The organism is Agrobacterium pusense (genome assembly GCF_900102105.1).
GTDB lineage: Bacteria > Pseudomonadota > Alphaproteobacteria > Rhizobiales > Rhizobiaceae > Agrobacterium > Agrobacterium pusense.
Genome location: NZ_FNBB01000010.1, coordinates 1 through 217,182, shown reverse-complemented (window position 1 = coordinate 217,182; position 217,182 = coordinate 1). Strand labels below are relative to the sequence as shown.

Genomic DNA, 217,182 nt, shown 5'->3' with positions numbered 1-217,182 from the left:
GACCAGACGCGGCCGACGAGCAAAGCGTTTTCATAATCCTCAGGCAAAATTGCGGTAGCGTCGATCGACCTTACGCCGGCCATGTATATCCTCCCCTTTCAGACTTCCGACAGGCCGCCTCCTGCGGTCTTATTGTCTGGATGTCTGACAACCTAATCTTATTCTTCTTAGTATGACTTTTCGAGCGAGTCTAGCGGTCTCGCGGACAAATTTATCATGTATCGCTCATGAAGCGCGGAAACCTGTCCTATAGCTTGACTGCCAGTCCTTTTTTCCAGTCAAAATATATCCAGCTCCAGATTGACGCGGCTTGCCGCACCAATCAGATGCTTGCGCATCGCGTTCTTGGCCGCGGGCGCATCAGCTTTTTCCACGGCCTCGTAAATTGCCACATGTTCGGCAATCGTTACCTCGAGAATTTCCCCAAAAACCGCCCGGGAGAAAGCGATGTTGATGGCGGAACTGATGCGCTCCGCAATGAAGCCGAGGAACATCAGGAAATATTCGTTTTGTGTGGCCTCAGCCAGAATACGGTGGAAGTCCAGATCGGCGGCAACGCCTTCCGTCGACCAATCGTCGGCGGTTTTCATCTTTTCCAGTGCCGCGGCCAGTCGCGCCAACTGCTGCGGGCTACGATGCAATGCCGCCAGCCCTGCTGCTTCTATTTCCAGCGGCATGCGAAGCTGGAAAAGATCGCGGAAGTTCTCCGGATCGTTCAGCCGGGAGCGCTCGATGCGGATGGACAGTCTCTGCCGGGGATCGGTGACGAATGCGCCCACGCCCTGCCGGGTTTCGACGAAACCTTCATTGCGCAATTGTGCTATCGCCTCGCGGATGACAGAGCGGCTCACCCCGAAGGTTTTTGCCAGCACATGTTCAGTCGGCAGCCTGTCGCCCGGCCCGAGTTTCGAATCGTTGATCTCGCGTGCGATCTCTGCGGCGATGCGGCCGGGGAGATGATCGTTGCGATGTATCTGATTGAACTCCAGCGTCATGGTTGCTCCCGTTCCACAGAAACGATTGGTTCGTTTTTCCCGCTGCAGACGACTTCCTCCTTCGCCGTCAGCGGGGTTTTTTAAGGCGGCGTTTTCAGCCGCCTCTGCCGTACCTTGATTAGCTATCCGGTTGCAGGGTTATCTGGCAACCGGGATTCATCCGCAAATCAGGGTCGAAGGTGTTTTTCAGGCCAGTGATCATCCGCCGCTGCACATCAGATAGCCGGCTTTCGAAATCCGAGCGTTTCAACCGGCCGATGCCGTGCTCGGCGCTGATGCTGCCGACGTAACGGTCGAGGACGTCATTGACGAGCGTTTTGGACTTGTAGATGAATGCTTCGCGCTCTTCCGGCGTCGAGCCGTTCGGCGGCAGTACGTTGAGGTGGACGTTTCCGTCTCCCACATGGCCGTAGGAAACAGCGAGGCACTCCGGCAGTTTTTCCGCCAGTTCCGCTTCAGCTTCGGCCACGAAAGCCGCGAGTTTTGACAGCGGTACGGAAATATCGGTGCGCATATGGCTGCCGCGCAGCGCCTGGCCTTCGTTCATGCCTTCGCGGAATAGCCAAAGCGATTGCGCCTGCGCCCGTGACGATGCGATGACGCCATCCAGCACCAGCCCGTCTTCCATGACGCCTTCGAGGAAGCGGCCCATCAGGTCTGCGGTGTCGACCAGGCCGGAGCCTGAAATTTCCATCAGTACATAGGCCGGGTAGTCACCGGCGATCGGCATTTTAAGGTCGGGGATTGCCTCGATCGCCAGCGTGAAGGCGACCGGCGGCATAAATTCGAAGGCAGACATCAGGTCGCAGCATTCGCGACGGGCGCGACGGTAAAGCTTGATGGCATCGTTAAGCGAATTGAGGCCGAGCAGCGCCGTTTCGACGTGTTCCGGATTGGGGTAAAGCTTGACGGCAACGGCGGTGATAATGCCGAGCGTTCCTTCCGCACCGATGAAAAGCTGCTTCAGGTCGATGCCGCGATTATCCTTGCGCAGCGTCGACAGCCCATTCCAGATAGTGCCGTCCGGTAGCACCACTTCGAGACCCAGGACCAGTTCGCGCGTCATCCCGTACCGCAGCACATTGATGCCGCCGGCATTTGTGGAGACATTACCGCCTATACGGCAGCTACCCTGGGCCCCAAGTGATAGCGGGAAGAACATACCCTTGTCCTGCACCGCGTCCTTGAATTCCGAGAGAATGCAGCCCGCTTCCACGACGGCGGAAAAATCGTCGCTGTCTATGGTGCGGATGGCGTTCATGCGCTCGAGGCTAAGAACGACCTGGCGTTTAGGCGCATCGGGAATGCCGCCGAGTACAAGACCGGTATTGCCGCCCTGAGGGATGATGGCGAGTCCGAGTTCGGCGCAGGCGCGCACCGTATCAGATACTTCCTCCGTCGACCGGGGACGGATCACGGCTACAGCCGAACTGGTGACGTCGCCATGCCAGTCCCTGCAATAACGCAGCATGTCCTCCGGCGACGTGAGCACCAAAGCCTCGCCCAACCTGTTCTTCAGCGAGAATCGCAATTCCCCGATATCGTGTTCGCTGACGATCGTCATTCCACCCTCTCCGCTCAATCCGCCCTGAAATGTCCGGGCAAGGCTTCTTCGCCCTTGCTTTTGCCGGTTTGTGAAAAAATACTATTTTCAACTCGATCATATAAGGTTATCAGACAACCTTACAAGCTAATTTATCGGTCGGTTGGCTGATGATGTTTTTTCGGTCTCGGGAGAACGACCGGGACAAAGAGGAGGAAGACATGCATATCGCAATTATTGGCGCCGCTGGCATGGTGGGCCGCAAGCTGACGCAGCGTCTCGTCAAGGACGGGTCACTGGGTGGCAAGGCGGTGGAGAAATTCACGCTTATCGACGTGTTCCAGCCCGAAGCGCCCGCCGGTTTTTCCGGTGCCGTCGATGCGCGCGCGGCCGATCTTTCCGCACCTGGCGAAGCCGAAAAGCTGGTCGAAGCCCGTCCGGATGTCATCTTCCACCTTGCCGCTATCGTCTCCGGCGAAGCCGAACTCGATTTCGACAAGGGCTACCGCATCAATCTCGACGGCACGCGTTATCTCTTCGATGCCATCCGCCTTGCCAACGGCAAGGATGGCTACAAGCCGCGCGTGGTCTTCACCTCCTCGATCGCCGTGTTCGGTGCGCCGCTTCCCTATCCGATCCCGGACGAATTCCACACCACGCCGCTGACCAGCTACGGTACGCAGAAGGCTATCTGCGAATTGCTCCTGTCCGACTACAGCCGCCGCGGTTTCTTTGACGGCATCGGCATTCGCCTTCCCACCATCTGCATTCGTCCCGGCAAGCCGAATGCGGCTGCCTCCGGCTTCTTCTCCAATATCCTGCGCGAGCCGCTGGTTGGCCAGGAGGCGGTTCTGCCGGTGCCGGAAAGCATTCGCCATTGGCACGCCTCGCCGCGTTCCGCCGTCGGTTTCCTTATTCATGGTGCCACGATCGACGTCGAAAAGGTCGGCCCGCGCCGCAACCTGTCGATGCCGGGCCTCAGCGCCACCGTCGGCGAGCAGATTGAGGCACTGCGCAAGGTGGCGGGGGAAAAGGCCGTCGCCCTCATCCGTCGCGAGCCGAACGAGATGATCATGCGCATGTGCGAAGGCTGGGCACCCGGTTTCGAAGCCAAGCGTGCCCGCGAACTCGGCTTTACGGCCGAAAGCTCCTTCGAAGAGATTATTCAGGTTCATATTGAGGACGAACTGGGAGGTTCACTGAAATGAGTGTCGGCGGGGAGGAGAAGAAGCGCTCGGTCGCCTTCATCGGCACCGGCCTGATGGGAGGGCCGATGGCCCGGCGCCTGCTGGGTGCGGGCTTTTCGGTCACGGTCTGGAACCGCAGTGTCGATAAGGCCGAGGCTCTTGTTGCCGATGGCGCGGTCGTCGCGGCATCGCCGGCAGATGCAGCCAAGGGCGCCGATATTGTCATCACGATGCTGAGTGACGGCAAGGCCGTGGGCGAGGTGCTGTTCGAGGCCGGTGTGGCCGAAGCGCTGAAAAAGGGGGCTGTCGTCATCGACAGCAGCTCGATTGCGCCGCCGATCGCGCGTGAACACTCCTCCCGGCTTCAGGCGCTTGGCATCCATCACGTCGATGCACCGGTTTCGGGCGGTGTGCCGGGCGCGACGGCCGGTACGCTCGCCATCATGGCCGGTGGAGACGAGGCGCTGATCGCGGATCTTGCTGATGTCTTTGCACCGATGGGCCGGCTCACCTATGTGGGTCCCTCGGGTGCCGGCCAGCTCTGCAAGCTCGCCAACCAGCAGATCGTCGCCATTACGATCGGCGCGGTTGCCGAAGCGATGATGCTGGTGGAAGCGGGAGGAGCCTCTCGCGAAGGTTTCCGCAACGCCATACGTGGCGGCTTTGCCGAAAGCCGGATACTGGAATTGCATGGCGAACGCATGGTGAAGCGCAATTTCGTGCCGGGTGGTCCATCCAAATTCCAGCTCAAGGATCTGAATGGCGTGTTGGCAACGGCGAAGGACCTGTCGCTTACCCTGCCGCTTACGCAGCAGGTGACGCGGGAATTCGACGACTTCGTTGGTGACGGCGGTGCCGATATCGATCACAGCGGCATCCTGCTTTACCTCGAAAAACTCAACAACCGCGAACAGGGCTGAGGCAGGCTTATGAGCGACGAGAAGACACCCATGCGCCGGCTGCGATCGCAGGACTGGTTCGACAACCCTGATCATCTCGACATGACGGCGCTCTATCTGGAGCGCTTCATGAATTATGGCGTAACGCCGGAAGAACTGCGTTCCGGCAAGCCGGTGATCGGCATCGCACAGAGCGGCAGCGATCTTACGCCCTGCAACCGCGTCCATGTGGAGTTGGTGAAGCGTGTGCGCGACGGCATCCGTGATGCGGGCGGTATTCCTATCGAATTCCCGACCCATCCGATGTTCGAAAACTGCAAGCGCCCGACGGCAGCGCTCGACCGCAATCTTGCCTATCTCAGCCTCGTGGAAGTGCTTTACGGCTATCCGCTCGACGGTGTCGTGTTAACGACGGGCTGCGACAAGACCACGCCCTCGGCACTGATGGCGGCAAGCACGGTCGATATTCCGGCCATCGTGCTCTCCGGCGGGCCGATGCTCGACGGTTATCATGAGGGCGATCTGGTCGGTTCCGGCACTGTGATCTGGCGCATGCGCCGCAAATATGGCGCTGGCGAAATCACCCGGGAGGAGTTTCTGCAGGCGGCGCTGGAATCCGCGCCATCGGTCGGGCATTGCAACACCATGGGCACGGCGTCGACAATGAACGCCATCGCGGAAGCGCTTGGCATGTCGCTTACCGGCTGCGGCGCAATCCCCGCCGCTTACCGTGAGCGCGGCCAGATGGCCTATCGCACCGGTCGCCGCGCCGTCGAACTGGTTGTTGAGAATATCAAGCCCTCGGACATCATGACGCGCGAAGCCTTCCTGAACGCGATCCGCGTCAACTCGGCGATCGGTGGCTCCACCAATGCCCAACCGCATCTCGCGGCGATGGCGAAACATGCGGGCGTTGAACTCCGTGAAGAGGACTGGCAGGTCCACGGTTACGATATTCCGCTGTTGGCCAACATACAGCCGGCCGGCAAATGGCTCGGTGAGAAATATCACCGCGCCGGCGGCACGCCCGCCATCATGTGGGAGCTTCTGCAGGCGGGCAAGCTCGATGGAAGCTGTCGGACCGTGACCGGTAGAACAGTGGCTGAAAATCTGGAAGGTCGGGAATCGACCGACCGAGATGTGATCCTTCCTTATGAAAATCCGCTGAAGGAACGGGCAGGTTTCCTGGTTCTCAAGGGCAATCTGTTCGATTTCGCCATCATGAAGACGAGCGTGATCTCGGCGGAGTTCCGGCAGCGCTATCTCAACGAGCCGGGCCACGAGGGAATTTTCGAGGGCAGATGCGTGGTTTTTGACGGTTCGGAAGACTATCACGCCCGCATCAATGATCCGTCCCTCAATATTGATGAGCGTACCATTCTCGTCATTCGTGGTGCGGGGCCGCTTGGCTGGCCGGGTTCGGCCGAGGTGGTCAACATGCAGCCGCCGGATGCGCTTTTGAAAAAAGGAATCACCAGCCTGCCGACGATCGGTGACGGCCGGCAATCGGGAACGGCGGACAGCCCGTCCATTCTCAACGCCTCGCCCGAAAGTGCGGCCGGCGGTGGCCTGGCGTGGCTTCGCACGGGCGATGTGATCCGCATCGACTTCAACAAGGGCGAGTGTAACGTGCTGGTGCCGGATGAGGAGCTTGCAGCCCGCAAGGCAGACGGCATTCCGGCTGTTCCCGCGGATGCGACGCCCTGGCAGCGCATTTATCGTCAGTCGGTAACGCAGCTTTCGGACGGCGCGGTTCTCGAAGGCGCTGCGGATTTCCGCCGCATTGCCGAGAAGATGCCCCGGCACAATCATTGATCACACGACCAGAATCCCCGGCCACGTCCGGGGATTTTTCTTTTCGGGCAGTTTCGTAAATGCGTGTGACCTCATAAGGTGCCTGCACATCCGCATTATAGGGGCAGGACATGACTGATATTTCGATGATAGAAGCCGCGCGGGAGCGCATCGGCACTCAAGCGGTTCGGACGCCGCTTCTCTCATCACCTTTTCTGGACGAGATTGCCGGGCGAAAGCTCTTCGTAAAAGCTGAATGCCTGCAAAGAACGGGTTCCTTCAAGTTTCGTGGCGGCTGGTCGGCCGTCTCAGGCCTGCCTGCGGAGGTCCGCGCCAAAGGTGTCATCGCCTTTTCCTCCGGTAACCATGCGCAGGGCGTGGCGCTTGCCGCCAGCCTCCACGGCGTTCCCGCCGTCATCATCATGCCGATGGATGCACCGAAGATCAAAATCGACAATACCCGTGCTTATGGCGCGGAGGTGGTGCTTTATGACCGCGCGAATGAGGATCGCGATGCCATTGGGGACCGCATTTCGCGCGAGCGCGGGTTGACGCTGATCAGGCCTTATGACGAACCGCTGGTCATTGCCGGGCAGGGGACGGTGGGGCTCGAGATTGCTGAACAGGGCGCGGAACTGGGTATCGATTCAGCCGAGATCCTGGTGCCGTGCGGCGGCGGCGGCCTTACATCCGGCATATCCCTTGCGCTTGCAGCGAAAGCACCGAACTATAAGGTCAGGACTTCGGAACCGGAGCGGTTCGATGATGTGGCACGCTCTCTTGCCTCGGGCAAGATCGAGCGGAACGCCACGACCTCGGGTTCGATCTGCGATGCGATCGTTACGCCGCAGCCCGGTAACATTACCTTCCCGATCATGGTTGGGCTTTGCGGGAAAGGCATCGCCGTGACCGAAGAGGAAGCGCTGCGGGCAATGGTTCTCGCCTTCAACCGGCTGAAGATCGTCGTTGAGCCCGGTGGGGCGGTGGCCCTGGCGGCGGCCCTCTTCCATGGCGATGAACTGGAGAGTGAAACGGTGATCGCAGTCGCTTCCGGCGGCAATGTCGATCCGGAGGTCATGACGGGTGCGCTGTCCCGTTTCGGCTGAGCGGGTTGGGATCAAGCCCCAAGCCGCGCCGCGACCTCGTTGGCGATGGCCAGCGAGGCAGTAAGGCCGGGGCTTTCGATGCCGAAGAGATTGACGAGACCGTTGACGCCATGCGTCTCCGGCCCGTCAATGCGGAAATCCATAGCGAGTTCGTCCGGACCTGAAATCTTCGGCCGGATTCCAGAATAGGCCGGAATCAACGCGTGGTCGGGAAGGCGCGGCCAATAACGCCGTATCGTATCATCAAAACCTTCCATGCGTTGGGGATCGACGGCGTAATCGATGGCGTCCACCCACTCCACATCCGGGCCGAAACGAGCCTGGCCAGCAAGATCGAGGGTGAGATGTACGCCAAGGCCATGAGTATGAGGTGCCGGGTAGATGAGCCTTGAAAAGGGTGACTTGCCGGCCAGCGAAAAATAGCTGCCCTTGGCGAAACGCGCCTGCGGGATACCATCCTCCGGCAATCCCTCTATCTTTCTTGCCACCATCGGCGCAACAAGTCCGGCGGAATTGATGAGCAGCCGGCACGTCAGGCTGGTGGGCTCCGCGCCGCCGACGTGGATCCGAAAACCATCGCCCGCCACTTCCGCCCTTTCGAAGGGGGCGTTGACGGCCATGGCCGCGCCGTGATCCTGTGCGTCTCCGAACAGCGCCAGCATGTATCCGTGACTGTCGATGATACCGGTCGAAGGTGACGTAAGGGCTGCAACGCAGGTGAGCGCGGGTTCGAGTAAAACCGCCTGTCGTTCATCAATCAGCTCAAGATCGTTACATCCGTTGGCCTTGCCCTTCTCCTGGAGAGTGGCGAGCATGGCCGTCTCTTCATGGCTCGTGGCGACGATGAGTTTGCCGCAGCGGCGATGAGCAACGCCGTGGCTCTGGCAGAAAGCATAAAGACGCTCCTTGCCCTCCACGCAAAGTCGGGCCTTGAGGCTTCCAGGCGGGTAATAAAGGCCTGCGTGGATAACTTCGCTGTTGCGGGAGGAAGTGACCGAGCCAAATTCCTTTTCGCTTTCCAGGATGACGACGAAGAGGCCGCGCATAGCGAGTTCTCGCGCTGTCGCCAGGCCGATCACACCGGCTCCAATGATGATGGCGTCGATATCTGTCATGGTATTTTCCGTGTCCGCATTGCCTTCAGACGGAAAGCGCCCCGTCGCGCTGATGCCGCGCAATGGGTAGATTGATGCTTGCCGCCCGGCAAGTTGCAATCCGTATTTTTCCCGATGCACCTATCTTATGGAATATTATCTCTACTGAAACAGTGGGGAATAAAGCTATTCTATGAGTGAAATAAGCAATGCCCGCTTTGAAGGGCCGAGCAGGAAGGGAGTGTACAATGTCTTATTCCAAGGCAGGAAAAGTAAAAGACTTTGTTTCGCAGCCCCAGTCGCCGCGCAACTGGAAAGATTCGGTTCATGCGGCTCTCGTCGGCGTCTGCATGGCCTTTGTCGCTGCCGTCATATTCGGTCTCGTTCCCTGATCCTCCCGATCTTCTCATCAGGTAATTTGAGAACAAAAGGCCGGTCGCTCCTCCGACCGGCCTTTTTCATTCCCATTCACGACTTCAGGTAATCTTCCGCAAGATCGACCCAGAAAGCGGTTCCGATTGGCAGGATTTCGTCGTTGAAATCAAATTTTAGATGGTGCAACGGCGGGTCGTTGTCGGTTCGTGCGGTGCCGAGGAAGAAATAACAGCCCGGCCGTTTCTCCAGCATGTAGGCAAAGTCTTCCGCGCCCATCGACGGGCGCTGCATTTCTGCGACCTTTTCAGGCCCGGCAAAACGGCGGGCGAGATCGGCGACATAATCTGTTTCCGCCCTGTGGTTGACGGTTGCATTATAACCGCGCTCGTAATCGATGGTGACGCTCATGCCGTAGCTGGCCGCCTGGCCTTCGGCTATCGCCCGAATGCGCTTTTCCAGCTCATCGCGCACGCCCGGATCGAAGGAACGGATGGTCAGTAGCATTTCCGCCGTTTCGGGAATGACGTTGCTGGCAGCACCGGCATGGAAGGCGCCAACGGTGACGACCGCCGACAGCTGCGGATGGATGTTGCGTGAAACCACCGTCTGCAGCGCCATGATGATGCTTGCCCCGGCAACGATAGGGTCAGCGGCATCCTGCGGTTCGGCGCCGTGGCCGCCATAACCGTTGACGGTGATCTTGCACTCGTCGACCGCGGCAAGGATCGGCCCGTCGCGCAGCACGAAGTGCCCGAAGGGCAGGCCGGGGTCGTTGTGGAGTGCAAAAACCGCATCGCAGGGAAAGCGGTCGAACAGGCCGTCCTCGATCATGATGCGGGCGCCGCCGAAATTTTCCTCCGCCGGCTGGAAGATCAGATGCAGTGTTCCGTTAAAATTCCTGCGCTCGGCGATGATCTTCGCTGCGCCGAGCAGCATTGCAGTGTGGCCATCATGGCCGCAGGCATGCATCACGCCCTGATTGGCGCTCGCATATTCCGCCCCCGTTTCTTCGTGGATCGGCAGGGCGTCGATATCGGCTCGAATGCCAAGCGTGCGCGTGCTGTCACCATTGCGCAGCGTGGCGACAACGCCAGTGCCGGCGAGCCCGCGCGTTACCTTGTACCCCATCGCCAGCAATTGTTCGGCAATGAAATCCGAGGTCTTGAACTCGGAGAGGCCTATTTCAGGGTGACGGTGCAGGTGGCGGCGGATTGCCACCACATCCGGCATATGATTGGCAAAAGACGTCATGGTGACGGTCTGTCTGGTCATTTTCGAAGTCCCGAGTTTCGCCGTTTTTTACGGTGCTTTTTCAAAATGACATAGCAGCATATGCATGGGCATGTAAGGGGCGCCACAGGCACTCAGACGGCCTGAAATTCAGCGCTTGCATCGGGTCGCGACAGGTGGCATGGAACTATTGATGTCCTGGGGCATTAGCGTCTTTCGGATGTAGCGCGAACCGTTCCGGTTTCGTGTTGCCCTTCAGGTTATCAACGGGGGACCATCGGGCGTTGCGCGCACAAATTTCGCCGTCGGGGAGGGTGCGAAATCCGGTCGGAACGGCGTTGCCGCGCCGCAGGATGAGATCTTTCTGTCACCGGAAGCTTCCTGCACGCGCTGATCTCAAGCCCCGCAAACAGATTGCAAACATTGTGCAGCAGTATGCGGCGCCTTCCTGCCGGACGGTCCTCTCAGCCGGGTGTCCGGTCCGGTTCACCGAAGGTTCAGGATAAGTCATAAATATAGCGTGGCCGATTTTCGTGTGTGTTCCCGCCACGGACGAAATGCCGGTCAAGTCGAACAAGTCTCCATAAAGTTCAGAATACGAGCCCGATGTCATTTCATATCACCCCGACCGCCGCCGCCCGTGATTCCGAGACGAAGCAGATCGATCATAATGATTCGATCCGCGCGTCCTATATGACGGTCGAGGAACTGCATGATGCGGGCGCCGCGCTTTCCCGCGATGGCGCCGACAGCCTTCCCGGCTTCATGGAGTTCGATTTCTTCGAGCGTCATCGCGAGAACGAAAAGGAAATCCTCAGGGTCTATCGCACAACGGCGGTCGACGCGGAAAATGGCGCGACGATAACGCCGGCGGCAGAATGGCTTCTCGACAACCACTACGTCATCGAAGAGGCGATCCAGGAAGTCCGCCGTGATTTTCCGCGCAAGTTCTATCGCCAGCTGCCGACGATGACGGTGGGCGGCGTGACGATCCCGCGGGTCATGGCGCTCGGCTGGCTTTATGTCGCCCACACCCACAGCACGGTATCGCGCGAAAACATGACGGCGCTGGTGGATGGCTACCAGACCTCGAAGACGCTGCAGATCGGTGAATTGTGGGCGCTGCCATCGATCATCCGTTTTGTCCTCATCGAAAATCTTCGCCGCATCTCCATCCGTGTGGAGCGTTCGCGCCGCATGCGCCAGAAGGCGAATGAGGTGGTCGACGAGATTATCCGCCTGAACGATGCGGAAGCGTCGGCAACACTTCTCAAGCAGGTCGATTCGCTGGTCGATGACCCGACTTTCGCGACGCAGTTCCTTTATCGCCTCCGAAACGGCTCGCAGACATCGGGTTTTGCCGTTGCATGGCTCGAAGAGCGTCTTCACGCTGCCGGCACCGACGCTGAAAACGTGATGATGTCGGAACATAATCGCCTGGCATCCGGCAACGTGACGATGGGCAACATCGTCAAGAGCCTGCGCGAGATCGATGATACCGAATGGTCGGTGTGGTTCGAGGAAGTCAGCCATATCGACAAGGTTCTGCGCGAAGAAACCGATTACGAAACGCTCGATTTCGGCTCCCGGAACACCTACCGCAATACCATCGAACTTCTGGCGCGTCGTTCTCCCAAGACCGAAGTTGAGGTCGCCCGTGCCGCTGTCGAAATGGCGCGTACCGATATGCCCGCAGAGGCGGACGAGACGCATCCCGTCAATGTCGGCTCCGTGCTGGTGGGTCAGCGTCGTTTCGAGCTTGAAAAGGCGCTGGGATACCGGCCCCTAGTATCGCAGCGTATCGTCCGGGCGATGCGGAAGTTCAACTGGCTGGCAATTGCAGCGCCGGTGCTTCTCATCACCGCGGTCGCCATGCTGGCGGTCGGGTGGTTCCTCGCCGAAGCGGGCATGCCCTGGTATGTTGTCACCGCTTTCCTGCTGATGTTCGCTCTGCCCGCCTCGGAGGGCGCGACCGGCCTCTTCAACACCCTTGTCACCTTCTTCGTGAAACCGTTCCGGCTGGTCGGATACGAGTTCAAGAATGGAATTCCCGAGGACGCGCGTACGTTGGTCGCCGTGCCCTGCATGCTGACCAGTCGCGACAGCGTTGACGAGATGATGCGCAATATCGAGGTGCATTATCTCGCCAATCCGCATGGTGAGATCTATTTCTCGCTGGTGAGCGACTGGCGCGACGCGCAATACGAGCAGTCCGAGGATGATCTTGAGATACTCGAATATGCCAAGCGCGAGCTGGCAACACTGAACAGCCGCTACGCCTTTGACGGCAAGACACGATTCTACCTTCTGCATCGTCGTCGCATCTACAATCCGGCCGAAGGCTGCTGGATGGGCTGGGAGCGCAAGCGCGGCAAGCTGCATGAGCTGAACATGCTGCTGCGCGGCGACAAGGACACGACGTTCCTCGGCGGCGCGAATATCATTCCGGAAGGTGTCAAATATGTCATGACGCTGGACGCCGATACGCGCCTGATGCGCGATGCGGTGACGAAGCTGGTCGGCAAGATGCACCATCCGATCAACCGCCCCAGGATCGATCCTGAATCCGGTCGGGTGGTCGAAGGTTACGGTCTGCTGCAGCCGCGCGTCACACCTTCCCTGACCACGGGCAAGGATGCTTCGGTTTTCCAGCGTGTCTTTTCCATCAACCGCGGTATCGATCCCTACGTCTTCACGGTTTCCGACGTTTACCAGGACCTGACCTCCGAAGGCACCTTCACCGGTAAGGGTCTTTACGACGTGGATGCTTTCGAGGCGGCGCTGAAGGGCCGTATCGAAGAAAACTCCGTCCTCAGCCACGATCTGCTTGAAGGTTCGTTTGCGCGTTGCGCGCTGGTGACCGATGTGGAACTCGTGGAGGACTTCCCGACGCGCTATGAGGTGGAAGTTTCGCGTCAGCATCGCTGGGCGCGTGGCGACTGGCAGCTGCTTCCCTATATTCTCGACCGCGCCCGCGGCGTCACCGCTATCGGACGGTGGAAGATGGTCGACAATCTGCGTCGCTCACTGACGCCGATCGCCTGGTTCTTCGCCTCGATCCTCGGCTGGTATTTCATGGATCCGCTCGGGGCGCTGATCTGGCAGATCCTGCTGATCTTCTCGCTCTTCGTTGCACCGACGCTTTCGCTGCTTTCCGGCCTTGTGCCGCGTTCGACAGACATCGTGCCGCAGGCGCATTTCCACACCATCTGGTCTGAAATCCGCGCCACCAATGCGCAAGTCGCGCTGAGAATCGTCTTCATCGCCGATGCCGCCTGCATGATGACAGATGCGATTGCGCGTTCGCTCTACCGCCTGCTCGTCAGCCACAAGCTGATGCTGGAATGGCGCACCGCCGCCAGTATCCAGTCCAGTGCGCAGGGCAGCATCATCGATTATTATCGTCAGATGTGGCACGCCCCCGTTGTGGCGATGCTCGGCCTTCTGTTCGCGGCGCTGCCGGGCGACAATGCCTTCCTGATCGGCATTCCCTTTACGCTGCTGTGGGTGCTGTCGCCCGCCGTTGCCTGGTATGTCAGCCAGTCAGCCGAGACCGAAGACCGGCTGTTCGTTTCCGAGCACGTCTCGTTCGAACTACGCAAGATCGCGCGTCGTACCTGGCGTTATTACGAGACCTTCGTGACACCGCAGGAAAACCACCTGCCGCCGGACAATTTCCAGGAGACGCCGGAACCGATCGTTGCCTCGCGCACGTCTCCCACCAATATCGGCGTTTATCTGCTCTCCGTCATCTCCGCCCGTCAGTTTGGCTGGATCAGCTTTGCCGACACGCTGGAGCGCATCGAGAACACGATCCAGACCGTTGAGAAGATGGAAAAATATCGTGGCCATCTCTACAACTGGTATCACACCGATACCTTGCAGACGCTTGGACCGCGTTATGTTTCGGCGGTGGACAGCGGTAATCTCGCCGGCCATTTGATTGCGGTTTCTTCCGCTTGCCGTGACTGGGCGGAAGCGCCGTCGGCCCATCTTCAGGGCAACCTCGACGGTATCGGCGACGTGGCCGGCATTCTGCGCGAAACGCTGAAGGCCTTGCCGGACGACCGCAAGAACCTGCGGCCGCTGCATCGCCGTCTCGAAGAGCGTATCATCGGCTTCTCGAACGCGCTGGCATCCGTCAAGCGCGAGCACGAATTCGCCTCCATTCGCGTCATCAACCTGGCGGTGCTTGCGCGTGACATTCAGAAGCTCGCCACCAATGTCGACCACGAGGTGAAGTCCACACAGAGCACCGAAGTGACGCGTTGGGCGCAGTTGCTGGTCGAGTGCTGCGAAGCCCATATTTCCGACAGCGCCATCGACCTGACCAATGTCGAGCCCTTGCGCCAGCGTCTCGCTTCGCTGCGCGACCGCAGCCGCAATCTCGCTTTCTCGATGGATTTCACGTTCCTTTACCGCAAGGATCGCCGCCTTCTGTCCATTGGCTATCGCGTCGAAAGCAAGGAGCTGGATGAGGCCTGCTATGACCTTCTGGCGTCGGAATGCCGTCTGACCAGCCTCTTCGCCATCGCGAAGGGCGATCTGCCGACTGAGCACTGGTACCGCCTTGGCCGTCAGGTCGTGCCGATCGGTGCGCAGGGCGCGCTGGTGTCCTGGTCGGGCTCCATGTTCGAATATCTGATGCCGCCGCTTGTGATGCAGGAGCGTCAGGGGGGTATCCTCAACCAGACCAACAACCTGATCGTCAAGGAACAGATGAATCACGGCCGCCGTCTCGGCACGCCATGGGGCATTTCCGAAGCGGCGTTTAATGCCCGCGATCACAACATGAACTACCAGTACACCAACTTCGGTGTGCCGACGCTGGGCCTCAAGCGTGGCCTTGGCCAGAACGCGGTGATTGCGCCCTATGCATCGATCCTCGCCAGCCAATACGATCCGGATGGTGCACTTGAAAACCTCGACAAGCTGCGCAAGCTTGGCGCACTTGGCCAATACGGTTTCCACGATGCGGTGGATTTCACGCCAACGCGTGTGCCCGATGGCAAGGTCTGCGCGGTGGTCTACAACTATTATGCCCACCACCATGGCATGTCGATTGCGGCCGTCGCCAACGTCGCCTTTGACGGCGTGCTGCGCGAGCTCTTCCATTCCGATCCGGTGATCGAGGCGGCTGAACTGCTGCTGCAGGAAAAGGCGCCGCGCGAAGTGCCGGTCATGAGCGCCAAATACGAACCGGAGACCCCCGGCAAGGAACAGGCCGACCTGCTGCGGGCGGAAGTGCGCTCCATTGCCGATCCGGCGGCACGCGACCGTGAGGTGGTGTTCCTGTCGAATGGTCACTACTCGACCATGCTTACCTCGACGGGTGCAGGTTATTCGAAATGGAACGGGCAGGCGATTTCCCGCTGGAAGGCCGATCCGACCGAAGACCGCTGGGGCACCTTCATCTTCCTGCGCGACACCACCAACGGGCAATGGTGGAGTGCGACTGCGGAGCCGCGTGTCTTCGAGGGTGAAAAGACCAAGACGGTCTTCACCGACGACAAGGCCGAGTTCCACAAGACCACCGGCGACCTGCAGAGCGTTGTCGAATGCATCGTCGCCACCGAGCACGATGCAGAAGGCCGCCGCGTCACCCTGCTCAATGTCGGTTCCGAGGATCGCTATATCGAAGTGACTTCCTATATGGAGCCGGTCATTGCGTCTGAGGATGACGACAACGCCCATCCGCTCTTCTCGCGCATGTTCGTGCAGACGGAGATCGGCCGGCGTGGCGACGTCATCCGCGCCTGGCGCAACCGTCGCAGCCCGAACGAGCCGGGCACCGTCATTGCGCATCTGGCCGCCGATAATGCCGGCCCGTCGCGGCCGACGGAATTCGAGACGGATCGCGCCAAATTCATCGGTCGTGGCCGTTCGCTGCGCGAAGCGGCGGCTTTCGATGCCGGTGCGACGCTTTCCAGCACTGACGGCTTCACGCTCGACCCCATCCTGTCGCTGCGACGCACCGTGCGCGTGCCGGCAGGCAAGAAGGTGAGCGTGATCTTCTGGACGATTGCCGCGCCGAGCCGCGAGGAAGTCGACAAGGCGATCGACCGTTATCGTCATCCGGACGCCTTCGCGCATGAACTCGTTCATGCCTGGACGCGCACACAGGTGCAGATGCGCCATGTGGGCGTCACCTCACAGCAGGCGGCCGCCTTCCAGCATCTCGGCCGATATCTGACCTATCCCGACATGCATCTGCGGGCGGATTCGGAAACGCTGAAAACAGGACTCGCTTCGCAGCGCGCCTTGTGGCCGCTTGCGATTTCCGGCGATTTCCCGATTTTCAGCCTGCGCATCAACGACGATATGGACATGGACATCGCCCGTGAGGCGCTGAGTGCCCATGAATATCTGCGTTCGCGCGGCGTGATCTTCGATCTCGTTATCGTCAACGAACGGGCCGCATCCTACGCGCAGGACATGCAGCATGCGCTGGATCATATTTCCGAAGCACAACGCCGCATCAATCCCGCCGATGGCGGTCGCCCGCACGTCTTCTCCGTGCGCCGTGACCTGATGGATGAAGAGACGTGGAGCGCGCTTCTGGCCGCTTCCCGCGTTGTACTCCATGTGCGCAACGGCAAGATCGTGGACCAGATCAACCGCGCGGTATCGCTGTTTGCGGCCCATCGTGGTCCCGATGGCACAAGCGACGCCGCACAGGCCCGTCTGCCGGTCCCGGCTTTCCCGGTTGCGGAGCCTGTCGAAGACGCGGGTGATCTCGATTTCTGGAACGGTTTCGGCGGCTTCGCCAGGAACGGACAGGAATATGTGGTGCGTCTCCATGGTGGGCAGTCCACCCCGCATCCGTGGATCAACGTCATATCGAACGAGAATTTCGGCTTCCATATTTCGGCCGAAGGCGCAGGTTTCAGCTGGAGCCGCAATTCGCGCGATTATCAATTGACACCGTGGAGCAATGACCCTGTCATCAACCGGCCGGGCGAGGCCTTCTATGTCGCCGACGTGGAGACAGGAAAGCTCTATACGCCGTGTGCCGCGTTGTCGCGTGATCCAGAAGCCATGTTCGAAACCCGTCACGGCCTGGGTTACTCCATCCTGACCGGCGTTGCCGACACGCTCGAAGTCGAGGTGACACAGACCGTCGATCGTGAAAAGCCGGTCAAGTTCTCGCAGGTCATCGTTCGCAACAAAGGCTCCAAAAGCCGCCGGCTGAAGGTTTATGCCTATGTCGAATGGGTGCTGGGCAATAACGGACAGAAATCAGCGCCGTTCATTCTGAGCAGACATGATGCGGGCAACAACGCGATCTTCGCGTCGAACCCCTACAGCATCGACTACAGCGCACGCACGGCGTTCCTGACGCTTGATACGGAGGCGAGCGGTTTCACTACCAGTCGTCGGGAATTCATTGGCCGCTTTGGTTCGGCACAGGCCCCGCAGGCGATCGTGTCGGGTAACGCACTCAGCGGCAGCACCGAGGTTGACGGCGATCCCTGTGCGGCGCTGATGCAGGAAATCCACCTTAAGCCCGGCGAAGAACGACACATGACCTTCATTCTGGGCGATGCCGATAATGCGGAAGAAGCCGAGGCGCTGGTGAAGGATGTCCGCCGTGTGGATTTCCAGTCGGTGCTGGAGGAAAGCAAGGCGTTCTGGACCGGTTTTACCGGCCAGTTACAGGTGTCCACGCCGGATGCCGGCTTCAACCACATGGTCAACAATTGGCTGCCCTACCAGGCGCTGGCGTGCCGCATTCTGGCGCGCACGGCCTTCTATCAGTCGAGCGGCGCCTTCGGCTTCCGTGACCAGCTTCAGGATACCCTGGCGTTCCTGCTCTACCAGCCGGATCTCGCTCGCAAGCAGATCCTGCGCGCAGCCGGCCGGCAGTTCCCGGAAGGCGACGTTCAGCACTGGTGGCTGCCGCTGACAGGCGCCGGTGTCCGCACCACTATCTCGGACGACGTGGTATGGCTTGCTTATGCGATCAACCAGTATGTTTCGGCGACCGGCGATATCGCCATTCTGGATGAGAGCATTCCCTTCCTGAAGGGGCCGGCGCTGATGCCCGGCCAGCACGACGCTTTCTTCCAGCCGGAAACCAGCGACAAATCCGCGACGCTCTACGAACACGCGGCGCTGGCGCTCGATCTTGCCATTCATCGCACCGGGGAGAACGGCCTGCCGCTGATCCTCGGCGGTGACTGGAACGACGGCATGAACCGCGTCGGCGTTGGCGGCAAGGGTACCAGTGTCTGGCTCGGCTGGTTCCTTTCCGGCGCCTTGCGCGATTTCATTGAAATTGCGGAAAAGCGCGGTGACACGGATCGGGTCGGCAGATGGGCCTCGCACCGCGAAAAACTGCGCAATGCGCTCGAAACCGCAGGGTGGGATGGCAGCTATTATCGTCGCGGCTATTTCGACGACGGCACGCCGCTGGGTTCCGCCGGAAGCGAGGAATGCCGGATCGATTCGCTCGGCCAAAGCTGGAGCGTTCTCTCCGGCGAAGGCGAAGAGGCCCGGTCGCGGCAGGCAATGGATGCGGTCATGGAGCATCTGGTGGATGAAAAGACCGGCATCATCCGGCTATTCACGCCGCCATTCTCGCGTGCGCCGCACGATCCAGGCTACATCAAGGGATATCCGCCAGGTGTGCGCGAAAATGGCGGACAATATACCCACGCGGCGACCTGGGTGGTTCTCGCTCTTGCCAAGCAGGGCAGGGCGCAGGAGGCCTGGAACTGCTTCAAGCTGCTCAACCCGGTCAACCACGCGCTCGATGCGGCAGCGTCGGAAACCTATCGGGTCGAACCTTATGTGGTGACCGCGGATGTATACGGTGAAGGCGCTTATGCGGGCCGTGGCGGCTGGAGCTGGTACACCGGCTCGGCCGGCTGGCTCTACCGTGCCGCTGTCGAGGGTATTCTCGGCATCACCCGCACTGACGGCAGGCTGCATATTTCACCGTCGCTGCCGGAAGACTGGAGCGGTTTCTCGGTGAAGATCACGCTCGACGGCAAGGCTAGAGACATTGCCGTCAGCCGCAAGCCTGGCACGGCGGAGGTTTCGGTATCTGTCGATGGCAAGGACTTGGCGGCCGGCGAGAGGGTGATCCCCTTTGACTGAGACGAGCGGGCCTTCGGTTTGCTTTTTAAGTCGGGCTCCTGCGGTGACGCAGGGGCCCGAATTTTGTTATGAGGTTCCCCCGCCTTCGATGTTGTTTGGCGTTTGGGGCATGGCGCCGGTACGGCGATACAGCGCCGGCAAGAACGCTCAACGGGCGGTCAATGCGAAGCAAGGGCACGATGGCAGCAAATCGAGACCGATAGACCATTTCGCATATTTTTCGACGCATGAAGGGCAGATGCTGTACAGAGACTTCTTGGTCCCCCGTGGCTACAACATCACCCGTGAGGCGATGGATGCATCGCAGACAGCGCGATGGGGAATAGAGTTTTCCAAGCCGCAAGCTCCGAACGAGATCGACCGAGGAATACGAGCTTCTCAGCACAACGGCTGCAAAAATTGGGTGGTGACTATGACGGTTGGGAGACTGAGGTAGAAGCTTCGTGATGTCCCGATATTTTCGAAGCAGACAACGAAAAAGGGCCGACACGACAGTGCCCGCCCTTTTTGCATTCCATTCCTGAGCCTCAGGAGGCTATCGCTTTTGGCCGGGGCTGCTGGCCTTCGTCTTCCGTCAGCAGGCCGCTGGTGCGCAGCAGCGAGGTAAAGCGACCGCCGCGTTGGCTTAGCTCATCGAAGGTGCCCTTTTCGATGATCCGGCCCTGATCGAGGAACAGGACGAGATCGGCATCGCGGACAGTGGAAAGGCGATGGGCGATGATGAAGGTCGTGCGGTTCTTTCTCAGCGCATCCACTGCGGCCTTCACACGGGCTTCGGTTTCCACGTCGAGTGCACTGGTTGCCTCGTCGAGAACCAAAATGGGGGCGTTCTTCAGGATCGCACGGGCGATGGCGATACGCTGGCGCTCGCCGCCGGACAGGCGGTTGCCGCGTTCACCAACCTGGGTCAGATAGCCGTTGATGCGGCTGTCGATGAAATCCGTCGCCGCAGCGGCCGCCGCTGCTTCCACCACTTCGGCATCGGTGGCCGATTCACGACCAAGGCGTATATTTTCGCGGATCGAGCGGTTCAGCAGGCCGGCATCCTGAAACACCGTGGCGATGGAGTTGCGGAGCGAATTTTTCGTCACCGTCGAAATATCGGTTCCATCGATCAGGATCTGGCCGGAATCGGGATCATAGACCCGCTGCAGCAGGTTGATGAGCGTCGTCTTGCCGGCACCTGTCGGTCCGACAATCGCGATCGTCTCGCCGGCCCTGGCCGTAAACGAGACATCGTGAACGCCCTGCTTTGTGTTGGCAAAACCGAAATTGACATTGCGGAATTCCACGGTGCCGGAGACATTCGACAATTCACGGGCATCGCCCGGTTCTTCGCGTTCCTTGACGGAATCCTCGAGGACGAAGAAGTCCTCAAGCTTGGCGCGGGCTTCGAAAATCTGCGTCACGAACTGGCGCATCTGGTCCAGACGGCCTATCAGGAGATTGGCGAAACCGATGAAGGCGATGACATCGCCGACGCGCAGCTCGCCGTTCTTCACCAGCACGGTGCCGATCACGAGAATGATCATCATCGAAACGGTGGAGGCCGTGCGGTTCAGAGCGCTCGCAAAGGCCCACCAGTCGAGCACGGGATATTGCGCACTTAGCAGCTTTTCGGTGAAGGATTTCAGCGCTTTGGTTTCAGCCTCGATGCGATTGTAGCTGTGCAGCACGGAAACGTTGCTGATGGAATCGCTGACATGGGCAAAAACGCTGTGATAATGCTCTTCGACCGAAGCCTGACCATCCTTGGTGCGGCCCATCACCCATTTGCCGATGAACCAGTAGACGATGCCGAGGCCAATCAGCACGAAGCTGAGGCGCAGGTCCATGGACATGGCGGTGGGCACAAGCAGCACCAGCGCGACGAAGGTCGCGAGATGGGTGCGCATGAATTCCAGCCATAGGCCGAAGAGCGTTTCGCTGGCGCGCAAGAGGGTATGCAGGGCATTGGACGTGCCGCGCTGATGGTGCCAGGAAAGCGGCATCGAGATGATGCGCCCGAAGGCCTCCGTCAGGAGCGAAGCGCGCCTGCCATGCGCCAGCCGGTCGGCTTCGCGGGCGACGGCTACGTAAGCCACGGTGTTGAAGACGCCGAACCCCGCCCACAATATGAGAATGGACGTGACATTGGAGCCAGAAGAAATGGCGTCGATGATCCGGCCGAACAGCACGGGTTCGGCAATGGTGATCGCTGCAAGAATGACGTTGGCGATGACGACGACAGCCACACGCCATTTATGAACGGTCAGATAGCGCAGAGCGCGTGTGTAAACCTGAAACAAGGTCAAATTTTCAATCCAGTCCGGGCGTCTTTTCGAGCGGTTGATTGTTCGGCCTCAATACGATGCTACTTTAGCAAGGTTGCATGAGACGGCGAATTTTGTGTAATTATCGCTCTTTCTGTCTGAATGGCGGCTTAACAGATTGGCCGTCCATGCGAACCGAAAAAACCTCCCGGTGTTTCCCGGGGCCTGCCGTCACAAGATTTCGCATCTTCGTTTCAGGGATTGCTAACGACGATATGTTCAATCTCACCCGACCGGCGCCCGAGTAACATGACGTCATCGCGGGACCATGTCCTTCGTGTCATCCCCTTCAAGCCAAGTCCGGACCATGTGTCTTTATGCATGATATTCTTCACTTCATCTCTGCGTGTTACCAGGCGGGAAACGCCGAACGTGTGCGTTCAGAATTTGCAACGCTCATTCGGGAATATGGTTTCGAATATTTCCTTGTCAGCAGACGCATGACCGGCGAGCTGGCCTCCACCGGCCAAATCCTTGCGCAACATCTGCCGGAAGGCTGGATAGAGGTCTACAGGGCCAAGAAATACAACCTCGTCGATCCCGTCCGCAAAGTGATCGGCATGGTGCACAAACCGTTTCATTGGAAAGAGGCGCTGGAGGGGCTTCCCCGCGCCATGCATCGGAAAAGGGCGAGCGTGTTTTTCCACGATGCCGGCCGTTACGGCTTGCAGGGCGGTTATGCTTTTCCCGTGCATGGACGGGCGGGATTCATAGGTGCGGTGTTCATAGGTGGACAGGACCGGCAATTGCCCTCCTTGCAGGTGGAACTGCTCGATGCAGCGACCCGGGCGGTCTTCTGGCGCCTGCTCGATCTTTCAGGTCAGGCCCATGATCTCAGCAATATTCCAGACGGTTCCGCTCTTGAGCTGACACGGCGTGAGACGGAAGTGCTGGCGCTGATGGCGGATGGCATGACATCGGCGGAGATCGGCCGCAAGCTATCCATCTCCAACCATACGGTCGACTGGTATATAAACGGGATTCAGCGTCGTTTCAGCGCCAAGAACCGGCAGCACACCGTCGCACTCGCGTTCCGCCATGGCTTGCTGAGCTAGCGCAAACAGAACAGTTCTCGCCGGAATTGCCCTTTCCAAGACGGGGTTTTGCTGCTTAATTCCGCAGTGCAGCAGAATTTTGTTTTGGCGTGTGGGGAGACCGTCTTGAAAATATCGAAAATACTTGTTGCCAACCGATCCGAAATTGCGATCCGCGTTTTCCGGGCAGCCAACGAGCTCGGGATTAAAACCGTTGCGATTTGGGCGGAAGAGGACAAGCTGTCTTTGCACCGCTTCAAGGCGGACGAATCCTATCAGGTCGGCAGGGGGCCGCATCTCGCCAAGGATATGGGACCGATCGAGAGCTATCTTTCGATCGAGGAGGTTATCCGCGTTGCGAAGCTCTCCGGAGCGGACGCGATTCATCCCGGTTACGGTCTTCTGTCTGAAAGCCCCGAATTCGTCGAGGCCTGCAACAAGGCGGGCATCACCTTCATCGGACCGACGGCGGATACGATGCGCCAGCTCGGCAACAAGGTAGCCGCCCGTAATCTGGCGATTTCGGTTGGCGTTCCCGTCGTTCCCGCCACCGACCCACTGCCGGACGACATGGCGGAAGTGGAGCGTATGGCCGAGGAGATCGGTTATCCCGTCATGCTCAAGGCCTCCTGGGGCGGTGGTGGCCGTGGCATGCGCGCCATCCGTAAAAAGGAAGACCTCGCTCGCGAGGTGACGGAAGCCAAGCGCGAGGCCAAGGCCGCCTTCGGCAAGGACGAAGTCTATCTCGAAAAGCTGGTCGAGCGTGCGCGTCACGTCGAAAGCCAGGTTCTCGGCGACACGCACGGCAATGTTGTGCATCTGTTCGAGCGTGATTGTTCGATCCAGCGGCGTAATCAAAAGGTCGTCGAGCGTGCGCCCGCGCCCTATCTGAGCGAAGCACAGCGTCAGGAGCTCGCCTCCTACTCCCTGAAGATTGCGGGTGCCACGAATTATATCGGTGCGGGCACGGTCGAATATCTGATGGATGCCGATACCGGCAAATTCTATTTCATCGAGGTCAATCCGCGTATTCAGGTGGAACATACGGTTACGGAAGTCGTCACCGGTATCGATATCGTCAAGGCGCAGATTCACATTCTGGAAGGCGCCGCCATCGGCACGCCGGAATCCGGGGTGCCGAGGCAGGAGGATATCCGCCTGAATGGCCACGCCCTCCAGTGCCGCATTACGACGGAAGACCCGGAACACAATTTCATTCCGGATTATGGCCGTATCACCGCTTATCGCTCCGCTTCAGGCTTCGGTATCCGTCTGGACGGCGGCACGTCCTATACTGGCGCTGTCATCACCCGCTACTACGATCCGTTGCTTGTGAAGGTGACGGCCTGGGCGCCGCGGCCTGACGAGGCGATCAACCGTATGGATCGCGCTTTGCGCGAATTCCGTATTCGCGGCGTGGCGACCAACCTCACATTCCTAGAGGCCATCATCGGCCATGACAGTTTCCGCAACAATACCTATACAACACGCTTCATCGATTCGACGCCCGAGCTTTTTGCCCAGGTCAAACGGCAGGACCGCGCTACCAAGCTTTTGACCTATCTCGCCGATGTGACCGTGAACGGCCACCCGGAAACCAAGGGACGCGCAAGGCCCTCGGACAAGGCGGCAAAGCCCATCGTGCCCTATATCGATGCGCCGACGCCCGACGGCACCAAGCAGTTGCTGGACAAGCTCGGCCCGAAGGGTTTCGCAGACTGGATGCGCAACGAAAAGCGGGTACTCGTCACGGATACGACGATGCGCGACGGACATCAGTCGCTGCTTGCGACCCGTGTCCGTACCCATGATATCGCCCGCGTCGCCAGCGCCTATGCCAAAGCGTTGCCACAGCTTCTGTCGCTGGAGTGCTGGGGCGGTGCGACATTCGACGTTTCCATGCGCTTCTTGACCGAAGACCCGTGGGAGCGTCTGGCGCTGATCCGCGAAGGTGCTCCCAACCTGCTGCTGCAGATGCTTCTGCGCGGGGCAAACGGCGTCGGGTACAAGAACTACCCGGATAACGTCGTGAAGTATTTTGTCCGTCAGGCCGCAAAGGGCGGCATTGATCTTTTCCGTGTCTTCGATTGCCTGAACTGGGTGGAGAATATGCGGGTCTCGATGGATGCCATCTCGGAGGAAAACAAGCTCTGTGAAGCGGCCATCTGCTACACCGGAGACATCCTCAATTCAGCGCGTCCGAAATACGACCTGAAATATTACACCAATCTCGCCCAGGAACTGGAACGCGCAGGCGCGCATATTATTGCCGTCAAGGATATGGCCGGCCTGCTGAAACCGGCTGCCGCCAAGGTTCTGTTCAAGGCGCTGCGGGAAGAAACGGGTCTGCCGATCCATTTCCACACCCATGATACGTCAGGAATTGCGGCAGCGACGGTTCTTGCCGCCGTGGATGCGGGTGTCGACGCGGTCGATGCCGCGATGGACGCCTTCTCCGGCAATACGTCGCAGCCGTGCCTTGGTTCGATCGTGGAAGCGCTTGCCGGGTCGGAACGCGATACGGGCCTCGATACCGAATGGATTCGCCGCATTTCCTTCTATTGGGAGGCCGTGCGCAACCAGTATGCGGCTTTCGAAAGCGATCTCAAGGGGCCGGCGTCGGAAGTCTATCTGCACGAAATGCCGGGTGGTCAGTTCACCAACCTCAAGGAACAGGCGCGTTCGCTGGGTCTCGAAAGCCGTTGGCACGAAGTGGCGCAGGCTTATGCCGATGCCAACAGGATGTTCGGCGATATCGTCAAGGTGACGCCGTCTTCGAAAGTCGTCGGTGACATGGCGCTGATGATGGTCAGCCAGGATCTGACAGTGGCCGACGTACAGAATCCCGAGCGCGAGGTCTCTTTCCCGGAGTCCGTGGTTTCCATGCTGAAGGGCGATCTCGGACAATCGCCCGGCGGTTGGCCGGAAGCCCTGCAGAAAAAAGCGTTGAAGGGGGAAGCGCCCTATACCGTTCGTCCGGGTTCACTATTGGCTGATGCCGATCTCGATGCCGAACGGAAGACCATCGAGACCAAGCTGGAGCGCAAGGTCGATGATTTCGAGTTCGCGTCCTATCTGATGTATCCGAAGGTATTCACGGATTTCGCGCTCACCGCCGAAACTTATGGTCCGGTCTCGGTGCTTCCCACCCATGCCTATTTCTACGGAATGGAGGATGGCGAGGAACTGTTTGCCGATATCGAGCGTGGCAAGACGCTGGTCATCGTCAATCAGGCTTCGTCCGGCGTTGACGACAAGGGCATGGTGACGGTGTTTTTCGAAATCAATGGTCAGCCGCGCCGTATCAAGGTGCCGGATCGGACTCATGGTGCTTCCGGCTCTGCCGTGCGCCGCAAGGCCGAACCTGGCAACGCGTCGCATGTCGGGGCACCGATGCCGGGTGTCATCAGCCGCGTCTTCGTCAATCAAGGCCAGGAGGTCAAGGCTGGCGATGTGTTGCTCTCCATCGAGGCGATGAAGATGGAAACGGCGCTTCACGCCGAGCGGGATGGCAAGATCGCGGAAGTTCTGGTGCGCCCGGGCGACCAGATCGATGCGAAGGATCTACTGATCGCTTACGCGGAATAAATACAGTCGTCGATTGAACAGTTAGACGCCCGCCTTCCCGGCGGGCGTTTTTTATTGCGCTTCCCCGGAAACTCGAATATGCATGTTCATGCACGTTTATTCCTGTTTATGCATGAGTCTATATGAGTGATCACTTCGTCAGCGAGCGGCAGGCGCTCATCCTCGAACAGTTGCGGCAGAGCGGCCGTGTGCTGGCGCAGGACCTCGCCCAAAACTTTGGCGTTTCTGAAGACACGGTTCGCCGCGACCTGCGAGAGATGGCGGCCCGTGGGGAATGCATGCGCGTTTATGGCGGCGCCCTGCTCTCGGATAGCAAGACGGTGCCGCTGAAGACGCGGATCGCCGAGGATGCGGACCGCAAGGCTCTACTGGCCCGCGCCGTTGTCCCGCTTCTCAAGCGGGGCATGGTCGTTTTCATCGATGCCGGTTCGACGAACCTCGCCATTGCCAGGGCGATCCCGGCTGGTCTCAATGTAACGGTGGTGACGAACACGCCCGCCATTGCCGCCGAACTGACGGGGCGGGCGGATATCGATCTCGTGCTGATCGGTGGCAAGGTTGATCCCGCCGTTGGTGCGGCAATCGATGCAATGGCGCTGCGGCAGCTCGAATTGATGCGACCCGATCTCTGTGTTCTCGGGGTCTGTGGTGTCGCGGTCGAGACCGGCCTGTCGGCCGATGTCTTCGAGGATGCCGTTTTCAAGCGGCTCGCTTGCAGCGCCAGCCAGCGGATTGTCGCTGCAATCACCACCGAGAAGCTGGGGCATAAGGCAGCGTTCCACGTGCATGATTTTTCCCCGCCGCTTTCCCTTGTGCTGGAACGGGATGCCGACCGCGTGTTGGTCGAGGGCGTGTCCAGCCGAGGCGTAGACGTTTATTGCGGCGACGATGCCGTCGCCTGATTTTCACATGGTCAAGTCTGAAGGATATAGCCGATGAATGGCCCCACCACATTTTCGCAGACGGGTGCACGCTCGTCCTATCTGACGCGTCATCGTATCGGCGTTTCCCTGCTGTTCTTGATGAACGGGTTCATGATGGGATCATGGGCGCCCAAGATTCCCGAATTTGCGGCGCGTCTTTCCCTTAGTGAAAGCGCGCTTGGTCTCATCATCCTGGTCTTCGGTATCGGTTCGCTGGTTTTCATGCCGATCGCCGGCTCGCAGATCGCCCGTTTTGGCTCCCGGACGGTCAGTCTCGTGACCGCGGCGATCTTTCTGCCCACACTGCTTTTCATCTCCTGGGCGGGAACCGTCTGGGCCGGGGTAATCGCGGTTTTCCTGTTTGGCGGCCTGACGGGAGCGATGGATGTCGCCATGAATGCCAATGCGGTAGCGGTTGAGCGCGATATGCGCCGCGCCATCATGTCATCCTGCCACGCTTTCTGGAGCCTCGGCGGCCTCATCGGAGCCGGTCTCGGCGGTTATCTCATCACGGCCATCGGCGTGCAGGGGCATGCCATTGCGCTGACGGTCATCGCATTCGTGCTGCTGATCGTGGCATGGCCGCGTGTGCTTGCAGATCGTCCGCACCCGGAGGAAGAGCGCCCGAAAGGCGGCCTGCCGCTGACGCCGCTGCCGTGGATCATCGGCCTGATGGCCCTTTTCTCGATGATCCCGGAAGGCGCAATCCTCGACTGGGGCGCTCTTTATCTGCGCAACGAGCTCGGAGCTTCGGTGTCACAATCCGGCTTCGCCTTTGCGGCTTTCTCGATGACCATGGCGGCCATGCGTTTTGCCGGCGATCTGGTGCGCGACCGCTTCGGGGCTGTGACGACCCTGCGCTTCTGTTCGGCCATGTCGATTATCGGTCTTCTTATCGCCGGTATTGCGGGAAATTCCACCATCGCGATCGTTGGCTTCGCGATTGCGGGCATCGGCATCTCCAACATGGTGCCCATTGCCTTCTCGGCGGCGGGCAATATGCCGGGCCTGGCACCGGGAATCGGCCTTTCGGTCGTCACCACCATGGGTTATTCCGGCATTCTGGTGGCGCCATCGGCGATTGGCTTCATTGCGGAACATACCGGTCTCGCCAGCGTCTTCCTGTTTCTCCCGTTACTGCATGTGGTGGTTCTGCTACTTTCGCGGCTCGCCCGTCATGCCGACGGTGCGGGCAAGGAATAGGCGTATCGAATTTTGCCATGATTGCGGTAAAGTAGAAGCTCCAGCGCGTTGGGTGTTGACAAGAAGTCTCCCTTGTTTCACCTCAATTGCAAGACCTTGCCGCAAGCTCCAGAGACCGCCATGACGTCACATGCCGATTACGACCCGAAGCCCCGCCGCGCCTCCGTCGCCGTAGACGTCGGCGGCGTCATCGTCGGTGGCGGCGCACCCGTCGTCGTGCAGTCGATGACCAATACCGATACGGCTGATATCGACGCCACCGTCAGCCAAGTGGCGGCGCTGTTCCGGGCCGGTTCGGAAATCGTCCGTATCACCGTTGACCGGGATGAGAGTGCGGCCGCCGTGCCGAAAATTCGTGAACGGCTGCTGCGTCTTGGGATGGATGTGCCGCTGGTCGGTGATTTTCATTATATTGGCCACAAGCTTCTGGCCGACCATCCGGCCTGCGCCGAAGCGCTGGCGAAGTACCGCATCAATCCGGGCAATGTCGGTTTCAAGGACAAGAAGGACAAGCAGTTCGGTGAGATCGTCGAAATGGCGATCCGTTACGACAAGCCCGTTCGCATCGGTGTCAACTGGGGATCTCTGGATCAGGAATTGCTGACTACGCTGATGGACAGGAACAAGGAAAAGGGCTTTCCGCTTTCCGCCCGTCAGGTCACGCGGGAGGCCATTGTTCAGTCGGCGCTGATTTCCGCCGAGCTTGCCGAAGAGATCGGCCTGCCGCGCAACCGTATCATCCTCTCGGCCAAGGTCAGCCAGGTGCAGGACCTGATTGCCGTCTATTCGATGTTGTCTGAACGCTCCGACCACGCCCTCCATCTCGGTCTCACGGAAGCCGGCATGGGTTCAAAGGGTATCGTCGCCTCGTCCGCCGCCATGGGTTATGTGTTGCAGCATGGTATTGGCGATACGATCCGCGTGTCACTGACGCCTGAGCCGAATGGCGACCGCACCCGCGAGGTGCAGGTGGCGCAGGAATTGCTGCAGGTCATGGGTTTCCGTCAGTTCATTCCGGTGGTTGCGGCATGTCCCGGCTGCGGGCGTACCACGTCGACGGTATTTCAGGAACTGGCCCAGAACATCCAGAACGATATCCGCAAGAATATGCCGGTCTGGCGTGAAAAATATCCCGGCGTCGAGGCATTAAATGTCGCCGTCATGGGTTGCATCGTAAATGGTCCCGGTGAAAGCAAGCACGCGGATATCGGCATTTCGCTGCCCGGAACGGGCGAAAGCCCGGCGGCGCCGGTCTTCATCGACGGAGAGAAAGCTCTCACTCTGCGTGGCCCCAACATAGCCGCTGATTTCGAAGCGCTTGTGACCGATTACATCGAAAAGCGTTTTGGCCGGAAAGACGCAGCGGAGTAACGAGTAGCGTGAAAAGGCCGCAATTCCACTGTCATACCTCCTGACCCTTTCGGAGCATCAAAACACATGATCAAAAAAATCGCGATCGTCGCCCTTTGCGGCACCTATCTTTCCGCCTGCACCACCACCGATCCCTATACGGGCGAGCAGAAAATGTCGAACACGGCCGGCGGCGCGGGTATCGGCGCTGTTGTCGGTGCGCTCGGCGGTCTGGCTGTGGGCGGTTCGCCGGTCGGACGCCGTAACGCTGCCCTGATCGGTGCCGGCATCGGCGCGCTCGCTGGCGGCGCCATCGGCAATTACATGGATGGCCAGGAAGCGGAACTCCGCGCGCAGCTTCAGGGGACCGGCGTTTCGGTGACCCGCCGTGGCGACAGCATTGTTCTCAACATGCCGTCGAATATCACCTTTGCCACGGATCAGGATCAGGTCATTCCGCCCTTCTATCAGACGCTCGATTCCGTTGCGATCGTGCTGAACAAGTTCAACCGCACGCTGATCGACATCAACGGCCATACCGACTCGACCGGTAGCCTCGCCCACAATCAGGGGCTTTCGGAACGCCGCGCCGCGTCGGTTGCCAACTATCTCGGCGCACGCGGTGTCGATCAACGACGCATTTCAACACTTGGCTTTGGGCCTTCGCAGCCCATCGCCTCGAACGCAACGTCTGATGGTCGCGCCCAAAACCGCCGTGTGGAAGTGTTGATTTCGCCGCTCAAGGGCTGATCGACTTGAGAGGCTGAGCGGGAAAACCCACTCAGCTTTTTCGTTCTGCGATAAATCTGGCGGCCGCGATGAGAATCGCGGCCTTTTCGCCATAGGGAGCCAGGAGTTCGCTGGCCTCTGCCACCTGTTCCTGAAGTTTGCGACGCGCCCAGTCTTGGCCGCGCAGCGCCACCAGCGTTCCCTTGCCGCGTGCGGCATCCTTGCCGGTCGCCTTGCCCATGGTGGCGGCGTCGGCCGTCAAATCCAGGAGATCGTCTGCCAGCTGGAAGGCGAGGCCGATTTTTTCTCCAAAGAGGCGTAGCCTCTGCCTTTCGCAATCATCGCTACCGGCGATGATTGCGCCCGCCTCGCAGGCGAAGCGCAGCAGTGCGCCGGTTTTCATAGCCTGCAATGTAATAATGCCGGTTTCGTCCGGTGCGTTCTTTTCCGCGGCGAGATCAAGCGCCTGCCCGCCGGCCATGCCGCCGATGCCCGCTGCGCGGGCAAGCGAAAGCACGAGCGCGGCCTTGCGCCCGGCCGCGAGCGGATTTTCTTCCGATGCAATGATATCAAAGGCCAGCGTCAGCAGGCTGTCGCCAGCGAGGATGGCGGTCGCCTCGTCGAATTTGCGATGCACCGTTGGCTGGCCACGACGCAGGTCGTCGTCATCCATAGCCGGCAGATCGTCGTGAACCAGCGAATAACAATGGAGGCATTCCAGCGCGGCACCGGCAAAAAGCGCAGCTTCTCCATCTCCGCCGAGGAGTGCGGCGCTTTCGATGACGAGGAAGGGCCGCAGGCGTTTACCGCCGTTCAGCACGCCGTGGCGCATGGCCTCGAGCAGATTCTGCGGACGCGCGATCTCATCCGCGCGTGTCTCGCCGGAGAGCAGGCGGCCAAGCAGGGCTTCGGTCCTGGCGGCGTTCTCGCGCAGCCGCGTTTCGAAATTCGTCATCTGAGCGTCCATGCCGCGCTCTTTGGCACGCTGCGCGAATGCAGGCAAACCTTTTCGTGATTCCCCAACTCAACTGTCGCGCCGGACTCGCCTTGAAGACGGCAATGGACTATGAAAGGCTTCAACTGGCGTGGGGTGCGGGGACGGATAGTGAGCAGTACGCCTGAAAGCGACGCAGATTACGCCGTGCTGGCGGAAGACCGGAGCAGTCCGAAGGTGGATTTTCGCACGTTGGCCAAGCGCATCATCATGACCTTGCTGGCATTGCTCATCCTGCCTTATCTGCTGATTCCGGTTTATGCGTTGCCCTTCATCCGGCCCGTGTCGACGCTGATGCTTGCCGATCTGGTGACGCTGCAAGGCTATGACAGGCGCTGGGTGCCACTAGAGGATATTTCACCGCGCCTCGTGCAATCGGTGATGATGTCCGAGGATGGGCAATTCTGTTTTCACGGCGGGGTTGACTGGAACCAGATGCAGTCCGTGGTCAGCAATGCGCTCGACGGGGCCGCGACGCGCGGCGCCAGCACCATCCCGATGCAGACGGCCAAAAACCTGTTTTTATGGAACGGTCGTTCGTTTCTGCGCAAGGGACTGGAATTGCCGCTGGCGATTGCCGCCGATTTCGTCTGGTCAAAAAAGCGGATGATGGAGATTTATCTCAACGTCGCCGAATGGGGACCGGGTATTTACGGCATCGAGGCTGCCGCCCAGCACCACTTCAAGGTGCCGGCCGCGAAGCTCAGTTCCCGACAGGCCGCACTTCTGGCCGTTTCGCTTCCCAATCCCATTGATCGTGTGGCCAGCAAGCCGGGGCGCGGGTTGCAGAGGCTCGCCGGCCTTATCGAGCGCCGCGCCCGCGCCTCGGGCAGCTATGTCGGCTGCGTGCTGGATTGATACCAGCGCGCCGCTTCAGCCCTTCTTGAAAATATAGTCGGTTTCCTGGCGCAGCGTCTCGCCCGGCCGTAGTATGGCATGCGGAAAATCAGGGTGGTTGACGGCATCCGGCCAGATCTGTGTTTCCAGGCAGAAACCGGCAAAGGGACCGTAGTGACGGCCATCGAGGCCCGGAACGGGAACGTCCAGTTTGAAAGCCGAATAAAACTGCACACCGGGTTCGGTGGTGTGAACCTCGAGAGCTATATCGGAGGCTGGCGAATAAGCGCGGGCGACCTTGCGCTTGGCGCGGCGCTCGGGCGAAAGGCAGAAATTATGGTCGTAGAGAACCTGCTCACCATTTTCGCTGCGCCGCATCGGCGTCGGGTGGCGAAGGTCGAAGACGGTGCCTTCGACGGAGCGGATTTCGCCGGTCGGTATCTGCTTGTCGTTGGTGGGCAGGTAAAAGTCAGCCGCGATGCTGATCTCATGCCCAAGTGCGGTGTCGGCGCCATCGAGATTGAAATAGGAATGCTGGCACACATTGGCGATGGTCGGCTTGTCGGTCACCGTTTCATAGACCACCGACAGCACGCCGCCGTCACGGATCGTGTAGGTGGCTGTGACCGTGCAGTTGCCGGGATAACCGGCACGGCCATCGGGGTCGATGATCTGCAGAACCGCGTGGCTTTCGCCGTGTTCCATCAGCATCCAGTTGCGTTTGCCCATGCCGTCGCTGCCGCCGTGCAGGTGGGTTACGCCCTTTTCATTCAGCTCCAGCTGGTATTCGTGACCGTCGATCGAAAATCTGCCATTGCCGATGCGGTTGGCGTTACGGCCGGGTGTGGCGCCGAAATAGGAGGAATATTTATAATCCTCGAATTTGTCGAAGCCGAGAACGAGCGGCGGCTGGTGACCCTCAAGGCGCAAATCCTGGATGACGGCACCCCAGGTAATGACCTTCGCTGTAAGCCCACCTTTCGAAATGGTGACACGCTCGACCTTTTCGCCCGTTGCCGTGAAACCAAAATTCTCCCGTGCTGCCCCGTCGCTCATAACATCATTCTCCCGGTTGCCATGAATTGCCGGGCGGACGTTGCGTCATTTCCCGGCAATTCGCAATCCCGCAAATTCAGGCCGCCAGCTGGCCGATGGCCTCGAGTTCATATGGTGTCGTCTGGTATATCTCGTTGATCCAGTTTCCGAAAAACAGATGGGCATGACTGCGCCAGCGGTTAAGGGGCGCGAGTTCGGGGTCGTTATGCGGAAAATAATCATGCGGCAGCTTGATCGGCACGCCGGCGTGAACATCGCGGAAATACTCTTCCGAAAGCGATGTCGAATCATATTCGACATGATTGAACATATAGAGACGGTTGCCTGCCTTCTCATGTACCAGACATACACCCATTTCCTCCGACTCCATCAGGATTTCGAGTTCCGGATGTTTTTCGATGTCGGCGCGGCGCACTTCCGTCCAGCGTGACACGGGAACCTGGAAATCGTCCGAAAAACCATTGAGGTAGATCGACGAGGGGCAAAGATTGCGGTGGCGGTAAACACCGAATGCCTTTTCCTTCAGCTCGTATTTCGGCACGCCGTGGAAGTGATAGATGGCGGCCATCGCGCCCCAGCAGACGTTGAGGGTCGAATGGACATTGGTCCGCGTCCACTCGAAAATCTTTTGCATTTCATTCCAGTAGGTGACGTCCTCATAGTCCAGCAGCTCAATGGGAGCACCGGTGATGATGAAACCGTCGAACTTGCGGTGACGCACCTCTTCCCACGTCTCGTAGAAGGAGAGGAGATGTTCTTCCGGTGTGTTCTTGGCGCGATGACCGCCGATGCGCACGAGCGACAACTCAACCTGAAGCGGCGAGGCGCCAACGAGGCGCGCCATCTGGATTTCCGTCTTGATCTTGTTCGGCATGAGGTTGAGAAGCCCGATCTGGAGCGGGCGGATATCCTGTCGGATGGCCGCCGTTTCGGTCATGACCCGCACGCCCTCGTGAACGAGGGTCTCAAAGGCGGGAAGCGTATCGGGAATCTTGATCGGCATGTCGAACTCTCTTTTCCGGATCACGTAAAGAACGTTGCGAAAACAAAAAAACCGGCAGCGGAAATCGCGACCGGTCCCAGGAAATTGCCTTTTTCCTCGACCCTTTAGCGACTTCTTTAAAGTGGCTGCAAGCCGGTCGGCAAATCACCACTAAGGCGTTTCATAATCCCGAAGCCGAGGAAAATCAATATGGACGGTTTTCGGAGGCTTTCGGCTTTCCATTTTCGGCCGAGGTGCGATAAGGCAGGGCATGGATAAAGCGCACTTCACCATTCTGCTCGGCGGCGATGTTTCGGTTACTGATCGTCTCAGGGACGCGGTCGCGGGTAGCCGCGTGATCGCGGCTGATGGCGGCATGCGCCACGCCCGGCTGCTTGGCCTCACACCGGAGTTGTGGGTCGGGGATTTCGATTCCGCCAGCAAAGAGTTGCTGGATGCCTGGCCCGGTGTGACACGGCAGCCTTACCCGGCAGCAAAGGCGGTGACCGATGGTGAGATAGCGGTCTCGGAGGCGCTCGCCCGCGGCGCCGGTACGCTGGTGCTTGTCGGCGCGCTCGGGGGTGCACGAAGCGACCATGCCCTCCAGCACCTCCTTTACGCCGTCGCGCTTGCCGAACGTGGTCTCGATGTTTCGCTCACCTCCGGCGAGGAAGAGGCCCGGCCGCTGCTCCCGGGCTCGCTTGATGTCGATCTACCCGCAGGCTCGCTTTTTTCGGTGGCCGGCTTCACAGCCCTGGAGGGGCTGGATATCGGCAATGTGCGTTACCCGCTGGAGGATTTCGCGCTTGCTTTCGGTTCCTCCCGCACTATTTCCAATGTCGCGAATGGCGGCCCTGTGCATTTTTCGCTTAAAAGCGGAAAAGCCATCGTGCTCGCCCGCCCTTATGATCTGACCGGAGCCTGACGCCTTGGCACCCCCTATTTTGAAACTCGATGACATCAAGCTGACCTTCGGCGTTACCCCGCTGCTGGACGGCGCCAATCTCCAGGTGGAGCCGGGCGACCGCATCTGCCTTGTCGGACGCAACGGTTCCGGCAAGTCCACGCTGATGAAGATCGCAGCGGGCCTTGTCGAGGCCCAGTCGGGCGAGGTTTTCCGTCATCCCGCTGCAACCATCCGTTATCTGGAACAGGCTCCGGATTTTGCCGGTTACGATACCGTTCAGGCCTATGCCGAGGCGGGGCTCGGGCCTGGCGACGATGCCTATCGGGTTACTTATCTTCTCGAGCATCTCGGGCTTACGGGTCAGGAAAATCCGGCAAACCTTTCCGGTGGTGAAGCGCGCCGCGCCGCGCTTGCCCGTGTCATGGCGCCGGAGCCCGATATTCTGATGCTGGACGAACCCACCAACCATCTGGATCTGCCGACAATCGAATGGCTTGAAAGCGAACTCCAGCAGACGCGCAGCGCGCTGGTGCTGATTTCGCACGACCGTCGTTTTCTCGAACGGGTTTCGACCTCGACCGTCTGGCTCGATCGCGGCCAGTCCCGCCGTCTCAATCGTGGTTTTGCCCATTTCGAGGAATGGCGTGACAAGGTGCTTGAAGAGGAAGAGCTTGAACAACACAAGCTCGGCAAGGCCATCGAGCGCGAAGAACACTGGATGCGGTATGGCGTGACTGCAAGGCGCAAGCGCAACATGCGCCGTGTCGGTGAGCTTCAGGCCATGCGGGCGGAATATCGTGGGCACAAGGGGCCGCAGGGGACGGTGCAGGCGACCGTCACGGAAGGCCGGGAGTCCGGCAAGCTGGTCATCGAGGCGGAGGCTATCACCAAGGCTTACGGTGAGCGCATGATTGTCGCGCCGTTCTCACTGCGGGTGCATCGCGGCGATTGCATCGGTCTCGTCGGACCGAATGGCGCGGGCAAGACAACGTTGCTGAAGATGCTCACCGGCCAGCTTGAACCAGACAGCGGCTGGGTGAAGCTCGGCACCAATCTCGAGATCGCAACGCTTGACCAGAAGCGCGAGGAGCTCAATCCCAACGATACGCTCGCACATTATTTGACCGACGGCCGGGGCGACAATCTTCTCGTCAATGGCGAGGTGAAGCATGTCACGGGTTATATGAAGGACTTTCTGTTCCAGCCGGAACAGGCCCGCACGCCCATCCGCAACCTTTCCGGCGGCGAGCGTGCAAGGCTCATTCTGGCGCGTATTCTCGCCCGGCCGACCAATCTTCTGATTCTCGACGAACCGACAAACGATCTCGATATCGAAACGCTGGATCTATTGCAGGAGATCGTTGCCGGGTTTTCCGGCACGGTCATCCTTGTCAGCCACGACCGTGATTTTCTTGACCGTACGGTCACTTCCACCATCGCGCCGGCCAATCCCGATCAACCGGACGGACGCTGGATCGAATATGCCGGTGGCTATTCGGATATGATGGCGCAGCGCAAGGGAGCTGCGGAAGAGAAACGAAAAGCTGAGAGACAGGAAAAGGCGAAAGCCGCACCTTCAGCCCCGTCTTCGCAGGAGCCTGGAAAGGCCAAGGCCAAGCTTTCGTTCAAGCAGAAATTCGCCCTCGAAAATCTCCCCAAGGAGATGGAGAAGGCGCAGGAAGAGATTGCAAAACGCGAGCAGCGCATGGCCGACCCGGAACTCTTCGCCAAGGATCAGGCGGCCTTCAACAAGCTGGCGCAGGAAATGGAAAAGCTGCGCGAAAAACTTGAGGCCATGGAAGAGGAGTGGCTGGAGCTGGAGATGCTGCGCGAGGAACTGGAAGGCTGAGCCGATCTTTCCGGCCACACCGCCATCCGCCTTTGACAGGACGGCGGAAATGCCGTTTGCTGTCCCGGTTCGGAGGAGTTCAACACCATGCGCATGATCTTCGTCAACCTGCCCGTCAAGAATATCGAGACATCGAGAGCCTTCTTCACGACACTGGGTTTCACCTTCAATCCGGAATATTCCGATGACCGCACGCTCTGCATGATTGTCGAGGAGAACATCTTCGTCATGCTCCTTCAGGAAGAGCGTTTTCGTGATTTCATCAACGGCGACATCGCCGACGCCAAGCGGAGTACCGAGGTACTGACCTGTCTTTCCGCCGGAAGCCGGGAGGAAATCGATCGTATGATCGAGGCCGCGCTCGCGTCAGGCGGCAGCCGCTGGAAACCCGTTCAGGATCACGGATTCATGTATGCAGGCAGTTTTCAGGATCCCGACGGCCACGTCTGGGAACTGGTGCACATGGCGCCGCAGGGTTGATGGCAGCCATCTTGCCAAGATGGGTCGGCGGGACTACACCATTATCTTGATCTAACGGGGTGTCTTTCGCGCTTGGGCGCAAAAGGCTGAGAGGCTTGCCAACCCGAAGAACCTGATCCGGTTCATACCGGCGGAGGGATTAGACGGCTTTCATGCAGGCGGCTATTTCCCTCCTCGTTTTGAGGAGATATTCGTGCGCCGTCGTGTTTTTGTAAATTCCATCATTGCCGTTTCCATGCTTCTGCCCGGGTTCGCAGTTGCGCAGGAAAAACCGGAACTGACGGTCTATACCTATGAGAGCTTCGTTTCTGAATGGGGTCCCGGTCCCAAAATAAAGGAAGCTTTCGAGAAGGTGTGCGCTTGCACCGTCAATTTTGTCGGCGTGGCGGACGGCGTGGCGCTTCTCAACCGGCTGAAATTAGAAGGTGCGGGGTCCAAGGCGGATGTCGTCGTGGGACTTGATACAAATCTGGTCGCGGAGGCGAAACAGACCGGCCTTTTCGATGTCAGCGGCGTTGATTCATCAGCGGCCAAGGTACCCGGCGGCTATGAGGACGATGTGTTCGTTCCCTATGATTACGGCCATTTCGCTATCGTCTATGACACCCAGACGCTGAAAAGCCCACCAGCGAGCCTCAAAGAACTCGTGGAAGGCGACCCTGCCCAGAAGATAGCCATTCAGGACCCGCGCACCTCGACGCCGGGACTGGGGCTGCTTCTGTGGGTGAAATCGGTTTATGGCGACCAGGCGCCGGAAGCCTGGGCAAAGCTCAGGAAGCGGATCCTTACCGTTACGCCGGGCTGGTCGGAGTCCTACGGGCTCTTCACCAAGGGGGAGGTGCCGATGGTGCTGTCCTACACGACTTCGCCCGCCTATCATATGGTCGCCGAAAAGTCCGATCGTTATCAGGCCGCAGCTTTCTCCGAAGGACATTATATCCAGATCGAAGTGTCAGGCCTTCTCAAAAACGCGCCGCACAAGGATCTTGCAAAGCAGTTTCTCGCATTCACCCTCACCTCCGGTTTTCAGGATACCATTCCCGAAAACAACTGGATGATGCCGGTTGCGGCAACCTCCGCCCCCCTGCCGGAGGCCTTTTCCAGGCTCGTTGTGCCGCAGAAGACTTTCCTGATGCAGCCGGAAGAGGTCGCGAAAAACCGCAAGGCATGGATAGACGAATGGCTGACGGCCATGAGCATGAATTGAAGAAGAGGCGCGTCCACGCATGATGCTGCGTCGCGATTACCGGCGGTCAATCATTTTCGGGACGGCGGCTTTTGCCGCCGTTTTCCTGTTCATGGCGCTCGCCGTTTTTGCGCTTCTGTCCTTTGACGCGGGTGCATCCGCTTCCGGCATTTCGGACCCTTATACATTGCGTATTCTGCGCTTCACGGTTTATCAGGCGACGCTCTCCACCCTTCTTTCCATCATTCTTGGTCTTCCCGTGGCCTTGGCACTCTCCCGGCAGCGGGAGTTTCCGGGAAGGATCTGGATCATCCGGTTGATGGCAGTGCCGATGGGGCTGCCGGTTATCGTCGGCGCCTTCGGTATCATTACCATCTGGGGGAGGCAGGGTGTCTTAAATACGCTCCTTGTTTTCGCCGGCGCGGAAGAACCTTTCAGCATTTACGGTCTTTCCGGCATCCTCATTGCTCATGTGTTTTTCAATCTGCCGCTTTCCGTCCGGTTGTTGCTGGCCGGGCTGGAGCGTATTCCGGGCGAATATTGGCGCATGGCGGCGAGCCTAGGCATGGGGCCGATCCCGGTTTTCCGTTTTGTCGAATGGCCGGCCGTGTCCCGGCTTGTTCCGGGTATCGCCGGCCTCATCTTCATGCTTTGCGCCACCAGTTTTACGCTCGTGCTCCTTTTGGGCGGCGGGCCGGCGGCGACCACCCTGGAGGTCGCTATATACCAGGCGCTGCGGTTCGATTTCGATCCGCAGCGGGCGATCGCGCTCTCGGTTCTGCAGATCGTCCTCACCGCGGCCCTGCTCGGCCTTCTGGCCTTCCTGCCGTCGCCGGAAGCGGAAATCGCTTCACTTGGCCGGCCTGTGCGCCGTTTCGATGCGGGCCGGGCGGCGGCCCGCCTGTGGGATGGTCTAATCATCGTTTCCGCGGTGCTTTTGATCGGACTGCCGCTGGTCGCCATTGTGTTCTCGGGCGTCCAGGCAGACCTGCCGCGCCTCATCACAGCACCGGTCTTCCTGCGCGCGGCGACGACAAGTCTTGGGATTGCCGCGTTCTCGGCAATTTTCGTGATCATCGTCAGCATGGCGATCATCCGCGCACGTCAGGCGGTCAGCGCGAAACGGCGGGCCGCGCGGCCTCTTCACCTCTTGTCCAGCGTTCTCGGCGCGGGATCGTCTCTGGTTCTGCTGGTTCCGCCCGTGGTGCTCGGAAGCGGATGGTTCCTTCTCTTGCGGCCTTTCGGTGACGTCGCTGTTTATGCCCCGGTTCTCGTGGCGCTCATCAACATGCTGATGGCCCTGCCGCTTGCCATGCGGGTGCTGGAGCCGGCCGTCACCAGCCATTTTCTCCGCACCGGCCGACTTTCCGCCAGCCTCGGGCTTCAGGGTCTGCCGCGACTGCGGTTCGCCGATCTGCCCGTCCTGTGGCGGCCGCTGGCCATGGCATTTTCCTTCGCGATGGCCCTGTCGCTTGGCGATCTCGGCGCGGTTGCCCTGTTCGGTTCAGAGAATTTCGTCACCTTGCCGTGGCTCGTCTATAGCAATATGGGCAGCTACCGGACCAACGATGCCGCCGGTTACGCCTTTCTTCTCGGTGTGGTCTGCCTGTTGCTTGCTGCAACCGGCGTATCGCGACATTCACGACCGGAGCGGGCAAAAGCGGCAGAGGCGATGACATGAAGGGCGACGATTTCGCAGTGCAGCTTGACAGGGTCAGGCTGCGGCTTGGAACGCAGGATTTCGACCTCGACTGTGCATTTCCGCAGAGGCAGGTCACCGCTGTCGTCGGTGCATCCGGTTCGGGAAAATCGACACTGCTTAACCTCGTTGCCGGTTTCGAGTTGCCGGATTCCGGCCGCGTGATGATCGGCGGACGGGACGTGACGACGCTCGACCCTTCCGAAAGGCCTGTCTCTTCGATCTTTCAGGACAATAATCTTTTTGCCCATCTCGACGTTTTTACCAATGTCGCGCTTGGTATAAGCCCCACGCTCAGATTACACGCGGAAGACCGGCAAAGGATAAATATTGCGCTTGCGCGCGTTGGTCTTTCGGGTTTCGGCAAGCGTTTGCCGGGCACGCTCTCCGGAGGAGAAAGGCAGAGGGCGGCGCTTGCGCGCGCATTGGTCAGGAAGAAGCCCGTCATGCTGCTCGATGAACCTTTCGCCGCACTTGATCCAGGGCTACGGGCGGGCATGAGTTCTCTGTTGCTTGACTTGCATCAAGAAACAAATAATGCGGTGATTATTGTGAGCCATCACCCGGAAGACATAAAAAGATTAGCGCGGCGGGTGGTTTTTCTTGATCGTGGCCGTGTCGTTTTTGCCGGAGCGACAGCGGATTTCTTTGCCACACAAAATGTGAAGGCCGTGGACAGTTTCCTGAACGGGTGACCGCCTTATTTTCGACGCGCGCCGCTGGCAATCACTTTAGATGACTTCAATGGCGCTAATTTGCACTTGCCAGTTTTAAGTTGTTGCCCGAGAAAAGATGAGAATTATTGCGTTCTTCAGGAATATTCCGGATTTGATGGATCGATTTTACCGTCTCGGCATTCATCGCCCGTTGGGGCGAATCTGTTATTCTGGTCTGCAATTAACGGATGATCAGGAACGTTAAGGGGCAGGCATAGAGAATGAAAAATAGCATGAGTGCACAGCGGAGGCTCTTCTCCGGTTCAGGCCTTCGCCGTTCCGGCCGGCTCGCTGCGGCGTGGTCCGCGCTGACCGCTTCTGCCGTGTTGCTGTCATCGTGCCAATCTCTTTTCAGCCCGGCCTACCAGTCCACATTGCGTCCCTCGGACAATCCGCAGACGGTGGAAGAGGTTCAGAAGAACGATCCGCGCGCGCAGATGGGCGCACGCGAACATCCACGCATCGTGGCAAGCTATGGCGGCGAATATCGTGATGCCAAGACGGAGCGGCTTGTCGCCCGGATTGCCGGAGCGCTGACGGCCGTCTCCGAAAATCCGCAGCAATCCTACCGCATCACCATTCTCAATTCGCCCGCCATCAACGCTTTCGCTTTGCCCGGCGGGTATCTTTACGTGACGCGCGGTCTTCTGGCGCTCGCCAATGACGCCTCGGAAGTGGCGGCCGTGCTGTCGCACGAAATGGGTCACGTCACCGCCAACCACGGGATCGAACGTCAGCGCCGCGAAGAAGCGGAAGTGATTGCGAGCCGCGTGGTTGCAGAGGTCCTGTCCAGCGATCTCGCCGGCAAGCAGGCGCTTGCCCGTGGCAAGCTGCGGCTTGCAGCTTTTTCGCGCCAGCAGGAGTTGCAGGCGGATGTGATCGGGGTACGCATGCTTGGCGAGGCGGGTTACGATCCTTACGCATCGCCGCGCTTTCTCGATTCCATGGCGGCCTATGCGCGGTTCTCTTCGGCCGATCCGGAAAACGATCAGAGCCTCGACTTCCTTTCGAGTCACCCCAATACACCACAGCGCATCGAGCTTGCGCGCCGGCATGCCCGTGCCTTCGGCCAGGAAGGCCAGGTCGGAGATCGTGGCCGAGACTGGTTTCTGGATGGTATAGACGGGCTGCTTTACGGCGATAGCCCGCAGGAAGGTTATGTCCGCGGCCAGACATTCCTGCATGGAACGCTCGGCATTCGTTTCGACGTGCCGGAAGGTTTCGTGATAGACAACAAGGTTGAGGCTGTGCTGGCGACAGGGCCGGGCGAGGTCGCAATCCGTTTCGACGGCGTCGCCGATCCGAAACAGACGAGCCTTGCCAATTACCTGACGAGCGGCTGGGTCGCCGGCCTGCTGCCTGAAACGGTAAAGGAAACGCAGATCAACGGACTGGAGGCCGCGACAGCCCGGGCAAGCGCGGATAAATGGGATTTCGACGTCACGGTCATCCGCGTCGGCCAGCAGATATTCCGGTTCCTGACCGCGGTGCCGAAGGGCAATACGCAGCTCGATTCCATCGCCAATACCTTGCGCACCAGTTTCCGCAAGATGACGCCGCAGGAGATCGCCTCCCTGAAGCCGTTAAGAGTGCGGGTGGTGACGGTGAAGCCGGGTGAAACCGTGGCCACGATGGCGGCGCGGATGATGGGAACGGAGCGGAAGCTTGACATGTTCCGCATGATCAATGCGATGGGGGCCACGGCCACGATTCAGCCCGGGCAAAGGGTAAAGATCATCTCCGAATAAACAAAAACCCCGGATAGCCCCGGGGTTTTATGTTCAGGCCTTCACCCGGCAATCACTGCCACTCACGAACGTCAACAAAATGACCCGCAATCGCCGCCGCCGCCGCCATGGCGGGGGAGACGAGGTGGGTACGGCTCTTATAGCCCTGACGGCCTTCGAAATTGCGGTTCGAGGTGGACGCGCAGCGTTCGCCGGGTTTCAGGCGGTCGTCATTCATGGCAAGGCACATGGAGCAGCCTGGCTCGCGCCATTCGAAACCGGCTTCGAGGAAAATCCTGTCCAGACCTTCCTTTTCCGCCTGTTCCTTCACGAGACCGGAGCCGGGCACGATCATGGCCGAAACGGTGGGAGCGACTTTACGGCCGTCAACGATCTTCGCCGCCGCGCGCAAATCCTCGATGCGGCCATTGGTGCAGGAGCCGATGAAGACACGGTCGATGGCGATATCGGTGATGCGCGTGCCGGGCTTCAGGCCCATGTAGTCAAGCGCACGCCACTTGGAGGCGCGCTTGTTTTCTTCCTCGATGTCGTCGGGATTGGGAACAATGCCTTGAACAGAGGTTACATCTTCCGGAGAAGAGCCCCAGGAGACGATAGGCGGAAGATTGGCCGCATCGAGGATGACGACCTTGTCGTAATGGGCGCCCTCGTCGGATTTCAGAGTCTTCCAGTAGGCGATCGCCTGTTCCAGCGTTTCGCCCTTCGGCGCACGCGGCTTGTCCTTGATGTATTCGAAGGTCGTTTCGTCAGGCGCAATCAGGCCGGCGCGGGCGCCGCCCTCGATGGTCATGTTGCAGACCGTCATGCGACCTTCCATGGAGAGCGAACGGATCGCCTCACCGGCAAATTCGATGACATGGCCGGTGCCACCGGCGGTGCCTATCTCGCCGATAATGGCGAGGATGATGTCCTTGGCGGTGACGCCTTCGGGGATTTTGCCATCGACACGCACCAGCATGTTCTTGGCTTTCTTCTGGATCAGCGTCTGTGTGGCCAGAACATGCTCAACTTCGGAGGTGCCAATGCCATGCGCCAGTGCGCCGAATGCGCCGTGGGTGGAGGTGTGGCTGTCGCCGCAGACGATCGTCATACCCGGCAGGGTGAAACCCTGTTCGGGACCGACGATGTGAACGATGCCCTGGCGCTTGTCGCGTTCGGAATAATATTCAACGCCGAAGTCCCTGGCGTTCTGCGCCAGCGCTTCCACCTGAATGCGGCTTTCTTCGTTCTTGATGCCTTCCAGCCGGTCGGCGGTGGTCGGCACGTTATGATCGACCACAGCGAGCGTGCGGGCCGGCGAATGCACCGGACGGCCGGCGATGCGCAGACCTTCGAAGGCCTGGGGGCTCGTCACCTCATGAACGAGGTGACGGTCGATATAGAGAAGACAGGTTCCATCCGGGTCGCGATTGACGACGTGGTCGTCCCAGATCTTGTCATACAAAGTGCGGGGTGCGCTCATGGCTCTGTGCCTTGTCATGGAAAAGGATAGTAGGGTTCAGTAAGGCGGTGGACAGCGGTGCTGTCAGGCGAGCCAAAGTCGGCTGGTGAGCGCCCCGGAAACGCGCGCAAAGAAGCGTGCCGGCAGACGCTTGTGGTCCTGCAGCACATACACATTCTGAGCGAGACATCCGAATTTAGATCCCATGGCAACTTTCATAGCAGATCGATGTTTTTACGGCAACATGAATGCGCAGGAGACAGGCTGAAGGACAGGATCGTGCCAACACTATGCACTGCATTACGGCGAGACGGCCTGCCCAGCAACGCTTTGCGGTTGTTATGATGCAACGCAACTTGCCTATTTTGCAGCGCACATATAGATGGGTTCCCTTATCATTTGCATTCGACGAGAAATCGAAGGGAGGAAAGCATATGGTATCCGAAAAGGCCCTTATCTCGAAGATCACCTGGCGGCTCATGCCGTTTCTTGGCCTTCTCTATCTCATCGCCTATATCGACCGACAGAATGTCAGCTATGCCAAGCTGCAGATGGTCGATGCGTTGAGCCTCAGCGAATACGCCTATGGTCTTGGCGCGTCGCTGTTCTTCATCGGCTACTTCATCTTCGAAGTGCCGAGCAACCTGTTCCTCAACCGCTTCGGCGCCAGCAAATGGTTTGCCCGCATTCTGGTTTCCTGGGGGGCCGTCACAATTGCGCTTGCCTATACGCAGAACGCCACGATGTTTTACATCCTGCGCTTCCTGCTCGGGCTTTGCGAGGCGGGCTTCTTCCCGGGTGTGCTGTTCCTGATGACGCTCTGGTTCCCGCGCGATTATCGCGGCCGCATGATCGGCCTGTTCATGATCTTCAGCGCGCTCGCCAATGCCATCGGCGCGCCGCTCGGCGGCATGTTGCTCGATCTCGACGGTTTCCTCGGTTATGCCGGGTGGGAATGGGTATTCCTTGCCACTGGTATTCCGGCTGTGATCGCTGGCATAGCCACCTTCTTCTATCTGGATGATACGCCCGAAAAGGCCAAGTTTCTGTCGCAGGACGAGAAGGACTGGCTGAAGAACCGGCTTGCCGAAGAGAACAAGGGCATGGAAGAGCATGCGGAAGATGGCTTCAAAGCCCTGATCAATCCGCGGGTTCTGTTCATGTCGCTCTGCTATGTTGGATTTCCGCTGGCCGCCTATGGTCTCAGCTACTGGCTTCCAACCATCGTGAAGAGCTTTGGCGTTTCCAACACCGCGAACGGTTTCATCAACATCATCCCCTGGGTGATCGTTGCCGTTGCCTTGTTCGTCGTGCCTCTGGCGGCCGATAAGGCAAAGAACAAGACGCCCTATATCGTTGGTCCTGCCTTTATCGGCGCGTTTTGCCTGCTGATGTCGGCATTGCTGAGCGACCCGGTGTTGCAGTTCGCTTTCCTCTGCATCGCCGCTGCAGGTATCTTTGCAGGCCAGCCGGTGTTCTGGAGCCTGCCCGGCCGCTTCCTCAAGGGAGCGGGCGCTGCTGCGGGTATCGCCGCCATCAATTCGGTCGGCAATCTCGGTGGCTTCGTGGCGCAAAACGTCGTGCCCTGGATCAAGGATCAGACCGGCAGCACCATTGCGCCGATGTTCTTCCTTGCCTTCTGCCTCGCGCTTGCCGGTGTGCTAGTCATCATCGCCACCCGCAAGATGGGCAATCAGGCTCAAACCGCCTGAACCAAAAGTGAGGGATGGCCGGATTGCTTCCGGCTGTCCCCTCATCCTTGTTTCGAGCGCATCGCCTTTTCAATCCGCCGCAATATCAGTGACAGGCCTATGGTCAGGATCAGGTAGATATAGGCGACGATCGAATAGGTCTCGGAAAACCGGAAAGAACCGGCGGCATAGACTTTTCCCATTTGGGTGATGTCGGTGACGCCGAGCACCGAAACAAGTGAGCTGTCCTTCACCATCGACACGAAATCGTTCGACAGCGGCGGAAAGATCGTCCGGGTCGCCTGTGGCAGAGTGATCAGCCTGAAGCGCTGATAGCGGCTGAAACCGAGGGCCTTTGCTGCCTCGATCTGCCCCTCCGGAACGGCCTGTATGCCGGCGCGGAAAATCTCTGCAATGAAAGCCGCATAACCGATGGTCAGTGCGATGATCGCCCGCCAGATCAATGATACGTCCCGCACAAGCAAAGGCTCCACCCATCCCTGTGAGACAAGCGGAGCAGTCAGCCCGTTATAGAGCGCCACCAGGCCTGGCGTTCCCGCAAAAGCGATGTAGAAAAGCAGAACGATGATCGGTATGCCGCGAACCACTTCGATGTAAAACCGCGCCACTTGCCGTGCCACGATATTATCAGCCATTCCGACGAGGGCGATGCAAAGGCCGAGCAATGTTGCCAGCACAAAGGCCGTGAGCGTGACGGAAACCGTGATGCCGACACCTTTTGCCACGGTGCTGAACACCTGCGTGTAAATGCCATTGACAGCGATCATCGCGGCAAGGGCAATGCCGATCACGAGGATCGCTACCAGCCACCAGGGAAAATCCTCGCTCGTGCTGCTCTGCGTGTTCCGCTTTGTTGTGGCGTCGTGCAGCGTCATTCGCCAAGCTTGTAGTCGAGGAACCACTTCTTATCGAGTGCGGCGAAGGTGCCGTCCGCCTTCAGCGCCGCGATCGCGGCATTGACAGGGACAACGAGATCGGAACCTTTTTTGAAGATGAAACCGAAGTCATCGCCGCCAAGCGGACCACCGATCAGTTTGAGCGTGCCGTTTGACGCATCGACATAACCCTTGCCGGCAACACCATCGGTGAGCACGAGGTCGACATCGCCTGTTTTCAACGCCTGAACGCTGGCGCCGAAGGTTTCCATCAGGCGAAGGCGCGGATTTTGCTCGTTGCCATCCAGAACATCGTAAACGGCCGTGTAGAAGGGCGTGGTGCCGGCCTGTGCGCCAACGAGACCTTTATCGAAGGCGGCGAAACTCTTTGCGTCGGTAAAGCGGTTTTCGTCTGCCCGCACCAGCATGAACATTTCCGAACGCATATAAGGGACGGAGAAATCCACTTTTTCCCTGCGGTCGTCCTTGATGCTGATTCCGGTCATCCCGATGTCGTATTGCCCCGCAGAAACTGACTGGATCATCGCGTCCCAGGAAATATTCTGATATTCGACCTTGAAATTCAGCCGTCTGGCGATCTCTTCCATCGCATCATATTCCCATCCGATGGCTTTTCCGCTTTTCGGGTCAACGAATTGCAGCGGCGGATAGGCATTTTCCGTGACCACGACGACGGTGCGTCCCTCAAGATCCGGCAGATCGACGGCGCCGGCGAGTGCAGGCGTCATGGCCAATACGGCGAGGGCGGCGAGAAACGGGCGTCTGGCGATCATGAAAGGCTCCGGAGCGATTTTTCTCAAATTGCACGCTTGCCGGAGCGAGAGCAAGACATGTGAGCGCAACAAAAAAGGCGGTCCCAAGACCGCCTTTTCCGTAAATCCAGTAAACTGGAAATCTTATTCTGCTGCGGTTTCTGCAGCCTTTGCTGCTTCTTCTGCTGCCTTGGCTTCAGCAGCTTCGGCTGCTGCCTTTTCGGCGGCGAGAGCCTGTGCTGCTGCTACCTTTTCAGCTTCCAGACGTGCCTTTTCTTCGGCAGCTGCCTGGCGCTCGGACTCGTTCAGCTTACGGGCGCGCGTACCGGTGTTTTCAACGATACGGGCAGCCTTGCCGCGACGGTCGCGCAGATAGTAGAGCTTCGCACGACGAACCTTACCGCGGCGAACGATTTCAACGCCTTCGACCAGCGGCGAGTAGATCGGGAATACGCGCTCGACGCCTTCGCCGTAGGAGATCTTGCGAACGGTGAAGCTTTCGGAAAGGCCGCCGCCGGAACGGGCGATGCAAACGCCTTCATAAGCCTGAACGCGGGTACGGTTACCTTCGGTAACGCGCACGTTGACGCGCAGCGTGTCGCCCGGAGAAAACTCAGGCAGGGTGCGCTTTGCTTCGATCTTGGCAGCCTGTTCGGCTTCCAGCTGCTGAATGATATTGGTCATGTTAACCTCTGATTTCTTCTGAAACAGCCAGAGCGCTCAACGGTTGCCTGTCGGTCGATGCCTTCAGGCCATGCCTTGCGGCAGGAGCGGGTTCGCCATTCTTTGCTTGCGGTTAAAGGGGTAAACCCCAATTCCACGCGGGCACATACACGAGGATGCACCGTTTGTCATCCCTTCATGACAATTTTTATCAATTCTTCACCGCGCTCTGACAGTTGCGAAGCGGCTTTCGGCCGGATATGGCATGAAAACCTTGGGAGGGGCCATGTCCATATTCATCGTTCTCATGCTGTTTGCAACCGGCTTTCTGTCAGGTGTCGTCAATGCGATTGCCGGCGGCGGCACATTCCTGACCTTCGGTGCGATGACGCTGGCCGGCCTGCCGCCGATTGTCGCAAACGCCACGTCGGCGATCGTGCAGTTTCCGGGCTACGTCACGTCCGTCATCGCCTATGGGCCGGAGATACGCGCCCATTGGCGCGAGGCGATCCTTCTGTCGGCTGTTTCCGTCGTCGGTGGGCTGGGTGGATCGCTCCTGCTTCTGTCGCTCGACAACCCCTCCTTTCGTCAGCTGGTTCCATGGCTGCTTCTCGCCGCCACCGCCGTTTTTGCCGCCGGCCCTTGGCTCAGGCCGAAGGCAAGCGCCGAGCGCTCTCCCGGCAATCTGCCGAGCCTCGTCTTCCAGGGGCTTGCCTCCATCTATGGCGGCTTTTTCGGCGCAGGAATGGGCATCATGATGCTTGCCATCCTCGGAATAACCTCGGGCGGAAGCTATCATCATCTGAACGCTTTGAAGAACCTGCTGTCGGTGGTGATTGCGGTCATCGCGATTACGATCTTCGTCAGCGGCGGTGTTGTCTCCTGGTGGGCGGCGCTCATCATGTTTCCCGCGGCAGCGCTTGGCGGCTATGCGGGCGTGCACACGGCGCGGCGGGTGCCGCAGTGGGTCATTCGCTGGCTGGTGATTGCGGTCGGGCTGGTGCTGACGGCTTATTATTTCGTCTCGACCTGAGGCTTCTCAAGAAGGTCGGGCCGCCTTTCCTTCGTCAGCTTCAGCGCCTGTTCATGACGCCATTTGTCGATGACGGCGTGATTGCCGGAGGTGAGAACGGCGGGGATATCGCGGCCTTCCCAGACCTGCGGGCGGGTATAATGAGGATGTTCCAGCAGCCCGCCCTCGAAGCTTTCATGCACGCCGGAAAGGTCATTGCCCATGACGCCCGGCAGGATGCGGACGACGGCGTCCAGCAGCGTCAGCGCCGCCGGCTCACCGCCGGAGAGGATGTAATCGCCGATCGACACCTCCTCCAGCGCGCGCGCCTCGATCACCCGCTGGTCGACGCCTTCAAAACGGCCGCAGACGATGATTGCGCCGTCACCCGCCGCAAGTTCGCGCACACGGTTCTGGGACAAAGGCTTGCCGCGCGGGCTCATCAGCAGGCGCGGGCGCATGTCACTATCGGAAACGTGGTCGATGGCCGCGGCCAGGACATCGGGTTTCAGCACCATGCCAGCGCCGCCGCCTGCGGGCGTGTCATCGACGCTTCTGTGCCTGTCGGTGGCGAATTCGCGGATCTGCACGGCGTCCAGCGACCATTGTCCCCGCTCCAGCGCCTTGCCGGCCAGCGAATATCCGAGGTGTCCCGGAAACATTTCCGGGTAAAGCGTCAGAACGGTAGCCTTGAAGGTCATCGGTTATTTCTTGCCGAACGGCGGTACGCCGGTTTCGTCCTTGTCGTCGGGATTGTCGATCAGGCCGGCGGCCATCGGATCGATAAGAATGCGTCCGGCTTCGAGGTCGATCTCCAGCACCGCCGCCTCTGAAAAGGGAATGAGGGCCGGGCGACGGCCCGCACCCTTCAGCTCCAGCAGATCTCCCGCGCCGAAATCATAGACCGCACTGACGGCGCCATAACTCTTGCCTTCGGCATCAACCGCCTCCAGCCCTTCGAGATCGGCATAATAGAATTCGTCGTCATCAAGCTCGTCGTCGGGCAGATTGTCGCGTTCGATGAAGAGTTCGAGCCCATTCAGGCTTTCGGCTGCATTGCGGTCGTTGACGCCCCTGAAGCGCACAACGACAACGTTCTTGCCCTCGCGAATTTCCAGAATTTCAAAAATGCGGCCATCGGCGCTGACCAGATTGCCGTAATCGCCGAGCGCCAGCGGGTCATCGGTATATGTGCTGACACGGACTTCGCCACGCAGACCCTGCGCGCCACCGATTTTTGCCATGAGTATCGGGTTTTCCAGCTTTGCCATCGGGCCGTCCGTCTTCTGGTATTGGTTGCGTCAGCTTTAAGGTCTGTTGACGCCAAAATAAACAAAAAACGGGCGGCGTGGAAATCCACGCCACCCGTTCCTCAAAAGTTTCCGTGCAGATTATTCTGCAGCAGAGGCTTCCGCAGCGGCAGCGGCTGCATCTTCAGCCTTCTGCTTCTTTTCAGCAACGCGTTCCAGAGCGCGCTTGCCCGGCTTTGCCTTTTCCGGGTTGCTGCGAGCGGCGCGCTCGGCAAGGCCGGCTTCTGCGAGGAAGCGCAGAACGCGGTCGGTCGGCTGTGCGCCCTTGGCGATCCATTCCTTGATGAGGTCAGCCTTCAGCTCAACGCGCTGCGGGTTGTCCTTGGCAAGCATCGGGTTCCAGGAACCGACCTTCTCGAGGAAGCGGCCGTCGCGGGGCGAACGGGCGTCAGCAACAACGATCTGGTAATACGGGCGCTTCTTGGAACCACCGCGTGCGAGACGAATTTTCAGTGCCATGTCATTTACTCCTTAGGATGGCTTGTCCGCCTTTCAGGCGGTCTTTTCTGTGCCGCCATGTTCGGCGGCGATTGCTTCATGATGCCGGATGACTTCCTTGATGATGAAGTTCAGGAACTTCTCGGCGAAATCCGGGTCCAGATTGGCGTCCTTTGCCAGGTGGCGAAGGCGTTCGATCTGGTATTCCTCGCGCGCCGGGTCTGCCGGCGGCAAATTGTATTTTGCCTTCAGCACGCCCACCGCCTTGGTACAGCGGAAACGCTCGGCAAGAATGTGAACCAGTGCGGCATCGATGTTGTCGATCGACTGGCGGTATTCGGAAAGCTGGGCTTTCACCTCTGTATTGTTCATTGGCGTCCCCCTCACTTCTTTTTCGGAAAGCCGGGAAGGCCCGGCATGCCGCCAAGACCCGGCAGCTTTGTGCCTCCGAGGCCCGGCAATCCGCCCGGCAGACCGCCAAGGCCGGGCATTCCACCCGGCTTGCCGAGGCCGGCGGCTTCCGCCTGCTTCTGGAGCGCTTCAAGCTGCTTCGGATCGATGTTGGACAAATCAGGCATGCCGCCGCCCATCATGCCACCGAGACCCATCTTGCCGGCAAGGCCGCCCATCATCTGCTTCATGATGCCGCCTTTGCCCTTGCCGCCCATGGCTTTCATCATGTCGGCCATGCCGCGATGCATCTTCAAGAGCTTGTTGATTTCGGCGGCATCGGTGCCGGAACCGGCGGCGATGCGCTTCTTGCGGCTGTGTTTCAGAATATCCGGATTGGCGCGCTCCGCCTTGGTCATGGAGGAGATGATGGCAATCTGGCGATCGAACATCTTGTCGTTCATGCCGGCTGAAGCCATCTTGTCCTTCATGCCGGCCATGCCGGGCATCAGCCCCATGATGCCGCCCATGCCGCCCATCTTCTTCATCTGGGCAAGCTGGTCGGCCAGATCGTTGAGGTCGAACTTGCCCTTGGCCATCTTCTCGGCCATGGCGCGGGCTTTTTCCGCATCGATGTTTTCGGCGGCCTTTTCGACCAGCGAGACGATGTCGCCCATGCCGAGAATACGGTCGGCGATACGGCGCGGGTGGAACTCGTCGAGTTCGTTCATGCGCTCGCCGATACCGATCAGCTTGATCGGCTTGCCGGTGACGGCGCGCATGGAGAGGGCCGCACCGCCGCGGCCGTCACCGTCCATGCGGGTGAGAACAAGGCCGGTGATACCGACACGCTCATCGAAATTTCGCGCCAGATTGACGGCGTCCTGACCGGTCAGAGAATCCGCGACCAGCAGGATTTCATGCGGGTTGGACTTCTTCTTGATGTCGGCCATTTCCAGCATCAAGGGTTCGTCGATGTGTGTGCGGCCGGCGGTATCGAGAATGACGACGTCGTGGCCGCCGAGCTTTGCGGCCTGCACGGCACGTGCGGCAATATCCGTCGGCGACTGGCCGGCAATGATCGGCAGCGTGTCGACGCCGGTCTGGACGCCGAGCTGGCGAAGCTGCTCCTGCGCGGCCGGACGACGCGTGTCGAGAGATGCCATCAGCACCTTCTTCTTGTCGCGGTCGGTCAGGCGCTTGGCGATCTTGCCGGTGGTTGTGGTTTTACCCGAGCCCTGCAGACCTACCATCATGATGACGACGGGGGCGGCCGCATGAAGGTCGATCGAGACGCCTTCGGTGCCGAGCATTTCGACAAGCTCGTCATGGACGATCTTGACGACCATCTGGCCGGGCTTGATGGATTTCAGAACGGCCGCGCCGACGGCCTTTTCACGCACCTTGTCGGTGAAGGAACGCACGACTTCCAACGCCACGTCCGCTTCCAGCAGCGCACGGCGAACCTCGCGCAGGGCGGCGGCAACATCGGCTTCCGTCAGCGCGCCACGGCCGGTCAGTCCATTCAGAATGGAACCAAGGCGGTCCTGGAGGTTTTCAAACATCGTTTCTTCCTTCTTCGTTCCGGGTTTCCGAAACGTCGGTGCTTTCGCTGGCAAAAACAAGACGCAAAGCCAAAAAGCACCCGAGGGCGCATCGCGCTGTCGGGTGTTGACCTCCGGGATCTCTTTATACCTTTTCGGGTCCCGGTCGGCGGCTTGGAGTCGTGAAACTGCCAGCTGATGGGCGGGATAAACAGGAAAGTGCCGGAAAAGTCAAGGCAGCGTTGGTTTCCGTCCGACAATGCCTGCATTTCATCTTTGCGTGATCAGTCGTCGGCCGTCAGAGGCGGCGCTTGAACGGCGCCATTCTGCTCCCTATACATTTGTCATGAACCGTCGAAAATTTTTCCGTTTTTCCGCTGTTGGCCTGCTCGCTCTGGCGGGCGGCGGCCTTTATGCCCGTCGTTCAAGCGCCAGCGCCTATTATAGCGGCCCCATCTCCGATCATTTCGACGGGATACGCTTTTTCAATCCCGGTGGTACGCCACCCAGCAACTTCATGGGTCTGCTGAAATGGCGCTTCAATGGTGAACGCGCCAAGTGGCCGGAAAGCTATGCGAGCCCGTTTCCGTTTGCGAAACCGGACAGCCGGGTCGAGGGTGGAGAAATGCGTGTCACCTTCATCGGCCATGCTTCCTTTCTTATCCAAACAGCGGGCCTGAATATTCTCGTCGATCCCGTGTGGTCTGAGTGCACCAGTCCCTTCAGCTTCGCCGGGCCAAAGCGCGTCAATCCGCCCGGTATCCGTTTCGAGGATCTGCCGCCCATCGATCTGGTGCTGGTAACGCATAATCATTATGACCACCTGGATATGGAGACGCTGAAGCGCCTGCATGTGGCGCACAAGCCGCTTTTCATCACGCCGCTCGGCAATGATGCCATCATCCGTACCGGCGTTCAGGCGGCGCGCATCGAGGTGGGCGACTGGGGGGATGTGATCGATGCCGGTACGGTGAAAATTCACTTCGAGCCGTGCCATCATTGGTCGGCGCGTGGTCTGAACGACCGGCGCATGGCACTCTGGGCGGCGTTTGTCATCGAAACGCCGGGTGGGAAAATTTACCATATTGGCGATACCGGCTTTCACGAGGGCCTCAATTACCATGCCGCGCGCAAGAAGCATGGCGAGTTTCGTCTCGCCAACCTGCCCTTCGGCGCCTATGAACCGCGCTGGTTCATGAAGGGCCAGCACCAGAACCCGGCGGAAGCCGTGGAAGGCATGAAGCTTTGCGGTGCGGCGCATGTCTGCGGCCACCATTGGGGTACGGTACAGCTCACCGATGAGGCGGTGGATGCGCCGCTTGTGGCCCTCAAGGCAGCGCTGACCGAACACGGGGTGGAGGAGAGCCGTTTCCGGCCGATGCGCCCCGGAGAGATTTTCGACGTGCCTTCCGCCTGACAGCCGCCCCGTTTGCGACGCAACAGTCTGGTAATTTGCCGGTGTTTCCGCCATATAGGGCGAAAGCACGGGAAAATCCCGTATGAAAAGCGGTTTTCAGGTTTAAAGCGATGGCGAACACGGTCGAATTTGCGAAGATGAACGGGCTTGGCAACAAGATCCTGGTTGTCGATATGCGCGGCCGAAAGGATATGGTCACGCCAGAGGCCGCAATTGCCCTCAATGCCGATCCTGCCACCCAGTTCGACCAGATCATGGCCATCCACGATCCGCGTATCGCGGGAACGGATGCCTATATTGACATCCTCAACTGCGATGGCACGAAGGCGCAGGCCTGCGGCAACGGCACGCGTTGCGTGGTGCAGGCACTGTCGTCCGAAACCGGCAAGACCAGCTTCACCTTCCAGACAGTGGCGGGTATCCTGAATGCCGTCGAGCATGAAGACGGCATGATATCGGTCGATATGGGCCTGCCGCGTTTCCGCTGGAGCGACATTCCGCTTTCGGAAGAGTTCCACGATACCAGCCGCATCGAGTTGCAGATCGGACCCATCGATGCGCCGATCCTGCATTCGCCTGCCGTCATGTCGATGGGCAACCCGCACGCCGTATTCTGGGTTGATCGTGATCCGATGGAGTTCGATCTCCAACGCTTTGGCCCGTTGCTAGAAAACCATCCGGTGTTTCCGGAAAAGGCCAATATCACGCTGGCGCAGGTGATTTCAGACAGCGCGCTTCGCACCCGCACCTGGGAGCGCGGCGCCGGGCTAACGCTTGCCTGCGGTTCGGCCGCCTGTGCTTCAGCTGTTTCCGCTGCCCGCACCGGCCGCACCGGCCGCAAGGTCAGCATCGATGTCGCCTCAAGCCCGATCCGCGTGCCGCTGACCATCGACTGGCGTGAAGATAACCACGTCATCATGACCGGCCCGGCCGAATGGGAATGGTCGGGCTCCGTCGATCCCATGACCGGCTTGTGGGCGCGGGATGCTGTCGAGCGGGGGGCTGTATGAGCGGGGTCGAGGTCATAACCTTCGGCTGTCGTCTCAACACCTATGAATCGGAAGTGATGCGGGCGGAGGCCGAAAAGGCCGGGCTTAACAATGCCGTGCTGGTCAATACCTGCGCGGTGACCGGGGAGGCGGTGCGACAGGCTCGCCAGGCGATCCGCCGCGCCCGGCGCGACAACCCACATGCGCGCATCATCGTGACGGGCTGTGCCGCCCAGACCGAGAAGCAGACCTTTGCCGAGATGCCCGAGGTAGACGCGGTATTGGGCAATGAGGAAAAGCTGAAAAGCGCCTCTTATCGCGCGCTGCCGGATTTTGGCGTTTCGGCGGAAGAAAAACTGCGCGTCAACGATATCATGAGCATCAAGGCGACTGCGCCGCAGATGGTCAAGCACATAGACGGGCATGTGCGCGCCTTCATTCAGGTGCAGAACGGCTGTGATCATCGCTGCACCTTCTGCATCATTCCCTATGGGCGCGGCAATTCGCGCTCCGTGCCGATGGGTGCGGTGGTGGATCAGGCGCGCAGGCTGACGGAGAGCGGTTATTGCGAGATCGTGCTGACCGGCGTGGATGCGACCAGTTACGGCGCCGATCTGCCGGGCGAGCCTTCTCTTGGTTATCTTGCCAAGACATTGCTGAAGCAGGTGCCCGACATCCTGCGCCTGCGCCTTTCTTCCATCGACAGTATCGAGGCCGACCACCATCTGATGGATCTGATTGCCGGTGAGCCGCGTTTCATGCCGCATCTGCACCTGTCCCTCCAGCATGGCGACGACATGATTTTGAAACGCATGAAACGCCGTCATTCACGTGCCGATGCTATCCGCTTCTGTCAGGAGGTGCGGGCGCTCAGGCCTGATGTGGCCTTCGGCGCGGATATGATCGCCGGTTTTCCGACCGAGACGGAGGAGATGTTCGAAAATGCCGCGACGCTTGCGGAAGAATGCGGGATTTCCAGCCTGCATGTCTTTCCCTACAGCCCGCGTGCCGGCACGCCAGCCGCACGCATGCCGCAGCTCGACCGCGCGCTTGTGAAGGAGCGGGCAGCGAGGCTGCGTGATCGCGGCGAAGTTCTCAAAGTGGCGCATCTGCAAAACATGGTCGGATCGGTGCAGACTCTCCTCGTCGAAAACAACGGTTTTGCCCATACGGGCAATTTCACGCTGGTGGCGGCACCTGATCTTGCCCCGCGCACCCTTGCGCGGGTTGCGATTACCGGCCACAACGGCAAACATCTGAATATGAGGCTTCTGGCGGCAGATGCGGCCTGAGGCAGCGCAAGAAAAGAGACACGGGAACAACCATGGCCCTCGGCTTCATCAAAAAAGTCTTTTCGTTCGGCAAGGACAAGGCCGAAACGGAAGAGCGGCCACAAGAGAATGCTGCGCTTGAGTGCGGCAATGAAAACGCCTCTTTCGAAGCGGCGCTGAACGACGCCGAAGCGCATGATGCTGTCGACAGGGATCCTGTTTCCGAACTGGAGATGGAGACGGCCGGCGGCCCGGCCCCCGACGAGGCGGAAGATCTAGCCTCCTCCGGCGAGAATGAAGACGAGGACGCGCCGCTTCTTCCCGGTGCCGAGCTTTCCGGCGATATGGGCCTGGTGCCATTGTCGTTGCTACAGGCGGAAGCGGCTGCCGAGGAGCAGGTAGAGCCGACTCCGGAGGCTGCCGACGTCGTGCTTGATGCCGATGCGATGGATGCGCTGCTTGACGAGGCGGAAGCCGCGACCGCGCCTGAACCCATTGCGGTTCCACCAGCCCTGCCAAAGGGTTTTTCGTCCGCCAGCGAACGGCAGGAGCCTGCGCCTGCCGCACCTGAGGTGAAACTGACATGGTTTCAGCGCCTGCGGGCCGGGCTTGCCCGCACGTCTTCGCAGCTAACCACACAGATTTCGGCGCTTTTCACCAAACGCAAGCTGGATGAAGATACGCTCGACGAGCTGGAAGATCTTCTCATCCAGTCCGATCTTGGTGTCGAGACCGCCATGCGCATCACCGGCGCGTTGTCATCCGAACGCTACGGTAAGGATGTGAGCGGTGAAGATGTGGCGCGCATTATGGCTGGTGAAATCACCAAGGTGCTAAAGCCTGTTGCCAGACCTTTGGAACTCGATCTCTCGCACAAGCCGCATGTCATTCTCGTGGTCGGCGTCAACGGTACGGGCAAGACGACGACCATCGGCAAGCTCGCCGCCAAGCTTTCTGGCTCGGGCCTCAAGGTGATGCTGGCGGCCGGCGATACTTTCCGCGCGGCAGCGATCGAGCAGTTGAAGATATGGGCCGACCGCACCGGCTCGGACTTTATCGGCACCAAGCTTGGGGCAGATGCCTCGGGTCTCGCTTACGATGCCTATGAGCAGGCTCGGGCGCAAAAAAGCGATGTGCTCATCATCGATACGGCGGGCCGTTTGCAGAACAAGACGGAACTGATGGCGGAACTGGAAAAGATCGTGCGCGTGCTCGGCAAGCTCGATCCGGATGCGCCGCACACCGTGTTACAGACTCTGGACGCAACGACGGGCCAGAACGCCATGAACCAGGTGGAAATATTCCGCAATGTTGCGGGCGTTTCGGGCCTGATTATGACAAAATTGGATGGCACGGCGCGGGGCGGTATCCTCGTCGCCATCGCTGCAAAACACAAGCTGCCGGTCTATTTCATCGGCGTGGGTGAAGGTGTTGACGATCTGGAGCCCTTCGAGGCGGAAGATTTCGCCAAGGCCATTGCGGGAGTTTGAGTATGGATATTGAAAGCAATTCCAAGGAAAGCGAAAAGATGGTGGCGGAAATCAGCCCGCTCCTGAAATTCGTGCTTGAGCTTGGCCCGCTCGTTGTCTTCTTTTTCGCCAATTCCCGCGGCGAATGGCTTGCCACCACTTTTCCGGTTCTGACAGAGTTCGGTGGCCCGATCTTCATCGCCACCGGCCTGTTCATGATCGCGACGGCGATTGCGCTCTCCGTTTCCTGGGTGCTGACGCGCAAGCTGCCGATCATGCCGCTGATTTCAGGCATCGTGGTCTTCGTGTTCGGCGCTCTGACGTTGTGGTTGCAGAACGACACTTTCATCAAGATGAAGCCGACCATCGTCAACACGCTGTTCGGCGTTATTCTGCTGGGCGGCCTGTTCTTCGGGCAGTCGCTGCTCGGTTACGTCTTCAATTCCGCCTTCAAGCTTACGGATGAGGGCTGGCGCAAGCTGACGCTGCGCTGGGGCATCTTTTTCCTCTTTCTGGCGGTGCTGAACGAGGTTGTCTGGCGCATGTTCTCCACAGACACCTGGGTGGCCTTCAAGGTCTGGGGCACCATGCCGATCACCATCATCTTCACCATGGCGCAGATGCCGCTTGTGATGCGCCATTCTGTCGAGCCGCTTGGCAAGGACGAAAAATGACAGTTGCGGAGATGCCGGCTTCCCGTTCGCGTTCGCTTAAATGGTTCGGCGTGGCCGCCGGGCTGCTTCTCCTGCAGATCATCATTCTCTACGCCATGGGCCGCATTCCGATTTGTGAATGCGGTTATGTGAAGCTGTTCGAGCCTGGCGTGAATACACCGGGCAACTCCCAGCACATCGCTGACTGGTACACCCCGTCACATATCATCCACGGCTTCCTGTTCTACTGGTTTGCGTGGCTGCTGTTCCGCAACAAGCCGCTTTCCATGCGGCTTTCCCTTGCGGTGCTGGTAGAGGCCGCGTGGGAAATTCTTGAAAACTCGCCCATCATCATCGATCGCTACCGAACCGCGACGATGGCGCTGGGGTACACGGGCGACAGTATCCTGAACTCGGCGATGGACACGGTTTTCATGGCGTTGGGTTTCTTCTTCGCCGGCCGTGCGCCGGTGTGGCTAACCGTGGTGGCCGCCATCTTCTTCGAGATATTCACCGGCTGGCTGATCCGCGACAACCTGACGCTCAACGTCGTCATGCTTGTCTGGCCTGTTGAAGCCATAAAGGAATGGCAGAACGCGCTCCCGCAAATGTGAACGGTGTTCGCCGACATTGCAGTCCGAACGGCCCTGGAATCGCGCGATATATGCAGGCTTTCTTAAGGGCATTGCGGTAACATCCGGGTTCAAAGGCTCGTCTCTCCCTCCGGCAGAACCCATTGCAAGACAATTTCGCCTATCTTCTTCCCTTTATCATGCTGACATTCGGCGTGGTGTTTCTGTTCCTGCAGAGGACCGGGCAGGCTTCCGCCCGCTACTGGGGTATCGGATATCTTTCGGCGGCCTTTGCTTTTGCAACACCGCTGGTGCTTGGCGGGCTGCCTTTTGAAGTTCAGGCGATCCTTTCGAATCTGTTGTTCTTTTCCGCCTTCTTCCTCTATGGCCACGCGTTGCTCACCCATTTCGGGCGGCCGCTCTATACCAAGGCGCGGCTGTCGATCGTCGTGGTTGCGGTGTTGCTGGTCTCTTTCCATGTTTTCATCACCCCCGATCTGAAACGCGAACTCGTCATCGGCGATCTCGTTTGCGCCCTTTTGCTCGCGATCCCGGTCTGGCTCGTGCGAAAGCGCCCGGCTGCGCTTGCCGACAGGCTGATGGTGGGAATTGCCTGTCTCGTGGTGGTGGAGACGCTGGTGCGCATCGGCTTGCTGCTGGTGATGACGCCGGGAGGCTCGATGATCGAGCTCAGCGAGTTCTTCGAGTCGGATTATGCTTTCTACATGCAGCTTGCTGCGAGTATTTTTGGCTTCCTGCTCGCGCTTTCGGTGCTCGCGAGCCAGATTTCCGTCACCGTGGACCGGCATCAGCACGCGGCGGAGCATGACCCCCTGACGGACGTGCTGAACCGCCGTGGCTTCGACCGGCGTGTGCCCGACTTTCGCAATGATACGCCTGATGGCGCGGTGATTGCCTGCGACATAGACCATTTCAAGCGTATCAATGATGTCTACGGCCATGCGGCGGGAGATATCGTCCTCATCGGCCTTTCCGATCTTCTCACAAAAAATGCACCCGAGGATGCGCTGGTAGCGCGTTTCGGCGGCGAGGAATTCGTGGTGTTCCTGCCCGGTCAGACGGCTGCTGCGGCCAGCCAGCTTGCCAATGGCATGCGGACAGGCCTGTCGTCACTGGATTGGCGCAACCGGGGTGTGACCAGTCAGATCACGGCGAGCTTCGGTGTTTCGGCGGTCGCGAGGGGCGATCATTCCATTCACGACGCCATCAAGCGTGCTGATGACAGTCTTTATGCCGCAAAACGCGGCGGTCGCGATCAGGTGGTGCTGGAAGGCATGCGTCTGCCGGCGGAAGGCCCGCCTCTGAGGGTCGTTAACAAGGCGTGATGCCTTACGAGCGGTTATTTCCCGGCTGCGGCCGCAATGGCCGGTCGCAGGTCGCGCTCGACGCTGCGGGCATCGAAGGGGCCGACCTTTTTGTAAAGGATCGTGCCGTCCGCGCCGACCAGGTAACTTTCGGGAATGCCATACACACCCCAGTCAATCGCCGCCTTGCCGCTGGGATCGATACCTATGGCAGCAAAGGGGTTGCCGAGCTCGCCGAGGAAGCGCAGGGCATTGTCCGGCTTGTCCTTGTAATTGATGCCGACGACAGTGATGCGGTCGTCTTTCGCCAGTTCCTGCAACAGCGGATGTTCCTGCCGGCAGGGAATGCACCAGGAAGCGAAGACATTGACCAGCGTCAGCTTGCCCTTGATGGCGGCATCCGTCAGTGCCGGCAGGTTCGAACCTTCCAGCGGCGGCAGCGACAGGGTCGGCGCCCTGGTGCCGATCAGCGCTGACGGTATGGCGCTGACATCCAGTCCGTTGACATCCTGATCATATAGCATCTTGCCGGCAACGAGGGCAAAGCCGCCGAACAGCAGCAAGGGAAGAAGCGCCAGCGCGTAACGTGCGCGGCCAGACGACCTGGATTTTGATGTGTCATTCTGGTTAGTCTGCGTCATTTGCCGTCACCAGCGGAACCGGCTCTTGCCCTGCGGCGCACGCCGGATGCTTCGAGTTCCTTCAGTTCCCGCTTGCGTGCCTGGCCGTCAACGACGACCCAGGCGATGAGACAGAGAACGACAAGGCCGGTCGCCGCATAGGACATGCCGATATAAAAGGCGTGTGTCATCCCTCAACCCTCCCGGTTCGCCATGCGAGCGGCAAGCCGGCGTTGCGCGGCCACGCGGCGGCGCCAGATTTCATTGCGCATGGCGGCGATATGCAGGGTGAAGAACAGCAACGTGAAACCGATCGCCATGGTCAGAAGCGGCCAGAGAAACTCCGCGTCGATGGCGGAGCCGCCCATCCGGATGACGCTTGCCGGCTGGTGCAACGTATTCCACCACTCGACCGAAAACTTGATGATCGGAATATTCACGAACCCGACGAGGATCAGCACCGCGCTGACGCGGGCGGCTCTGGATGGATCGTCCATGGCGCGGTTGAGTGCGATGAGCCCGAGATACATCAGGAAAAGCACGAAAACGGAGGTCAACCGCGCATCCCACACCCACCAGGTTCCCCACATGGGTTTGCCCCAGAGCGAACCGGTGATAAGTGCGATGAGCGTGAAGGCTGCACCGATGGGGGCTGCGGCCTTATGGCTGACATCGGCTAGCGGATGGCGCCAGACGAGGGTGCCGATAGCGGATATTGCCATGACCGAATAACACATCATGGCCAGCCAGGCGGACGGAACGTGCACATACATGATGCGCACCGTGTAACCCTGCTGGTAATCTCCTTCCGAGGTGAAGGACATGTAGAGGCCGGCCGCCAGCACCAGCGCGGTCAAACCGGCGAGCCATGGCAGGATGCGTGCCGCCAGCGCCAGAAACCGCGTGGGATTGGCGAGATCGCTGAACTTGGTGATGGAGAAAGTCTGCTCGTTCATGCCGTTTGTGTAACCCGAGAATGGCCGCCCCGCAATTGATCCCTGTCAACAGGGTATCGTGCGTTGCGGTTTCCTCAATCCATAACATTGCGCAGTGCCAAAGCGGCGAAGAAAGGGCCGGTCACGGCTGAAAATAACGTGATCGCGCAGAGAATGAGAAAGGGTGGCAGGAAAGGCGCCGGGTCCTGCACTGCCGCGTAGGAAGCGCTGACACCGAAGATCAGCACCGGAATGGCGAGCGGCAGGACGAGGATGGAGACCAGAAGGCCGCCGCGTGGCAGGGCAACGGCAACCGCCGCCCCTACCGCGCCGATGAAGGTGATGGCGGGAGAGCCGACGAGAAGGGTGAGCATCACCGCGCCGATTGCCACCTCGTCCATGTTCATGAACAGGCCGAGAAGGGGCGATGCCAGCACCAGGGGCAGGCCCGTTGATACCCAGTGCGCCAGGCATTTGACGAAGACGGTCAGCACCAGCGGCGTTTCCTGCATCAGGATGAGATCGAGGGAGCCGTCGTCGCGTTCGGCCTGGAACAACCGGTCGAGGCCGAGAAGGGCGGACAGAAGTGCGCCGATCCAGACAATGGCCGGGCCGATACGAGCAAGCAGGTTGAGATCGGGTCCAACGCCGAAAGGGATGACGGCAACCACTGTCATGAAGAACAGGACGCCGATCAGCGCGCCGCCGCCGGCGCGGATGGAGAGCTTGAGATCGCGGAGGAAGAGAGCGGTCATTGGGGCGACCTCGGTGGGTGTAGTTTACCCCCCTCTGTCCTGCCGGACATCTCCACCTCAAGGGGGGAGATCGACTCGCGGTTAGGTCTCGTCCAACTCAATGCTCGAGAATCGAGTGGCTGTAGCCCCTCTTGCCGATCTCCCCCCTTGAGGGGGAGATGCCCGGCAGGGCAGAGGGGGGTAAGCCGCGTGCACATCGCCATCACGCCCAAGCCTCCACGCCCGCGAACCCGGTCATTTGTAACTCCTGCGCCTTCTCCAGCCCCAAAGGCTGATGGGTTGCCGCCAGCACGATCCCGCCTTTTGCAAGATGACCTTTCACAAGGTCGGTAAACATGTCGTCTGCCGCCCTGTCGAGCGCCGCAGTCGGTTCATCGAGAATCCATACCGGCCGCCATGCGACAAGGAGCTTTGCCATCGCGAAGCGGCGCTGTTGACCGGCGGACAGGTAACCGAAAGGCAGGTGGGTAATGCCGGCAAGGCCGACACTCTCGGCCGCTTCGTCAATCGCTACGCCCGCCGCGCCATGAAAGTCTCCAAGGAAATCCTTCCAGAAGCGCAGGTTCTCGGAAACTGTCAGTTCCGTCTTCATCGCATTGCGATGGCCGAGATAATGGCACGCTTCCGAAGGGCGCATCTCGGCTTCTATTCCTTCGCCGGCTATCTTCACTTGCCCCCGCTCGGGTCGCAACAGACCGGCCACCGTGCGCAGCAGCGTCGATTTTCCCGAGCCGTTACGCCCGGTCAGCACCAGCGCCTCACCGTCGCTTAACTTGAAGGAAATGTTCATGAATATGAAATCTTCGCCGCGTCGCACGCCAAGATTTTCCGCCGTCAGATGCATGCTGCGGTTCCGATTAAAATTTGCCGTTCGATCATAAAAAAATCGATTAGCGTCGTGGAATGGTCTGGCACGTTTGTCTGAAATTATCTATATGGGTGTCAACACGCCAGCGGCCGGCGTGAACATCATCTTGCGCCGGACTTGACGATTGCGAGGAGCAATTTTCACGTGCGGACAGCGGAAATGGTCGTACCCGCATCCTGATGTGCATGAGTGCATAGGTGTCCGCACGAACGTGTTGGCTATCAGTGTAAGCGGGGTTTTTATCCATGCCCAAATCACTCGACAGTTTCAAATGTCGTTCCGTTCTTACCGTCGATGGTAAGGACTATGTCTATTTCAGCCTGCCCAAGGCTGAAGCCAATGGCCTGAAGGGCGTTTCCAAGCTGCCCTATTCCATGAAGGTCCTGCTCGAAAACCTCCTGCGTTTCGAGGACGGCCAGTCCGTTACCAAGGAACACATTCTGGCGGTTTCCGAATGGCTCAACAACAAGGGCCTCACCGAAAACGAAATCGCCTACCGCCCCGCCCGCGTTCTCATGCAGGACTTTACCGGCGTTCCTGCCGTGGTCGATCTTGCTGCGATGCGTGATGGTATCAAAGCGCTGGGTGGCGATCCCGAAAAGATCAATCCGCTGGTTCCTGTCGATCTCGTCATCGACCACTCCGTTATCGTTGACGAATTCGGTACGCCGAACGCTTTTGCCCGCAACGTCGAACTTGAATATGAGCGCAATGGCGAGCGTTACCGCTTCCTCAAGTGGGGCCAGCAGGCATTCAAGAACTTCCGCGTTGTTCCCCCCGGCACGGGTATCTGTCACCAGGTCAACCTGGAATATCTCGGCCAGACCGTCTGGACCAAGGAAGAGGACGGCGAGACCATCGCTTATCCGGATACCTGCGTCGGCACGGATAGCCACACGACCATGATCAACGGCCTCGGCGTTCTCGGCTGGGGCGTCGGCGGTATCGAGGCTGAAGCGGCCATGCTTGGCCAGCCGGTTTCCATGCTTCTGCCTGAGGTCATCGGCTTCAAGCTGACTGGCAAGGTGAAGGAGGGCGTCACCGCGACTGACCTCGTTCTGACCGTCGTGCAGATGCTGCGCAAGAAGGGCGTCGTTTCCAAGTTCGTCGAATTCTTCGGCCCCGGCCTTGATTCAATGTCTTTGGCCGACCGGGCGACCATCGGCAATATGGGCCCGGAATATGGCGCGACCTGCGGCTTCTTCCCGGTTGACAGCGAAACCATCAATTATCTGACGATGTCCGGCCGTGCAAAGGATCGTATTGCCCTCGTGGAAGCCTACTCCAAGGCCCAGGACATGTGGCGCACCGGCGACGGTTCCGATCTTGTCTTTACCGACACGCTCGAACTCGACCTCGGCGACGTCGTACCGTCCATGGCCGGCCCGAAGCGTCCGGAAGGCCGCCTGCCGCTCGAAACCATCGCGCCCAATTTCGCGACTGCTCTCGAAAACGACTACAAGAAGCCCGGCCAGCTTTCGAGCCGCTACGCGGTTGAAGGCGAGGACTTCGATCTTGGTCACGGCGATGTGGCAATTGCCGCCATCACCTCCTGCACCAACACGTCCAACCCCTCCGTCCTCATCGCTGCCGGCCTTCTCGCCCGTAACGCTGTCGCCAAGGGGCTGACCTCCAAGCCATGGGTGAAGACGTCGCTTGCACCTGGATCACAGGTGGTTGCCGAATATCTCGACAAGTCGGGCCTTCAAAAGGATCTCGATGCGATCGGTTTCAACCTCGTTGGCTTCGGCTGCACGACCTGCATCGGCAACTCCGGCCCGCTGCCGGCGCCGATCTCCAAGACGATCAACGACAAGGGCCTGATTGCCGCCGGCGTTCTCTCCGGTAACCGCAACTTCGAAGGCCGTATCTCGCCTGACGTGCAGGCGAACTATCTGGCCTCTCCGCCCCTCGTCGTCGCTTACGCTCTTGCCGGTACGGTCCAGAAGGACCTGACCAAGGAGCCGATCGGCAATGATAAGGACGGCAACCCGGTCTATCTCAAGGATATCTGGCCGACCTCGAAGGAAATTCAGGAGTTCATCCTGAAATACGTCACGCGCGAGCTTTACGAGACGAAGTACGCCGACGTCTTCAAGGGTGATGCCAACTGGCAGGCCGTTCAGGTGCCGCCGGGTCAGACCTATGCCTGGGACGACAACTCGACCTATGTCCAGAACCCACCCTACTTCGTGGGCATGGGCAAGACGGGCTCGGGTCTCAAGAACATCAAGGGCGCGCGCGTTCTCGGTCTCTTCGGCGACAAGATCACCACCGACCATATTTCTCCGGCCGGTTCGATCAAGGCGGCATCGCCTGCCGGTGCTTATCTCACCGAGCATGGTGTCGGCGTTGCCGACTTCAACCAGTACGGCACACGTCGTGGCAACCACGAAGTGATGATGCGCGGCACCTTCGCCAACATCCGCATCCGCAACCACATGCTCGGCCCGAACGGCAAGGAAGGTGGCTACACCATTCACTATCCGTCCAGGGAAGAGATGTCGATCTATGACGCGGCCATGAAGTACAAGGCTGAGGGCGTTCCGCTCGTCATCTTTGCAGGTGTCGAATATGGCAACGGCTCATCCCGTGACTGGGCGGCCAAGGGTACCAACCTGCTCGGCGTCAAGGCGGTTATCGCGCAGTCCTTTGAGCGTATTCACCGTTCGAACCTGGTCGGCATGGGCGTCGTCCCCTTCGTCTTTGAAGAGGGAACGTCCTGGGCGAGCCTCGACCTCAAAGGCGATGAAATCGTTGAGATCGACGGTCTCGAAGGCGAGATCAAGCCGCGTGAAAAGAAGATCGCCAAGATCACTTACAGCGACGGCACGGTGAAGGAAGTTCCGCTTCTTTGCCGTATCGATACGCTTGATGAAGTGATCTACATGAACAATGGCGGTATTCTGCAGACCGTTCTGCGCGATCTGGCTGCGTAAAGCTTCGACAATCGAAGGCGCCGGGAGGAATCCCGGCGTCTTTCCGTTTCAAGTCGCTTGTTTTGTGATTGTCGCTCACCCCTTCGTGACTTTCTATTGAAGGGCGTTAGACGTTATTTTCCGGTTTGCATCCCGGCGGGATTGATCGCATCAATTCGTCTGGATCTCTTCCGGACAAAGGTTTTTGTAATGCCGCTGAAATTCCCCCTGTCGATATGTCTTCTCGGCACGTTGCTCGTCACCTCCGCGCAGGCGCAGGAGGCGGTGAAGGGCGTCGTCGAATTGTTCACATCGCAGGGATGTGCATCCTGCCCCCCGGCGGATGAGGCCCTGCGCAAGATGATCCAGAAGGGCGACGTCGTCGGTCTCTCCTACCATGTCGATTATTGGAACTATCTCGGCTGGACGGATTCGCTCGCATCCAAGGAAAATACCGAACGGCAATACGGTTACATGCGTGCACTCGGCCGCAACGGGGTCTACACGCCGCAGGCCATTCTGAACGGCCGTGACCACGTCAAGGGAGCGGATGTGCGCGGGATTTATGACAGGCTCGACTCGTTCAAGCATGAGGGCAAGGGATTGAACGTGCCCGTCTCGTCAAAATTTGCGGGTGATGAGGTGGAGATCGATATCGGTGCCGGCAGCGGCAAGGCCGATGTCGTCGTCGCATATTTTACCCGGGAGCAGACCGTGGATGTGCAGAAGGGTGAAAATCAGGGGAAAAAAATGTCCTACTGGCACAGCGTTTATGACGTGCAGACGGTCGGCATGTGGGACGGTTCGCCGATGACGGTAAAGCTGCCGGCGAGCGTGGTGGCCAAGGTAAAAAAGGGCGGCTGCGCCGTGCTGTTGCAGACGGCGAATGCAAGCGGTGATCCCGCGGCAATTGTCGGCGCAAGTATTTTATTGGGGAACGAAACGCCATAATCGCCGATCTGGCGATTGAAGATCCGGTCCGGGCACTGGGGGCTGGGGGTAAAGGGTCAATGCACCGGACCGGGTCATCTTGGTGCCTAGGCATCAATTGACAATGCGACTATTCCACCCAATTCAGGCCATGGTTTGACCGAAATACGGCAGGCGCCCGTAAAATGGGTGCCTAAATGGTTACCGTTCTACCCTGCTCTTGCGCGGGACGGTTTGTCGGTGATGTTGGGGCAGATGCTCGTTGTCGCATTGTTTTTCTGCCTGCTGAGCTTTCTAAGCCGAGAAACCCCATCTGGTTCCTGTGAGCGCCGTAAGTCGACAACACTTGCAATTTCGAGCCGCCAAGCTCACATTGATCTGATGATTTGGGTGGAATCGGAGGTACTGGATGACCGATCAACCGGATGTGCAGCAGGCTCAAACCGCTTCACGCGACAGCTCCACCGTTATCGATCTCCGTGAATACAAGAAGAACAAGGATCCATTGCCGGTGACCTTTCACCGCCGCGAGCTGGATGCGATTTTGCGCATTTATGGCCGCATGGTGGGAGAAGGGGAGTGGCGGGATTACGCCATCGATCATCTGAAGGAAAAAGCGGTGTTTTCCGTCTTTAAACGGTCGGGAGAAATGCCGCTCTACAGGATCGAAAAGAACCCTAGGCTGGCGGCGAAGCAGGGAGCTTACAGCGTCGTGAATGTGGATGGCCGCATTCTGAAGCGCGGCCACGAGCTGCCGCAAGTCCTCAAGGTTTTCGACAAGGTTTTGAAACTTATCGAATGAGCTCCAGTAACGTCAGTCTCCTGCCTTAACGGACGATCAGGCGCATTGGGCGAAATGAGGTAATAAAAAAGGCGACCCTGAGGTCGCCTTTCTTTTTTCCGTAGGACCCAATCCCTTAGTCGTCGCGGTTCCCGAGGAACTGCAGGAGGAAGGTGAAGAGGTTGATGAAGTCGAGATAGAGCGTCAGCGCACCCATGATGGCCTTGCGGCCAGCGACGGCAACATCGTCAGCATCGAAATACATTTCCTTGATCTTCTGGGTGTCGTAGGCGGTCAGGCCTGCGAAGATCAGCACGCCAATCGCGGAAATCGCGAACTGCAGCGCGGAGGATGCAAGGAAGATGTTGACGATCGAAGCGATGATCAGACCGAACAGGCCCATGATCAAGAACGAACCCATGCCAGACAGGTCTTTCTTGGTCGTGTAACCGTAAAGCGAGAGCGCACCGAACGAGGCCGCGGTCACGAAGAAGGTCTGCACGATACTCTGGCCGGTATAGACCAGGAAGATCGAGGAGAGCGAAACACCCATCAGCGCGGCGTAAACCCAGAAGGTCGTCTGCGCAGCGGAAACGCTCATGTTCTGGATGCGGAAGCTAAGGAAGAAGACCAGTGCCAGCGGAGCGAGCATCACGACCCAACGAAGCGGCGACGCGAAAAGCAGCTGCTGGACAGCCGGATTGGAAGCGGCGAGCGTATAAGTGCCGAACGCGGCAACGCCGGTGATGACCAGAGCCAGCGCCATAAGGTTGTAAACCTTGAGCATATAGGCGCGAAGACCTTCGTCGATCAGCGCACCAGACTGTGCACGCGTCTGCGCCATGCGGTTCTGGTAGTTATTAAAGTCAGCCATTGTTTCCTCTTTTGAGCTCCGTAATTGCTACGGTGTCGGGATACCTCCCGGGCGCCGCTGCGGAGCTTCAGCAAGCCTGCTCAAGAATATGATGGCAGAACGTGTTCGATACAAGGCCTTTTCCCGCCGAAAAGACACCGTATGCGCGAAAAGCGCTCACGTTTTGGCGATCATTACAAAGAATTAATCGTTAAAGTTAAGCGGCGCACAACCGATGATCATTCACCAGCCTGTCTGAGAACGGGCGCTGCCTTCTGCCCGAGAATCCGCCAGGTGCCGATGAGGCCGATGCCCACAGTCATCACAAGGGCGACGACGAGGGTTCCGATTGCCACATCCGGCAGGAAGCTGGAGGGTAGCTTCATGATGCGGGCGATCACGAACCATGCGGAGACACCGCCGGCGAAAAGCGCGAAGACGGCGGTGGCGAGACCGAGGATCATGTATTCATAGGAGAAGGCGCGTATGAGCAGGCTTCGCGTGCCGCCCAGCGTTTTCAGGATGACGGCGTCATGCGTACGGGCGCGATTGCCGGCCGCAAGCGCGCCGGCGAGAACCAGGACGGACGCAATGAGCGCAACGGCTGCGGCGGCGCGGATCGCGGTCGCGAGCTGGCCGACAAGCCGGTTGACGACGTCGAGCGCATCCTTCACGCGGACGCTGGTGATCGTGGGATAAGTATTGGTGACGGCGCGCAATATGCGGCCTTCGTCGGCCGCAGTTGCGGAAGGATCGGCAAGTGTTGCCAGCCAGGCATGGGGCGCGCCGCGGAAAGTATTGGGCGAAAACACCATGACGAAGTTGATCGACAGGGATTCCCATTCGACATTGCGCAGATTGGCGATCTTCGCCGTAATGCTGCGGCCAAGCACGTTGACGGTAACGCTGTCACCGATCTTCAGGCCCAGATCACCCGCCTCTTTCGCTGCGAAGGAGACCAGTGGTTCGCCGCTATAATCCGGTGCCCACCAGGCGCCGTCCGTCAGCTTGGCATTTTCAGGAATGTTTTCGGAATAGGTGATGCCGCGGTCACCACGCAGCACCCATCGCCCGGACGAGGGTACGTCCATTTTCGTCACGTCTTCTCCGTTGAGAGCGAGGATGCGGCCGCGCAGCATGGGCACTTCCGTCAGGGTGCCATGCGGCGCTTCCTGTTTGAGAAGATCGCGGAAGCCTTGCACTTCGCTGCCCTGAATATCGACGAAAAAGAAATTCGGCGCTTTCTCCGGCAGGCTGTCCGTTAGTTCGCGGCGCAGGTTGCCGTCGATCAGCGTCAGCGTCACGAGGAGGGTCAGGCCGAGGCCGAGAGAAAGAACCACCGAGGGGGTGAGTGCGCCCGGTCGGTGAATATTGCCGATCGCCAGTCTCAGCGCAGCCGAATGAACGCGCGGACTGCGCTTGGCGATGGCCTTTACGCCGGAGGCGACCAGCCGCAGCACTACGAAGGCAAAGGCAATGGCCGCGAGGAAGACCGAGGCTATGAAACGGTCTTCCGCCGAGAAGACAGCAAGGGCCGCAAGCGCCGACAGAAGCACACCGGTCGCGGTCAGATAAGGCCAGGACGGCAAGCTTCCCTCCTCGAAACCCTGTTCGCGGAAGAGCGCCGTAGCCGGCACCTCGCGTGCCTGACCGAGTGGTACGATGGCGAAGGCGAGCGTCGTCAGGAGGCCAAACAGGGCGGCGAGACCGAGCGCGCCGGGATAGAAGGCAAGTTCTTCCGGCACTGGCAGCACGCCCTCCAGAAACCGCATGGCGATGAGTGGCGCAACGGCACCGACCACAAGCCCGATGACAATGCCGACGGCCGCAATGAAGGCGATCTGGAAGAGATAGGTCATGGTGACCACGGAGGCCGGCGCACCCAGGCATTTCAGCGAGGCGATGGTGGTGCGCTTGGAATCCAGAAATGCGCGAACGGCATTGGCGACGCCGACACCGCCGACGATCAGGGCAGTGAGGCCAACCAGCGTCAGAAACTGCGAGAACCGGTTGACGTTTTCGGTGAGCGACGGGGCAGCCCGGTCGCTGGTGCGGATCGACCAGCCGGCATCGGGAAACGCCTTGTTGGCTGCATCGGTCATTGCCGCCCGTGCCGCAGGATCGTTCAGCTTGATCTTGTAGGCGTGTTCGACGAGACTGCCCGTCTGAACGAGACCAGAGGCGAAAAGGGCGTCGCGGCTGACCATCAGTCGAGGAGCAAAACCGAAACCATCAGATAGGGCATCCGGCTCATCGATCACGGTGCCGTTCAGTTTCAACGTCACATTACCGAGCAGAATCTCATCGCCGACCTTGATTCCGAGCCGTTCCAGCAGAAGCGGCGCGGCAATCGCGCCATAGGTGTCGCCATTTCCGGCCAGAAGCTCGCTCAGCGACCGGTTCGGCTCGGCCACGAACGTTCCATAGAGCGGGTAGGAGCCGTCAATGGCCTTTACTTCCGTCAGGGTCTGTTCTGAGCCATTGGCGAGGCGCGCCATGGAGCGTAGACCGGTGGAAACCGCGACGGTGCCGAGACTATCGAGGTAAGCGCGCTCTTCTGTCGTCACTTCCCTGTTGCGCAGCTCAAAACGCACATCGCCTGCCAGTATGGACTGCCCCTCCGTGGCGATGGCGCTGGTGACCGCGCGCGAGACGGAATTGACGGCGGCGATGGCGCCGGTTCCAAGCGCGATGCAGGCGAGGAAGATGTAAAAGCCCCGCAGGCCGCCGCGAATTTCGCGCCGCGCGAGCCTTGCTGCGTTTCTGACATTTGCAAAAGACGGAAGAAAGATTCCGGTCATGCGGATACCGCCCGAGCCATCTGTGAGCGGGCGCTGTCGCCCTCGATTTCGCCGGAGCGAACCTTGATCTGCCGTGAGCATCGGGCCGCCAGCGAGGGATCATGGGTAACGAGGATCATCGTCATGCCGCGCTCGGCCTGTTTGGCAAACAGAAGATCGGCGATCTGTTTGCCCGTGTCGGTATCGAGGTTGCCGGTCGGTTCATCGGCTATCAATACGGCTGGCGACGGGGCGAGTGCGCGGGCGATGGCCACACGCTGCTGCTCGCCGCCGGAGAGCTGGCCGGGATAATGATTGAGGCGCTCGCCGAGACCGACAGCGACCAGTTCACGCTCGGCGATTTCGAACGGGTTCGGAACGTTTGCCAATTCCAGCGGCACTGCGACATTTTCCAGTGCGGTCATGTTGGCGATGAGGTGGAAGGACTGAAAAACGATGCCAATGTTGCGGCCGCGGAAATCCGCGAGCGCGTCCTCACCGAGCTCGTGCAGCGGCGTATCCGCAATGATGATTTCGCCGCTGTCGAGCCTCTCGAGCCCGGCAAGCACCATCAGAAGTGTCGACTTTCCCGATCCGGAGGGGCCCACGATGCCAACCGCCTCGCTCTCTCTGATTGAGAGATCGATGTTCTTGAGAACGTGGACGGAGGCAGCGGCATTGCCGAGCGTGAGGTCGGCTTTCTTCAGCTCTATGATGCTTTTCGTCACAATTCTCGTTCCTATATAGGGTGATGAAAACGGTCTGGCGGTAGATGCGGTCAGTATTTCAGGCAATGGGAACCAAGTTAGGAAAGCCGTGATGAGATTTAAAGCTGCCCTGTTTCACTTCATCGTCATTTTCGCCACCGCCCTTTCCGCCACTGCTGGCTTCGCCCAAGAGCGGACATTGCAGCTGGTTGGCCTCGGCGACAGCCTGATGGCCGGTTATCAGCTTCCCCCGACTGACAGCTATACTGCACAGCTTGAAGCTGCATTAAAGGCCAGGGGGATCAATGTCGCCATCGCCAACGCAGGTGTGTCCGGTGACACTTCCTCAGGCGGTCTGGCGCGGGCGGAATGGTCTGTTCCCGATGGCACTGACGGCGTCATTCTGGAACTGGGCGCCAACGACGCCCTGCGGGGAATTCCGCCGGAACAGACCGAAAAGAACCTCGACACCGTCATTTCCGGTTTTCAGAAGCGCAACATAGCCGTGTTGCTGGTCGGTATTATGGCGCCGCCAAATATGGGCGATGATTATGCAAAGCGCTTCAATCCGATATTCCCGAAGCTTGCGGAAAAATACAACCTGCCGCTTTATCCCTTCTTTCTGGATGGCGTGGTGACGGATGATGCGCTGAAGCTGGACGACAAGATGCACCCCAATACCAAGGGGGTGGCAGTGATGGTCGAAAAATCTTTGCCGGCTGTTGAAAGCTTCATCAAGACAATCGGTGCGCAAAAAAAATAAGCACTTGCGCCCGTCTGCATTGCGTGATTCGCTATGCTTGTTCTGCCAAGAGATTCGGGGAGCTCGCCATGCCGAGACTGTTTACCGCCCTCGAAATTCCGCGCAATGCGGCGATGAGCCTCTCATTGTTGCGCGGTGGTCTGCCGGGAGCCCGGTGGATCGATGTGGAGAATTATCACATAACCCTGCGTTTTATCGGTGACATCGACGGTCGTACCGCCGATGAGGTCGTTGACAGGCTGGACCGGATAGACCGGCCGGAATTCCAGCTCAACCTCACCGGAATGGGCTCCTTCGGCTCGAAGAAGCCGCATTCCATCTGGGCTGGCGTTTCTCCCTCGCCCGAAATGCATGCGCTGCAGGCGGAAATCGAGAGAATCTGCCAAAGGATCGGTCTCCCGCCCGATCCGCGCAAGTTCATGCCCCACGTCACGCTGGCGCGGTTGCGCTCCTCCCGCGTGGACGATGTGGTGCAGTATCTTTCCGGACGCGGCAACTTCCGCACCTCACCCTTTACAGTCGGGCGCTTTGTGCTGATGTCGTCGAAGGAATCGGTGGGTGGCGGGCCCTATATTGTCGAAGAGGTGTTTCCGCTTCACGAGGCGCGGTCCAGCTCGATCTTTTCGAGCAGCGATCTGCATCCCGCTAAAAGCATGTTGTAAACTGTGAGGAATCCGTCCTCGGCCCCGTAATAGGGATCGGGGACGTTCTCGCGACGCCCGGCGGCATATTCCATGAAAAGATGGATTTTGTGGCGATGCCTTTCGGAGCTCAATCGCAGCAGGTTCGCCAGATTGTTTTCGTCCATGGCGAATACCAGATCGAAGGTCTCGAAATCCGCCGCAGTGACCTGTCTCGCCCGTTGAAGTGAAATATCGATACCGTGCCGGCGCGCCATGGCGACGGATCGCGGATCGGGCGCGTCACCCCTGTGCCATCCGCCGGTGCCGGCGGAATCGACGGTAAGCTGATGAAGCGCTGCGCTGTCGGCAAGGTTCCTCAAAATCCCTTCGGCCAACGGTGAGCGGCAGATATTGCCCATGCAGACGAAGAGAATAGCTGTATGTTTCATGGAATATGCGTCGATCCGGTCGTTGAAGAGTTAATGGATTTTAAAGCGGAGGCAAATTCATGAAATATCCCAGACTCGAGCCCGATGCCATCCGGCAGGCCCTGCAGAAACTGGAGGGTTGGTCCCTGCGCGAAGACGGGGCGGCGATCGTCCGTTCCTTCAAGTTTTCCAGCTTTGCGGAAGCCTTCGGTTTCATGGCTGAATCCGCACTCGTCGCAGAGCGGCTCAATCATCATCCCGAATGGTCCAACGTCTATTCGCGGGTCAAGGTATGCCTCACGACCCATGATTCGCAGGGTGTGACGGAGCGCGATTTTCTTCTTGCCGAGGCAATGCAGAAGGCCGCTGCCGGCCGAGGTAATTGAACGCTCCACCTTAAATCCCATATAATAACCGTGACCGGAGGACCGTCGATCATGGATGATGTGAAAATCGGTGAAATTCTTCTGCCGGGTGAAACCGACAGGCAGCGTGAGCGCGAAGAGGTTGTTCGGACCAGGTTCTGGCCGAAGCTGAAACGTGTCATGTCGAAAGTGCCGTTTGCCCGCGATGCGGCCGCGGCCTATTACTGCGCGATCGATCGCGACACGCCGCTGCGCGCCAAGGGTATCATCCTCGCTGCGCTGGCTTATTTCATCATGCCTTTCGATGCCGTGCCGGACATGCTGGCCGTCGTCGGTTTTACTGATGACATAGCCGTCATTACCGCAGCGCTCGCGATGATCCGCGCCAATATCAAGATGGAACATTACGACGCGGCGGACGCCATGTTGAAGCGGCAGCAGGAAGCCGGGTAACGCCTCTGTGATCTGCCCGTTCGGGCGCGCCCGACGGGCGACAAATTCTTGCCTGAATTTATGTGTCATACACACGGAGGAAGGGTGTCGCACGCCCTTCTCCTCAGGGCGTCGGGAGTCGCCAATCTGTAACACTGCAAGACGTTTCCGGCATTTTATGCGTGTTGTTGACGGTTTGGTAACCGCTTCCCGACCACAATGAGAAAAGACGATCCGCACCTGAACGTGGCCGATCCAGACTCTGGGCTCGCCGATGCTTCGGGCCAATGGAAGACAATAACCCGGCAGGAAATTCTATGTTTGTAAGAAGTGTAGCAACCGCAGCGGCCATTTTGCTGACCAGCGTCGGCGTAGCATCTGCACAGTCGCCCACGCGCATCCAGCAGTTCAATGCTTGGGGTGCCTATTCGTACAAATCGGGCAACAGCACCGTCTGCTACGTTCTTTCCATTCCCACCGCCAAGGAACCGGCGAGCGTCGACCACGGCGATATATTCTTCATCGTCTCCCAGCGCCCGGGCCAGAACATCTCCTACGAGCCGCAGGCCATGGTAGGTTATCCGCTGAAGCAGGGTTCGAAGGTCAATGTGACGATCGACAACAAGAATTTCGTCATGTTCACGAAGGACAAGGCCGCCTGGGTTGAAAACGCTGCGGAAGAACCGGCTCTCGTGGCTGCCATGAAGGGCGGCAAGTCCATGACCGTCAAGGCTGTTTCCGGCCGTGGCACCGCGACCTCCTATTCCTATTCGCTGTCGGGTATTTCGGCTGCTCTCAAGCAGATTGAGAGTTGCAAGTAACGCTGACCCTTCATCGCGTTTGACAATGGCCGGTCCTCGACCGGCCATTTGCGTTTTTGCGAGTTTGATGCTAAAGGCGCGGCAATATTGACAGGCGGATGCGCGAAAAGTGCTCCGCCTTTGATTTTCTCGACATGCAGACGATTTTCCGCCTTCCCGACAGGCCGGTCGTGCGACGCATGGAACGATGGGATAACGTGATGTCCGTAATGCAAGCTCCTGCCGGTCTGGCAGTCAAAACCCCGCTGATCGCCAATAGCGATCTCATGTCCGGCAAGCCGTCACTGATCGGCATGACCCGTGAGGAGATGGGTGAGGCGCTCGCGGAAATCGGTGTGCCGCAAAAGCAGGTGAAGATGCGCGTCAGCCAGTTGTGGAACTGGCTTTATGTGCGCGGCGTCTCCGATTTCGACAATATGACCAATGTCGCCAAGGAGCTTCGCGAGAAGCTGAAGGCGGCCTTCACCATCGCCCGACCTGAAATCGTCGAGGAGCAGATTTCCAATGACGGCACCCGCAAATGGCTGATGCGTTTTCCGCCGCGGGGCGCTGGTCGTCCCGTCGAGATCGAAACGGTTTATATTCCGGAAGAAGGGCGCGGCACGCTGTGCATTTCGAGCCAGGTGGGCTGTTCGCTGACCTGTTCTTTCTGTCACACCGGCACGCAGCGTCTGGTGCGCAACCTGACGGCCGAGGAAATCCTCTCGCAGCTGTTGCTGGCGCGTGATCGGCTCGGTGATTTTCCCGATGGTTCGACGCCGGTTGGCGCTTATGTGCCGAGCGAAGGCCGCAAGGTTTCCAACATCGTGATGATGGGCATGGGCGAGCCGCTCTACAATTTCGAGCATGTAAAGACCGCGCTTCTGATCGCCACCGATGGCGATGGCCTGTCGCTTTCCAAGCGCCGCGTCACACTCTCCACCTCGGGTGTGGTGCCGGAAATCTTCCGCACCGGCGATGAGATCGGCGTCATGCTGGCGATTTCGCTGCATGCGGTGCGTGATGAGTTGCGCGACATGCTGGTGCCCATCAACAAGAAATATCCGTTGAAGGAACTGATCGAAGCCTGCCGCAGATATCCGGGCCTCTCCAACGCCCGGCGCATCACCTTCGAATATGTGATGCTCAAGGACGTCAATGACAGCCTGGAAGACGCCAAGATGCTGGTGCAGCTTCTGAAGGGGGTTCCAGCCAAGATCAACCTCATTCCGTTCAACCCGTGGCCGGGCACGAATTACCAGTGCTCGGACTGGGCGCAGATCGAGAAGTTCGCCGATTTCATCAATCAGGCAGGTTATGCCTCGCCGATCCGCACGCCGCGCGGCCGCGATATCCTAGCGGCCTGTGGCCAGCTGAAGTCGGAATCCGAGCGCATGCGCAAGACCGAAAGGCTGGCTTTCGAGGCGATGATGATCGCCAACCATGGCGCAGACGACTGAATAAGCCGGTTTTGCCTCATAAAGCTGGGTTTCCGGCGGTTCTCCGATTGATTTCGGCCTGTCTTGTTCCTAAGAAGACGAAAACAGGGAACCAACAGGAGGATATCCATGCGCGCATTCATTCTGGCTCTCGCCGCTGCGAGCGCCATCGTTCTGCCGGCGAAGGCTGAAACCGTCACCGTTGCCGTGACCGCCATCGTCGAACATCCGGCACTCGATGCCGCCCGCGATGGCGTGAAGGCTGCCCTTGCCGAAGCGGGCTACAAGGAAGGTGAGAACCTCAAGTTCCTTTACGAATCCGCGCAGGGCAATCCCGGCACCGCAGCACAGATCGCGCGCCAGTTCGTTGGCGAGGCACCTGCTGTCATCGTGCCGATTTCCACGCCGTCCGCCCAGGCCGTCGTTGCCGCCACGCGCGACATTCCGGTTGTCTTCACGGCGGTTTCCGATCCGGTCGGCGCACAGCTCGTCAAGGATATGCAGAAGCCGGGCCGTAACGTCACCGGCCTTTCCGACATGTTGCCGGTCGGCGAACATCTGGCGCTCATCAAGGAAATCTCGCCGAACGCCAAGTCCATCGGCTTCATCTACAATTCGGCCGAGGCAAACTCCGTTTCGACACTCGCCCTCTTGAAGACCGAGGCCGAGAAGGCGGGTCTCAAGGTCGTTGAATCTGTCGCCACCAAGTCGGCTGAGGTGCAGGGTGCGACCCGTGCGCTGGTCGGCAAGGCCGACGTGATCTACGTTCCGACTGACAACACCATCGTTTCGGCTTTCGAGGCTGCTGCCGGTGTTGCGTCTGAAGCCAAGATCCCGCTTTATGCCGCCGATACGGATTCCGTTGCTCGCGGTGCGGTTGCTGCCCTCGGCTTCAACTATTTCGACGTTGGCAAGCAGACCGGTGCCGTCGTTGTCCGCATCCTCAAGGGTGAAAAGCCGGGCGATATTCCGGCAACCGTTGCTGTTGGCACCGATCTCGTGATCAACAAGAAGGCCGCTGAAAAAGCAGGCGTCACCTTCCCCGAAAGCGTTACGAAGCGCGCTACCAAGGTCATCGACTGAACCGAAACCTGACTGAATAACGGGCGGCGGCAAACTCGCCGCCCGTTTTACGTGGCACGAGACGGTGCCCGTATCCGCCCGATGGCGGCAATAACAAGGACGTTACCGTGAGCCAAATCGCCTTCTGGGGTGCCGTGGAGCTGGGACTGGTCTTCGCTTTCGTGGCGATCGGCGTTTACCTCGCTTTCCGGGTGCTTGATTTTCCTGACCTGACCGTGGACGGTTCGTTTCCGCTTGGCGCTGCCGTGGCAGCCGTGCTGATCATCGCCGGTCTGAATGCCTGGGTCGCGACGGCGATTGCGATGGTGGCCGGTGCGGCTGCCGGCATCGTGACCGCCACACTCAATGTGCGTTTCAAGATTCTGAACCTGCTTGCCTCGATCCTGACGATGATCGCACTGTTTTCGGTCAACCTGCGCGTGATGGGAAAGCCGAATGTCGCGCTGCTCAATCAGGACACGATGATATCGCCGTTTTACGGCCTCGGCCTTTCTGAATATCTGGTGCGGCCGCTCTTCGTCGGCGCTTTGGTGCTGATTGCGGTCATTCTCGTCTGGCGTTTCCTTGAAAGCGATGCGGGTCTTGCCATGCGCGCGACGGGTGCCAATGCCCGGATGGCGCGGGCGCAGGGCGTGAAGACCGGTAGCCAGATCTATCTTGGCATGGCGCTTTCAAATGCGCTTGTGGCTCTTGGTGGTGCGCTGTTTGCCCAGACCAATGGTTTTGCGGATGTGACTTCCGGTGTCGGCACCATTGTTGTCGGGCTTGCGGCCGTCATCATCGGTGAAACCCTGTTTGGCGCGCGCGGCATCCTGATCGCGCTGATCGGCTGTGTCTTCGGCTCCATCGCCTATCGTCTCGCCATCCAGCTTGCTCTGTCGAGTGATGTGTTGGGTCTCAAGGCGTCCGATCTCAATTTTGTAACGGCGGTACTGGTGGCCATCGCATTGATCCTGCCCCGACTGCGCCGCGGGGGAGCAACATCGTGATTTCGCTTTCCGACATCCAGGTCGTCTTCGGGCGCGGCACGCCGCTGCAGAAGCAGGCGCTATCCAAGATAGACCTCACCATTGAGGATGGCTCCTTCGTCACGGTCATCGGTTCCAATGGTGCGGGCAAATCCACACTTCTCGGTGTTCTGGCCGGCGATGTGCTGCCCACGGCAGGCAGGGTGATGATCGGTGGCGCCGATGTTACCCGCAAGCCGACCGCCAGCCGGGCGGGGCGGGTGGCACGCGTGTTTCAGGACCCGCTGGCGGGCAGCTGCGGCGCGCTTACCATCGAGGAAAACCTCGCGCTGGCGGCATCACGTGGTGAACGTCGCGGTCTTTTGCCTGCGCTCGGACGTGGCCGGCGGGATTTTTTCAAGGAGCGTATTGCTTCGCTCAATCTCGGTCTGGAAAATCGTCTGAAGGACCGCATGGACCTTCTGTCGGGTGGCCAGAGGCAGGCGGTCTCTCTCGTCATGGCGACACTGTCAGGCTCGGACGTGCTTCTATTGGACGAACATACGGCAGCGCTCGATCCCGGCATGGCGGAATTCGTGATGGAATTGACGCGCAAGGTGGTATCGGAGCGCAAGCTGACGACGCTGATGGTCACCCATTCCATGCGTCAGGCGCTGGACTATGGCACGCGCACGATCATGCTGCATGCCGGTGAGATCGTGCTCGACGTTTCCGGCGACAGCCGCAAGGATCTTGAGGTGGAGGATCTGATCGACATGTTCCGCAAGATACGCGGCCAGAAGCTCGATGACGATGAGTTGCTGATTGGTTGATTCTAAAAAAGGCGCCGTAAGGCGCCTTTTGTTTGCCGTCAGCGGGCCTGCGTGAAGAAAATCTTCACGGCGAAAAGCGAAAAGACGCCGGCGATCGTATAATCCAGTCCGCGCAGAATTTTCCGGTTGCGTTGCAGCCAGGCGGAGAGAACATCTGCGGCGATCACGATGCCGATGCCGATCGGCAGTGCGACGATGATTGACCAGATGCCGAGGAAAATCAGCTTGCCGGTCACATGCGGATCGGATGCGCTGACGAATTGCGGCAGGAAGGTCATGAAGAAGATGATGATCTTCGGGTTCAGCAGGTTGACCCAGATGCCGTTCAGCAGGGCGGATTTGAGGGAGGCCTGCGCTTTTTCGCCGGTGCCTTTGACCATCACGAAATCCGAGCCCTTGCGGATCGCCTGAATGGCGAGCCAGACAAGATAAGCGGCTCCGCCGGTCTTCAGGATCATGAAAGCCGTCGGCGAGGCCACGATGAGGGCGGCGACACCGAAGGCGACCAGCATCGTGTGCACGGTGATGCCGATATTGGTTCCTACCAGGGTCATGAAGCCCGCCGCCCGGCCTTCGCGCAGGGAGCGGCTGATCCAGAGCGTCATGTCCGGACCCGGTGTTACCGCCAGGAGAAGGATGGCGATGGTGAAGGCGATCAGTGTTGGCAGGCTTGGAACGAAATCCATCGCGGTACCCGTGAAGCTGGAGAGGGCCGTTGTTTAACGTGGATTGCGGATTTCTGCCAATGTTTTTGAGTGACGGCCGTAGCGCAGTGGTGGATTAAGCAGGGCGGGGCACCGCAATTTTCAGATCGCGGCGGCCCCTAGGCGTCAGTTCTTGAGGAAGCTGGTGAAGGCGGCGGAATATTCCGTGTGCCAGCGCGAGAGCGGCGGGCGGTTCTGGACGATATCATAGGCCGCCCAGAGAATGCGTTTCTCGTCCGTCGGGCGGTCAACCTCGCCATCCGGGCAGAGAATGTAGAAATCGCCCCGGCCGATGCTTTCGAGCATGAACTCGATGGTCTGTTCGCCGGTCCAGGCGCCTTCCGGTTTTTCCGTTCTGCCGTGGGCTGTAAGGCCTGTGAAGACGAAGCCGGGGATGAGGAGATGGGCGGAAACTCTACCATTTGGAACATTGCGCAACTCGTGTTGAAGCGCTTCCGTGAAGGTTTTGACGCCCGATTTCGAGACATTGTAGGCGGGATCGCCGGGAGGCGTGGTGATGCCCTGTTTCGAGCCGGTGTTGATGATGAGTGCCGGCTCACCATGCGCGATCATGCCCTGACCGAAGACACGGCTGCCATTCACAACGCCCATCAGATTGACGCTGATAATCTTTTCCCAGTTGGCCTGGGGACCGAAAATGGCGCTGCCTGGCTGGATGCCGGCATTGTTCATGAGGACGTGAACGCGCCCGAAACGCTGAATTACGGCGCGTTCCAACGCCTCCAGCTCATCGAGTTTCGAGACGTCGGTCGGGATCGCAACGATTTGCGCCTCGCCGTCCCGGGCAAGTGCCAGAACGTCCGCATGCGCGGCGGCAAGTTTCTCGCCATCGAGATCGGCGAGCACGACACTCATGCCGAAACCGGCGAATTTGCGGGCGGCGGCGAGTCCGATGCCAGAGGCCGCACCTGTTATGACGGCGACATTATCTTCCTTGAATGCGGGGTGGATGGTCGTCATAGGTTTCTCCTTCGCGTCGTTTCTGCTGTTTCCAGCGGTTTGCAACGTTGCCTGAACCTGAGTGGCTTCATTCACGGTTTTCAAGTTGATCGCGCCGCTTCATCATAAAGCGCGAATTTTCTAAATGCATGTGACACCGGCTTCGTTCCCCTCGGTGTAGCTGTCGTCACGTGCGTCACGCGTGTCCATCAATTGTTTTGTCGCTTATCTCACGGAAAAGCGCTTCACACATTTCGGGTTGCACTGTAAAAGTGCCGAAATCCCAAGGAAATGGCGGTGTCCCGATGCCGTCATCATGCAGATGGACATCACTATGGCACTCCCGAAAGACGTTAAGAAAGTCGTTCTCGCCTATTCCGGCGGCCTCGACACCTCGATCATTCTGAAATGGCTTCAGACGGAACTCGGCGCTGAGGTCGTTACCTTCACCGCCGATCTCGGCCAGGGCGAAGAGCTTGAGCCGGCACGCAAGAAGGCCGAGATGCTGGGCATCAAGGAAATTTTCATCGAGGACGTCCGTGAAGAGTTCGTGCGCGATTTCGTGTTTCCGATGTTCCGCGCCAACGCCGTCTACGAAGGCGTCTATCTGCTCGGCACCTCCATTGCCCGGCCGCTGATTTCCAAGCACCTGATCGAAATCGCCAGGAAGACCGGCGCCGACGCCATCGCCCATGGTGCGACCGGCAAAGGCAACGACCAGGTCCGTTTCGAGCTTTCGGCCTATGCACTGAACCCTGACATCAAGATCATCGCCCCGTGGCGCGACTGGACGTTCAAGAGCCGTACCGACCTCCTGAACTTTGCCGAACAGCACCAGATTCCGGTTGCCAAGGACAAGAAGGGCGAAGCGCCGTTCTCCGTGGACGCCAACCTGCTGCACTCCTCTTCCGAGGGCAAGGTTCTGGAAGACCCGGCGGTGGAAGCTCCTGAATATGTGCATATGCGCACGATCTCCCCGGAAGCCGCTCCCGACAAGGCAACCGTCATCAAGGTTGGTTTCCGAAAGGGTGATGCCTGCTCGATCAATGGTGTCGAGATGTCGCCTGCGACGCTTCTTGCCACGCTCAACAATTATGGCCGTGAAAACGGCATCGGACGTCTCGATCTGGTCGAGAATCGCTTCGTCGGCATGAAGTCGCGCGGCGTTTACGAAACGCCCGGCGGTACCATCCTTCTTGCCGCGCATCGCGCCATCGAGTCCATCACGCTCGACCGGGGTGCTGCGCATCTGAAGGACGAGCTGATGCCGCGCTACGCCGAGTTGATCTATTACGGCTTCTGGTTCTCGCCGGAGCGCGAAATGCTGCAGGCCCTGATCGACAAGAGCCAGGAGCATGTGGAAGGCGAAGTGACGCTGAAGCTCTATAAGGGCAACGTCATGGTAACCGGCCGCGAGAGTGCCAAGTCGCTCTACTCCGACGCGCTGGTGACCTTTGAGGACGACCACGGCGCTTATGACCAGAAGGATGCGGCAGGCTTCATCAAGCTCAATGCGCTGCGTCTTCGCACGTTGGCAAAGCGCAATCTCAGCAAGTAATTCTGTTCTTGAAAAAATAACGAAACCCGCTGGTGGTGACACCGGCGGGTTTTTCATGTCGCTCTTCTGGAGACGATGCGGAAGCCGATGTAGCTGGCAACGGCCGTGAATTCCATCATGGGAATGATGACGCCGAAGCCTGTCAAAGGTGAACCGATGAGGGAGGCTGCAGCACCGCCGGCGAAGCCCGATCCCATCTGGATAAATCCCATCATGGCCGATGCCGAACCGGCGATATGCGGGAAGGGCGCAAGCGCTGCTGTCACCATCGAAGGGGTCAGCAGGGCGATGCCGACAGTCGCGACTGCAACGGGCCCCATGATCGAAAGGAACGATGGCGGCATCAGGAAAACTGACAATAAAATAAGGAGGCCGCCGGTTCCGGAAAAACAGAGGCCGATCACGACCGAGCGCCGGTCTCCCAGTCGGGGCGCGATGTAACGCAGGGCAATCGAGCCGAAGAAGTAGGCGCCTGTCTGCATCAACATGCCGATGCCGAAGGCGGTGGGTGTCATGCCGACCTCGTTGATAAGGATGAAAGTCAGCATGGTGGCCTGCGCATAAAGTGCGCCGATGGAGCCACCAAGCACCAGTGCAGCCAGAAGGAAACGTGGCGCGCTGAGCAGTGCGCCGTAGGCCGACAGGAGCCGCCTGGGCCGGATCAGGCTCCTGTCCGGAACCGTTGTTTCCCGCAAAAAAATCACGACGGATAAAATGGCGATGGCTCCGAGCCCGACCATCAGAAAAAACACGGATTTCCAGCCGAAAGCCGCGAGTGAAAGTCCACCGATCGTCGGTCCGAGAGCAGGGCCGACCGCCAGCATGATACCAATGAGATTCATGATGCTGGAGGCTTCGGCGCCGGTAAACTGGTCGCGCACCACGGCACGCGCCACCGTCATACCGACCGAAGCACCGATGCCCTGAACCAGCCGGGCGAAAAGCAGCACTTCGATCGTCGGCGCGGAAATGGCCACCAGGCCGCCGCCCAGAAAGATCAGGAGGAAGACGATGCTTGCCTTTCGCCGACCGAAGGCATCCGATGCCGGCCCGGCGAGCAGTTGCGCCAGCGCGAACCCGGCAAAATAGAGGGACAGGCTGAGCTTGACGGCGGACTGGTCAGTGGCAAAAACCCGCGTCAGTTCCGGCATGGCGGGTGTGTAAATCGCCATGGATATGGGCGCAAGCGCCGTCAAAAACGCACCAAGCATCGCCGTGCGTTTCGTGGACATGATCGGTTTTGGCGACATGGTGATCAGCCGTTCTGCCCCGGTTGTTCCGGCTGCAGATTGTCACGAAGGGTTTGCAGAAAGTGGCGGAACAGCGCCACCTCCTCGTCACTCAGGCCCTGGGTAGCGTGGCGGACGAGTTCATCTATTTCCTGCCGGACGGCTTCCAGCATGTCGGCTGAGGATTTGGTCAGCACAATACGCTTGGAGCGTCTGTCCTGCGGGTCCTGCTGCCGCTCGATGAGATCGAGGGACTGCAACTTATCAAGATAGGCGCAGATCGTCATGGGTTCTATTCCGAGGCGAGCGGCGATGTCCGACTGTTTGCTGCCGTCAACGACAGCGACCGTCAGCAGTGCGCGCGCCTCGCCGGGGGTCAGCCCCAGTCCGGCCTCGGATATACGGCGCTCAAAAGCACTGTTCAGCAGGCGTGCACCGCTGTTCAGCAAAAATGCCAATGAATCTTTTTCGCGTTTCGTGCCCATGCTTCGCCTTTTCGTAAGTCAGCCTTACTAAAATCCGGGCGATAATCAATGGTACACAAATCATATTACCGAAAATCGAGTAAACTATATGTCACTTCGATCGCAAGGTATCCCGCAACCCGGTCTAGGACCGTCACGCCAAAGCAAAAAAAGACAGAACGTCCTGCATTTTTTCAACCTCGTCTGCGGTGCCGATGGAACGGGCAATTTCAGCTCGGTCGGAAAAATAGGTCAGGAAGTCGAATTCCGTGTCCTCGGTCACATCAGCTATGTCGATGACCTCACCGCTGGCACTGAGGGTTTGTGCCGGAAGTTCGGACGAAAGTTCAAAAAGGGCGTCCTGGCTGGTTTTTTGCCGCATGGTAATAATCTCGGGCGATTTCGCGCAGGTCGCGCGGGCTGATGCGGGTAAAATCTATCCCTCTTACCGTCTCTTCAAAGCCTGAGGCTGCATCGGATTTTCCGGCCTTGCCGAAATCGGCAATGCCCACGGATCTTGCGTTTCTGGAATTGTCCCTGAAAAGGAAATTATTAGAGGACCTTAAAGAATAAATCTCCATAATACATATCTCCGTCATGGGATATTATTTAAAGAAGCAGACCATGATGTCGTCATATCGGTCAATACTTGGCAATGAGGGCGAGTGCGTATTCCACACCAAATTCCGATATTGAATTGGCGGCGGCGGCGTGCCCATATGGCTAAACCGGAATTGTACGAGGAACATGAAATGCCATCTGAGACCGCGCTTTATCCCGCACTCGTTCACTGGAACGGTCACAATGGTCTGCCAAAATTCGATTCAGTCAGGGATGAGGATTTCGCTCCGGCCTTTGACGCCGCACTTGGTTCCCATGAGCAGGAGATCGATGCGATCGCAGCCAATGTCGAGGCGCCGACATTTGTAAACACTGTAACTGCGCTTGAGGTCGCGGGTGACGATCTTTCACGCATTTCGGCGCTGTTCTGGAACAGGGCAGGAGCGAACACCAATGGCGTGATCCAGGCGCTGGAGCGGGAGATTGCTCCGAAAATTTCGCGGCACTATTCTAAGATCGGCATGAACGAGGCTCTGTTCAAGCGCATCGATACCTTGTGGGAAAAACGCGAGACACTTGGGCTGACGGGTGAGGAAAACCGTGTTCTCGAACGGCACTGGAAGGGTTTCGTGCGCTCCGGCGCGAAATTGCCGAAAGACCGGCAGGAGCGGCTGGCGGCGATCAATGAGGAGCTGGCCGGTCTCGGTGCAAAGTTCGGGCAGAATGTACTGGCGGATGAAAAGGACTGGAAGCTCTTGCTTTCCACGGAAGAGGAACTTGCCGGCATTCCCGGTTTTCTGCGCGACGCAATGGCGGGTGCGGCCCGGGAGCATGGCGAGGATGGCAAGTTCGCCGTCACCCTTTCCCGTTCCATCATCGAGCCCTTCCTGACCTTTTCCGAACGTCGAGACCTGCGCGAACAGGCCTTCAAGGCATGGGTGGCGCGCGGTGAAAACGGCGGCGAGACCGACAACCGCGAGATCGTCCGCCGCACGCTTGAACTGCGCGGGGAGAAGGCGAAGCTTCTCGGTTATGCGAATTTCGCCGCCTACAAGCTTGACGACACGATGGCAAAGACGCCCGATGCCGTAAACGGCCTTCTGGGGCAGGTCTGGGAAAAGGCCGTTCGCCGCGCGGGTGAGGAGGAGGCTGAGCTTGCCGCCATCATCGCCGCGGAGGGCAAAAACCACGACGTTCTGCCATGGGACTGGCGACATTACGCCGAAAAGCTCCGCGCTCAGAAATTCAATTTCTCCGAGGCGGAACTGAAACCTTATCTGCAGCTGGAAAAGATCATTGAAGCCTGTTTCGATGTGGCCGCGCGGCTGTTTGGAATTCGTGCCGACGAGGTCAAGGGTGTCGCCGCCTATCACCCGGACGTCCGGGTTTTCGAGATCCGCGACGACCAGGGCGATCTGAAGGCCATGTTCCTCGGCGATTATTTCGCGCGGCCCTCCAAGCGATCAGGCGCATGGATGAGTTCGTTCCAATCGCAGCACAAGTTGCCGCTGAAAAATGGTACGGTCGGAGAAATCCCGATCATCTATAATGTCTGCAACTTCGCCAAACCGGCCGAAGGTAAGCCCGCGCTTCTTTCGCTTGACGATGCGCGTACACTCTTCCACGAATTCGGCCACGCACTGCATGGCATGTTGTCCGATGTCACCTACCCCTCGGTGTCGGGAACGGGCGTATCGCGCGATTTCGTCGAATTGCCCTCGCAGCTTTACGAGCACTGGCTGACTGTGCCGGAAATCCTGGAAAAATATGCCCTGCATTACGAAACCGGTGCGGCAATGCCGAAGGCGCTGCTGGACAAGGTTCTGGCTGCACAGACCTTCAATGCCGGCTTCAGCACGGTGGAGTTTACCTCTTCGGCGATTGTCGACATGGCGTTCCACACGCGCGACAGCGTCGACGACCCGATGGCCGTGCAGGGTGAGGTTCTTTCAACGCTCAACATGCCTGAATCCATCGTCATGCGCCATGCGACACCGCATTTTCAGCACGTTTTCTCCGGCGACGGTTATTCCGCTGGATATTATTCTTACATGTGGTCGGAAGTGCTGGATGCCGATGCCTTTTCCGCCTTCGAGGAAACCGGCAATGCCTTCGATAGCGATATGGCGCGGCGGCTGAAGGACAACATCTACTCCGTCGGCGGTTCCGTGGATCCCGAGGAAGCCTATCTCGCCTTCCGCGGCAAGATGCCGAGCCCGGACGCGATGCTTTCGAAGCGCGGTCTCCTATAAGAGACTGTCATATTTCTGAGCTAGAAGCTGAGCGCAGGGGGCTTATGACATGAGCCCCCCTTTCGCATTTGCAAAAAAAAGGTTATGAGCGCGCCAAACTAAATTGGCGTTTCTCATCAATATAGCGCCCAACCTCAGAGATTTTGAACAATGGCACTTCGCAACATCGCGATCATCGCGCACGTTGACCATGGAAAAACGACGCTTGTTGACGAGCTTCTGAAGCAATCCGGTTCGTTCCGTGAAAACCAGCGCGTGATGGAACGCGTGATGGATTCCAACGACATCGAAAAAGAGCGCGGCATCACCATTCTCGCCAAGGCGACCTCGATCGAGTGGAAAGATACCCGCATCAACATCGTCGACACCCCCGGCCACGCCGACTTCGGCGGTGAAGTCGAGCGTATCCTGTCGATGGTGGATGGCGCCATCGTTCTCGTTGACGCTGCCGAAGGCCCTATGCCGCAGACGAAGTTCGTGGTTGGCAAGGCGCTGAAGGTCGGCCTTCGCCCGATCGTCGCCATCAACAAGATCGACCGTCCGGATGCCCGCCATGAGGAAGTCGTCAACGAAGTCTTCGACCTTTTCGCGGCTCTGGATGCAACCGACGAGCAGCTCGACTTCCCGATCCTCTACGGCTCGGGCCGTTCCGGCTGGATGAACGTCAATCCGGAAGGCCCGACTGATGAAGGTCTTGCACCGCTTCTCGATCTCGTCGTCAAGCACGTGCCGGAGCCCAAGGTCGAAGAAGGTCCGTTCCGCATGATCGGCACGATCCTCGAAGCCAACAACTTCCTCGGCCGCATCATCACCGGCCGTATCGCTTCCGGTTCGATCAAGCCGAACCAGGCGGTCAAGGTTCTCGGCCAGGATGGCAAGCTGATTGAAAACGGCCGCATCTCCAAGATTCTTGCTTTCCGTGGCATCGAGCGCACCTCGATCGAAGAAGCCCATGCAGGGGACATCGTCGCCATCGCAGGTCTCTCCAAGGGCACCGTCGCCGACACGTTCTGTGACCCGGCCGTCATGGAGCCGATGCAGGCGCAGCCGATCGATCCGCCAACCGTTACCATGTCCTTCATCGTCAACGATTCGCCGCTCGCCGGCACCGAAGGCGACAAGGTGACGAGCCGCGTCATCCGCGACCGTCTGTTCAAGGAGGCCGAAGGTAACGTTGCGCTGAAGATCGAAGAATCCGCCGACAAGGATTCCTTCTTCGTATCTGGCCGTGGCGAATTGCAGCTGGCGGTTCTGATCGAAAACATGCGCCGCGAAGGTTTTGAGCTTGCCGTTTCGCGTCCGCGCGTCGTCATGCACAAGGATGAGAACGGCCAGCTGATGGAGCCGGTCGAAGAAGTCGTCATCGACGTGGATGAGGAGCATTCCGGCGTCGTCGTGCAGAAGATGTCCGAGCGCAAGGCCGAAATGGTCGAGCTTCGCCCCTCGGGCGGCAACCGCGTCCGTCTGGTGTTCTTCGCGCCGACCCGTGGTCTGATCGGTTACCAGTCGGAACTTCTGACCGACACGCGCGGTACGGCCGTCATGAACCGCCTGTTCCACGACTACCAGCCTTACAAGGGCGAGATCGGCGGTCGCGTCAACGGCGTTCTGCTGTCGAACGAGTCGGGCGAAGCTGTTGCCTATGCTCTGTTCAACCTCGAAGATCGCGGCCCGATGATCATCGATGCCGGTGAGAAGGTTTATGCAGGCATGATCATCGGCATTCATAGCCGTGACAACGACCTCGACGTGAACGTGCTGAAGGGCAAGAAGCTCACCAACATCCGCGCCGCCGGCAAGGATGAAGCGGTGAAGCTCACCCCCCCGATCAAGTTCACGCTGGAGCGCGCGCTTTCCTGGATTCAGGATGACGAACTCGTTGAAGTCACGCCGAAGTCTATCCGTCTTCGCAAGCTCTATCTCGATCCGAATGACCGCAAGCGTTTCGAAAAGGCAAAGCTTGCTGCCAGCTGATCGGTTCGATCCCTGTTTCGAAAACCCGGCCTTGCGCCGGGTTTTTTTATGCATTCTTTTTTATGTGTGCATGAGTCGAAAGGAGCTTTGCCAAAGGTTAAGGATGCGTTAATTTTTTCTGGTCGTCCACATGAATAGGCTGTGGGTAAGCTTGCCGGCGTTAACCTTTATGACTGGTAAGTTTCCGTGGCCGGGGCCAGAATCGCGTTATGAAAACGTTATCCATCGATGTTCGCCGTGCTGAACCGCATGATGCGCGCGCCATATCCGAGGCGCACCGTCTGTCGTGGCAACAGGCCTATGCCGGGCTTATCCCGCATCGGCCGTTGACGCAGATGCTCGAGCGCCGTGGCGAAATCTGGTGGAAAAAGGCAACCAAGGGTTCAGCAACCATGCTGGTGGTTGAAGTGGCGGGCGTTGTTGCCGGCTACGCGACGCTGGGCCTCAGCCGGGCGCGCGGACTGCCGCATGACGGCGAAATTTACGAACTCTATCTCCGTCCGGAATATCAGGGCATCGGCCTCGGATCACTGCTTTTTACGGAAGCGCGACGGTTGCTGACCTCGCTTGGCTGCAACGGTATTGTCGTCTGGTGCCTTGAGGACAGCGATGTAGCCAATCGCTTTTTCCGCTCGCATGGCGGGCGCGACATTGCCGAAGGCATGGAAGATTTCGGTGGCAAATCACTTCGCAAGGTCGGTTTCGTCTGGAATTGACGGCGCAAATTCCGGGATTGTCGTTTCGCGTCCGTGCGTGACCGCATCGCTGGCACCCAATTTATCCATTATGCCTTATATGCCCACAGCCGTGTTGCAATGCGCAGACTTTCCCAGTATCGAAAACCAAATCCAACCCGCGAATGAGGGAAGCGAATGCGTATCGATGCAATTTCCGTAGGCAAAAATCCGCCGGAAGACGTTAATGTTATCGTTGAAGTGCCGGTCGGTGGACACCCGATCAAGTACGAGATGGACAAGGATGCCGGTGCGCTGATCGTTGATCGCTTCCTCTACACGCCGATGACCTATCCGGGTAACTATGGTTTCGTACCGCACACCCTGTCCGACGATGGCGATCCGATCGACGTTCTCATCTGCAACACCCGCCCGCTGGTACCGGGCTGCGTCATCAATGTTCGTCCCATCGGCGTGATGATCATGGAAGATGATGGCGGCAAGGACGAGAAGATTCTGGCGGTTCCGGTTCCGAAACTGACCCGTCGTTACGACAAGGTCAATAATTACACCGATCTTCCGGAAATTACGCTGAAGCAGATCGAGCACTTCTTCGAGCACTACAAGGATCTGGAGCCCGGCAAGTGGGTGAAGATGGGCGGCTGGCAGGATGTCGACGTTGCCAAGAAGCTGATCGTCGAAGCCATCGAGCGCTACAAGGCGCAGGGCTGATCTGGTCTAAAGCTTCTTGAATCGGTCTTCAAAATCCTCCGGGTCGGTGTCGATCCGGAGGATTTTTTTGCGCGCCGTTTCGCCCGAAACGAAGCTGATGGCGGTTTTGGGTACGCCAAGTTTCTTTGCCAGCAAAACAGTCAGGGCCTTGTTCGCCTTACCGCCTTCCGGCACGGCGCTGACCCGGGCCTTTAGCTGCGCGTTTCCGTCCGCATCGAGCTCGACTCCATCAATCGCGTCCCGCCCGCCATTCGGCGTGAGGCGAACGGAGAGCCGGATATGATCACCGTGTTTTTGCCAGCAGCCGTTCACGCGAACATCGGGTACAGCGTGTTCCACATGAAGGATCGGATGAAGAAGATGATCAGGAGCACGATGATCGGCGAAATGTCGATGCCACCGAGATTGGGCAGAACGCGACGGATGGGGCGCAGAACCGGTTCCGTGACATTGAACAGAAAGCTGCCGATGGCGTTCACGAACTGGTTGCGGGAATTGATGACGTTGAAGGCGTAAAGCCATGAAAAAATGGCGCTGCCAATCAGCACCCAGGTATAGAGGTTCAAGGCCAGATCGATGGTCTGAAACAGGGCAAGCATCAATATCTCCGTATCTTGGTTGCAAGACATTTAGACATTCGTCGCTGAACCGGCAAGTGTTGCGCCGAATCGTAATCATCACCGGTTAGATTCACCTGCCGTGATCGTGGTCTAACTCATAACCCGGCGGCAGGATTTCACGCAAAAACCGCTCACACTTTGCGCGATCGCGATGGTGAGGGCTGGCGATTCCTGTCATATCGCTTTATTGCCATCACACATTTTCCTCGCGAGCACCCAGCCGATGTCTCTTCCTTCTGCCGAAAACCGTTTCGGTGCATTCCGGCATTCATCCTATCGACGTTTCTTCAGCGCCCGGTTTTTTTCGGCCTTTGCCATACAGATCGTCAGTGTTTCGGTTGGGTGGCAAATGTATGAAGTGACCGGCAATGCCTTTTATCTCGGCCTGATCGGTCTTTTCCAGTTTCTGCCGTCCCTTCTCTTGATCCTTGTTACCGGAACGGTTGCCGACCGGCACAATCGCCGGCGTATTATGGCCATATGCCTGATGGTTGCGGCGCTCTGTGCCGTCGCTCTTCTTGCGCTGACACTCACGCACAGCTTTTCCCCTTGGCCGGTATTCGCCGTTCTTGTCGTCTTCGGCATAGAGCGCGCCTTCATGGGACCGGCGGTCCAGTCGCTGGCGCCCAATCTCGTGCCGGTAGAGGATTTGCCGAACGCCATCGCCTGGAATTCTTCTTCCTGGCAGATGGCCTCCATTCTCGGTCCCGTTGCCGGCGGCCTGCTTTATGGCCTCGGCGCCTCCGTTGCCTACAGTGTGGCGCTCGTGCTTTTTATCGTCTCCGCAGGACTTGCGGTGGCGATCCGCAAGCCGGAACAACGCGGCCCGGCAAAGGCGATCAGCCTCGAAACCATGCTCGCCGGGTTTAAATTCATCTCGCAGGAAAAGATCGTCCTCGGTGCAATATCGCTCGATCTCTTCGCGGTGTTGCTGGGCGGCGCGGTTGCATTGATGCCGATCTTTGCCAAGGAAGTGCTGACGCTCGGCCCGTGGGGCCTCGGACTTCTGCGCGCGGCGCCCGGTATCGGCGCCATCACCGTCGCCGTTATTCTGGCATTCAAGCCCATTCGTCACCATGCCGGCCTACTGATGTTCGCTGGCGTTGGCCTTTTCGGCGTTTCAACCGTGGTCTTCGGACTTTCGCAAACCGCGTGGCTGTCCATCGCCGCGTTGGTAGTCATGGGCGCATCGGACATGGTATCGGTTTATGTGCGAGAAACTTTGATCGCGCTTTGGACACCGGATGAGGTACGCGGGCGTGTGAACGCGGTGAACATGGTCTTCGTCGGCGCATCGAACGAACTGGGTGAGTTTCGTGCCGGCACCATGGCTCATGTTGTGGGTGCCGTTCCAGCCGTTGTCATCGGCGGGGCTGGCACGCTCGCCGTGGCGGTCATCTGGGCGCTCGGCTTTTCCAAGCTGCGCAAGATCGACAATCTCGACGCGCCGCACTGACAGCGATGGGTCTCAGATCGTCTTGGCTTTTCTTCGAAGCGCAAAAACGATCCAACTTTTTGTTTTCACGGATTTTCCGGACGTAAAGCCGCAGCGCATCTTTACCGGAAATGCTCTAGCGCTGCGCCTTGCCCTCAAAAACCAGATCGAGAAAATTGCTGAGCCATGCCCTGAGCGGCGTATCAAACAGCATGCGGCCTTCCAGATGCTGGCTGCCCACCTGGGCATTGGGCATGCCGAAACGCTGCGCGCCGCGCACCACCCAGCTATGCATCATGGCACGGGTCAGTTCGGCGTGAAACTGCAGGCCCCAGGCATTTTTTCCATATCGATAGGCCTGGTTGGGGTAGGTCTCGCCCGATGCCAGAAGTTCGGCTCCACGCGGCAGCTCAAAGCCTTCGCGATGGAAGTGATAGACCATCTTCGGCCAGTGCGGCATCAGAAGCCGCCCATGTTCGGTGGCATGGAGCGGATACCAGCCAATCTCCACCTTGCCGTCCCTGTCGGCTTCCACCCTGCCGCCCAAATGTTTGGACAACATCTGCGCACCGAGACAGATGCCGAGAAAAGGCTTGTTTTCCTTCAGCGGCACTTTCAGCCAGTCGATTTCGGCTTTGACATAATCATGCGGATCATTGGCGCTCATCGGGCCGCCGAAAATGATGGCTCCGGCGTGTTTTTCCAGCGTCTGCGGCAGGTCATCGCCGAGCGCGGGACGCCTTACATCCAGACGATACCCTTTTTCCACCAGCATCTGGCCGACGCGACCGGGCGTGGAGCGTTCCTGATGCAGGACGATGAGCAGCGAAGGTTGTTGTTTCTGTTGCCTGGAGGGGTCAAACAGCATCGTCTTCGTTTTCGCTTTCTTCAGCGGGTCCGGACCTCGTGGCGGCCTGCTGACGTTGCAGGACCCTGTCGCGCACGGAAACACCCAGCAGATCCGCGACACGCCAGATCACATGGTCTTCCATCTCGCTTCGTTCGCCGTCAGCGTAAACAATATCCCATAATATGCCAATAAGCTCCACGCGCTGATCTTCATCCAGGTGGCGACGGATATCGGTGGTAAAGCGGTAATAATCGACGGCTTCCTTGCCGGCCTCCTGGCCGGCGGCGAGCAGGGCATCAAGCTTGCCGCCGTCGAGATGATAATATTCATGCAGAATTTCGCGAAGACGATCACGCTCGCTTTTCGAGATGGTGCCATCGGCTTCCATGACCTGGAAACAGAGGGCGGCTACCGCCACCCTCAGATCATCGGGACTGAAATCACCTGCCTGCGGGCCGACGAGGTTCTGAATAAACGACTGTATTTGCTGGAACATCGATAGCCTGCTCGTCAGAAGAGTTTGAGCCGTGTCTTGGGTTCGGCTTCCGCGCCGGATTTCTTCACACCCGGATCATCTGGCGCACCGCCGAAAAAGGGCACTGCTTCGGCCTTTTCATTCGCCGCTTCGGTTTCCACCGGCGCTTCGATCGTGACGGGCTTTTTCTCCGTCGGAGCCGAAACACTCGGTTTTACCTCTATGGGCTCAGCCGAAGCCTGCTTTGGCTCCGCACGGGTCTCGGGCGCGGTTTCCACGACGACAGTCTTTACCGTCGGTTCGGTCCTTGCGGGTGCTGCGGCAATCGCGTTTTCGATTGTCAGATCTTCAACAGGGCCTTCCAGCTGCCCGAAAGGCGCTTTCCATTCGAAGGCATCGAGACGACCCGTGACAGGCGAGACCGGCAGCCATTTTTCAGAGACGATACCGTCGGCGACCCATGCCGGATCACGCGGCGCGCGCAGTGCCTGCGCCATCCAGTAGCGCACACGGCCTTGATCGCCGGTTTCGGCCTCCTCGATATCAGCCATCAAGAGGAAGATGCTTTCGCGCGGCTCGATCCGGGCGGCGGCCTCGGCCTTCGTCCGGGCCTTGGCGAATTCCTTGGCGTCGAGCGCCGCCTGCGCCACTGCAAACAGGGATTCGATGTTGTTGGGCTTCAGACTTTCAAGCCGCTCTGCCCGCTTCAGACGGTCGATGGCGGTATCGCCGCTGCGGGCGCGTACGTAAAGTTCGGCGATCTGCGGATGCGGATCGTTTTTCCAGACGGGTTCAAGAATCGCGGCGGCCTTGCGCAGATTGTCTTCGCGCAGGTAGGACTTTGCCGCGATAAGCGCTGCCGGGACGAGGCCTTTTGCAAGCTTGAGAGCGTGCTTCGCGTCCTCGCGCGCACCTACCGGGTCGCTTTCCAGTTTCTCGCCGGCCTTGGCAGTGAGAAGCACGGCTTTCAGCCGCTCCGCCTCGCCGCGTTCGATGACGCTGGCCGCCTTCTGCTGATCAAGCAGACGGATGGCATCGTCCCACTGCCCATTGCGGCATCGGTTTTCCAACGTCGCCTGTGCCGCCCATGGCAGATAGGGTGCTTTTTCCGCGGCGTCCTCGGCATATTGCTGGGCGGCTTCGTAAGCGCCCTGACGACGTGCCTCGATATAGAGGCCGCGAAGGCCGAGTTCACGCGTTTCGGGATCACGCGCCATGGCCTCGAACTTACGGCGCGCCTCATCATATTTGCCTTCGATGAGATCGGCCTGTGCATCGAGCAGGTGAATTAGCGGCTCCTGATCGGCACTCAGTAGTCCCTGCGTGCGGGCCGTCATCTTCCGTGCAAGAATGGCATTACCAGCGCCAGCGGCGATGAGGCCAGTGGAGAGCGCCTGATAACCGCGGTCGCGCTTGCGCGCGCGGAAATAACGACGGGCGGCATTAGGCGAAGTCCATACGGCGTTGACGATCCACCAGAGCAACATGGCAGCAGCGATGAGCGCCGCGATGATGGAGGCTGCGACCATCAGGCTCATTTCGATCAGCTGACCTTGCCAGACGATGGAAAGGACGCCCGGCCTGTCAGCCAGCCAGGAGAAACCGAAACCGAGGGCCAGAACGATAACGGCGAAAGTCAGAATTCTGGTCATGCCCTTACCCCTGCCTGCCGGTGCTAGTGATGGCGCGGTTCAACGTGCCGCCCACCAGATTTTCGACCTCGACGCGCGCATCCAGAGATTTCTTGTAATCGGCGGATGCCGTCTTGGCGGCATCCGGAAGACCGTTCCACTCAAGTGCTGCGCCCTGAAGATCGCCATTGCGCAGCTTGTTTTCCATGCGTGCGATCCTGGCTTCGGGGGTTTCGCCTTCGATGTTTCCGACGGGTCGCACCTTCACCAGCGAAAAGGCGCTTTCGGTCAGGCGTTCCATGATGCCCTGATTGGGGTCAGGCTGGTTTATGGCTGAGAGCATCGCATTGGCGACATCGGGGAACTTCTGCATCAGCTCCGAGCGTGATGGTACGCCGGTTGCGGCGAAGGATTGCAGCGATGCGATGGCCGGATCGTCGAGCGTTACCTTGGACAGGGTATCGAGTTCCGTCAGGAACGGTCCACCGCGATCGATCGCGGCCTTCAGCGCGGCCGATGCTATAGCGCGGGCGACTTCGATATCGTCGCGCGGCTCGTTGATCTTGGCTTCAGCATCAGCGAGACGGCGTGTCAGTTCCGCTGTCGCCGAAGTCTGCGCAGACCGTTCCGACTGGAGAGCCGCTTCGAGGGCGGTGATTTTCTCTGACAGCCCATCGACCTGCGAGGCCTCCCCCTTCACGCCTTCAAGGGTTGCGATGCGCTGTTCCAGCGCCGAGGTGTCGGAGGCTGGCGCATTGGCAAGCTGCTGGCGCAAGCTGTCCAGATCGGTTTTAAGGGCAGCGATTTCCTCGCTTCCCGCCTTGCCTGCATTAAAGGAGGGCAGGATGCCTGCATATTGCATGCTGCCGGCGGCGGCGAGCGCCACAAGGCCGCCGACGATACCTGCCGCGATCAGGCCCGAGGTCGCCGCCTGTTTGCTTTCGACCCGCTGCGGTATGGAGGGCTTTGCCGGTCCTGAGGACGAGGTCGCGGTCGAAGGCTTTGCCGTGGTGGCGCCGCCGGATGCGCTGGTGGAGGCTGTGGATCCGGAGGCGGGCTTTGCTGTTGCAGCCGAGGCAGCGCTCGTGTGGGCGGTGCCTGTCGAAGATTTAGTATCGGCTTGAGGCGGAGCGGAGGAGGGCGAGACAGGCGTTTTCTGTCCGTTATCCAGGTTCTCCGCCTTCGGTGTCGCCGCCACGGCGTCCGCTTTCCCGACATTGGGCTCGGGCTCGAGAGGGGGTCTCTTTGGCTGATCCCATATCGGTGCGGCATTGCCTGTTGCGGTTGCTTCCGATCTGATATCCGAAACTGCGGAATCCGCTGCGGTCTCCGGGGTTTTGTCACCGGGCTTTTTGTCGGTCTCGGCGGCATCCACGTCGGCGGAAACTGCTTTCACGTCTTTGGCGTCCAGGTCGATCGTGACCGGTTCGGCTTTGGACTTGGAGTGGCGTGGCGGCTTTCCCGATACCATGACAACCTCATTTCTGCCTGCAGTACTCTTAAACCTAGTCAGTGACGGCGGCAAAGGAAAGAGGCGAGCTCGAATTAGGTTCCAGAGTTGCGGTGCAGAAGTTCAAACATTGCAGCCTCGCTCGGCTCTTTGGCAGCAACCGCGTTTACGCGGAAGATTTCCGGAACGAGAGAAAACACGTTGCGGCTGATGCAGATGAATTGTGTTCTCGCCAACGCCTTTTCGTATTTTTCTGTCGATACATGATGGAAAAATGCCCGCGCCGCTTCCGATGAATAAAGCAGGACCACATCCGCCGCGTTTTTCACCAGGGCCGTTTCGAGCACAGTTTCAGGAACGTTGCAGGGCAGCATCTCGTAACAGTCGACCGTTTTGAAGGCAATGCCGGCGGCGGCAAGGCCTTCCTCGAAGACGGCGCCACGGGGTCGGCCGGCGAGATAAAGCAGGGGTTCTTTCTCGGAAAACAGGGCCGCGCGTTCAGTCACCAGCGCGTTCAGACTTACGGCGTCGCCGGAAGCGGTGAGAATGTGTTTGAAACCGATTTTTTCCGCCGCTTCAGCCGTTGTCCTTCCGACGGCGAACAGCGGTTTCGAGAGATTGGGAACCAGCCGGTCTCGTGATGTCTCCAGTGCCCGCAAAGCCTCTGCGCTGGTCACGGCGATGGCCGCCATTGGGTGCGACAGCGCCGAGACGGCGCGCTTGTGATGATGGACGGGATAGAACAGCGGCAGTAGCGCCGGCGTGTGGCCGAGCGCTTCGAGTTTTGCGGCCGTCCTTTCGCCCGAACGCTGCGGCCGGGTGACGACGATCCGCATTGGCTCAGCCCCAGCCTTCGAAGAAACTGCTGCCTGCCTTGGCGCGTACCTCTTCGCCGGCCTGTTGGCCCAGTCTCGCCGCATCCCTGCGGTTGCCAGAGATTTCGATGCCATGGCTCGTCTGGCCATCGGGGGTGAGGATGAGGCCGTAAAAATGCAGTTCCTCGCCGTCACAGGTGGCATAACCGGCAATCGGCGTGCGACAGGAGCCGTCAAGCGCCGCCAGAAAGGCGCGCTCACAGCTCACTGAATCATGAGCGGGCCTGTCGTTTATGGGCGCGAGCAGTTCGTCCATGCGCGTATCGCCGATGCGGCTTTCCACGCCGATTGCGCCTTGGGCTGGAGCAGGAGGGAACTCCTTCGGGTCAAGAATTTCCGTCGGAACATTGTCCTTTCCGAGCCGCTTCAGGCCGGCAAGGGCAAGAAGTGTCGCGTCCGCCTGGCCTTCCTCCAGCTTACGCAGCCTCGTATCGACCTGACCGCGAAAAATGATCACGCTCAGATCCGGCCGCAGGCGACGGATCAGCGCCTGGCGACGCAGGGACGCGGAGCCGACCACGGCGCCATGCGGCAGTTCGAGCAGCTTCGGCGCGGTGCGGCCGATGAAGGCGTCGCGTATGTCTTCACGCGGCAGGAAGGCGGACAGATAAAGGCCTTGCGGCAAAACAGTCGGCATGTCCTTTGAGGAATGCACGGCCATATCGAGTTCGCCTGACAGGAGCTGGCTTTCAAGCTCTTCGGTAAACAGGCCCTTGCCGCCGATTTCGGACAAGGCGCGATCGGTTATCCGGTCGCCCTTGGTGGATAGCACGACAATTTCGAACATGTCTTCCGGCAGACCATGCGCCGCCATCAGCCGGTTGCGCGTCTCATAAGCCTGCGCGAGCGCCAGCGGGCTGCCGCGCGTGCCGATTCGGAAAGGTTTTGTTTGCATCCGCGTCTATCCATTGTTACCGGAGTTGTCTTAGACCAACTCCGCGCATGATCGCAATGAACGAACAGATGTGATGACCCCCTTTCTTCGTATCCTCGGCATAGAGACAAGCTGTGACGAAACCGCTGCATCCATTGTGGTTCGGCATGCGGATGGGCGCGGCGAGATCGTCTCCGACGTCGTTTTGTCGCAGCTCGAGGAACACAGCGCCTATGGCGGTGTGGTGCCGGAAATTGCCGCACGGGCCCACGTCGAGGCCCTGGATACGCTTGTGGAAGAAGCGCTGGAGCAGGCGGGCGTGACCCTTGCCGACGTCGATGCCGTTGCTGCTACCTCCGGCCCCGGGCTGATCGGCGGCCTGCTGGTGGGCTTGATGACGGGCAAGGCCATCGCAAAAGCAGCAGGCAAGCCGCTTTATGCGATCAACCATCTGGAAGGACATGCACTGACGGCGCGCCTCACCGATGGTCTATCTTTTCCCTATCTGATGCTGCTCGTGTCCGGTGGCCATACTCAGCTGGTGCTGGTGCGTGGCGTTGGCGATTATGAGCGCTGGGGCACCACCATCGATGATGCGCTCGGCGAGGCCTTCGACAAGACCGCGAAACTTCTCGGCCTGCCCTATCCCGGGGGCCCTGCGGTTGAGAAGGCGGCGGCAAAGGGCGATCCCGACCGCTTTCCGCTTCCTCGTCCGATGGTCGGCGAGACCAGGCTCGATTTTTCCTTTTCCGGCCTGAAAACGGCGGTACGGCAGGCGGCGACCGCGATCGCGCCGCTGTCGGAGCAGGACATTGCCGATATCTGCGCATCGTTCCAGAAAGCGGTCTCACGCACACTCAAGGATCGGATTGGCCGTGGCCTTGCCCGTTTCAAGCAGGAGTTTCCGCATATGGAAACCCTGCCTGCCCTGGTCGTCGCAGGCGGCGTTGCGGCCAATCAGGAAATCCGCCAGACGCTGCAGTCGCTTTGCGATACCCATGGCTTTCGTTTCGTTGCGCCGCCGCACCGGCTCTGCACCGATAATGCGGCCATGATCGCATGGGCCGGGCTGGAGCGAATGGCCGACGGCCGAGAAGCCGATCCGCTGGAGATCCCGCCGCGCTCGCGCTGGCCGCTCGACGGCAGTGCGGAGACATTGATCGGTTTCGGTAAAAGGGGAGCCAAGGCCTGATGCAGCGGGAGAAAATCGTCGTCATCGGCGCCGGCGCCTTCGGAACTGCGCTTGCCGTCGTCATCGCGCTGGAGAACCGGCACGACGTGATCCTGCTCGGCCGCGATCCATCCCTGATGGCCGACCTCAGGAGCGATCGCGTACATGAGGCGGCGCTGCCAGGCGTCGAACTGCCGGATGTGCTTGAATTTTCCGCCGAGCCGGATGTTCTGACCAGTGCCGGCATCGTCCTCTTTGCGATGCCTTCGCAGGCTCATGCCGATGCGGCTCGTCATTATCGTCCTTATCTGGCTAATGACTCGATCGTCGTTACCTGCGCGAAGGGTATCGACCGGAGTTCCGGTCGGCTGCTCACGGAACTTCTGGAAGCGGAATTGCCCCGTCATCCGATCGCGGTTCTCTCCGGTCCGGGCTTCGCGGCCGATATTGCGCGAGGTCTACCGACGGCCATGGCGATTGCGGCGGAAGATGCAACAATAGCCGAGCGGCTTGCGACCACGATTTCCGGCAAGACCTTCCGGCTTTATGCCTCGACAGACCGCATCGGCGTGCAGCTTGGCGGCGCACTGAAAAATATCCTCGCCATTGCCGCCGGCATCGTTGAAGGCGCGGGCCTTGGCGATTCCGCCCGGGCGGCGCTGATATCGCGCGGGCTTGCCGAAATGTCGCGTCTCATCGTTGCCATGGGCGGCAAGGCCGATACGGTACGCGGCCTCTCCGGTCTTGGCGATCTGGTGCTGACCGCCACCAGCCACCAGTCGCGCAACCTGCGTTTCGGCATCGCGCTTGGCCGCGGTAACGGCAAGGACATGTCCGGCGGGCTGGTAGAGGGTGCCTTTGCGGCTGCCGTCGCCGCCCGGCTGGGAGAAAGTCACACCGTGGACATGCCGGTTACCGAAGCGGTGGCCGCTATCATCGACGGAAATCTGGATGTGGCGAGCGCCATGCAACAATTGATGACACGGCCCATCACAACCGAATAAGGCATAAGGAGACGAAAATGCTGTTCGCTTTTATCTGCAAGGACAAGCCCGGCCACCTGAACGTGCGCATGGAAACGCGCCCGGCGCATCTGGAGCATCTGAACAGGCTCAATTCCGAGGGCACGCTGAAGATCGCCGGGCCTTTTCTCGATGCCGAAGGCAAGCCGAATGGCAGCCTCGTCATCGTGGAAGCCGCCGATATCGATGCGGCCAAGGCTCTTGCCGAAGCCGATCCCTATGCAAAGGCTGGCCTGTTCGAAAGCGTGGACGTGAAGCCCTATAACTGGGTCTTCAACAATCCGGGAGCTTGAGCGGGCATGGCGAATTATTGGCTTTACAAGTCCGAGCCGTTCAAATGGTCGTGGGAGATGCAGAAGGCCAAGGGCGAGGCGGGCGAAGAGTGGACCGGCGTGCGCAATTATCAGGCGCGCAACAACATGCGCGCCATGAAGATTGGCGACAAGGGCTTCTTTTACCACTCCAATGAGGGACTGGATGTTGTCGGCATCGTCGAAGTCTGTGCGTTGTCGCATCCGGACTCGACCGCCGAAGGTGATTTGAAGTGGGATTGTGTCGACATCCGCGCCGTCTGCGATATGCCGCAGCCGGTTTCGCTAAAGGATGTTAAGGCCAATCCGAAGCTGGCGAATATGTCGCTTGTCACCTCCATGCGGCTTTCCGTGCAGCCGGTGACGGAAGAGGAGTATCTTGAGGTCTGCCGCATGGGCGGGCTCGCAAATCCTCCGAAATCCCCGGATTGAAGCGTCGGTGAGGACCGATCCCGAACGCTTCATCCTCGACAATACCGGCATCATGCATCCGCCTCATGTGCCGGAACTCTCCCTTCATCTCGCGACCGAAGCGCATGAGCTCTGGCTGAAGACGGAAGAGGAACTGGAGCAGATTGGCCTGCCGCCGCCTTTCTGGGCTTTTGCCTGGGCCGGCGGGCAGGGTCTTGCCCGTTATGTGCTCGATCACACGGAAAGCGTAGGCGGCAAGCGTGTGGTGGATTTTGCCAGCGGCTCCGGGTTGGTTGCCATAGCTGCTGCAAAGGCCGGTGCTGCGACCGTGCTTGCCGCCGATATAGATCCGTGGACGGAAACGGCTGTTCGTATGAATGCAGGCCTGAATGGTGTTGATATCGGCTTTACCCACGCCGATCTGATCGGCCGTGCCATTGAGGCTGATGTCCTGCTGGCAGGAGATGTCTTTTACGACCGGGCCTTCGCGGATCTCCTCGTGCCATGGTTTATAAACCTGACTGACCGGGGCGTCAGCGTTCTCGTTGGAGATCCAGGCAGAGCCTATCTGCCGAAACAGCGTCTTGAGGCCCTCGCGACCTATCAGGTTACCGTCAGCCGTGCGCTGGAAGACAGCGAAGTGAAGAAGACCACCGTCTGGCGCTTCCTCTGATCAGGGGCGAATAATGCAGACACCGTGCTGATAAACGCAGGCAGCATCCGCATTATCGGTATTCACGGTAATGATTTTTGCTCTGGGCGCCGGCAATAAACGGGGTCCGGTCGTGGCAATCTGCGGCGATATTCCGCTGCCGGTCGCGAAATAATTGCCGTTCCCTCGAACTCTTAGCGCGGAAATGCTTCCGACATAGGTGCCCCCAGGCAGCGTGGACGGCAGGCCGTCAGTTGAAAAGCTGACTTGCAATTGACTGTGACGATAGGAATTCCGACTATGAAAATCGCCCGCCAAAGAGGGCAGCGCGTAAGTTGAAATCCCGCCTGAAACGATCATGACCAAGGCAACGATTCGGTGCTGTAACATGAGCTTCATGCTCCGGTTTTTTGAGTTAACCAATCGTAAATTACACCTTTTCGGAATTACGTAAAGGTAAATATTTTGAGGGCGTAAATCTTGGAAACGCTCGATTTTTTATTTTCATGCAAAAAAATTCCAAAAAAAATTCGCGAACCAATCGATTAAATTGGAATCCGCCATGAAATGTGCTTGTGGTGATGCGCCCATGTGATTAAACGTCGCGGTTGGTGCAATGCACATTCTTTCGTCATGTGCTGTTGCTTGGGGGCGTCCTGTCTTGTGGACGCACGGGAAAACGCCGCGAGGTTCTGATGGCGAATGTGACAAATAACCGGCCTCTGTCGCCGCATCTTCAAATTTACAAGCCGATTCCGACGATGGTGGCCTCCATCATCCACCGCGTAACCGGTGGCGCGCTCTATTTCGGTACGCTCCTGGTCGCCTGGTGGCTTATCGCGCTGGCATCCGGTCCAGCTTATTATGACTGGGTCAGCTGGGCGATGGGCACCATCATCGGCAAGATCGTTCTCGTCGGCTACACCTGGGCGCTGGTTCACCACATGATCGGCGGCCTGCGCCACCTGATGTGGGACCTCGGGCACGGCTTCGAGAAGCACTTCACCACCAAGCTGGCAAAGGCCTCCTTCGTGGCGTCTATCTGTCTGACCGCGCTGATCTGGGTCATCGTCCTGATCGTGCGCTGAGGAGATACTTACATGGATATGCGTACACCTCTCGGGAAGGTTCGCGGTCTCGGCTCCGCCAAGGAAGGCACCGACCATTTCTGGCGTCAGCGCCTGACGGCCGTTTCGAACATTCCGTTGCTGACCTTTTTTGTTGTCTTCCTGATCAAATATGCCGGCGCGCCCTATCCGGAAGTCGTCGCTGCGCTTTCCAACCCGCTCGTCGCTGTCATCATGGCTCTGGTGCTGGTCTCCGGTCTCATCCACATGAAGCTCGGCATGCAGGTCATCATCGAAGACTACATTCACGCCGAAGTTCCGAAGCTCGTTCTTCTGATGCTGAACACATTTTTCGCGATCCTCATCGGTGGCCTGTCTGTCTTCGCCATCCTGAAAATCGCATTCGTAGGATAAGTTCGTCATGGCTTCGATCAGTTCACCTTCCCAGAATGGCAAGGCCTACACCTATGTCGATCACTCCTATGACGTGATCGTGGTGGGCGCCGGCGGCGCCGGTCTGCGCGCTACACTCGGCATGGCCGAACAGGGTTTCAAGACCGCCTGCATCACCAAGGTTTTCCCGACGCGCTCCCACACCGTCGCAGCGCAGGGCGGCATCGCCGCATCTCTCACCAATATGACGCCCGACTGTTGGCAGTGGCACCTTTACGACACCGTAAAGGGCTCCGACTGGCTGGGCGATGTCGACGCGATGCAATATCTCGCCATGGAAGCGCCGAAGGCGGTCTATGAACTGGAGCATTACGGCGTGCCTTTCTCGCGTAACGAAGAAGGCAAGATCTACCAGCGCCCCTTCGGCGGCCACATGCAGAATTACGGTGAAGGCCCACCGGTGCAGCGCACCTGTGCCGCCGCCGACCGTACCGGTCACGCCATTCTGCACACGCTTTATGGCCAGTCGCTGCGCAACAATGCGGAATTCTTCATCGAATATTTCGCGCTCGACCTCATCATGGCGCCGGATGGCCGCTGCACTGGCGTCGTTGCCTGGAACCTCGATGACGGCACGATCCACCGCTTCGCTGCCAAGATGGTGGTTCTGGCGACCGGCGGTTACGGCCGCGCCTATTTCTCGGCGACGTCTGCCCACACCTGCACCGGCGACGGCGGCGGCATGATCGCCCGTGCGGGCCTGCCGCTTCAGGACATGGAATTCGTGCAGTTCCACCCGACCGGTATTTATGGCGCGGGCTGCCTCATCACCGAAGGCGCGCGCGGCGAAGGCGGTTATCTCGTCAACTCCGAAGGCGAGCGCTTCATGGAGCGTTACGCGCCTTCAGCGAAAGACCTTGCCTCGCGTGACGTTGTCTCCCGCTGCATGACGATGGAAATCCGTGAAGGCCGCGGCGTCGGCAAGAACAAGGACCACATCTTCCTGCATCTCGATCATCTCGATCCTGCGATCCTGCATGAGCGCCTTCCGGGTATTTCCGAAAGCGCCAAGATCTTCGCCGGCGTTGACGTGACCCGGGAGCCGATCCCGGTCCTGCCGACGGTTCACTACAACATGGGCGGCATTCCGACCAACTATTGGGGTGAAGTGCTGAATGCCGATGCCAACAACCCGGAACGCATCGCGCCCGGCCTGATGGCGGTCGGCGAAGCCGGTTGCGCCTCGGTTCACGGCGCCAACCGTCTTGGCTCCAACTCGCTGATCGACCTTGTGGTCTTCGGTCGTGCCGCCGCCATCCGCGCCGCTCAGGTCATCAACCGTGACGAGGCGATTCCCGCTCTCGATACGGCTGCCTGCGACAGGATCATGGAACGCTTTGACAGCCTACGTTATGCCAATGGCTCGACGCCGACGGCGGTGCTGCGTGATAAGATGCAGCGCGCCATGCAGGACGACGCGGCAGTGTTCCGCACACAGGAATCGCTCGAAAGCGGCTGCCGCCGTCTCTCGGCGATCTGGAAGGAACTGCCCGACGTCAAGGTCACCGACCGTTCGATGGTCTGGAATTCCGACCTGGTCGAAACGCTCGAGTTGCATAACCTCATGGCCAATGCCATCACCACGGTCTACGGCGCGGAAGCGCGCAAGGAAAGCCGCGGTTCGCATGCCCGCGAGGATTTCGTCGACGGTCCGTTCGGTGGTCGCGACGACGTGAACTGGCGCAAGCATACGCTTGCCTGGGTCAGCCCCGAAGGCGACGTGAAGCTCGACTATCGCCCGGTTCACACCGACCTGATCGCCGACGGCATCGATCCGAAAAAGATCGAGCCGAAGGCGCGTGTCTACTGATTTGAGGAACTGGATATGGTTGAACTTGCTCTCCCCAAGAATTCCCAGATCAACGAAGGCAAAGTCTGGCCGAAGCCGGATGGTGCCAAGAATGTGCGCGAATACCGCGTCTATCGCTGGAACCCGGATGACGGCCAGAACCCGCGCATCGACACTTTCTATATAGATGTCGATGATTGCGGACCGATGGTTCTCGATGCGCTTCTTTACATCAAGAACAACATCGACCCGACGCTGACGCTACGCCGCTCCTGCCGCGAAGGCATCTGCGGTTCCTGCGCGATGAACATCGACGGCACCAATACGCTCGCCTGCACCAAGGGCATGGACGAGATCAACGGCACGGTGAAGGTTTATCCGCTGCCGCATATGCCTGTCGTGAAGGACCTTGTTCCTGACCTGTCGAACTTCTACGCCCAGCACCGCTCGATCGAGCCCTGGCTGAAGACGGTTTCGCCCACACCCGCCAAGGAATGGAAGCAGAGCCATGAGGATCGCCTGAAGCTGGACGGTCTTTATGAGTGCATTCTCTGCGCCTGCTGCTCCACGTCCTGTCCCAGCTACTGGTGGAATGGCGACCGTTATCTGGGTCCGGCCGTTCTGCTGCAGGCCTATCGCTGGCTGATCGACAGCCGCGATGAGGCGACCGGCGAGCGTCTCGACAATCTCGAGGACCCGTTCCGTCTCTATCGCTGCCATACGATCATGAACTGCGCGCAGGCTTGCCCGAAGGGCTTGAACCCGGCCAAGGCGATTGCGGAAATCAAGAAGATGATGGTTGAGCGCCGCGTCTAACTAAAAAATATGCTCTCGAGTTGTGGTATGCTTCGTCATTCAACCCGATTCGAGGGCATCTATATGGCAAGAAGATCGCGTGCAGCTCGTACTAAATCTCAGTTATGGGAAATTACGTCCGAGAAATCTAAAGAGGGTACAAATTCTCTTGAAGTCGTAACGATATTCAAGGAACGTTTTCCCAACATAGATCAACAAGAGCAAGAGGACTTAATTGATCTCGGGCTGATGGTGTTGGCCGGTCGTGTTGCGGTATCGTGCAGGCCCGATAATGATCAAGCTGATATGTTTGCTGCCTCTGGTTACCCCGAGTTTATACCGATCAGAATCAGTTCGGGAAACCGATCTAAGTTGGTCAGGAAGGACGGTAGGTTTGTGACCGTCAGAGAATATTTTGAAAATCAGGCTGTTCCAGCAGAAGAGAATTCAAAGGCTCATAAACCAACTAGTCGCGAATTGTTCCATAAGAGTATGGAAGAAATGCGCGAAAAAGAGCTTTGGGATATGACAGTGCCACAGTACCTAGAGACAAAAAAGGACAGCTAGCGGCGGCATTATGGTCATCGGATAATGGCCAAATGTTCTGGTAGAACTTCTTTAACCAAATCGCTTTACGATAATTCGGTCTCAATTCGATGGCATTTGGATGGAAGCGAATTGATAGCAGGAGCGAGATGATGCAATTCAGATATGTGGTGACGGGCCTTGCGGTTGTGATGAGCCTTGCCGGTTGCCAACGTACCTCCTACGATTACAACAATAACGCCAGCAACAATCCCGGTTATACGCCGCCCCTGCAGGCGCAGCCGGTGCCCTCCGTTCAGTCTGGCGCCCTGCCGCCGCCCGGTGGTGCCAATGGCAGCCAGTTCCCGTCGGCGCCTGCTTCGGCGACACCCGGCGGCACCAATGTTGCATCCGCTGCTCCACCGGCAACAGCTCTCGACGTGACCAAGGAATCCATGGTCGGCAACTGGCGCGTTTCTAATGGCGGGGCCAATTGCGATATGTTCCTGACGCTCACCAATCTGGGCAGCGGATCGCGTGGCGGCACGCGTGGTTGCTCCGGCGAGCTGACGGCGATGGGGTCCTGGGAAGTATCCGGCAAGATGGTCGTCTTCAAGAATCGCTCGGGTGACACTATCGGCCGCGTCTACAAGAGCGCAGACGCACGCTTCGACGGCACGACCAATAGCGGGCAGCCGCTCAGCCTCAGCCGATGAGTCGTTCCGGTGCAGCCGGAACGTTCATTCTGCTCTAAGCCATTCCATTCGTCGCGGGTTCCGTGCTGCATCCGCGACCGGGGCGTCTTTTCATGAAGCCATTGCCTGATTACAATCATAGTGTCGTTGAACAGCTCAACGCATTGACGGCAGCTGGCACCTTGCAGGCCGATGCCGCCCAGCTTGGTGTGGCGGCCCATCTCGACAGAATTCTCGCCGATCTGAAGGCCCGCAAGCCTGCCAAGAAGAAGAGCGCGCTCGGCTGGATGTTCGCACGCAAGGCCGGTCCAGCAACGACGGTGAAAGGGCTTTATGTCTATGGCAGTGTCGGCCGCGGCAAGACGATGCTAATGGACATGTTTTACGAAATGGCGCCCGTTTCTTCCAAGCGGCGTTGCCATTTTCATGAATTCCTGGCGGATGTGCATAATCGTGTGCATGAGCACCGGCAGAAGCTGAAGAATGGCGAGACCAAACAGGCCGATCCGATTCCGCCTGTCGCTGCCCAGCTTCTGGCGGAGGCCGAACTCCTGTGTTTCGATGAATTCACCGTGACGGATATTGCTGATGCGATGATCCTCGCGCGGCTATTCAGCGAGCTCTTCGCCAATGGCTGCACATTGGTGACGACCTCCAATGTCGTTCCGGACAATCTCTATAAGGATGGTCTCAATCGCGGCCTGTTCCTGCCCTTTGTCGAGCTGCTGAAGAAGCATGTGGAGGTGGTGACGCTGGACAGTCCCACCGATTATCGGATGGAGAAGCTGGAAAGCCTGCCGGTCTATGTGACGCCGCTTGATGGCGCGGCCGATCAGGCGATGGATATGGCGTGGCGGCACATGACCGGCGGGCACCTTGTTGCACCAACCGAGATACCCATGAAGGGTCGTTCCATCCTGGTGCCGCGCGCCAGCGGCCGTGTGGCGCGTTTTTCCTTTTCCGACCTTTGCGAGAAGCCGCTCGGGGCTTCCGACTTCCTTGCCATCGCCAATCGTTTCGACACGGTCTTCATCGACCACATTCCATTTTTGAACGCGGACAAACGGAACGAAACCAAGCGTTTCATCATCCTCATCGACGCGCTTTATGATCACAGCGTCAGGCTGTTCGCGTCGGCAGCCGCTATGCCGGAAGACCTGCTCGGCAAACGCAAGGGAACGGAAGGTTTCGAGTTCGATCGCACCGCCTCGCGTCTGTTTGAAATGCGTAGCGCCGATTATCTGGCGCTTCATCAAGAAAAACGGCAGAAAGTTTGACACTTTCGTGACGCATTTTCTTACGTTTACGTAAGAAAATATTGATCTAAACGATTGAAAATACTCAGCAGAAAAGAATCTGTTGCCTATTTTGGACAATGGGTCTAATCGGAGTGCGACAATTTGGCTGCCGGTTTGGCGCGGTGAAATTGAATTGAAGCTCAAGAGGAAGCATTCGATGGCTCGCAAAAAGATTGCACTTATTGGTTCTGGCATGATCGGCGGCACGCTGGCGCATCTGGCCAGCCTGAAGGAACTGGGCGATATCGTCCTCTTCGATATTGCTGACGGCATCCCGCAGGGCAAGGGCCTGGATATTGCCCAGTCCGGCCCGGTTGAAGGCTTCAATGCAAAGCTCACCGGCGCATCCGATTACGCTGCCATCGAAGGCGCTGACGTCTGCATCGTCACCGCTGGTGTTGCCCGCAAGCCCGGCATGAGCCGCGACGATCTTCTCGGCATCAACCTCAAGGTCATGGAACAGGTCGGCGCCGGCATCAAAAAATACGCGCCGAACGCTTTCGTCATCTGCATCACCAATCCGCTCGACGCCATGGTCTGGGCGCTGCAGAAGTTCTCCGGCCTGCCGAAGAACAAGGTCGTCGGCATGGCCGGCGTTCTCGACAGCGCGCGTTTCCGCCTCTTCCTCGCCGAAGAGTTCAACGTTTCGGTTGAAGACGTCACCGCCTTCGTTCTCGGCGGCCACGGCGACACCATGGTGCCGCTCGCCCGTTACTCCACCGTTGCCGGCGTTCCGCTGACCGATCTCGTAAAGATGGGCTGGCTGACGGCCGAGCGTCTCGAAGAGATCATCCAGCGCACCCGCGACGGCGGCGCCGAAATCGTTGGTCTCTTGAAGACCGGCTCGGCCTATTACGCCCCGGCTGCCTCGGCAATCGAGATGGCTGAATCCTACCTCAAGGACAAGAAGCGCGTTCTGCCCGCCGCTGCCCACCTTTCGGGCCAGTATGGCGTAGACGACATGTATGTCGGCGTTCCCACCATCATCGGTGCAGGCGGTATCGAGCGCATCATCGAGATCGAACTCAACAAGGAAGAAGAAGCTGCCTTCCAGAAGTCCGTCGGCGCTGTCGCTGGTCTCTGCGAAGCCTGCATCAACATCGCTCCGTCGCTGAAGTAACAACTTCAAGCGGTTCCAAACAGGGATTATTCCATGAATATTCACGAATATCAGGCCAAGGCTCTTCTGAAGGGCTACGGCGCGCCGGTTGCTGAAGGCGTTGCCATTCTCAAGGTCGAAGAAGCCGAAGCTGCCGCAAAGCAGCTTCCCGGCCCGCTCTACGTCGTCAAGAGCCAGATCCATGCTGGTGGCCGCGGCAAGGGCAAGTTTAAGGAGCTCGGCCCGGATGCCAAGGGCGGCGTTCGTCTGGCGAAGTCCATCGAAGAAGTCGTTTCCCACGCGAAGGACATGCTCGGCAACACGCTGGTAACGGCCCAGACGGGCGATGCCGGCAAGCAGGTTAACCGCCTCTACATCGAAGACGGCGCTGACATTGCCCGCGAACTCTACTGCTCGCTGCTGGTTGACCGTTCGGTCGGCCAGGTTGCTTTCGTGGTTTCCACTGAAGGCGGCATGGACATCGAAGCCGTGGCTCACGATACACCTGAGAAGATCCACACCATCGCCATCAACCCTGAAAAGGGCGTTTCCGATGCCGACGTTGCTGCGATCTCCAAGGCGCTTGAGCTCGACGGCATTGCTGCCGAAGATGCCAAGTCGCTCTTCCCGATCCTTTACAAGGCCTTCAGCGAGAAGGACATGGCTCTCCTCGAGATCAACCCGCTGATCGTCATGGAAAATGGCCATCTGCGCGTTCTCGACGCCAAAGTTTCCTTCGACGGCAACGCCATGTTCCGCCATGACGACGTCAAGGCGCTGCGCGACGAGACCGAAGAAGACGCCAAGGAAATCGAAGCCTCCAAGTGGGACCTCGCTTACGTCGCCCTCGACGGCAATATCGGCTGCATGGTCAACGGCGCAGGTCTTGCGATGGCCACCATGGACATCATCAAGCTTTACGGCAAGGAGCCGGCAAACTTCTGCGACGTCGGCGGCGGCGCCGGCAAGGAGAAGGTTGCGGCAGCTTTCAAGATCATCACTGCCGACCCGAAGGTCGAGGGCATCCTCGTCAACATCTTCGGTGGCATCATGAAGTGCGACGTTATCGCCGAGGGCGTTATCGCCGCGGTGAAGGAAGTCGGTCTGCAGGTTCCGCTCGTTGTTCGCCTCGAAGGCACCAACGTCGAACTTGGCAAGAAGCTTCTGAATGAATCGGGCCTTGCGATTACGGCTGCTGACGATCTGGACGACGCAGCCAAGAAGATCGTCGCGGCGATCAACGGCTAATTGAGGGACCGGAAATAATGTCTATTCTCGTTAATAAAGACACCAAGATCCTCGTTCAGGGTCTGACCGGCAAGACCGGTACCTTCCACACCGAACAGGCGCTTGCCTATTACGGCACGCAGATGGTCGGCGGCATTCATCCGAAGAAGGGTGGCGAAACCTGGACCGGTTCCAAGGGCGAAACCCTGCCGATCTTCGCAACGGTTGCCGAAGCCAAGGAAAAGACCGGTGCAGATGCATCCGTGATCTATGTTCCGCCGGCAGGTGCAGCAGACGCGATCATCGAAGCCATCGATGCGGAAATTCCGTTCATCACCTGCATCACCGAAGGCATTCCGGTCATGGACATGGTTCGCGTCAAGGCTCGCCTCGACCGTTCGAAGTCCCGCCTGCTCGGCCCGAACTGCCCCGGCATCCTGACGCCGGAAGAATGCAAGATCGGCATCATGCCGGGCTCCATTTTCCGCAAGGGTTCGGTCGGTATCGTTTCGCGCTCCGGCACGCTGACCTATGAAGCCGTGTTCCAGACCTCCAACGAAGGCCTCGGCCAGACGACGGCTGTCGGCATCGGCGGCGACCCGGTCAAGGGCACCGAGTTCATCGACGTCTTGGAAATGTTCCTCGCTGACGACGCCACGCAGTCGATCATCATGATCGGCGAAATTGGCGGTTCGGCTGAAGAAGATGCGGCGCAGTTCCTGATCGACGAAGCCAAGAAGGGCCGCAAGAAGCCGATGGCCGGCTTTATCGCAGGCCGTACGGCTCCGAAGGGCCGCACCATGGGCCACGCCGGTGCTGTTGTTTCCGGCGGCAAGGGCGATGCGGAATCCAAGATCGCTGCCATGGAAGCAGCGGGCATCAAGGTTTCGCCTTCCCCGGCGCGCCTCGGCAAGACGCTGGTTGAAGTCCTCAAGGGCTGAGACCACATGAAACCGGTAACGGGCGGCGCGGCTTCAGGCTCGCGCTGCCCGATGCCGCAAGAAGACAAACAGACGGCATGCCGCCCCGGCGGCAGACAGCAATAATCAGAGCGGCAGGCCGGTCGAACGGCCCTAACGGCATCGAGGAGGCGGACGGACAAGTCCGCAAGAACACAATGGCAAGGCAAGAAGCGAACGAGCAGTTTCAGATCACGTCGTTTCTGGACGGCGCGAATGCAGCCTATATCGAGCAGCTCTATGCCCGGTACGAAGAGGATCCCTCTTCCGTGTCGCCGGAGTGGCAGAGCTTCTTCAAGGCACTGTCCGATAATCCGGAAGATGTGAAGAAGGCGGCCAAGGGCGCCTCCTGGAAGCGTGCCAACTGGCCAATCCCGGCAAATGGCGACCTGGTTTCCGCACTTGATGGCAACTGGACCACGGTCGAAAAGGCCATCGAAAAGAAGGTTCAGGCAAAGGCTGAGGCCAAGAGCGCCGATACCGGCAAGCCGGTCAGCGAAGCCGAAGTGCTGCAGGCGACCCGCGACAGCGTTCGCGCTATCATGATGATCCGCGCCTACCGCATGCGCGGCCACCTGCATGCCAAGCTCGATCCGCTCGGTATTGCCGTTGCCGTCGAGGACTATAACGAGCTTTCGCCGAAGTCCTACGGCTTTGAAGAAAGCGATTACGACCGCAAGATTTTCATCGATAACGTGCTCGGCCTCGAATATGCGACCGTGCGCGAGATGATCGATATTCTGGAGCGCACCTATTGCTCCACTATCGGCGTCGAATTCATGCACATGTCCAGCCCGGAAGAGAAGGCCTGGATTCAGGAGCGCATCGAAGGTCCGGACAAGGGCGTTGCTTTCACGGCCGAAGGCAAGAAGGCCATTCTGTCAAAGCTGGTCGAAGCCGAAGGTTATGAGCAGTTCCTCGACGTGCGTTTCAAGGGCACCAAGCGTTTCGGCCTCGATGGCGGTGAATCGCTGATCCCGGCGCTCGAGCAGATCATCAAGCGCGGCGGCCAGGAAGGTCTCGAAGAAGTCGTTCTCGGCATGGCCCACCGCGGCCGCCTGAACGTTCTGACCAACGTCATGGGCAAGCCGCACCGCGCCGTATTCCACGAGTTCAAGGGTGGTTCGTTCAAGCCAGACGACGTCGAAGGTTCGGGTGACGTGAAGTATCACCTCGGTGCCTCCTCGGACCGCGAGTTCGACGGCAACAAGGTTCACCTGTCGCTGACGGCCAACCCGTCGCATCTTGAAATCGTCAACCCTGTCGTCATGGGCAAGGCCCGTGCCAAGCAGGACCAGCTGGCCAAGGTGTGGGAAGGCGATGTCATTCCGCTTTCCGAGCGCGCCAAGGTTCTGCCGCTGCTTCTGCACGGCGATGCCGCTTTTGCGGGCCAGGGCGTGGTTGCTGAAATTCTCGGCCTCTCCGGCCTGCGCGGTCACCGCGTTGCCGGTACCATGCACTTCATCATCAACAACCAGATCGGCTTTACGACGAACCCGGCCTTCTCCCGTTCGTCGCCCTATCCGTCCGACGTCGCCAAGATGATCGAAGCGCCGATCTTCCACGTCAACGGTGACGATCCGGAAGCTGTGACCTATGCGGCCAAGGTTGCCACCGAATACCGCATGAAGTTCCACAAGCCCGTCGTCGTGGACATGTTCTGCTACCGCCGCTTCGGCCACAACGAAGGCGATGAGCCGGCGTTCACGCAGCCGAAGATGTACAAGGTCATCCGCGGCCACAAGACCGTCGCGCGCATCTATGCCGACCGTCTGATCGCCGAAGGCCTGCTCAGCGAAGGCGAATTCGAAAAGATGAAGGCCGACTGGCGCGCCCATCTCGAGCAGGAATTCGAGGCGGGGCAGTCCTACAAGCCGAACAAGGCCGACTGGCTGGACGGTCAGTGGTCCGGCCTGCGTGCCGCCGACAATGCGGATGAGCAGCGTCGCGGCAAGACCGGCGTGCCGATGAAGCAGCTGAAGGAAATCGGCAAGAAACTGTCGACCATTCCCGAGGGTTTCAACGCCCACCGAACGATCCAGCGTTTCATGGAAAACCGCTCGCAGATGGTCGAGACCGGCGAAGGCATCGATTGGGCGATGGCGGAAGCGCTTGCTTTCGGTTCGCTCGCCGTCGAAGGCCACAAGATCCGCCTCTCCGGTCAGGATTGCGAACGCGGCACCTTCTCGCAGCGCCATTCGGTTCTCTACGATCAGGAAACCGAAGAGCGTTACATCCCGCTCGCGAACCTCGCGCCGACGCAGGCCCGTTACGAAGTCATCAACTCGATGCTTTCGGAAGAAGCCGTCCTTGGTTTCGAATATGGTTACTCGCTCGCCCGTCCGAATGCGCTGACGCTCTGGGAAGCCCAGTTCGGCGACTTCGCCAACGGCGCACAGGTGGTGTTCGACCAGTTCATCTCGTCGGGTGAACGCAAGTGGCTGCGCATGTCCGGTCTGGTCTGCCTTCTGCCGCATGGTTACGAAGGCCAGGGTCCGGAACATTCGTCCGCCCGTCTGGAGCGCTGGCTGCAGATGTGCGCGGAAGACAACATGCAGGTTGCCAACTGCACGACGCCGGCAAACTATTTCCACATCCTGCGCCGCCAGGTGAAGCGCGACTTCCGCAAGCCGCTGATCCTGATGACGCCGAAGTCGCTGCTGCGTCACAAGCGCGCCACCTCTTCGCTGGCCGAGCTTGCAGGCGAGTCCTCCTTCCACCGTCTCCTGTGGGACGATGCTGAAGTCATCAAGGACGGCCCGATCAAGCTGCAGAAGGATTCGAAAATCCGCCGTGTCGTCATGTGCACGGGCAAGGTCTATTATGATCTGCTGGAAGAACGTGAGAAGCGCGGCATCGACGATATCTATCTGCTGCGTATCGAACAGCTCTATCCGTTCCCGGCCAAGGCACTCATCAACGAGCTGTCGCGCTTCCGCAATGCGGAGATGGTCTGGTGCCAGGAAGAGCCGAAGAACATGGGTGCGTGGTCGTTTATCGACCCTTACCTGGAATGGGTCCTGGCGCATATCGACGCCAAGTACCAGAAGGTCCGTTACACGGGCCGTCCGGCTGCCGCCTCTCCGGCGACCGGCCTGATGTCCAAGCATCTGGCGCAGCTTGCTGCGTTCCTGGAAGACGCGCTGGGAGAGTGAGAACTCTCCCGCATCGCCCCGCAAAAAAGACACCTGAATAACGGAACTAGATCATGGCCACTGAAATCCGCGTACCAACCCTCGGCGAATCCGTTAGCGAAGCGACCGTCGGCACCTGGTTCAAGAAGGTCGGCGACACCGTCAAGGCCGACGAACCTCTCGTTGAACTGGAAACCGACAAGGTTACCGTCGAAGTCCCGGCGCCTGCCTCTGGCGTTCTGACTGAAATCGTTGCGCAGAACGGCGAGACCGTTGGGCTCGACGCGCTTCTCGGCCAGATCGCCGAAGGTGCTGCCGGCGCTGCGACCTCCGCACCGGCTGCCGAACCGGCAAAGCCTGCTGCTGCCGCGGCCGCCGCTCCGGCTCCCGCTGCTTCTGCCGCCAGCGCTATGCCGCCGGCACCTGCCGCTGGCAAGCTGCTTGCTGAAAACAACTTGTCTGCCGATCAGGTCGACGGTTCCGGCAAGCGTGGCCAGGTGCTGAAGGGCGATGTGCTCGCTGCTGTCGCCAAGGGCGTTTCGGCTCCGGCCGCTCCGGCTCCTGCTGCTGCACCGCGTCCGGTTTCCGCCGAACAGGATCAGGTTCGCGAAGAGCGTGTGAAGATGACGCGCCTGCGTCAGACCATCGCCAAGCGCCTCAAGGACGCGCAGAACACTGCCGCCATGCTCACCACTTACAACGAAGTGGACATGAGCGCGGTTATGGACCTGCGTAACCGTTACAAGGACGTTTTCGAGAAAAAGCATGGCGTCAAGCTCGGCTTCATGGGCTTCTTCACCAAGGCCGTGACCCACGCGCTGAAGGAACTGCCTGCCGTCAACGCCGAAATCGACGGCACGGACATCATCTACAAGAACTATTGTCACGTCGGCATGGCTGTCGGCACGGACAAGGGTCTTGTCGTTCCGGTCATCCGCGATGCCGACCAGCTTTCCATCGCCGGCGTCGAAAAGGAACTCGGCCGTCTTGCGAAGGCGGCGCGCGATGGTTCGCTCGGCATGGCCGACATGCAGGGCGGCACCTTCACCATCACCAATGGTGGCGTTTACGGCTCGCTGATGTCTTCGCCAATCCTCAATGCACCGCAGTCGGGTATTCTCGGCATGCACAAGATCCAGGAGCGTCCGGTCGCCATCGGCGGGCAGGTCGTCATTCGCCCGATGATGTATCTGGCGCTCTCCTACGATCACCGTATCGTTGACGGCAAGGAAGCCGTGACCTTCCTCGTTCGCGTCAAGGAAAGCCTCGAGGATCCGGAACGTCTGGTTCTTGATCTCTAATCGCTCTTGCTTTTCGTTTCAGCGGGGCTTCAAGTGAAGCCCCGCTGAAAGACTAACAGGGAGAGCAGACGTGCAGCCGACATTTCTAGCCGCTTCGCCTTTTTTGCCGCTTGTCGGTCTGAGCGTCCTTCTCCTCGTCGTGCACGTCATGTTGCAGGGGATGACGGCGACCAAGGAATTCGGGCTTGAATGGAATGCCGGCCCGAGGGATGGCAGCCGAGAGCAGCAGGGCAGGCTTTCCGGCCGTGCGTCACGCGCGTCTGCGAATTTCCGGGAAACATACCCGGCTTTTCTGGCGCTCGCTTTCGGGGTCATCATGGCGGGTGATCCTGCCGGTCTGGCGCTCACTGGCGCCTGGATCTGGCTGATCTGCCGGGTGATCTACATTCCGCTCTATCTGGCGGGCGTCCCCTATATACGGTCTTTCGTCTGGCTGGGGTCGATGCTCGGGCTGGCACTCATGTTTTTCGTGCTGATGTTCTGAAGGCTGCTTTACGATGCATCAATATCTCATCGAACTTGCATCCCTGATGGCGATTTTCTCCTTCGCGATCGTGTCGCCTGGCGCCGATCTCGCCATGGTCATGCGTCAGGCGATGGTGCATGGGCGCAAGCAGGCCATCATCACCAGCTTCGGCGTCGGGACATCGCTGATGTTCCATGTCACCTATACGATCCTCGGCCTTGGCCTGATCATTTCCCAGTCGATCTATCTCTTCAACATCGTCAAATGGCTGGGTGTCGCCTATCTGATTTATATCGGCATCAAGGCGCTGCGCGCTGGCAAGACCGAATTGCCCGCTGCCGAAGGTGAAGGCGTTCAGGCGAAAAGCAGTCAGACGGCGCTGAAGGCGTTCACGCTCGGTTTTGCGGCCAATGCACTCAACCCCAAGCCGGTGTTTTTCTTCCTGTCGATCTTTTCGACGGTGGTTCACGCCCACACGCCCGTTGGCATCAAATTCGGATACGGTCTCGTCATGGCAAGCTGCCTCATCCTTTGGTTCGTTGGCGTCAGCCTGTTCATGACGACACCACGAATGCGCGCCGCGTTTCAGCGCGCCAGCCAATGGATCGACCGCACCAGCGGGGTGGTTTTCATCGCCCTCGGTATAAAACTCGCAACGGAAAAAGCGGCCTGAGTTTCAGGTCAAACGGAAGCTGGGCAATGATCCGATATCTTGCCCCTATAAAGCAGGAACCAGAACATGGCATATGATGTAGTTGTAATCGGCACCGGCCCCGGCGGTTATGTTTGCGCGGTCAAGGCGGCGCAGCTGGGCCTCAAGGTCGCTGTCATCGAAAAGCGCGCGACCTATGGCGGCACCTGCCTCAATGTCGGCTGCATTCCCTCCAAGGCGCTGCTGCACGCGTCCGAAACCTTCGCACATGTTGCCCATGGTGTCGACTCGCTCGGCATCGAAGTTGCAGCGCCCAAGCTGAACCTTGAAAAGATGATGGGTCACAAGGACGGCGTGGTGAAGGCCAATGTCGATGGCGTTGCCTTCCTGTTCAAGAAGAACAAGATCGATGCTTTCCAGGGCACCGGCAAGGTTGTGTCGGCCGGCAAGGTTTCCGTCACCAACGACAAGGGCGAGACACAGGAAATCGAAGCAAAGAATATCGTCATCGCCACGGGTTCTGACGTTGCCGGCATTCCGGGTGTTCAGGTTGATATCGATGAAAGCGTCATCGTGTCCTCCACCGGCGCAATCGCTCTCTCCAAGGTTCCGGAAAAGCTGATCGTTGTCGGCGGCGGCGTCATCGGCCTTGAACTCGGTTCGGTCTGGTCGCGTCTCGGCGCCAAGGTTACCGTCGTCGAATATCTCGACAACATTCTCGGCGGCATGGATGCCGAGGTTTCCAAGCAGGCGCAGCGTCTGCTCGCCAAGCAGGGCCTCGATTTCAAGCTCGGCGCAAAGGTAACGGCTGTTGAAAAAACCGCTGCCGGCGCCAAGGTCGTGTTCGAGCCGGTCAAGGGCGGCGCTGCCGAAACGCTGGAAGCAAACGTCGTGCTGATCTCCACCGGCCGCAAGCCCTACACCGAAGGTCTCGGCCTTGCCGAAGCTGGTGTCGTGCTCGACAGCCGTGGCCGCGTTGAAATCGACGGCCACTACAAGACCAATGTCGATGGCATCTATGCGATCGGCGACGTGGTGAAGGGCCCGATGCTGGCGCACAAAGCGGAAGACGAGGGTGTTGCGCTTGCGGAAATCCTTGCCGGCCAGCGCGGTCACGTGAATTACGACGTCATTCCGGCAGTCGTTTACACGCAGCCGGAAGTGGCTTCCGTCGGCAAGACCGAAGAGGAACTCAAGGCCGCCGGCGTCGCTTACAAGGTTGGCAAGTTCCCCTTCACCGCCAATGGCCGCGCCCGCGCCATGCAGGTGACGGATGGTTTCGTGAAGATCCTTGCCGACAAGGAAACCGACCGGGTTCTCGGCGGTCACATTGTCGGCTTCGGCGCTGGCGAAATGATCCACGAGATCACCGTACTGATGGAATTTGGCGGTTCCTCGGAAGATCTCGGCCGCACCTGCCATGCGCACCCGACCATGTCGGAAGCCGTGAAGGAAGCGGCGCTGGCAACGTTCTTCAAGCCGATCCACATGTGATCGGCGTTTGAGCCCGACGCTCGAATATTAAATTTCCGTCATCTGCTGAACCCCGGCTTGCCATGCAGGCCGGGGTTTCTCATACTCGCGCTAAAGCCTGTCTAACCTTTTGATAAAAGGCAATAAAATGGCGCATTCCACTCAAGTTTCCTTCTCCATTCCGCAGCGTGTCATCCATTGGACAATGGCGCTTCTGATTTTCTTCAACCTCTTGTTTCCCGATGCCATGGCCCATGCCTACCGGCTGATGCGGCGGGGTGAAACATTGACGCCAGATCAGATTTCTTCTGCCAATATCCATGCCTATGTCGGCTTCGCCGTGCTGTTTCTTACGGTACTGCGCCTCTGTCTGCGGCTGATCCAGGGCGTTCCGTCACATCCGCCTGAAGAGCCGCGTTTCGCGCAGATTGCCGCCAAGATGGCGCATTTTACGCTTTACGCGCTGTTCTTCATCCTGCCACTCTCTGGCATCGCCGCCTATTACTTTGGGGTGAGCGCGGCAGGGGAGCTACACTCCGGCCCGTTCAAGGTGCTGATGTGGGTTTTGATCGCGGGCCATGTCGCGGCTGTCCTTGTTCACCAGTTCTATTGGCGCACCAATCTCCTCCGGCGCATGACACACGGCTGAGCGTCGGTTTGTCACGTTCCCCCTGCCGCGTAAAAACGGCATGTTTCCCTTGCTGCAAAGGAGCGGCTGGGGATCAGAGATGCCAAATATTGAAGATATATTGCCGGGTGCCGATTGGTACGATTGCTTTCAGGGTGAATTGACAACGCGGGTAACGTCCTCGCTCGATGTGAGCAGGCTTTTTCTGGAGCATCCTCCGGCGTGGATCAGCGGCCTGATGTCGCTTCGAAACGGTATCGTTTCGATGGTCGGTTTAAAAACGGTCGAGTTGGCGGCGGGCAGTTCTGCGGGCGGGTTCCCGGTCATCACCTCCACGCCAGAACGGACGGTGCTCGGCTTTGATGACCACCACCTCGATTTTCGCATCGTCATCGATCTCGAAGATGCGGCAGACCGCCAGCTGGCGAGCGTCACCACCATTGTCCGGCGCAAGAACCTGTTCGGTCGGTTTTATCTTCTTCTCGTTGGTCCGTTTCACCGCCGCATCGTGCCTGCGACGATGCGACCGTTCTGCGCCTCTATCCGGCCCGTCGAAACAGGAACTGTCCCGGTCACTCAACCCGCGTCAGCGTGAAGCCTTTCGCGCGCAGCAGTTCCACGAGGCCTCCTTCGCCCGGCAGGTGCAGCGCGCCGACGGCCATGAAGACATTACCCTTGGCAAGCTCATTGGTGGAGCGGTCCGCCATCACATGGTTGCGATCGGTGATGATGCGCTGTTCGAAAGCGGCGTAGCCCTTATCGTTGTCGGCGGCCTTCTTGGGATCCAGACTTTTCAGCATCGGCATGGTCATGCCGATGTCGCCCGCGACGTAAAGATCGGTCATGGTCGTCATCACGTCATCCATGCGGTCGCCAAGCTCAAGCGTTTCGATAAGCGCCTGCAGATGAAATTCCATCGGCAGTTCGGACATGGCGGTCAGTTGTTCGACCATGGTCTCCAGCCCGACGAGGCGCTTTCCGTTCGCAACCGCATCTTCGGCAAGCTTCTTGTCGAGAAAGGAAAGGCCCGTTGCCTTGCGGGCAAACTCGCAGGCGGGAAGGGCAACGAAGCTCGAGAGCATCCAGGGCTTCATGCGCGACACGGCATTGAGTGGAATGCCGCGCTCCTTCAGGCCCTTTTCAAGGCGCGCGACATTGTCGGGCGGCAGGATGTCGGTGATCGATTTGCCGTCCAGAAACATGGTGAGTTCGGGCTTGCCCAGCAGGGATGCCGCTATTTTCTTGTCATCAAGGATCTCGTCCGATTCCACGATGACAGTCGCTGCCTTCTCAAAGGCGGCGCTGGCGGCGGCCGGCATCTCTAGAACGCGCGGATCGGTCACATGCATGGTGCCGAGAAGATAGGATGGGGCCGTACCTGTCTTTTCGATGCGCCAGAAATTGCCCTTGCCGTTCGGGATCGCTGCCGCTTCCTGTTCGATCTTGGCGAAGGCTTCAGGATCGGTCTTGCGCATGTCAACGAGAATGTCGCTGCCCGCGCAGGTGATCGTCTGCTCGGCGGCTTCCGCTTCACTGAGTGACAGCAAGGTCATGAGCAGGATGGCAACGGCGGTGACATGCAGGGCGGCCAGCAGCCAGAGCAGCGCGTCGCCGGTCTTGCCCATCAGGGTGGCGGTGAGATTTTGAGGCTTTATCAGGCTGTGCATCGGTCCAATCCGGTTCTTTTTCGCTTATAGAACGGGGGTTTGGACGTCTGGTTAATGCCTATGGTTAACCATTTCCTGCATCATGCGCGTGGGTGAGCGTTGTCGTAGATCTCCAACAGTCTCGCCGTATCGACGCCGGTATAGACCTGTGTGGTGGAGAGGCTGGCATGGCCGAGTAGTTCCTGAATGGTGCGCAGATCCCCACCGCCGGCCAGAAGGTGGGTGGCGAAGGAATGGCGCAACGCATGCGGGGTGGCGTTTTCCGGCAGGCCGAAAGCGCCGCGCAGCTTCTGCATTTCACGCTGGATGATGGCAGGCTGAAGCTTGCCGCCGCGTGCCCCGAGGAACATCGGTTCGTCCGCCGACATGGCATAGGGGCAGAGCTTTTTGTATGTATCGACCGCTTCCGTCACCACTGCGAGCAGCGGCACGATCCGCGTCTTGTTGCCCTTGCCGGTGATGCGCAGGCTGCGCACGCCGGGTGGGAAATCGGCGGGAGTAAGACCCAGTGCCTCGGAAATGCGCAGGCCACAGCCGTAAAGCAGCGACATGACCGCAGCGTTGCGGGCGGCAATCCAGGGTTCTTCGTTCAACTGTGCCTCGGCCGTGGTGATCTTCAGCGCCTGACGGTCGGTCAGCGGCTTCGGCAGCGATTTCGGCTGTTTTGGCGCGCGCATTGCGGTGGCGCCGGCCGCATTGACGAGTCCCTTTTTCTGCAGGTGGTGCAGTAGCGAGCGCAGGCCCGCCAGATGCCGCCCAAGCGACCGCGCGCCGGCGCCCTCCTTGCGTCTATTGGCCAGAAAGGCGCGAAGATCAACGGGGCGCAGATCGGCAATATCGATTATGGAGGCTGGTTTGCCGATGTAGCCGGTCAGGAACGTCAGGAACTGACGCGTATCGCGCTCATAGGCCTCGACGGTGTTGTCGGAGAGGCGGCGCTCGCCTGCAAGCGCCGTCAGCCAGGCTTGGCGCTCGGCGAGCAGATCGGGTTCGGCGAATGTCAGGATTTCGGTCACGCGGCGCTCCATTCCACAATGCGAAACTATGCGCTTATGGTCAGCATTTGGTTAAGAGGTGGACTTTGCGTGGTGCGCCCACTACATCCGGGCGGTTTCCTTTTTCCTGTCGCCGGGGCATGGTCGCCACATCATGGCAAAAGATTCGTCCGATCTGTTTGGGGCTCTGTTCGACCCGCCGTCGCCCACGCGCACGGTGCCCGTTCTTGTGCCCATGCCGGCGCCCGGGCCCTATAGCTACGCTGTGCCTGAAGATATGGTGGTGGAAACTGGTTCCGTCGTTCAGGTGCCGCTTGGCCCCCGGCAGGTGTTCGGCGTGGTGTGGGACGAAACCGGAGAGAAAGCTGTCGATCCGAAGAAGTTGCGGCCCATTACCAAGAGTTTCGAGTGCCCGCCCATGAAGACGGAAATGCGCCGCTTCGTGGACTGGGTCGCCGCCTATACGCTTTCTCCGCCCGGCCTCGTGGCACGCATGGCGTTGCGTGCGCCCGCCGCTTTCGATCCCGAACCGATGATCGAGGGGCTGCGGCTGACCGAAGGTAGGCCGGAGCGCCTGACCCCCGCCCGCGAACGGGTAATGGAGCTGGCGGCCGAAGGGCACGGCTGGACGAAGAGCGGGCTTGCCCATGCTGCAGGCGTTTCGACCAGTGTCATCGACGGGCTTGTCAAACAGGGCGTGTTCGAGACGATATTCCTGCCCGCGCCGCCAGTGGTGCCCGAGCCTGACCCCGATTATGTCGAGCCGCGTCTGGAAGGCCCGCAGAGACAGGCGGCTTCGGAGATCCTCGAGGATGTGCGCAAGGGTGGATTTCATGTTTCCCTGATCGATGGCGTGACCGGCTCCGGCAAGACCGAGGTCTATTTCGAGGCCGTGGCCGAGACGCTCAGGCAAGGCAAGCAGGTCCTCATCCTGCTGCCCGAAATCGCGTTGACGGCGGCGTTTCTGGAGCGTTTCCAGGATCGTTTCGGCGCCAAGCCGGCCGAATGGCATTCGGACCTGTCGCCGCGTATGCGCGAAAAGGTCTGGCGGCAGGCAGTGACCGGCGAGGTGAAGGTGGTGGCTGGGGCACGTTCGGCGCTTTTCCTGCCGTTCGACAATCTTGGTCTTATTATTGTCGATGAGGAGCACGACCCCGCTTACAAGCAGGAAGATCGTGTCTTCTATAATGCCCGCGACATGGCGGTGGTGAGGGCGCGTATCGCCGAATTCCCCGTCGTGCTGGTTTCGGCCACGCCTTCGGTGGAAAGCCAAGTCAACGGCAGTTCGGGGCGTTACAACACCATTCACCTGCATACGCGTTTCGGCGATGCGGCAATGCCCGATCTGCATCTTGTCGATATGCGCCGCCATCCGCCGGAAAGGGGAGGGTTTCTGTCACCCGTTCTGCTGCGCGGAATCGGCAAGACGATCGAGAAGGGCGAGCAGGCGCTGCTGTTCCTCAATCGACGCGGTTATGCGCCGCTGACGCTGTGCCGCGTCTGCGGCCATCGTTTTCAGTGCCCACAATGTTCCAGCTGGCTGGTGGAGCATCGTTTCCGCAATCAGTTGCAGTGCCATCAGTGCGGCCATAATGAGCCGACGCCCGACCATTGCCCGGAATGCGGCACCTTCGATCATCTCGTGGCCTGCGGGCCGGGGGTTGAGCGCATCGCCGAAGAGGTGGAGAAACATTTCCCCGATGCCCGCACCATCGTGCTCTCTTCCGATCTCATGGGCGTCAAGCGGTTGCGGTTGGAGCTGGAGGCGATCGTCAAAGGCGAGGCGGATATCGTCATCGGCACGCAGCTCGTCGCCAAGGGGCATAATTTCCCGCTGATGACGCTCGTTGGCATCGTCGATGCCGATCTCGGCCTGGCCAATGGCGACCCGCGTGCGGCGGAGCGAACCTTCCAGCTGCTTTCGCAGGTGACGGGTCGCGCCGGACGGACGGGGCGCAAGAGTCATGGCCTGCTCCAGACCTATCAGCCGCAGCATCCGGTTATGCAGGCGATCGTCTCCGGTGACGCCTCGGCTTTTTACGAGAGGGAGATCGTGGAGCGCGAAAAGGCTGTCCTGCCGCCCTTCGGACGGCTTGCCTCGATCATCGTCTCAGCCGATACGCGCGCAGAGGCGGAGACACATGCGCGTGGATTGCGGGCTGCGGCCCCGCAGGTAAACGGCATCATGCTGCTTGGCCCGGCGGAAGCGCCGCTCGCGCTCATCCGCGGCCGCCATCGCTTCCGGTTGCTGGTGCACGGGCGACGCAACTCCGACATGCAATCGTTCCTGCGAACGCTTCTGGCAAATGGCCCTAAAGAGCGCGGCAGCGTGCATGTTCAGCTGGATATCGATCCGCAAAGTTTCCTTTGAACTTTATCAAAGAAGGGCTTTTTCCTGCTGTCATGACCGTGTCATAACGCCAGCGGGAAACAGAATGATTTGGGGAACGATATGGAGTTTTATTTTCCGACAGAGTTCGGCGAACAATTGGCCTTCGGCGCGGCGGTGGTATCAGCCATCATCGGGCTGTTTTTCATGTTCGCACCCGGCTTGACGCTTCGCGCTTTCGGTCTGCTGCCCGCCGGCGAACGCCGGGATGGCTATGCGCTGGTGCGCTCGTCGCTTGCCGGCTTTTATCTGGGCCTCGGCGCCGCCGCCCTGCTTCTCGCCCAGCCCATGGTCTATCTCGCCTTCGGTGCGGCATTCGGCCTCAGCGTCTTCGGCGGGATACTCTCCATCCTCTCGGATGGTGGCGCAACCATGCGGAATCTCTTACTTCTGGTTGTGCACTTTCTGCTCGCCGCACTCTCGTTGAGCTACGTGTTCGGGCTGGTGTGAAGCCGGGTTTTTGCCTTTTGTGCCGCACAGGCACCGCATCCTGAGCGAAATCGGAAAATTTAACGCATTCCCCCTTGCCCAAACGGCGCTTTCCGCTATTACGCGTGTTGCGAGTCCCGGCATCCTATGCTAGACGGACCGCGAAATTGGGAAAAGGCAGGGGGGAATTCCGGTCTTTTTCGGGGAAATTGAAACGATTTCAAGAATTTGATGCGGTGGAGCCCCATCGCTGATGGTCTTGGACGATTAGCAGGGAAAAAGTGCCCGTGGCAGAGACCTCCCAGGGAACATCCGGTGTAGCGGAAAGGTATGCGTCGTCGCTTTTCGAGCTTGCTTTGGAAGCGGGTACGGTCGAAGCGGTTCAGGCCGAACTGGACAAGTTTGGCGCACTTCTCGACGAAAGTGACGATTTGAAGCGTCTGGTTGCGAGTCCGGTGTTCTCCGCCGAGGACCAGTTCAAGGCAATCACCGCTATTTGCGAAAAGGCCGGCATCACCGGTCTTGCGCTGAATTTCCTCAAGGTTGTTGCGAATAACCGCCGTCTCTTCGCCGTTCCCGGCATGATCCGCGCCTACCGCACCATTGCTGCCGCCCATCGCGGCGAAATTACCGCCGAGGTCACCTCGGCACATGCGCTCGACGAGGCGCAGGAAACTGAACTGAAGGCGGCGCTGAAGAGCGTTACCGGCAAGGATGTGGCGGTTTCCGTTACCGTCGATCCCTCGATCCTCGGTGGTCTGATCGTCAAGGTCGGCTCCCGCCAGATCGATACGTCTCTTCGCACCAAACTTTCCACCCTTAAGCTTGCACTGAAAGAGGTTGGCTGATGGATATCCGCGCCGCGGAAATTTCCGCAATTCTGAAAGATCAAATCAAAAATTTCGGCAACGAGGCGGAAGTCTCGGAAGTCGGCCAGGTGCTTTCCGTCGGTGACGGTATTGCTCGCGTTTACGGTCTCGACAATGTTCAGGCTGGTGAAATGGTCGAGTTTCCGGGCGGCATCCGCGGTATGGCGCTCAACCTCGAAGCCGACAATGTCGGTGTGGTTATCTTCGGTTCCGACCGTGACATCAAGGAAGGCGACACCGTAAAGCGGACTGGCGCTATCGTTGACGTTCCCGTTGGTCCGGAACTGCTGGGCCGCGTCGTTGACGCGCTCGGTAATCCGATCGACGGCAAGGGCCCGATCAACGCCGCCAAGCGTTCGCGCGTTGACGTCAAGGCTCCCGGCATCATTCCGCGCAAGTCGGTTCACGAGCCGATGTCGACCGGCCTCAAGGCCATCGATGCGCTCATCCCGGTTGGTCGCGGCCAGCGCGAGCTTGTCATCGGCGACCGCCAGACCGGCAAGACCGCAATCATTCTCGACACGATCCTGAACCAGAAGGCCATTCACGACAATGGTCCTGACGGCGACAAGCTTTATTGCGTCTACGTCGCTATCGGTCAGAAGCGTTCGACCGTTGCCCAGTTCGTGAAGGTTCTGGAAGAGCGCGGCGCGCTGCAGTACTCGATCATCGTTGCTGCGACCGCTTCCGATCCGGCTCCGATGCAGTACCTGGCACCGTTTGCCGGTTGCGCCATGGGCGAATACTTCCGCGACAACGGCAAACACGCCCTCATCGGTTACGACGACCTTTCCAAGCAGGCCGTTGCTTACCGTCAGATGTCGCTTCTGCTGCGCCGTCCTCCGGGCCGCGAAGCTTATCCGGGCGACGTTTTCTACCTCCACTCCCGTCTTCTCGAGCGCGCTGCAAAGCTTTCCGACGAAATGGGCGCCGGCTCGCTGACAGCTCTGCCTGTCATCGAAACCCAGGGTAACGACGTTTCGGCCTTTATTCCGACCAACGTGATCTCGATCACCGACGGCCAGATCTTCCTTGAAACCGACCTGTTCTATCAGGGTATCCGTCCGGCTGTTAACGTCGGTCTGTCGGTTTCGCGCGTTGGCTCTGCCGCCCAGATCAAGGCGATGAAGCAGGTTGCCGGCTCGATCAAGGGTGAACTCGCCCAGTATCGCGAAATGGCCGCCTTCGCCCAGTTCGGTTCGGACCTCGATGCCTCGACGCAGCGCCTGCTGAACCGCGGTGCACGCCTGACCGAACTTCTGAAGCAGCCGCAGTTCTCGCCGCTCAAGACGGAAGAACAGGTTGCGGTGATCTTCGCCGGCGTCAACGGTTACCTCGACAAGGTTCCGGTCGCACAGGTCGGCAAGTTCGAGCAGGGTCTGCTCTCCTACCTCCGGTCGGAAGGCAAGGCGATCCTCGACACCATCCGCACGGAAAAGGCTATCAGCGACGATACCAAGGGCAAGCTCAAGGGCGCTCTTGATAGTTTCGCCAAGTCTTTTTCTTAAATCAGGGCTCTTTTACTCGGACGGATAACGGATGCCTTCACTAAAGGATCTGAAAAACCGCATTGCCTCCGTAAAGGCGACGCAGAAGATTACCAAGGCGATGAAAATGGTCGCCGCGGCGAAGCTTCGGCGCGCCCAGGAAGCTGCGGAGGCCGCCCGGCCTTATTCTCAGCGCATGAGCGCCGTTCTTGCCAACATCGCGAATGCGGTCGAGGCGGACGTTGCTCCGGCGCTGATGACCGGCACCGGCAAGAACGACGTGCATCTGCTCGTCGTCTGCACGGCTGAGCGTGGTCTTTGCGGCGGTTTCAACTCGCAAATCGCCCGTTTTGCCCGCGATCACGCCCGCAAGCTGATTTCGGAAGGCAAGACGGTCAAGATCATCACGGTCGGCAAGAAGGGTTACGACGCCCTGCGTCGCGAATTTGCAGCCAACATCATCGAGCGCATCGAGCTGCGCGACGTGAAGAAGGTTGGTTTCGAAAATGCCGACCAGATCGCCAAGAAGGTGATCTCGCTCTTCAACGCCGGTGAGTTCGATGTCTGCACCCTGATCTATTCGGAATTCAAGTCCGTCATCAGCCAGATCCCGACCGGCCTGCAGCTCATTCCGGCCGCAACGCCTGTTGTGGAAGAGGATGCAGCAACGCAGAACGCCGTCTATGAATATGAGCCGGATGCGGCTTCTATTCTGGAAGACCTTATTCCGCGCAACATTTCGGTTCAGGTTTTCCGGGCTCTGCTCGAAAACGTTGCCGGTGAAATGGGCGCCAAGATGAGCGCGATGGATAACGCAACGCGCAATGCCGGTGAGATGATCAACAAGCTGACGCTGTCCTACAACCGTCAGCGTCAGGCTCAGATCACCAAGGAACTCATTGAAATCATTTCGGGCGCGGAAGCGCTCTGAGGTAAGGAAAGAGGGTAAGGATAATGGCTAAGGCAGCTACCCCCAAGAAAACCGCAGCGGTGAACGGCGCGGGCAAGGTTACCCAGGTTATCGGCGCTGTTGTCGACGTGGCGTTCGAAGGCGAACTGCCTCCGATCCTGAACGCGCTCGAAACCGAGAACAACGGCAACCGCCTGGTTCTGGAAGTCGCGCAGCACCTCGGTGAAAACGTCGTTCGCACGATCGCCATGGACTCGACCGAAGGTCTCGTTCGCGGTCAGAGCGTTTCGAACACCGGCGCTCCGATCTCCGTTCCGGTAGGTCCGGAAACGCTCGGCCGTATCATGAACGTTATCGGCGAGCCGGTTGACGAAGCTGGTCCGATCGTGACCGCTTCCAAGCGCGCCATCCATCAGGACGCTCCTGCTTACGTCGAACAGTCGACCGAAGCACAGATCCTCGTCACCGGCATCAAGGTCGTCGACCTTCTGGCTCCTTACGCCAAGGGTGGTAAGATCGGCCTGTTCGGCGGCGCCGGCGTTGGCAAGACCGTTCTCATCATGGAACTCATCAACAACGTTGCCAAGGCACACGGCGGTTACTCGGTATTCGCTGGCGTTGGTGAGCGTACCCGTGAAGGTAACGACCTCTACCACGAAATGATCGAATCGAACGTCAACAAGCTCGGCGGCGGCGAAGGCTCCAAGGCTGCGCTGGTTTACGGCCAGATGAACGAACCGCCGGGCGCCCGCGCTCGCGTCGCTCTGACCGGTCTGACGATCGCTGAAAACTTCCGCGACGAAGGCCAGGACGTTCTGTTCTTCGTGGACAACATCTTCCGCTTCACGCAGGCTGGTTCGGAAGTGTCGGCTCTGCTCGGCCGTATTCCTTCGGCCGTGGGTTATCAGCCGACGCTGGCAACCGACATGGGCCAGATGCAGGAACGCATCACCACCACGACCAAGGGTTCGATCACCTCGGTTCAGGCCATTTACGTCCCCGCCGACGACTTGACCGACCCGGCTCCTGCTACCTCGTTCGCCCACCTGGACGCCACGACGGTTCTGTCGCGCTCGATCGCTGAAAAGGGTATCTACCCGGCCGTTGACCCGCTCGACTCCACCTCGCGCATGCTCGACCCGATGATCGTCGGCGAAGAACACTATGAAGTGGCTCGTAAGGTTCAGTCGACCCTTCAGCGCTACAAGGCTCTTCAGGACATCATCGCCATCCTCGGCATGGACGAGCTGTCGGAAGAAGACAAGCTGACGGTTGCCCGCGCCCGTAAGATCGAGCGCTTCCTGTCGCAGCCGTTCTTCGTTGCCGAAGTCTTCACCGGTTCGCCGGGCAAGCTCGTTGCGCTCGAAGACACGATCAAGGGCTTCAAGGGTCTGGTCAACGGTGAATATGACAGCCTGCCGGAAGCTGCCTTCTACATGGTCGGTTCGATGGAAGAAGCCATTGAAAAGGCCAAGAAGCTGGCTGCCGAAGCTGCCTGATCATGAATTGGCGGGCGCGTGGTTCAGCCGCGCGCCTTGCCGACAATGGTGGCGAAACCGATAAGGCTTTGTCGGCGTTGTAACAGACAAGTCCGTGACGCCCGCGTAATTGAAAAGAAGTGAATAGCCATGGCTGACAGTTTCAAATTCGATCTCGTTTCCCCGGAGCGTCTGCTCGTTTCCGAAACGGTTACGGAAGTCGTCATCCCGGCCACGCTGGGTGAAATGACCGTTCTGGCCAACCATGCGCCGACGATGACCACGATCAAGCCGGGTTTGGTCACGGTGAAGTTCGCTTCTGGTGAAACGCATAAATATGTCGTCTTCGGTGGCTTCGCCGATATTCTCCCGACGGGCTGCACGCTTCTTGCCGAATCCGCGGTTTCGGCCGATGACATGTCTCCCGACACGTTGCAGCGTCGCATCGATGCGGCCAAGGCCGAAATCGAAGAAGGCAATCATCACCACGAGCATCTGACGAAGCTTGAAAAGCACCTTTACGAACTGACGAACCTGCATGAGGTTCTCGTCGCTGCTTGAAAGCACCGGGCGGGTTCGAAAGAATGACTGCCCACAAAAAATCCGAACCAGAAAGCGGCCGTCTCGGTCGCTTTTTTGTTTTGACCTGCTGCTTAACGGGTCAGCGAGTACGATTGCCTTCGTCCTCCTCAGCCTGCCCACATAAGCTTCAAAATCACGTTGACCGGGTGCATCAATTATTCGCCTACGGAACATGAGTCTAGCAAAGGCGCGCTTCAACGATTGCGTTTCAACCGGGCAGCCTCGGAAACCGATTCCGATTTTCAGAGCTTTCGGTTAGATGTGATATCCCGAAGAAATGCTGCTCGGGTGCGCAACACGAAGCAGATTTGGTGATGGAGGAGTGATCGGCATGTCGGCAAAAGCGAGCTACAGAGGGGTCGCGAGAACCGCGTTGCGGTCAGGGACCCTGATCGAGGGCGAGAGAGCGGTGCCCGAGGAAGTGCCGGTTGCTTTTTCCTATGGTGGCAGCACCCATGCCGTGATGATGGCCAGCCCCGCAGATCTTGTCGATTTTGCAGTCGGATTTAGTCTGACGGAAGGCATCATATCCACACGGGCGGAAATCCGGTCAATCGAGGTGATCGAGGCGGGGCAGGGCTTCGACGTTCAGGTGGATTTGCAGGATGCCAATGCGGATGCGCTCAGGGCGAGACGGCGGCATATGGCAGGCCCTGTCGGCTGCGGTCTTTGTGGCATCGAATCGATAGAACAGGCGGTCCGAGTGGTCCCGGTCCTGAGCGGCTCTGAACTCTCCGTCGACGGGGACGACATTGTTGCTGCAATGAAAGCACTGAATGAAGCGCAAAGCCTTAATCGCGAAACGAGAGCGGTTCACGGCGCGGGTTTCTACAATCCTAAAAAGGGGCTGCTTGCTGTTCGTGAAGACGTCGGTCGCCATAATGCACTCGACAAGCTTGCAGGTGCAGTTGTCAATGCAGGCCTACCGCCGAATGGGGGCATTGTGGTTGTGACCAGCCGCCTGTCGGTAGAAATGGTCCAAAAGACCGCCATTCTTGGCAGTCCCATTCTGGCGGCGATTTCTGCACCCACTGCGCTCGCCATCGAAACCGCTGAAAGCTCGGGTATCACCCTTGTCGCACTCGTGCGGGGTGAAGATTTTGAGATCTTCACCAGGGCGGATCGTATCATTTTATGACGTAGAGGCCGCCGTTCCCGACGGCCTTCAGACTTCAAAGAGACCCTTAGAACTCCGCCCATTCGGCTGCTGCGTTTCCATGAGACCTTGGTAAAGCAGCATATCGCGGTTGCGGCACCGGCAGCCTGGTGAGGACGGCTGGTTTCTTGTCGACGGGGCGTGCGGGTGACGCGTCGTGCGCGATTCTGAACTGCCGCAGCAATTCATGCAGATTTTCCGCTTCTGTAGCGAGCCCGTGGCTGGCGGCGGTGGTTTCTTCTACCATCGCGGCGTTTTTCTGGGTGGCCTGATCCATAACGTTGACGGCCTGATTGATCTCCCTGAGACCGTTCGCCTGTTCGCGGGATGCTTCAACGATGGCCGAGACATTAGTGTCGATCTCGCCCATCTGCGACTGGATGTCCCGCAGGGCGTCGCCGGTTCTGCCCACCAGATCCACGCCGTTGGAGACCTGCTCGCGAGAGGTGTTGATGAGGGATTTGATCTCCTTGGCCGCAACGGCGGATCGCTGTGCGAGTTCCCGGACCTCCTGTGCGACGACGGCGAACCCCTTGCCCGCTTCCCCGGCGCGCGCTGCTTCGACGCCCGCATTGAGGGCCAAGAGATTGGTCTGGAAAGCGATGTCGTCTATAACGCCAATGATATTGGTGATTTCGCCCGAGGACCTCGAAATCGCATCCATGGCGGAAATTGCCTGCTGAACGATGTCGCCGGAATGCTCGGCATGTTCTCTTGTCCGCAGCACCAGTTTACCGGCCTCACCTGCGCGGTGGCTTGCATCGGTTACGGTGGTGGTGATCTCCTCCAGCGCCGCAGCGGTCTCCTCCAGTGAGGCGGCTTGCTGTTCGGTGCGTTGCGAGAGCTGATCGGCGGCGATGCGGATTTCGCCGGATCCGGATGCGATTGTCGAGGCATTGTGCGCGATTGTCTGCATCGTGGCCTGCAGCTTGGCGACGACCTCGTTGAAATCTGCCCGCAGTTTTTCCATGCTGGGCACGAAGCTGTTGTCGAGGCGTTGTACAAGGTCGCCTTCGGCCAGCGCCCGCAGGGCATCTGCAAGCATGCGAATGGCGCTCATGCGCGGTGTGACGTCGGTGGCAAATTTCACCACCTTCACCACTTTACCGGTTTCATCGACAACCGGATTATAGGCGGCCTGGATCCATATTTCCTTGCCGTTCTTCCCGTAGCGGACAAACTCGTCCGAGATGAATTCGCCTGATGCCAGTCGTTGCCAGAAATTTGCGTAGGCGGGCGAGGCGGCATAGGCAGGATCACAGAACATGCGGTGGTGCCTGCCCTCGATTTCCTTGAGGTCATAGTTCACCGCAGCGCAGAAGTTTGGATTGGCGGTGATGATCGTACCGTCAGGAAAGAACTCAATGGTGGCTTGCGAGCGGGAGAGCGCCTCCAGTTTGCCCGCATCTTCCGCGGCCGTGATCTTTTTTGCGGTGATATCTGTTGCGATCTTGACCACTTTATAGGGCTTGCCCGAACGGAAAACCGGGTTGTAGGAGGCCTCGATCCAGATCACCGAGCCGTCCTTGCGGATACGGCGAAATTCCTTGGCCTGAAACTCGCCACGGGCGAGAGAGTCCCAGAATTCCTGATAGGCGCGAGACGCGGCAAGCTCGCTGTCGCAGAATATGCGGTGGTGCTTACCGACGATCTCTGTGAGGTCATAACCCAGTGCCGCGCAGAAATTCTTATTTGCGGTGAGGATATTACCTTTGAGATCGAATTCGATGACCGCCTGCGATCTTGATATCGCATCGAGCATATTTCTACTGTCTGCGCTTTTTCCTAACCCCAGCATTACAAGTCCCCCAAAGTCAGCCCACGGCGCGGCAAGCCGCAAAGAAGATGCGGTCCACGCCATATCACGTTGAACACCGAACAGGTTTTGCCGCCGAAGGCAGCAATGCAGGCACTTCTCTATGTTGGCCCTGGGTCAGGTATCGGCCCGCGTATAGGCTTGCCGGCGCGGTACTGATCTATGGCGTTAATATTAGATATCTATAATATTAAAATGTTCTTATTTAATAAAATGCTTGAAAGAAAAAACAAAACCGCCGGCAGGTGCTCCGGCGGTCTGGATTGTTCCTTATCATTCTTCAGCGAGGCCTGCGCAGACCTTGTCAGGCCGCGAGATCTTCCGCCTCAGTGCCCTTGAACATTTTCGCAAGGTTCAGGAAGCAGATCATGCCATGTTCGTTGGCGATGATCCCTTCGGAATAGGACTTGTCGAAGGAGGCTGAAATTTCGGGAACCGGCTGGACCTGGTTTGCCGGGATCGTCAGAATGTCTGAAACGCGATCCACCAGCATGCCGATGACCATGTTATGCACCTCGGCTACTACGATTGCGCTGCGCTCATTGGCAACGGTGCTTTTCATGCCGAGTTTGTGAGCCAGATCTATGATCGGGATAACAGAGCCGCGCAGGTTCATGACGCCGATGACGTCTTTCGGTGCGTGGGGAATGGGCGTCGAAGGCGCCCAGCCGCGGATTTCGCGAATGGTCGTCGTCTTCACGCAGAATTCCTGATCATGCAGGCGGAATGCGATGATTTCGAGCGTCTCACCGCCAAAATTGGTAGAGTTAATCATTGCCATCAGAATTCTTCCCAATGCTCGCTGTGGAGGCCGGCGCAAGTGCACCGACACTTGCAATGCGAATTCGGCGTTCTGCCTGGTGCCTGAACAGTCGGAAACAATATTTCCGTCTTCAATGGAAGATTCCTAGCATGAGATGGTTTCGCAAACCTAAATGCGAACCATCTCAATACTCTTTCTCGTAAAATATGCCTGCTGCGCCTTCGCCATCGCCGCCCGCTTCCCCGCGCAGCTTCACACCGCGTCCTACGTCGAGATTGATGATGGCTTTTGCGCCGGATTCGCCGCTTTGCTGCAGCTCCAGATAGGTTCTTTCGTTCAGGTATTTACCGGCGGAAACACGGGCCTGTCCTTCGGAATCGGTCGAAATATCAAGATCATCGACGCCGAGATTGCTTCTGAGCTTGTCGAACAGCGATGTGGAACGCCCGCCGGCCAGTTGAGCGGCGGCATCCGCCAACCGTGCGATCTGCAGCGCGGATAGTTTTGACATGGACTGGCCGAAGATCAGCTGTGCCATCACCTCATCCTGTGGCAGAGCGGGAGCCGAGGAGAACGCAAAGGTCGGATCGTTGGCAGTACCGGAAACAGATACGGTGATGGTCGTTGAACCAACCGTTGAGTCCGCCTTCATGTCGAGGACCGGAACGAGGCCGCCACCGAAACTGATATTTCCTGTCGTGAAATCAAGGCGGCGAGTGAGGATTTCAAGCCTGCCCCGACGCATTTCGAAGCCGCCGGAAATGACCGGAACCGCTGCGGTGCCACGGATCGTCAGATTGCCGGTCAGTTCTGCATCGATACCCCGACCGCGCACGAATATACCGCTCGGTGCATTGACCTGCAGATCGAGATTGATGGTGGACGAGCTCCCGCTTCCGCCCTGATCGGCTCCAAGCGCCTTGGCCTGCGCGCGTACCTTGGGTGGTGCGTTCTTGTGCTTGACGTCGATCTCCGTCAGTGAAGCCGGCAGCTTCTCCGGAATGGTGATGGCGCTTCTGTCCAGCGTCAGGTTGCCGCCCAGCACGGGGGAATTCAGCAACGGGCCTTTCAGCGTCAGCGTGCCGCTCACCACTGTCGTTACCAGCGTGCCGTCGTTGTAACCGGCGCGATTAAGCGTAATCGATATATCGGCAGGAAAACCCGAACCACCGGTTATGCCGACGCTGCCGGTTCCCGAGATCGTTCCACCGCCTGCCAGCCTGCCGGTCAATCGGGAGATGACGGCACGATCACGGTCGAAGGTGATGGTGGCGCCCAGATCGTTAATGGTGAGGTTTCGGCGCACGTCGGTCAGGCGCGTGCCATCAGTGGTGATGCTGCCGCTAATGACAGGTGCGGAAGCGCTGCCGGAAATCTTCACGTCGATGGCGGCGGTGCCATTCACATCGAGGCCCTGCGCTGCTGTTTGTGCCGCGACGGCTGAGAAAGGCAGTCTGCCGGAAAACGCCATCGAAAGCGGACGATTGCCGGCGATACCGAGCGAGCCGCCGCCTGAAAGCGCCATGCCGCCCTGACCGGAAACATTCGTGTCGATCTGAAGGGTACCACCGGAAAATTGACCGTTCGCCTTGATGCCGAGGGCGGCGAGACCCGCCGCGCGCGTCTGTGCGACCTCGGCATTTACCCAGTTGAGATTATAGTCGACCGCAGGGTTCGATGCCGCACCCTTGGCCTTCACCGTGCCGGAGATGCTGCCCGCCGCATCCAGTCCGGTGGCAAAGGCATTTGCGAGACTTGCGGGCAGCGAACGGATATCGGCATTGATATCAAGCGTCGACCCGGCGGTGCCGTTGACCTCGACACGTCCTTCGCCCGTGATGATGGTCAAATCGGAGATCCGGGCCGTACCGTTCTGGATGGCAATGGTGGTGGGTTTTTCAAGGCGCACGGCAATGCCCTTGGGCGCGGCGGAAAAGGCGTCGAGTCTTACCGTCATGGGCGATCCGCCCGTCTCGGCGCTGCCATTCACCACCAGCGGTGCGTTGTCGTAACGCGCGTTGACGTCGAACTGCGTCGTTGTGCCGGAATGACCGATTGTGGCTTTCAGGTCAGATATCGCAGCCGCGCCGGCATTGACGGTATCGGCGTTGACCTTGCCGTTGATGGCGATTGCCTGAAGGTCGTCTATTGAAATATCGGCCGCCAACCCGGAGATCGTTGTCGTGCCCTGACGGATGCTGCTGCCATTGGCTTTGATCGTCGCGGCGATCCGGCCATTGGCGTTGCTAAGGGCGATGTCGCCGGCAATATCGCCATCCGCCTGCTGCGCAGCGAGAGCGGCGAGTAGCGCAAGGTCGGGAAAGTTGAAGGAAAGATTGCCGGATGGCAGAAACTGCTGCGAGAATTGCAGTTGCCCGTTCAAGATATTCCGGCCTACCGCCACGCGCAGCTCGGGAATCGCAGTGCCGTTTTCGGTTTGCACCAATTCGGCATTGGCATCGATCTTCTGTCGGTCAAGGCTGCCGCTGGCGGTAAGTTTCGCCTGAGGAGCGGCGGGATCGGCCTTGCCTGTCGCATTGACTTGCAACGATTCAAGCGTACGTCCGGCAAGGATTGCGCTCTCGGAAGTCAGGGTCACGTTGAAATCTGGCGCTGCCAGCGCGCCGGTGGCCTCGATCGCAAAATCGGCGACGCCCTTTGCCTGTGGCGTCAACTTTTCAAGAGCGAGAAATTTACCCGTCAGGCTGGCGCTCAATGCATCGTTTTCGAGACCGGCATTGCCTGTCGCCTCGATCGTTCCCGACTTGACGACGAGGTTTTCAACGTTGGTGCGTCCACCGATGGTCACGTCGACATCACCCTGGAGGGCGATGGTGGTGTCGAACTTTTCCGCGAGAGCCGGTGGAAGGGTAGCGGGCAGTGCGAAGAGCTGCACGCTGGAGGTGAGGCGGTTGCCGGTAAGGTCAAAACTGCCGTTCAGTGTTCCGCCAACGCTGGCGCTTTCAAGCGTCGCGCTGTCAAAGCCGATGGCGGATGGGCTCAGGCGGAGCGGTGCATTGATGGTGAGCGGCGCACGCACCAGCCGATCAATATCCGGGCTGACAAAGGACGATTGCGCTACGGAGAGAGCGGTGGCGATTGTGCCGCTCCGGTCGGCGATATTGAGATCAGCGCTTTGCGCCGTCAGTTTGACGTCGTCCAGCCTGCCTTGCGGCAAAGAGAGGCTGCGCAGGGAAACGGTCGTGTCAAGATGTGCGGCGTCTGCCCCACCCTTTAACGAAAGATCGAGGCCGTTGATGAGGGCCTGCACCTCCCCATCGCTCAGCGGCCAGCGAAAATCGACGGGCCCGGCTGTGCCGATGAGGTTGGCGGCAAGGTCGTTCTGGCCGTTCGGATCAATGGTGCCGGAGGCCGTCAGCAGCAGGGTGCTGGTTTCCAGTGTACTGCTGCCGATTTCGATGCGCCCCTGTGGGGAAAGGGTGGCGTTTGCGTCGAGCTTCGTCTCACCGGCAAAAAGCTGCCGGAAGGCGGGCGGGAGAAGCAGATCGGGCTGGCCGCCACCCGAAACTTCGATGCGGCGGGTGCCATCCTCCGCGAGGAGGTGCCGGCCGGTGACGCTGACAACAGGGTTACCAGCGACGTTGCCACGCATGCTGCCGGTCCAGTTTGAAAGCGGTCCTTCGCCGTTAAGGTCGATGGCGACCGCAGGTGTGCCGGGCAGAGACAGCAGCGTGGCAAGAAGTCCGCCCTCAGGCTCCCGCATCTCCGCTTTCAGCTTCAGGACATTTTCGTTGGGAAGAAATGCGATGTCGGCGTTAACGACCGCATCCGGGGCATTCAGCCGGTGGGCCGTGAGCGACAGTCTGATATCGTCGCTGGCGGCCTTGAGGTTGCCTTCGGCCGTCAGTTCAAAGGGGCGGCCGAGAAGGGGCTGGCCGAGACGAATATCGGGAAAGCTGAAATTGTCGATCGCTATTTCAATCGGCAGAGAGGAACTGCCGGAGCTTTTGCTCGTCGTTTCCTCCACCGGAACCGGTTGGCGCTGGACATCGATCGATCCCGCCGATACCCGGTCCGCATGGAAGGTGCCGGCAAGAAGCGAGAAGGGTGACCAGTCGACGGCGATCTGGTTCACGCGGGCATAAGGGCCCTGCCGATCCGAAAGAGTGACGTTGTCGAGCCTCAGATGCCCCGTTAAAAGCCCGCTGGGCGGAGAAATCTCGATTATCTGATCGGGTGTCGATACAAGCGATGAAATCTGCTTTGCGGCTATTCTCGCGCCCATCGGCGTAAAACCGACGAAAAAGGCTGCAAGCAACAGAAGTACCACGCCGCACAAGGCAGCGTAGCCCAGCCATTTCAGCAATCGAATCAACGTTTTCATAAAGGGTAATCTACACTCTGTTGCAAGGGTGTTCGACTGCGGCGTTTAAAAAGACTGACCGATGCCAGCATAAATGCCGAAACTGTTGCCGCCATCGTATTTGTCTAGCGGCGTGGCGACATCGAGACGCAGAGGCCCGAAGGGTGTCGCGTAACGCAGCCCGATACCGGCGCCAGCCCGAATGTCGGAAAAGTCCGGGGTCACGTCTTCAGAGACCACACCCGCATCGATAAAAGGCACGATACCGATCGTGTCGGTGACCTTGATGCGGGCTTCAATGGAGCCAACGACATAGGAGCGACCGCCGGTCGCGTCGCCTGCCGCATTATAAGGCGATATTTCCTGATAGCTATAGCCACGCACGGACCCGCCGCCCCCGGCATAAAAGCGGCGGGTGGTGGGGATGTCCTGCAGGTCGCTTCCGCCGACGAGCACGCCGCCCGACAGTTTTCCGGCCATGATCAGCCTGTCTTCGGCGCCCAGCCCCTTGTACCCGGTAATCGAACCTTCGAAAGAGGAGAAGAAGGTCCCGTTCAGGGCCTCATAGCTGGGCTTGGCGGCCACCGATGCACGAAAGCCTTCGGTCGGGTTGAGCTTGTCGTCGCGGGTATCGCGAACGAATTCCAGCGGAATGGACGTGGTAAGATATTCGTTCTTTCCGAAGGCATCGTCTGTATCGGCCCACTGCACCTCCAGGCCCGCGGCAGCCGTGTCGGTATCGTTTAGTTCATAACTGAAACCGGCAGTCCCAGTCAGCGTCTTGGCTTCGTAGGTGTCCGGATGCTCGGTCTTGGCAATCAGGCTGGTCTTGAATGTCGTGCGGGGATTGAACATTCCGGGCTTCGTAAAGGTAATGCCCGCCGAATAGTCCATGCCTTCCACGCTCGATGCCTCTGCAATGCGCGAGACCGAGCCCTCGATGCGCAGCGATTCGGCCTGGCCGAACAGGTTTCTGTGGCCCCAGTAGCCCTGAAGACCAATGCCTTCGGTGGTGGAATATTGTGCGCCGACGCCGAAATAGCGGTGCTTGCCTTCGGACACTTCGATGGTCAACGGAATGGTGCCGTCGCGGGCGAGCGTTCCTGCCTCCTTGATCGTCAGGCTGGAAAAAACACCGAGCTGGCGCAGGCGATCGGCGGCCTTGCGCAGTTTTTCCGGCGAATAGGGCTCGCCGCCATTGAGGCGCGAATAGCGGCGGATGAAATCCCCATCGACGGTTTTTTCACCGGTGACGGTGACCGTGCCGAGTGGGGCGACGGGGCCGCCTTCGGCCGCCATGGTGATGTCGACAGTGTTTGTCGCATGGTTTGCAACGGCCTCGCGTTTCGTCAGCTTGGCAAGCGGGCGGCCTTCGGCCTTCAGATCATCGATCAGCTTGTTGCCGGCGCGGATGATCGCCAGGGAGCCGGCATCGCCGCCCGTCGTCAGGCCGTATTCCTCGAGATTGCGGCCTGTGACGTCGCCTTCGAGACGGATATTGCCGAGTGTGAATTTGGGACCGGGCGTAACGGTTATGACCACGGGAACGGGCGCGCTATGGTCGAAAACCGGGTTGGGCGGCAGGTCGTCGACATTCCTCCCGGCCACGGTGACATTGACAATACCGCCATAGCGGGCGTTTTCATAAAGCGCTGCAATCAGCCTGTCCCTGTCGTCCCTTGCCTTTATCAGGAGTCCGAGATCGCCTGAGGCAGGCTTGTCCTTGTCGGCCAAAAGAAGGGAACTGTTTTCGAGGCTGTCCGTCAGGGATTTGTCGGCGTCGGGAGCGTTGAGCGTGACGGCATATTTGACGGGGTTGATAACCTCGACCTCCGGTTCTTCCGAACCCCACAGGCGCATGCCGAACAGTTTAAAGGCGAAGGCATCACGCGCAAAAGCCGGATACAGGGCGAACGTCACAGCAACCGCAAGCGCGGTGCCAGCTTTCCGATACGCAATACCTGTCTTCGGGTTAGTTCGTGTTCTTCGCATAAGCTGCTTTATGGTTGAGCCTTTATTGTCGCCCTAACCCGTTTCCTCTCCGTTAACATTGCAATTTAATCATAAATAAACGGCTTTGAGGACCCTCGGCACATGTTTTGCAGCCCATAACGCAAAAAGCCCCGGATGACCGGGGCTTCTGTGCAACGGTATTTCGCGAAGCGATTAGCGGCAACGTGCCGTGTAACGCTGGCCGTACTGGTCGCGGTAATAGCAATAGCCCGGCTCGGAAGCGTTGCCAATCAAAGCACCACCGACGCCACCGATCGCTGCGCCAACAGCTGCGCCACGAACGTTGCCAGTGACCGCGCCACCGATAACGGCGCCGGAAACGGCACCAATCGAAGCACCCTTTTCAGTCTGCGTGCAGCTTGCAAGCGACAGGCCGACCAGCGCAAATATGATTGCCTTTTTCATGAAACTCTCTCCAACGTTACAATGAGCTCTTTGGCTCGGTAGGCGTCCCATATTTATCTGCGGCGACTGCTACCTCCGACCGCCACAGATAACTAACAATTCGATGTCGTTTAGGGAAGCCTCCACTTAAGGCATTCCTCCGAGCGTAAATCGATTGTGCCCCAAACAACGGCGCGGCGCAAAAAAGGTTCCAAAAATCCGCTTTTTTGATGTGAATCAATTTTGCGCTTTTCATGAGCGGCTATAAACGGTTTATTGGAATGGTTCAAAACAACGGCGAATTGACGCAGTGGCGGCTAAAATAGCCCGGAAGGGTTGACGGTCCCGGCAACGAGGCAGAGAACGAGCTGGTCAATTCTGGAGCATGGCATGGACTTCGAGGCATTTTTCACGACGGAACTGCAAAGCCTGCATTCTGAGGGACGCTATCGCGTTTTTGCGGATATCGAACGCCAGCAGGGCAATTTCCCCCGCGCGACCCGGTATAACGCCAATGGTGAACGCAAGGACGTTACTGTCTGGTGTTCCAACGACTATCTCGGCATGGGCCAGAACCCGAAGGTTGTCGAAGCCATGAAAGCCGCCATTGATCACTGTGGCGCGGGTGCGGGAGGCACCCGGAATATTTCTGGCACCAACCACTATCACGTCCTGCTCGAGCGCGAACTTGCTGACCTCCATGGCAAGGAATCGGCGCTGATCTTCACCTCAGGCTATGTGTCCAACTGGGCTACCCTCGGTACGCTCGGCCAGAAGATACCTGGCCTGATCATCTTTTCGGACGCGCTCAACCATGCCTCAATGATCGAGGGCATCCGTTATGGCCGTTGTGAGCGGGTGATCTGGAAGCACAATGATCTCGAGGACCTCGAGGCCAAGCTCCAGGCCGCTGATCCGAACGCGCCGAAGCTCATCGCTTTCGAATCCGTTTATTCCATGGACGGCGATATCGCGCCGATCAGCGAAATCTGCGATCTTGCCGATCGTTATGGCGCCATGACCTATCTCGATGAAGTCCACGCTGTGGGCATGTACGGCCCGCGCGGCGGCGGCATTGCCGAGCGCGAAGGCCTGATGGATCGCCTGACGATCATCGAGGGAACGCTCGGCAAGGCCTTCGGCGTCATGGGCGGTTACATTACCGGCTCCACCGCGGTCTGCGATTTCATCCGCTCCTTCGCTTCCGGTTTCATCTTCACCACGGCATTGCCGCCGTCGCTCGCCGCCGGAGCGATTGCTTCGATCCAGCATCTGAAGGCAAGCCCTTTCGAGCGGGCCCGTCATCAGGACCGCGTGCGGAAGCTGCGTGGACTTCTCGATGCGCGCGGCATTCCGCATATGGACAATCCAAGCCACATCGTGCCGGTCATGGTGGGCGATGCTGCCAAGTGCAAATGGATATCTGATATCCTGCTCGACAGTCACGGCGTCTATGTGCAGCCGATCAATTATCCGACGGTGCCGCGTAAGACCGAGCGTCTGCGCATCACCCCGACCCCGCTGCATAGCGACGCGGACATCGAGCATCTGGTCGGCGCGCTGCATCAACTCTGGTCGCATTGTGCGCTGGCGCGTGCGGTGGCGTAAGGAAACTCTTCGGATAGGGAAATCGGGCCGCGTTTACGCGGCCTTTTCTTTGGTGGAGATGAGTTCGCCGGCATGGCGGCGAGCTTCCTCATCTGCCGCGAATACATCTTCGATCGTGCCAGCGCTGCGGCCGTCATCCATCCGGTCCATGACCGTTTCCACGATGTCCGCCATATCGAGGAAACCGATGGCGCCGTCGACGAAGGCGTGAAAGGCGGTCTCCTCGGCGGCGTTCAGGGCGGCACCCTGTAAGCCGCCGCGCTCCAGCGCGGTTCGCGCCAGCCGAAGTGCCGGGAACCGTGCCTCATCCGGCGCCTCGAAATCGAGCCTCGCCAGTTTTGCGAAATCCAGCCGTTCGACGTTCAGCTGTCCGCGCTCAGGATAGGTAAGGGCGTAAGAAATGGCGGTGCGCATATCGGGAGATCCGAGCTGCGCGATATAAGAGCCGTCGCTGTAGCCAACCATCGAATGCACGATCGACTGCGGATGGACTATTACCTCAACCTGATCCGGCCTGAGATCGAAGAGATATTTCGCCTCGATCATCTCCAGTCCCTTGTTGAACATGGACGCGCTGCCGATGGAAACCTTCAACCCCATTGACCAGTTGGGATGGGCGCGGGCGACGTCCGCCGTGACATTGGTCATTTCTTCGCGCGACCATGTCCGGAACGGGCCGCCGGAAGCCGTCAGGATGATGCGTTCCACAGCCTCTCTGTGATCGCCCGTGAGGCACTGGAAGATTGCGCTGTGCTCGCTGTCGACCGGGATCAGCCTGCCGCCACCCTGCTTGACCGTGCGTATAAAAACATCGCCCGCCGAAACGAGGCACTCCTTGTTGGCGAGGGCGATATCTGCGCCACGCCTGGCCGCAGTCACCGTGGGGGCCAGACCGGGGGTTCCGGCAATGGCCGCCATCACCCAGCCGGCATCCATCGAAGCCGCCTCTTCAAGACCGGATTTGCCTGCCGCGGTCTTTATGCCCGTTCCTGCGAGAGCGGACTTGAGGTCTTCGTAGTTGTCGTCCTCGGCGGTAACGGCAAGCTCCGCGCCGAATTGTCGCGCCTGCTCCGCCAGAAGGGCGATATTCCCGGCGCCGGTCAAAGCCACGATCTCGAATTGGCCCCTGCCGCCCAGTTGACGGACCACATCCAGCGTATTGGAGCCGATCGAACCCGTCGAACCCAAGATCGTCAGCTTGCGGGGCATTTCACTGGCATTCGTCATTTTTAGTCCGTCGGTCCGTTGCTGGTCGCAATTCTTCGGGCGTGCCGTTCTCCCGAAGGTACTGCACGTTTTCGGGCTATATGCTTTAGCCTCTACCCGCGAAAACAAGCCATAACAAGGACAAAGCCAGCCTATTGTTTTTGCGGATGGCAAAGCCATATGCAAGAAAAACGATGAGAGGATATTGATGCGGCGTTTTCTCGTTTCCAGCGGATGGATTTTTGCGGCGAGCCTTGTGCTGGTTGCGGCCTTTGTCCCTTTTGATCCGCGCCTCTCGGAAAGCGCGCAGGCGTTGCCCGGTGCAGTGGTATCCTTTAATCGTGCGATTACCGATTTCGGAACTTTCCGCTGGATGCTTTATTCCACCGGCGCGCTGGCCATTCTCGCCTATGTCGCGGCGCGGGTTCTCAGCGCGCAGACCTATCATGGCCGGTTGCGGACAGCGTGGCGGCTTCTCTCCTATTTCTTTCTGACAATCGGAACCGCGAGCATTCTCGTTCATACGCTAAAGTTCCTGATCGGCCGGGCGCGGCCGGAGCTCCTTCTGGAAATGGGGGCGTATAGCCTTACACCCTTCACCGGCGACAATCTTTATGAAAGCTTTCCTTCCGGCCATTCCACGGCTGCCGGAGCGTTTTTCGGTGTCTTTGCCATGCTTATGCCGCGCTTTCGCTGGGCGTTTCTTCTGCTTGCCCTTGTGATTGGCGTCTCACGTGTCATTGTCGGCGCGCATTATCCGAGCGATGTGGCGGCCGGGCTGCTGCTCGGCATGTGGACGGCCATGGCCTTCGCCTTTATCTTCGCCAGGTCCGACATGTTGTTCCGGTTCGACGCACAGGGGTGGCCGCAACCGAAAAACGTGGCCTTACCTGCGCAAAAGACTTGATGGTGGTGGGGGATCGTATGGTTGCCGGGGGCCTTGACGCCGAAATGCCAGAGCGGAAGCGGATCATCACAAGGGTTGCCATTGCCGGCGCTGGCCCTGCCGGGCTCATGCTCGGGCTCCTCCTTGCGAGAGCAGGTATCGATGTCACCATCGTTGAAAAGCATGGCGATTTCCTGCGCGATTTTCGGGGCGATACCATTCATCCTTCCACTCTCGATATTGTTGAGCAGCTAGGCTTCATTCGGGAGTTTCTGGCGCTGCCGCATACGAGAGCGCAGAAACTTCATGCCGAGATTGCGGGTCGGACGGTCACCATCGCCGATTTTTCCCGGCTGCCTGCGAGAAACCGTTTCATCGCCTTCATGCCGCAATGGGATTTCCTAAGCTTTCTTGCCGGCAAGGCAGGGCAATATGAGAATTTCACGCTGCTCATGAATGCAGGTGTCTCGGGTCTGCGCGAGCGCGATGGCGTTGTTGCGGGTCTCGTGGTGGATACGTCCGACGGGCCGCTGGAGATCGATGCCGAGCTCGTGATCGGGGCGGATGGCCGCAATTCAATCGTGCGGGACAAGGCAGGTCTGTTGGTGGAAAGCTTCGGGCAGCCGACGGAGGTTCTCTGGATGAAACTATCCAGGCAGCCGGGCGATCCGGCGGAAACCATGGCGCATGCCGGCCCCCAGCAGGGTTTCGTCCTGATAGATCGCGGCGATTATTGGCAGTGCGGTTTTGTGGTCCGCCGCGGAACCTTCGCCGAGATGAAGGTTCAGGGTATCGCAGCGTTCCGCGATGCGGTGGCGAAAGTGTGCCCGCTGCCGCAGGAACGGCTTCTCGAACTTCAGACCTTTGAGGATGTGCATCTGCTGACGGTCAGGATCGACCGGCTGAAGCGGTGGTGGAAGCCTGGCCTCATCTGCATCGGTGACGCGGCTCACGCCATGTCGCCCATTGGCGGCGTCGGTGTCAATCTTGCCATTCAGGATGCCGTTGCCGCCGCAAATATTCTCATTCCCGTTCTTGCGCGGGGCGAAAAGCCAGGCGAGCGGGAATTGATGGCCATCGAAGCGCGGCGCTCATTTCCGACAAGGGCGACACAAAAGCTGCAATTGATGATGCGCAGCAGCCGGAAGAAGGATCAGGGCAATAGCCGCAAGGCGAAAGGGCCCCCCGCTTTCGTGCGCATGATTGCCCGCGTTCCGCTTCTCGCCCATCTCGCCGGCCGTTTGATCGGCCTCGGTTTCCGACGGGAGAAGTTGACCCGTTGATCCTTCGGTGGCGTGTAGGCGTCCGTTCAGGCCTCTTCGATCACCCGTGCATGTTTCAGCCCGAGAACGGCCGAGCCGATCAGTCCCGGTTCAATCCTGCAGATGGCAGGCACGACAAGCGGCCGGGCGAAGCGACGGAGAATTCGGGCTCTGACCGCTTCATCCAGTGTGGCAAGCAGTTCCCTGGAGTTTGACAGGCCGCCGCCGACCGGCACGATGGTTGCCCCGGTGACGTTTATCACCATCGCCAGCGGCGAAGCGAGAATATCGACAAGGATATCGATGGTTCTTGCGGCGTCCGGGTTGCCGCCCAGCCAGGCTGCGATGATCTCCTCGCTGGTCATGTCCTGCCGGTGGAGATGCATATGAAGCTTTTCCATGCCGCGGGCGCTGCCAATGGCATCGATACAACCCGTGAGGCCACAGCCGCATTCGAACCGAGGCAACTCGACCGGCGGGTTGCCGGCCCGCGTTGCAGCCACGGGTCCGTGGCCCCATTCGCCGGCGAAGCCACCCTCGCTGTTGATGAGCCGGCCGTCGATCACCAGACCTCCGCCGACACCGGTTCCGAGGATGACGCCAAAAACCACGCGATGGCCCCGCCCGGAACCGATCTCCGATTCGGCCATCACGAAACAGTCGGCATCGTTGGAGACGATGACAGGAAGGCCCAGCGCCTGTTCCAGTTCGTCCTTCAGCGCGCGGCCATGAATACTTGGAATATTGGCGACAGTGGCCCTGCCGGTGTCGGCATCGATGACGCCGGCAATCGACAGCGACACGCAGGCGGGTGTGCCGCCACTATTGTCGATGACGGATTTCAGGCCGGCGGCAAAGTCTTCAAAGCTGGTCTTTGGAGTCGGGATGCGCGGCACGGGGCGAATATCGTCAGGAGCGTAGGCAATCGCGCCCTTGATGGTCGTTCCGCCTATATCGAAACAAACGATCATGATTCAGCCTCCGGAGCGTGCGGCATCGTGGATCTTATCTCCGCCGATCCATGTCGAATGCATCTGAAGGTCAGGTGTAAGCATGACAAAATCCGCATCGAAACCAGGCAGAAGTCTGCCTTTGCCAGAAGCGCCGATTGCCTCGGCAGGATAGGCTGACGCCATTCTCAAGGCCTCTTCCAGCGGCGCGTCCAGCTTTTCGTGCATGAAGCGAATGCAGGAGAGCATATCGATATCCGCCCCCGCCAGCGTACCGTCTTCAAGCGTCAGCCGGCCGCCGTTGCGATAGACACGCCTGCCATTCAGTTCAAAACCATCATCGTCGGTGCCGATAGTCGACATGGCATCCGTGACGAGGAAGATGTGGGCCGGGCCATTCTTTGCGCGCAGCGCAATGCCGATCGCGGCCGGATCGACATGGAAACCGTCGGCGATCAATCCACAATCGAGCTTGCCGTTTGAAAGTGCCGCCCCCACGAGCCCCGGCTCGCGATGACCGAGCGGGCTCATGGCATTGAAAAGATGTGTGACCATCGAAGCACCTGCTTCGGCATAGGCAGTCGCCATGTCGAGTCCTGTGTCCGTGTGGCCGAGACTGACGACGATGCCGGCTTCTGCCAGCGCCTTGACCTGTTCCAAGGTTACATTCTCTGGGGCAACGGTCGTCATCACGAAGGGGAGTTTTGCCTTGCATCCGGTCAGCACCGCCAGATCAGGCGCTTCCATTTTGCGGATCAGTGCCGGATCATGTGTGCCCTTGCGGGCAACCGAAAGATGCGGGCCCTCGAAATGCAGGCCGAGAAAGCCGGGCACCCTTTCTCTTTGGGCGTCAATGCCCGCTTCGGCGGCTCGCAATGTGATATCCGGCCGGTCGGTGATGAGCGTGACCATTAGCGCTGTGGTGCCGAATTTCGCATGGGCGGAGCAGATCCGGGCTATTCCTTTCGCATCCGGCTGGTTATTGAACATCACCCCACCGCCGCCGTTGACCTGAAGGTCAATGAAGCCAGGCGTGATAAGCAATCCTGGCGCGTCGATGATCTCGGCTTCTGCCGGTGCGGACATGCGGCCACTGATGTCGCCGACACGGCCATCCACGGTCACGAGCACCCTGTCGTCGTGCCATGCGGCACCATCGAAAATGCGGGCGCCGACGAATGCCTTGATGCCGCTCATTGAGTTTCCGTCACCTTCTTCAACGCCACCGGCGCATCCGGGTTGAAGCCGCGCAGGCGCGACAATTGCTCGATGAAGCCGTAAAACGGCGCGATCAACAACAATGCATCGGTCAGCGGATGGTTGGTTTCCACGAAGGGCAGGGACTTGGCGGGGCTGCCTTTTGAGGATGTAACGAAAACATTGGCGCCCTTGCGGGAGAGATTTGCGGCAATTTCCGTCACGGAGGTCTCGGCGCGGTCACGGGCGGCAAAGGCGATCACCGGAAATCTCGGCGCGACCAGCGAAACCGGGCCATGCATGACTTCTGCCGACGAATAGGCTTCCGCGTGCAGTTCGCAGGTTTCCTTGCATTTCAGCGCGGCTTCCGCGGCGATGGCGAGAGCAGGACCACGGCCAAGCATATAAAGCGATTCCTCACCCTTGACCGCCTCGCCGATGTGGCTCCAGTCAAGGGCGACGGCCCGGGCGAAATTCTGCGGCAGGGCGCTGATCGCCTTGGCAAGCAGGTTGTCTTCCGTCCATTCGGCAAGGATCGCGAGACCGGCAACGATGGAGTTGACGAAGGATTTGGTGGCAGCCACGGCTTTTTCCGGGCCAGCCTGTATATCGATCGCGTGATCGGCGGCATCGCCAAGCGCAGATGGCAGGGTGTTGACGAGCGAGAAAGTGAGCGCGCCGCCATCGCGCGCACTTTGCGCCAAGGCGACGATATCCGGGCTCTTGCCCGATTGCGAAACGGCAATGGCCGCCGCCCGTTCCAGCCGCAGCTTCGTCTGGTAGATCGAGGCGAGCGACGGGCCGAGCGAGGCGACCGGAAGCCCGGTCTGCAGTTCGATGGCATATTTCAGGAAATGGGCGGCGTGATCGGAAGATCCACGGGCGATGGTGACGATAACGGCCGGATCACGGGCCTTCAGCTTGGCGCCGGCTTCCTGGAAGTCCGAATTGGCATTGTCGAGCAGGCGGGCGACTGCATCGGGAATCTCGTCGATTTCCTGGCGCATCAGGGTTGTCATTGTTTCTGTCCTTGATCACTGGTGGTCACTCGGGGCCCATCGTCAGTTCGGCGACGAGGTCATAGGCGTCGCTGCGGTACAGCGCACGGGATATTTCCATGAGGCGCCCGCTTTCCAGATAGGCCATTCGCTGAACGGAAAGCGCTGCCGAGCCCGGCGGAACGCCAAGCAGCAGGGTTTCTTCATCGGTAAGGTTACGGGCAGAGATGCGCTGGATGGCGCGCACCGGGCGAATGCCACTTTTCTCAAGCTCAAGATAGAGCGAATTTTCGACCAGTTGCGGGTCGGGCAGAATATCGCCTGGCAGGCTCGTGACTTCAAGCGCGATCGGCTGGTCATTGGCAAGGCGCAGACGGGTGAGCCGCGCCACCATGGCCGATTGTGAAAGGCCAAGCGCCATCATTTCGTCGCCGGTGGGGTGAAAGAGGCCTCTGTCCAGCCAGCGGGTGCTCGCCGTCATGCCACGCCGGCGCATGTCCTCCGTAAACGAAGTGAGCTTGGTCAGAGGCTGTTGCATGCGGGTGATCGGCTTGACGACAAAGGTACCGGAACCGTGCCGCCGGACGAGGAGGCCGTCGCGCACGAGGTCATCCACAGCCTTGCGCACCGTGACGCGGCTGACGCAGGCACTTTCCGCAATGTCGCGCTCTGGCGGCAAGGCATCGCCATGTTTCAGGCGGCCACCATTGATGGCGTCTTCAATCGTCTGGCGCAGCTTTAGGTAAAGCGGGCCGCCACCCGATTGCAGATCCTCCAGATTAAGCGCTGCCCCGTTCATCCATAACCTCTGTTACAATCCGATATGGCTGCTTCTGGCTATACCACACAAGTCGCGATCAGCAATACCAAAATAGAACCATTGGCGAACTTGTATTATTAATCGGAGCTTTTTTCGTTCTAATGCCTCAATTTAAGGCCTTATGATCGAAATTTCCGCATTAACCAAAAAAATTTTCTGAGCATTGTAATTGCTCTAGACGATTGGCATTTTTTTGGTATTGTTTTGGCATCGGTTGCCGGTGAATAGCTGTTGCGCGTCCTGCCGGCCTGGAAGAATCGGTTTCATATCCGCGACTTGCCAGAGTAAATCGAATTTTGCTTGACCGTTTTGAAAACTAATTTCATCATGGTTGGAAATTATCGCAGATAACTGAATAGCCAGCGGAGAATTGGCTGAATCTGCGAAAATTATTTACGAATGAGCAGGGAACAAAGTTCATGAAGGTGGGAATTATCGGACTCGGATTCCGTCTCGGTTATCTGGGCTACGTTTTTCATGAGATCGACAAGGATTTCGAGATCGTCGGTTATGTCGATCCAGCGCCGGCGGGCTTGCCGGGTCTCAAGGAAAAGGGGATCTCGGCTGGCAAGGCTTACGACAGCCCCGAGGCCTTGATCGCCAATGAAAAATTCGATCTCCTGATGATCGGTTCGCCGAACCACATGCATCTCGACCATATCCGCATCGGTCTTGAGGCGGGTTGCACCATCTTCTCCGAAAAGCCGATCGTCGTCAGCATCGAGGAAAGCCTCGAACTTGCCCGGCTCCTCAACAAGCATGGTCACGAGCGGTTGCTGGTGGGTCTAGTTCTGCGATATTCGCCGCTTTACCGCGATCTGCGCGCCGCACAGGCTGAAGGTAAGCTTGGCGATGTCGTTTCCATCGAGGCTTCCGAGCATATTCCGCCCTATCACGGCGCATTCTTCATGCGCGACTGGCGGCGTTACGAGCACTATTCCGGCTCGTTCATGCTCGAAAAATGCTGCCACGATCTCGATCTCTACAATGGTGTTGTCGGCGCGCGACCCCGTTTCGTATCGAGCTTTGGCGGGCGCAAAAGCTTCACGCCGGCCAATGCGCCGCAGAATGATGGCATCAACGACATGGAGGTTTACCATCGCAAGCCGAGCGGCTGGATGGGATCCGACAAGGTTTTCGACAGCGACGGCGACATCATCGATTACCAGACGGCGATCGTCGAATATGAAAACGGCGCTTCGCTTGCTTTCCATACCAATCTCAACGTTCCCGATGATTTCCGCCGTTTCTGCGTCATCGGCGCCAAGGGCATGGCGGAGGGCGATTTCGTGCGCGGTTTTCTCAACGTGCATAATGCCCGCACCAATGAAAAGACCCTGGCCAAGACCTATTCGGCGGCAACCACGCTCTCGCAGCATTATGGTGCGGACGAGCAGATGGCGGAGGATGTCATCGCCCATGTCGTCGAGGGCGCGCCGCTTCCGGTTTCCGCGCTCGACGCAATCGAGGCCGGTATTCTGGCGCTTGCGATGGATGAAGCGCGTCATGGCCGCAAGGTGGTCGATCTGAAGCCGGTTTGGGAGGCATACGATCTGGCCCTGCATGGGCAGCCGAAATCCCCCGCCGTGAAAACGGCTTGAGGGGCGGCGCGATGGAAGCGAAACGCAGCGCTGTCGTCTTTGCCTGGCTCCTTCTTCTGCCGGCGCTTTTATACATCACGGTTATCGTTGCTTATCCGCTTGTCGATACCTTCATCCTGTCCTTTACCGATGCGTCGCTCAGGAAAACGACAAATTGGGTCGGCTTCATCAATTACGAGAAGATCTTCAACGCGACTTTTGCCGATGTCATCACGCGGACCTTTATCTGGACGTTCTTTTCCGTCTCGATAAAGATGATCATCGGCACCTTTGGTGCAGTGCTGCTGAACTCCGCCGTTCCCGGCCGGGCGCTGTTTCGCATCCTGACAATGCCGCCGTGGATCGTGCCGATGGCTATCGGCATCTTCATGTGGGGCTGGATGTATAACGGCCAGTTCGGCATGATTTCCGGCGTGCTGCAGAACCTCGGCCTGGTGGATGGTCCGGTCGCATTCCTCGCCTATGGCAGAACGGCATTCTGGGCAACGATCGTCACTGACGTCTGGATCGGCGTGCCGATGGTGACGCTCTATCTGCTGGCGGCCATCCAGGCCATTCCGCAGGATCTCTACGAGGCCGCATGGACAGACGGGGCAAGCCGCCTCTACCGCTTCCGCCGCATCACGCTGCCGCTGATGCTGCCCGCGATGATTACCATGTCGATGATCTCGCTGATTTCGACCTTTAATTCCTTCGATATCATCTGGATCCTGACGCAGGGCGGACCGACCGGCCAGACCACGACCATGATCATCGACACGTACAAGACGGCGATCGGCTCTTACAAATATGGTGAGGGTGCCGCGCGCGCCGTGCTGATCTGCATCTTCCTGTCGATCTTCACCTATTTCTACTTCCGCATTACCAGCCGCATCTCGCAGGAGGCCAGCCGATGACCGACAAGAATGCGATGATCAACCGCTACAGGTGGTATGAAATTGTCGGGATTTATTGCGGTATCGCCGTGTTCCTGACCTTCGTGCTGGCGCCCTTCGTCGAAGGATTCCTGGTTTCGCTGAAACCGCTCAGCCTGCTGTTTTCCTCGCCTTACAAGTTCTGGCCGACAAACGGTTCCTTCGAGGCCTACCGCACCATGTGGGTCAGCGTTCCGGGCTTCGCCCGCTACGTTTTCAACTCGTTCTTCATTTCGACGATCTCCACGATCATCGTTCTGCTTCTGGTGGTTCCGGCGTCATATGCCTTCGCCCGGTTCCAGTTTCGCGGCCGCGGGCAATTGCTCGGTGCATTTCTGGCGATCAACATGTTCTCCGGCGCCGTGCTCCTGATCCCGCTTTACCGGCTGATGCGCAATATGGGTGTGCTGAACACCTATCTGGCGATGATCATTCCCGGAGCCGCTTTCCTGATCCCGACCGCGATCTGGCTTTTGCGCACCTATATGCTGCGTATCCCGCGGGAACTGGAAGAGGCGGCCTATGTGGATGGCGCAAGCTACTTCTACACCTTCCGTCGGGTGATCCTGCCGCTTGCGATGCCGGGTATCGCCGTGGTCTCCATCACAACCTTCATCGGCGCTTATGCGCAGCAGTTCATCTTCGCGCTCACCTTCAATTCCAAGACCGAATATATGCCGCTGCCCATCGGCCTCTTCGCCTATTTCGGTCGTCAGGAAGTCATCTGGAATGAGTTGATGGCGGCCAGCTTCGTCGGCATTGCGCCGGCCATGGTCGTGATCTTCTTCATGCAACGATATCTCGTCAGCGGGCTGACCGCCGGCGCGGTGAAATAAACAACAACCGGAACGACCACCAAAACGGGAGACTACCTATGGCACTGAAACATTATGGATTGGCGCTCTGCGCTTTCGCATTTGCCGGTTCCACTGCCCTTACCACGGTGACGGCGCACGCGGCCGACAAGGAGATCAGCTGGATCTATTGCGGCGACAAAATGGACCCGATCCACGAAAAATACATCAAGGAATGGGAAGGCAAGAACGAGGGCTGGAAGGTTGTGCCCGAGGTCGTCGGCTGGGCGCAGTGCCAGGACAAGGCGACAACGCTTGCCGCCGCCGGCACGCCCGTCGCCATGGCCTATGTCGGTTCGCGCACGCTGAAGCAGTTCGCGCAGAACGATCTGATCGTTCCGGTGCCGATGACCGAAGACGAAAAGAAGAGCTATTACCCCAACATCGTCGACACGGTGACGTTCGAGGACACGCAGTGGGGCGTTCCCGTCGCATTCTCGACCAAGGCGCTCTACTGGAACAAGGACCTGTTCAAGCAGGCGGGTCTCGATCCCGAAGTGCCGCCGAAGACATGGGCTGAAGAAATAGCCTTCGCCAAGCAGATCAAGGAAAAGACGGGTATTGCCGGTTACGGCCTTCCCGCCAAGACCTTCGACAATACCATGCACCAGTTCATGCATTGGGTTTATACCAACAACGGCAAGGTGATCGACGGCGACAAGGTCACGGTCGACAGCCCGCAGGTTGTCGCGGCGCTGAAGGCCTACAAGGACATCACGCCCTATTCCGTGGAAGGCCCAACGGCCTATGAGCAGAATGAAATCCGCGCCATCTTCCTCGATGGTAAGGTCGGCATGATCCAGGCCGGCTCGGGCGCCGCAACACGCCTGCAGGAAACCAAGATCAACTGGGGTATCGCGACCCTGCCGCTCGGCCCGGAAGCCAAGGGTCCCGGCACGCTGCTCATCACCGACAGCCTGGCGATCTTCAAGGGAACCGGGGTTGAAGAAAAGGCGACCGAATTTGCGAAGTTCATCACGTCGCCCGGCCCGCAGGGCGAATATGAGCTGCAGGGCGGCGCGGGCCTCACCCCGCTGCGTCCGTCTGCCAAGGTAGACGAATTCGTTGCGAAGGATCCCTTCTGGAAGCCGCTGATCGACGGTATCGCCTATGGTGGGCCGGAGCCGCTCTTCACGGACTACAAGGGTTTCCAGGACGTGATGATCGAGATGGTTCAGTCTGTCGTTACCGGCAAGGCAACGCCGGAAGATGCGGCAAAGAAGGCTTCTGGCGCTCTCGAGCAATATAAATAATCCGATTGCAACGGTTGCGGGCGTAATGCCCGCAACCGGTCCGTTTCGCCGTGAGATTGGTCGCCGCCCCCTGTGGCTGCTCTTTCTCGTGTTTTTCAACGGTTCCGGTCTGACGCGGTTTCCGCCTCATGGTCCGGAACGTCTCTGAATGCGGCCAGATTTCGGCCGCTGACGGGAGAGGCAAGTCTTGGGTCAGCTTTATCTCAACAACGTCCGCAAGAACTATGGACATTTCGAAGTCATCAAGGGCGTTCAGCTCGACATCAGGGATGGCGAGTTCGTCGTTTTTGTCGGCCCCTCGGGATGCGGCAAGTCCACTTTGCTGCGCATGATCGCCGGCCTTGAGGATATTTCCGGCGGCGACGTCGTCATCAACGGCGTGAAGGTCAATGAACTGCCGCCGGTCAAGCGTGGTATCGCCATGGTCTTCCAGTCCTATGCTCTCTATCCGCATATGACTGTTTTCGAAAACATCGCTTTTCCTTTGCGCGTCGAAAAGATGGAAGAGGGCAAGATCAAGGACAAGGTGGAGAGCGTCGCAAAGATTCTTCAGCTCGACCAGCGCCTGCAGCAGCGCCCCGGCATGTTGTCCGGCGGACAGCGCCAGCGCGTTGCCATCGGCCGCGCCATCGTTCGTGAACCGAAGATATTCCTGTTCGACGAACCGCTTTCCAATCTTGATGCCGCCCTTCGCGCCGATATGCGCATCGAGCTCACCAATCTTCACAAGACGCTCAAGGCAACGATGATCTATGTCACACACGATCAGGTGGAGGCCATGACCATGGCGGACCGCATCGTTGTGCTGAATGCCGGCGAAATCGCCCAAGTGGGCGCGCCGCTCGAACTTTATCACAAGCCGGCGAACCTGTTCGTCGCGGGGTTCATCGGTAATCCGAAAATGAACTTCCTGAAGGTCACCTGCAAATCCGTCGGTCCCGAGGGTGTAACGGTGGCTTATGAGGGCCAGACGATCACCGTGCCGGTGGAACCTCGCGCTGCTCTGGAAGGCGCCCAGCTAACGCTTGGCATTCGCCCCGAACATACCGGCCTCGAGCCGGCGGATCTCAACATCAAGGTGGCTCCCAGTGTCATCGAGCGGCTCGGTGTGAACACGATTGCCTATGGCGTCGCGCCGACAGGTGAAAATTATTGCGCGCTGCTTTCCGGCTCCGCACCCGTGGTGGTGGACGAGCCCATCGTCACCGGCATCAAGGCATCGGATTGTCACCTGTTCGACGAAAGCGGCATTGCTCTCGAGCGGCGCGTCGATCTTTCCGTCCTCAAGCTGATACAATAACGGCTGGGAGTCGGGCCATGCACTCTGTCCTAACGCGCCCGGCTTTTCCTGATGCGATCGGTGTCCGGCGATTTTTGCCCGTCACCGGGCGAAAAAATAACGCCGGGCTTTTGGCCCGGCGTTCACTGAACTCCAGCATCTCCGTTGGATTACGGCATGGGGTTGGGCATGTAGCCGGTAAAGCCGCTGATCTTCCAGCGTCCTTCATGCAGCCGGCAGTAATAAAGCGTCTGCCACTTCATGACGTCGAAACCGCCATCGGCCCTGCGAATTCCGCCGTCGAATTTCTTGCGAACCAGCGCGGTTTCGCCTTCCACTTCGATTTCCTCAAGCGTGGTGGTGGTGAAGATCGCATGGCGTGGGTCTTCACCAAATTGCTGGGTTTGGAAATCCTTCGCCTGCCGCACCCATTCGTCGCGATAGGCGGCAAGAGAGGGGAAAGACAGGCGCCAGTTGTCAGGATTTGCATCCCGACTGGCATTGATGCCGAGGAAGCCGTCTTCAACGAAATCATCCGCTACCCTGGACCAGTCGGCTGCAAGGAAAGCGTCGATGTCCCGCGTTACCAGCATCTCCCAGATGGAATGGCGGGCGCTGTCGGTTTCGGCGAAGGGGTTTTGGAAGGGATCGCGCATGATTCTGGTCCGTTGTTGAAATTATTTTCAGGAATTGGAAATTTCTCTGGTGATTATTGTTGGCATATGCTCATCTTCCAATCAACAGAGAAAACTGTTTTCATATTGAGGATGTCAGGCGTGTCTTCGGGAGGACGGAACAACGGCGGTTCCCGGCTTTATTCGGTTGACGGGCGGCCTGGATTAGGGTGCATCGGAAACGGGGCCAAGCCTTAAGTTTTGGCGGAACGGAGACCGGTGAGCATGGATATTTTCGCAAGAATACAGGAAGACAGGGGACAATTCTCGCAATCGGAGCGGCGGATTGCCGATATTCTGGTTTCGGATTTCGAATTCGCCGTCAATGCGTCGATCATTGAACTTGCCGCCCGCGCCGAAGTGTCTCCGCCGACGGTGACGCGGTTCTGCCGCCGGCTGGGCTGCCAGAGCTTTTCGGATTTCAAGGTCAGTCTCGCCAAGACGGCTTATGTCGGTATCCGGTACCTCACCTCCGAACCGTCCAGCACCGGCCCCTCGGACGTCGCGGAAGAGGTGCTTGCCAAGGCTCAGGAAGCACTTTTCCTGTTGCACAGGACGCTCGATCCTGCCCTTGCCGATGAAGCGGCGATCAAGATCGCCAATAGCGGCATGATCTATGCCTTCGGCGCGGGCGGCAATTCCTCAATGATCGCTTCAGAAATCCAGAACCGGCTTTTTCGCCTGGGTTTGCGTGTCTCCACCAGCGCCGATCACAGCATGCAGCTGATGATGACCGCCGCGGCCCGAAAGGAGGACGTGATTATCGGCTCCTCCTTTTCCGGCCGCAACATGGAGCTGGTGAAGTGTTTCAGGCTGGCTCGCGACATGGGGGTTACCACCATCGCGCTTACCCAGAGCGACACGCCGCTTGCCGCGGCCGCGGATATGGTGGTGGGTGTCAACGTGCCCGAGGGAAACAATATCTTCCGCCCGACTTCATCGCGCTACGCCTATCTGGCCGCCGTCGATGTTCTGGCGACGCTTGCTGCTTATCACCACCGGCAAAGATCGATGGTGACGTTGCGTCACATCAAGCAGCAGCTCGTGGAGCATCGCGATTCGGATGACAAGCAATTGCTCGGCGACTGAAGGCGGGATGATGAAAACGTGGGCTGCTCGGCCCGAGACCCCGCAACAGGGGTCGTGAAACTTCAAGGGAGTTGCAGGAGATGAAGGACAGGAAAGACCAGCTCGCCATGGTGACCGGCGCGGCAGGTGATATCGGGCGGGCGATTGCCGCGGCGCTTTCTGAAAGCCATGCGAAGGTGGTGCTGGTTGATATCGATGCTGAAGCCCTTTCCAATGCGCTTTCTCTGCTTTCCGGATCCGGTTTCGTTGCAAAAACCTGCGATGTCACCGATCCTGCAGATCTTTCGAGGCTGGCGGCTGACGTCGCGGAGCTGGGCGATGTCGCGACACTCGTCAACAATGCCGGCGCCGCGAGGGCTGTCAGTCTGCACGACACGACCGCCGAAATATGGCGGCAGGACAATGCCCTTAATCTCGAAGCACCGTTTCTCTGCTTTCGCGCTTTTGAAGACGCGCTGAAGCGGACACAGGGTTCCGTTGTCAATATTACGTCGGTCAACGGCATGTCGGTTTTTGGCCATCCAGCCTATAGTGCGGCGAAGGCCGGATTGATCCACCTGACGAAACTCATCGCCGTCGAATACGGGAAATTCGGTATCCGTTCCAACGCTGTCGCGCCGGGCACCGTGCGCACCCAGGCGTGGGAGGCGCGGGCCGCTGCCAATCCCCAGGTCTTCGAGGAGGCGAAGCGCTGGTATCCGCTGCAGCGCATCGTGAAACCCGAAGACGTGGCGAATGCGGTCGCCTTTCTGGCGGGACCGCAGGCGGCGGCCATCAGCGGCGTGTGCCTGCCGGTCGATTGCGGTCTCACGGCGGGGCAGGCGCCGCTGGCCCGCACTTTTTCCCAATCCGAACACTACTGACCGAGCCCTCTCATAGGGTCAAATGCGCAATAAAGGGGAGCATCATGGCGCTCGCAAACTATCGTCTCGAAAATTCATGGCATCCACTGGCGGAATCCGCATCCGGAGGCTTCACCTTCACGCTGATCAATCTTTCCCGAGAGCCGCTGAGGGATTTCCGTATCGTTTACACGTCGCTGACGCGGACGGTAGACAAGCCGGTTTGCGGCAATGCGGTTTATCTGCGCCGTAACGCCAATTTCCATGAATTCGCGCCGCCTGCCGGTTTCGTGCTGGAACCCGGCAAATCCTGGCGTTTCACCGTCGATGGGTTGCTGAGGCCCGCCCGGCATCGCACGGATGGTGCAAAATCCGCCTATATCAGCCTTGCCGACGGCACGCATCGCGCCGTTGATGTCGGGGACCTGATGTTGGACGGGCGTCACAGCGAGCCGGCGCCGGTGCTGCTTCCAGAAGGCAAGCTTGTTCTGCCTTTTGCCATCCAGCCCTGGCCTGCCGAAATCGATGCCGAACCCGGCGACGGCTTTCCCGTCGCGCTCTTCCCGTCGGAAGATGCCAAGGCCAATGAAGTCCTTGCGGTGGAAACCGTGCTTTCGCTGTTCCGCAGGCTATTTGCCGTCGGGCACGTGCCCTTCAGCCTCGCCCCTGTGCATGAGGGAAAGGCCCTGCACTTCAAACAGCATAGCGGACTGGAGGCGGAAGGTTATCGCCTTTCCTTTTCCTCTGACTTTGTTGTCGTGGAATACTCGGCCGCTGCCGGGCTGCAGTATGGCCTGACGGTTCTGGCGCAATTGCTGCATGGCGCGCGTCTCGATCCGAGGTTCCGTTTTCCCGCGTCCGGCACAATCAGCGATGCGCCGCGTTATAGCTGGCGGGGCTGCCACTTGGATGTCTCGCGGCAATTTTATCCGACGCAGGATGTCGTGCGGCTCATCGATATTCTTGCATGGCTGCGCATGAACCGCTTCCACTGGCATCTGACGGATGATGAGGCGTGGCGTCTTGAAATCAAGGCTTATCCGTTATTGACCACGGTCGGCGCCACACGCGGTCCGGATGCGCCGCTTCTGCCGCAGCTTGGCAACGGCGCGGAACCGGTCTCCGGTTATTATACCCAGGACGATGTGCGCATGGTCATTGCCCATGCAGCGGCGCTGAATCTGGAGATCGTGCCGGAAGTCGATATTCCCGGCCATAGTACGGCTGCCCTCGTCGCCTATCCGGAACTGACGGACGGGCAGGAAGCCCCTGACAGCTATCGCTCCGTGCAGGGATATCCTAACAACGCGCTCAATCCGGCCATCGAACTCACTTACGAATTCCTCGGCAAGGTTTTCGACGAGATGGTGGAGCTGTTCCCGTCTCGGCTGATCCACATCGGCGGCGATGAGGTTGCGGACGGATCCTGGCTCGCCTCGCCACTCGCCAAGGCGCTGATGGAAAAGGAGGGACTGGATGGTACTTTCGGTATCCAGTCCCACTTCATGAAACGCATTCAGGCCATGTTGCACGAGCGCGGCCGTCAGCTGGCCGGCTGGGACGAGGTTTCTCACGGCGGCGGCGTCGACCCCTCGGGAACATTGCTGATGGCGTGGCAGAAGCCGGAGGTCGGCCTTGAACTCGCAAGGCAGGGTTACGATGTGGTGATGACCCCGGGGCAGGCCTATTATCTCGACATGGTTCAGGACGAAGCCTGGCAGGAGCCGGGTGCCAGCTGGGCCGGCACCGTTCCGCCTTCCCACACCTACTCTTATGAGGCGATCGGTGATTTTCCAGAGGAGTTGAAGGAGAGGATGAAGGGCGTTCAGGCCTGCATCTGGTCAGAACATTTCCTCAACCGCGCCTATTTCAACCATCTGGTCTTCCCGCGGCTACCGGCCATTGCCGAGGCGGCCTGGACACCGAAGGCGCAGAAGGATTGGTTGCGTTTTGCGGCCATCGTTCCCTTTAGTCCGGTGTATTGAGGGGAAGGTGACATGCGTATTGCCGTTGGTGGAATCCATACCGAGTGCAGCACCTACTCGCCGGTGTTGATGGGGCAGGAGGATTTTCGCGTCTTTCGCGGCGCGGAGTTGCTGGAGGCCGAATATTTCAACTTTCTCGGCGAAGGCGGAGCGGAGGTGCTGCCGCTTCTGCACGCCCGGGCGGTGCCCGGCGGTCCGGTGTCGCGCCCGGCCTACGACGCTTTCAAGCGGGAATTCCTCGAGCGTCTGAAAGCCTCATTGCCCTTGGACGGACTTTATCTCGCCATGCATGGCGCGATGAATGTTGAAGGCATGGACGATGCGGAGGGCGACTGGATTTCAAGCGCCCGCACCGTGGTCGGACCGGATGTCGTCATCTCCGCGAGCTATGACCTGCACGGTAATGTCAGCCAGACGATCATCGATCAACTCGACATATTTGCCGGCTATCGAACTGCGCCGCATATCGATGTGCGGGAGACGATGGTGCGCGCCTGGACGATGTTGATCAGGGCCCTGGAGACAGGGACAAGACCCGGTATCGCCTGGGCGAAAATCCCCGTTCTGCTGCCCGGCGAGAAGACTTCCACGGAAGACGAGCCGGCCAGGAGCCTTTATGCTTTCCTTCCTGATCATGACGCCCGCCCTGGCATCTGGGATGCGAATTTCATGATCGGCTACGTCTGGGCGGATGAACCGAGAGCGACCGCTTGCGCCGTGGTGACGGGAACGGATAAAGCGGCCGCACAGGCAATTGCGGCCGAGATCGCGCAATCCTACTGGGACGCCCGGCAGGATTTTCATTTCGGTCCCGTGACGGAGCCGCTCGCGAAAATTCTGGATATTGCGGAAACGACGACCACCCGGCCGATCATTCTGGCGGACTCGGGCGATAACCCCACTGGCGGCGGTGTGGGCGATCGCGCCGATGTTCTGGCGGCGCTCCTTGCGCGTGACTGGCAGGGTGCATTGGTGGGCGGCATTACCGACAGGCCTGCGGTCGAAGCCTGTTTTGCGGCGGGCGAAGGCGCGATCCTTTCCCTGAAGATCGGCGGAAGTCTTGATCCGAAGAGCCCGTCCGTCACCGTTGAAGCCGAGGTTGTGACACTGGACGATCCCGGTGCGGCGGATCAGCGACAGGCTGTGATCGTCATCGGCGGAATCACGGTCATTCTGGCCGCCCGTCGCCGGCCCTATCACATGATTTCGGATTTTACCCGTCTTGGCTTCGATCCGAAGGACGTGCGGCTTCTGGTGGTGAAATCCGGTTACCTGTCGCCGGAGCTTGCGCCGATCGCCAATCCCAACCTCATGGCGTTGACGGAGGGGGTAATCAATCAGGATATTGAAAATCTTCCCAATCGCCGTCGGGAGGGCGATTTTTATCCCTGGAAGCCGCACTTCGATTACATCCCGAATCCTGCCCTTTCGGTCCGCTGGCGATGACAGCGGTCCGGTAGCTTCAATCCAGCGATCCGGCTTTGCCGGATCATCTCAGGCGAACATCCATGCCGTCGGCTCTTTCCATCGTCATCAACAATCCGTCGATCCGCATCGGGGCGCTCGCCATCCTGTTCTTCGGATTTTCGAATGCGGCGACCGCGCCCTATCAGGCGGTGATCGGCATTCGCGAAATCGGGCTCAGCAACACCGTCTATTCGCTGCTGATGCTGTTTGCCGCCGTCATCAATGTCAGCGCCAGTGTGCTGATGGGCATCGTCGCTGACAGGCTGGGTGAATATCGCAAGCCAATGCTCTATATTGCGCTGTTCGGTGTCAGCGGTTACCTGCTGGTTTATCTCGCCGGTAATGCCACTGCCTTTGTGGCCTCCAAACTCGTGCTTTTGCCAATTTTCGGCGCTATGAATTCGCTGATCTTTGCGCATGTGCGTGCCGACGCCCGCAATCTTTCGACGGGCGAGATGATCGCGGTGAATTCCATCATGCGGGCGACGATCTCGCTTTCCTGGGTGCTGGTGCCGGGGCTTGTGGGGGTATTTCTGGTGAATTCCGGAAACATGCTGACTGCGTTTTTGTTCTCGGGCATCTGCGCGCTCGTCTGTTTTCTGCTGGTGGCCCTCTGCCTGCCGCGCGCCGCCACGCCCGCCTCGGCCAGTACCGAAGCGCGTTTTGGCCTGCGCGCCTCGCTTGGTGAAATCGGATCGCGTCGGGTGCTGCTTCGGATCGTCGCCATCGCATTGATATGCTCGATGCTGCATTTGAACGATTCCGTGCGCTCCCTCATCATTACCGGCCAGGCCAAGGGTACGGTGGCCGATATCGGCATCGTCGCCGGTATCGTCGCCGCGCTGGAAATCGTTTTCATCCTGCTGTGGGGCTGGATAGAAAAGAAGGTGCCCCAGACGCTGACGCTTGCCGCGGGCGCACTGCTTTACGCTGTTTACCTGATCCTGCAGGGGCTCGCATCGGCGCCGTGGCATATCTATGCCCAGACCGTCATCAGCGCACTGGGGGCGGCCGCGATCATCAGCATACCCATCACCTACCTGCAGGAACTGATCGCGGACCGGCCGGGCCTCGGCAGTTCGCTGATCGCCGTCAATATTTTTCTTGGAGCGGGTCTGGGCGCCCTGATTTTTGCCCTTGGCACGCTCGTCTCCAATTATTCGGGAACGTCGATCCTCGGGGCGATCGTCGGGATTGGCGGGGTTTATATGCTCTACGCCCTTGATGGGATCGGTCGCCGCAGGTAACCGCCATCGAATGAAAGAGGCTATGATGATTCTCGAGATTTGCGTGGACGATGTGGCCGGTCTGGAAGCCGCAGTGAGAGGCGGGGCGGACCGTATCGAACTTTGCGCGGCACTGTCCGGCGGCGGGGTCACCCCGTCTGTCGGCTTTATGCACCGCGCTGCGGCTTATGGGTTGCCCGTCAGCGTGATGATCAGGCCACGCGCCGGCGATTTCGTTTTCACGCGTGATGAAGCGGATGTGATGAAACGCGATATAGATGCGGCGCGCGCCGCGGGCCTTTCCGGCGTGGTGCTCGGTGCATCGCGCGAGGACGGCTCCCTCGATCTTCCGTTGCTCGAAGAGCTGCGTCGTCATGCCAACGGTCTGGATGTGACGCTTCACCGGGCTTTCGATGTCGTTCCCGCCATGGATGAAGCCCTCGAGGCCGCCGTTGCGCTGGGCTTTTCCAGAATTCTCACTTCCGGCGGCGCACGTTCAGCGCTGGAAGGGGTGGACACTCTGGCCCGCTTGTCGGAGGTCGCTGCCGGGCGGATCGCCATCATGCCGGGTGCAGGCGTGCGTCCGCAAAGCGTGCAGACGCTGCTTGACCGGCTTCCAATCACCGAAATCCACGCATCCTGTTCCGCCGTTCCTCACTATGATCCGGAAAGCCGCGTGGCGAAGCTCGGTTTCACCGGGGCGGGGCGCAAAGTCACGGATGAGGCAGCGGTGCGTGAACTAAAGGCGATCCTTACCGCTCATCATAAAGCCGATGCAGCGTCCTAGCCGTCCCGGCGGCGCCATCGAGATTGAGGTGGACCGTACCGGGTGGCGGCAGGACGAGCGCCGCCTTGATCGCTTCGGCCATGGAGGCTGGCGAAATATCTTTCTCTTCCAGCACATGGGCAAGCCCAAGCCCGGCCAGCCGCTCCGCACGGGCGCTCTGTTCGGTTTCACCGCCGGCTGCGAAAGGGATGAGGAGCGAACGGCATTTTGCCTGAAGAATATCGCAGACGGTGTTGTAGCCGGCCTGTGATACCGAAAGGCGCGCGCCGGTGAGCAAGCTCGCGAAATCCTTGCGGAAGCGGAAAACGGAGATATTTTCCGGTGCCGCAGCCAATATCGCATCGAAATCCGCCTGTGGCATATTGGGACCGGTGACGAGACACCAGCTCTTGATACCGTCCAGCAGCGGCGCGGCCTCAAGGGCGGCCCGGACAAGGGCCGCACCGACAGCGCCGCCGCCGGCGGAGACCACAATATCGAATTTCTCGACCGGTTCCGGCGGTGGAAGCGGAGCCACTAGGCCGGTATAGACAATACGCTGACGTATCTCGCTGGCGAGGGGAAAGGTATCTTCCAGCCGGGCGAAATCCGGGTCGCCGTGCACGAGCACGGCGTCGAAATGTTTCTTTACGAGCGAGACGGTTTCTTCATCCCGGCCCGGCTTGGTTTTTTCCTGCAAAATATCTCGCAGTGACGCCATGACGAGCGGGCGCGGTTCGCTATCCTCGATCTCATCGAGAAGCGGAAGCAGTTCGAATCGCACCTGCCTGCGGCCGAAGGGAAAAGCCTCGATGATGACGATATCGGGTTTGGCGCCATGATAGGCACCGATCAGCATATCGGTCCTGAGCCTCTTGAAGTCGTCATCCACCGGTTTGCCGGAACTGTCGACCAGGCCGGCAAAACTGCCATCGCTGACGGCAATCGGCGGCAATTCGACATGACGGATGCCTTCACCCGGAAATCCCGGGACAGGCGTTCCGCCCGTCACCAGAACCACGTTGAAGCCATCCGCCTGAAGGGCATTGGCGATGCGGCTGGCGCGGGCTATATGGCCGATGCCAAGAAGATGCTGGACATAAAAGAAAACACGGGGCCGCTTTTCCATCTCGGTCATGTTGTCTTTTCCCATTCGGTCTCGAAGAGCGTCTTCAGTTCGGCAATGCTGGTGCGATGATCGAAGGCGGTGCGCACGCGGTTTTCGGCGGCGTTGCCAAGACGCAGGCGCAATTGCGGATCGGTAATAGCCAAGCGCAGGGCATCTGCGAAGGCCGCTGGATTTTCCGGCTCTGTGAGCAGGCCGTTTTCACCACTGACGAAGAACTCCGGAATGCCCGATATGTTGGTGGAGATGCAGGTCATCGCCTGGCTTGCAGCCTCGACCAGCACGTTGGGAAGACCGTCGCGGTCGCCATCGCTGGTGATACGGCAGGCAAGGGCAAAGAGGTCCGCTTGCCGGTAATTCTCCAGCACCTGCTTCTGGTCCATGGCTCCCGTCCAGACGACCCTGTCGGAGACGCCAAGTTCGTCCGCGAGTTTTTTCAGCGCAGCCAATTCGTCCCCGCCGCCGATATGGGTAAAGCGCCAATGGATATTGCGTGGCAGCGAGGCGAGCGCGCGCAACAGAATATCGATTCCCTTTTTCTTGACCGCACGGCCGACACTCAAAATCCTGACCGGATCCTCGGCATCTGAACCGTCTCTCGCCGGCCGCGGCGTGTCGAAATGCGGGAAACGCGTGAGATCGAGGCCATGATAACTCAGATGTACATTCTGCCTCGCCCCGGAAAGGGTCTGCAGATGCCGAAAGCCGCCGGCAGTGCAGGTCACGGCCCAGCGGGCGCTTTGCAGCTTGGCGGCAAGGTCACGGTCGCTGGAGGTCCAGATGTCCTTGGCGTGGGCCGAAATCGTCCAGGGCGTGCCCGTGATGAGATGGGTATAGGCCGCGACTGAGGCGGGCGTATGGATGAAATGCACATGCAGCCACCCGGCATCCTCCGGCCATTCATTGGCCAGCACGGCCGCCTGACCGAAACGGCGACAGCGGTTGCGGCTGAGATCATGGGGCAGGTCGCTGAGAAACTGGCGAAGCGCCTTGGTGAAGCCCGGCTTTTTGCGACATCCCCACAGGGCTTTCAGCACACGCAGAGGTTCCTCATGCAGATACTCCGGCAGGTAGGTGACGGGCGCGCTGATCTCATCATGAACGGGATGGCGTTTCTTGTCCGTTGGCCGCCGCATGGACATGAGTTCGAGCTTCAGCCCGGCCTTCTCAAGCCCCAGCAATTCCTGGGCGATAAAAGTCTCGGACAGGCGCGGATAGCCCTTGAGGAGCACCACGATTTTTTTTGCATCAGTCACGTTGCGCGCGTCTCTTCTGAACGTTGGTTGCCGAGGCCGGGTTACGCGCTGAGCGTGATCGGCGTCTTGTCGCCCTCGGGCGGCAGCCATTCGGCAATCCTGCGTGATATGTTTTCCAACCCGTCGAGCTTCAGCCCGCACGAATTGACGGATGGCGGCGCGCGGTGCGGCAGGGCTTTGAGGGCGGCCGCCATCTTGGCTGGGTTCTCGGCATCTTCCGGCAGGAGCATGTCGAAAAGACCCAACTCCGATGCGCGGCTGGCGCGGATAAGCTGCTCCTCCCGCGGCACCGTGCGGGGCACGACGAGTGCGGGTTTGTCGAAGGACAATATTTCGCAGACAGTGTTATAGCCACCCATGGAGACCACGGCCTGTGCACCAGCGACGAGATCTTCCATGCGATTGTCGAATTCGATGATTTCGATGTGCGGTATATCGGCTACGCTGCTCATGAAGCGCTGGCGCTGATCCGCCGGCATATAAGGGCCGAGCACGACCAGCGCCTTGTGCGTCAGCTCCGGGTCATGTCGGTAGGCGTTGATGACGTCATCGATCAATTCACTGCCGTCGCCACCGCCGCCTGTGGTGATGAGAAGATAATCGCCTTCCGGCCGATGCGCCGCGGTCTCTGCCTGTGTCTTCGATCTCTGAAGAAAGCCCACGAAATCCATCTTGTCGCGCACCGTCTGCGGAACGTCGAGCCCTGTCAACGGATCGTGGAAATCCGGCGGGCCATAGACCCAGACATGGTCATAGAACTGGCCGATCTTAGTCATGACGTTGTTGCGCTTCCACTCCGCCTCGAGCAGCTGCGGCGCATCCATGACATCACGCAGGCCGATGACGAGCTTGGTGCCCTGTGCCTTGAGATAAGCGAGTGTTTCCTCCACCTCGCCGCGAAGGCCCATGGGCTCCTTGTCGACGATGAAGATGTCAGGCTGGAAGCTTTCGGCGGTATGGTAGATGATGGACCGGCGCATCTTCAGCGTTTCCTGAAGATCGATATGCCTGTCCATCGAGGTGTATTCGCCATTGCGCAGCTTGATGACGCTCGGGATTTTCACGAAATCGACGCGGGCGCGATAATCGAAGGCACCGGCAATGGTAGCCCCTGAAATGATGAGGACGTTGAGACCGCGATAATCCTCCACCAGGGCATGCGCGATGGTGCGACACCGCCGCAGATGGCCGAGACCGAAGGAATCGTGGCTGTACATGAGAATGCGCGCGTCGTTCAAACGGGAGCTCATGGGCCACACCTCTTTTTGCCTTTCACGATGAAGGCGGCTTCGGAAGGGCAGTTTATCAAGGTGTATTCCATTTTATCTGAAGGGGTCCGCAGCATCACGTAGTCCGTCACCGAAGAAATTAAAGGCCAGAATGACGAGAACGACAGGGATCGTCGGGATGAGAAGCCAGGGATATAGCGCAATGACGCTGACGCTGCGCGCCTCCGTGAGCAGAATTCCCCAACTTGTGATCGGGGGGCGCAGGCCGAGGCCCAGGAAGCTGAGCGCTGTTTCGCCAAGGATCATGCCTGGTATCGTCAGGGTGGCCGAGGCGATAAGATGGGACATGAAGCCCGGAATAAGATGTCGGCCAATGATACGCGGTGTGCCCGCTCCCATCAATTGCGCAGCCAAAACATAGTCTTCCTCGCGCAAAGCCAGTAGCTTTGAACGCACGGCGCGCGCTAGCCCGGTCCAGTCCAGCATGCCGAGAATGATGGTGATGCCGAGATAAACGAGGATCGGACTCCAGGTCACCGGCATGATGGCCGCGAGCGCCAGCCATAGCGGAATGCTGGGAATGGATTGCAGGACCTCGATGATGCGCTGGACAATCAGGTCAAACGTGCCGCCGCGATATCCCGCCAGGCCGCCGATCACAATGCCGAGAACGAAGCTCATGGCGACGCCGAGGAGGCCGATGGTCAGCGAAATGCGCGCGCCGTAGATGATACGGGACAGCACGTCACGCCCGAGGCGGTCGGTGCCGAGAAGGAACAGTTCACCGCCTTCTGCCGGGCAAACGAGATGGGTTCTGCCCTCGAAAATGCCCCAGAAACGATAGGTGTCACCCTTGCAGAAGAAACGCAGTGGCTGGATATCGGTCGGCACGTCCCGATAGACACGCCTCAGATTTTCCATGTCGAGCGTCATTTCACGGCCATACACGAAGGGGCCGACAAATTTCCCGTCATTGAAGAGGTGGATGGCCTGGGGCGGGGCGTATATGTGTTCGATATTGCGGGTGTGGAGATTATAGGGGGCGAGGAACTCGCAGATCAGAATCGAGAGGTAAAGCACTACCAGAAAGGCGCCGGACCACACCGCGATCTTGTGCTGGCGGAACTGCCACCACATGAGCTTCAACTGCGAGGCTTTGCTGAAGGCCGCCATGCCAGACGTGTTGGGTTCGATCAGCGACGGGTCGAAGGGCGCGGTCGAGACATAGTGTGGCAGGGCTTCGCCGGGATTCGGAATGGATGAAGTCATTTGACGTTACCACCTCCGAAGCGGATTCTCGGATCGAGTATGGCAAGGGCGATGTCCGACACCAGAACGCCGATCACCGTCAGGAACGCAAGGAACATCAGGAACGAACCCGCCAGATACATGTCCTGGCTTTGCAACGCCCGGATGAGCATGGGGCCGGTGGTCTCGAGCGACAGGACGACGGCAGTAATTTCCGCGCCCGATATGATGGCAGGCAGGATCGAGCCGATATCCGAGATGAAAAAATTCAGGGCCATGCGCAGCGGATATTTGGTCAATACCCTGAAAGGGTGCAGGCCCTTGGCGCGGGCGGTGACCACATATTGCTTCTGTAATTCATCCAGAAGATTGGCGCGCAGGCGGCGGATCATGCCGGCCGTGCCCGCCGTTCCGATGATGAGAACGGGAATCCAGATATGCTCAAGGATCGACTTGAACTTCGCCCAGCTCATCGCCTGGTTCAGATATTCCCGGTCCATCAGATGGCCTATGGAGATGCCGAACCATATGTTGGCGAAGTACATCAGAATCAATGCCAGCATGAAGTTGGGGATGGCGATGCCGAGCAGGCCGAGGAAGGTGAGCCCGTAATCGCCCCAGCTGTATTTATGCGTGGCGGAATAGATGCCGATGGGAAAAGCCAGCAGCCAGGTGACAATGATGGTGACGAAGGAAACCAGAACCGTCAGCCACAGGCGATCTCCCACCACGTCGCTCACGGGTAGCTGATATTCGAAGGAATAACCGAAATCGCCGACAAGCATGCCGGTCGCCCAGCGGAAATAGCGGATCGGGGCGGGCTGATCGAAGCCGTAACGGACGCGCAGTTCCTCGATTTCGGCAAGATTTGCCGTTTCGCCCATCGCGCGCAGCTCAGCGACATAGCTTTCGAAATAATCGCCCGGGGGCAGTTCGATGATGGTGAAAACCAGCATCGAGATCAGGATGAGCGTCGGGATCATGACGAGGACGCGCTTCAGAATATACCGCAGCATATCAGGCGTCTCCGTCATACCAGAAGCTATCCGGCATGTAGACGCCGAGATAGGAAGTGGGTTCATAACCGAAAAGCGCCTTTTCCGGCACGTTCCGCATGCGCTTGACATGGACGACGGGCTGCAGCGCGCCGTTGACGATGCCGATGGAAAATACCTGCTGCGTATAGACGCCAAGCATTTCCAGCCAGATTGCCTGACGTTCTTCCTCGGTGACGCTTCGACGCCATTTTTTCAGAAGATCAAGCAAATGGGCCGCTTCCGGCAGATCGGGCTCTTTGCCTTCACGGCCGCCGGATAGATAGTGAATCCCCCAGACCGGCCATTGCAACTGGTCGTCACCGGTGGGGGCAAGGCCGGAAGGCAGCATGTCGGCCGTTGGCACGCCATTGTCCATACCCATCCACACCGACATCAGTACTTCTCCGCCCATGGCGCGCTTGCGGAAAACATCGCGCTGGGTGGGGCGGACAGAAACGGCAATGCCGATATGTCGCCAGTGATCCGTCACCAGCTCCATCACGTCTGTTTCCAGCGTGCTTTCGCCTGTCGTCTCGACAATGATATAGGCGGGTCGACCATCAGGCAGGAGCCGAAGGCCGGCACTGTCGCGCTTGTCGAGACCCGCTTCATCGAGCAGCCTGTTGGCCGTTGCGCGGTCGAAAGCGCTCCAGGCGTCCGCAAATTCCTGCCGGTAAAGCGGGCTTTCCGGCAGTACGGTATCTGCGCTTTCCTTCGCGAGCCCGTAAAAACAGACCATGTTGATTTCGTGCCGGTTGATCGCGAGCGAGAGCGCGCGGCGCACACGCACATCCTGGAAAGCGCTTCGCCAGACCGGGTCGGCGCAATTGAGATTTGGCAGCAGCGCGATGCGCGAGCCCTGGGAGCGCTTGTAGAGGTTAACTTTCAGGGGGAAGCGCTTTTCGGCATCCTTCAGGAAAGTGTAATCAGCGAAATCGAGGCCGAAATATTGCAGGTCGCTATCGCCCGACGCCGTCTTGGCCGAGATGATATCCGACGAGGTGACGTTGAGCAGGAAGCGGTCGAGATAGGGCAGTTGCAGGCCGTTTTCATCGACGCGGTGATAATAGGGGTTGCGTTCGAACACGAATTGTTCGGCCGGCGGCGCGGTGGTGTTACGCCAGGCATCGAGCGTTGGCAGATCCGGATTTTCGGGGCGCACCTGCCGCGACATCTTGATATGCAGCCCGCTCCAGTCGTCTGTCTTGTTTTTCTTGATCAGCTTGGCGAGCTTTTCCGCCGTCTGATATTTGATGTGGAACTGTTTCATATAGGCGGCAGGCAAGAACAGCCGCGCCGGCGAGGCGGCCGCCAGTTTCGCCAGAAAATCCGGATTGGGGCCGTCCCAGGTGTATCGCACGGTTAGCCGGTCAACGACCTCGATCTGGGGCGGTTTGCCATTGACCAGAAGCTCGATCGGCGGACCGCCCTTGTGGATTTCCTTATTGAGGGCAACATCTTCCCAGAAATAGCGGAAATCCTCTGACGTGAAATCACTGCCATCGGACCACTTATGGCCTTCGCGCAGCCTGAAGGTGAAGATGCGTTCTTCCTGTACGTCGTAGCTTTCGAGAATATCCGGATGAAGTTCGAATTTTTCGTCGTAACCGACAAGGCGGGCATAGCTGCTGATCGGCATCAGGCGAATGTCGCGCTGGCCGCCAATGAGCATACGTACCGATCCACCATGTTGCCCTGGCTCTCGGCCAAGTGCCTTCATGTCGATGACGCGCGGGTTTTTCGGCAGGCGCTCGGCGATGTCGGGCAATTCGCCCTTTTCGCGTTTTTCCTTGAAGTAGGTGGGGTCGGTATAGGAGGCCCGCGCATAAGCCGGCACAAAGACGGAGGCCAAGAGGGCAAGAGCGGTGCGACGCGTGATCAAGGGCGAAGCTCCCGCATGTCGGCATTGCCGTTCGCAAGTACGAAATGGCCTTCCCCAAGATCGGCCGATACCATCTCGCCGTCCCCCTCGTCGCGGAACTGTTTGCCCCAGTCAAATTTGCCCGTCGCGCTGATCTTGCCGATGGTGCGGAAATCGAGCGGACGGTCGAGATCGGGGAAAGGCACGGCGGCCAGCAGGGATTTCGTATAGGGATGCACCGGAGCGCGCATCAGGATTTCCCGTGGCGCCAGTTCCACGATGCGGCCCTCGCACATGACCGCCACGCGATCGGCCATATAATCCACCACCGCAAGATTATGCGAGATGAAGAGGTAGGTAAGCCCGAGATCCTGCTGCAAATCTTTCAGCAGATTGAGAATTTGCGCCTGCACGGAAACATCGAGAGCGGAGACGGGTTCGTCGCAGATCAGCAGTTCCGGGCCAAGTGCGAGGGCTCTTGCAATGCCGATACGTTGTCTTTGCCCGCCCGAAAAACTGTGCGGATAACGGTTCAGCGCGCTTTCCCCAAGCCCGATGGCCCTGACGAGGTTGCGCACTTTTTCGGAGCGATATTTCGCATCACCCCGACCGTGGATTTCCAGCGGCTCGCTCAGGATGTTTCCCACGGTCATGCGCGGCGATAGCGACGATATCGGGTCCTGAAAGACCATCTGTATCTTCGACCGGAGCTCTTTCAGGTCATCGTCCCGGGCGTTGAGGACATCGATATCGCCCTGCGGACGGTGGAAGGTGACGGAACCCTGATCCGGACGAACGGCGCGCATGAGGATTTTGCTGACGGTTGTCTTGCCGCTGCCGCTTTCGCCGACCAGTCCCAGACATTCTCCACGACGGATCTCAAAGCTGACGCTGTTTACCGCTTTGGTTGCGCTGGCGTCACCTTTGCGGAACCAGCTCGATTTGCGCGTCGTGAACGTCTTGCTGATATTGTCCACGGTCAAAAGCGGACCAGGGGTTTTGTTGACCGTCGCGGTCTTCTTGCCCACCAGGCTTTCATGGTCGACGTTGATTTCGCGTAGCGCCTTCAGCCGCTCGCCCGGCTTCATGTCGAAATGCGGAACGGCTGCCATCAAACCCTTGAGATAGGGATGGGCTGGCGATTTGAAGATATCATCGACCGTGCCGGCTTCCATGATCTCGCCCTGATAGATCACGGCAACCTCATCTGCAATGTTCGCCACCACGCCGAGGTCATGGGTGATGAGCAGCATGCTCATATTCAGCCTGCTCTGCAGGTCACGCAGCAGCTTGAGGATTTGCGCCTGAATGGTCACATCAAGCGCCGTCGTGGGTTCGTCGGCGATCAGAAGCGCGGGACGACAGATCAGCGCCATGGCGATCATGGCGCGCTGGCGCATGCCGCCTGAAAGCTCGAAAGGATACATGTTCACGACCTTCTTCGGGTTCGAAAACCCGACGAGATCTAGTGTCTCATACATTTTTTCCGCACGTTCCGCCGGCGAAAGAATGCTGTGGATTCTGAGCGCCTCGTCAATCTGGTTGCCGATGGTGTGCAGCGGCGAAAACGAGGTCATGGGCTCCTGAAAGATCAGCCCGATGCGGTTGCCACGGATGGCGCGGATTTCGCGGCCGTCTTTGGGCAATTGCAAAAGATCGACGGGACCGCCCGCAGTGTTTTCCGGATCGGTGAACAGCACGCGGCCATTCACACGAGCGGTCTTGGGATGGATGCCCATGATCGTCTGGCCAATGACGGATTTTCCGGAGCCGGATTCACCGACCAATGCGGTTACTTTTCCCGGAAGAATGCGGAGGCTCGCCCCCCTGACTGCATCGATCGTTCCACCCATGAGAGAAAACGAGACCTGCAGATTTTCGATACGGAGCAAATCTGCGCCTGCGCTCATGCCAAAGGGTTCCTTGCCGCCTCTTTATCGTTGCCTTGTGACAATTGCTCGGGAGGGCTTAAAGCAACGTTATCGCAGGGTTTGTTGTCTGTCTATCCTTCTGAAACATCGAATTCTTTAGCAAATTTGAAGCCGGCTTCCGAAATGCTGCGACTTGCCCCACCGCGCTTGTTTCGTAATATGCTGAAAGGAGCTTTCGAACGAGGATCCATGTCCGACAAGAAATATTACGACGCCAAGCTGAACGATGCGCGTCAGTTGCAGAATAACGGCCAATATGCTGAGGCGAACGCGCTTCTCTTATCGCTGGTTGCAGCAAAGGACGGGCATCTGATGGGAGAGCAGACGGTGCTCGGCCTGCCGCGCCGGCTGCATGCCGCACGGCTGCGTCTTGCCAAGGCCGAAGGCGATATGGTCGCAAGGATCGGTTATCAGTATACGCTGGTGCCACCCCCGCAGGTGCTGGAAAAATATGCGCGATTTTCCGTGGAAGAACGCCGCACAATAAACCTCAAAAGCCGGGAGGATGTGCCGAGGCTCATTCATCAGATATGGATTGGCGAGAAATCGCCGCCCATGTCGGTCGAGGCCTGGGCTGCCCATGCGCTGAAGCACGGCTACGATTATCGCCTTTGGCGGGAAGCCGATCTTGAGCGGGAAGGGGTTTTTGCGAATAGCGTCTTTAACAGGATGCTGAGCGAGGGCGACTATCCGGGTGCTGTTGACGTCGCCCGCTACATCCTGCTCGAGCGGTTCGGCGGCATCTATCTCGACTGCGACTGGTATCCGGCGCGCGACGACGTGAGTTTCGATTCATTCCTTCCCCTTGCGGGTCTCACGGCGTTTGATGAAAAAACGCCGCGGAATACCGGACAGGGAAGTATGCTTCTCGCTAATTCCTTCATTGCCGCTCCAGCTGCGCATCCGGTCTTTCGCAAGATGCTGGCCGCCTTTCCCGACATTCTCGAAGAAATGCCGCGCGCGCCGGCGTGGTGGTCCACCGGGCCGTTGATTTTCACCGTCATTGCCCGGCAGGGAAGCATCAGCCTTGCACCGGCAGCGTTTGTCGCGGCATCCGTTCCGGACCGAACGCCGTTTGATACAGTTGATGAGATCAGGCGGGATCTGGCCAAGGATGCCGGCGGGCTGCTGATCGCCTGGAAATCATGGTGAGATTGCTTCGACGAGGTCTTTAGAGGAGCACCAGCGTGCTGCGCGGTGCCGTGCGGTCACCTCGAAAAGCCGCCGGAGGAAATGCCAGACGGTGTCATCGTGCACGAGATGATGGGTAAGGATGCCGATTGTGCCGCCTTCCTCGGCAGCGCGCAGGATGCGGGCCGCCGTCTCGGCAAACAGGACATCGTGGTCACGGCCGCCGCGGCTGCCATGCCAATCGATCACATCCACATGCGTATTCAGACATGGCGGCGCTGTGTCCTTCTCCGGACCGAAAACGGAGAGGGCCCGATATCCAAGCCCTGTCAGTTCCCTCACTATATGGGCGTCGATGCGGTTCCACGGGGGCACCAGCATCGGCACGACACGCGGTCCATGCAGATCGTAGAGTTTTTCCAGCCCGGACTGCAGCTCGTCGAGAACGAGGGGAAGTTCCCGGTGGAGGCCAAGCTCCTGTTTCTTTTGTCCATCGCCGGCGTAATTGGTATGCGACCAGCCGTGAACCGCCACCTGGGCAATGTCCGAGGCATCCAGATGCTGCGCGAGCCTGCGGGTCGTCGTTTCGGGAATGACCGCGAGGGTGACCGGAACCGAGAAACTTTCGCAAAGATCAAGCAGGGTATCGAGTGCCCCCGTCGGGTCCACTGCATCGTCGTCCCTGAGCCACAGATCGGCCGAAATGCCGCGACGTCCGCATTCGTCCAGTGCTGCGACGAGTTTTTCGAGACTCATGATCTTCGTGCCTTTGCTTGCATCAAAATATCGTTCAGCTTGGTTGCGGCATTTTCCAGAGACCGTTCATGCATGACGAACCGGCGGGCTGCTTTTGCCAGTTCCTGTCGCCGCCTGTCGTCGTAAAGCAGGGCCTTGATCGCATCGGCATAAGCGGCACTATCATTTTCAGGTGTCAGTAATCCGGTGGCGCCAGATTTTACGACTTCGGGAACGCCCGCCACTTTTTCGGCGATGACGGGCAGGCCGGCTGCCTGTGCTTCCAGATAGGCAAGGCCGTAGGCCTCGCCGTGACCCGGCCAGACATAAATGGCAGCTTTCGAGAGAAGCGCTGCGATCTCGTCTGCGGCTTTTTGCCCGTGCCAGACGAGGCGATTTTCAGGGAAGCCGCTGAACATGGCTTGCACTGCCTCGCGTTCCGGACCGTCGCCAACGATCTCAAGTGTCCAGTCTAGGTCTTGTGGCAGCAGGGCGAGAGCGTTCGACAGGGAGCGATAGCTCTCGAGTTTGTCGCCCGCCCTCATCATGGCGACGGTGATGAGCCGTGTCCGTTTCGGCTGGGGAACAACCTTGAGAAAGGGCGCGGGGTCGATGAAAGGCGGAAGCATCGCCCATTGAAGCCCAGGTGAGGCCTGTACGAGCCCTTTGCGATCCCGTTCGGTGAAGCAGATATTGACTGCAGCTTCGTTCAACGACGACAACAACCCGTCCTGCATTGCCTGCCAGCCCATGGCGTTGCGCTTTGGTGAATAGGATGCTTCGGCGGTGACGTAAGATATATTGAAACGGCTGGTCAGTTCCGGTCCGAGCAGGTCTGGAGCCTTGTAGTAAGGGTGATAACAGAACCACAGGTCCGGTGCGCCGTGCCACCGCCAGCGCTCCGCAATAGTCTCTACTTCACGTTCGGCCCGGTCGGCAAGGGACGACCGCTCGGGATCATCCGGCTGTCTCAGGAAGCTTCGCAGCTCGGACGCGACAAAAACCTCATGGCTACCCATTACCATCGCCTGCATCAACAGGCGGGCCATCAACCGATCGCCGGAAGGAACGGGGTGGTTGGGTGCTTTGAGCGGCGAATAAAAGGCGATCTTCATGCGGATGGTTGTGCGTTGGTCGTGCCTCTGGCGTCAACCGGAATTTGAAGACGCGGAGCCTTGACAGCCTCGCCATTCTTGCCCAACTGAAAGACATCTTTTGCACATGCGCGGAGCGTGACACGCTTTGACTTCTCCAGACATTTCCCAAGCCCTGCTTTCCAGCATTGAGAACAAGAGCGCCAAAGCGGGCGTGATCGGCCTCGGCTATGTGGGCCTGCCGCTTGCCATGACAATCGCCAGAGCTGGTTTCAAGGCTGTCGGTTTCGACATCGACCCCGGCAAAATTACTGCGATAGATGCGGGTCAGAGCTATATCGAGGCGGTTTCGGATGCCGTGCTCGCAGGAGCCAGGCAAAATGACGGCTTTGTTGCCACATGCGACTTCTCCAGACTGGCCGAGTGTGACGTGATCGCCATCTGCGTGCCGACGCCGCTGACGAAGTATCGCGAGCCAGACCTTTCCTATGTCGAGAAGACCTGTCACGACATTGCCGCGCATCTGCGCAAGGGGCAGCTTGTGGTGCTGGAATCCACCACCTATCCCGGCACTACCGATGGGATTGTGAAAACCATTCTGGAGAGCACCGGTCTCGTCTCAGGTATCGATTTCTTCATCGGCTTTTCCCCCGAGCGGGAAGATCCCGGCAACCGGGACTTTGAGACGTCGACCATTCCGAAGGTTGTTGCGGGTGACGGCGAAGCCGCTGGGCAGCTGATGGCGGCTTTTTACGGATCGGTGGTCAAGAAAATCGTTCCGGTCTCGACCAATGCGACGGCGGAGGCCGTGAAGATCACCGAAAATGTCTTCCGCGCCGTCAATATTGCGCTCGTCAACGAACTTAAGGTCGTCTACGAGGCCATGGGTATCGATATATGGGAAGTCATCGATGCGGCAAAAACCAAGCCGTTCGGTTTCATGCCATTTTATCCCGGCCCCGGTCTTGGCGGTCACTGCATACCGATCGACCCTTTCTATCTCACCTGGAAATCTCGCGAATATGAATTGCCAACGCGGTTCATCGAGCTTGCAGGTGAAATCAACACCGGCATGCCGCGCCACGTTGTGGGGCGGGTTGCGGAAGCGCTCGACATCCATTCCGGCAAGGCGCTCAGCCGCTCGAAGGTGCTGGTCGTCGGTCTCGCCTACAAGAAAAATGTGCCCGATATTCGTGAAAGCCCTTCATTGAAGCTCATCAAGCTTGTTCAGGAGCGCGGTGGCGAAGCGGCCTATTTTGATCCGCATGTGGCCGAAATCCCGAAGACACGGGAATACAGCCACCTGATGGGCATGAAGTCCGTCTCCTGGGACAGGCAGTCCATCAGCGCTTTCGATGCTGTTCTGGTTGCGACCGACCATGACAATGTGGACTATGCCGCCCTTGCCGAATGGGCTCCGCTGATCATCGACACGCGAAACGCCTTCGCGCGCCGGGGCATTTCCGCAAGACACATCATCAAGGCCTGATAACGGACGGATCATGAGCAGACTGGACAGTTTCATTCGCCGGTTGACCGCGCAGCGTGACATTCTCAATCATGTCGCCGCCAAACTTGATATGCCGCATGAGGGTGCGCTCATGGAAATCGGCCTTGGAAACGGGCGAACTTTCAATCATCTGCGGGAACTGTTTCCGGGGCGCAGGATCATTGCGTTTGACAGGGCCATGGGTGCCCATGCCTCGTCCGTTCCTGCAGACGAAGACCTGGTGATCGGCGAGATATCGCAGACCGCTCCCGCATTCGTCGGTGCGGAAGCGGCAATGGTGCATGCCGATATCGGCACGGGCTATCCGGAAAAAGATGCGATCACATTGACATGGTTGCCCGATCTCGCCGCCGGCATGCTGGCGGAAGGCGGCGTCGCTGTCAGCGGTCTGCCTCTCGATCATCCCCTGCTGAAACCGTTGCCGGTTCCGGAGAGCGTGCCGACGGACCGTTATTTTCTCTATCGCAAGATCTAAAAGATCGGTCCGGCCGCAAACTTCCGGGTCCTGTCACAAATAGCGTTCGCTCTCTTCCTCCGAGAGTAGAAACACCTTCATTTGTGAGTTTCGACCGCGAATGGCGACCTGTTCACTTCTGAGATCGGTAATATTCTGTCCCGCCTGTATGATGGCCGGTTCGGAGACCACGATTGCGGCGCCAAATTCCTTGGCTTTGGATTCAAGCCTGCTTGCCACGTTGACGGTATCGCCAATGGCCGTCAGCGTTTTGGCAGCCCCATATCCCATGACCCCGACGATGCTCGGACCTGCGTGAATGCCAACCACCACCTCAAGACGCACGGCGAATTGTTTCTCCAGCCCTTCGTTCAGGATCGCAATATCGCGCAATATGATTGCTGCCGCCTTCATGGCATTGCGACAGGCGTGCTGGCTGTCGTCGCCTAGTCCAAAAAGCGCCATGGCGCCGTCACCGATAAATTTGTCGAGATGGCCCCCCGCCTGTTCGACGGCCTGGCCGACGATGGTGAAATAGCGGTTCAGGAGAAAGACGACATCGTAGGGCAGCTTCGCTTCCGACAAAGTCGTGAAATTGCGCAGATCGCAGAAGAGAATGGCGATCTCCTCTTCCCGGCCCGGCCGGGCCGGCTGGGCGTCCGCCGGCAGGTCACTGTGCTGGGGCGGTGAAACCAGAAGGGCAACGCCGAGATCATGGGTGGGACGCAGCTGGCAGCCGAGCCGCACATCCGAATCGGCATGGATGCGTCTTAATGTGGTTTGCTCGATGTCTCCGGGCGGAGGGAGCGGCCCCTTGCTTTCCATGACTCTCACCCGGCAGGTCGAACATCGTCCTTTACCGCCGCATACGGAATAATGCGGGATGCCTGCCAGACGGCTGGCTTCCAGAATGCTGAGGCCCGCTGGCACGCGCGCCTGCGCACCATGTTCGTAGCGGATTTCGATGGCCGTCAACCGCTGTCGCCAGCTTCTTACACCGCGCATCGCGAAGACCAGCATCACCGCGCCGGCAAAAATCGCCTCTGTCGTCCCGGTGATAAACCGGATTCGTGTTTCCATCTCCCGCTGCAGCGGAAGTTCGTCTCTCTGAACGATTGTGTCGCCCAGTCCCGGAGGGAGCGCATATTTGCGGTCGACTTCCTCGAGCCAACGGCCGGCATCGCTGAAGCCCAGCAGCGCCAGAAGCGGCAGCATCACAGCTATGGTCATGAAGATGCCGGCGATTTTCGGGTACCAGTCGCGATAACGCAGCCAGAAATAGAGGCCGATACATCCGTGTATCCAGATGACGATCAGGGCGAGACTTTGCCACGCGCCTCCCATGGGATTGTTGATCCAGAGCCGGCGGACTACGGTATAATAACCGATGTCGATGCCGTAGAGCATGTGCGACACGCGGATATTCACTGCATGGCTCAGAATGAGGAAGGGGATCGACAGGCCGAAGATGACCTGAAGCGCTTCACGAAGCGGCATGCGCAACGTTCGGCGCTGGTAAAGCGAGCGCAGGACCAGGCTGACATGCACCAGGACCGAGCCGTAGAAAAGCAGGCTGCTAACAGGGTTGAGCCAGATGAGGCTGAACCATTTTCGTGCCCGTTCGGCGGTGTCGATGGAAATGAGCGCAAGGGAATGATTGAAAAGATGCGAAAAGACAAAGGCAAATATAATCAGGCCGGATAAAATCCGGGCGCGTCTCAAACTGGTTTCCGAAAAGAAACGGATCATGCAAATCCCATCGTGAGGTCGTTCGGCCCAGAATCATCAGTCGGTCGATCGTCGCGTCTTTAGTGCATGACATCTCGTGGCAATATCGTGGAGCAAACGAGCGGCGATGGTCAATTATGCGTGTTTAAGTACCCGAAGCCACCAATGACTGGTGAGGCCTCTTCAGATTTCCGGTCAAATAGTCACGCGAAGTCAAAAACACCATGACGGCGGCTATCAGATTTCGATGACCTGACCGTCCATGGCTGCGAATGCGCCGCTGAACAGGGCTTTCGCCTGTTTTTCGATCATGTCCAGCTCTTCGTCGCTGCGGCTTGGGGCATGATGGATGAAACCGACATTTTTCGCATCGGCCAACTGGGCGAGGCGGATCGCCTGCTGCCAGGACGAATGGCCATAGCCGCGATAAAGGCCCATCTCGTCATCGGTAAACATGGCGTCATAAAGGAAAAGATCGGTATCCCGGATGAGATCAAGCACAGTTTCGTCGATGCCGCCGGGCTCGTGTTCGGTATCGGTGATGATGGCGAGGGACTTTCCCTCCCAGTCCAGCCGGTATCCGACGGCGTTGCCAGGATGGTTCAGCATGCCGGTTCGGATCGAGAGGCCCGGATGGACGTCTAGGGTATCACCGGGCATGAAATCCCGCGTGTCGATTTTTGCGCAGCAAATTTCCAGCGGCACGGGAAACCAAGGCGGGCTCATGAAGTCCTTGAGCATTTCCCGTGTCGTCATGGCGCCCGCGAGATGACCCGACCAAATCGAGACGTCATTGCAGCTATTATAGAATGGCTTGAAATAGGGAAAACCGACAATGTGGTCGTAGTGGCAATGGGAGAAGAAAAGATCGACGTCGGTAACCCCCTCCGCCCGAAGCGCCATGCCTGCGGGATGAAGTCCCGACCCCGCATCGAACAAAAGAACATGGTCGCCGCATCGAACCTCGATGCAGATCGTATTCCCACCGTATTTTCGGAAGTTTTCACCTGAAACAGGAAGCGTTCCCCGCGCCCCCCAGATCTTCACCCGAAAATTTCTGTTACTTTCCCGACCCGCAGTGTCGGAATTGAACGCCATGACACACCCCAATGACAACGGAATCTTGCACGCTTTCCTCCCATGAAGCCCGTTGTCTCTATAGATCTTATTTCCCGCCCTTTTCGGGCGGATGCCTTTACCCCTTATTCAGTCAGCATTTCATTTATATTGCAATAGTACGACATTTATTTTTCCAATATCGACCGCCAGGGTAGCATAGAATTGCCGCTTATGTTCTGGCGTTTGTCCTGGCTTTGCTGAGTTCAGCCGTCGTCTGGGTGAGACGTTCGGCCAGAACGCGCATGACCTTGATAGTGATATCGGGGAAATCGGACATCAGCTTGAAGAATTGTTCCTTGCCGATCCGAAGAGCTTCCACATTGGTGGAGGCGCGGACGGTGGCGGTTCTGACGCTGTCGCAGAGAATTGCGATTTCCCCGACGATGGCGTTGCCGGTCATTTCCGCCACTTTAAGAGTGCCAGAGGGAGAGTCGACCAGAACATCCACCTTTCCGGTCAACAGCACATAGGCCGCGTCGCCGACGTCACCCTGCCGGAACAGCACGTCGCCGGCGTGATAGGAAACGCGGTCCGATGCGAATGCGAGCAGTTTCAACTTGGAGGGTTCCATTTCGGAAAAAAACGGCACCCTTTTCAGCATCTGAATTTCGTCTTTGAACAGCATTGCCTTACCCTGTTATTGTTCCACCTCGGTCACATTCTTGGAATTATGTCGCGACCATCTCCTTGAATGTACCGTTTTCCTCGACCAGAGTCTCGTAACTTCCGTCAGCGGTGATCAGCCCCTGATGAACAACGATGACCCTCTCGAACATGCGCGAGAGGTGCGCATTCGACAGAACCCATATGATCGAGGGGTTATTGTTGTTCTGTTTCAGGAGTGTGATGACCCGTTCAACAATTTCTTCCTGCTGTCTCGGGTCGAGGCCCGGAAGCGGGCGGTTGAAGACGTAAATGTCGGATTTCCGGATCAGCGCCCGTGCCAGATTAAGCTTCTGGCGCTGTAGCGGGCCTAGCCGCTTGCCGCCTGCACCCAGATTGAAATCCAGACCCACTGCCAGCACCCGTTCGTAAACGCCCTGCTTGCGCATGACGTCAGCAACGATGCGGGTGATGCGCCGGGAAGCATCGGTGTAGCGATGGCTTACCTTGCCAAAGAGGATATTATCCAGAAGACTGGTGGCGCTCATGTATTTGGTCGGATCGTAGATTTCGATCACGTTTTTCAGACTGTCGGGCAGCTTCTCGTGGAACATGTGCCGGACCTCGACGATGCGGTTCATGATTTCCGGCGTCAGCAGGCCGAAACGCTGGCGGGGCTCGATATAGAAGAAGCTCAGCCGCAGCATCGCGCGTTTTTCGCTTTCATTGGCCTCGTCGAAATTCCGGCCCTGAAGGCGTTGCAGCATCTGCTGATAGACCGGAATATCGTCAGGCGTCATGAAGGTGAGCTGCTGGAAGAAGGGGTGATCCCCCGGCAGGTCGGCGAAGATTTCCACGATGTTCTCGGCGATCGTGTAGCCCATTTCGAACAGGGTTTTGACCAGGCCGGTCTCGCGCATCAGAGAGCGGAAATAGTCGCTTTCGATGACCGTCCTGATTGACTGGGACGAGTCCCGCATGGTGCCGAAAAGCAGGTTTTCGCCGACCGTTGCCTCGCTATTGTAGCTCTCCAGCTCGAAAGGCGCGATCAGGCCGCTCAGATTTTCCTTTTCCAGCTCGGCGCGCAGGACATGTCGCAATTCAACGATCCGGGCGGCGAGATGCAGGTCTGTCAACGGGTCGATCGACGATCGCAGGGCGAATTCCAGAATATCCTGCGACAGTTCCACACTGTCGAGAACAGCTAGAATGGCCTGTATGAGATTTTCCGGTTTGCCGTCGCCTGCCGGACTCGAAGCATAATCGATCCATTCGCTGTTGATGTCGATCAGCGGATTGCCGGCCATCTTCGCTTCACGGATTTCCCATTTGCGATGGTCCAGCGCCGCGCCCTCATAGTTTTTCTCTGCAAGCGGCGCGTGTTTGAGACCGTATAGCAGGTTGTCCTTCAGGCTGGCATGGAAGAAATAGCTGTCCGAAGACACGTAGGAGATGCGCCGTCCCGTCAGCGATTCCGGCAATTCCAGAATGTCGACGTCGTTGATGCTGATCTTGCCTGAGCTCGGCCAGAGCGTGCGGCCGATCGCATCCGCCAGTGCCTCGCCTCCCGCACCACCGACGATGGCGATAACCTCACCCGGCTCGATCTTGAGGGATGCCTGTTCCAGAAGCCGGCTGCCGCTATCGTCTTCGAGCGTCAGATTGGCGACGACGAGCGGTGCGCTGATGGCTGCGACGGCACCGGGAGAAAGTTTCTGCACCTTCTCGTCGATCATGTTCGGCGCATCGAACTGTTCGAAGACCTGCTCGTACTTTACCTGCACATCCTGCCGGGCCTGATCCCAGTCGATCAGCTCCTTCAGCGGCCCTGGCAGTTCCTTATAGGCGTTGATGACGGCGACCAGCTGCCCCACATCGAGGCTGCCCTTCAGGGTCAGATATCCGCCCAGCGCATAAAAGAAGAAGGGGGTCAGCTGGGCAAGGAAGTTGTTGATGAATTTGACCAGAAACTTCCACTGGTAGAGATCGTAGCGAATCTTGAAGATGTCGCCGAGGCGATGCGAAGCATCCGCGCGCTCGTAATTGGACGTGTCATAGGCATGAATCGTGCCGATGCCGTCGACCATTTCACCGATACGTCCGGCGAGCTGGCGTGCACTCAGCTGCCGCTGACGGCCGAGTTCGATGAGGCGGCGGCGCATCTTGGGAATGATGCCGACCTGAATTGCCGCCATGAAGGCCGCGATCAGGCCGAGCCAGAAGTTCTGCACGAGAATGAAGAAGAGGGCGGAGAGCGCCTGGCCGCCGAGAAGGGCCGGCTGCACGAAGGCGTCGCCGGTAAAACCGCCGAGCGGCTCTACCTCGTCCTTCACCATGCTGGAGATTTCAGCGCCCTTCACCCGTTTGAAATGGCTGGGCGGAAACCTCAGGATCTTGTCGATAAGTTCGAAGCGAATACGCCGCAGAAGCCGTTCGCCAAGCCGGCCCTTGTAGGTATTGATGTAATATTTGAAGAGCCCATTGATGATAACAAGCGCAAGGAACGTCAGGCTGAGCGCCATCAGCATCGACATGCGGTTGAGCTCAAGCCCCGGGAACAGGGTCACGGTGCCCCAATAGGGGATATCGACCGTGAGATGCATGAAGAGCTGGGTTGCATTCGCTCCTTCGAAGCCGTCTCCCTGAATGGGGCCGTTGACGATCTGCTTGGGCAGGTCGAAGGCGAGGAAATAAGGGATCATGGACAGGGCGACGATCAGCAGGATGAAAAGCTGCTGCCGCTTGGTATGCGACCAGATATAACGCGTAAGGCTTTGTTCCATATAAAACTTCTATGACCTGTCGGGGCGGGCCCGGCGTGTTGGTTTGCGCGGTGTCTAGATGATCCGGCGGCCGGGTGGCGCAACCTCCTCCTGCAGATAGGTATGTGACTCGCTATTTATCAGCATATTCAAGCGGTTTCGAGAAAAATAGCGGCTCAAACGCGACCTGTCGCCACGCGAAGCCATTCTGTCTGCATCGCATGCGTTTTCGTCGATCCAGACGACATGGTATTTTTAGGATTATCTAATGTTATTGTTTTTATTGTAGAACAGGCATTAAGACACTTCGGTATAATGATCCCGTAATGGTTGAGCCCGACGCTGGCGCAATGGTGGCAAGGTCTATGGCAATAGATATTTCAGAGCATACAAGCAGCAATTCTTCCCTCGATGCATTATTGCTTTCCGGCATCGCGGCGGACGGCACGATCGCCCGTCCGGTTTCCTTTGACGGGCTTGCGGGTATTTTTCATCCGGCACGTCAGGACTTGCGGCAGGAACACGCCGTTCTTTTTGTCAGTCCGTGGGGCATGGAGGAGCTTTGCAGCCGCAAGTTCCAAAGGGTTCTGGCCGAACGGCTTGCGGCTTGCGGCGTCGCCAGCCTGCGTTTTGACTATCTTGGCACCGCAGATGCACTTGATCCGGAAGATGCGGGCCGCGTGGCGGACTGGCTTTCCGATACGCGGGCGGCGCTGAACTATCTCAGGCGCCTCTCCGGATGCTCGGGCGTGGTCGTCATCGCCCAGGGCCTCGGTTGCCCGATCGCTGCGGAGGCGCTTGCCGGAGCCGCCAGTTCCATGGCGTTTCTGGCACCCGTCGTCTCAGGACGTGCCTATCTGCGCGAACTGGCGATGTGGTCTTCGATGATCGACGATGGACTTGGCCTGCGTGCCAGCCAACGCATGCCACAGGCTGGTGCAATCGCCGGCATGGCGATGCCAGCCGGTGTGGCCGATACCGTCAAGAAGATCAATCTTTCGAATCTCGATGCCGCTCCGGCTCGCCGCATTCTCGTTCTGTCGAGACCGGGCCGCGTCACGGACGGTGATTTCGCCACACACCTCACCGCAATCGGCGGTGAGGTGGAGGAGGCCGAATTTTCGGGCTATGACGATCTCGTTTCCAGTCCCACGCTGTCGAAAATATCGGAAAATGTGGTGAGCCGGCTGGTGGGCTGGGTCTCTTCTCAGACACAGGCCTCAGGCTCCGCGGCCTGCCCGGCTGATTTCGTCATCAACGCGGCGCAGCGCGGTCAGGGTTTTTTCGAACAGCCGGTGCAGTTTGGTGAGGGCGGGCGACTTTTTGGCGTTTCCTGCACACCGCACGACCGGCGTGCGGTCTCCTCGGTTCTGCTGCTCGGGGCGGCCTATGACCGGCACGCGGGCTGGGGCAGGCTTTCGGTGCAGATCGCCCGGGCGCTTGCCCGGGAGGGCGTCGCTTCCCTCCGTTTCGATGCGGCCAACATTGCCGATAGTCCGCCGGTAAAAGGCGTGCCGGATCAGGTTCTTTACGATGCCGCGCAGAATGACGATGTGTCCGCCGCGCTCGATTTCCTCGAACGGGGCAGCAATGGTCCGTTCATCGCGGCGGGCCGATGTAGCGGCGCATACCTTGCCTTTAATGGCGCGCTTGTCGATGACAGGATTGAAGCGGTGGTTGCTGTCAACCCGGTTGTCTTCCACTGGCGGAAAGGCCGTTCGGTCGATGAGGCGTTGCACAAGCGGCCCCGCTCCTTTGGGGAATACAGTCAGCGCTTTCGTCAGGGCGCCACGTTCAAGCGTCTCATCAGCGGCGATGTGGATGTTGTCAGTGCCGGATTGAATATCGTCAAGGCGACGATGAAGAAGCTTTCGACAAAAACGGCGAGGCTGTTCCGCCGTGGCAGCGAGGAAGGACGGGCCGTATACCGCGCTTTCGATCTGCTGAAGGCAAAAGGGACTGCCGTCAATCTGCTTTACAGCGACAATGATGATGGTCTGGAGCATTTCCGCTATTATTTCGACGCCGACGGGCAGGGGCTGTCCGCCTATCGAAATGTGTCGCTGACCATCATCCCCGATGCCGACCACAACCTCTCCACGCCTGAGGCGAAGAGAACCTATATGGAGACCGTGACGCGCGTGGCCCTAAAAGGAAAATCGCCGCCTGGACCCCAATGACACCGCGTCACCGGAAGGAGGCGTCTGAGATCCTGCGGTCTCCGGCACAAGGCCGATCTTTCTGCTCTCGCCGGGAGCAAGGTGGAACCAGTTTTCCGAAGCGCGGTAACCTTCTGCGGCAACATGGACAGACTGCGCCAGACGGTCAGTGCCGATCTCAAGCGACCAGATATCGTTGTTTTGGCTGATGGCGACCTGGAGGTTTGCCGCGTGCAGCGCCTTTTTCCGGCCGAGCGGAAAATGGAATGCATCAGCAATGACTTGTCCGGTCGCAACGTCGCGAAGCCGGGCCACCGTGACATCATGGGACGGCGGGCCGAAACGGTAAGTGTAGGTCGTATCGAAAAACGCCCCGAACAGATCAGTCGCGGCAATCGTCTGGCTCTGTCGCGATGACAGCGTGATCGACCGCTTGGCATGAACGACGGGCTGGGCGCCGTCGCGCAGGCAGGTGAGTTCGAGCATGCCCTCGAAGGTGTTGCCGGTCTCGTTGATCAGCTGAATGTCCAACCCGTTCATGCCCTCGTCGAGCAGATTGACTTGGACGGGGCGAAACGCCCTTTTCAGCGCATGCCAGACGGATTTCGGCCTGCCGGTGGCATCGATGATACCCCAGCCTGCACCGGGAAGGAGGTCCTGCAGGGTCCAGACAAGAGCGCCCTGGCAGGATGAACCGCTGCGCCGCCATTCGGCGAAAGTCGCCTCCATGACTTCGGCCGTCGCGGCCCGGGACATGTCGAGATAAAGACCGCCGTCTTCTCGCCGCAGAACGTCCGGTTCGACATCGTAAAGCAGCTTCAGATAGTGATCGCGAACATCCTCGAAATCCCAGGAGGCGCCGCGATCGCGCGGTGCACGCGCTTTCCACCGTGGATCGTGCACGGCCACGCCGGGTAGATACCTGTCAAGCGTTTCCTGTTCGGGAACATTGGCGAAGGCCAGACACTCGGCGGCAAAGCGCAGACCGGCGCGACGCGCATCTTCCAGCGGACGGCAATAGGCGCCGACGCCGTAATAATGGCCGACACCGGTGTTCGGAAAAAAGGGCAATGCGCCGCCGGAGGGGGAATTGGCGACATAGGCCGCGTCAGGCCGCTTGTCGGCAAGAAGTTCTGGCAGAACCTCTTCGGTCAGCGTTCCCTTCCATATCTGTTCCGGAAGGCCGAGCATCGCGCCCTGCTGGTACATTTCACTGCCACCGCAAAAAATGGCGAGCGATGGAGAAAGCGCGGTGGCTTCAAGGAACTGCGAGATTTCCGTGACGATGTGCTGGCGCAGACTCTCGTCCCTTGCCGGATAATCGAAATTGGCGAGCATGGCGTCCTGCCAGACCATGATGCCGAGTTCGTCGCAAAGTGCGAAGAATTCCGGGGTTTCATAGGTCATGGTGCCGCCGATGCGGATCATGTTCATGCCTGCTTCCGCTGCTTTTCGAAGCCATGGCTCGTAGTCCGGCCTCGTTCCCGGCAGGCGCACGATGTCGGCCGTCGTCCAGACCGCGCCACGGCAGAACACCGGTTGACCGTTCACCCTGAGGCCGAAACCTTTACCGTCTTCGCCGTGATCGATCTCGACTTGCCGGAAGCCCGTGCGTGCAAGGCGATGTTGTGTGCCGTCCAGCTCAAGAACGACGTCATGCAGAGTTGGCCTGCCATGCGTGTGTGGCCACCATTGTTCCACATCAGTTATGCGCAGTTCGCCGGAAAGCGTGCCGCCTTCGTCTAGAGAAAGATCGGCGCTGTAACCGGCGCAGCCAAGCTTTGCCGACTTTATCGGGCGGCTACCTTGCAGCGCGATGCTGACCGTTCCCGTTCCGGCCCCGTCCAGCGAAGATTGCAGCGTGCAGAGAATTCCGTTCTGCCGTATCAGGCTGATGGGTCGCCATGGGCCGGCGGCGTGTATTTCCGGGCACCATCCAGGCATATAACCCAGTGCAGTGGTGCGGATCAGCCGCAGCCCCTGCGTATTCATCATTTGCGGCCGCCAGCGAGCGCGGGGACCGGTTTTTTCAAGTCGGGGTGCCAGCGCTCTGAAGCAGATCGCGAGTTCATCCGCACCCGTCAGTTCCACAGGCACTTCCAGTCTTTCAAACATGCTTTGGCTTGCCGCGATCAGCTCACCGTTGAAGAAGATCTCCGCGATGGTGGAAAGACCGTCGAAGCGCAGGGTGGCACGCTCCCGGACATCGGAAATCATCGTCAGCCTGTACCAGGCGTCCCTGTCATTGAGGGGCGTCGGAGCGAGGCGGTCGAACTTTTCAGCGGCTTCCAAAGCCTGCGCCACGGTTCCGGGAACGGAGACATGGAGGCTTTCGAGCGAGGCGGGAATATCGGATGGCGTTTCATAGGCATCGGCGGGCGTCAGCGCCAGCGTCCAGCCTTCGCTCAGCAATTCCTCGCTTTCACCCGGAAGATAGGTCCTCACGCGGCCTCGCTGGCATCAGACAGTTTTTTGCCAAGGCTTTGCATCAGACCATCCCATGCATCCGCGGCTGGATCGAGAACGGTGGCCAGCGCATCGAACTTGCGGCGGGTGACGGCGCGCGCAAGCTGGAACTGCACGGTCTTGGCAACCTCGGAGATTTTTAGCGCGTGGTTCTTTGCCTCAGAAAAACTATCCGCGTCCAACCATTCGAAGTGGCTTGCCGCCAGTTCGAAATTGGCACCTAGTTGGCGTAGCGTATTGAACGCGTATTTGTGGAAAAACCCGAAGGGCCGGTCTGCGACCTTTTCCACCTGTGCCGGAAACACCTTTGCAAAGGCCCGGACCGGGTTGGAGGATGGCCGCCGGGAAAAATGAAACTTCAGGAGCCGTTCGGCGGTATTGCGAACATGCGCCGGCGAAGGATTGCCGTCCGCGAATTTCGCAAATTCCGTATAGGGCAGGAAAGGCGGGTCGGTTTCAGCCAGATGATGCTGGAAAAGCCCGTCAAAGTCCTCGCCGGAGAGATGGAAGAAGCCGGCATTGTGGAAATAGTCGAGTTCCCGCTTTTCGAGATCGAGCCGGTTGATGGCGATCGTGGTCTTGCCGTGTTCCTTGCGGTAGCCCACCCCATGGGTATCGGGCATATAGAAACTGTCCATCTCGATCAGACAGATGCGGCCGCGTTCCAGCTGCGCCTCGATGTGGTTTTCCACCTTATCGAAGATCGCAAGCTCGGTGGCGCGAACGCCATAAAGGGCTTCGAGGTCTTCCAGCGGCACCTTGAAGAAGGTGAACTGGTCGCCTTCAAAGTCCTGCGTCAGGGTGAAACCGAACATGGCTTCCGGGGATAAGCCTTTCGAGGCCAGCACCTCGATCCATAAATCAATGTAGCAATTGGTCTCCGGCCACATTCTTTCGGAGGAATGAAGCGGATGCTGCACATAATTTTTGGGATCGAGACCGGGAAAAATCTGCCGCATGGATAATCAGCCCCAGAGTGTTTCCACGACTTTCGCAGGCCATTTCTTCACATCGAGACCATGATGCGCAAACAGCGCCAGCGCGATGCGTTCAAGGCCGAAACCGACGCAGGCGGTGTGGGCGACATCGCCATTATCGAGGTTCAGACCCCATTTCTGGCCGAAGGCGTCCTGATGGTAGTTAAAGCTCATGCAGGCTGTCGGGCTGGTCGTCGACGTGACCGGGATCAACAGCTCGAACTTCAGGTTCTGATCGCGCTGGTTGTTGGCGAGCATCTTGCCCGCGCGGCCGAAGAATGGATCGTTGGCGACATCGATGGTGACATCGAGCCCGACCGCTTTCATCATCTCGACGCCGCGATCCATCCAGGTCTGGCGGAATTCGGTGACGTTGGCCTCGGTGCCCATGCAGACATATTCGCGCATGCGGAAAAGCTGCTGGCGGGCCGGATCCTTGGAGGGCTCGTGGCGGAAGCAATAGGACTGGATGTCATAGAGACCGCCGCCGGCAGGCAGCGCGCCACGCTTGGCGATCGTTGGATAAAGCGGGTAGCAGGCCGCTGGCGTTAGTACTATATCGGTGGCTTTCTGGTCCTTGGTCCAGTCGCCGCCCTCATCCATGGTCTTCAGCAGGCTGACATGGTCCAGTTCGCAGCCGCAAAAGGAATGGACCGTGCCGGCGAGCTGCGGGAAGCTCTTCATGTAACCGCTTTTTTCGAAATAGGCGCGGTTGATGCCGGGCGGGAAACGGATCGCTTCGGCGCCATCGGCGCCACCGGTGCGGTCGATCAGCCGCTCGAAGGCGGCAATCACGTCCTCGAACTGGCCGCTGCGTCCATAAAGACCGTCCACACCCGTTTCAATCAGCAGGCCTTCTTCGAACAGTCGATCGAGGAACGATGTTTGCATGTCCATGGTCTTATCCCAAAAGGCTCGTATCCTGCCTGTGAACCAGCAGGAGATTGGCGGAATTGCCGAGAATGCGGTCGTTGGAAATCATCAGGCGGGCGGAATGCGCGTCGCGCAGATGCCGGCCGAGGCTGTAGGGCGTGCCATTCTTGTAGCCCATGATGCCGCAGACCAGCATGGCGTGGTCGATGATCTCGAGAATGGTTTCCGAAGAGCAGATTTTCACATTGTTCATGGCAACGGCAAAGGCCATCGACATCAATTTTTCCGGATCGCTCTTGGTGTCCTCGTAGGCCTTGATGCCGGCTATGATGTTGGATTTCACCACCTGCAGCTTGGTGGAAACCTCGGCAAGGCGGATCGCGCCGGGAGGAGCCGTTCCGGGCGACTTGCGGGCCGCAGCTCTGACAAAAGATTGGGCGCGCAGCACCGCATCCGACGCGATACCATACCAGACGGCGCTCCACAGCAGATGCGAGCTTGCAAGCATGGATTGCGCAGCGATTTCTGCGAAAGGTTTTGGGAAAATCTGCGCCGCCGGCGCTTCGCCGCGGAACAGGAAGCCGTCCGAACAGGTGCCACGCATGCCGAGCGTATCCCAGACATGGGTCTTCTCAAGCGTATACTGGTTTTTCAGGAAGACGGTCATCACCTGATCGGCGGGCGCGGCATCCTTGTGGGCGCGCGACGTAATCAGGATCGCATCGGCGTTGCTGCCGTAAGAAATGACCGTGGCGTCCTTCTCCAGCCGGCAGCTATCACCTTCGACTTCGATTGCGCAGATGGAGTTACGCAGATTGCCGCCGATGCCGCCTTCGGTGGTGGCGGAACCTAGCAGAAGCTGGCCGCCGGCGACGCGGCGCATGAAGTCGGCGTGCCATGCGCTCGCCTCTCCATGTTCCACAAGGCTCGACAGTTTGATGTGGTGCATGGCGAAAATCATCGCCGTTGCCGAACAGGCCTGCCCAAGCCGGGCGCAGATATCGGCGATTTCCTGAAGGGAGGCACCTTCGCCGCCCAGCAGTGAGGGGACCTGTATGCCGAGCAGACGTTCCTGCCTCAGTGCATCAACGGCTTCCTGCGGAAAGCGGCCGGTGACATCCACCTCGTCCGCATATTTGGCGGCAATTACCGCGACACGGCCCGCGCGCGCGGACAGCGTTTCATCCTGCGGCGCGACGGTGACGTTCATCAGGCTGCCTCTTTACCATCGAGAATGAGTTTAACAGTGTCTTCAATGGCCTTGATGCTGGCGAAAGACTTGCGGTTCAGCAGATTGTCCGGGAATTCGATATCGAATGCTTCTTCGATGCCGAGCATCAATTGCACCGATGCAAAGGAAGAAAGGCCCGCCGCGTAAAGATCGGCTTCATCTGCAATCGTATCGACGGGGGTTGGAAGCTGGCCGAATTTTGCCAGTATTTCACGAATAGTCGCATTCATTCCGACGTATCTCCAATGAAATCAACATTAGGAAGGTTTGTGCTTATCGTTATGCCGCAAACGATAATATTCACCTAAACCGTTAGGTTAATTACAACTAACGGCAGCATGCGCCATTCCCGCACCTTTGCCAAGCTTTGATAGGCGGCCTTGACAAAATGCGGGCGGTGTCTTTTCCTGTGGCCATTCACCAGGGGTGTCCCGTCAAGGGGCTGAGATTCTGCTTTCATGCGCAGTGACCCGTTGAACCTGATCCAGTTCATACTGGCGTAGGGACGGTGCAAAGACCTGATGTCGGGCGGCGCATGGCGTTTCGTGTCGGCACACAGGTATTTTCCATCATTCCGGCTCGAACTGGGTCTCCACTGTTAAACTTTGGAGCCTCAAGATGAATATCGCTGCCAAGACTATACCGCTCGTCGTTACAACCGGCCCGCATGCCGCCTCCACGAAAATCCATAAGCCGGGCGTTTTGCATCCGCATATCCGCGTACCGATGCGCGAGATCGCAGTGCACCCGACGGCGGGCGAGCCGCCGGTCACGGTTTATGATTCCTCAGGTCCCTATACCGACCCCAACCATCCGGTCCTGATCGAAAAGGGTCTGCCGCGTCTGCGTCATGACTGGATCGTCGCGCGCGGTGATGTCGAGGCTTACGAGGGTCGGCACGTCAAGCCGGAGGATAACGGTTTTGCCACAGGCGAACGCCTGACGCCTGAATTTGGCGTGCGTCATCAGCCGCTGAAAGCGACGGCGGGCAAGGCGGTGACGCAACTTGCCTATGCGCGGGCGGGCATTATCACGCCCGAAATGGAATTCATCGCCATTCGCGAAAATCTCGGGCGCGAGGCAGCGAAGGAGAAGCTCGCGCGTGACGGTGAGAGTTTCGGCGCGCATATTCCTGATTACGTCACGGCGGAATTTGTGCGTCAGGAAGTGGCGTCGGGCCGCGCCATTATTCCAGCCAATATCAACCATCCGGAACTTGAGCCGATGATCATCGGCCGCAATTTTCTCGTCAAGATCAATGCCAATATCGGCAATTCCGCCGTCACCTCCTCCATGGCGGAAGAGGTTGAGAAGATGGTCTGGGCCATCCGCTGGGGTGCGGATACGGTCATGGACCTTTCGACCGGCCGCAACATCCACAATATCCGCGAATGGATCATCCGTAATTCGCCGGTTCCGATCGGAACCGTGCCGCTTTATCAGGCGCTGGAGAAGGTGAACGGCATTGCCGAAGACCTCAATTGGGAAGTGTTCCGCGATACGCTGATCGAGCAGGCGGAGCAGGGTGTGGATTATTTCACCATCCATGCCGGCGTCAGGCTGCATTACATACCGCTCACCGTCAACCGCGTCACCGGCATCGTCTCACGCGGCGGCTCGATCATGGCCAAGTGGTGTCTTCATCACCACAAGGAAAGTTTCCTCTATGAGCATTTCGACGAGATTTGCGACATCTGCCGTGCTTACGATGTCTCCTTCTCGCTGGGCGATGGCCTGCGTCCCGGCTCGATCGCTGACGCCAATGATGCGGCGCAGTTTGCGGAGCTGGAAACGCTGGGCGAGTTGACGCAGATCGCCTGGGCAAAGGATTGCCAGGTGATGATCGAAGGCCCCGGCCACGTGCCGATGCACAAGATCAAGGAGAATATGGACAAGCAGTTGAAGACCTGCGGCGAAGCGCCCTTCTATACGCTTGGGCCGCTGACCACGGACATTGCGCCCGGTTACGACCACATCACGTCCGGCATTGGTGCTGCAATGATCGGCTGGTTCGGGACCGCCATGCTCTGCTACGTTACGCCGAAGGAACACCTCGGTCTGCCGGATCGTAATGACGTGAAGGTGGGTGTCATTACCTACAAGATCGCCGCTCACGCCGCCGATCTTGCCAAGGGTCATCCGGCCGCGAAAGTGCGGGACGACGCGTTGTCACGTGCAAGGTTCGAGTTCCGCTGGGAGGATCAGTTCAACCTGTCGCTCGATCCCGATACGGCTCGGTCCTTCCATGACGAGACGCTGCCGAAGGAGGCGCACAAGGTTGCGCATTTCTGCTCCATGTGCGGACCGAAATTCTGCTCGATGCGGATTTCCCACGATATCCGCGCCGAGGCGCAGAAGGAGGGGCTTGAGGCCATGGCCGCGCGCTTCAAGGACGGCGGTGAGCTTTACATGCCGCTTCCGACGCCTGCGAATGCCGAATAAAATGCACGTCCTTGTCAAGGGAACGGGGGTCGCCGGTTTGACGGCGGCCTTCGAACTGGCACGGAGGGGCGTTGTTGTCGAGGTGTCGGAGCGCAGTGGCGAGCCTTCTCGTGGAGCATCGTTTTATGCCGGCGGCATGCTAGCGCCCTGGTGCGAGCGCGAAAATGCGGAGGAAGCGGTCCTGACGCTTGGCAAGGTGGCGCTTGACTGGTGGGACGAGGCAACTCCCGGCCTTGTGGTTCGCAATGGCACGCTGGTCGTCGCGCCAGCACGCGACAGGTCAGAGCTTACGCGTTTCGCATCGCGGACCAGCGGTTATCGCTGGGTGGATGAGGGCGAGATCGCCGCTCTGGAGCCCGATCTTGCGGGTCGCTTCCGCTCCGGGCTCTATTTCCCGGGCGAGGGGCATCTCGATCCGCGTCTCGCGCTGAAATCGCTGCATGAGCGGCTTTCTAACACGGGCGTGCGGTTCCACATGGGCATCCCTGTCGATGAACGATTGTTCGACCGGGTGGTGGACTGCACCGGAGCTGCGGCAGTGGGAGAAATTTCCAACCTACGCGGCGTGCGTGGAGAGATGCTCTACCTCGCTACCTCGGAGCTATCCCTCTCCCGTCCCGTCCGGCTGTTGCATCCGCGCATTCCGCTTTACATCGTCCCGCGCGAGTCTGGACGCTTCATGGTGGGCGCCACGATGATCGAGACGGAGGATGCCGGGGCCATTTCCGTCCGTTCGATGATGGAGTTCCTGAATGCCGCCTATGCCGTGCATCCGGCTTTTGCGGAAGCTCGGATCATCGAATCCGGCACGGGTGTGCGTCCTGCTTATCCCGACAATCTCCCCAGGGTCATGCAGGACTGCCGGACCATTTTCATCAACGGCGCGCACCGGCACGGCTTTCTGCTTTCTCCGGCCATGGCGCGGCACGCGGCTGACATCATTCGCCAAACTCTCTCAGAAGGAACAGGATCATGAAACTTCTTGTCAATGGCGACGAGCTTGATCTCGCCGCCGAGACGCTGGCCGGCCTGCTTGCCAGCCTCGAATACGAAGGCGATTGGCTGGCGACGGCGGTGAATGGCGAACTGGTGCATTCGGAAGAGCGCGCCGATTATCAACTGAAGGATTTTGACCGCGTCGAAATTCTCTCACCGATGCAGGGAGGCTGAGGCATGCTGATGCTTTATGGCCGTGAAATCTCGTCCCGTCTTCTCCTTGGTACGGCGCGGTACCCATCCCCCGCCGTGCTCGAGAATGCGGTCCGGGCCAGCAACACGGATATTCTGACGATTTCGCTGCGCCGGGAAATGGCGGGCGGCAGGAAAGGCGGGCAGTTTTTCGAACTGATCCGCGAACTGGATCGAAACGTCCTGCCGAATACGGCTGGCTGCCACACCGCCAAGGAAGCTGTGCTAACGGCAAAGATGGCGCGCGAGGTGTTTCGCACCAACTGGATCAAGCTGGAGGTCATCGGCCATCACGATACGCTGCAGCCCGATGTCTTTGCGCTTGTGGAAGCCGCGAAAATCCTCTGCGACGATGGTTTTGAGGTCTTTCCCTATACGACCGACGATCTGGTCGTCGCCGAGAAGCTGCTGGAGGCGGGCTGCAAGGTTTTGATGCCGTGGTGCGCACCGATTGGTAGCGCCATGGGACCGCTCAATCTGGTGGCGCTGAAATCCATGCGGGCGCGTTTCCCCGACATACCTTTGATTGTTGATGCCGGTATCGGCCGCCCGTCGCATGCAGTCACCGTAATGGAGCTTGGATACGATGCCGTTCTGCTCAACACGGCGGTGGCGGGGGCGCGGGACCCGGCCGGCATGGCCGAAGCATTCGCTCGGGCGATAGAAGCCGGCCATCAGGCATATCTTTCCGGACCGCTGGAGCCGCGGGACATGGCCGTTCCCTCGACGCCCGTGATCGGGACTGCGGTTTTTTCCTGATCGCGGCTCGTCGCCGACATCAGGCGTGTCACGTTTTGCGTTGACAGTGCCTGATGGTGGCGGGATACCGGGAGAAAAGGGAAAAGGCATGGCGGCACTCACCAATCTTCTGACTGACATAGACGGCGTTTCGGTCGGCAATGTTACCGATCTTTCCCTCGGTTCCGGTGTTACGGCGATTGTTTTTGAAAAGCCCGCCATTGCCTCAGGTTCTGTTCTGGGCGGTGCGCCTGGCGGGCGTGACACGGGCCTGCTCGACCCGGCGATGACGGTTGAAACCGTGGATGCCTTCGTGCTGTCGGGCGGCTCGGCCTTTGGGCTGGATGCGGCAGGCGGCGTTCAGGCCGGGCTGCGCGAGATCGGCCGCGGCCTTCAGGTCGGTTCCACCCGCGTACCCATCGTGCCGCAGGCGATCCTCATGGATCTTCTGAATGGCGGCGACAAGAATTGGGGTTTGCATTCGCCCTATCGCGACATGGGATATGCGGCTTTCAAGGCGGCGCGTGCGGCGCCCTTCGAACTCGGGACGGTCGGTGCCGGGACGGGAGCAACGACCGCGACCTTCAAGGGAGGGCTGGGGTCGGCAAGTGCTGTCAGTTCCGGCGGATATAAAGTGGCGGCTATTGTCGCCGTCAATGCGCTTGGCTCGGCAACCCTCGGTGCGAGCCGGCATTTCTGGTCTGCTCCGTTTGAGGTGGCGGATGAGTTTGGCGGAAGCGGGTTTCCGCAACGGTTTGAGCCTGAAAATACCGCCTTGCGCCTCAAGGGGGTCAATCTCACGGCAACGACCATCGGTACGGTGGTGACGGATGCCGCACTTACGAAAGCGCAGGCACATCGCCTTTCCATCATGGCGCATGACGGGTTGGCCCGCGCCGTTCTGCCCGCCCATTTGCCGAGTGACGGTGACACCATGTTCGCGGCCGCGACGGGCGAGAAGCCGCTTGAGGGCGGCGTTCATTTCGCCGAACTTTGCCATCTTGCCACCATTGTCATGGCGCGGGCCGTGGCGCGTGGCGTCTATGAGGCGACGGCCTTGCCGGTGGATGGAGCGCAAACGGCCTATCGCGATCTTCATGGACGGAGCCTTTAACCGATGAGTGAGACTCTTCCGCCACTGAAACCTGTCCTTCGCATTGATTTTCCGCCCGGAGAACGCCTCGGCCACGGCAAGATCGAATTGATGGAACTGATTGTCGAGACCGGCTCGATTTCCGCCGCCGGGCGGGCGATGGACATGTCATATCGCCGCGCGTGGCTGTTGGTGGATGCGCTGAACCGTATGTTTCGACAACCGGTTATCGAATCGCAGCGCGGGGGCAAACAGGGCGGCGGGGCGGCGCTGACCGTCTTCGGCACCGAATTGCTGGCGCGCTATCGCAACATGCAAACGCGGATGAACGAAGCCCTACATCAGGATATCGACTGGCTGGAGGCCAACCGCAATCCTGACGCTGCTCTCAATAGGGATCGATAGCCGCTGACTTTATGATTGCATGCACCGGTTTTCCGGGTTCCAGCTGCAACCTTTCGCGAGAGAGGTCTGTGATGCGCGACTGGATGATGTCACCGCCGCAATCCACCTGAACCGTGACCATGGCGTCTTCGCTCACGGAAACGTTTGCGACACGGCCGTTGAGAATGTTGAGCGCGCTCAAGCCTTCAGGTTTTACGGTTGCAAGCATTACATCGCGTGCGGGTATGAGCACGCGCACCGGGCTGCCGCATATTCCGCTTTTTGCCGGAACGTGAAGCAGCATGGTTTTTAGCTTTACGGCGGCAAGCCCATGCCGCTCGTCGAAGCTTTCAATGCGCCCGGAAAGAATGCTGCCCGCCTCGCGCCTTTCGAGATGGGTGCTGAAATCGGGTCTTGCCAGCACTTCGGCGGCTTTTCCCTGCGTTTCCACCGTTCCGTCCTTCATAACAACGATGCGATCGGCCAGACGGGCGACCTCGTGGATCGAGTGGCTGACATAGACAACAGGGATTTTGGTCTCGTCCCGCAGCCGTTCGAGATAGGGAATGATCTCCGCTTTCCGCTGTTCGTCCAGCGAGGCGAGCGGCTCGTCCATCAGCAGCAATCTGGGTGAAGAAAGCAGGGCGCGGCCGATAGCCACACGTTGCTTTTCGCCGCCGGAAAGTTTGTTCGGGCGTCGGTGCAGAAGATGGCCAATGCCGAGCATGTCGACGATATGGTCCCCATCCGTGCCCGTGGTTTTATTCGCAGTGAACCACCTGCCGTAGTTCAGGTTTTGGGCGACGCTGAGATGCGGGAAGAGCCGCGCTTCCTGAAAGACATAACCGAAATGGCGTTTATGTGCCGGTAGAAACAGTCGTTTTCCGCTGTCGGTCAGCACTTTGCCATCAAGTGAAACCTGTCCATCATCCGGCCGCAGCAGGCCGGCGATGATGCGTATCATTGAGGTTTTGCCGGAGCCCGAGCGCCCGAAAAGCGCGGTCACTCCGCCTTCGGACGTGAATGACGCGTCAAGTTCGAAGGCGCCAAGACGGTGGCGGATGGAAACCGAAAGCGTCATTCCATGCTCATCCGTTTGCCGATTACGCGGGCCAGCAATTCCGAGACGAGCAGAGCGAGCATGGAAATCGCAACCGAAACGATTGTAAGCCGCAGCGCACCGGCATCGCCGCCCGGGACCTGCGTGAAGGTGTAGATGGCGGCGGACAATGTCTGCGTTTCGCCCGGAATGTTTGAGACGAAAGTGATGGTCGCGCCAAATTCGCCCATGGCCTTGGCGAAAGCGAGAATCATGCCGGCGATGATGCCGGGCAGGGTCAGGGGCAGGGTAACGGTGAGGAACACCCAGAGCGGATTGGCCCCCAATGTTCCCGCCGCCTCTTCCAGCTTGCGATCCACCGCTTCGATGGAAAGGCGGATGGAGCGCACCATCAGCGGAAAGGCCATGACAGCGCATGCGAGAGCTGCCCCCGTCCACCGGAAGGAGAAGACGATGCCGAACCAGCTGTCGAGAAATTGTCCGATGGCGCCCCGGCGGCCGAAGAGAACCAGCAGCAGAAAACCGGTTACGACGGGCGGCAGGATAAGCGGCAGGTGGACGATGCCGTTGAGGAGAGACTTGCCCCAGAAGCGGCCGCGCGCCAACGCCAAGGCGATGAGAATGCCGAACGGCAGGCTGGCGAGCATGGCAACGGAGGACACCCACAGGCTGAGCCTGATCGCCGTCCATTCTTCGGGGCTGAGTGTCCACCAATGCAACGTCATATCCCGTAACCGTCATCTCTTGCGGCCCCTGGGCCAGGAAAAGCAGTTTATTTCAAAACCGTAAAGCCCTGTTTTTCGAAGAAGGGCGTTGCCTTTTCGGACTTCAGGAAATCCAGATAGGCTTTTGCCGCCGGCGATTTTGCCTCCGAAAGAATGGCCACGGGATAGATGATCGGCGGATGGCTGTATTCAGGGAACGTGCCGACGATCTTCACACCGGGATCGGCAGCCGCATCGGTCTGGTAGACGATGCCATAGGGCGCCTCTCCGCGCGAGACGAGCAGCAGGGCGGCACGCACGCTTTCCGCGCCGGCGACCTTTTGTTCGACCGACGACCAGACGCCGAGTTTTTCCAGCGCGGCCTTGCCGTATTTGCCGGCGGGTACGGAATCCACCGCGCCCATGGCCAGGCGGCCGTCACCTACCAGAGCCGCAAGATCAAAGCCCTGCTTGATCTCGACCGGCTTGGCCCTGTCGGCGGGAGCGACGAGAACGATGCGGTTGCCTAGAAGATTGGAGCGGCTGTCAGCGTTGATCAGCTTCTTTTCAGCGACATAATCCATCCAGGCCAGGTCGGCGGAAATGAAGATATCCGCTGGTGCGCCCTGCTCGATCTGCTTGGCGAGCGCTGAACTTGCGGCATAAGAAGCCGCCGCTTCATTACCGCTTTCCTTCGCCCACTCGGCGTTGATGTCGTCCAGTGCGTTTTTCATGCTGGCTGCGGCAAACACCGTGACTTTTTCGGCGGCATGGGCCGGAACGGCTGCAAAGGAGGCCGCGAGGCAGAAGAATGTCACTGTGGCGATGGTTTTGAAGAAGCTGCGACGCAAAAGTCTCATGGTGTGATGCCCCGGTACGAGATATTCCTATGAATATATCGATAGGCCTATCGCGCATTCATTATATTTTCAAGGATATATCGAAGGATGACAAAATTCCCGGGGTTGGGGGGCTTCCAACCTCAGTTCTCTGCTCGCCACAGGAATGCATGGGATGAGCGTCTGCGCCACGGGAGTGTCTTTTCAGACCGAAGATTTGGGCTGACTGAAACGCCGTGACAGCTGTGGGGGATGGCAAGCACACAAGAAACGGCAAAGGTCGTAATCAGATATCGGGCCCAATCTTTCTGTCGGACCGTAAGTCGGATCAAAAACGCTCGCCGGCGAAATGGGCTATCTGTGCACCTGCTTCGTAATAGGCTTCCTTCAGAGCCCTGAAGGGCCGCGCTTTTGGTTCCGTTAAAGGCAAAGGCAATTCCGTCTCGGTTATTTCACCGAGAACATGCTGTGCAATGACTTTGCCGAAGGCCGTGCCCGGTGCGATGCCGCGGCCATTATAGCCTGAAAAGCCGACGACATTTTCGGCGAATTTGTGAAAGCGGGGCACGGCATTGTCGGTCATACCGATCTGGCCGTACCATTCACACTCGAACTCGGTATCCCCAAGCTGCGGAAAAAGCCGCTTCAGCGACCGTTTCGCCCAGGCGCGGTGAATGGCGGCACCCGTGCCGCGCAGCGCCCCGACACTGCCGAAGACCAGCCGGCCAGCCTTGTCCATGCGGAAGGATGAGAGAATTTCCTTCGTGTCCCAGCAGCCCTCGCGGCCGGGGAGGATGCTTTTTTGCAGATTGTCGCCGAGAGGTCTGGTCGCGAAGTTGAAATAGGGCAGATAAATCTGTTCATCGCGAACGACCTGCCACGGTCCCGTGCTGTAGGCTTCGGTCGCCACCACGATCCATTTGGCGGTTACCGATCCGTTTGGCGTCTTCACAACCCATTGTCCACCGTTGCGTTCGGTGGCTACCACGGGGCTATCCGTATACAGCCGTGCGCCCGCCTTCTGCGCGGCGGCGGCGAGACCGCGAACATAGGCGAGCGGCTGAATTGTGCCTGCGCGCGTATCCAGAAGTGCGCCGGAATAGGCTGTCGTGCCCGTGCGTCTGGCCGTTTCCTCTGCATCGAGAACACGAACAGGCGCGCCCCTTTCGGCCCATTGTTCGCAGCGTTCGCGGATTTCACGGAGCCCTTTTTCACCAACTGCGCAATGCAGCGTTCCGTTTTTTTCGATCTCGCAGGGAATTGCGTGTTTTTCCACCAGGTCTCGCACGAGAAGTGGCGCATTGCCCAGAAGGCCGAGAAGCCGCTCGCCGTAAGTTTCGCCCAGCACGCCAGGCAATTCTTTCGGCATGACCCACATGCCGCCATTGATAAGGCCGACATTGCGCCCCGCGCCGCCGAAGCCGATTTCCCTGGCTTCGAGCAAGACGACATTTATGTCCCGTTCGGCAAGGTGGAGCGCCGCAGATTGCCCGGTGAAACCGCCACCGACGATAACGACATCGGCAGCCACGGAGCCTTTTAACGCAGCTGTTGCGGGTGGCTGCGGCGCGGTCTTTTCCCAGAGGCCGTGCGAGCGGGGGTCATTATACATCGTTCCACCATGTCCGGGCGAGTTCATTTGGTATTCGTATGAGTGACAAGCCCTTGTTTATAAGACTTTACAAGCCTCGCCGCCTGTTGAATATCGACATATCGTCAAGAGTTCATTCCGTGAGGGAATATGGTTCTGCCGCCCCGCCGTTTTTTGCCGTCGCTTTCGCTACTCGCGGCATTCGAAGCCGCTTCGCGCACCGGCAGCGTTACCGCGGCTGCGCGGGAGCTCGGCCTGACCCAGGGTGCCGTCAGCCGGCAAATCCTGGCCCTCGAAGAACAGCTCGGGGTGGCGCTGTTCCTTCGCGAGCGACAGACGATCCGGTTGACAAGGGCAGGGGAGGGTTATGGCCGGGAAATACGCGAAGCTCTGCGGCGCATATCGACGGCTTCCCTCAATCTGCGCGCCAATCCGGATGGCGGCACGCTCAATCTCGGGGTGCTGCCAAGCTTCGGCACACGCTGGCTCGTGCCGCGCCTGCCCGCTTTTATCGCACGCCACCCGGGTATTTCCGTCAATCTTCTGACGCGGTCTTCGCTTTTCGATTTCAAGACCGATACGGTCGATGCGGCGATTCATTTCGGCTTGCCACACTGGCCGGGTACCGAACTTGTTTTCCTGATGCACGAAAAGATCGTTGCCGTATGCAGCCCCGCTTTCAAAACGCGACACCGATTTTCAACGCCTGATGATCTGCTGCATGTGCCGCTACTCCACATGACAACCCGACCCGATGCCTGGGAGCAATGGTTTCGCAGTCACGGCGTGGTATTCGACAACGTACACGGCATGCTTTTCGATCAGTTCACCACCATCGCCGAAGCGGCGAGCGCCGGTCTCGGTGTGTCGCTGATTCCTGCTTTCATGATCGAAGAGGAGTTGCGAAGCGGCCGACTTGTCGCGGCCGTTGCCGGTGAGGCGGAAAGCGAGGAGGCGTATTATCTCGCCTGCATGCCGGATCGCGCCGGTTACGCGCCGCTTGAAAGCTTTCGGCGCTGGATCGTTTCCGAGGCAGGAGGTGGAACCAGCGTCGAGGCCGGCGAGTTTTCTGCTTAAACCCTTGCGCGGTCTTGCAAGAACGATGCGGCTCAGCCAATAGTGCGCCGTGATGCGTGGCGCCAGAGCCGTGCCCTGAAAGTTTCAATACGGGAGATGTCCGTGAAGCCCATTTTTGTTCAGCTTCAATGCGAGCCCGGCAAGACCTATGATGTCGCCGACGCCATCTATAAAACCGAACTGGTTTCCGAACTTTATTCCACCAGCGGTGAATATGATCTTCTGCTGAAAATCTATCTTCCGCCGGAAGAGGATATCGGCAAATTCATCAATCAGAACATCGTCAATATTCCGGGCATCGTTCGTTCGCTGACAACGCTGACCTTTACGGCCTTCTGACATCAAACTTGAGAGTCTGCGACGGCCTCTCATTCTGCCCGTCCCGGGAGCCTGTCAGCTCAGCGCCTTGTCGGAACAAGGAAATGTGGGGGCTTAGGCGCGTTTGCGAATGTCGCAAAAACCTGCATAGGCAGACCTATTAAAGTGGGAGGCGGTGTCTTGCAGGCAGGACTGTCAGCCAAAGGAAAAGCGCGCCGCCGGCCCACAATGTCGGGTCCGATATGGGGCGCGCTTTGGTTTTGACGGTTTTGTAAGCGGGCGATGGCTTTCGCGCATCAGGCTACCGCGGCCAGGTTCCGATTACGCACGAGGTCGCGAATCGCGATCCGCACATCGTCCGCACTGTCGAACTTCTGCTCGTCTAGATCGTGAACGTGGAACTTCACCGCAATAAACTTCAGCCGGTCGTTGTCCGGGATGACGATGCCGACGGGCTCGCCGGCGAATTCAATAACTTGCTTCTGCATAGATAAACTCCCGCTGTGGCTACTTCTCACAGCATGTTGTCGAACTGATTTTCAGGAAATTGAGACTGTTAAGTCACATTCGACAGCAGCGGGAACACGTGGATTTAAATCCAGCATTCCAGGATTCAAGACCAAGGATTGCGTTGATGCGATTGTATTTTGACATGACACACTCCCTGTATTGGTGTTGATCCGGAATCAGGAGACTCGTTCTCCAGTTCCACACTGATAATCCAGACCAGCACTAAAATCAATGCTGATTGTTATAGGTAGAATATTTTTCTTTATGATGACAGGAGAGGGGCGGAATTGTGAAATTTTTGTTTCCGCTCGGGGTCGGCGTCAAAAGGCCCGGCGCAACGGGCTTTTTTAGCTTTTTTAATCGTGTCCGGATGGCTGCGGCGGATAAATATGATCGTTTCCGTTGAAGTCAGATATTGAAAAACGGCCGTCCCGGGTCTTTTGAGCCGCATTTCCGCCAATGGGCGCCTTGCCGTGGCCGCCGGGTATGTCGAGAACATAGGTCGGTTGGCAGAGACCGGAGATGCGTCCACGCAGGGCAGACACGATTCGCTGCCCTTCTTCTATCGACAGGCGGAAGTGGCTGGTGCCGGGCGCCAGATCGGGGTGGTGAAGATAATAGGGCTTGATGCGGGTCTCGACGAATGCCCGCATCAGTTCGGCAAGAATCGCCGGATCGTCGTTGACACCTTTTAAAAGCACGGTCTGGCTGACCATGGCGATCCCCGCATCAATGAGGCGTGCCGAGGCTAGTCTTGCGGCGTCGCCGAGTTCCCGCGCGTGATTCGCATGCAGGGCAGCATAAGTCGTCTTGCCGCTGGATTTCAGCGCGTCGATCATCGCTTCATCGATGCGATCGGGATCGACTACGGGCACGCGGGTGTGGAAGCGGACGATCTTCACATGCGATATGTCTTTCAGTCGTTGCATCAGATCGAAAAGTCGCCGCGGGGAGAGCACCAGTGGATCGCCGCCGGTGAGGATGACCTCCCAGATCGCCGGGTCCGCCTTTATATAGTCGAATGCGGCGTCCAGCTGCTGCGGGCTCATCATGCCATTACCCTGCGGCCCGACCATTTCACGGCGAAAACAGAAACGGCAATAAACGGGGCATATATGCACCGCCTTTAAAAGAACCCGGTCCGGATAGCGGTGAACGATGCCATGCACGGGGCTATGGGCGTCATCGCCTATCGGATCCTCCCGCTCTTCGGCAAGATGGATAAGCTCGGCCGCATCCGGCACGAACTGCCGGGCGATGGGATCGTTCGGATCGCCGATGTCGATCAGTTCGGCAACCGCTGGCGTGATAGCCAGTGCGTAACGCTGCGTGACCGGCCGCAGGTTGTCGAGTGCGCCGGCTTCGATCAGCCCTGCTTCCAGCAGTGCCTCCGGTGTCTTGATGGTATCAGAGCCTGTCATCGTCCGTATTCCGCAACCGGGGCCCACATGACGAGATCGATGCGGGGTGCGCCTGTGGCCAGCATCACCAGCCGGTCGAAACCCAGGGCTATGCCGCTTGCCGGCGGCATGATGGCGAGCGCAGCCAGAAAATCCTCGTCCAGCGGATAAGTCTCGCCATAGACACGCTGCTTTTCCGCCATCTCCGTTTCAAAACGCCGCCTCTGCTCGGCAGCGTCGGTCAATTCACCGAAGGCATTGGCAAGTTCCACGCCGCAGGCATAAAGCTCGAAACGTTCCGCCACGCGCGCATCCCTCGGGGATCTGCGGGCGAGGGCTGCTTCGCTTGCCGGATATTCATCGAGAATTGTTGCGCGTCCGAAGCCAAGTTCCGGCTCGACCCGTTCGACGATGACACGGCTGAACATATCCGCCCAGGTATCATCCTCGGCCACCCGGATGCCGGCACTGGCGAGGCTTGCGGCAAGGTGCCGGCTGTCGGTCTCGCCGTCTCCGCTGATTGTGGCCAGAAGGTCGATTCCGGCATAGCGTTCGAAGGCCTCAGCGACACTCAGGCGTTCGGGCTCGAGAAAGGGATCAACGCTGCGCCCGCGATAGGAAAAATGTTTCGTACCCGTGGTTTCGGCCGCGAGAGCGAGAAGACTGGCGCTGTCCTTCATCAGGCTCTCATAGGTTTCGCCTGCGCGATACCATTCCAGCATGGTGAATTCGGGGTGGTGCAGCGGGCCCCGCTCCCGGTTCCTGTAGACATGGGCGAAACAGGAGATGCGTTTCTCACCCGCGGCAAGCAGCTTCTTGCAGGCGAATTCCGGAGACGTGTGAAGATAAAGCGGCACGGCGTCGCCGCCCGGCGTCACGCCTTCAGTGGCAAATGCGTGGAGATGTGCCTCGTTGCCTGGCGAGATCTGCAGGGTGGCGGTATCGACCTCCAGAAAATCGGCGCGGGCGAAATAGCCGCGAAAGGCCGACTGGACGGCGTTGCGGCCAAGCAGGAAGGCGCGACGGTCGGCATGGACGTCGGGCGTCCACCATGGCGACATTGTTTCGTTGCTTGCGCGCATCGTTCTTCGTTTCCGTCTTCTGCCCCGCCCCGGATTGCGGATAAACAGGCTGCAAAACACCTGGTTGCGTTATTTAAAGCGGTTCCGGGGCGAAAACCGCTAGGTACTCTTCCGCGAATTGCTGTAGAAGGCTGGCAATCCGTGCGGATTTAAGGTAGTTGCGCCCCAGAAAAAAGACAAAACGTCTGCCGGGGCTGGTGCTGCCGCGCAGTCCTTTACGACGCATTTCATCGAGTTACAAGGAAGTCATATGGTCAAGGTTATCGCCTCATCCGTCCGCAAGGGCAATGTTCTCGACGTGGACGGCAAGCTTTACGTCGTTCTCACCGCGCAGAACTTTCATCCCGGCAAGGGCACGCCGGTCACGCAGGTGGACATGCGCCGCATCGTCGATGGCGTGAAGGTGTCCGAGCGCTGGCGCACCACCGAGCAGGTCGAGCGTGCTTTTGTTGAAGATCTGAACTTCCAGTTTCTCTATGAAGATGGCGAAGGCTTCCACTTCATGAACCCTGAGAATTACGATCAAGTCGTGGTGGACGCGGAGACGATGGGTGACCAGAAGGCCTATCTTCAGGAAGGTATGACCTGCGTTCTTTCCATCCACGAAGGCAATCCGCTGGCTGTCGAACTGCCGCGCCACGTCACGCTTGAGATCACGGAAACCGAGCCGGTCGTAAAAGGCCAGACGGCGTCTTCTTCTTACAAGCCCGCCATTCTTTCCAACGGGATCCGCACCATGGTGCCGCCGCATATCGATGCCGGCATTCGCGTGGTCATCGCGACGGAAGACAATTCCTACGTCGAGCGCGCCAAGAACTGATCCTGGTGATCGAGTAGACAAAAAAGCACCGGTTTCCGGTGCTTTTTCTATTCCATGCCGCGAATAACAAAAAGCCCGCGTCGAGACGCGGGCTTTTTTGTCTTTTCGGGCTGTTGATTACATGCCCTTGGCCGCCGTAACGGTCGGGCCTGCCGGCTTCTTCGGCGCGGTCGCCTGGCCAAAGGCATAACCGCCGCCCAGCGCCACGTTCAGCGACACGTAGTCCTGCGCGGTCTGCTGGATCGCCGTGGCAAGGCTTGCCTGTGCGGCGGAAACCTGACGCTGCGCATCGAGAACGTCGAGCAGCGAAGAGGCACCGTCGCGGTAGCTGGCGGTCGAGAGCTGCAACGCTTCCTGGTAGGAAGCGACCGTCTTGCGCAATGCGTCGGCGGTGCGCTGGTCGCGATTGACTGCGGCAAGGGCGTTTTCAACCTCTTCGACGGCGTTGAGGACCGTCTGCTTCCATGCGAGATATTCTTCGCGCGCCTGCGAGTTGGCGAGGTCGATATTGGCGCGAATGCTGCCGCCATCGAGGATCGGAAGAACAAGGCTCGGGCCGAAGGACCAGCTGTTTGCCGTACCTCTGTTGCCGCCGCTGACAAAGTTGTAGCTCGGGGTGATGGCGCCGCCGAGTTCAATGCTCGGATAAAGCTGCGATTCGGCAACGCCGATCTTTGCCACGGCTGCCGCAAGTTCACGCTCGGCAACCCGGATATCCGGACGGTTGCGAATGAGGTCTGCCGGAATGCCAGTGCGTGGCACACTGCGGGCCACGGGCTGACGCGCGCCCTTCTGCAACTCGGCGATCAGCGACGAAGCTGGCAGGCCGAGCAGCGTGGCGATGCGGTGCGCCGCCTTGCGGAAGTTGGTTTCGAGGCCCGGTATGTCGGACAGGGTGGAGTTGACCAGACCTTCGGACTGCACAACGTCGAGCCGCGAAGCCGCACCGGCTTCAAGCTGAAGCTTGGTCAGATCGAGTGTTTCACGGCGGGAAGCCAGGTTATGGCGGGCGATCGCCAGACGCTCCTGATAATAGCGTACATCGATGTAAGCCGAGGCAACCGAGGAAATCAGCGTCAGGCGCTGAACGTCGACGCTTGAATAAGCCGCATCGAGCGATGCATTGGCGCTTTCCGTGGCGCGACGGTAGCGACCGAAGAGATCGAGCAGCCAGGAAACGCTGAGGCTGCCGGAAGAGACGTTGGTAACAGGAACGTCGCGGTAGCTGCCCTTCGTTTCGCTGGTCGTGTGGCTGCCATTGGCGGTCAGGCTGGGCAGGCCGCCTGCGCCGGCTGAAATCACGTTGGCTTCAGCCTGGTTGATACGCTCGATGGCCTGCATCACCGTCAGGTTCTGCTTCAGGCCGGTAGCAACGTAACCGTTCAGGCGGCTGTCATTGAAGGCTGTCCACCACGCAACGGTGCTGATGTCGCCGTTACTGGTTTTTCCGGCTTCCGCAAACTTTCCCGGCAATTGGATTTCCGGTGTCTTGTGGTCGGGTCCGACAACGCAGCCTGAGAGCAGCAGCATTGTCAGGGGAAGAGTAGCGCGAATAGACAGCATATAATTTTCCCAATTCTCTGGTTGGCTTACCGAGCGCGGCTTGGTGAAAAATGGGCTGCGCGGTCGATCTGCCGTAGAAACGTGCAATTGCCAAATCGGCAACATTTCTAGCAGCGTATTAACGGTTGGCACAGCCCATTTTTGTTTTGTTAACGCCTTGAAAGGCGACGAATGATGACGAAAAAGGACGGAACGAAGAAAATTCCGAGCAGTGTTGCAGAAAGCATACCACCCAACACTCCAATCCCGATTGCATTTTGGGCGGCTGAACCCGCACCGGTTGCGATTGCGAGAGGCACAACACCGAGGATGAAGGCCAGCGATGTCATGATGATCGGCCGCAGGCGCAGCTTCGCGGCCTCCAGTGTCGCTTCCATGAGACTCAGCCCATGCTCCTGTCTCTCCTTGGCGAATTCGACGATCAGGATCGCGTTCTTCGCCGCGAGGCCGATGGTCGTCAGCAGGCCCACCTTGAAGTAGACGTCGTTCGACTGGCCGAAGAAATGCGCCGCGGCCAAGGCGCCGAGGACACCCACCGGCACGGCCATGATGACGGAGAAGGGGATGGACCAGCTTTCATAAAGGGCGGCAAGGCAAAGGAACACGATCAGCACCGAGAGCGCATAGAGCATCGGCGCCTGTGAGCCGGAAAGGCGTTCCTGATAGGAGATGCCCTGCCACGCGACCGTGTAACCGCCCGGCAGGCTCGCCGTCAGCCGTTCCATCTCGTCCATGGCATCACCGGAGGCTACGCCGGCGCCGGCAGTGCCTTCGAGCGAGATGGCGCCCGTGCCGTTAAAGCGCGCCAGAGACGGAGGAGCGTTGATCCATTTCACCTCGCTGAAGGAGGAGAATGGCACCATCTCGCCGCTGGTGTTGCGGGCATACCAAAACTTGAGATCGTCCGGCTGCATGCGGTAAGGCGCGTCGCCCTGGACATAGACGGGCTTGAGTTCACCGTTGAGGGTGAAGTCATTGACGTCACGGCCGGCGAAGATCGTCGACAGCATCAGATTGACAGAGGAAAGATCGACACCCATTGCCCCCATCTTCTCCTGATCGAGGATGATCTTCATCTGGGTTTCGTTGTCCTGGCTGTCGCTTCGAAGCGAGCTGATCTTCGGATTGCCGGTGGCAAGCGCAATCAGTTCCTTGGACGAAGCGGTCAGGGCATCGGTGCCGTTGCGGCCGCTATCCACGAGATACATCGAGAAGCCGCTCGATGTACCCATGCCCTGAATGGCCGGCGGCAGAAGCGGGAAGACCTGGGCATCGCGGAAACCGAAGAAGGTGCCCATGGCGCGCTGGACGATGGCGCCCGCGTGCTGGTCGGGAGCCGTTCGCTCGGCGAAATCCTTGAGTTTGGTGAAGACGATGGCGTTGTTCTGGCCCGAACCACTGAAGCTGAAGCCGAGAACGCCGAAAACCGATTCGACATTGGCGGCTTCCTTTTCGCGGAAGTAGTTTTCAACCTGCTTCACCACCTCATTGGTTCGCTCGATATTCGAACCGGTCGGCGTCTGGATGATGGTCAGGAGCACGCCCTGGTCTTCCTGCGGCAGGAACGAGCTGGGCAGCTTGCTGAAGAACCAGACGCAGCCGCCGATGACGATTGCGAAGATGATCATGACGCGCAGGGGCCGCTTCAGCAGATAACCGATGGAGGACACGTAGCCGTCCGTTGTCTTGCCGAAGCCGCGGTTGAACCACGCGCCCGGCCCGCGCTGCTTCTTGTGATGGTCGATCGGCTTCAGCATGGTGGCGCAGAGCGCCGGCGTCAGCACGATGGCGACTACGGCCGAAAGCAGCATGGCCGAAACGATGGTGATCGAGAACTGGCGGTAGATGATGCCCGTCGATCCGCCGAAGAAGGCCATCGGAATGAACACGGCGGTGAGCACAAGCGCGATACCGATGATGGCTCCGGTGATCTCACCCATCGACTTCTCGGTGGCTTCGACGGGCGACAAACCCTCCTCCGACATGATTCGTTCGACGTTTTCGACAACGACGATGGCGTCATCAACGAGCAGACCGATGGCCAGAACCATGGCGAACATGGTGAGCGTATTGATGGAATACCCGGTGAGCGCAAGAACGCCGAAGGTGCCGAGAAGCACGACCGGCACGGCGATCATCGGAATAAAGGTGGCTCTGAGGTTCTGCAGGAACACCAGAAGCACGACGAAGACGAGGATGATCGCCTCGATCAGCGTATGCACCACCTTTTCGATCGACAGTTTCACGAACGGCGTCGTGTCATAGGGATATTCGATCGCGACGCCTTCAGGCAGCGAACCTTCGACGTTGGTCAGGGCAGCTTTTACACGCGCCGCCGTGTCGAGCGCGTTGGCCCCCGTGGCAAGGTTGACGGCGAAACCGGCCGAAGGGCGGCCATTGGAGCGGGAATCGCCGCCATAGGTTTCCTGGCCGATTTCAATACGGGCAACATCGCTCAGGCGGACGGTTGCGCCATCCTTTTCGACTTTCAGGATGACCGATTCGAAGTCGGCGACAGTGGTGAGCTGGCTCTGCGCCGTCACCGTCACGTTGAGCTGCTGACCCTTGACGGCGGGAACGGCACCGAGCGAACCGACCGAAACCTGGGTGTTCTGGCTTTCGATGGCACCGGTAACGTCTGCGGTGGTCAGCTGGTATTTGTTGAGCTTGAAGGGATCCAGCCAGATACGCATCGCATATTCGGAGCCGAAGACATTGATGCTGCCCACGCCTTCCAGGCGCTTGATCTGGTCTTCGACACGCGAGGAGAAGACGTCGCCGAGATCGGCCGAATTGCGCTTGCCGTCGGTGGAGATCAGTGCACCAACCATGAGGATGCTCGATGTCGAGCGGCTGACCTGGATACCCCGCTGCTGCACGGTATCGGGCAATTGCGACTGGACAAGCTGCAGCTTGTTCTGCACCTGAACCTGCGCGATGTCAGGCAGGATGCTGTTACCGAATGTCAGCGTCACTTCGGAACTGCCGGTCGAGGACGACGAGGTCATATAGGTGAGGTCATCGAGGCCGGTCATGCCGTCCTCGATGATGGTTGTCACCGATTTTTCCACGGTCTCGGCGCTGGCGCCATTGTAGGTCGCGCTGACGCGGACCGTTGTCGGTGCAATGTCGGGATATTGCGAAATGGAGAGAGTCCAGATCGCAAGGGCGCCGCCCAGCATGATGACGATGGCGATAACCCATGCAAAAACGGGGCGCCTGATGAAGAAATGGGCCATGGCAGTCCTTGCCTTACCTTTTACGAGCTTCGACCGGAGGTCTCGCGCTCATGCTTATTTCGAAGGCGCGGCGGCAGGCTGAGCCTGCTGCGGCACAACGACGATACCCCGATCGTCAATGGTCACTTCCACCGGCGCCACGGTTGCGCCGTCCGCGATCCACTGGAAGCCGTCGACAATGAGCTTGTCGCCATCCTTGACGTTTTCCGTCACCAGCCAGGCGTTGCCCGACTGCTGGCTGGAAGGGAAGGTGCGGGTTTCCACCTTGTTTTCCGCCGTCACGAATTTTGCCGTCAGCTCGCCATTGGCGTTGCGGCTCGCCGCGCGCTGCGGGATACGGAAGCCCTTTTCCTTGCCGATGGTCAGCGTGGCGCGAACATAGGTGCCGGGAAGCAGGAGATCGTCCGGATTATCGAAGAGGGCACGGATGGAGAAGGTGCCTGTCGTTTCGCTCACCGCCATGTCAGACATGTCGATCTTGCCGTCATGCTTATATTCGGTGCCATCTTCCAGTGTCAGATGAATGCCGGTCTCTTTCGTGTCGCCACCAAGTTGACCGGACGATATCGCCTTTTTCAGACGCAGGAGATTGGTGCTGGATTCCATCAGGTCGATGTAAATCGGATCGATGCGACGAAGCGTCGTCAAAGCGGTCGTTTGGTTCGCGGTCACCACGTTGCCGATGCTGAAGGCCGTTGCGCTGGTAATGCCGTCGAAGGGTGCACGGACCTTCGTGAGATCGAGATTGATCTCCGCCGTTTCCAGCGCCGCCTTGGTCTGGGCCACATCGGCCTGCGCCTGCAGCAGCGTCACCTTGGCGTTTTCATATTCGATCTGGGTGGCACCGCTGTTAACCAGCCGTTCGTACCGGGCAAGGTTGGCTTCGGCGCTCGGGACACTCGCTTCCGCCTTCGCCACGTTTGCCTTGGCCTGCGCCACTTCCGCCAGATAGGTATTGTCTTCGATCTGGTAGAGAACGTCGCCCTGCTTCACCTCGCTGCCTTCCTTGAAGGGAATTTCACGGATGATGCCGGTGACCCGCGGCCGGATTTCAGCCGTCTGGAACGCGCTGGCGCGGCCGGGCAGAACAGTGGTCAACGGATATTCGCTGGTCTTCATCAAAATGACGCTGACCGGAGACGGCGGACGCGCTGCGCCCTGGGCGGCGTTCTGGCTGCTTTCGCCGCCATCGCTGCAGCCCGCCAGAATCGCGGTCACACACAGAGAAGCAAGTAGGGGTAAAATACGTCGGCTCATTGTTCTTCCCTGCGTATCGATCGCATTCAACTATAAGCGCAATGTCGCTCGGCGGATGCGCATCCGGAGACAGATACGACAGGCGAAGGCCTTGGAAGGGACCCGATTCGCTTATTCTATCCGGACCGCATGCGCATAGAAGCGCAGGCTTTTGCGCTTCGCAAGCAACTGCGAGAAGGTGACGTAAATTGGGAATCGTCACTTAGCAAGCGGATTGCGCAATCCCGCATCGACTAAATCGACGAGTTGATCGCAACGTGTTGCCAAATTGCCGATATCTTCCCGCGCGATAAGGACGGGATGAATGACGCTGGTCAGCGCATGGAGCACGGTTTCCGCCAGAGGAGAAACATCCGTGGCGGCATAGATTCCGGCTTCGATCCCATCCTGAATGATCTCGCCGAGCAGCTTCACGATGACGGACTTGTAATAGTCTCCGCACTTCATGTCCTGCTTGGCGGTCATCAGGATCATTTCGAAGACATAGGGGTTCTTATTGAGATCCTGATGGTGTTGCTCCATCAGGTTGCGCGCCAGATGACGCAATCTGGAAAGCGGCGCATGGCTTTTGTCGAGCGGACAGATCTGGCGTTCGAAAGCACCGATCTGTTCGAAGCCAAGGGCGTCGACAAGGGCGTTCTTCGAGCTGAAATTCTTGAAGACATTGGCGGGAGACATACCGAGTGCCGCGGCGATATCGGCAATCGCAACGGCATTGAAACCGCGCTCCCGGAAAAGTTCTTCCGCCTTGGCGAGAATGTCCCGCCGGGTTTCCTCGGCGGAACGGCGGGGCCGGCGTCTGACAGGACGGTCACCCTTCCTGTCAGCCTTTCTCGCCTGTTCGATCATTTTGTTCACGGTCAGACTCCGGGGAAGAACCGCTCCAGATTCCGGCGTACTCTTGCAAGCGGCGTCTCGCCGCTATCGTCGGGAACGAAGCTCTGTCCGGTGATGCGTTCGTAAGCATCAATATAGACTTTAGAGGTTTGCAAGACGAGGTCCTGCGGAATTTCTGGTACGTCGTCCTTGTAAGGGTCGCAGCGTTCGGCAACCCAGGCTCTGACAAAGTCCTTGTCGAAGCTTGCCGGCCGTGTGCCGTTGCGAAAGCTTTCCTCATAGCTGTCAGCCATCCAGTAGCGGCTGCTGTCCGGTGTGTGTATCTCGTCGGCCAGAATGATCGTCCCGTTTTCATCCGTTCCGAATTCGTATTTCGTGTCAACGAGAATGAGGCCCTGTCTGGCGGCAATCTCCTGCCCGCGCTTGAACAGTGCCAGCGCATAATGGGAAAGCACGTTCCATTGCTCCTGCGTCAGGAGTTTCTTTTCTACGATCTCTGAAGGCGTCAAAGGTTCATCATGGCCGCCATCAAAGGCTTTGCTGGTGGGTGTGATCACCGGTTCGGGCAGGACCTGGTTGTCCTTCATCCCATCCGGCAGGCTCATACCGTACATCTGCCGTTCGCCCTTCTTATAAAGGGTGAGGATCGAGGTACCTGTCGTGCCGGCCAGATAACCGCGAACGACCACTTCGACCGGCAGTATTTCGAGCCGCTTGCCGATGACGACATTGGGGTCGGGATATTCGACCACATGATTGGGGCAGATGTCCTTCGTCAGCTCGAACCAGTAGCGGGCCGTCTGTGTCAGAACCTGCCCCTTATAAGGTATGCAGGTGAGGATACGATCAAAGGCGCTGAGACGATCGGTGGATATGATGATGCGATTGCCGTCGGGCAGGTCGTAATTTTCCCGCACCTTGCCACGGTAGTAATTCGGCAGCTCGGGAATGACGGCTTCATCGAGAATGCGCACGGGCTCTCCAATTCTTGTCTTTACAGGACGCCAAACGCCCTGATCGGTCTAAATTCCTGCTCGATCCTATTACATGTTTCCCGAAACAGGACCAGACGCCATGTTATCGGCCGACAAAGGCCGGTATTTTAGCCGGTTCTGGAAACTATCATTCTAAAACAACAACTTACCAAAAATGTCAGTTTTTTGACGGTAGGTGTGTTGACTTGTTTGAGGTGATGGATTTATAAGTCCGCTCACTGAACGAGGGCGGCGGCGCTGCTGGCGACGAAGTCTTTCGTTCTAAATAAATCAAGGAATGAGCTGGTTGCTTGTTTGG

The 217,182-nt window shown here is 59.0% G+C and carries 187 protein-coding genes, 1 pseudogene and 3 riboswitches; of the genes and pseudogenes, 104 read left to right on the top strand and 84 right to left on the bottom strand.

Annotated elements, in window-relative coordinates:
* Positions 1 to 278 precede the first annotated feature (278 nt).
* A complete protein-coding gene (locus BLU28_RS20590) occupies positions 279 to 995 on the bottom strand; it encodes a FadR/GntR family transcriptional regulator (protein WP_035207984.1) in 717 nt (238 codons plus the stop codon).
* A 118-nt stretch (positions 996 to 1,113) separates the two neighbouring features.
* The gene (locus tag BLU28_RS20585) at positions 1,114 to 2,559 is read right to left on the bottom strand and encodes an FAD-binding oxidoreductase (protein ID WP_077986975.1); all 1,446 of its coding nucleotides are present in this window, start codon (positions 2,557 to 2,559) and stop codon (positions 1,114 to 1,116) included.
* Positions 2,560 to 2,759: 200 nt separating this feature from the next.
* On the opposite strand from BLU28_RS20585, the gene denD reads away from it, so the two are divergent.
* From denD to BLU28_RS20565, 4 genes are all read left to right on the top strand, one after another.
* The gene (gene denD / locus BLU28_RS20580) at positions 2,760 to 3,746 is read left to right on the top strand and encodes a D-erythronate dehydrogenase (RefSeq protein WP_006698295.1); all 987 of its coding nucleotides are present in this window, start codon (positions 2,760 to 2,762) and stop codon (positions 3,744 to 3,746) included.
* Positions 3,743 to 4,645 (top strand): NAD(P)-dependent oxidoreductase, encoded by a 903-nt coding sequence (locus BLU28_RS20575; RefSeq protein ID WP_006698294.1) that lies wholly within the window; start codon positions 3,743 to 3,745, stop codon positions 4,643 to 4,645. Before denD ends, BLU28_RS20575 begins: the two co-directional genes overlap by 4 nt.
* 9 nt (positions 4,646 to 4,654) lie before the next feature.
* Complete coding sequence (locus tag BLU28_RS20570) at positions 4,655 to 6,439, top strand: IlvD/Edd family dehydratase (RefSeq protein WP_060942438.1); 1,785 nt, start codon at positions 4,655 to 4,657, stop codon at positions 6,437 to 6,439.
* 110 nt (positions 6,440 to 6,549) lie between these two features.
* Positions 6,550 to 7,524 carry a threonine ammonia-lyase gene (locus tag BLU28_RS20565; protein WP_004444004.1) on the top strand — a complete coding sequence of 325 codons (975 nt, stop codon included), beginning with the start codon at positions 6,550 to 6,552 and terminating at the stop codon, positions 7,522 to 7,524.
* 11 nt (positions 7,525 to 7,535) lie between these two features.
* Here the strand turns inward: BLU28_RS20565 and BLU28_RS20560 are convergent, their stop codons facing one another.
* A complete protein-coding gene (locus BLU28_RS20560; protein ID WP_077987042.1) occupies positions 7,536 to 8,639 on the bottom strand; it encodes an NAD(P)/FAD-dependent oxidoreductase in 1,104 nt (367 codons plus the stop codon).
* A gap of 227 nt (positions 8,640 to 8,866) precedes the next feature.
* Here BLU28_RS20560 and BLU28_RS20555 point away from each other — a divergent pair, with 227 nt between their 5' ends.
* Complete coding sequence (locus tag BLU28_RS20555; RefSeq protein ID WP_004443999.1) at positions 8,867 to 9,010, top strand: hypothetical protein; 144 nt, start codon at positions 8,867 to 8,869, stop codon at positions 9,008 to 9,010.
* 76 nt (positions 9,011 to 9,086) lie between these two features.
* Here the strand turns inward: BLU28_RS20555 and BLU28_RS20550 are convergent, their stop codons facing one another.
* Complete coding sequence (locus BLU28_RS20550; RefSeq protein WP_175477716.1) at positions 9,087 to 10,265, bottom strand: M20 aminoacylase family protein; 1,179 nt, start codon at positions 10,263 to 10,265, stop codon at positions 9,087 to 9,089.
* A gap of 564 nt (positions 10,266 to 10,829) precedes the next feature.
* Between BLU28_RS20550 and BLU28_RS20545 the strand changes: the two genes are divergently transcribed.
* A complete protein-coding gene (locus BLU28_RS20545) occupies positions 10,830 to 19,325 on the top strand; it encodes a glycoside hydrolase family 94 protein (protein WP_077986976.1) in 8,496 nt (2,831 codons plus the stop codon).
* A gap of 527 nt (positions 19,326 to 19,852) precedes the next feature.
* Here BLU28_RS20545 and BLU28_RS20535 read toward each other — a convergent pair.
* Entirely contained in the window at positions 19,853 to 21,619 is a 1,767-nt protein-coding gene (locus BLU28_RS20535) for a glucan ABC transporter ATP-binding protein/ permease (RefSeq protein ID WP_004443992.1), read from the bottom strand.
* Between the two features lie 335 nt (positions 21,620 to 21,954).
* On the opposite strand from BLU28_RS20535, the gene BLU28_RS20530 reads away from it, so the two are divergent.
* The 6 genes from BLU28_RS20530 to BLU28_RS20505 all read left to right on the top strand — a co-directional run bounded on the left by BLU28_RS20530 (position 21,955) and on the right by BLU28_RS20505 (position 30,485).
* On the top strand, positions 21,955 to 22,692 hold the full coding sequence (locus BLU28_RS20530; protein ID WP_004443990.1) for a helix-turn-helix transcriptional regulator: 738 nt from the start codon (positions 21,955 to 21,957) through the stop codon (positions 22,690 to 22,692).
* 105 nt (positions 22,693 to 22,797) lie between these two features.
* Entirely contained in the window at positions 22,798 to 26,259 is a 3,462-nt protein-coding gene (gene pyc, locus BLU28_RS20525) for a pyruvate carboxylase (RefSeq protein ID WP_077986978.1), read from the top strand.
* Positions 26,260 to 26,381: 122 nt separating this feature from the next.
* Positions 26,382 to 27,161, top strand: coding sequence for a DeoR/GlpR family DNA-binding transcription regulator (locus BLU28_RS20520; RefSeq protein ID WP_077986979.1), 780 nt, complete (start codon positions 26,382 to 26,384; stop codon positions 27,159 to 27,161).
* Between the two features lie 33 nt (positions 27,162 to 27,194).
* Positions 27,195 to 28,385, top strand: a complete 1,191-nt coding sequence (locus tag BLU28_RS20515) for an MFS transporter (protein ID WP_004443984.1) — start codon at positions 27,195 to 27,197, stop codon at positions 28,383 to 28,385.
* Positions 28,386 to 28,505: 120 nt separating this feature from the next.
* A complete protein-coding gene (gene ispG, locus BLU28_RS20510; RefSeq protein ID WP_077986980.1) occupies positions 28,506 to 29,756 on the top strand; it encodes a flavodoxin-dependent (E)-4-hydroxy-3-methylbut-2-enyl-diphosphate synthase in 1,251 nt (416 codons plus the stop codon).
* Between the two features lie 66 nt (positions 29,757 to 29,822).
* On the top strand, positions 29,823 to 30,485 hold the full coding sequence (locus tag BLU28_RS20505; protein ID WP_004443979.1) for a YiaD family glycine zipper/OmpA-like lipoprotein: 663 nt from the start codon (positions 29,823 to 29,825) through the stop codon (positions 30,483 to 30,485).
* A gap of 31 nt (positions 30,486 to 30,516) precedes the next feature.
* Here the strand turns inward: BLU28_RS20505 and BLU28_RS20500 are convergent, their stop codons facing one another.
* Positions 30,517 to 31,431: a polyprenyl synthetase family protein gene (locus BLU28_RS20500; RefSeq protein WP_004443976.1), complete on the bottom strand. Its 915-nt coding sequence runs from the start codon at positions 31,429 to 31,431 to the stop codon at positions 30,517 to 30,519.
* A gap of 237 nt (positions 31,432 to 31,668) precedes the next feature.
* On the opposite strand from BLU28_RS20500, the gene mtgA reads away from it, so the two are divergent.
* A complete protein-coding gene (gene mtgA / locus BLU28_RS20495; protein ID WP_220360067.1) occupies positions 31,669 to 32,316 on the top strand; it encodes a monofunctional biosynthetic peptidoglycan transglycosylase in 648 nt (215 codons plus the stop codon).
* A 15-nt stretch (positions 32,317 to 32,331) separates the two neighbouring features.
* Here the strand turns inward: mtgA and BLU28_RS20490 are convergent, their stop codons facing one another.
* Together BLU28_RS20490 and metA are read right to left on the bottom strand one after the other, a co-directional pair.
* Positions 32,332 to 33,351 carry an aldose epimerase family protein gene (locus BLU28_RS20490; protein WP_022556979.1) on the bottom strand — a complete coding sequence of 340 codons (1,020 nt, stop codon included), beginning with the start codon at positions 33,349 to 33,351 and terminating at the stop codon, positions 32,332 to 32,334.
* Between the two features lie 76 nt (positions 33,352 to 33,427).
* Positions 33,428 to 34,354, bottom strand: a complete 927-nt coding sequence (metA, locus tag BLU28_RS20485; protein WP_022556978.1) for a homoserine O-acetyltransferase MetA — start codon at positions 34,352 to 34,354, stop codon at positions 33,428 to 33,430.
* A gap of 84 nt (positions 34,355 to 34,438) precedes the next feature.
* Positions 34,439 to 34,515, bottom strand: a riboswitch (SAM riboswitch).
* Between the two features lie 89 nt (positions 34,516 to 34,604).
* Between metA and BLU28_RS20480 the strand changes: the two genes are divergently transcribed.
* The 7 genes from BLU28_RS20480 (at position 34,605) to BLU28_RS20445 (ending at position 42,918) form a co-directional block, all read left to right on the top strand.
* Positions 34,605 to 35,258 (top strand): thiamine diphosphokinase, encoded by a 654-nt coding sequence (locus BLU28_RS20480; protein WP_077986981.1) that lies wholly within the window; start codon positions 34,605 to 34,607, stop codon positions 35,256 to 35,258.
* Positions 35,259 to 35,262: 4 nt separating this feature from the next.
* Positions 35,263 to 37,089 (top strand): ABC-F family ATP-binding cassette domain-containing protein, encoded by a 1,827-nt coding sequence (locus tag BLU28_RS20475; protein WP_004443966.1) that lies wholly within the window; start codon positions 35,263 to 35,265, stop codon positions 37,087 to 37,089.
* Positions 37,090 to 37,176: 87 nt separating this feature from the next.
* Positions 37,177 to 37,569: a VOC family protein gene (locus BLU28_RS20470; RefSeq protein WP_004443965.1), complete on the top strand. Its 393-nt coding sequence runs from the start codon at positions 37,177 to 37,179 to the stop codon at positions 37,567 to 37,569.
* A gap of 45 nt (positions 37,570 to 37,614) precedes the next feature.
* Positions 37,615 to 37,725, top strand: a riboswitch (TPP riboswitch).
* Between the two features lie 37 nt (positions 37,726 to 37,762).
* Positions 37,763 to 38,776 carry a thiamine ABC transporter substrate binding subunit gene (gene thiB / locus BLU28_RS20465; RefSeq protein ID WP_077986982.1) on the top strand — a complete coding sequence of 338 codons (1,014 nt, stop codon included), beginning with the start codon at positions 37,763 to 37,765 and terminating at the stop codon, positions 38,774 to 38,776.
* Between the two features lie 19 nt (positions 38,777 to 38,795).
* Complete coding sequence (gene thiP, locus BLU28_RS20460; RefSeq protein ID WP_077986983.1) at positions 38,796 to 40,436, top strand: thiamine/thiamine pyrophosphate ABC transporter permease ThiP; 1,641 nt, start codon at positions 38,796 to 38,798, stop codon at positions 40,434 to 40,436.
* The gene (locus tag BLU28_RS20455) at positions 40,433 to 41,149 is read left to right on the top strand and encodes a thiamine ABC transporter ATP-binding protein (RefSeq protein ID WP_077986984.1); all 717 of its coding nucleotides are present in this window, start codon (positions 40,433 to 40,435) and stop codon (positions 41,147 to 41,149) included. The genes thiP and BLU28_RS20455 overlap by 4 nt, the downstream gene beginning before the upstream one ends.
* Positions 41,150 to 41,403: 254 nt before the next feature.
* On the top strand, positions 41,404 to 42,918 hold the full coding sequence (locus BLU28_RS20445) for a M48 family metalloprotease (protein WP_168247143.1): 1,515 nt from the start codon (positions 41,404 to 41,406) through the stop codon (positions 42,916 to 42,918).
* Between the two features lie 52 nt (positions 42,919 to 42,970).
* Here BLU28_RS20445 and leuC read toward each other — a convergent pair whose 3' ends face one another.
* Entirely contained in the window at positions 42,971 to 44,380 is a 1,410-nt protein-coding gene (leuC, locus tag BLU28_RS20440; protein ID WP_045533396.1) for a 3-isopropylmalate dehydratase large subunit, read from the bottom strand.
* A 413-nt stretch (positions 44,381 to 44,793) separates the two neighbouring features.
* On the opposite strand from leuC, the gene BLU28_RS20430 reads away from it, so the two are divergent.
* Positions 44,794 to 46,071 (top strand): MFS transporter, encoded by a 1,278-nt coding sequence (locus tag BLU28_RS20430; RefSeq protein WP_022556971.1) that lies wholly within the window; start codon positions 44,794 to 44,796, stop codon positions 46,069 to 46,071.
* A 41-nt stretch (positions 46,072 to 46,112) separates the two neighbouring features.
* Here BLU28_RS20430 and BLU28_RS20425 read toward each other — a convergent pair whose 3' ends face one another.
* From BLU28_RS20425 to rplS, 3 genes are all read right to left on the bottom strand, one after another.
* Positions 46,113 to 46,946: an amino acid ABC transporter permease gene (locus tag BLU28_RS20425; protein WP_077986987.1), complete on the bottom strand. Its 834-nt coding sequence runs from the start codon at positions 46,944 to 46,946 to the stop codon at positions 46,113 to 46,115.
* Positions 46,943 to 47,740: a transporter substrate-binding domain-containing protein gene (locus BLU28_RS20420; protein ID WP_077986988.1), complete on the bottom strand. Its 798-nt coding sequence runs from the start codon at positions 47,738 to 47,740 to the stop codon at positions 46,943 to 46,945. Before BLU28_RS20420 ends, BLU28_RS20425 begins: the two co-directional genes overlap by 4 nt.
* Before the next feature lie 123 nt (positions 47,741 to 47,863).
* Positions 47,864 to 48,403 carry a 50S ribosomal protein L19 gene (gene rplS, locus BLU28_RS20415; RefSeq protein ID WP_003505101.1) on the bottom strand — a complete coding sequence of 180 codons (540 nt, stop codon included), beginning with the start codon at positions 48,401 to 48,403 and terminating at the stop codon, positions 47,864 to 47,866.
* Positions 48,404 to 48,668: 265 nt separating this feature from the next.
* Here rplS and BLU28_RS20410 point away from each other — a divergent pair, with 265 nt between their 5' ends.
* Complete coding sequence (locus BLU28_RS20410; RefSeq protein WP_077986989.1) at positions 48,669 to 49,415, top strand: sulfite exporter TauE/SafE family protein; 747 nt, start codon at positions 48,669 to 48,671, stop codon at positions 49,413 to 49,415.
* Here the strand turns inward: BLU28_RS20410 and trmD are convergent.
* The 5 genes from trmD to ffh all read right to left on the bottom strand — a co-directional run bounded on the left by trmD (position 49,397) and on the right by ffh (position 53,097).
* The gene (gene trmD / locus BLU28_RS20405) at positions 49,397 to 50,095 is read right to left on the bottom strand and encodes a tRNA (guanosine(37)-N1)-methyltransferase TrmD (protein ID WP_077986990.1); all 699 of its coding nucleotides are present in this window, start codon (positions 50,093 to 50,095) and stop codon (positions 49,397 to 49,399) included. The two genes, BLU28_RS20410 and trmD, sit on opposite strands and share 19 nt — an antisense overlap.
* Before the next feature lie 3 nt (positions 50,096 to 50,098).
* On the bottom strand, positions 50,099 to 50,665 hold the full coding sequence (gene rimM / locus BLU28_RS20400; protein WP_077986991.1) for a ribosome maturation factor RimM: 567 nt from the start codon (positions 50,663 to 50,665) through the stop codon (positions 50,099 to 50,101).
* A 120-nt stretch (positions 50,666 to 50,785) separates the two neighbouring features.
* On the bottom strand, positions 50,786 to 51,163 hold the full coding sequence (gene rpsP, locus BLU28_RS20395; RefSeq protein ID WP_004443943.1) for a 30S ribosomal protein S16: 378 nt from the start codon (positions 51,161 to 51,163) through the stop codon (positions 50,786 to 50,788).
* Between the two features lie 33 nt (positions 51,164 to 51,196).
* Positions 51,197 to 51,514 (bottom strand): chorismate mutase, encoded by a 318-nt coding sequence (locus tag BLU28_RS20390; protein WP_003505091.1) that lies wholly within the window; start codon positions 51,512 to 51,514, stop codon positions 51,197 to 51,199.
* A gap of 11 nt (positions 51,515 to 51,525) precedes the next feature.
* Positions 51,526 to 53,097, bottom strand: coding sequence for a signal recognition particle protein (gene ffh / locus BLU28_RS20385; protein WP_077986992.1), 1,572 nt, complete (start codon positions 53,095 to 53,097; stop codon positions 51,526 to 51,528).
* Between the two features lie 325 nt (positions 53,098 to 53,422).
* On the opposite strand from ffh, the gene BLU28_RS20380 reads away from it, so the two are divergent.
* From BLU28_RS20380 to BLU28_RS20350, 7 genes are all read left to right on the top strand, one after another.
* On the top strand, positions 53,423 to 54,493 hold the full coding sequence (locus tag BLU28_RS20380) for an MBL fold metallo-hydrolase (protein ID WP_077987044.1): 1,071 nt from the start codon (positions 53,423 to 53,425) through the stop codon (positions 54,491 to 54,493).
* A 110-nt stretch (positions 54,494 to 54,603) separates the two neighbouring features.
* Positions 54,604 to 55,503, top strand: coding sequence for a diaminopimelate epimerase (gene dapF / locus BLU28_RS20375; protein ID WP_077986993.1), 900 nt, complete (start codon positions 54,604 to 54,606; stop codon positions 55,501 to 55,503).
* A complete protein-coding gene (gene mtaB / locus BLU28_RS20370) occupies positions 55,500 to 56,774 on the top strand; it encodes a tRNA (N(6)-L-threonylcarbamoyladenosine(37)-C(2))-methylthiotransferase MtaB (protein ID WP_077986994.1) in 1,275 nt (424 codons plus the stop codon). Before dapF ends, mtaB begins: the two co-directional genes overlap by 4 nt.
* 32 nt (positions 56,775 to 56,806) lie before the next feature.
* Positions 56,807 to 58,243 carry a signal recognition particle-docking protein FtsY gene (ftsY, locus tag BLU28_RS20365; RefSeq protein ID WP_077986995.1) on the top strand — a complete coding sequence of 479 codons (1,437 nt, stop codon included), beginning with the start codon at positions 56,807 to 56,809 and terminating at the stop codon, positions 58,241 to 58,243.
* Positions 58,244 to 58,245: 2 nt separating this feature from the next.
* Positions 58,246 to 58,896, top strand: a complete 651-nt coding sequence (locus BLU28_RS20360) for a septation protein A (protein ID WP_004443928.1) — start codon at positions 58,246 to 58,248, stop codon at positions 58,894 to 58,896.
* Positions 58,893 to 59,489 carry a DUF2585 domain-containing protein gene (locus BLU28_RS20355; RefSeq protein WP_035207953.1) on the top strand — a complete coding sequence of 199 codons (597 nt, stop codon included), beginning with the start codon at positions 58,893 to 58,895 and terminating at the stop codon, positions 59,487 to 59,489. Before BLU28_RS20360 ends, BLU28_RS20355 begins: the two co-directional genes overlap by 4 nt.
* A 122-nt stretch (positions 59,490 to 59,611) precedes the next feature.
* The gene (locus tag BLU28_RS20350; RefSeq protein WP_034500065.1) at positions 59,612 to 60,793 is read left to right on the top strand and encodes a GGDEF domain-containing protein; all 1,182 of its coding nucleotides are present in this window, start codon (positions 59,612 to 59,614) and stop codon (positions 60,791 to 60,793) included.
* Positions 60,794 to 60,807: 14 nt separating this feature from the next.
* Here BLU28_RS20350 and BLU28_RS20345 read toward each other — a convergent pair whose 3' ends face one another.
* From BLU28_RS20345 to ccmA, 5 genes are all read right to left on the bottom strand, one after another.
* The gene (locus BLU28_RS20345) at positions 60,808 to 61,413 is read right to left on the bottom strand and encodes a DsbE family thiol:disulfide interchange protein (RefSeq protein WP_022556965.1); all 606 of its coding nucleotides are present in this window, start codon (positions 61,411 to 61,413) and stop codon (positions 60,808 to 60,810) included.
* A complete protein-coding gene (gene ccmD / locus BLU28_RS20340) occupies positions 61,410 to 61,583 on the bottom strand; it encodes a heme exporter protein CcmD (RefSeq protein WP_004443917.1) in 174 nt (57 codons plus the stop codon). Before ccmD ends, BLU28_RS20345 begins: the two co-directional genes overlap by 4 nt.
* Positions 61,584 to 61,586: 3 nt before the next feature.
* Entirely contained in the window at positions 61,587 to 62,348 is a 762-nt protein-coding gene (locus BLU28_RS20335; RefSeq protein WP_006698262.1) for a heme ABC transporter permease, read from the bottom strand.
* A 74-nt stretch (positions 62,349 to 62,422) separates the two neighbouring features.
* Positions 62,423 to 63,082: a heme exporter protein CcmB gene (gene ccmB / locus BLU28_RS20330; RefSeq protein WP_004443913.1), complete on the bottom strand. Its 660-nt coding sequence runs from the start codon at positions 63,080 to 63,082 to the stop codon at positions 62,423 to 62,425.
* Between the two features lie 202 nt (positions 63,083 to 63,284).
* The gene (gene ccmA, locus BLU28_RS20320; RefSeq protein WP_006698261.1) at positions 63,285 to 63,926 is read right to left on the bottom strand and encodes a heme ABC exporter ATP-binding protein CcmA; all 642 of its coding nucleotides are present in this window, start codon (positions 63,924 to 63,926) and stop codon (positions 63,285 to 63,287) included.
* A 269-nt stretch (positions 63,927 to 64,195) separates the two neighbouring features.
* On the opposite strand from ccmA, the gene acnA reads away from it, so the two are divergent.
* The 3 genes from acnA to BLU28_RS20305 all read left to right on the top strand — a co-directional run bounded on the left by acnA (position 64,196) and on the right by BLU28_RS20305 (position 68,600).
* Positions 64,196 to 66,889, top strand: coding sequence for an aconitate hydratase AcnA (gene acnA, locus BLU28_RS20315; RefSeq protein ID WP_077986996.1), 2,694 nt, complete (start codon positions 64,196 to 64,198; stop codon positions 66,887 to 66,889).
* A gap of 189 nt (positions 66,890 to 67,078) precedes the next feature.
* Positions 67,079 to 67,819: a DUF1223 domain-containing protein gene (locus tag BLU28_RS20310; protein ID WP_035207945.1), complete on the top strand. Its 741-nt coding sequence runs from the start codon at positions 67,079 to 67,081 to the stop codon at positions 67,817 to 67,819.
* Between the two features lie 388 nt (positions 67,820 to 68,207).
* Entirely contained in the window at positions 68,208 to 68,600 is a 393-nt protein-coding gene (locus BLU28_RS20305) for a DUF2794 domain-containing protein (protein WP_004443903.1), read from the top strand.
* Positions 68,601 to 68,715: 115 nt separating this feature from the next.
* Here the strand turns inward: BLU28_RS20305 and BLU28_RS20300 are convergent, their stop codons facing one another.
* The 3 genes from BLU28_RS20300 to BLU28_RS20290 form a co-directional block, all read right to left on the bottom strand.
* Positions 68,716 to 69,453 (bottom strand): Bax inhibitor-1/YccA family protein, encoded by a 738-nt coding sequence (locus BLU28_RS20300; RefSeq protein WP_006698258.1) that lies wholly within the window; start codon positions 69,451 to 69,453, stop codon positions 68,716 to 68,718.
* Between the two features lie 218 nt (positions 69,454 to 69,671).
* Complete coding sequence (locus BLU28_RS20295) at positions 69,672 to 72,233, bottom strand: ABC transporter permease (RefSeq protein WP_077986997.1); 2,562 nt, start codon at positions 72,231 to 72,233, stop codon at positions 69,672 to 69,674.
* Positions 72,230 to 72,940 (bottom strand): ABC transporter ATP-binding protein, encoded by a 711-nt coding sequence (locus BLU28_RS20290; protein ID WP_037090183.1) that lies wholly within the window; start codon positions 72,938 to 72,940, stop codon positions 72,230 to 72,232. Before BLU28_RS20290 ends, BLU28_RS20295 begins: the two co-directional genes overlap by 4 nt.
* 91 nt (positions 72,941 to 73,031) lie before the next feature.
* On the opposite strand from BLU28_RS20290, the gene BLU28_RS20285 reads away from it, so the two are divergent.
* Both BLU28_RS20285 and thpR read left to right on the top strand, forming a co-directional pair.
* Positions 73,032 to 73,682, top strand: a complete 651-nt coding sequence (locus BLU28_RS20285) for an arylesterase (protein WP_077986998.1) — start codon at positions 73,032 to 73,034, stop codon at positions 73,680 to 73,682.
* 68 nt (positions 73,683 to 73,750) lie between these two features.
* On the top strand, positions 73,751 to 74,344 hold the full coding sequence (thpR, locus tag BLU28_RS20280; protein ID WP_004443895.1) for an RNA 2',3'-cyclic phosphodiesterase: 594 nt from the start codon (positions 73,751 to 73,753) through the stop codon (positions 74,342 to 74,344).
* On the opposite strand, the gene BLU28_RS20275 is transcribed toward thpR, so the two are convergent.
* A complete protein-coding gene (locus tag BLU28_RS20275; RefSeq protein WP_077986999.1) occupies positions 74,278 to 74,754 on the bottom strand; it encodes a low molecular weight protein-tyrosine-phosphatase in 477 nt (158 codons plus the stop codon). The genes thpR and BLU28_RS20275 overlap by 67 nt on opposite strands.
* A 59-nt stretch (positions 74,755 to 74,813) precedes the next feature.
* Between BLU28_RS20275 and BLU28_RS20270 the strand changes: the two genes are divergently transcribed.
* The 7 genes from BLU28_RS20270 (at position 74,814) to BLU28_RS20240 (ending at position 80,632) form a co-directional block, all read left to right on the top strand.
* Positions 74,814 to 75,119 (top strand): 4a-hydroxytetrahydrobiopterin dehydratase, encoded by a 306-nt coding sequence (locus BLU28_RS20270; protein ID WP_004443891.1) that lies wholly within the window; start codon positions 74,814 to 74,816, stop codon positions 75,117 to 75,119.
* A 51-nt stretch (positions 75,120 to 75,170) separates the two neighbouring features.
* Positions 75,171 to 75,551: a YkvA family protein gene (locus BLU28_RS20265; RefSeq protein WP_004443888.1), complete on the top strand. Its 381-nt coding sequence runs from the start codon at positions 75,171 to 75,173 to the stop codon at positions 75,549 to 75,551.
* A gap of 296 nt (positions 75,552 to 75,847) precedes the next feature.
* Positions 75,848 to 76,351, top strand: coding sequence for an invasion associated locus B family protein (locus tag BLU28_RS20260; RefSeq protein ID WP_003523183.1), 504 nt, complete (start codon positions 75,848 to 75,850; stop codon positions 76,349 to 76,351).
* A gap of 266 nt (positions 76,352 to 76,617) precedes the next feature.
* Positions 76,618 to 77,790, top strand: a complete 1,173-nt coding sequence (gene rlmN, locus BLU28_RS20255; RefSeq protein ID WP_077987047.1) for a dual-specificity RNA methyltransferase RlmN — start codon at positions 76,618 to 76,620, stop codon at positions 77,788 to 77,790.
* Positions 77,791 to 77,898: 108 nt separating this feature from the next.
* Positions 77,899 to 78,852 carry an ABC transporter substrate-binding protein gene (locus BLU28_RS20250; protein ID WP_004443882.1) on the top strand — a complete coding sequence of 318 codons (954 nt, stop codon included), beginning with the start codon at positions 77,899 to 77,901 and terminating at the stop codon, positions 78,850 to 78,852.
* A 107-nt stretch (positions 78,853 to 78,959) separates the two neighbouring features.
* Positions 78,960 to 79,841 (top strand): ABC transporter permease, encoded by an 882-nt coding sequence (locus BLU28_RS20245; protein ID WP_004443879.1) that lies wholly within the window; start codon positions 78,960 to 78,962, stop codon positions 79,839 to 79,841.
* A complete protein-coding gene (locus BLU28_RS20240; RefSeq protein ID WP_022556955.1) occupies positions 79,838 to 80,632 on the top strand; it encodes an ABC transporter ATP-binding protein in 795 nt (264 codons plus the stop codon). Before BLU28_RS20245 ends, BLU28_RS20240 begins: the two co-directional genes overlap by 4 nt.
* 38 nt (positions 80,633 to 80,670) lie before the next feature.
* Here BLU28_RS20240 and BLU28_RS20235 read toward each other — a convergent pair whose 3' ends face one another.
* Together BLU28_RS20235 and BLU28_RS20230 are read right to left on the bottom strand one after the other, a co-directional pair.
* Positions 80,671 to 81,318: a LysE family translocator gene (locus BLU28_RS20235; RefSeq protein ID WP_004443874.1), complete on the bottom strand. Its 648-nt coding sequence runs from the start codon at positions 81,316 to 81,318 to the stop codon at positions 80,671 to 80,673.
* A 144-nt stretch (positions 81,319 to 81,462) separates the two neighbouring features.
* Positions 81,463 to 82,317 carry an SDR family NAD(P)-dependent oxidoreductase gene (locus BLU28_RS20230; protein WP_077987000.1) on the bottom strand — a complete coding sequence of 285 codons (855 nt, stop codon included), beginning with the start codon at positions 82,315 to 82,317 and terminating at the stop codon, positions 81,463 to 81,465.
* Between the two features lie 313 nt (positions 82,318 to 82,630).
* Between BLU28_RS20230 and BLU28_RS20225 the strand changes: the two genes are divergently transcribed.
* Positions 82,631 to 83,854, top strand: coding sequence for an argininosuccinate synthase (locus BLU28_RS20225; protein ID WP_004443869.1), 1,224 nt, complete (start codon positions 82,631 to 82,633; stop codon positions 83,852 to 83,854).
* A 53-nt stretch (positions 83,855 to 83,907) separates the two neighbouring features.
* Here the strand turns inward: BLU28_RS20225 and BLU28_RS20220 are convergent, their stop codons facing one another.
* The 4 genes from BLU28_RS20220 to BLU28_RS26625 all read right to left on the bottom strand — a co-directional run bounded on the left by BLU28_RS20220 (position 83,908) and on the right by BLU28_RS26625 (position 86,128).
* Positions 83,908 to 85,104 carry a multidrug effflux MFS transporter gene (locus BLU28_RS20220; RefSeq protein ID WP_022556953.1) on the bottom strand — a complete coding sequence of 399 codons (1,197 nt, stop codon included), beginning with the start codon at positions 85,102 to 85,104 and terminating at the stop codon, positions 83,908 to 83,910.
* A 5-nt stretch (positions 85,105 to 85,109) separates the two neighbouring features.
* Positions 85,110 to 85,568: a MarR family winged helix-turn-helix transcriptional regulator gene (locus tag BLU28_RS20215; protein WP_077987001.1), complete on the bottom strand. Its 459-nt coding sequence runs from the start codon at positions 85,566 to 85,568 to the stop codon at positions 85,110 to 85,112.
* A 133-nt stretch (positions 85,569 to 85,701) separates the two neighbouring features.
* Entirely contained in the window at positions 85,702 to 85,929 is a 228-nt protein-coding gene (locus BLU28_RS26630; protein WP_234794423.1) for a hypothetical protein, read from the bottom strand.
* Positions 85,895 to 86,128 carry a hypothetical protein gene (locus BLU28_RS26625; protein ID WP_234794422.1) on the bottom strand — a complete coding sequence of 78 codons (234 nt, stop codon included), beginning with the start codon at positions 86,126 to 86,128 and terminating at the stop codon, positions 85,895 to 85,897. Before BLU28_RS26625 ends, BLU28_RS26630 begins: the two co-directional genes overlap by 35 nt.
* A gap of 171 nt (positions 86,129 to 86,299) precedes the next feature.
* On the opposite strand from BLU28_RS26625, the gene BLU28_RS20205 reads away from it, so the two are divergent.
* The 4 genes from BLU28_RS20205 to ppa all read left to right on the top strand — a co-directional run bounded on the left by BLU28_RS20205 (position 86,300) and on the right by ppa (position 91,740).
* Positions 86,300 to 88,360 (top strand): M3 family metallopeptidase, encoded by a 2,061-nt coding sequence (locus tag BLU28_RS20205; RefSeq protein WP_077987002.1) that lies wholly within the window; start codon positions 86,300 to 86,302, stop codon positions 88,358 to 88,360.
* 150 nt (positions 88,361 to 88,510) lie between these two features.
* Positions 88,511 to 90,334, top strand: a complete 1,824-nt coding sequence (typA, locus tag BLU28_RS20200) for a translational GTPase TypA (RefSeq protein WP_004443860.1) — start codon at positions 88,511 to 88,513, stop codon at positions 90,332 to 90,334.
* A 209-nt stretch (positions 90,335 to 90,543) separates the two neighbouring features.
* Positions 90,544 to 91,050, top strand: coding sequence for a GNAT family N-acetyltransferase (locus BLU28_RS20195; protein WP_006698245.1), 507 nt, complete (start codon positions 90,544 to 90,546; stop codon positions 91,048 to 91,050).
* 156 nt (positions 91,051 to 91,206) lie between these two features.
* The gene (ppa, locus tag BLU28_RS20190) at positions 91,207 to 91,740 is read left to right on the top strand and encodes an inorganic diphosphatase (RefSeq protein ID WP_004443856.1); all 534 of its coding nucleotides are present in this window, start codon (positions 91,207 to 91,209) and stop codon (positions 91,738 to 91,740) included.
* A gap of 6 nt (positions 91,741 to 91,746) precedes the next feature.
* On the opposite strand, the gene BLU28_RS26395 is transcribed toward ppa, so the two are convergent.
* Complete coding sequence (locus tag BLU28_RS26395) at positions 91,747 to 92,052, bottom strand: DUF167 domain-containing protein (RefSeq protein ID WP_004443852.1); 306 nt, start codon at positions 92,050 to 92,052, stop codon at positions 91,747 to 91,749.
* On the bottom strand, positions 92,049 to 92,339 hold the full coding sequence (locus BLU28_RS26390) for a YggT family protein (protein WP_004443850.1): 291 nt from the start codon (positions 92,337 to 92,339) through the stop codon (positions 92,049 to 92,051). Before BLU28_RS26390 ends, BLU28_RS26395 begins: the two co-directional genes overlap by 4 nt.
* 244 nt (positions 92,340 to 92,583) lie before the next feature.
* On the opposite strand from BLU28_RS26390, the gene BLU28_RS20180 reads away from it, so the two are divergent.
* Positions 92,584 to 93,816, top strand: a complete 1,233-nt coding sequence (locus BLU28_RS20180; protein WP_022556949.1) for an MFS transporter — start codon at positions 92,584 to 92,586, stop codon at positions 93,814 to 93,816.
* Between the two features lie 115 nt (positions 93,817 to 93,931).
* On the opposite strand, the gene BLU28_RS20175 is transcribed toward BLU28_RS20180, so the two are convergent.
* From BLU28_RS20175 to hemC, 6 genes are all read right to left on the bottom strand, one after another.
* Positions 93,932 to 94,663, bottom strand: a complete 732-nt coding sequence (locus BLU28_RS20175) for a glutamine amidotransferase (protein WP_035207930.1) — start codon at positions 94,661 to 94,663, stop codon at positions 93,932 to 93,934.
* On the bottom strand, positions 94,653 to 95,141 hold the full coding sequence (locus BLU28_RS20170) for a tellurite resistance TerB family protein (RefSeq protein ID WP_004443844.1): 489 nt from the start codon (positions 95,139 to 95,141) through the stop codon (positions 94,653 to 94,655). The genes BLU28_RS20175 and BLU28_RS20170 overlap by 11 nt, the downstream gene beginning before the upstream one ends.
* Before the next feature lie 14 nt (positions 95,142 to 95,155).
* On the bottom strand, positions 95,156 to 96,772 hold the full coding sequence (locus BLU28_RS20165; RefSeq protein ID WP_035207929.1) for a heme biosynthesis protein HemY: 1,617 nt from the start codon (positions 96,770 to 96,772) through the stop codon (positions 95,156 to 95,158).
* Between the two features lie 4 nt (positions 96,773 to 96,776).
* Positions 96,777 to 98,222 carry a COG4223 family protein gene (locus tag BLU28_RS20160; RefSeq protein ID WP_077987003.1) on the bottom strand — a complete coding sequence of 482 codons (1,446 nt, stop codon included), beginning with the start codon at positions 98,220 to 98,222 and terminating at the stop codon, positions 96,777 to 96,779.
* Between the two features lie 74 nt (positions 98,223 to 98,296).
* Positions 98,297 to 99,037, bottom strand: coding sequence for a uroporphyrinogen-III synthase (locus BLU28_RS20155; protein ID WP_077987004.1), 741 nt, complete (start codon positions 99,035 to 99,037; stop codon positions 98,297 to 98,299).
* A 4-nt stretch (positions 99,038 to 99,041) separates the two neighbouring features.
* Positions 99,042 to 99,971 carry a hydroxymethylbilane synthase gene (gene hemC, locus BLU28_RS20150; RefSeq protein WP_077987005.1) on the bottom strand — a complete coding sequence of 310 codons (930 nt, stop codon included), beginning with the start codon at positions 99,969 to 99,971 and terminating at the stop codon, positions 99,042 to 99,044.
* Between the two features lie 73 nt (positions 99,972 to 100,044).
* Between hemC and tsaD the strand changes: the two genes are divergently transcribed.
* From tsaD to BLU28_RS20125, 5 genes are read left to right on the top strand one after another with little or no spacing between them, the layout of a single operon-like run.
* On the top strand, positions 100,045 to 101,142 hold the full coding sequence (gene tsaD, locus BLU28_RS20145) for a tRNA (adenosine(37)-N6)-threonylcarbamoyltransferase complex transferase subunit TsaD (RefSeq protein ID WP_006698236.1): 1,098 nt from the start codon (positions 100,045 to 100,047) through the stop codon (positions 101,140 to 101,142).
* On the top strand, positions 101,142 to 102,125 hold the full coding sequence (locus tag BLU28_RS20140; protein ID WP_022556945.1) for an NAD(P)H-dependent glycerol-3-phosphate dehydrogenase: 984 nt from the start codon (positions 101,142 to 101,144) through the stop codon (positions 102,123 to 102,125). The genes tsaD and BLU28_RS20140 overlap by 1 nt, the downstream gene beginning before the upstream one ends.
* A 17-nt stretch (positions 102,126 to 102,142) precedes the next feature.
* Positions 102,143 to 102,436: a YciI-like protein gene (locus BLU28_RS20135; protein ID WP_004443827.1), complete on the top strand. Its 294-nt coding sequence runs from the start codon at positions 102,143 to 102,145 to the stop codon at positions 102,434 to 102,436.
* A 6-nt stretch (positions 102,437 to 102,442) separates the two neighbouring features.
* Entirely contained in the window at positions 102,443 to 102,886 is a 444-nt protein-coding gene (locus BLU28_RS20130) for an EVE domain-containing protein (protein WP_004443825.1), read from the top strand.
* Positions 102,887 to 102,893: 7 nt separating this feature from the next.
* Positions 102,894 to 103,538: a class I SAM-dependent methyltransferase gene (locus tag BLU28_RS20125; RefSeq protein ID WP_035207916.1), complete on the top strand. Its 645-nt coding sequence runs from the start codon at positions 102,894 to 102,896 to the stop codon at positions 103,536 to 103,538.
* Here the strand turns inward: BLU28_RS20125 and BLU28_RS20120 are convergent, their stop codons facing one another.
* Positions 103,539 to 103,907 (bottom strand): hypothetical protein, encoded by a 369-nt coding sequence (locus tag BLU28_RS20120; RefSeq protein ID WP_168247142.1) that lies wholly within the window; start codon positions 103,905 to 103,907, stop codon positions 103,539 to 103,541.
* A 305-nt stretch (positions 103,908 to 104,212) separates the two neighbouring features.
* Between BLU28_RS20120 and sdhC the strand changes: the two genes are divergently transcribed.
* The 17 genes from sdhC (at position 104,213) to BLU28_RS20035 (ending at position 121,673) form a co-directional block, all read left to right on the top strand.
* Complete coding sequence (gene sdhC / locus BLU28_RS20115) at positions 104,213 to 104,605, top strand: succinate dehydrogenase, cytochrome b556 subunit (protein WP_004443817.1); 393 nt, start codon at positions 104,213 to 104,215, stop codon at positions 104,603 to 104,605.
* A gap of 12 nt (positions 104,606 to 104,617) precedes the next feature.
* The gene (gene sdhD, locus BLU28_RS20110) at positions 104,618 to 104,998 is read left to right on the top strand and encodes a succinate dehydrogenase, hydrophobic membrane anchor protein (RefSeq protein WP_004443814.1); all 381 of its coding nucleotides are present in this window, start codon (positions 104,618 to 104,620) and stop codon (positions 104,996 to 104,998) included.
* 7 nt (positions 104,999 to 105,005) lie between these two features.
* Positions 105,006 to 106,847, top strand: coding sequence for a succinate dehydrogenase flavoprotein subunit (gene sdhA, locus BLU28_RS20105; RefSeq protein ID WP_004443812.1), 1,842 nt, complete (start codon positions 105,006 to 105,008; stop codon positions 106,845 to 106,847).
* Between the two features lie 15 nt (positions 106,848 to 106,862).
* On the top strand, positions 106,863 to 107,642 hold the full coding sequence (locus BLU28_RS20100; RefSeq protein WP_004443810.1) for a succinate dehydrogenase iron-sulfur subunit: 780 nt from the start codon (positions 106,863 to 106,865) through the stop codon (positions 107,640 to 107,642).
* Positions 107,643 to 107,705: 63 nt separating this feature from the next.
* Positions 107,706 to 108,188, top strand: coding sequence for a hypothetical protein (locus tag BLU28_RS20095; protein ID WP_092651375.1), 483 nt, complete (start codon positions 107,706 to 107,708; stop codon positions 108,186 to 108,188).
* Between the two features lie 131 nt (positions 108,189 to 108,319).
* Entirely contained in the window at positions 108,320 to 108,862 is a 543-nt protein-coding gene (locus tag BLU28_RS20090; protein WP_004443808.1) for a protease inhibitor Inh/omp19 family protein, read from the top strand.
* Between the two features lie 92 nt (positions 108,863 to 108,954).
* Positions 108,955 to 110,118 (top strand): cell division protein ZapE, encoded by a 1,164-nt coding sequence (gene zapE / locus BLU28_RS20085; protein ID WP_077987008.1) that lies wholly within the window; start codon positions 108,955 to 108,957, stop codon positions 110,116 to 110,118.
* Between the two features lie 178 nt (positions 110,119 to 110,296).
* Complete coding sequence (gene mdh, locus BLU28_RS20080) at positions 110,297 to 111,259, top strand: malate dehydrogenase (RefSeq protein WP_004443804.1); 963 nt, start codon at positions 110,297 to 110,299, stop codon at positions 111,257 to 111,259.
* 33 nt (positions 111,260 to 111,292) lie between these two features.
* Positions 111,293 to 112,486: an ADP-forming succinate--CoA ligase subunit beta gene (gene sucC, locus BLU28_RS20075; protein ID WP_006698232.1), complete on the top strand. Its 1,194-nt coding sequence runs from the start codon at positions 111,293 to 111,295 to the stop codon at positions 112,484 to 112,486.
* 17 nt (positions 112,487 to 112,503) lie between these two features.
* Positions 112,504 to 113,406, top strand: a complete 903-nt coding sequence (gene sucD / locus BLU28_RS20070; protein WP_006698231.1) for a succinate--CoA ligase subunit alpha — start codon at positions 112,504 to 112,506, stop codon at positions 113,404 to 113,406.
* A gap of 176 nt (positions 113,407 to 113,582) precedes the next feature.
* Complete coding sequence (locus tag BLU28_RS20065) at positions 113,583 to 116,579, top strand: 2-oxoglutarate dehydrogenase E1 component (protein ID WP_077987009.1); 2,997 nt, start codon at positions 113,583 to 113,585, stop codon at positions 116,577 to 116,579.
* 53 nt (positions 116,580 to 116,632) lie between these two features.
* Complete coding sequence (gene odhB, locus BLU28_RS20060; protein ID WP_022556940.1) at positions 116,633 to 117,859, top strand: 2-oxoglutarate dehydrogenase complex dihydrolipoyllysine-residue succinyltransferase; 1,227 nt, start codon at positions 116,633 to 116,635, stop codon at positions 117,857 to 117,859.
* A gap of 70 nt (positions 117,860 to 117,929) precedes the next feature.
* Positions 117,930 to 118,343 (top strand): MAPEG family protein, encoded by a 414-nt coding sequence (locus BLU28_RS20055; protein ID WP_004443796.1) that lies wholly within the window; start codon positions 117,930 to 117,932, stop codon positions 118,341 to 118,343.
* A gap of 13 nt (positions 118,344 to 118,356) precedes the next feature.
* Positions 118,357 to 118,998 (top strand): LysE family translocator, encoded by a 642-nt coding sequence (locus BLU28_RS20050; protein ID WP_004443793.1) that lies wholly within the window; start codon positions 118,357 to 118,359, stop codon positions 118,996 to 118,998.
* A 66-nt stretch (positions 118,999 to 119,064) separates the two neighbouring features.
* Positions 119,065 to 120,471 carry a dihydrolipoyl dehydrogenase gene (gene lpdA, locus BLU28_RS20045; RefSeq protein ID WP_004443790.1) on the top strand — a complete coding sequence of 469 codons (1,407 nt, stop codon included), beginning with the start codon at positions 119,065 to 119,067 and terminating at the stop codon, positions 120,469 to 120,471.
* Between the two features lie 127 nt (positions 120,472 to 120,598).
* The gene (locus BLU28_RS20040; RefSeq protein ID WP_077987010.1) at positions 120,599 to 121,099 is read left to right on the top strand and encodes a cytochrome b; all 501 of its coding nucleotides are present in this window, start codon (positions 120,599 to 120,601) and stop codon (positions 121,097 to 121,099) included.
* Between the two features lie 79 nt (positions 121,100 to 121,178).
* The gene (locus BLU28_RS20035) at positions 121,179 to 121,673 is read left to right on the top strand and encodes a DUF2867 domain-containing protein (protein WP_077987011.1); all 495 of its coding nucleotides are present in this window, start codon (positions 121,179 to 121,181) and stop codon (positions 121,671 to 121,673) included.
* Here BLU28_RS20035 and BLU28_RS20030 read toward each other — a convergent pair.
* Together BLU28_RS20030 and BLU28_RS20025 are read right to left on the bottom strand one after the other, a co-directional pair.
* The gene (locus tag BLU28_RS20030; protein WP_077987012.1) at positions 121,651 to 122,745 is read right to left on the bottom strand and encodes a TraB/GumN family protein; all 1,095 of its coding nucleotides are present in this window, start codon (positions 122,743 to 122,745) and stop codon (positions 121,651 to 121,653) included. The two genes, BLU28_RS20035 and BLU28_RS20030, sit on opposite strands and share 23 nt — an antisense overlap.
* 80 nt (positions 122,746 to 122,825) lie before the next feature.
* Positions 122,826 to 123,773 carry a tyrosine recombinase XerC gene (locus BLU28_RS20025; protein ID WP_077987013.1) on the bottom strand — a complete coding sequence of 316 codons (948 nt, stop codon included), beginning with the start codon at positions 123,771 to 123,773 and terminating at the stop codon, positions 122,826 to 122,828.
* A 121-nt stretch (positions 123,774 to 123,894) separates the two neighbouring features.
* On the opposite strand from BLU28_RS20025, the gene BLU28_RS20020 reads away from it, so the two are divergent.
* From BLU28_RS20020 to fdhD, 8 genes are all read left to right on the top strand, one after another.
* A complete protein-coding gene (locus BLU28_RS20020) occupies positions 123,895 to 126,111 on the top strand; it encodes a primosomal protein N' (RefSeq protein WP_077987050.1) in 2,217 nt (738 codons plus the stop codon).
* Positions 126,112 to 126,192: 81 nt separating this feature from the next.
* On the top strand, positions 126,193 to 126,579 hold the full coding sequence (locus tag BLU28_RS20015; RefSeq protein ID WP_004443775.1) for an AGROH133_08824 family phage infection protein: 387 nt from the start codon (positions 126,193 to 126,195) through the stop codon (positions 126,577 to 126,579).
* A 260-nt stretch (positions 126,580 to 126,839) separates the two neighbouring features.
* Positions 126,840 to 127,406: a F0F1 ATP synthase subunit delta gene (locus tag BLU28_RS20010; RefSeq protein WP_004443773.1), complete on the top strand. Its 567-nt coding sequence runs from the start codon at positions 126,840 to 126,842 to the stop codon at positions 127,404 to 127,406.
* Positions 127,406 to 128,935: a F0F1 ATP synthase subunit alpha gene (gene atpA, locus BLU28_RS20005; protein WP_004443771.1), complete on the top strand. Its 1,530-nt coding sequence runs from the start codon at positions 127,406 to 127,408 to the stop codon at positions 128,933 to 128,935. Before BLU28_RS20010 ends, atpA begins: the two co-directional genes overlap by 1 nt.
* Positions 128,936 to 128,966: 31 nt before the next feature.
* Positions 128,967 to 129,845: a F0F1 ATP synthase subunit gamma gene (locus BLU28_RS20000; RefSeq protein WP_004443770.1), complete on the top strand. Its 879-nt coding sequence runs from the start codon at positions 128,967 to 128,969 to the stop codon at positions 129,843 to 129,845.
* A gap of 23 nt (positions 129,846 to 129,868) precedes the next feature.
* Entirely contained in the window at positions 129,869 to 131,323 is a 1,455-nt protein-coding gene (gene atpD, locus BLU28_RS19995; protein ID WP_004443768.1) for a F0F1 ATP synthase subunit beta, read from the top strand.
* A 129-nt stretch (positions 131,324 to 131,452) separates the two neighbouring features.
* Positions 131,453 to 131,863 (top strand): F0F1 ATP synthase subunit epsilon, encoded by a 411-nt coding sequence (locus tag BLU28_RS19990; protein WP_004443766.1) that lies wholly within the window; start codon positions 131,453 to 131,455, stop codon positions 131,861 to 131,863.
* A 352-nt stretch (positions 131,864 to 132,215) separates the two neighbouring features.
* On the top strand, positions 132,216 to 133,022 hold the full coding sequence (gene fdhD / locus BLU28_RS19985; RefSeq protein WP_222856727.1) for a formate dehydrogenase accessory sulfurtransferase FdhD: 807 nt from the start codon (positions 132,216 to 132,218) through the stop codon (positions 133,020 to 133,022).
* Positions 133,023 to 133,068: 46 nt separating this feature from the next.
* Here fdhD and BLU28_RS19980 read toward each other — a convergent pair whose 3' ends face one another.
* The 5 genes from BLU28_RS19980 to BLU28_RS19960 all read right to left on the bottom strand — a co-directional run bounded on the left by BLU28_RS19980 (position 133,069) and on the right by BLU28_RS19960 (position 142,361).
* On the bottom strand, positions 133,069 to 134,838 hold the full coding sequence (locus BLU28_RS19980) for a methyl-accepting chemotaxis protein (RefSeq protein ID WP_077987015.1): 1,770 nt from the start codon (positions 134,836 to 134,838) through the stop codon (positions 133,069 to 133,071).
* Positions 134,839 to 135,160: 322 nt separating this feature from the next.
* Positions 135,161 to 135,637: a chemotaxis protein CheW gene (locus tag BLU28_RS19975; RefSeq protein WP_003504949.1), complete on the bottom strand. Its 477-nt coding sequence runs from the start codon at positions 135,635 to 135,637 to the stop codon at positions 135,161 to 135,163.
* 166 nt (positions 135,638 to 135,803) lie between these two features.
* Entirely contained in the window at positions 135,804 to 139,964 is a 4,161-nt protein-coding gene (locus tag BLU28_RS19970) for a translocation/assembly module TamB domain-containing protein (RefSeq protein ID WP_077987016.1), read from the bottom strand.
* A 45-nt stretch (positions 139,965 to 140,009) separates the two neighbouring features.
* Positions 140,010 to 141,935: an autotransporter assembly complex protein TamA gene (locus tag BLU28_RS19965; protein WP_052114193.1), complete on the bottom strand. Its 1,926-nt coding sequence runs from the start codon at positions 141,933 to 141,935 to the stop codon at positions 140,010 to 140,012.
* Between the two features lie 174 nt (positions 141,936 to 142,109).
* Positions 142,110 to 142,361: a YMGG-like glycine zipper-containing protein gene (locus tag BLU28_RS19960; RefSeq protein WP_004443753.1), complete on the bottom strand. Its 252-nt coding sequence runs from the start codon at positions 142,359 to 142,361 to the stop codon at positions 142,110 to 142,112.
* 369 nt (positions 142,362 to 142,730) lie between these two features.
* Between BLU28_RS19960 and hemA the strand changes: the two genes are divergently transcribed.
* Positions 142,731 to 143,948 (top strand): 5-aminolevulinate synthase, encoded by a 1,218-nt coding sequence (gene hemA, locus BLU28_RS19955; RefSeq protein WP_006698218.1) that lies wholly within the window; start codon positions 142,731 to 142,733, stop codon positions 143,946 to 143,948.
* A gap of 33 nt (positions 143,949 to 143,981) precedes the next feature.
* Here hemA and dxr read toward each other — a convergent pair whose 3' ends face one another.
* The gene (gene dxr / locus BLU28_RS19950) at positions 143,982 to 145,175 is read right to left on the bottom strand and encodes a 1-deoxy-D-xylulose-5-phosphate reductoisomerase (RefSeq protein ID WP_077987017.1); all 1,194 of its coding nucleotides are present in this window, start codon (positions 145,173 to 145,175) and stop codon (positions 143,982 to 143,984) included.
* A gap of 187 nt (positions 145,176 to 145,362) precedes the next feature.
* On the opposite strand from dxr, the gene BLU28_RS19945 reads away from it, so the two are divergent.
* Positions 145,363 to 146,061, top strand: a complete 699-nt coding sequence (locus BLU28_RS19945; protein WP_077987018.1) for a phosphatase PAP2 family protein — start codon at positions 145,363 to 145,365, stop codon at positions 146,059 to 146,061.
* Between the two features lie 17 nt (positions 146,062 to 146,078).
* Complete coding sequence (locus BLU28_RS19940) at positions 146,079 to 147,323, top strand: FAD-dependent oxidoreductase (protein ID WP_411462826.1); 1,245 nt, start codon at positions 146,079 to 146,081, stop codon at positions 147,321 to 147,323.
* Positions 147,324 to 147,349: 26 nt separating this feature from the next.
* On the opposite strand, the gene BLU28_RS19935 is transcribed toward BLU28_RS19940, so the two are convergent.
* Genes BLU28_RS19935 through BLU28_RS19920 form a run of 4 tightly spaced genes read right to left on the bottom strand, consistent with a single transcriptional unit; the run spans position 147,350 to position 151,246 of the window.
* The gene (locus BLU28_RS19935) at positions 147,350 to 148,273 is read right to left on the bottom strand and encodes an ROK family protein (protein ID WP_035210269.1); all 924 of its coding nucleotides are present in this window, start codon (positions 148,271 to 148,273) and stop codon (positions 147,350 to 147,352) included.
* 3 nt (positions 148,274 to 148,276) lie between these two features.
* A complete protein-coding gene (gene nagA / locus BLU28_RS19930) occupies positions 148,277 to 149,449 on the bottom strand; it encodes an N-acetylglucosamine-6-phosphate deacetylase (RefSeq protein WP_035210268.1) in 1,173 nt (390 codons plus the stop codon).
* Entirely contained in the window at positions 149,446 to 150,468 is a 1,023-nt protein-coding gene (locus BLU28_RS19925) for an SIS domain-containing protein (protein ID WP_004443735.1), read from the bottom strand. The genes nagA and BLU28_RS19925 overlap by 4 nt, the downstream gene beginning before the upstream one ends.
* 25 nt (positions 150,469 to 150,493) lie before the next feature.
* The gene (locus BLU28_RS19920) at positions 150,494 to 151,246 is read right to left on the bottom strand and encodes a GntR family transcriptional regulator (protein ID WP_022556921.1); all 753 of its coding nucleotides are present in this window, start codon (positions 151,244 to 151,246) and stop codon (positions 150,494 to 150,496) included.
* Positions 151,247 to 151,686: 440 nt separating this feature from the next.
* Between BLU28_RS19920 and BLU28_RS19910 the strand changes: the two genes are divergently transcribed.
* The 5 genes from BLU28_RS19910 to BLU28_RS19890 all read left to right on the top strand — a co-directional run bounded on the left by BLU28_RS19910 (position 151,687) and on the right by BLU28_RS19890 (position 157,189).
* The gene (locus tag BLU28_RS19910; protein ID WP_004443731.1) at positions 151,687 to 152,868 is read left to right on the top strand and encodes a Gfo/Idh/MocA family protein; all 1,182 of its coding nucleotides are present in this window, start codon (positions 151,687 to 151,689) and stop codon (positions 152,866 to 152,868) included.
* Between the two features lie 11 nt (positions 152,869 to 152,879).
* Positions 152,880 to 153,764, top strand: coding sequence for a carbohydrate ABC transporter permease (locus BLU28_RS19905; RefSeq protein WP_004443728.1), 885 nt, complete (start codon positions 152,880 to 152,882; stop codon positions 153,762 to 153,764).
* Entirely contained in the window at positions 153,761 to 154,618 is an 858-nt protein-coding gene (locus BLU28_RS19900) for a carbohydrate ABC transporter permease (protein ID WP_004443724.1), read from the top strand. Before BLU28_RS19905 ends, BLU28_RS19900 begins: the two co-directional genes overlap by 4 nt.
* Positions 154,619 to 154,656: 38 nt before the next feature.
* Entirely contained in the window at positions 154,657 to 155,889 is a 1,233-nt protein-coding gene (locus tag BLU28_RS19895) for an ABC transporter substrate-binding protein (RefSeq protein WP_004443722.1), read from the top strand.
* 187 nt (positions 155,890 to 156,076) lie between these two features.
* On the top strand, positions 156,077 to 157,189 hold the full coding sequence (locus BLU28_RS19890; protein WP_022556917.1) for an ABC transporter ATP-binding protein: 1,113 nt from the start codon (positions 156,077 to 156,079) through the stop codon (positions 157,187 to 157,189).
* A gap of 149 nt (positions 157,190 to 157,338) precedes the next feature.
* Here BLU28_RS19890 and BLU28_RS19885 read toward each other — a convergent pair whose 3' ends face one another.
* The gene (locus BLU28_RS19885; protein WP_035210261.1) at positions 157,339 to 157,824 is read right to left on the bottom strand and encodes a hypothetical protein; all 486 of its coding nucleotides are present in this window, start codon (positions 157,822 to 157,824) and stop codon (positions 157,339 to 157,341) included.
* A gap of 243 nt (positions 157,825 to 158,067) precedes the next feature.
* Between BLU28_RS19885 and BLU28_RS19880 the strand changes: the two genes are divergently transcribed.
* The 6 genes from BLU28_RS19880 to BLU28_RS19855 all read left to right on the top strand — a co-directional run bounded on the left by BLU28_RS19880 (position 158,068) and on the right by BLU28_RS19855 (position 165,238).
* Positions 158,068 to 158,931 (top strand): MurR/RpiR family transcriptional regulator, encoded by an 864-nt coding sequence (locus BLU28_RS19880; protein WP_006698207.1) that lies wholly within the window; start codon positions 158,068 to 158,070, stop codon positions 158,929 to 158,931.
* An 80-nt stretch (positions 158,932 to 159,011) separates the two neighbouring features.
* On the top strand, positions 159,012 to 159,794 hold the full coding sequence (locus BLU28_RS19875) for an SDR family oxidoreductase (protein WP_077987020.1): 783 nt from the start codon (positions 159,012 to 159,014) through the stop codon (positions 159,792 to 159,794).
* Positions 159,795 to 159,838: 44 nt separating this feature from the next.
* A complete protein-coding gene (locus tag BLU28_RS19870) occupies positions 159,839 to 161,758 on the top strand; it encodes a beta-N-acetylhexosaminidase (RefSeq protein WP_077987021.1) in 1,920 nt (639 codons plus the stop codon).
* 12 nt (positions 161,759 to 161,770) lie between these two features.
* Positions 161,771 to 163,204, top strand: a complete 1,434-nt coding sequence (locus tag BLU28_RS19865; RefSeq protein WP_077987022.1) for a M81 family metallopeptidase — start codon at positions 161,771 to 161,773, stop codon at positions 163,202 to 163,204.
* Positions 163,205 to 163,266: 62 nt separating this feature from the next.
* Complete coding sequence (locus BLU28_RS19860) at positions 163,267 to 164,472, top strand: MFS transporter (RefSeq protein WP_022556913.1); 1,206 nt, start codon at positions 163,267 to 163,269, stop codon at positions 164,470 to 164,472.
* A gap of 25 nt (positions 164,473 to 164,497) precedes the next feature.
* Positions 164,498 to 165,238, top strand: a complete 741-nt coding sequence (locus BLU28_RS19855) for a copper homeostasis protein CutC (protein WP_022556912.1) — start codon at positions 164,498 to 164,500, stop codon at positions 165,236 to 165,238.
* Here the strand turns inward: BLU28_RS19855 and BLU28_RS19850 are convergent.
* From BLU28_RS19850 to BLU28_RS19820, 7 genes are all read right to left on the bottom strand, one after another.
* A complete protein-coding gene (locus BLU28_RS19850) occupies positions 165,204 to 166,355 on the bottom strand; it encodes a glycosyltransferase family protein (protein ID WP_077987023.1) in 1,152 nt (383 codons plus the stop codon). The genes BLU28_RS19855 and BLU28_RS19850 overlap by 35 nt on opposite strands.
* On the bottom strand, positions 166,352 to 167,599 hold the full coding sequence (locus BLU28_RS19845; RefSeq protein ID WP_048902751.1) for a glycosyltransferase: 1,248 nt from the start codon (positions 167,597 to 167,599) through the stop codon (positions 166,352 to 166,354). Before BLU28_RS19845 ends, BLU28_RS19850 begins: the two co-directional genes overlap by 4 nt.
* 41 nt (positions 167,600 to 167,640) lie before the next feature.
* The gene (locus BLU28_RS19840) at positions 167,641 to 168,849 is read right to left on the bottom strand and encodes a glycosyltransferase family protein (RefSeq protein WP_022556909.1); all 1,209 of its coding nucleotides are present in this window, start codon (positions 168,847 to 168,849) and stop codon (positions 167,641 to 167,643) included.
* Positions 168,850 to 168,921: 72 nt separating this feature from the next.
* Positions 168,922 to 170,097 (bottom strand): ABC transporter permease, encoded by a 1,176-nt coding sequence (locus BLU28_RS19835; RefSeq protein WP_045533291.1) that lies wholly within the window; start codon positions 170,095 to 170,097, stop codon positions 168,922 to 168,924.
* Complete coding sequence (locus BLU28_RS19830; protein ID WP_004443698.1) at positions 170,094 to 171,092, bottom strand: ABC transporter permease; 999 nt, start codon at positions 171,090 to 171,092, stop codon at positions 170,094 to 170,096. Before BLU28_RS19830 ends, BLU28_RS19835 begins: the two co-directional genes overlap by 4 nt.
* 1 nt (position 171,093) lies before the next feature.
* The gene (locus tag BLU28_RS19825) at positions 171,094 to 172,995 is read right to left on the bottom strand and encodes an ABC transporter substrate-binding protein (protein ID WP_077987024.1); all 1,902 of its coding nucleotides are present in this window, start codon (positions 172,993 to 172,995) and stop codon (positions 171,094 to 171,096) included.
* Positions 172,992 to 174,884, bottom strand: a complete 1,893-nt coding sequence (locus BLU28_RS19820) for an ABC transporter ATP-binding protein (RefSeq protein WP_004443693.1) — start codon at positions 174,882 to 174,884, stop codon at positions 172,992 to 172,994. The genes BLU28_RS19825 and BLU28_RS19820 overlap by 4 nt, the downstream gene beginning before the upstream one ends.
* A 210-nt stretch (positions 174,885 to 175,094) precedes the next feature.
* Between BLU28_RS19820 and BLU28_RS19815 the strand changes: the two genes are divergently transcribed.
* Positions 175,095 to 176,057, top strand: a complete 963-nt coding sequence (locus BLU28_RS19815) for a glycosyltransferase family 32 protein (RefSeq protein ID WP_168247139.1) — start codon at positions 175,095 to 175,097, stop codon at positions 176,055 to 176,057.
* On the opposite strand, the gene BLU28_RS19810 is transcribed toward BLU28_RS19815, so the two are convergent.
* Positions 176,049 to 176,792, bottom strand: a complete 744-nt coding sequence (locus tag BLU28_RS19810; protein ID WP_022556905.1) for a polysaccharide deacetylase family protein — start codon at positions 176,790 to 176,792, stop codon at positions 176,049 to 176,051. The two genes, BLU28_RS19815 and BLU28_RS19810, sit on opposite strands and share 9 nt — an antisense overlap.
* A complete protein-coding gene (locus BLU28_RS19805; protein ID WP_077987025.1) occupies positions 176,789 to 177,886 on the bottom strand; it encodes a glycosyltransferase family 4 protein in 1,098 nt (365 codons plus the stop codon). The genes BLU28_RS19810 and BLU28_RS19805 overlap by 4 nt, the downstream gene beginning before the upstream one ends.
* A 127-nt stretch (positions 177,887 to 178,013) precedes the next feature.
* Between BLU28_RS19805 and BLU28_RS19800 the strand changes: the two genes are divergently transcribed.
* Together BLU28_RS19800 and BLU28_RS19795 are read left to right on the top strand one after the other, a co-directional pair.
* On the top strand, positions 178,014 to 179,354 hold the full coding sequence (locus BLU28_RS19800) for a nucleotide sugar dehydrogenase (RefSeq protein WP_168247138.1): 1,341 nt from the start codon (positions 178,014 to 178,016) through the stop codon (positions 179,352 to 179,354).
* Positions 179,355 to 179,367: 13 nt separating this feature from the next.
* The gene (locus BLU28_RS19795) at positions 179,368 to 179,850 is read left to right on the top strand and encodes a class I SAM-dependent methyltransferase (protein ID WP_077987026.1); all 483 of its coding nucleotides are present in this window, start codon (positions 179,368 to 179,370) and stop codon (positions 179,848 to 179,850) included.
* 33 nt (positions 179,851 to 179,883) lie between these two features.
* Here the strand turns inward: BLU28_RS19795 and BLU28_RS19790 are convergent, their stop codons facing one another.
* The 4 genes from BLU28_RS19790 to BLU28_RS19775 form a co-directional block, all read right to left on the bottom strand.
* Complete coding sequence (locus tag BLU28_RS19790) at positions 179,884 to 181,578, bottom strand: adenylate/guanylate cyclase domain-containing protein (protein ID WP_077987027.1); 1,695 nt, start codon at positions 181,576 to 181,578, stop codon at positions 179,884 to 179,886.
* A gap of 216 nt (positions 181,579 to 181,794) precedes the next feature.
* Positions 181,795 to 182,655, bottom strand: coding sequence for an MBL fold metallo-hydrolase (locus BLU28_RS19785; protein WP_051634456.1), 861 nt, complete (start codon positions 182,653 to 182,655; stop codon positions 181,795 to 181,797).
* A 190-nt stretch (positions 182,656 to 182,845) separates the two neighbouring features.
* The gene (locus BLU28_RS19780) at positions 182,846 to 183,301 is read right to left on the bottom strand and encodes a cyclic nucleotide-binding domain-containing protein (RefSeq protein ID WP_004443676.1); all 456 of its coding nucleotides are present in this window, start codon (positions 183,299 to 183,301) and stop codon (positions 182,846 to 182,848) included.
* Between the two features lie 43 nt (positions 183,302 to 183,344).
* Positions 183,345 to 186,062, bottom strand: a complete 2,718-nt coding sequence (locus BLU28_RS19775) for an ABC transporter ATP-binding protein (protein ID WP_006699101.1) — start codon at positions 186,060 to 186,062, stop codon at positions 183,345 to 183,347.
* Positions 186,063 to 186,406: 344 nt separating this feature from the next.
* Here BLU28_RS19775 and BLU28_RS19770 point away from each other — a divergent pair, with 344 nt between their 5' ends.
* Positions 186,407 to 188,221 (top strand): alpha/beta hydrolase family protein, encoded by a 1,815-nt coding sequence (locus tag BLU28_RS19770; RefSeq protein ID WP_175477717.1) that lies wholly within the window; start codon positions 186,407 to 186,409, stop codon positions 188,219 to 188,221.
* Here BLU28_RS19770 and BLU28_RS19765 read toward each other — a convergent pair.
* Genes BLU28_RS19765 through BLU28_RS19745 form a run of 5 tightly spaced genes read right to left on the bottom strand, consistent with a single transcriptional unit; the run spans position 188,189 to position 193,977 of the window.
* Complete coding sequence (locus BLU28_RS19765; RefSeq protein WP_077987029.1) at positions 188,189 to 190,645, bottom strand: glycoside hydrolase family 2 protein; 2,457 nt, start codon at positions 190,643 to 190,645, stop codon at positions 188,189 to 188,191. The two genes, BLU28_RS19770 and BLU28_RS19765, sit on opposite strands and share 33 nt — an antisense overlap.
* Positions 190,642 to 191,625 (bottom strand): DUF1839 family protein, encoded by a 984-nt coding sequence (locus BLU28_RS19760; RefSeq protein ID WP_077987030.1) that lies wholly within the window; start codon positions 191,623 to 191,625, stop codon positions 190,642 to 190,644. The genes BLU28_RS19765 and BLU28_RS19760 overlap by 4 nt, the downstream gene beginning before the upstream one ends.
* A gap of 6 nt (positions 191,626 to 191,631) precedes the next feature.
* On the bottom strand, positions 191,632 to 192,540 hold the full coding sequence (locus tag BLU28_RS19755; RefSeq protein ID WP_037090280.1) for an amino acid--[acyl-carrier-protein] ligase: 909 nt from the start codon (positions 192,538 to 192,540) through the stop codon (positions 191,632 to 191,634).
* Between the two features lie 4 nt (positions 192,541 to 192,544).
* A complete protein-coding gene (locus tag BLU28_RS19750) occupies positions 192,545 to 193,726 on the bottom strand; it encodes an acyl-CoA dehydrogenase family protein (RefSeq protein ID WP_006699106.1) in 1,182 nt (393 codons plus the stop codon).
* Positions 193,726 to 193,977, bottom strand: a complete 252-nt coding sequence (locus tag BLU28_RS19745) for an acyl carrier protein (RefSeq protein ID WP_003504852.1) — start codon at positions 193,975 to 193,977, stop codon at positions 193,726 to 193,728. Before BLU28_RS19745 ends, BLU28_RS19750 begins: the two co-directional genes overlap by 1 nt.
* A 182-nt stretch (positions 193,978 to 194,159) precedes the next feature.
* A riboswitch (TPP riboswitch) is annotated at positions 194,160 to 194,271 on the top strand.
* A gap of 94 nt (positions 194,272 to 194,365) precedes the next feature.
* Here BLU28_RS19745 and thiC point away from each other — a divergent pair.
* From thiC to BLU28_RS26510, 6 genes and pseudogenes are all read left to right on the top strand, one after another.
* Positions 194,366 to 196,189: a phosphomethylpyrimidine synthase ThiC gene (gene thiC, locus BLU28_RS19740; RefSeq protein WP_006699107.1), complete on the top strand. Its 1,824-nt coding sequence runs from the start codon at positions 194,366 to 194,368 to the stop codon at positions 196,187 to 196,189.
* 1 nt (position 196,190) lies between these two features.
* Positions 196,191 to 197,193, top strand: a pseudogene (gene thiO, locus BLU28_RS19735) (glycine oxidase ThiO).
* Positions 197,162 to 197,359 (top strand): sulfur carrier protein ThiS, encoded by a 198-nt coding sequence (gene thiS / locus BLU28_RS19730; RefSeq protein ID WP_004443639.1) that lies wholly within the window; start codon positions 197,162 to 197,164, stop codon positions 197,357 to 197,359. Before thiO ends, thiS begins: the two are co-directional and overlap by 32 nt.
* Before the next feature lie 3 nt (positions 197,360 to 197,362).
* Entirely contained in the window at positions 197,363 to 198,136 is a 774-nt protein-coding gene (locus BLU28_RS19725; protein ID WP_077987031.1) for a thiazole synthase, read from the top strand.
* A gap of 88 nt (positions 198,137 to 198,224) precedes the next feature.
* Complete coding sequence (locus BLU28_RS19720; protein ID WP_077987032.1) at positions 198,225 to 199,229, top strand: P1 family peptidase; 1,005 nt, start codon at positions 198,225 to 198,227, stop codon at positions 199,227 to 199,229.
* A 3-nt stretch (positions 199,230 to 199,232) separates the two neighbouring features.
* Complete coding sequence (locus BLU28_RS26510; RefSeq protein ID WP_037090286.1) at positions 199,233 to 199,613, top strand: winged helix-turn-helix domain-containing protein; 381 nt, start codon at positions 199,233 to 199,235, stop codon at positions 199,611 to 199,613.
* On the opposite strand, the gene modC is transcribed toward BLU28_RS26510, so the two are convergent.
* From modC to BLU28_RS19695, 4 genes are all read right to left on the bottom strand, one after another.
* Positions 199,597 to 200,673 (bottom strand): molybdenum ABC transporter ATP-binding protein, encoded by a 1,077-nt coding sequence (gene modC / locus BLU28_RS19710; protein ID WP_077987033.1) that lies wholly within the window; start codon positions 200,671 to 200,673, stop codon positions 199,597 to 199,599. The genes BLU28_RS26510 and modC overlap by 17 nt on opposite strands.
* A complete protein-coding gene (gene modB, locus BLU28_RS19705) occupies positions 200,670 to 201,377 on the bottom strand; it encodes a molybdate ABC transporter permease subunit (RefSeq protein ID WP_077987034.1) in 708 nt (235 codons plus the stop codon). The genes modC and modB overlap by 4 nt, the downstream gene beginning before the upstream one ends.
* Before the next feature lie 47 nt (positions 201,378 to 201,424).
* Positions 201,425 to 202,216: a molybdate ABC transporter substrate-binding protein gene (gene modA, locus BLU28_RS19700; protein ID WP_077987035.1), complete on the bottom strand. Its 792-nt coding sequence runs from the start codon at positions 202,214 to 202,216 to the stop codon at positions 201,425 to 201,427.
* 307 nt (positions 202,217 to 202,523) lie between these two features.
* Complete coding sequence (locus tag BLU28_RS19695; protein WP_077987036.1) at positions 202,524 to 203,807, bottom strand: NAD(P)/FAD-dependent oxidoreductase; 1,284 nt, start codon at positions 203,805 to 203,807, stop codon at positions 202,524 to 202,526.
* 129 nt (positions 203,808 to 203,936) lie between these two features.
* Here BLU28_RS19695 and BLU28_RS19690 point away from each other — a divergent pair, with 129 nt between their 5' ends.
* Together BLU28_RS19690 and BLU28_RS19685 are read left to right on the top strand one after the other, a co-directional pair.
* Positions 203,937 to 204,863: a LysR family transcriptional regulator gene (locus BLU28_RS19690; RefSeq protein WP_077987037.1), complete on the top strand. Its 927-nt coding sequence runs from the start codon at positions 203,937 to 203,939 to the stop codon at positions 204,861 to 204,863.
* A gap of 102 nt (positions 204,864 to 204,965) precedes the next feature.
* Positions 204,966 to 205,202 carry an Lrp/AsnC ligand binding domain-containing protein gene (locus BLU28_RS19685; protein WP_065116059.1) on the top strand — a complete coding sequence of 79 codons (237 nt, stop codon included), beginning with the start codon at positions 204,966 to 204,968 and terminating at the stop codon, positions 205,200 to 205,202.
* Positions 205,203 to 205,477: 275 nt separating this feature from the next.
* Here the strand turns inward: BLU28_RS19685 and BLU28_RS19680 are convergent, their stop codons facing one another.
* From BLU28_RS19680 to epmA, 3 genes are all read right to left on the bottom strand, one after another.
* Positions 205,478 to 205,669: a hypothetical protein gene (locus tag BLU28_RS19680; protein WP_003492264.1), complete on the bottom strand. Its 192-nt coding sequence runs from the start codon at positions 205,667 to 205,669 to the stop codon at positions 205,478 to 205,480.
* 378 nt (positions 205,670 to 206,047) lie between these two features.
* Positions 206,048 to 207,112, bottom strand: coding sequence for a lysine-2,3-aminomutase-like protein (locus BLU28_RS19675; protein ID WP_077987038.1), 1,065 nt, complete (start codon positions 207,110 to 207,112; stop codon positions 206,048 to 206,050).
* Entirely contained in the window at positions 207,109 to 208,173 is a 1,065-nt protein-coding gene (gene epmA, locus BLU28_RS19670; protein WP_077987039.1) for an EF-P lysine aminoacylase EpmA, read from the bottom strand. Before epmA ends, BLU28_RS19675 begins: the two co-directional genes overlap by 4 nt.
* 250 nt (positions 208,174 to 208,423) lie before the next feature.
* On the opposite strand from epmA, the gene efp reads away from it, so the two are divergent.
* On the top strand, positions 208,424 to 208,993 hold the full coding sequence (gene efp, locus BLU28_RS19665; protein WP_004443607.1) for an elongation factor P: 570 nt from the start codon (positions 208,424 to 208,426) through the stop codon (positions 208,991 to 208,993).
* 117 nt (positions 208,994 to 209,110) lie between these two features.
* Here efp and BLU28_RS19660 read toward each other — a convergent pair whose 3' ends face one another.
* The 5 genes from BLU28_RS19660 to BLU28_RS19640 form a co-directional block, all read right to left on the bottom strand.
* Positions 209,111 to 210,556 carry an efflux transporter outer membrane subunit gene (locus tag BLU28_RS19660; protein WP_077987040.1) on the bottom strand — a complete coding sequence of 482 codons (1,446 nt, stop codon included), beginning with the start codon at positions 210,554 to 210,556 and terminating at the stop codon, positions 209,111 to 209,113.
* A gap of 149 nt (positions 210,557 to 210,705) precedes the next feature.
* On the bottom strand, positions 210,706 to 213,795 hold the full coding sequence (locus tag BLU28_RS19655; protein ID WP_004443603.1) for an efflux RND transporter permease subunit: 3,090 nt from the start codon (positions 213,793 to 213,795) through the stop codon (positions 210,706 to 210,708).
* A 54-nt stretch (positions 213,796 to 213,849) separates the two neighbouring features.
* Positions 213,850 to 215,052, bottom strand: coding sequence for an efflux RND transporter periplasmic adaptor subunit (locus BLU28_RS19650; protein ID WP_006699119.1), 1,203 nt, complete (start codon positions 215,050 to 215,052; stop codon positions 213,850 to 213,852).
* A gap of 198 nt (positions 215,053 to 215,250) precedes the next feature.
* Entirely contained in the window at positions 215,251 to 215,910 is a 660-nt protein-coding gene (locus BLU28_RS19645) for a TetR/AcrR family transcriptional regulator (protein ID WP_004443597.1), read from the bottom strand.
* Between the two features lie 2 nt (positions 215,911 to 215,912).
* Positions 215,913 to 216,863 (bottom strand): phosphoribosylaminoimidazolesuccinocarboxamide synthase, encoded by a 951-nt coding sequence (locus BLU28_RS19640; RefSeq protein ID WP_077987041.1) that lies wholly within the window; start codon positions 216,861 to 216,863, stop codon positions 215,913 to 215,915.
* Positions 216,864 to 217,182: the final 319 nt, after the last annotated feature.

Bases quoted from the DNA above. Each gene is read 5' to 3' on its own strand.
- BLU28_RS20590 (WP_035207984.1), bottom strand. From the start codon at position 995: ATGACGCTGGAGTTCAATCAGATACATCGCAACGATCATCTCCCCGGC.
- BLU28_RS20585 (WP_077986975.1), bottom strand. From the start codon at position 2,559: ATGACGATCGTCAGCGAACACGATATCGGGGAATTGCGATTCTCGCTG.
- denD (WP_006698295.1), top strand. From the start codon at position 2,760: ATGCATATCGCAATTATTGGCGCCGCTGGCATGGTGGGCCGCAAGCTG.
- BLU28_RS20575 (WP_006698294.1), top strand. From the start codon at position 3,743: ATGAGTGTCGGCGGGGAGGAGAAGAAGCGCTCGGTCGCCTTCATCGGC.
- BLU28_RS20570 (WP_060942438.1), top strand. From the start codon at position 4,655: ATGAGCGACGAGAAGACACCCATGCGCCGGCTGCGATCGCAGGACTGG.
- BLU28_RS20565 (WP_004444004.1), top strand. From the start codon at position 6,550: ATGACTGATATTTCGATGATAGAAGCCGCGCGGGAGCGCATCGGCACT.
- BLU28_RS20560 (WP_077987042.1), bottom strand. From the start codon at position 8,639: ATGACAGATATCGACGCCATCATCATTGGAGCCGGTGTGATCGGCCTG.
- BLU28_RS20555 (WP_004443999.1), top strand. From the start codon at position 8,867: ATGTCTTATTCCAAGGCAGGAAAAGTAAAAGACTTTGTTTCGCAGCCC.
- BLU28_RS20550 (WP_175477716.1), bottom strand. From the start codon at position 10,265: ATGACCAGACAGACCGTCACCATGACGTCTTTTGCCAATCATATGCCG.
- BLU28_RS20545 (WP_077986976.1), top strand. From the start codon at position 10,830: ATGTCATTTCATATCACCCCGACCGCCGCCGCCCGTGATTCCGAGACG.
- BLU28_RS20530 (WP_004443990.1), top strand. From the start codon at position 21,955: ATGCATGATATTCTTCACTTCATCTCTGCGTGTTACCAGGCGGGAAAC.
- BLU28_RS20520 (WP_077986979.1), top strand. From the start codon at position 26,382: ATGAGTGATCACTTCGTCAGCGAGCGGCAGGCGCTCATCCTCGAACAG.
- BLU28_RS20515 (WP_004443984.1), top strand. From the start codon at position 27,195: ATGAATGGCCCCACCACATTTTCGCAGACGGGTGCACGCTCGTCCTAT.
- ispG (WP_077986980.1), top strand. From the start codon at position 28,506: ATGACGTCACATGCCGATTACGACCCGAAGCCCCGCCGCGCCTCCGTC.
- BLU28_RS20505 (WP_004443979.1), top strand. From the start codon at position 29,823: ATGATCAAAAAAATCGCGATCGTCGCCCTTTGCGGCACCTATCTTTCC.
- BLU28_RS20500 (WP_004443976.1), bottom strand. From the start codon at position 31,431: ATGGACGCTCAGATGACGAATTTCGAAACGCGGCTGCGCGAGAACGCC.
- mtgA (WP_220360067.1), top strand. From the start codon at position 31,669: ATGACCTTGCTGGCATTGCTCATCCTGCCTTATCTGCTGATTCCGGTT.
- BLU28_RS20490 (WP_022556979.1), bottom strand. From the start codon at position 33,351: ATGAGCGACGGGGCAGCACGGGAGAATTTTGGTTTCACGGCAACGGGC.
- metA (WP_022556978.1), bottom strand. From the start codon at position 34,354: ATGCCGATCAAGATTCCCGATACGCTTCCCGCCTTTGAGACCCTCGTT.
- BLU28_RS20480 (WP_077986981.1), top strand. From the start codon at position 34,605: ATGGATAAAGCGCACTTCACCATTCTGCTCGGCGGCGATGTTTCGGTT.
- BLU28_RS20470 (WP_004443965.1), top strand. From the start codon at position 37,177: ATGCGCATGATCTTCGTCAACCTGCCCGTCAAGAATATCGAGACATCG.
- thiP (WP_077986983.1), top strand. From the start codon at position 38,796: ATGATGCTGCGTCGCGATTACCGGCGGTCAATCATTTTCGGGACGGCG.
- BLU28_RS20455 (WP_077986984.1), top strand. From the start codon at position 40,433: ATGAAGGGCGACGATTTCGCAGTGCAGCTTGACAGGGTCAGGCTGCGG.
- BLU28_RS20445 (WP_168247143.1), top strand. From the start codon at position 41,404: ATGAGTGCACAGCGGAGGCTCTTCTCCGGTTCAGGCCTTCGCCGTTCC.
- leuC (WP_045533396.1), bottom strand. From the start codon at position 44,380: ATGAGCGCACCCCGCACTTTGTATGACAAGATCTGGGACGACCACGTC.
- BLU28_RS20430 (WP_022556971.1), top strand. From the start codon at position 44,794: ATGGTATCCGAAAAGGCCCTTATCTCGAAGATCACCTGGCGGCTCATG.
- BLU28_RS20425 (WP_077986987.1), bottom strand. From the start codon at position 46,946: ATGACGCTGCACGACGCCACAACAAAGCGGAACACGCAGAGCAGCACG.
- BLU28_RS20420 (WP_077986988.1), bottom strand. From the start codon at position 47,740: ATGATCGCCAGACGCCCGTTTCTCGCCGCCCTCGCCGTATTGGCCATG.
- rplS (WP_003505101.1), bottom strand. From the start codon at position 48,403: ATGACCAATATCATTCAGCAGCTGGAAGCCGAACAGGCTGCCAAGATC.
- BLU28_RS20410 (WP_077986989.1), top strand. From the start codon at position 48,669: ATGTCCATATTCATCGTTCTCATGCTGTTTGCAACCGGCTTTCTGTCA.
- trmD (WP_077986990.1), bottom strand. From the start codon at position 50,095: ATGACCTTCAAGGCTACCGTTCTGACGCTTTACCCGGAAATGTTTCCG.
- rimM (WP_077986991.1), bottom strand. From the start codon at position 50,665: ATGGCAAAGCTGGAAAACCCGATACTCATGGCAAAAATCGGTGGCGCG.
- rpsP (WP_004443943.1), bottom strand. From the start codon at position 51,163: ATGGCACTGAAAATTCGTCTCGCACGCGGTGGTTCCAAGAAGCGCCCG.
- BLU28_RS20390 (WP_003505091.1), bottom strand. From the start codon at position 51,514: ATGAACAATACAGAGGTGAAAGCCCAGCTTTCCGAATACCGCCAGTCG.
- ffh (WP_077986992.1), bottom strand. From the start codon at position 53,097: ATGTTTGAAAACCTCCAGGACCGCCTTGGTTCCATTCTGAATGGACTG.
- BLU28_RS20380 (WP_077987044.1), top strand. From the start codon at position 53,423: ATGAACCGTCGAAAATTTTTCCGTTTTTCCGCTGTTGGCCTGCTCGCT.
- dapF (WP_077986993.1), top strand. From the start codon at position 54,604: ATGGCGAACACGGTCGAATTTGCGAAGATGAACGGGCTTGGCAACAAG.
- mtaB (WP_077986994.1), top strand. From the start codon at position 55,500: ATGAGCGGGGTCGAGGTCATAACCTTCGGCTGTCGTCTCAACACCTAT.
- ftsY (WP_077986995.1), top strand. From the start codon at position 56,807: ATGGCCCTCGGCTTCATCAAAAAAGTCTTTTCGTTCGGCAAGGACAAG.
- BLU28_RS20360 (WP_004443928.1), top strand. From the start codon at position 58,246: ATGGATATTGAAAGCAATTCCAAGGAAAGCGAAAAGATGGTGGCGGAA.
- BLU28_RS20355 (WP_035207953.1), top strand. From the start codon at position 58,893: ATGACAGTTGCGGAGATGCCGGCTTCCCGTTCGCGTTCGCTTAAATGG.
- BLU28_RS20345 (WP_022556965.1), bottom strand. From the start codon at position 61,413: ATGACGCAGACTAACCAGAATGACACATCAAAATCCAGGTCGTCTGGC.
- ccmD (WP_004443917.1), bottom strand. From the start codon at position 61,583: ATGACACACGCCTTTTATATCGGCATGTCCTATGCGGCGACCGGCCTT.
- BLU28_RS20335 (WP_006698262.1), bottom strand. From the start codon at position 62,348: ATGAACGAGCAGACTTTCTCCATCACCAAGTTCAGCGATCTCGCCAAT.
- ccmB (WP_004443913.1), bottom strand. From the start codon at position 63,082: ATGACCGCTCTCTTCCTCCGCGATCTCAAGCTCTCCATCCGCGCCGGC.
- ccmA (WP_006698261.1), bottom strand. From the start codon at position 63,926: ATGCATCTGACGGCGGAAAATCTTGGCGTGCGACGCGGCGAAGATTTC.
- acnA (WP_077986996.1), top strand. From the start codon at position 64,196: ATGCCCAAATCACTCGACAGTTTCAAATGTCGTTCCGTTCTTACCGTC.
- BLU28_RS20310 (WP_035207945.1), top strand. From the start codon at position 67,079: ATGCCGCTGAAATTCCCCCTGTCGATATGTCTTCTCGGCACGTTGCTC.
- BLU28_RS20305 (WP_004443903.1), top strand. From the start codon at position 68,208: ATGACCGATCAACCGGATGTGCAGCAGGCTCAAACCGCTTCACGCGAC.
- BLU28_RS20300 (WP_006698258.1), bottom strand. From the start codon at position 69,453: ATGGCTGACTTTAATAACTACCAGAACCGCATGGCGCAGACGCGTGCA.
- BLU28_RS20295 (WP_077986997.1), bottom strand. From the start codon at position 72,233: ATGACCGGAATCTTTCTTCCGTCTTTTGCAAATGTCAGAAACGCAGCA.
- BLU28_RS20285 (WP_077986998.1), top strand. From the start codon at position 73,032: ATGAGATTTAAAGCTGCCCTGTTTCACTTCATCGTCATTTTCGCCACC.
- thpR (WP_004443895.1), top strand. From the start codon at position 73,751: ATGCCGAGACTGTTTACCGCCCTCGAAATTCCGCGCAATGCGGCGATG.
- BLU28_RS20275 (WP_077986999.1), bottom strand. From the start codon at position 74,754: ATGAAACATACAGCTATTCTCTTCGTCTGCATGGGCAATATCTGCCGC.
- BLU28_RS20270 (WP_004443891.1), top strand. From the start codon at position 74,814: ATGAAATATCCCAGACTCGAGCCCGATGCCATCCGGCAGGCCCTGCAG.
- BLU28_RS20265 (WP_004443888.1), top strand. From the start codon at position 75,171: ATGGATGATGTGAAAATCGGTGAAATTCTTCTGCCGGGTGAAACCGAC.
- BLU28_RS20260 (WP_003523183.1), top strand. From the start codon at position 75,848: ATGTTTGTAAGAAGTGTAGCAACCGCAGCGGCCATTTTGCTGACCAGC.
- rlmN (WP_077987047.1), top strand. From the start codon at position 76,618: ATGTCCGGCAAGCCGTCACTGATCGGCATGACCCGTGAGGAGATGGGT.
- BLU28_RS20250 (WP_004443882.1), top strand. From the start codon at position 77,899: ATGCGCGCATTCATTCTGGCTCTCGCCGCTGCGAGCGCCATCGTTCTG.
- BLU28_RS20235 (WP_004443874.1), bottom strand. From the start codon at position 81,318: ATGGATTTCGTTCCAAGCCTGCCAACACTGATCGCCTTCACCATCGCC.
- BLU28_RS20230 (WP_077987000.1), bottom strand. From the start codon at position 82,317: ATGACGACCATCCACCCCGCATTCAAGGAAGATAATGTCGCCGTCATA.
- BLU28_RS20225 (WP_004443869.1), top strand. From the start codon at position 82,631: ATGGCACTCCCGAAAGACGTTAAGAAAGTCGTTCTCGCCTATTCCGGC.
- BLU28_RS20220 (WP_022556953.1), bottom strand. From the start codon at position 85,104: ATGTCGCCAAAACCGATCATGTCCACGAAACGCACGGCGATGCTTGGT.
- BLU28_RS20215 (WP_077987001.1), bottom strand. From the start codon at position 85,568: ATGGGCACGAAACGCGAAAAAGATTCATTGGCATTTTTGCTGAACAGC.
- BLU28_RS26630 (WP_234794423.1), bottom strand. From the start codon at position 85,929: ATGCGGCAAAAAACCAGCCAGGACGCCCTTTTTGAACTTTCGTCCGAA.
- BLU28_RS26625 (WP_234794422.1), bottom strand. From the start codon at position 86,128: ATGGAGATTTATTCTTTAAGGTCCTCTAATAATTTCCTTTTCAGGGAC.
- BLU28_RS20205 (WP_077987002.1), top strand. From the start codon at position 86,300: ATGCCATCTGAGACCGCGCTTTATCCCGCACTCGTTCACTGGAACGGT.
- typA (WP_004443860.1), top strand. From the start codon at position 88,511: ATGGCACTTCGCAACATCGCGATCATCGCGCACGTTGACCATGGAAAA.
- BLU28_RS20195 (WP_006698245.1), top strand. From the start codon at position 90,544: ATGAAAACGTTATCCATCGATGTTCGCCGTGCTGAACCGCATGATGCG.
- ppa (WP_004443856.1), top strand. From the start codon at position 91,207: ATGCGTATCGATGCAATTTCCGTAGGCAAAAATCCGCCGGAAGACGTT.
- BLU28_RS26390 (WP_004443850.1), bottom strand. From the start codon at position 92,339: ATGCTTGCCCTGTTTCAGACCATCGATCTGGCCTTGAACCTCTATACC.
- BLU28_RS20180 (WP_022556949.1), top strand. From the start codon at position 92,584: ATGTCTCTTCCTTCTGCCGAAAACCGTTTCGGTGCATTCCGGCATTCA.
- BLU28_RS20175 (WP_035207930.1), bottom strand. From the start codon at position 94,663: ATGCTGTTTGACCCCTCCAGGCAACAGAAACAACAACCTTCGCTGCTC.
- BLU28_RS20170 (WP_004443844.1), bottom strand. From the start codon at position 95,141: ATGTTCCAGCAAATACAGTCGTTTATTCAGAACCTCGTCGGCCCGCAG.
- BLU28_RS20165 (WP_035207929.1), bottom strand. From the start codon at position 96,772: ATGACCAGAATTCTGACTTTCGCCGTTATCGTTCTGGCCCTCGGTTTC.
- BLU28_RS20160 (WP_077987003.1), bottom strand. From the start codon at position 98,222: ATGGTATCGGGAAAGCCGCCACGCCACTCCAAGTCCAAAGCCGAACCG.
- BLU28_RS20155 (WP_077987004.1), bottom strand. From the start codon at position 99,037: ATGCGGATCGTCGTCACCCGGCCGCAGCGTTCGGGCGAAAGGACGGCC.
- hemC (WP_077987005.1), bottom strand. From the start codon at position 99,971: ATGCAAACAAAACCTTTCCGAATCGGCACGCGCGGCAGCCCGCTGGCG.
- tsaD (WP_006698236.1), top strand. From the start codon at position 100,045: ATGACCCCCTTTCTTCGTATCCTCGGCATAGAGACAAGCTGTGACGAA.
- BLU28_RS20140 (WP_022556945.1), top strand. From the start codon at position 101,142: ATGCAGCGGGAGAAAATCGTCGTCATCGGCGCCGGCGCCTTCGGAACT.
- BLU28_RS20135 (WP_004443827.1), top strand. From the start codon at position 102,143: ATGCTGTTCGCTTTTATCTGCAAGGACAAGCCCGGCCACCTGAACGTG.
- BLU28_RS20130 (WP_004443825.1), top strand. From the start codon at position 102,443: ATGGCGAATTATTGGCTTTACAAGTCCGAGCCGTTCAAATGGTCGTGG.
- BLU28_RS20120 (WP_168247142.1), bottom strand. From the start codon at position 103,907: ATGTTACAGCACCGAATCGTTGCCTTGGTCATGATCGTTTCAGGCGGG.
- sdhC (WP_004443817.1), top strand. From the start codon at position 104,213: ATGGCGAATGTGACAAATAACCGGCCTCTGTCGCCGCATCTTCAAATT.
- sdhD (WP_004443814.1), top strand. From the start codon at position 104,618: ATGGATATGCGTACACCTCTCGGGAAGGTTCGCGGTCTCGGCTCCGCC.
- sdhA (WP_004443812.1), top strand. From the start codon at position 105,006: ATGGCTTCGATCAGTTCACCTTCCCAGAATGGCAAGGCCTACACCTAT.
- BLU28_RS20100 (WP_004443810.1), top strand. From the start codon at position 106,863: ATGGTTGAACTTGCTCTCCCCAAGAATTCCCAGATCAACGAAGGCAAA.
- BLU28_RS20095 (WP_092651375.1), top strand. From the start codon at position 107,706: ATGGCAAGAAGATCGCGTGCAGCTCGTACTAAATCTCAGTTATGGGAA.
- BLU28_RS20090 (WP_004443808.1), top strand. From the start codon at position 108,320: ATGCAATTCAGATATGTGGTGACGGGCCTTGCGGTTGTGATGAGCCTT.
- zapE (WP_077987008.1), top strand. From the start codon at position 108,955: ATGAAGCCATTGCCTGATTACAATCATAGTGTCGTTGAACAGCTCAAC.
- mdh (WP_004443804.1), top strand. From the start codon at position 110,297: ATGGCTCGCAAAAAGATTGCACTTATTGGTTCTGGCATGATCGGCGGC.
- sucC (WP_006698232.1), top strand. From the start codon at position 111,293: ATGAATATTCACGAATATCAGGCCAAGGCTCTTCTGAAGGGCTACGGC.
- sucD (WP_006698231.1), top strand. From the start codon at position 112,504: ATGTCTATTCTCGTTAATAAAGACACCAAGATCCTCGTTCAGGGTCTG.
- BLU28_RS20065 (WP_077987009.1), top strand. From the start codon at position 113,583: ATGGCAAGGCAAGAAGCGAACGAGCAGTTTCAGATCACGTCGTTTCTG.
- odhB (WP_022556940.1), top strand. From the start codon at position 116,633: ATGGCCACTGAAATCCGCGTACCAACCCTCGGCGAATCCGTTAGCGAA.
- BLU28_RS20050 (WP_004443793.1), top strand. From the start codon at position 118,357: ATGCATCAATATCTCATCGAACTTGCATCCCTGATGGCGATTTTCTCC.
- lpdA (WP_004443790.1), top strand. From the start codon at position 119,065: ATGGCATATGATGTAGTTGTAATCGGCACCGGCCCCGGCGGTTATGTT.
- BLU28_RS20040 (WP_077987010.1), top strand. From the start codon at position 120,599: ATGGCGCATTCCACTCAAGTTTCCTTCTCCATTCCGCAGCGTGTCATC.
- BLU28_RS20035 (WP_077987011.1), top strand. From the start codon at position 121,179: ATGCCAAATATTGAAGATATATTGCCGGGTGCCGATTGGTACGATTGC.
- BLU28_RS20030 (WP_077987012.1), bottom strand. From the start codon at position 122,745: ATGCACAGCCTGATAAAGCCTCAAAATCTCACCGCCACCCTGATGGGC.
- BLU28_RS20025 (WP_077987013.1), bottom strand. From the start codon at position 123,773: ATGGAGCGCCGCGTGACCGAAATCCTGACATTCGCCGAACCCGATCTG.
- BLU28_RS20020 (WP_077987050.1), top strand. From the start codon at position 123,895: ATGGCAAAAGATTCGTCCGATCTGTTTGGGGCTCTGTTCGACCCGCCG.
- BLU28_RS20015 (WP_004443775.1), top strand. From the start codon at position 126,193: ATGGAGTTTTATTTTCCGACAGAGTTCGGCGAACAATTGGCCTTCGGC.
- atpA (WP_004443771.1), top strand. From the start codon at position 127,406: ATGGATATCCGCGCCGCGGAAATTTCCGCAATTCTGAAAGATCAAATC.
- BLU28_RS20000 (WP_004443770.1), top strand. From the start codon at position 128,967: ATGCCTTCACTAAAGGATCTGAAAAACCGCATTGCCTCCGTAAAGGCG.
- atpD (WP_004443768.1), top strand. From the start codon at position 129,869: ATGGCTAAGGCAGCTACCCCCAAGAAAACCGCAGCGGTGAACGGCGCG.
- BLU28_RS19990 (WP_004443766.1), top strand. From the start codon at position 131,453: ATGGCTGACAGTTTCAAATTCGATCTCGTTTCCCCGGAGCGTCTGCTC.
- fdhD (WP_222856727.1), top strand. From the start codon at position 132,216: ATGTCGGCAAAAGCGAGCTACAGAGGGGTCGCGAGAACCGCGTTGCGG.
- BLU28_RS19980 (WP_077987015.1), bottom strand. From the start codon at position 134,838: ATGCTGGGGTTAGGAAAAAGCGCAGACAGTAGAAATATGCTCGATGCG.
- BLU28_RS19975 (WP_003504949.1), bottom strand. From the start codon at position 135,637: ATGGCAATGATTAACTCTACCAATTTTGGCGGTGAGACGCTCGAAATC.
- BLU28_RS19970 (WP_077987016.1), bottom strand. From the start codon at position 139,964: ATGAAAACGTTGATTCGATTGCTGAAATGGCTGGGCTACGCTGCCTTG.
- BLU28_RS19965 (WP_052114193.1), bottom strand. From the start codon at position 141,935: ATGCGAAGAACACGAACTAACCCGAAGACAGGTATTGCGTATCGGAAA.
- BLU28_RS19960 (WP_004443753.1), bottom strand. From the start codon at position 142,361: ATGAAAAAGGCAATCATATTTGCGCTGGTCGGCCTGTCGCTTGCAAGC.
- hemA (WP_006698218.1), top strand. From the start codon at position 142,731: ATGGACTTCGAGGCATTTTTCACGACGGAACTGCAAAGCCTGCATTCT.
- dxr (WP_077987017.1), bottom strand. From the start codon at position 145,175: ATGACGAATGCCAGTGAAATGCCCCGCAAGCTGACGATCTTGGGTTCG.
- BLU28_RS19945 (WP_077987018.1), top strand. From the start codon at position 145,363: ATGCGGCGTTTTCTCGTTTCCAGCGGATGGATTTTTGCGGCGAGCCTT.
- BLU28_RS19940 (WP_411462826.1), top strand. From the start codon at position 146,079: ATGGTTGCCGGGGGCCTTGACGCCGAAATGCCAGAGCGGAAGCGGATC.
- BLU28_RS19935 (WP_035210269.1), bottom strand. From the start codon at position 148,273: ATGATCGTTTGTTTCGATATAGGCGGAACGACCATCAAGGGCGCGATT.
- nagA (WP_035210268.1), bottom strand. From the start codon at position 149,449: ATGAGCGGCATCAAGGCATTCGTCGGCGCCCGCATTTTCGATGGTGCC.
- BLU28_RS19925 (WP_004443735.1), bottom strand. From the start codon at position 150,468: ATGACAACCCTGATGCGCCAGGAAATCGACGAGATTCCCGATGCAGTC.
- BLU28_RS19920 (WP_022556921.1), bottom strand. From the start codon at position 151,246: ATGAACGGGGCAGCGCTTAATCTGGAGGATCTGCAATCGGGTGGCGGC.
- BLU28_RS19910 (WP_004443731.1), top strand. From the start codon at position 151,687: ATGAAGGTGGGAATTATCGGACTCGGATTCCGTCTCGGTTATCTGGGC.
- BLU28_RS19905 (WP_004443728.1), top strand. From the start codon at position 152,880: ATGGAAGCGAAACGCAGCGCTGTCGTCTTTGCCTGGCTCCTTCTTCTG.
- BLU28_RS19900 (WP_004443724.1), top strand. From the start codon at position 153,761: ATGACCGACAAGAATGCGATGATCAACCGCTACAGGTGGTATGAAATT.
- BLU28_RS19895 (WP_004443722.1), top strand. From the start codon at position 154,657: ATGGCACTGAAACATTATGGATTGGCGCTCTGCGCTTTCGCATTTGCC.
- BLU28_RS19885 (WP_035210261.1), bottom strand. From the start codon at position 157,824: ATGCGCGATCCCTTCCAAAACCCCTTCGCCGAAACCGACAGCGCCCGC.
- BLU28_RS19880 (WP_006698207.1), top strand. From the start codon at position 158,068: ATGGATATTTTCGCAAGAATACAGGAAGACAGGGGACAATTCTCGCAA.
- BLU28_RS19875 (WP_077987020.1), top strand. From the start codon at position 159,012: ATGAAGGACAGGAAAGACCAGCTCGCCATGGTGACCGGCGCGGCAGGT.
- BLU28_RS19870 (WP_077987021.1), top strand. From the start codon at position 159,839: ATGGCGCTCGCAAACTATCGTCTCGAAAATTCATGGCATCCACTGGCG.
- BLU28_RS19865 (WP_077987022.1), top strand. From the start codon at position 161,771: ATGCGTATTGCCGTTGGTGGAATCCATACCGAGTGCAGCACCTACTCG.
- BLU28_RS19860 (WP_022556913.1), top strand. From the start codon at position 163,267: ATGCCGTCGGCTCTTTCCATCGTCATCAACAATCCGTCGATCCGCATC.
- BLU28_RS19855 (WP_022556912.1), top strand. From the start codon at position 164,498: ATGATTCTCGAGATTTGCGTGGACGATGTGGCCGGTCTGGAAGCCGCA.
- BLU28_RS19850 (WP_077987023.1), bottom strand. From the start codon at position 166,355: ATGACCGAGATGGAAAAGCGGCCCCGTGTTTTCTTTTATGTCCAGCAT.
- BLU28_RS19840 (WP_022556909.1), bottom strand. From the start codon at position 168,849: ATGAGCTCCCGTTTGAACGACGCGCGCATTCTCATGTACAGCCACGAT.
- BLU28_RS19835 (WP_045533291.1), bottom strand. From the start codon at position 170,097: ATGACTTCATCCATTCCGAATCCCGGCGAAGCCCTGCCACACTATGTC.
- BLU28_RS19830 (WP_004443698.1), bottom strand. From the start codon at position 171,092: ATGCTGCGGTATATTCTGAAGCGCGTCCTCGTCATGATCCCGACGCTC.
- BLU28_RS19820 (WP_004443693.1), bottom strand. From the start codon at position 174,884: ATGAGCGCAGGCGCAGATTTGCTCCGTATCGAAAATCTGCAGGTCTCG.
- BLU28_RS19815 (WP_168247139.1), top strand. From the start codon at position 175,095: ATGTCCGACAAGAAATATTACGACGCCAAGCTGAACGATGCGCGTCAG.
- BLU28_RS19810 (WP_022556905.1), bottom strand. From the start codon at position 176,792: ATGAGTCTCGAAAAACTCGTCGCAGCACTGGACGAATGCGGACGTCGC.
- BLU28_RS19805 (WP_077987025.1), bottom strand. From the start codon at position 177,886: ATGAAGATCGCCTTTTATTCGCCGCTCAAAGCACCCAACCACCCCGTT.
- BLU28_RS19795 (WP_077987026.1), top strand. From the start codon at position 179,368: ATGAGCAGACTGGACAGTTTCATTCGCCGGTTGACCGCGCAGCGTGAC.
- BLU28_RS19790 (WP_077987027.1), bottom strand. From the start codon at position 181,578: ATGATCCGTTTCTTTTCGGAAACCAGTTTGAGACGCGCCCGGATTTTA.
- BLU28_RS19785 (WP_051634456.1), bottom strand. From the start codon at position 182,655: ATGGCGTTCAATTCCGACACTGCGGGTCGGGAAAGTAACAGAAATTTT.
- BLU28_RS19780 (WP_004443676.1), bottom strand. From the start codon at position 183,301: ATGCTGTTCAAAGACGAAATTCAGATGCTGAAAAGGGTGCCGTTTTTT.
- BLU28_RS19775 (WP_006699101.1), bottom strand. From the start codon at position 186,062: ATGGAACAAAGCCTTACGCGTTATATCTGGTCGCATACCAAGCGGCAG.
- BLU28_RS19770 (WP_175477717.1), top strand. From the start codon at position 186,407: ATGGCAATAGATATTTCAGAGCATACAAGCAGCAATTCTTCCCTCGAT.
- BLU28_RS19760 (WP_077987030.1), bottom strand. From the start codon at position 191,625: ATGCGGCAGATTTTTCCCGGTCTCGATCCCAAAAATTATGTGCAGCAT.
- BLU28_RS19755 (WP_037090280.1), bottom strand. From the start codon at position 192,540: ATGGACATGCAAACATCGTTCCTCGATCGACTGTTCGAAGAAGGCCTG.
- BLU28_RS19750 (WP_006699106.1), bottom strand. From the start codon at position 193,726: ATGAACGTCACCGTCGCGCCGCAGGATGAAACGCTGTCCGCGCGCGCG.
- BLU28_RS19745 (WP_003504852.1), bottom strand. From the start codon at position 193,977: ATGAATGCGACTATTCGTGAAATACTGGCAAAATTCGGCCAGCTTCCA.
- thiC (WP_006699107.1), top strand. From the start codon at position 194,366: ATGAATATCGCTGCCAAGACTATACCGCTCGTCGTTACAACCGGCCCG.
- thiS (WP_004443639.1), top strand. From the start codon at position 197,162: ATGAAACTTCTTGTCAATGGCGACGAGCTTGATCTCGCCGCCGAGACG.
- BLU28_RS19725 (WP_077987031.1), top strand. From the start codon at position 197,363: ATGCTGATGCTTTATGGCCGTGAAATCTCGTCCCGTCTTCTCCTTGGT.
- BLU28_RS19720 (WP_077987032.1), top strand. From the start codon at position 198,225: ATGGCGGCACTCACCAATCTTCTGACTGACATAGACGGCGTTTCGGTC.
- BLU28_RS26510 (WP_037090286.1), top strand. From the start codon at position 199,233: ATGAGTGAGACTCTTCCGCCACTGAAACCTGTCCTTCGCATTGATTTT.
- modC (WP_077987033.1), bottom strand. From the start codon at position 200,673: ATGACGCTTTCGGTTTCCATCCGCCACCGTCTTGGCGCCTTCGAACTT.
- modB (WP_077987034.1), bottom strand. From the start codon at position 201,377: ATGACGTTGCATTGGTGGACACTCAGCCCCGAAGAATGGACGGCGATC.
- modA (WP_077987035.1), bottom strand. From the start codon at position 202,216: ATGAGACTTTTGCGTCGCAGCTTCTTCAAAACCATCGCCACAGTGACA.
- BLU28_RS19695 (WP_077987036.1), bottom strand. From the start codon at position 203,807: ATGTATAATGACCCCCGCTCGCACGGCCTCTGGGAAAAGACCGCGCCG.
- BLU28_RS19690 (WP_077987037.1), top strand. From the start codon at position 203,937: ATGGTTCTGCCGCCCCGCCGTTTTTTGCCGTCGCTTTCGCTACTCGCG.
- BLU28_RS19680 (WP_003492264.1), bottom strand. From the start codon at position 205,669: ATGCAGAAGCAAGTTATTGAATTCGCCGGCGAGCCCGTCGGCATCGTC.
- BLU28_RS19675 (WP_077987038.1), bottom strand. From the start codon at position 207,112: ATGACAGGCTCTGATACCATCAAGACACCGGAGGCACTGCTGGAAGCA.
- epmA (WP_077987039.1), bottom strand. From the start codon at position 208,173: ATGCGCGCAAGCAACGAAACAATGTCGCCATGGTGGACGCCCGACGTC.
- efp (WP_004443607.1), top strand. From the start codon at position 208,424: ATGGTCAAGGTTATCGCCTCATCCGTCCGCAAGGGCAATGTTCTCGAC.
- BLU28_RS19660 (WP_077987040.1), bottom strand. From the start codon at position 210,556: ATGCTGTCTATTCGCGCTACTCTTCCCCTGACAATGCTGCTGCTCTCA.
- BLU28_RS19655 (WP_004443603.1), bottom strand. From the start codon at position 213,795: ATGGCCCATTTCTTCATCAGGCGCCCCGTTTTTGCATGGGTTATCGCC.
- BLU28_RS19650 (WP_006699119.1), bottom strand. From the start codon at position 215,052: ATGAGCCGACGTATTTTACCCCTACTTGCTTCTCTGTGTGTGACCGCG.